Raw genomic sequence first — 230,686 nt, forward strand, 5'->3', positions numbered from 1 at the left:
CTGGTACGTGGAGTTCTTCAACGACGAGGCCATGTTGTCCGCGCTTGCGATGAGCCTGCGAGTCGCCGCGATGTCGGCCACGGCTGCGACCATTCTGGGAACGCTGGCCGCGGTCGCCCTGACGCGCGCGGGGTCCTTCCATGGACGAACGCTGTTTTCGGGAATGCTGTACGCGCCGCTGGTGATGCCCGAGGTGATCACCGGTTTGTCCCTGCTGCTGCTGTTCGTTGCGGTCGATGCGCAGCGCGGGTTCTGGACGGTCACGATCGCGCATACGACGCTGACCATGTGCTTCGTGACCGTGGTGGTGCAGTCACGCCTCGGTTCGCTCGATCGAAGCCTGGAGGAGGCCGCGATGGACCTCGGCTGCGATCCCTTCTGGGCGTTCGTCAAGGTGACGTTGCCGCTGATCCTGCCATCGGTCGTCGCGGGCTGGATGCTTGCCTTTACGCTGTCGATGGACGACGTCGTGATCGCGAGTTTCACCACCGGACCGGGCTCGACGACGCTCCCGATCCGGATTTATTCGGAGGTGCGCCTCGGCGTGAAGCCTGAGATCAATGCGATCTGCACATTGATCGTCGGATCGATCGCCGTGGTCATCGTGGTCGCGTCGCTGGTCTCGAAACTCTCAAGCCGGCAGGGCGAAAACGCAGCGCCCTTGTAGGCGCCGGATCGAGGAACGGCTTGGGATTGACGAAGTGTCTGCGGAGAAAACTCAGTTCGAATGCGATGTCCCGGACCCGCTCGCGGCATCGGGGACGGCTGCCTCCGGAACCGGCTTATGATCCGTCAGACGCTCGATCACGGAGCGGACCGCATCGCGAGCCCTGCGGTCCCTGACCGCATCGAGCAGCGGCGCTGACGCCTTGGACCGCCGTATCAGGCTTTCAGGATCGGGGAAGACCAGCGGATCGTCCCACGGCCCCTGCACCACGAACGGCAGTTCGAAATTGTCGGCTCCCGCAGCCGAAGTCAGGCTTGCGGTGCCCTTGAGATCGTAGTCCCGCGAAGGCACCGAGGCCGTGCCGGTCAAGGTGAGACGCGCCGCCGGTCCTTCGACGCGCACGTCGGTCGCGACGGCGACTCCGTCGTCGAAATTGAGGGTGACATTCAGCTTGTCGAAGGGTGTCTTTCCGCTGCGGAAACTGCCGCCGCCGGAGAGCGGCCGCCGCTCCAGCCGCTTCAGCAACTGCTCGACATTGAATCCGCTGATGGCGCCGTCGTGACCGTTCAGAACCGCTGTCCCGTCGAGCGATTGCGCCAGTCCGTACGGACTCGATCCCCTGGCCTCAAGCGAAACATTCAGGTTGCCGCGTCCGGAGAGCCGGCCGGTGCCGAACAGATCGCTGACGCAGGCTTGCAGATCGACGTCGATAAGCTGAAACTGCGCCTTCACATCGGCGGCTTCCTCGGCGTGCGAGATGGCGAACGATCCCTTCGCGACGCCGTCATAGATTTGCGCCTCGCCGATGCTGAGCGCCAGCGATCCGTTGCGAAGGTTGGCGCCGAGCGCGGTTTTGCCCAGCCTGGTGGATCCGACGATGACCTTCGCCGCCGAAAGCCGCATGTCGAGGTCAGTGGCGGACAGCGCGCGCAGATCGAACAGTTGCCGGTTCCAGTCGCGAGCCCCGCTGGCGAGCAGCCGGATCGTCTTGACGTAAGGCGTGAAATCCAGCGTGCCGGCAGCCAGCGTAGCCTGCAGGGTCTGCCGTCCGTTGTTGGCGTAGGTCATGACGCCTTCGGCGACGTTACCGTCGATTTCGATGTTGACGTTGGTGAGCGCGACCGACGAACCGATCACGCTGGCGCGCGCCTTGAGCGAGAAACGATCGAATCCGCCGCTGCCGGGAGGAGGCTGCCCGATCCACCGCAGCGCCTCGCGCAAGGAAGTGCTGTCGGCGGACAGCGTACCTTCCATGATCAGGCTGACCGGATTGGCGACCGTGCCGTCAAACGCGAACTTCAGCCGGGGACTGGCGACCTTGATCTTCAGGCCGGATCGCTCGCCTGATAGCGCCGCGAGAAAGTCGCCGAGGCTGATGCTGCCGTCGACACGCTCTCCACGCCAGTCGAATTGTCCGGTCGCTGCGAACGAGCGGGAAATCGAGGGCCACGCCAGCGAAAGGTCGATACCGTGGAGATTTTCGGAAATCCTGCCGTCGCCGTCTTCATAGCTGAGTTCGCCATTCTGGATTCGGATTTCCGAGAACGAGAGCGGGTTGTCGGCGCCGGGCTTCATGTTCCGCGCAATCGTTTCCATGAAGGGGGTCCAGTTGCTTCGGCCGTCGGCAGCGCGCCTAACGCGGATGTGAGGGTGGAGCAACATGACGTCGGCGATCTGGAACCGCTGCATGAGCAGCGGAAACAGGCGCAGATTGGCGGTCAGCGCCTCGACGCTGAGCGCTGGCGCATCGGCGTCGCCGCCCTTGATGCGGACATCATGGAAGGAAACATAGCTGCCCGGAAAAACCGAGACGTCGATGCGGCCGTCCGCGACGAAGTCGAGCCCCGTCACCGTTCGGATTTGGGTTTCGACGGCGTCTCGGAGGGCATCGTGGTCGAGCAGGCGAGACATGGAGATCAGCCCCGTCAGGCCGATCACCGCAACTCCCAGAATGGCCGCGACCGATATTCCCAGGCGCTTCATTCCTTGGGCCATCGTCCTTGGGTCATCGTCAATCAACATGTCCGGGATGGGGTGACGCCTGCCGGTTCCGCGCTGTCCGGCGGCGCGCGCAACTTGATTGGTTTTCTTGACGCTTTCAAGGCCGCCGATCGTTCGATTTTGACATTTGCGGGCCGCCACGGCGCGTTTGATCTTCGCAGCCAGATCGCTGCACCGAGGCCAGCGATTGTCAAATTCGCGTCGCCAGGATCGGATAAGCCTCCAATTGACGCCCCGCGCGTATTTTGCCTAACTACTTCTCGTTCTGCCCGCGCCGGCAAGCGGCGCCATTCTCCATGCAGGTCGCAACTCATGAAAAAGGTCTACCCTGACGCCAAATCGGCCCTCGACGGCCTTCTCAGGGACGGCATGATGATCATGTCAGGCGGATTCGGCTTGTGCGGCATCCCGGAAACGCTGTCCGAGGCCATTCGTGACTCGGGAGTCAAGGATCTGACATTCGTGTCCAATAACGCCGGCGTCGATGGCATCGGACTGAGTCGCTTGCTCGAAACGCGGCAAATCAGGAAGATGATTTCGTCCTATGTCGGTGAGAACAAGCTTTTCGCCCAGCAGTATCTCGCCGGCGATCTGGAGCTTGAATTCAATCCACAGGGCACGCTGGCCGAGCGCATTCGCGCGGGCGGCGCCGGCATTCCGGCATTCTACACCAAGACCGGCGTCGGCACGCTCATTGCCGAGGGCAAGGAGGTGAAGGAATTCGACGGCCAGAAGTACCTCATGGAGCGAGGACTGTTCGCCGATCTCGCCATCGTTCACGCCTGGAAGGGCGACACCGCCGGCAATCTGGTCTATCGCAAGACCGCGCGAAACTTCAATCCGATGATGGCGACCGCCGCGAAGGTGACCGTCGCGGAAGTCGAACATCTGGTGCCTGCCGGCGAGATCGATCCCGATCACGTCCACACCCCCGGCATCTTCGTCAAGCGCATCGTCGAGGTCGGCGGCGCCAGGAAGCACATCGAGTTCCGTAATACCCGTCCACGCCCGGCGGCGGCATGATCCGGAAAAGCACCAAGCTCCTTGCAATGATGACAAGGTGACAGGAGAGCCTCATGGCCTGGACCCGCGAGCAGATGGCGGCGCGCGCCGCCAAGGAATTGCGCGACGGCTATTACGTCAATCTCGGAATCGGTATCCCGACGCTGGTGTCGAACTTCATTCCCGACAATATCGACGTTCAGCTTCAGAGCGAGAACGGCATGCTCGGCATGGGTCCCTTCCCTTATGAAGGCGAGGAGGATCCCGATCTTATCAACGCGGGCAAGCAGACCGTCACGGAATTGCCGACCACCAGTTATTTCTCGTCGGCGGACTCGTTCGGCATGGTGCGCGGCGGTCATATCGACCTCTCGATCCTCGGGGCGATGCAGGTGGCGCAGAATGGCGATCTCGCCAACTGGATGATCCCCGGCAAGATGGTCAAGGGAATGGGCGGCGCGATGGATCTCGTCGCCGGCGTCAAGCGTGTCCTCGTCGTGATGGAGCATTCCGCCAAGGATGCGCCGAAGCTGCTCAAGCGATGCACGCTGCCGCTGACCGGCGAACGGGTTGTCGATATGGTCGTGACCGATCTTGCGGTGTTCACCATCGACAAGCACGGCGACGGGGGCATGAGGCTGATCGAACTCGCCGGCGGCGTTACGCTCGATGAGGTCAGGGCCAGGACCGAAGCCGAATTCGGCGTCGCGCTGCCGAACGCCTGAGGCGGTGCGCGACCGCCGCGCGACGGAGGGCATTGCGCTTATAGCAGCGCGGAGAAAGCGCGCCCGCCCCGAGGTCAGTCCTGGGATGGCGCGCTCGCTTGCGCGAACACCACCTCGATCAGCGTTCCGGAGTGTGGTCCGGTTTTAATGTGAAACTGGGCGCGATTGGCTTCCACCAGCGCCTTGGTGAGCGACAGGCTGACGCCCGCGCTTTTTGATGCCTGATCGCTCGGCGGTGGCGTGCGGAACGGTTCCGTCGCCGCGGCCAGTTCATCTTCGCTAAGGCTGTGCCCGGAGTCCCGCACACGCAACGCCACGTCACCGAAATCATTGACCGCCGTGGAAACGATGACCTGTCCGCCGGCGTTGGCCAGGTGGATCGAATTTCCGATCAGGTTGAGCGTGATCTGGCGCAGCGCCTGTGCGTCGGCGACGATCGCCGGCAGCGTGTGCGCGAGCGAGGTCCGTATGATGATGCGCTCGCGATTGGCCTGCGGCTGCATCACCGCGACGCATTGCTCGACGATGTCGTTGAGATTCTGGTTGACGAATGCGAGATCAAGTTTTCCGGTCTCGATCCGCGACAGGTCGAGCAGATCGTCGATGAAGGAGATGATGCGTTCGCCCGAGGCACGGATGTCCTTCATGTATTCGACATAACGCTCGTTTCCGAGCGAGCCGAACTTTTCATCGATCATTACCTCGGCAAACCCGATGATGGAGTTCAGCGGCGTTCGGATTTCATGGCTGATCCGCGCCAGCACGTCGGCCTTGGCGTTCGCCGCGCGCTCGGCCTGCCGTCGCGCCTGCGACAGCTCGGTCTCGGTTTTCTTTGACTGCGACAGGTCGCGAAACGCGGCGAAGAAGTTGGGTCCGGCAGCCTGGGTCCGGCCCATCGTCATCGATAGCGGGATCAAGCCGTCCTCGCCCATCCGGCCCACCACCTCGCGGCCGTGATCGAGTTGGTTTGCGTCGTCGTCCGTGAGACTCTTGAGATAGTCGCGCACCGCGTCCTGGCTTTCCGGTGCGAAGAGATCAACGAGATTGCGTTGGGTGAGCGTGTCGCCGGGAAGTCCGAACAGGGTTTCGGCGCTATGGTTGCAGGCGGTGATGTTTCCGCCGTCGTCGAACATCAGAAGGCCTTCGGCTGCTCCGTCGACGATGGTGGCAAGCTCTTCGGCGGTGGCGTGGCCGACGCGGGAGGGCGCCGATGCGCCGCCGCATATCAAGGCGTGCGCGGGCTCGCCATCCCAGGAGACCGCGAAAAGCCGGGCGGCGAGCGGCTGTTGCGGCGCGCCCGACGGCGGCGTTACCGAGACCGTGACCGGAGAGCCCGTGGGCGGCGTGCCGACGGCGTCGGGCAGGGCGGCTTCAACCGGGTCGGCTTCAACCATGCGGGCTTCGACCAGCAGGGCGTCGAGTCCGCCTGCCTCTTGCAGCGTCTCAAGGCTCTGGTAGCCGACCTGCGCGAGAAACGCCGCATTGGCGTATAGCGCGCGGCCGGCCCTGTGGATCATCACGCCGCTTGGAATCAGGTCGAGGATCTGGCTGTCGCGCGCGACCGTGGTCCGCCGCGGAGCGGGTTGTTCGGGCGATGACGGTTCGTCCGCCTGCTCTCGGGTGATTGCCGACGCCCCCGCCGCAACCGGCGGCTCGGCGTTATCCTCAGGCCTGGCGGCTTCCGGCTCGCCCTCCAGCCGCGCCGAGAGCTGGCGCGCCAGTTCATTGAAGGCGTGGTTCTCGACAGGGGTAAGGGGAGGCGGGTTCAAGTCGACCGGAGGCCTGAACGGCAGGACATTCTTGGGCGTTTCCACGGTGGTGTCCGGTTCTGTTGGTTGCTGAAGAGGTTCGGAAGGTTTGTCGTCGGCGGAGTTTGCTGAGTCCACCGGCGCCGGATGGGAGGTTTCGCTAAACAAGAACTCGCTGCGCCGACTTGCTGCGAGCCGCGCCAGACCTTCGCGATCGCGGCAGACGCCGAAGCCGCGATAGCCGACGAAATTGCGTGTGCGGTCATAGATCGGAAGCCCTGACAGTTCGACGCGTAAACGCGCGTCCGATCCATCGACGGGCCAAAGCAGCGTGACGCCGCTCCAGGTGTTGCGGGTTTGAACCGCCCGCGCGAGGCGGCCTTCAGGATCGAGTCCGAAGACGTCCGAGATCTCGCTCCATAACCGGCCAAATCCCGTGGCTGTCCGCATTCCGATGGTGCGAGTGAATTCATCGGATCCGATCGAGAAGCGGCCTTCGGCGTCCATCCTCCACATGAAGCGCAGGGGATGACGCCTCCGCGCCGGAGGTGCGGACGACGGACGGTTGCCTGGCTCGGGCGGTGACCGGACCGCTTGCGCGGGAAGAACGGTCTCGGCGTTTTGCAGCGGAGATTCAGGCTCCGGTTCGGCCAAAGGTTGCGCTTGATCGGGGGAGCGATCCGGGACGTTCTTCTTAAGAAAAGCGACAAGCCCGATATCGCCACCGCTTCCGACTCTTTGCAGCACCAGCCGCCAAAGTCCGATCGAGGTCTCAGCGCGGCCCTCGCGCAGCGCTTGATCGCGCAAGCTATCGAGACCGCCCTCGGAGAGGCTGCCGATGCCGAACAGCGACCGTCCCTTGATGCTGGCGGCGACGAACCTTCCATCATGCGAGAATGCCGCGACCGGCGCATCGACGCCCGCTACCAGTTGCTGCAATCGCTCGACCAGCGTTATGCCACGACCGGCCGGCTCAGCGGCCCTGACAAGAATGGCGCTGCCGACGCCCGGAAAATCGAGCCGCGAGCAGGCGCAGGTGAGAAGGCGTCCCAGCCCGGCATAGCCCCGCATTCGTTCAAGCCGCACGGCGCCCGAGGACGGCAGCCGGCTCGCGAGCTGCGCCACCTGCCGTCGGCGTGGGTCGTCGAGGTTGAAGGTTCGCGAAGCAAGAGCCGAGGCGTCGGTCGCTCCGACAATAGAGACGCCCACCGGATTGGCCCACAGGATGCGGGCGCCGTCCAGCGACCACAGCCACGCAGGCATGGCGCTCGCCGCATGAACGGCCAGCCGTGGGTCGGTCATGCCCTGCAACTGGAAATCGGCGCTAGTCTCGGCGCTATTCATGGGCACTGCGTGTTGAAGGTCCCTGGCTCTTGCATTCCCCGGCTGCGTATCTCGGCTTGAAGGGCCGCAGTCCTGTCAGATCGTCAGTATCGCGCCCGTCTTGTCCGAGGTCCACGGCCCGTCTCCTGAAATCCCCGGCAAAGCCGGGATAACCTTAATTCGGCCGCGGTCATGGACCTCCGCGGTCGGTGACACGTTGGAGTGGTGCGGGGGAACCGGAGGACGGAACCCACGAAAAAAGAGTCACCACAGGGAGCAGACCATGAGCGAGCAGGGACGGTATTCTGAAGCTGCGAACGAAACACGGTCGATGGCGGAGGCGGGTCTGGAGCAGGCGCGCAAGGCGCTCGAAAATTTTCTCGCCGGCGCCGAGCAGACCGCCAATTCCATCGAGGGGCGCAACGAAGCGGTTCGTGACAGCGTGCGAGATATCAGCAGTAAAGCCATCTCCTTCGCACAGCAGAATATGACCGCATCACTGGACTATGCCGAGAAACTGGTCCGCGCGAGGGACCTTTCCGAGGTGATGCGGCTGAACACTGACTATGTGCAGGATCAGATGAGGGCCTTGACCGAGCAGGCCAGTGAAATAGGGCAGAGCATGGGCCGGGCCGCCCTGGGAGAAGGGAAGCCTCAAGACTGAGACTTGGCGGAGGCTGGAGGCCGCACGCAGACATTATCCCGCGCCCGTTGGCCGAGACGCGTTTTGCGTCGCAATACATTGTTGCGTTGCACAAAGATGTCGTGTTAGGATTGTAGCCAGATACTGGCCTGATCGGCTCGCAAGTCAGGCCGAGACGCAGGCCAATCGCTGCTGCCGATCATGCGGCGCTCACAACATGCAAAGGATATGACCATGACCAATCCAGCCGATGCTTTCGAGGTTCCCGAGCAGGTGCGTGCATTCGCCGAAAAGGGTGTTTTGCAAGCGCGAGACACCTATGCAAGGTTCAAGGACGCCGCGCAGGACGGCAACGGGGCGATCGAGGCCGTGTTCAACGCTGCGACCAAAGGCGCACATGATTACTCTACGAAGCTGCTCGATTTCGGTCAGGCGAACACCAATGCCGGTTTCGATTTTCTGCAGGCTCTGGTCGGTGCGAAGTCATTGTCCGATGCGACCGAGCTATGGAGCACCCATACTCGCAAGCAGTTCGGGACATTCGCGGCCCAGGCCAAGGAATTGACTGAACTGACACAGAAGATCGCAGTCGAAACCGCGGAGCCTGTCCGGACCGGCGCGTCGAAGTTTTTCCAGCCCGTCGCCTGATTCAACGCGTTTTTATTCACGCGAACCGGTACCACCCTCGGGTCAAGCCCGAGGCTGGAAAGCGCCAGAGCCTTTCCGCCTGTGATGGAAACCGGAAGCGGCCCTGTGATTTGATCTGACGCGTTTTTCCGCACAGATCGGATAACGCCTGACCAGTCGAACCCGGGCCTCTTGCCCGGGTTTGTCGTGTCTGCCGTTCCGATGCGATCAGATCCGGCTCTTACGCACGGTCTAGGCCGGATCGACATTCACGGCAGCCAGATCAGGGCTGCGGCCAGGTGAACGAAGCCCGTGAAGTGAACGGTGCGCCTGTCGTAGCGTGTGGCGAAACGGCGGAAGTGCTTGAGACGGTTGAAGCAGCGCTCGATCCGGTTGCGGTGTTTGTAGAGACCGGCGTCATGCGGGATGATGATTTTGCGTGTCCTGTTTGAGGGGATCACCGCTTCGGCGCCCATGCCGGCGATGAGTGCACGCAAGGCGTTGCTGTCATAAGCCTTGTCGGCCAGCACGGCGTCCCCGGCCTGGGCTTCGAGCAGCGCGGGGGCTTGTGTGATGTCTCCGACCTGCCCGGCGGTGACGATGAAACGCAAGGGTCGGCCCAGCGCATCGGCGAGCATGTGGACCTTGGTGGTCAGTCCACCTCGGGAACGCCCCAGCGCCTGATCCTTGGCCCCCCTTTTCCGGTAGCCGCCTGCTGATGGGCTCGAACGATGGTTGAGTCGAGCATCAGATACTGGTTGTCGCGATCGGCTGTCAGGGTGGAGAACACCCGTTCCCACACACCGGCATGGCACCACCTGCTGAACCGCCGATGCACCGTCTTCCAGCGACCATAGCGCTCCGGCAGGTCACACCAGTGCGCGCCGGATCGCAGAACCCACAGGCAGCCGTTCACAAACAACCGATTATCCGATCCCGTCCGTCCCGGATCAGAGGCCTTGCCTGGCAGCAACGGTGCAATCTTCGCCCACTGATGATCGCTCAGCTCATACCGCTTGATCCCCATCGTGCAGCTCCGTGTCAGAATCACGGAACCCTATGAATCAGCGATCAGACCGCCTGGGAATCCTGAATGTCGATCCGGCCTAGAGCATTTCCGGCGAAGTGGATACCGGTTCGCCGCAAGAATATGCGACCGGACAACCATTTCTAGAGCATGGGTCCGATTCAACTTGATCGGATCATGCTCTAGGCTGCTGCGGAGCCATATTCGCGACAGGATGCCGAGGGATTGCCGACTTCGCTGACGCGAGGAAGCGGCCTCACAGATTGGATCGTTGTGGCCTTGCCAAAGCGGATCGTTGCACCTAGTTTCCGCCCCGTTCGCACTGCGTTTCGAGCGCGCGGGCATGATGCAGTTGTAGCTCAGTTGGTTAGAGCGCCTGTCTGTGGAACAGGAGGTCGGTGGTTCGAGCCCACCCAACTGTACCAACGAAATCAATAAGTTAGTAGAAGTCGCGTTTTGTTCGCTGCGTTTGGGTAGCGAGTTTGGGTAGCGCGCGAACGCCCTTTCCAATCGCGACGTTCGCATAACTCGCTTATCCCCAAACCGAGTGTGGTCCGGAGCGTCGGATTGCGGAGGTTATTAGTTCGGCTAAAAGCGCGAATCGATGCATTGTTCGTCGAGCCTGAGAGGAACGAAAATGCTAGCGCGAAACGAACAAGGCGATCCTGCAAAAGATCTCTTGGCATTCGCCAAAAGGCGTCGCTTCGCAACAATCCTTGCCGATCCCCCTTGGCAGTTCATTAATCGGACTGGAAAGATGGCGCCGGAGCATCGGCGCCTCGCTCGTTACAGCACCATGACTTTGCCAGAGATATCGGGCTGAGTTCAAAACCCCCAGCTAGGGTTGGCGCGCAGTACGAGAGGCGCTGAGCCGCATGCCGCGTGGCTGCTCGACCTGATTGGGGCACAGTCGGATATCACGCTTGAAGAAGTCCGGGTCCTGCTGCGCGAGCGCGGCATTACGGTCAGCGTGGCAACGGTGTGGAGCTTCTACGACCGGCGCGGCATCAGCTTCAAAAAAAAGCGTTTACGCGACCGAGCAGGATCGGCCCGACGTGGCGATGGCCCGCGAGGTCTGGAAAGCGCAACAAGGGCTGCTTGATCCAGCCCGCCTCGTCTTCATCGATGAGACCGGCACCTCGACCAACATGGCGCGATTGCGTGGCCGCTGCCGCCGTGGCCAACGCCTGGTCGGCAAGATTCCACACGGTCACTGGAAGATCACCACCTTCGTCGCGGCACTGCGCCACGACGCTATCACCGCTCCCTTTGTCATCAACGAGCCGATGAATGGCGAGATCTTTCGCGTCTACCTGCAACGATGCCTGGTCCCGACCCTGAAGCCAGGCGACATCGTGGTGATGGACAATCTGCCCGCCCACAAGAACGACGATGTTCGACAAATCATCGAGGCCGCTGGCGCGCAGTTGCGCTATCTGCCGCCGTACTCGCCCGACCTCAACCCGATCGAGATGGCGTTCGCAAAGCTCAAGGCCCATCTGCGAAAGGCCGCCGAGCGATCGATCCCCGCACTCTGGAACAGGATCGGTTCTATCCTCGATCTCTTCTCTCCAGACCAATGCATCAACTTCTTCAATCACGCCGGTTATGCGTAATCTCAATCCAAAATGGCTCTAGGTAGCGAATTTGGGTAGCCCGCGACATTAATGATCCAGTCATTTCGTCGATTGTCGGGCGGCCGCCGCTCGTAGTCGACGAGGCCCGAACCAGCCTGGCTGCACGTAAAGCGTATGAGTGAGGATCGCCGGCACTGTAGTTGTCTTGTTGGAGCCCTTGGATGACTCACGAATTCCTTGACCGGTGCGAAAGCCCTGGGACGGAAATTTTGTGCTCGTTACGAGTGTCCGCCGTCAGGGCTCTTGAGACAGTTTAGGGGTTTTCGGGAAGGGAGGATTTCTGGATCATCGCAGCCAATTTGGAGCGCAGATGAGACAGAAATCCGGGCCGGAGAAAGCACCGGCAGAGCAGGTCGTGAAGGACATCCGCCGGGCAACGCGCCGGCAGTTCTCGGCTGAAGAGAAGATCCGCATCGTGCTGGAAGGCGTGCGCGGCGAGGAGAGCATCGCCGAGCTGTGTCGGCGCGAGGGGATCGCCTCGTCGATGTATTACGGCTGGTCGAAGGAGTTCCTCGACGCCGGCAAGCGCCGTCTCGCTGGTGACACGGCCCGCGCCGCGACGTCGGACGAGGTGAAAGAGCTGCGCCGTGAGGCGCAGGCCCTGAAGGAGGCCGTGGCCGATCTCACCCTGGAAAACCGCCTGCTGAAAAAAAGCATGCTCGCGGATGGGGAGGACGACACATGAGGTATCCTGCATCCGAAAAGGCCGAGATCATTCGCCTGGTCGAGGCCTCGCATCTGCCGGCACGGCGAACCCTGGACAAGCTCGGCATCCCGCGCGCCACGTTCTATCGCTGGTACGATCGCTATCTCACCGGTGGGATCGAGGCTCTGGCCGATCATCGCTCGCGGCCGGATCGTGTCTGGAACCGGATTCCTGACCCAATCCGGGCCGAGATCGTCGAGCTGGCGCTGCGCGAAACGGAGCTGAGCCCGCGCGAGCTGGCGGTGCGCTTCACCGACGAGAAGCGCTACTTTGTCTCGGAGGCGTCGGTATATCGGCTGCTGAAGGCTCATGATCTCATCACCAGCCCAGCCTATATCGTCATCAAGGCGGCGTCTGAGTTCAAGGACAAGACGACAGCGCCCAACCAGCTCTGGCAAACCGACTTCACCTACCTGAAGATCACGGGTTGGGGCTGGTATTATCTCTCGACCGTGCTCGACGACTTCTCCCGCTTCATCGTCGCCTGGAAGCTCTGCGCCACGATGCGGGCGGATGACGTCACCGCCACGCTCGATCTGGCTCTGGCGGCATCGGGGCTCGACCAGATCACGGTCGCGCATCGGCCGAGGCTGTTGAGCGACAACGGCGCCTCATACATCTCGGCCGAACTCGCTACCTGGCTCGACGGCAAGGGCATGAAACACGTTCGCGGCGCGCCGTATCATCCCCAGACGCAGGGCAAGATCGAGCGCTGGCATCAGACCCTGAAGAACCGCATCCTGCTGGAAAACTACTATCTGCCCGGCGACCTTGAACGGCAGGTCGCGGCCTTCGTCGAGCACTACAATCACGGCCGCTATCACGAGAGCATCGATAATCTCACGCCCGCTGACGTCTACTTCGGCCGCGGGCAGACCATCCTCACCGAACGCGAAAGGATCAAACGCCAGACCATCCACCAAAGACGCTTGCAGCATCACCTGCAGGCCGCCTAACCTCAAACCCAGATGAGCCAGAACCTCCGTTCCCGTGACCCCGGAACAGTCTCAATTCATCTGACGACGGACACGTTACGAGGAGCAAACGATTCAGCAGGCTATCGTTCAAAAGCTGGCTCGATCGCTTAGCGGCTGCATGCGGCTTTGCCGCACATAATGGACATGTACGGAGGCATGCCACCTCGCGCCGATATCAACGGTGCTTTCAAGAGGTTCAGATACATAAATCAGCAACGTGACACGATGAACTACTTTTACCGCGCAGTATTCGACCAACTTTACGACGCGATGTGGAAATTAGAAGAAGAGCTAGATACAGATATACGAGACTGATCTCCTCTACGCGCGACAAAGTGGCCCATCTTGATGACGGTTGCAAGACCGATCCGGTTTGCAGGAAGGCAGCGCCGCTAGGCTTCGGTCTGCCGTTTTCGCGCTTCCGCGTAACTGCTTCGCTACTGCATCGGCTAAACGAAAGGGGTTATCGCACGAACTCTTCTGTCAAAAAGCAGTTCGCGGCACAGATTAAGTTATCAGTCGTTAGTCGAGAGTTGGGTGCCCCCTGATACATGCGCAAACGCTTCCAGCCAACCAGGCTTGCTCAGAGAACACTGGCCTGAGGGGCGCTCGAACATCAATCGTGCTGCATGAGGAACGACGGGCTGGCTGACGAATTGTTCAGGTCATCACAGTCTGCGAAGGAGCGCATTCGATGAGCTATGATCGTGAAACGCGGCCCAGTGTCGGTAAAGATGTGCATCAGGATCCGCAAGGTCGCCATCCTCCGCCGGCTCCCGATAACCTGCGTCCGTCCAGCAATCCGGGTTCCGCCGACACGCCGAATCCAGATCCGGGATATCCTGGTCAAGCTGCGATAAACGAAAAAAATCGCGGACAACAGCAGAACAGCGGCAGCAGGCCGCAAGTGCAGCAATCGCAGGATGAGGGGAGGCGAAAGGCCGAAATTCGGGATGCCGTAGAGGAAGATGATCCGGCCAGGAAACCTCAGGGGCAGGAAAAAGTCGGTTACAGCGGCGGCACCTGATAGAGCGTTGCCGGTCCCGTATGAAAGGCCGCTCCTGGTGGGGCGGCTTTTCTGCGACAGGAACCACTCTCGATCGCGCGGATTGAACCGTGTGGGACGGGGTTCTCCGGACTCCATCAGGATTTGCCGGGGCCTCGTTCCGCTGATCAACCTGCCTTGGGAGATTTGAAATGTCAGATCATAGAGAGATTGTGTACTCGACCTCGGAAGGAATGGATTATCCGGCGCACGAGCAGACGTATAAATCCTTCATTAAGATCGGAGTGATCGGTGCGGCGGCGGTAGCAACCGTTGTGATTATGATGGCGATCTTTCTTACGTGATCGCCCCATTCGCGGCGACCTCTGTTATCTCGCCCGGCCCAGTGCCGGTGAAGGATTGCATGCCTTCGTACAACGGGCGAGCATATTGCGCTACGACAACACCCGTCACAGGGTATCTATGTATAATTGACCTCAACCGGCACTATTTATTCGTCCCTTGGTGCTGGTGATGGCCGTCAGGGTACTCGCCGCTGCCTTGGCGGCCTTTTTATGAGCATAAGCCCTGCGAATTGCATCAGGCCGATCCATTTGCCTGATGCCGGCATTGGATGGCCGCGAGTTATTGGTCAGTATCTTCTGTCGCCGCGATTGTCCCATGCCGCGTGGGTAAAAAATCCTTTCGTCACATCTTCCATGGACCCCGGCGCCGCTTGCCTGTCGAAGAGAGTTTCGGTCCGAGACCAAGCGATCGCTTGCACATAATAGCCATCTCGGATTCACCGAATGAACGCACAAACCTCCGGCGATCGACACCTTTCGACGTTATCTTTCGTATGCATCGCTTCTTAGGAGAGGGCCGCAGCTCAGCGCGGGTTGTCGCCGTCAATATCAACACGAAGGCGTGTGACCATGTTTGCAAACAGGATAACCTGATCAAAAAACGAGGTCGTTCATAAAGAGCCGCAATGCATAGGCTTTTGAACCAGCATAGGAGCAGTTATGAAACTGAATGCGACACAGGTACAACAGACTCTGAATCAGATGGACGCACAGGTTCTTCCTGAAGATCACCCGGCAGCCCGTAAGCTGAGTGAGTTATTCGGTGACCACACCTTCTTTGTTGATGAAAGCGGCCTAAAGGTTCTGGAATCGACCGAGCCCGCGGCGGCCGAAGCCCAGAGGGGTTCGGTCGTTAGCCTGGCTGACTGGAACGACGGCAAGTTCAGCAGCTTGAGGCCGCACGATCCCGCAGTGACGGGAACGGTAATCGTGTTGGAGCAGTCGAAACAGTGATGTGATGGATTGATCGTCTTGCCGAGACGATCTCAGGCCATCCCCATGACAAGCAGATGTTGCTCATCCGACGAGCTGTGTTAAACAGCACTCCTGTCGATCAAATACTGAGGATCATATAGGAGTGCTATTTTGGCTAAGAAGACAAAGACGATCCGCCGCGAGTGGACGAAGGATGACGTGAAGACCCTCAAGCTACTTGCAAAGCAAAAGGCCGGCGTTGCGAAGATTGCAAAAAAGTTGAAGCGCACTCCCGGTGCAACGGCGGCGAAAGCCTATACGCTGGGCGTGTCGCTACGCATGCAGTAGCGGATCGCTGCAAAAGTACGACCGTCCCACTGATAATCACTCAGGTGATCTAAACGCAGCAGTCGGCGTGTCATTCAGGCATGGTGTGGCGAGGCTGGAGCCTTCCCGCTTCTGAGTGGATCAGAAGCGGGACTCCATGATGTGGTTTGACGCGTTCTTCACGGGAACCGGGATATCCCATTCCCTTGGTCAAGCCGAGTTGGTCAAGCCCGAGGATGTGATTTGCTTGGAAACGCTGGAACGGTTTAGATGCTGATGAAATATCCTGTTCCGCCATGGCCGGGCCCTGTCCCGCGACCATCTGAGTCTTGGCTTGTAGCTTTCCAATCAGGGCAGGAGCATCGGAGGCGCGCCCGTTATTGATGGCGTGCTTACGCGCTCGCAAAGAATTTCCTGTCTCATTCAGACAGAAGTTCCGGCATCACGGAAAGAGGGCTGCTCAGTTGCGGCGGCTGAAGATCGAGTGAGGCTGAAGATTCGCGCTATTGAGGTTGAGCGTCCAATTCCTGCTTGAGCGCATCGATCAATCGTTGATCATCCGTGCGTACCCTGAGGTATCCATTCCAGGTGATAGGGCCAACCTTTGTCGGACCCGTAGCATAGTGCTCCTTGAGCGTTCCGAACTGCTCTCGGTGCCGGGGCGGAATGAGAAGTTCCATCGTAAGGGCCTCTCGGTGAGTTATCGGTACGAATCAACAGCCATATGCGAGAGCGATTTTCTGGCCAGAGTATGTCAATGGATCAGGCAATCTCGCGCGGGATCTCCATGAGATTTCCGCCGTCAGCTTCTTGAACGTATGCAGCTTTCGGAGCGTTCAAATCGAATCGACTATCCGGTCTTTGTCCGGCATTCATCTTTCGGAGATCGGAAGGTAAGCCCGGACACGGGATCGAACAGATAGAGGTGATCGCGAACCAGCTTCACACCGGACACGTTTTCGGCCGCCACGATCGCTGCTTGCCGATGGGCCTCATCGGTGATCATGCCGCTGAGATAGACAATTCCATCCCGCACCGTGACCCCAAGTCCGGTCGGCTGCCATTCGTTCTTCTCGATCGATGCGATAACACGGCGTCGCACATGATCATCGTCGGCGGTCGGGTCCGGGACATCTCGTGCAAGGCTTGCAACGGCGCGGAGCAGGTCCGCTCGCGTCACAATGCCCACCAGTAGATCACCACGAATAACGGGTAGTCGCTTGATATTCTGGCGTTCCATCAGCCGCACCAGCTCTTCCAGCGGCATGTCTTCCGTCGCGGTGAAGAGAGTCTCTCGTGTCATGATCGCGCTGACCTTGCGACCGTGTTCACGCACGAAATCGATGGCGGCTTTCTCCGTCCCCATCAGAAAGTCCAGCCAGCGGATGCGAGGTCCGTGCGTCCCGATTTCACTACGGCGCATGAAGTCGCTTTCCGAGACGATGCCAAGCAGTCGACCCGCATCGTCGACCACTGGAAGGCCGCTGATATGACTTTCCAGCATCAACTTCGCGGCTTCGACGATAGGCGTGTCGGCTTTTACCGTGATCAGCTTGTGAGTCATGATCTGATGCGTGCGCATTCGATTCTCCCCGCCTCACGCAGAAGGCTATCAAGTTCATGCAGCATAGCCAGTTCAACAGGTTCTCAGGCTCGATCCATTGCGATGGATCAAGATATGCAGTTCCTTGAAACGTTAGTTCTGACCTCATAGAAAAGGTAAGATCATGGCCTTTAAGGATGTTCTTCTGACACTGATGAGCTATCCGGAGCCGACACCCGTCTCGGTGGCGGACGATGCGGTTTCGGTAGCCGCCGCCCTCGGTGCTCATCTCGCGGCGATTTCCTGCGAAGTCCATCTGGAAGCGCCAGGTAATTTCCTTGCCAAGGCGATCATCGACGTACCCGGCATCGTGGCTCATGAATCGGCAAAGAGCCGAGAAAATGCTCAGGGTCTGCTCGCCGCGCTCGAAGCGGCGGCTGCTAGGTCCGGTGTGTCGCATGAGGCCATCTTGGAGAAATGCGCGGCTCACAAGACCCCGGCGATGCTGGTCGAGTATGCGCGGCTTCGCGATCTTACGATCATGCCGGAGCCGGAGGCGTTCGACCTGTGGTACGCGGAGGAGATCATCTTCGAATCGGGAAGGCCGACCCTGATCCTGCCTACTGTCCCGCTGTCACGTCCTATCCAGTTTGGCTCCATCGGCGTGGCCTGGGATTTCAGCCGTACCGCGACGCGTGCGGTTTCGGACGCGCTTCCCCTTCTTGAAAAGGCGGAGAAGGTCTGCATCTTTATCGTCAGGAACGAGAAATCCTTTAATTCCCAACGTTCTCCTGATGAACTGGCGGAGAATCTTGCCCGCCACGGTATCGATGCCGTTCTGGATGAGGTCGACGCCGATGGCAGGCCGATCGGCGAGGTTTTCAGGGCATACGTGCTTTCGCGTGGGATCGACCTGCTTGTGATGGGGGCTTATGGGCAGTCCAGATGGCGGGAGTTCGTACTTGGAGGCGCAACCAGGAGTCTGCTGTCGAAACCGCCTGTTCCAGTTTTCTTCTCGCGTTGATGACGCATGGTCGACATCGCCAGCCGGGCGAACCGGATGAACTCTGCTCAGGGGGCACGCCGCGCATCTCGAGAAATTCATGGCTTGTCCTAAGATATGGCTGATCCTGAAATGGCTGATTCTATAAGTCGCATATTGCTGGGAGATATCGGCGGGACCAATGCCCGGTTTGCGCTCGCTACGGATGAGCACATGGGGCCGATCGAAAAATTGAGGGTCACCGATTATCCGGATTTCGACGGGGCGCTGGCCGCTTTCCTCGGCCGTCACCGGGGCGATCTGCCGATCACCGGCGCGGTGCTCGCCGTCGCCGGCGCCGTGGAAGCGAATCGCAGCGTGCTGACCAACAGCGGCTGGGTTATCGATGCCGGACGATTGGAAAAGAGTTTCGATTTATCGGCCGTGCGTGTCGTCAACGACTTCAAGGCGCTCGCCTGGTCGCTGCCCTACCTCACGCCGCCTGACCTGTTTGCGATCGGAGGAGGCGAGCGCGCCTCTGCGGCGCCCGCAGTGGTGTTGGGGCCTGGAACAGGTCTCGGGCTCGCCTGCTTTGTGCCGCGTCCCCGCGATCCGCTGGCCGTCACCACGGAGGCAGGCCATGTCACGCTTCCGGGCGCCGATGCGCGGGAGGATGCAGTGATCGCGCATTTACGTGAACGCTTCGGCCATGTCTCGGTGGAGCGCGCGCTGTCCGGGTCGGGGCTTGTCAATCTCTATCAGTCGCTCGCCGCCCTCGATCATCTTGTCGTGCCTCCGCGCAAACCAAGCGAGATCACCGAGGCGGCGCTTCGTGGGAGTTGTCCGACGAGCCGGGAGGCTGTTGACATGTTCTGCGCCATGCTGGGCACGGTTGCTGGAAATGCCGCGCTGACGTTCGGTGCGCGTGGCGGCGTGTATATCGGCGGCGGCATCGCCCCGCGGATCAGGGAGTATCTGGCGTGCTCGCCATTTCGCACGCGGTTCGAAGCGAAGGGGCGTTTCCAGGCGTACGTTGCGGCCATCCCGTCCTGGGTGATTACTCACCCTGACCCTGCTTTCGTTGGATTGCAGCGTCTCGCGAGACTAGAATCCTAGAGCGTTTTCCGGCGAAGTGGATGATCTGTTCGCCGCAAGAAGGGCGACCAAACTTTAGTTTGCGGAGCATGGTCCGATTTAACTTGATCCGGACCATGCTCTATGACGTTTCCATGCCGGGTCCGCTATGGCCGGGCCCGCAGATGTAGATCATGTTCAGATCGAATGCGCGGATCGCGCGATTGAGATGCGCGTAGATGAAGTTGAGGCCCGGTGTCGTGCCCCAATACCCCAGCAATCGTGGCTTGATATGCCTGGGGCTCAAAGGCTCGCGCAACAACGGATTGTCGAGAAGGTAGATCTGTCCGACCGATAGATAATTGGCGGCGCGCCAGTACCTGTCGAGCAGATCAAGTTCACTGGAAGTGGCTCACCTATGCTGCTGCGGTTTCCATGCTCGGAACTCCAACAGGGCCTGAGTGAGCATTCACGGTGTCTGCGCGATCAAGTACCTGGAACGGAAGTACGATCCGATGCTGAGCTATCGCAACCTTGAGGGTTCAACCGCCGCGACGGATCGCTAGTTGTCTGCGCATTTGCGGGAAATGGCCTCTTGAACGTGTGTCACGAGGTTGTCCCCCAGATGAGGTTTGAGCAGAATATGATCTATGCCCGCGGCCGCGGCCTTCTTCGCCATATGCTGGTGCGGATGTCCCGTCACGAGAACGATAGGTACCGCAACATTTCGTTCACGGAGACGCTCAGCCACGTTCAGCCCATCGATGTCTGGCAACTTGTAGTCGATCACCAGGCAATCGACATTGTCCGGGTCAATGGACGTCAGCAACGTCAGGGCGGAACTAAACGTACGAACCTTGAACCCATGGGTTTCGAGTAGAAATCGTAGTGATTGAAGCACAGCAGGATCGTCGTCCAGAACGCCGACCGTGTGGTTGACGACTGTGTTCTTTGCGATTGTGTCTATCATCGGGATGTCGGGCAGTTCGCTGGCTAACTCCCGAATGATACAATCGTTGCAGCAGGATCGCTTGATTTACCTCAAGCCCTCAGAATGCCGGCCCGGAGTGCAAGCCTGATCAGTTCCGACAGGTTGTGCGCCTGCATTTTGGTCATGACATTGGCCCGGTACACCTCGATTGTCCTGGGGCTGATATTGTGTTCTCGGGCTATCAGCTTGTTGGAGAGTCCCGCGACGAGCCCATCCATGACCTGACGCTCCCGCTGGCTGAGAGTCGCTATTCTCGATACGATCTCAGCCGAAATGGAATCACCCTTCGTCTGATCCGGACCCTGCTCGAGGGCCGCTTCGATCATTCCGATAAGCCGTTCATCTTCAAACGGCTTTTCGACAAAATCGATCGCCCCCAGCTTCATCGCTTCGACGGCGAGGGGGATATCTCCGTGCCCGGTCATGATGATGACGGGCAGGGGAGAGGCATGAGCCTTGAGGCGCCGAAGCAGATCCATTCCATCGATGCCGGGCATGCGTACGTCGGACACGACGCAGCCAAAACCAAGACCGGAATGAGAATCGAGGAAGTCAGCGGCCCTGTCGAACAGCGTGACGTCGAAGTTTGCCGAGCCAAGCAGGAAGTCGAGCGAGTCCCGAATCGTCGGATCGTCGTCGATGACGTAAACATTTCCCTTATGTGACATCCGGAAAATCCCCGATCGATGCTATGGGCAAAGTCAGTCGCATCGTAGCGCCGCCTGAATCATTCGTTTCGGCCCACATTCGGCCGCCGTGGGCTTCCACGATCGATCGGCTGATGGAAAGTCCCACGCCCATTCCGGATTCCTTGGTCGTAAAAAAAGTATCGAACAGGTTTGCCGCCGCCTCCTCACTGAAGCCATGGCCGGTATCCGATATGGACAGTTCGACCATGTTGTCCGGGGCTTTCGTGCTGGAGGCGGTAAGTTCCCGTTTCGGCGATTTCGCCATCGCCTCCAGGGCATTTCGAAAGAGGTTGACGAGGACCTGCTGAACTTGCACGCGGTCGACGAGGACGCGATCGCAGTCCGCATTCAGATCAGTCAACAGGATGATGTTTTGTTCGCGGGCGCCCGCGAGACCGAGGACGCTGGCTTCTTCCATCAGCTTCGACAGGCTTTCGACGCGCTTCTCCGATTCCCGCCGTGAGACGAAATCGCGCAGTCGTCTAATGATCTGGCCGGCGCGAATGGCCTGGTCGGCGGCGCGATCCAGCGCCATTTCGATCTTCGCGATGTCGGGATCGGTGCTCGCGGCCAGAAGGCGGCGCGATCCCTTTATGTAGTTGCTGATCGCGGTCAACGGCTGGTTCAACTCGTGAGCAAGAGCCGAAGCCATCTCACCCATGGCGCTGAGGCGGGATACGTGAAACAGTTCGGATTGCAGTTCCTGCAGCTTGACCTGGGTTTGCTGATGCTCCGTGAGATCGCGAACAAATCCGGTAAAATGCCGTTTTCCACCGGAGTGCATCTCGCCGACGGACAAATGCAATGGAAAGGTACTCCCATCGCGGCGTTTTCCGGTGACCACCCGTCCGATGCCGATGATGCGCCGTTCGCCGGTTGATTGATGGCGAGCCAGATAGCCGTCGTGTCGGCTGCTGTCCGGCTCGGGCATGAGGATGCGGACATTCTGGCCAATGGCCTCGTGTTCCGAATAGCCGAACAGACGTTCTGCTGCGGTGCTGAAGTGCTGCATGATGCCGCGATCGTCAATCACAATCATCGCATCGGGAATGGTATCGAGAATCGAGCGCAAGTGGTCTTCGCGCGCGATCAGAGCTTCTTCGATCGACTTCTGATGGTCGATATCGAGGATCACGCCGCTCAGGCGCTGTGGCGTTCCGTCTTCGTTGAAGACGAGACCGCCTCGTGCCCGAATCCAGCGACTTCCCTCAAGTGTCCCATGAATGTGGTATTGAAGATCGAACCTGCATCCGGTCGTGATCGACCGTTGAATAGCCTGTTTGGTGCGCGCTCGATCATCCCGTCGGAGCAGGGAGAGGAATAGATCGTAACTGACCGGGATGTTCTCCGGGACGCCAAAAAGCCTTCGCGCGGGGTTGGACCAGAACAGTTTTCGGGTCGAGAGATCGAGATCCCAGATGCCGACCCCTGACTTGTCGATGCCGCGTTGCAAATCCTCGTCGCGGAACAGGTTGTTCAAGGATGAAAGATCGTCGCTCGTCACGTTTTCCTTCCGGAGCGGAAAGCTTCATTGAAATCCATTATACCTGAATCATGAACTTCTTGTATTCCAGATCATGGGGCTATCCGCAGTCGTGACTGCTACTTATAGAAGCCGCCTTGGGCTTCATCATTCTGTCAAAGGTCCATTCTAATCTTGGCGGACATTTCATTGGAGCAGCGTCGCAGGGTTTGCTGAATCGTTACCTGAGGCGTCGATGATGTGCCAATCAAGCGGACCGAGGTCGTAGCTCTGCTGTTGCCTGCCGCCGATCGCGCGGAGCGTTGGCGAGGGCGGGGTGATCGGTTCTGTTCTCTTCTTCACAGGCCACCTTCCGTTTCTCCAGTGTTGAATACTCGAGAAACGGAAACCGGATGGCCCGTTTGACTTTCAATACCCGATCGCCCGCGAGGAAGACCACGGCGGCGTGGGTGCCGATGCGACGAACGTCGTCGGCGCCGCCATAGGTCGTGAGGGTGGCCAGGAAGGCGAGGACGTCCCGTTGGGTGGCTGCGTCTTGTGCGGTCGGATCTATCATGTTCGGGATCAGGTCAGGGTTGAAGCACGGCGGCTCCTTGCGCCAACGTCGCTTCTCCCAAAGGAGACCGTGTGGAACCGGGAGCACCATCGCGCGCATGGAATATCTCCGGGCAAACGCGTCACGCCCGTCGCCTCGAACCGTAACGCGGGTGTTTATTGCGGCGCAATAGCCGCTGTGTTTGACCTCGATCAAAAACATTTCCGCTGAGGCGTGGTGAGATGACGCCGCTCAAGCGCCATCGTTTGGAGGCTGCGGTCCCCAAGCCTGCGCCTGCGCAGGCCAGGCGATCGAAGCCAGAACGGTGGTCTGATTGAGAGATCGGGCGCGCGCAGCATGGATTGGCGCGCGCCGACCCGCGCTTGCCGTAGGCTTGATAATGCTGATCGGGTGACATTTTGCATCAGTTTCTCGAACAGACAGTCGATCGCTACATGACACGCGATGTCAGGACGGTGTCGTGCGACCTGACGATGGACAAACTCAACGATCTGTTCGCCAGCGATGATTTCAATGCCTATCCGGTTGTCGATGACCAGCGGGAAGCCATTGGTTTGGTGACAAAGTTCGATTTCCTCAAATGTTTCGCCATCACGCTCAGTTCAGTCGTTCCGCATTATGATGAGCTTATGAGACGAGCCGTTTCCGATGTGATGATCCACGAATTCATCTATGTGGGGCCGACGACTAAGCTGGCGCGGGTGCTGCAGTTGATGGTCGAGCACCGGCTCCGCAGCATTCCCGTTATGGGGGGTGGCCGGAATCTGGTCGGCATCATCTCGCGCGAAGATGTCATGCGCGCGCTGCGGGATTCCACGCGTGGCGACTAGCCACGCCGTACAGTTCAATCTCGGGCCGACGGCGGTGATCAAGCTCGATACGCAGCGTTTCCTGTTTCGCCGGCCGGGGAGCGCCCCGAGTTCGCGGAGGCGATGTGGGCCGACAGCATTCCTAATCTGCTGCAGGCCAAGCTGCTTGAGAGCTTTGAGAACTACGATATTGCCCATGCGCCCCTGCGCTCAATGGATGGCGTGCAGGCAGATCATCAACTTCTGATCGATGTCCGGCGCTTTCAGATCACGACCGATCCGGAACCGGTGGCGGATATCGGCTTGAACAAGGATGTCAAGGTGGTTGCAGCGCGGTTGTTCGAAGAAACGCAGAAGCTGAGAACAATCGAACCGGATACAGCCAGCGCAGCATTCAACGAGGCATTCGACGGATCGCCAAGGACATGATCGCCTGGACCGTCAAGTCATTATACAGCGCCAGTTCCACGTCTTTTTCAGTTGCGTCAAGCGATATGAGAAGCCACGATTGCGGTGCGAGGCCACCGCTGGGCTTATTTGATCTGGATCAGCATCCCGGCGAGCAAGCTCCGTAGTTTGCGTAGAACCTTTCCGTCAGATGATGGAGTCAGAAGCGGGGATTTTCCAGATCTTGATCTGACGCGTGATCTTCACGCGAACCGGTCATCCGATCTCGTTTCAGGTTCGGGGATACGCTTTGTTCGAAAATGCCAGAACATCAAAGGGGGCAGGAAATAAGGGAGCGTTGCGATGGCAGAGATCATCAAGGATCATGACGGGACTTGCGCGCGGTGTGGATCACGATTGATCTATCTTGAGTGGGATGAGCGTTTCGATCCGCATCAGGTGCAGCAGCTTTGGAAGTGCCTTGAATGCAGGAATGAGTTCGTCACATTCCGTTCGTCTGAAGGAAGAAGCCCAACCGGCGCTGAAATCATCGAGCCCTTCTTTACGAATCTCGTGGTCGAATAGGTGAGCATGACGGCGGCAAGCCATCATGATGAGATGGTCCCCGGCCGTAAGCCTCATAGACTTCGGCAATCTGGGAAGAAATCCTCGGAGAGAATCATCGGCAGTAAGAGCATGCACGATGTTCCTGCTGGGTCGCGCGGATCACTCCAGGGACTTAAGGAATTTGATGAAGTCGTTGATCTGATCGGCTTCGAACTGGAACTGCGGCATGCTGGGATGCCCGGTCATGGTTCCTTCGGCGAGGGACTCCTCAAGCTCCTCGACAGGATAGCGCATCACCAGCAATGACGAGTTTGCGATGCGCATCGTTTATTTCCGATGAAATGAAGGTGCCGGCTCTTTCTAACAAAGCGCTGCCGGATCTCGTTGACTTAGGTCAAGGCGTCCACGCCCGCGATGAAATCCGTACCGCGAAGCTTGTTTGAATCTTGATTTGGATCAATCGGCCGATGCATGAACATGAGAGACTCTCGCAGAGGAGGGGCTGATATGTCCTATGCAACACTGATGGTTTGGGTCAATGTCGATCACGTCTCCAAGAAGTTTGTCGGCGTCGCGGCGAGTCTGGCGGATAAGTTCGACGCCAGATTACTCGGCTTGTCGGCTGTCGCGATTTTCCCACCGTTTGCCGCGCCTGGCATCGTGACTGTCGCGAATGCGGCTGAATTTGATATTGAGAATATGAAAGAAAGCCTCATCGATGCCGGTAGCATCGTTCAGGCCGCGGCCGGAAGCGCCCGCCAGGTTGAATGGCGATCAGCCATCGCATTTCCCACGGAGACATTGATCGGTGAAGCACGCTGTGCTGATCTGATCGTGGTCGAAGGCGACAAGCTGTCGGGAGATAAGTATCGAAACCTCGATGTCGGTTCTGCAATTCTAGGAGCTGGCCGTCCTTTCCTTGTGGTGCCTGCGGTGGTGGAATCTCTTGCCGCCGAGCATGTCATGATCGGATGGAAGGATACGCGGGAGGCGCGGCGGGCGGTACAGGATGCGTTGCCGTTTCTTCACGAGGCGAAGCGCGTAACTGTCATGGAAATATGCAGGAAGGAGGAGATGGAGACCGCGCGCAATCGTGTCGATGACGTCGTTCGTTATCTCGCGCAGCACAGGATCAAGGCGGAGTCACGGGTCGAAATACAGACTTCTCGCGGCTCTGCCGCGGAGCAGCTCATCGGATGGGCGCGTGGTGACGGGGTTGATCTTCTGGTCACCGGAGCCTATGGCCATAGCCGTCTCAATGAATGGATGTTCGGTGGCATGACACGCGATCTGCTCAACACGAGCCCGATCTGCTGTCTGATGTCTCATTGACGCAACGAAGTGCCGGACCTGCATCCGTTATGACGGAAGTTCTTTGATCCGCATCGCCTCTGTATTCTCAACAGAAAAAGCAGACGGATGCTTCCGAGGAGCAGGTCGGCGCGGCGAATACCGGACATGGTCCGATCAAGTTGAATCGGACCATGTCCCAGTCGTATTTTTTGAGAGTTGTTTTCTGGCCGCATTTCTTGCGGCGAGCCGGGCAGATAACCTCATGCCTCCATCGCGGACAGTCGAGCTCGGTTGCGCAGTGCGATCTGGCGCGCACTCGAGAACATCAGGATGCCCTGGTCGTTGAGGTAGGATAGCGCCCGAGAGACGGTCTCGAGCGTCAGGCCCAGGTAATCTCCAATGTCGCGGCGACACATCGGGAGCGCCATCATGCCTGCCTTGGCGAGCCGGCGATCCATCTCCAGCAGGAAAGTCGCGACGCGCTCCATCGCGGTCTTGCGGCCAAGAAGCAACATGTGATCTTCGGCGTGTCGAAGCTCGATCGCTGTCATCGTCCAGAGAAGTCGGGCAACATGGACGTTCGATGTTGCGGCTTTTTCGATGCTGCGACGGGGCACCAGGCGAACGGCGGTGTCCACAATTGCCTCGGCGGTGAGCCGGTGCTCAGGGCCGGGGTCGAGGCCGAGGATGTCGCCGGGCAGGTGAAATGCACCGATCTGCCGCCGTCCGTCGCTCAGGAGTTTATAGGTGCGGACCGCGCCCCGGCTGATCTGGTAGAGATATTCGGAAGGTTCGCCCTCACCGTAGATTTCTTCATCCTTCTTGTAGGAAAACTCGGTTGCAATCACGCCAGAGCAACGGGCGATCGCGCTGAACGGATCAACCGGTTCAGCCGCAGTGGCGTGCGGAATGTCGAGAATCCTGGCGGCCGGAGCGGAGATCGTCTGGGTGTGCATGTCGCCATCTCTCGATGCGGATGGCTTCGTGTACCAAATGCGGGCGCGCAGGCGTATTTCGGTCGATATCCTAAGGGCAGCCTCCTAAGGGGTCTTACGGAGGTGAATGTTCGAGGACGCCGGCGAGCGGTGGCGCTTTGCGGGCCCGATCCTCCCGGCAAGCACGGCGCCCCCGTTCATCAAGCTCGACGAGGCATTCCGGGGCGGTTGGCATGTCCGTCGTCAATGACGATGCGGCCGTATCGCCATGGCTAGACGAAAGGCGAACCGCATTTCGCAATGCGGGATTGACCGCCCGGCTAGTGGAGTGAACTTGACATTCGCGACCCATTTGGCCGCGCGTCGCGGATGCGAATGTCAAATTCAGAACTCCGCTAGCAGCTTATATTGCTAGTGGTCCTTCGGTTCTAGAGCCTTTTCGCTTCTGATGTAATCAGAAGCGAGGCTCTATATTGTTGTTTTGACGCGTATTCTTCACGCGAACCGGTATCCACTTCGCTTGAAAACGCTCTATCATTCGCGAAGAAGGCACGCTGAAACGGATGCGAATGTTAGAATCCGGCCACTAGGGACAGGGGCAGCCATGGTCCTCTTTGAGCTTCTCAGCAGCTTGAGCCGGAACGATCGAGCCGCTGGCTATGGTCAGCTCAGGTTGCGTGGCTGTCCTCTCGTTGAAGGGGCAAGAACCGACCGAACCGATCGTTGAATCGGAAAAATAGGTCAGTGTCTGGTAAACCCAGGGGCCATTACCGGTGCCGAACGGCGACCACGTCCAATAGGACCATCCAAAAAGCATCCCGTTGCAGCACCCCTCGTAGCTGCGACGAAAGGGAGACCAACTGAACCGGGTGCGCCAGGGCAGGAAATCATAATGATACTTTGTTTCAGTTTTCGTTTTCCTACAGGGATAAGGAACAACACCCCATTTCCAACATACGCCCCAATACCTCGTCGTGACGGTCTCTCGTGTTCCGCAAGTCATGGTCCATTCCTCCTGCTCTGGGATGAGACCTCGTGGTCCCCATGACCTGCAGGATGAACCTTACCGTGGATCCGAACCGTGATCTTAATCACATGGCGTCGGAGGGTACGCGCGCCGAACGGATTTAATGCACGTCCGTTGGACTCCATCGCTTATGAGAAGCCGCAGGAATACGCGCTCGCATTCATGCTATGGCCGAGTCCTTCACGATCAACACAGCGTTCAATGCGCCCGCTACAAGGCGCATCGCGTGCATGTCTTGCATCTTTAGCGAAGAATGACGCGTGAAAGATGAAAAAAGGCGCGGCAGCTCGGTCGGAACGCATGCCGAAGGCGCGGGTTATCTCCCCACACGACGAAGGAAAGGGAGAAGCGATTATGTCAGATGCTACCGGGGTTAACAATATTTCAGGTGGATCGCTCGACGAGGAAGCGAAGAAGAAAACCGGTAAGACGATGGAGGAACTCACCGACGAGAAGCGGAAGGAACTCGACAAGAAGGTTGAACAGGGCGGTGATGAGAACATCAAAATCCGCACAAACCAGATTCTGCCTTGAACCGTCGCGCGAGCGACCGATACGCCAGCCCTGAAACGGGCTGGCGCCCGTGCTCGCTCGATGGCCGAGCTTTAAAACAAACGGTCAGTCCCCGGAGCGCTTCGCGAGTGCCTTGGATAAAAGGGTTTTCATCTGGTTCGGGGCGCGTGTGAAGGGCAGGAAGAATCCCAGCCAGAAGAAAGACAGACCAAACAACACGCTCAGGTTCGCGATATCCGACGGGCTCGATGCTCTCAACTGGATGTAGGCAAACGTAAAGTAAAAGCAGAACAGGATGCCCACGCTTAGAATGAGAAACCTCTTGGGGCGTGGCCTGACGAGCCTGCCGACAAGCTGCCCCGCCTGATATCCCGCCATGACTCCCACAGGCGCTATCAGTCGAAATGCAGTGAGCTCCGGAGGAACGGAAAATCCGTAGCTCAAAACAAGGCCGGCAAGGCCAAAGATACCAGTCAGCATTAAGTTCATTGTTTCTCTTATAATTCAGAGTTTCGTACCGGCTGACTGGAGAGCATCGCCGATATCGGCGCGCAGTTTGCATCATCGACTAAAGATCAACCCGAGGAAATGCTGCAACTCTCCAACCAGGTGACAGCCTACCATAGGGCGAGAGCCAGTAACAGCGACTACCGGAACCCGTCAGCCTCCGGGCTCCCCAAAGTCGCTGCCGGGAACGTGAACTTTGGAACCATCAGGCTTGCCGCACATTGACAGGCCGCCCATGCACGGTGCCGGGCGTCCAAAACAAACCGGACACAGCCAACCCTTCCTTGGAGAAGCGAAAGGAGAACGCCATGCCTCATCGGCGCCGTTACAAACAGACCAGGCCTTTTCAGGATCGCCTCTTTGATTTTCTTGCTGAAGCGCGACAAAAAGCCGAGGAGTCGCCCGACGGTATAGAGCGAGAAAAGATGATCAAGAGAATCGAGAGCGCCAAGACGGCAGCAAGAATCGATGCGTGGGCGAACTCGCCAAAGATGCAGCGGCCAAAATAAGCCCGTGAGATCAGGGATCTTCGCCGGAACTGATAGCGACCCGGTGCGCGCGTGTAAGCGCATATTTGATTGTGGAAGAGGCGGTGGGGTCACTAAGACAATCACTAAGACGGGTGGGGGCCGCTAAGACAAGAGGCCTATTGGATAGCCCGATCGTGACCCGAAAAGAGCTTCCGACATGGCGTCCGGCTAAATCAACAACACAACCGAGCGCGTATTCCGAAGGCGGAGAGCGGTTATGCGATACGGAATACGCGCCAGCTCATCACGAGACATTCATTCTGGCTAAGTGTTGCGGCTAGCCGGCTCTCCCCTTAGCCGTATGGCTCCTAATATCCCTGCCAGCGCGCTGGTCCTTTCGTATCGGGCCACGATTGCGCCTTCTCATACCAGTCATCGACCTGTTTTTTCGCGAAGTCCTCGTGGAAGCCGTAGCGCTCTTTCAGTTTCCTCTCGAGTTGCTCGCGATTTCCGGAGATCTGCCAGAGGTCGTCGAAAGTGAACTTGCCCCATTGATCTCGGACTCTGTACTTGACCTGATCCCAGTTCTGTTCAATCCGGTCCCAGTCCATTGTTCCCTCCTTCTAGGGTTATGGCGCACTGGGAAAATAGATAAGTTCAAAATTTGTTCCGTCGCTACGCAAAGGACGAAAGGTCGCACCCTCGGAGCGCGGCAGTGAACCGCAGGAAGAGACGGTTTCCGCACCGGCCGGAGATGCTGTCCCGTGTCGGGCCAGGCTGCATAATGGAAGGCGTCATCATGGAAAAGAGAGCTGGAAGCGGAACATACAGAACGTCTTTCCCCGATCCTGATTCGACCGAGTTCACGCACGATCCTGAGGAGTACCGCCCGCCGGATTTTCCGGAGAGGTTGAGAAATCCGATGCGGGTTGATCTGGCGTTGCTGGGGCGGATCGATGCCGCCCGGCAAGCTGATGAACGGCTCGATCGGTTTTCCGTCTGGTCACGATGGTACGACTGCCAGGTCGAGGAACTGCGCGGCCGATGGATGGAACTGTTCGACTTCTACAAGATCACAGCGCGCGCTCCGGAGGATGCCTGGATGCAGCTTGCGACGTCGCTGGCGCGGGATTTCGTTCCGGGCCTGCTGGTGGAGAATGTTTTTCCGACTCAGGATCTGCTCGTTGAACAGGCGCGACTTTTCACACTGATCACGGAAGTATCGCAAGCCGTGCTCGCCCGGCGCGGCGAGGAGGAGAGCCGCGACGTGTCGGAGCGAATGGTCCTTGATCAGGATTTTTTCAACGGGGAGTCGTGGGACAGCGCGATGTTTGGCAAGAAGCCGGACAGTATTGATACGTTCACGGCGAGGTTCTCGCGGGAAAAGGAGCGTTTCGCCAGATTGCTCATCGAGCAGTATTGGTCGAAGGCGGCCGTCATGTCCTTCTTTGCCGACTCCGGTCTGGAGGTGCCGGAATTCGTTGCGGGACTACCGGACTGACGTCACGCGTCTGACATCCGGCGGCCCGGCCGTGGGTTAAAGTCAGGACGTTAAAGTCAGGGGAAGGCTGCACACGCCGGGAACGGGTTAGACAAAACGCGTGCCAATGCGTTGGTGCCGCAGCCTGAAACCGGCAAAATAGGCTACGTCCATCATCCCCGTCGTGGCCGGTTGTCACCCGGCGTGTGCCACTGACAAGAATCATACGCCTCTTTCGCCGGTTTTTCCATCGTCATGACGGAGACCCCACGAACCATTGATTGGCGGAACCCGAAAGCTGAACGAATGCCCGCATCGAATGGATTCGAAACTTGGAGCATTATTCGGCGAACGTCATCCGCCTCGCTGGAAACGCTATATTCATCGACCGCGAATTGGCCGCTGAACTTGAAAGCTGTTTCGCTGTCAGCGAATTCCGTTCGATGCTTTTTGCGCGGGCAGGCTGTCGAGCAACGCGTGCAGCGTGGTCAATGTCGATTGATCGGCGATCCCGTCGACCTTCGCGGGCCGGAAGTGACGCTGAAAGGCTGTGACCACTTCCATCGTCGCGGTATCGAACTTGCCGGTTGCCTTGATGCCGTAGCCGTACCGCGCCAGCGATTGCTGCAGCGCACGGACGTCGTCGCCTTCGCTGCCGGTTTTCAGCACCTCGCCCGCCACGATGGGCGCGGGCCGGATCCAGTGGCCGACGCCTGAATCCGCCAGCGAATGCCACGGGAATTTTTCGCCGGGGTCTTTCTTGCGCGCAGGCGCAACGTCGGAATGGCCGACAATGCGATGAGCCGGAATATCCCGTCGATGAATGATGCCGCGACATAGCGCGATAACGGCGGCGACCTGTCGTAGCGGGAAAGCCGGGTAGCCCCAGTCGTGGCCACGGTTGACGATTTCGATTCCGATCGAGCAGGAATTGATGTCTTCCTCGCCCGCCCATGAAGCGACGCCGGCGTGCCAGGCCCGCTTTGACTCCTGAACGCATTGCACAACGCGACCGTCCTCAAGCACCACGTAATGTGCCGACACCTCGGTGCCGGACGTACACAGCCGCGCCAGCGCGCCCTCGACGTCGGGCATCCCGGTATAATGCAGCACGATCATGTCCGGCTGCCGACCTTTGGCGCGGTCGCCGAAATTCAAGGACGGCACCGTGTCGGAGACGAGGGATGAGTCCGGGACGAAAGTCGGCATTCCAACAATGGCCTTGGGGACCGGGAGAGGGCGTCGACGTTTGATGTCAGGACTGACAGACGCGAACATGCAACGATCCAAATCAGGCAATAGGAAGCACGGGAGAGCACGTATCCGTTTATCGACGAATCATTAGGATCATTATCCGCTAGGGGTAATTGGGCTTGCAATCGACCGGGGGCCCCCTTTTCGCCTTTTTCTGTTAACAGTTTGGGCTTTTCGGTGAAGTGTGTGGGTGCTGCACCACAGCGCATGGAAACAACGGCTCGATTCCCGCGTCGTGTCCCGAATCCGAAGCTCGTCTCATTTTGCAGCACGCTCTTTAGTGAACTTCGGAACGTCTGAACCGCCACGCTAGCCCATCAACGCTTTCTTAACGCTAAACGCCGTTACTCAGGGTGAAGAGCCGAACCGGCATCGGGACGGCCGAGGTCCCAATTGCGTTCGAAATCCCCATGGCAACCCTTCAAACTCCATGCGGAAGACCGGTTTTGCCGGCTCATCTCCTTGTGGAAACGCGGTTGGGAGCCGGTCCGGGCGGTTTTGCAGGGGGAAGCCGGCTTCAGGGTGGGAGCGGGCGGCTGAATTCCGGACGGTCGGGATCGGATGAACGCACGCGTGGCGAGAGCGAGGCATCTGCGGATGGAGGCGCGATCATGACGGCGCCGCCGATTCGTCATGTGCCCGTGCTCGGCCGGGAAGCCGTCGCCATGTTGGCGCCGCGGGCCGGCGGCGTCTACGTCGATGCCACGTTCGGGGCCGGAGGCTATTCGCGCGCCATTCTCGCAACCGCGGAGACCCGCGTGATCGGGATCGACCGCGACCCAACCGCCATTGCCGGCGGCTCCGGCCTGGTGGAGGAGTCCGGCGGCCGGTTGATATTGGTCGAGGATCGCTTCTCTCATCTCGCCGCGGTCTGCGCGGCGCAGGACGCCGCCGCGGTGGATGGCGTTGTCATGGATGTCGGCGTCTCCTCGATGCAGCTGGACGAGGCCGGTCGGGGCTTCTCCTTTCGTCTCGACGGACCGCTCGACATGCGCATGAGCGGCCATGGGCCGACCGCGGCCGAGGTCGTGGCCCGCGCCTCCGAGACCGATCTCGCCGATATCATCTACATCTTCGGCGAAGAGCGTCGCTCGCGCGCCGTCGCCCGCGCCATCGTCGGGGCACGGCGACACGGGCCGATCGCGACCACGCGGGCGCTGGCCGATATCGTCTCGAAGGTGGTTCGCGCGAAGCCGCACGAGATTCATCCGGCGACGCGGACGTTTCAGGCTCTGCGGATCTTCGTCAACGAGGAACTTGACGAACTGATCGCGGCGCTGGCCGCGGCGGAACGCGTGCTGAAGCCAGGCGGCCGGCTAGCTGTGGTGTCCTTTCACTCGCTGGAAGACCGCATCGTCAAGAATTTCCTGGCCTGGCGCGGCAAGACGGGCGGCGGCTCGCGCCATCGGCCCGAAATCGAACGCGCGCCGCCGAGCTTTGCCATTCTGACCAAGCGTCCGCTGACGCCGGGTGACGACGAAGTCCAGGCCAACCCGCGCGCGCGCTCCGCCAGGCTGCGCGCCGCCGAGCGTACCGATGCGGCCGCGATTGATGACGGCGCCGAGCTTCCGGCCTGGCCGTCGCTCGCCAACGTGATGCGCGGAGGCTGATGAGGTGCGGATCATCCATTTCCTCGTCGTCTGCGCGCTGGTCTATGCGGCATCGTATGTCTACCGCATCAAGATGGATTCGACCTCCCGCACCGAGCGTGTGTCGCGGCTTCAGGCTCAGGTGCGCGAGCAGCGCGAGGCGATCGCGGTCCTGCGCGCGGAATGGGCGAGGCTCGATGCGCCGCAGCGTCTGCGAATTCTGGCTGAACGGCATTTGAAGCTGAAGCCGATTGAAGCCCGACAGTTCGATTCTTTGAAGAACCTGCCGGAGCGGCCGCCAAGCCTGGTGCCGCCCGGCACCTCCGATCCGATCGGCGCCATGATCGAGATTATCGATCCCGACGTCATCACCGGCTCGCTGCCGTCGCAGGAGGCCCCGCAATGATCGGCCAGAACAGGCTTCCGCCGGCGCTCTGGAGTCAGCGCCTGATCCGCAATCTGCTCTACGGCCGCAATGTGGATCGCGCCGCCAAGGCGCGGGTGCGCGTCGGTCTCGTCATCATCTTGTTCGCGCTGATCTATACGGTGGTCGCGGCGCGTCTTGTCATGTTCGCGGCCTTTCCGGATGATCGTGGAGGGCGCCGGACCGCCTCGCAGGACGCGATCGCCACGGCGCGGCCCGATATCATCGATCGCAACGGCCAGGTTCTTGCGACCGATATCAAGTCGCCGAGCCTGTTCGGCGAGCCACGCCGCCTCATCGACAGGGACGAGGCGGTCGAGTTGCTGACGGCGACGCTACCGGATCTGGAGACCTCCGAGGTTCGACAGCGTCTTGGCACTCGCAAGGGTTTTGTCTGGCTGAAACGCGAGATCACCCCTGCGCAGCAAAAGGAAATTCACAGTCTCGGCATTCCCGGCATCGGCTTCCTGCGCGAGAACAAGCGCGTTTATCCAAGCGGGCGCGAGGTCGCGCACCTGATCGGGCTCGTCAACATCGATAACCAGGGCATCGCCGGGATGGAGAAGTGGCTCGACAGCAACGGGCTCGCTGACCTGCACCGCGCCGGCTTCGCCACCGACCGCCTGCAGAAGCCGGTGGAGTTGTCGATCGACCTGCGTGTCGAGCACGCGCTGCGCGACGAGCTTCTGAAAGCCAAGGATCATTATCGGGCCAAGGCCGCCTCGGGCATCGTCTCCAACGTGCGGACCGGCGAGATCGTCGCGATGGTCTCCTTGCCGGATTTCGATCCCAACAATCCGAAGGAGGCGCATGATCCCGATCGCATCAACCGCCTGACCACGGGCGTGTACGAGATGGGATCGACCTTCAAGGCGTTCACGCTAGCGATGGCGCTCGATTCCGGCAGGTATGGCCTGAATTCGATGTGGGATGCGCGTGCTCCGCTGCGCTACGGCCGCTTCACGATTCACGACGACCACTCGATGGGTCGCTTCATCAACATGAAGGAAGTGTTCACCTACTCATCCAACATCGGCGCGGCGCGGATCGCGCTTGCGCAAGGCGTCGAGGCGCACAAGGCGTTCCTGCGCAGGATGGGCCAGATGGATCGCCTGCGCACGGAGTTGCCGGAAAGCGCCTCGCCGATCCTGCCGCGCAAGTGGGGTGAACTGAACACCGTCACCATCGCGTTCGGGCACGGCATGGCGGTGGCGCCGTTGCAGGCGGTGATGGGCATCGATGCGCTGGTCAACGGCGGCTGGCTGATTCCGCCCACCTTCCTGAAGCGCACCGAAGAGGAAGCGATGGCGGTCGCCAGGCGCGTCATCAAGCAGGAGACCAGCGACAAGATGCGCTTTCTGCTGCGACTGAACGCCGAAGTGGGGACCGCGAGGAAGGCCGATGTCAAAGGCTACTATGTCGGCGGCAAGACCGGCACTTCTGAGAAGGTCATCAACGGCCGCTACGCGAAAAAACGCGTGCTCAATTCTTTCACCGCGATTCTGCCGGCGGACAATCCCCGATACCAGATTCTGGTCATGCTGGACGAGCCGCAGCCGCTCAAGGAAACCCATGGCTTCATCACCTCCGGCTGGAATGCGGTTCCGACCGGCGGCAAGGTTATCGCGCGCATCGCCCCGCTGCTCGGTGTGCAGCCCCGGTTCGATCTGCCGCCGTCCGAGCGCCTCATTCTTGCGGCATCCAGGGCGACGCAGTAGGGCGAGGTTTGTTTCATTTCAGCGCGCCTCGCGGCAAACGTCGGGCTGCGGCGTCAAATTGAAGCTACGGCTGGGGAGATCATGAAACTTCGCGAGCTTTTCGGCGACGACGCCACCATGGACGCGCCGGCCGGCGAGCTTGCCGTCACGGGTCTCGCGGCGGATAGCCGCGCGGTGAAGCCCGGAGATCTCTTTTTCGCGCTTGCCGGCTCGAAAACGGATGGCGCGCGGTTCATCGACGCCGCGATCGCGTCGGGCGCTGTCGCGGTCGCCGGTGATCATGCGCCTGCGCGCGGGCGCGTCCCGTTCATCGCAACGCCGAATCCGCGGCGCGCGCTGGCGCTGGCGGCGGCAAAATTCTATCCGCGACAGCCCGCAACCATTGCCGCCGTGACCGGGACCAGCGGCAAAACCTCGGTCGCGGCCTTCACCCGGCAGATCTGGCAGCGGCTCGGATATTTGTCCGCGAGCATCGGCACCGTCGGCGTGGTCGCGCCCTCGCGCGCGGTCTACGGCTCGGTGACGACGCCCGATCCGATCGAGTTGCATCGGGAGCTGGATCAGCTCGCGGGCGAAGGCGTCACGCATCTTGCGCTGGAAGCATCCTCGCACGGTCTTGATCAATATCGGGTCGATGGCGTGCGGGTGCGCGCCGCCGGCTTCACCAACCTGTCGCGCGATCATATGGATTATCATCCGACGGTCGCGCATTATCTCGAGACCAAGCTGCGGCTGTTCCGCGATCTGGTCGAATCGGACGGCATCGCGGTGATCTGCGCCGATCATGACTGCTCCGATACCGTGATCGAAGCGGCGGGCGCGCGCAACGTGCCGGTGATGCGTGTCGGCCGCCGTGGCGACGGCGCGCGGATGGGCATTCGCCTGGTCGAGGCGGCGATCGATGGTTTTGCGCAACGGGTCACGCTCGAACACGCAGGGCGCGAGCGTGTCATCCGCCTGCCTCTGGTCGGAGAATTCCAGATCGAGAATGCGCTGGTGTCGGCCGGTCTCGTCATCGGCACCGGTGGCGACGTCGATCAGGCGTTCGCGGCGCTCGAGCATCTCGAAGGCGCCAGGGGGCGGATCGAACGGATCGGTGAGCGCAACGGCGCTCAGGTCTTTGTTGACTACGCTCACAAACCGGACGCGCTGGCGAAGGCGTTGCAGGCGTTGAGGCCCTATGCCAAGCGCAAGCTCGTGGTGGTGTTCGGAGCAGGCGGTGATCGCGATGCAGGCAAGCGCCCGCTGATGGGAGCGATCGCCGCTGATAACGCGGATGTGGTGATCGTGACCGACGATAATCCGCGCAGTGAAGATCCCGCCGCGATCCGCGCCGCGATCCTGGCCGCCGCTCCGGGTGCCCGCGAGATCGGCGATCGCGCCGAGGCGATCGGGACCGCGATCGCGGGATTGCAGTCGGGAGACGCCTTGCTGATCGCGGGCAAGGGTCACGAGACCGGACAGATCGTCGGCGATCGCGTGCTGCCGTTCAGCGATCACGAGGCCGCCAGCGCGGCGCTGACGTCGAGGCGGATATGAGCGCGCGCCCGTTGTGGACGTTGGACGAAATGGCCGCGGCGATGCGCGCGGAAGGGCGAGGGACCTTGCCCGCAGCGATCACCGGCATTTCCATCGACAGCCGCACCGTTGCGCCGGGCGAGGCTTATTTCGCGATCAAGGGCGATGTGCATGACGGCCACGCTTTCGTTGGTGCCGCCTTGAAGGCGGGCGCGGCGCTGGCGGTGGTCGAGGCCGCGCGGCGCGATCAGTTCGCCCTTGAGTTGCCGTTGCTGGTCGTCGATGACGTGCTTGCAGCCTTGCGCGATCTGGCGCGGGCGTCGCGCGCGCGCCTCGCCGCTCAGGTGATCGCGGTGACGGGCTCCGTCGGCAAGACTTCCACAAAGGAGGCGCTGCGCGGTGTCCTAGGCGCGCAGGGCAAGACCCACGTCTCGGTGGCTTCGTTCAACAACCACTGGGGCGTGCCGCTGTCGCTGTCGCGCTGTCCGGCGGACGCGCGCTTCGCGGTCTTCGAGATCGGGATGAATCATGCCGGCGAGATCACGCCGCTGGTGAAGATGGTGCGGCCGCATGTGGCGATCATCACCACGGTCGAGCCCGTGCATCTCGAATTCTTCTCCGGCGTCGAGGCGATCGCCGACGCCAAGGCGGAAATTTTCGAAGGCGTGGAGCCGGACGGCGCCGTCGTGCTCAACCGTGATAACGCGCAGTTCGCGCGGTTGCAGGAATGCGCCAGGAAACTCGGCATCGCGAAGATCGTCACCTTCGGCGCGGACGAGAAGGCCGATGCGCGCCTGCTCGATCTGGCGTTGCATCCGGCTGGCTCGGCCGTGCACGCTGAAATCCTCGGCAGTGAGTTGACCTACAAGCTCGGCATGCCCGGCCGTCACATGGCGATGAATTCGCTCGCGGTGCTGGCGGCGGCGTCGCTGGCCGGCGCTGATCTTGCGCTTGCGGGTCTTGCGCTGTCGCAGGCGCAGCCGGCCGCGGGACGCGGCGTGCGTCGGGCGCTGGCCGTGAGGGGCGGCGAGGCGCTCCTGATCGATGAGAGCTATAACGCCAATCCTGCTTCGATGGCGGCGGCGCTGAACGTGCTCGGCGAGGCCAAAGTCGGGACGCAGGGTCGGCGCATCGCGGTGCTGGGCGACATGCTGGAGCTTGGTCCCAGAAGCGCGGACCTGCATCGCGACCTGACCGGGGCGATCGATGCCAATGACGTCGACATGATATTTTGCTGCGGTCCCCTGATGCGCAATCTGTGGAATGCGCTTTCCTCCGGTAGGCGGGGCGGTTATGCAGAGGACGCCGCCGCGCTCGAATCGCAGGTGACGGCGGCGATCCGTTCCGGTGACGTCATCATGGTCAAGGGCTCGCTGGGATCGCGGATGAAAGTGATCGTGACCGCGCTCGAGAGGCGATATTCCGGCAGCGCGGCTGAAATTCTGTAAGTTGCGGGGTGCCCCTTTGAATCCGGAGTTCGCTCAAGGGAGGCTTGCCAGAACTGGCGAACTTCGGAGTCGGGATACCCGATGTTTTACTGGTTGATCGATCTTTCCAATACGGTCCCGGGGCTCGGCATCTTCAAGCCGCTTCTGAACGTCTTTCGCTACATCACCTTCCGCACCGGCGGCGCGGTGGTGACGGGCGCGCTGTTCGTGTTCCTGTTCGGGCCCTGGATCATCGACAATCTTCGCCTGCGACAGGGTAAAGGACAACCGATCCGCGCCGACGGCCCGCAGTCGCACCTCGTCAGCAAGAAGGGCACGCCGACGATGGGGGGCCTGATGATTCTGTCGGGGCTTGTCGTGTCGACCGTGCTGTGGGCCAATCCTCTCAATCCCTATGTCTGGATCGTGCTCGCGGTGACGCTTGGTTTCGGCCTCATCGGCTTCTATGACGACTATCTGAAGGTGACGAAGCAGACCCATGCCGGATTCTCCGGACGCACCCGCCTGCTGCTTGAACTCCTGATCGCGCTGGCCGCGTGCTATGCGCTGACCCGGCTCGGCCGCGAGCCCTTCTCCACGGCGCTGGTGATCCCGTTCTTCAAGGACGTGGCGCTGGATCTCGGCTGGTTCTTTCTCGGCTTTGGCGCGTTCATCATCGTCGGAGCCGGCAACGCGGTGAATCTCACCGACGGCCTCGACGGTCTCGCCATCGTGCCGGTCATGATCGCGGCGGCGAGCTTCGCGATGATCGCCTATCTCGCCGGCAACGCGGTGTTCGCCGACTATCTCCAGATCAACTACATCGCCGGCGCGGGCGAACTGGCTGTGCTGTGCGGGGCAGTGCTCGGGGCCGGCCTCGGTTTTCTCTGGTTCAACGCCCCGCCGGCCTCGATCTTCATGGGCGACACCGGTTCGCTCGCGCTCGGCGGCATGCTCGGCTCGATCGCGGTGGCGGTGAAGCATGAAATCGTGCTGGCCGTGATCGGCGGCCTGTTCGTGCTGGAAGCGGTGTCGGTGATCGTGCAGGTGGCGTCGTTCAAGCTCACGGGAAAGCGCATCTTCAAGATGGCGCCGATCCACCACCACTTCGAGCAGCTCGGCTGGACCGAGCCGCAGATCGTGATCAGGTTCTGGATCATTTCGGTGATGCTGGCGCTGGCGGGTCTTTCGACGCTGAAGTTGCGGTGATGAAGCCCCCATGATCCCCGTCACATCCTTTTCCGGCAAGACCGTCGCGGTATTTGGCCTCGGCGGTTCGGGCCTTGCGAGTTGTCACGCCCTGAAGGCGGGCGGCGCCGAGGTGATTGCGGGCGACGACAACGCCGACAATCTCGCGAAGGCGGCGCAGGCCGGTTTCATCACCGCGGATTTGCGAACCGTGGTGTGGGCGAACCTCGCCGCGCTGGTGCTTGCGCCGGGCGTGCCGCTGACGCATCCCTCGCCGCACTGGAGCGTGCTGGCGGCGCGGCAGGCGGGCGTCGAGGTGATCGGCGACGTCGAACTGTTCTGCCGCGAGCGCGCACGTCATGCGCCCGACGCGCCTTTCATCGCCATCACCGGCACCAACGGCAAGTCCACTACGACGGCGCTGGTCGCGCATCTGATGCGCGAGGCCGGATACGACGTGCAGATGGGCGGCAACATCGGCACCGCGATCCTGTCGCTGGAGCCGCCGCGCAGAGGGCGCGTGCATGTGATCGAGATGTCGTCGTACCAGATCGACCTCGCGCCCTCGCTCGATCCGACCGTCGGCATTCTGCTCAACCTCAGTCCCGATCACCTCGATCGCCACGGCACCATCGAACATTATGCGCAGGTGAAGGAGAGGCTCATCGCCGGGGTGCAGCCGCAGGGCACGGCGGTCGTCGGCGTCGATGATCACTGGTGCGCGGCGATCGCCGACCGTCAGGAGCAGGCCGGACGCAGCGTCGTGCGCGTGTCGGTGAAGCGGCCACTGGCGCATGGCGTCAGCGTCGAACAGGACAGGATCGTTCTCGTGTCCGGCGGCGCGCGCAGCGAAATCGCCGACATCGGCGGAATAGGCTCGCTGCGCGGGCGGCACAACGCGCAGAATGCGGCCTGCGCTTCGGCGGGGGCGCTGGCGCTCGGGGTCAGCCGGGACATCCTGCAGCAGGACTTGCGCAGTTTTCCCGGTCTCGCGCATCGCATGGAGCAGGTGGGGCGCAAGGCCCATGTGCTGTTCGTCAACGACTCCAAGGGCACCAACGCCGACGCCACCGAGAAGGCGTTGTCGTCCTTCGACGAGATTTTCTGGATCGCGGGCGGCAAGCCGAAAAGCGGCGGTATCGCCTCGCTCGACGCGTTCTTTCCGCGCATCCGCAAAGCCTATCTGATCGGAGAGGCGGCGCAGGAGTTCGCGGCGACGCTGGAGGGCAAGGTGGCCTACGAGATCAGCGGAACGCTGGAAGCCGCGGTGCCCGCCGCCGCGCGGGACGCGGAAGGAGCAGGCCGTGCCGGGGCGGTGGTGCTGTTGTCGCCGGCCTGCGCTTCATTCGATCAGTTTCGCAATTTTGAAGTTCGCGGCGATCGCTTTCGCGAACTGGTCCAGGCGTTGCCGGGCGTTACGCCCGTCGTGTAGCTCGCGCCGCCCTCGTCATGGCCGGGCATAGCCGTTCGAAGAACGGCGTCGCTTCCGCTCGCCCATGGTCCCGGCCATCCACGTCTTCCTCCTTGATGCAGCAAGACCGGTTGCCCGGCATGAAGCCGGGCATGACCGGCAGATAGCCATTCTCTCAAACTTGTCATGCCTTCCTTAACGCTCCGGTAACCACGATAGGGGACCAATGGGTGACCGCCGCCCGCAGGAACTGTCATGATCTCACGCGAACAACGCACGCCGCTCTCGGAATGGTGGTGGACCGTGGATCGGCTGCTGCTGGCGGCGATGGTGCTGTTGATGCTCACCGGCGTGGTGCTGTCGCTGGCGGCGAGCCCGTCGGTCGCGACCCGGATCGGGCTTGATCCGTTTCATTTCTTCCATCGTCATGTGATGTTTCTGCTGCCGTCGATTATTGTGATGGTTGGCGTGTCGTTCCTGTCGCCGCGCCTGATCCGCCGCTCCGCGCTGATCGTTTTCGCGATCAGCATCGTTCTGATCGTGGCCACGCTCGGATTAGGTCCGGAGGTCAAGGGCGCGAAACGCTGGATCACGATCCTCGGCGTCAACATCCAGGCTTCGGAGTCCGCGAAACCCGCCTTCGTCGTGCTGGCGGCCTGGCTGTTTTCGGAATCCGCGCGCAAGCCGGAGATGCCGGCCACCTCGATGGCGCTTGCGCTGCTGCTGAGTCTGGTGGCGCTGCTGGTGATGGAGCCCGATTTCGGTCAGACCATGCTGATCCTGACGGTGTGGGGCGCGCTGTTCTTCATTGCCGGGATGCGCATCATCTGGGTGTTCGGGCTCGCGGGAACGGCGATGGCGGGTTTGTTCGCCGCCTACATGACGGTGCCGCACGTCGCGGCCCGTATCAGGCGCTTCATGGATCCGGCCTCCGGCGACACCTTCCAGGTCGATACGGCGATGGAGGCTTTCGCCAATGGCGGCTGGTTCGGACTCGGCCCCGGCGAAGGCGTCGCCAAGCGGAGTCTCCCCGACAGTCACACCGATTTCGTGTTCGCCGTGGGGGCGGAAGAGTTCGGCATCATCATGTGCCTCGGGCTGCTGACGCTGTTCACCTTCATCGTCATGCGCACGCTGTCGCGCGCCTACGCCTCCGAAGATTTGTTCTCGCGTTTCGCCGCGTCGGGGCTCGCGATCATGTTCGGAATGCAGGCGGCCATCAACATGGCGGTCAACCTGCATCTGATTCCCGCCAAGGGCATGACGCTGCCGTTCATTTCCTATGGGGGCTCGTCGATGGTCTCGCTCGCCTATGGAGCGGGCTTGATGCTGGCGCTGACGCGCGAGCGGCCGCGCACCGAGATGGAATCGATCGAGGAGAGCGCCGTCGCTGCGCGTTATGCGTAATACATGCACGATCATGACGAGGATCATTTCGTCTGGACATCGAAGTCCATGACCACCGCACCGCTTATCCTTCTCGCCGCCGGCGGAACGGGGGGACACCTGTTTCCCGCCGAGGCGCTCGGCGTCGAACTGATGAAGCGCGGCTTGCGCGTGCGGCTGGTGACGGACTCGCGCGCGTTGCGCTATAGCGGACTGTTCTCGAAAGACCTCACCGACGTGGTTCCGAGCGAGACCGTGCGCGGCCGTTCTCCATGGGCGCTGGCGCGCACCGGCCTGATGCTCGCGGCCGGCACAGCCGTCGCTCTCAACCTGATGCGCGTTCTGAAGCCCGCCGCCGTGGTCGGATTCGGCGGCTACCCGACTTTGCCACCGCTGATCGCGGCGCGCCTCAGGGGCATCCCGACCGTGATCCATGATTCCAACGCCGTCATGGGCCGCGCCAACAGCTTCCTGTCGAAGCGTGTCAACGCCATCGCCACCTCGCTGCCCGGCGTGCTGGACAAGAAGCCATCGCTGGCCGGCAAGATAACAACCACCGGAACGCCGATGCGGCCTGCTATTCTCGCGGCCGCCGCCGTGCCGTTCGCGACGCCAGGCTTGGGCGATCCCTTGCGTGTTCTCGTGGTCGGGGGCAGCCAGGGTGCGCGCGTCATGAGCGACATCGTGCCTGGCGCGATTGAAAGACTCGAACCGGCGCTGCGGCAGCGATTGATCCTGACGCAGCAGGTGCGCGACGAAGATATGGCGCGGGTGCGCGGGTTCTATGACCGGCTGGAGATCAAAGCCGAACTCGCTCCCTTCTTCGCCGATCTCCCGGCGCGGCTGGCGTCGAACCACATCATCATATCCCGCTCGGGGGCGGGTACGGTGGCTGAACTCGGTGCGATCGGCCGTCCGTCGATCCTTGTCCCCCTGCCGGGTGCGATCGATCAGGATCAGTTCGCCAATGCCGGCGTGCTGGCTGACGTCGGCGGCGCGATCCGCATCGTGCAACCTGATTTCACTCCTGACCGGCTCGCGGCGGAATTATCCGCGCTGGCGGCCGGCCCGGCGCGGCTCGCGGCGATGGCGACGGCGGCGCGCACCGTGGGCCGTCTCGACGCCGCCGGGCGGCTGGCGGATCTGGTCATGCGCGTGGCGCGAACCGGCGCCTGATCGCTTGATGCAGACGCGCGCGGAAAACCGCTACACACTTTTCCTCATCCCGCTCTATAAGGCCAGGCACGGCTAGCGGGAATCACTCGGACGAGAGACGGACATGAGACTGCCGCGCGAAATCGGCCCCATCCACTTCGTCGGCATCGGCGGCATCGGCATGAGCGGCATCGCCGAGGTGCTGTGCAACCTTGGCTACACGGTGCAGGGCTCGGATGCTTCCGAGGGCGCCAACGTGGTGCGGCTGCGCGAGAAGGGCGTCAAGGTCACGGTCGGCCACAAGGCCGGGAATGTGAACGGCGCGGATGTGCTGGTCGTTTCAACCGCGATCAAGCGCGACAATCCCGAACTGATGGCGGCGCGCGCCCAGCGCATTCCGGTGGTGCGCCGCGCGGAAATGCTGGCGGAACTGATGCGGCTGAAAAGCTGTGTCGCGATCGCCGGGACACACGGCAAGACCACCACGACCTCCATGGTTGCGACGCTGCTCGACGCGGGCGATTTCGATCCCACGGTCATCAATGGCGGGATCATCAACGCCTACGGCACCAACGCGCGTCTGGGGGCCGGTGAGTGGATGGTGGTGGAAGCGGACGAGAGCGACGGCACCTTCCTCAAGCTGCCGACCGATGTCGCCATCGTCACCAACGTCGACGCCGAGCATCTCGACCACTTCAAGACGTTCGACGCCGTGCAGGACGCGTTCCGTTCGTTCGTGGAAAACGTGCCGTTCTACGGCTTCGCGGTGATGTGCATCGATCATCCGGTGGTGCAGGCCATGGTCGGCAGGATCGAGGATCGGCGTATCATCACTTACGGACAGAATCCGCAGGCCGATGTCAGGCTGGTCGATCTCGCGCCGAACGGTGGCGGCTCGCATTTCAAGGTCATGTTCCGCAACCGCAAGACCGACGCCGCGCATGAAATCTCCGATCTGGTGCTGCCGATGCCGGGTCCGCATAACGCGCTCAACGCCACGGCGGCGATCGCGGTGGCGCATGAACTGGGCATTACCGACGCGACCATCCGCAAGGCGCTCGCGGCCTTCGGCGGTGTCAAGCGCCGCTTCACCAGAACTGGCGAGTGGAACGGCGTCACCGTCATCGACGACTACGGCCATCATCCGGTCGAGATCGCGGCGGTGCTGAAGGCGGCGCGTGAGTCCACCGACGGCAGGGTCATCGCGGTGGTGCAGCCGCATCGCTATACGCGGCTGCAAGCACTATTCGAGGAGTTCTGCACCTGCTTCAACGACGCCGACACCGTAGTCGTCGCGGATGTCTATCCGGCGGGAGAGACGCCGATCGTGGGCATCGATCGCGATCACTTCGTGCTCGGCCTGCGCGCCCACGGTCACCGCGAGGTGGTGCCGCTGCCGGAATCCGCGGCGCTCGCGGGTATAATTGCGGATCTTGCGAAGCAGGGAGACTACGTGGTGTGCCTCGGCGCCGGCAACATCACGCAATGGGCCTATGCGTTGCCGGGCGAATTGAAGGCGCTGGGATGAGGAGATCAGACGATCGTCGGATACAAATCGTCCCATTCGGGATTCACCGCGACAATTGTCCGGACTTTCCAGGTACGGGGCCAGTGCTTGATGTTGTGTTCTCTCTGAATGGCGTTGCGGATATCGTCGAAGGTTTCGAAATAAACCAGTCGCTTCAGACAGTGCCGCTTGGTGAATCCAGCAACGAATCCGGACCGGTGTTCGAAGACGCGCCGAACGAGATCATTCGTCACGCCGACATAAAGAATGCCGTTCGGCCGATTGGTCAGGAAATAAACGTATCCGCCTTTCATGCAGGAATTCTGCAAGACGTGGATGGCCGGGACAAGCCCGGCCATGACGCGTTGAGAAGCAAGGCTTCCATCCGATACCTGCGTTCCACCGATCCGAAAGGCAACCTACACGTTCGTCATGGCCGGGCTTGTCCCGGCCATCCACGTCTTTTGAGTTATTAAGTCGGTAGGTGGTTTCAATGACCTTCCCCGACATCGTTCCGGAACTGAAATCGCGAATGCCGGACTTGCGCGGGCGGCTGCTGGCGAACGAGTCGCTGGCGCCGTTGACCTGGTTTCGCGTCGGTGGTCCGGCGCAGGCGTTGTTCACGCCGGCTGATGAGGATGACCTTGCTTATTTTCTGAGCCATCTGCCGGAGGAAATACCGGTCTGCTGCATCGGCGTGGGCTCCAACCTGATCGTGCGCGATCGCGGGCTGCCCGGCGTGGTGATTCGCCTGCCGCCACGCGGCTTCGGCGAGATCACGATCGATGGCGATGCCGTGCACGCCGGCGCCGCCGCGCTTGACAAGCGTGTCGCGGAAGCGGCCGCTGCTGCCAGCATCAGCGGGCTTGAATTCTACTTCGGCATTCCCGGCACCATCGGCGGCGCGCTACGTATGAACGCAGGCGCCAACGGCAGCGAAACCAGGGATGTTCTCGTCGAAGCCCGCGCGCTCAGCCGCCGTGGCGAAAGGATGACCTTCGACAATTTCGCCATGGCGTTTGACTATCGCAGCAGCGGAATAGATCCCTCCGTCATCTTCACCGGCGCGATGTTTCGTGGCCGTATCGCCGAGCCGCAAGCGATCCGTGCGCGCATGAACGAGGTGCAGGCTCATCGCGAGACGGTGCAGCCGATCCGCGAAAAGACCGGTGGCTCGACGTTCAAGAATCCGCCAGGTCAGAGCGCGTGGAAACTGATCGATGCCGCCGGGATGCGCGGTCATCGCGTCGGCGGCGCGCAGGTGTCGGACATGCACTGCAATTTTCTCATCAACACCGGAGAGGCAACCGCGCGCGACATCGAAACCCTGGGGGAGAGCGTACGCGAGCGGGTAAAACGGCATTCCGGTGTCGATCTGCAATGGGAAATCAAACGGATCGGATTGGGATAGGGCTCATGCGCATCACCATTCTGTTCGGCGGCAGCAACAAGGAGCGTCTGGTTTCAGTCGCGAGCGCGCAGGCGCTCCATCACGCATTGCCGGAGGCCGATCTGTGGTTCTGGAACCTTCGCGATGAAATCGTCGACGTGCGATCCGAAACGCTGCGGGATCATGCGCGGCCGTTCGAGGACGAGTTCGTTCCCGGCGGATCAGGCGCGCCGCTGGAGCGGGCGCTGGACAGGGCCAGGGCGGAGGATCGCGTGCTGGTGCTCGGCCTCCACGGAGGCCGCGCCGAGAACGGTGAACTTCAGGCGATGTGCGAGCTTCGCCGAATTCCTTTCACGGGATCGGGTTCGGCCGCCTCGCATCTTGCGTTCGACAAGGTGGCGGCCAAGCGGTTCGTGGCCTCGGCCGGGGTCCCCACGCCGGCGCACGTCTTGCTGGAGGACATTGACCACGCGCTGGCCGAACACGGCCGGCTGGTTGCCAAGCCCGCATGCGACGGATCGAGCTATGGCCTGATCTTCGTCAACGCGCCGCAGGATATCGTCACCGTCCGCGAGGCGGCGAAGACCGAGGACTATGTGATCGAACCTTTCGTGTCTGGCGTCGAGGCGACCTGCGGCGTGCTGGAGCATTCCGACGGCTCGGTCGTCGCGCTTCCGCCGGTCGAGATCGTGCCGGCCGAGGGCGCGTTCGATTACGCCGCGAAGTATCTGGCGAAGACGACGCAGGAGATCTGTCCGGGACGTTTTTCGCCGGAGATCGCCGCGCAGATCATGGATCACTCGCTGCGGGCGCATCGCGCGTTGTCCTGCCGCGGCTATTCCCGCACCGACTTTATCGTGACAGGCAATGGACCGATCTATCTGGAAACCAACACCCTGCCGGGCCTGACCGCGGCCTCGCTTTACCCCAAGGCGCTTCATGCGCAGGGGGTCGGGTTCGCTGATTTTCTGCGCGACCAGATCGTGCTCGCCGAAAAGGCCGTCCGTCCGAACCTCTAGCGGTTTCTTGGGACGCGGGAACCGGTTCGCCCCCGGCGGGAACCTGCCGGAGCCCCTCGGGTCCATCCGGCAGGTTGGCCCGAAAGTCGCAAGACATTCTTTTATCGCGCAAAAATGCGGTCTGTCCGCACCGCATTTACCTTTTGTTTACCAGCACGCCCCAAGGTTAACACTTGGCGGCGCGTGTGGCGTTTGGCTGCCGGGGCGCGACTGTTGCGGAACTTCCGCTTCCGACCGCATCGAGGGAACAGCGGACCTGCCGGAGGTCGGCGCCCCGCCCGGTATTCGCCGGGACGTTGTGCGTGCTCGCAAGGTTATTCGAGGTTCCTGCGTTCAGCGCCGCGGTTGGGGCGGGGCGGGGCGAAACGGTGACGAGCGCGCGCGATGAATGGTGGAGGACGCCTCGATCGGTCGTTGAGATTGCCGGGGTACAAGTCTGTCCTGTTGAGGGCGTCCGACCTGCTGAAGCAGGCCAACCTGCTCAGGTGGGCCGCCAGCGGCGCAGCCATCCTGTTGCGCGAACAGATCGACAAGCTGAAGCGCGCACGGGCGGAACGTCTGGACGCGCGCGCCAGAAATCCCAATCGTGCGATCGCCTTTATTGAACGCTACGTCCCGCGCCGGCTTGGCGCGATCATGACCGTCGTCGTGGTCGGCGGCAGCGCCGTGCTCGGCGTGGTGGCGGGCGGCCATGTCGATGAAGCCGTCGCGGCCCTGGACGACACGCGCAATGCGCTTGCCAACGCCGCGGGCTTCCGGATCACGTCCGTCACCGTCAATGGCCGCACGCAGTTGACGCAGGAGGAAGTGTTGGCCGCGGGCGGCGTCAACGGCCGTTCATCGCTGCTGTTCCTCGATGCCGCCGGCGTGCGCGACAGCCTGAAAGCCAATCCGTGGATCGCGGATGCAACGGTGCTGAAGCTCTACCCGGGCGCGCTCCAGATCGACATCACCGAGCGTCTTCCCTTCGCGCTGTGGCAGGAGAACGGCAAGCTCGCGGTGATAGCAGCCGACGGAATCGTGCTCACGCCACACGTCTCGCAACGCTTCGCGACACTGCCGCTCGTGGTCGGCAAGGGGGCGGAAACTCGCGCCAGGGATTTCCTCGCGCTGGTTGCGAACTATCCGGTGGTGAACAGCCAGCTCAAGGCCGCGATCTTCGTCGGCGAGCGACGCTGGAATCTGCGCCTCAAGGACGGACTCGACATCAGGCTTCCGGAGAACGACGTCGGCCGCGCGCTCGCCGCGCTGGTGAAGTACGACAGGGAGAACAAGCTGCTGTCGCGGGACATCACCGCAATCGACATGCGTTTTCCCGATCGCCTGACCGTGCGGCTCTCGGAAGAGGCCGCGAAGGCGCGCGAAGAGCAGCTCAAGAAGTCCAGCAAGAAGGCCGGCAGCGCATGACCAGCCTCGATTGCGGCCAGACCCCGAAAATGCGGCCCATGCAGCGCAACCGCAGCGCGCTGGTGGCGTCGCTGGACATTGGCACCAGCAAGATCGCCTGCATGATCGCAAGGCTGCGGCCGAGTGCGCCGAACGATGCGTTGCGCGGACGAACCCACGCGGTGGAACTGATCGGCTACAGCCAGATTCAATCGCGCGGCATGAAGGCCGGCGCCGTGACCGATCTCGCCCAGTGCGAGCAGGCGGTTCGCCAGGCTGTATCGCTGGCCGAGCAGATGGCGAAGGTCCGGGTCGAATCCGTGCTGTTGCCGGTATCGGCCGGGCGGTTGCAAGGCCAGTTGATCGAAGCGGCCTCCCACATTCAGGGCGGCGCGGTCACGCCGTCCGATATCAGCCGGGTCACGTCGACCGGAATGCATCACGCCACGGCGTCCGGACGCACCGTGCTTCATGCGCTGCCCGCCGGCTATTCGCTCGACGGCGTGAAGGGTATCCGCGACCCCCGTGGCATGGTGGCGCGCCGGTTCGGCGTCGACATGAACGTCGTGACCACGGAAGCGACGGTTGCGAAAAACCTGATGCTGGCGGTGGAGCGCTGCCATCTCACCGTCGAAGCGATGGCTGCCAGTCCCTATGTGGCCGGCCTGTCGGTGTTGACCGACGACGAGGTCGATCTCGGCGCCGCGGTCGTGGAGATGGGCGCGGGAACCACCACCATCGCGGTCTATTCAGCGGGACGCTTTATTTATGCGAGCGGTTTCGCCATCGGCGGACATCACGTCACCATGGATCTTGCCCGCGGATTGGGCGCGTGCATTGCGGATGCCGAGCGAATCAAGACGTTATATGGCACGGTGCTGACGGGTGGCTCGGATGTTCGCGAGCTGATGACGGTTCCCGCGGCCGGAGACAGTGACTGTGACGCGCCTCAGGTCGTGTCACGCGCGACCATCGCCAACATCGTTCGTCAGCGTGTCGAGGAGATTTTTGAGATGGTCAGGGACCGGCTCGCGGATTCCCCATTTGCTGCCGAGCCGCGCGCGCGCGTCGTGCTGAGCGGCGGGGCGTCGCAGTTGACCGGCGTTCCCGAACTCGCCTCGCGTGTTCTCGGCCGTCCGGTCCGCATCGGCCGCCCCCTTGGCTTCGGCCGCCTGCCCAACGAGGCCAAGAGCGCTTCGTTCTCCGTCCCCACCGGGCTGCTGGTGTACCCGCAATACGCACATCTGGAACATGTTGAGCCGCGGCGCACGCGGCAGGTTCGCACCGGGACGGACGGCTATTTCGGAAAGGTCGGACGATGGCTCCGGGAGGGCTTCTGATGAACTTTCCGCCGAATTGCAGATTCCCATCAACTCCGCGGTCGACGACCGCCGGCATAGCGACACCGCGCGTGTAATCGAGAGGCAACCATGACCATCAATCTCAACGTTCCCGATATTCACGAGCTGAAGCCGCGGATCACTGTGTTCGGCGTTGGCGGCGCGGGCGGCAACGCGGTCAACAACATGATCACGGCCGGGCTGGTCGGGGTCGATTTCGTGGTGGCCAATACCGACGCCCAGGCGCTGACCATGTCCAAGGCGCAGCGTATCATCCAGATGGGCACCCAGGTCACCCAGGGCCTCGGCGCGGGCTCGCAGCCCGATGTCGGCGCTGCCGCGGCGGAAGAGGTCATCGACGAAATTCGCGACCATCTCTCGGGCGCGAATATGGTGTTCGTCACGGCCGGAATGGGCGGCGGCACCGGCACCGGCGCCGCGCCCGTCATCGCCAAGGCCGCGCGCGAAATGGGGATTCTGACCGTCGGCGTCGTCACCAAGCCGTTCCACTTCGAGGGTCAACGGCGCATGCGCACCGCCGACTCAGGGATTGGTGAGCTGCACAAGGTGGTCGACACGCTTCTGATCATTCCCAATCAGAACCTGTTCCGGGTCGCGAACGAGAAGACCACCTTCGCCGACGCCTTCGCGATGGCCGATCAGGTGCTTTATTCGGGAGTCGCCTGCATCACCGATCTCATGGTGAAGGAAGGCTTGATCAACCTCGACTTCGCCGACGTCCGCGCCGTGATGCGCGAGATGGGCAAGGCGATGATGGGCACCGGGGAGGCTTCCGGCGAGAAGCGCGCGCTCACCGCCGCCGAAGCCGCGATCGCCAATCCGCTGATCGACGATAGTTCGATGAAGGGTGCCAAGGGGCTGCTGATTTCGATCACCGGCGGCAAGGATCTCACGCTGTTCGAGGTCGACGAAGCCGCCACGCGGATTCGCGAGGAAGTTGATCAGGACGCCAACATCATCGTCGGCGCCACCTTCGATGAAAGCCTCGACGGCATCATCAGGGTATCGGTGGTCGCGACCGGCATCGACCAGAGCACGATCGCGCGTACCGCGGCCACACCGGCAATGAAGTCCGGATCCGCGACGCCTGATCCGCGCGCGGCCGAACTGTCCGCGAAGCTTCGCGAGGACAACAAGCGTGCTTCCGCCAACCTCGCCCAGAAGCCCGCCGAGCCCCGGCCTGCCGTGCAGCCGGCTCAGGCTCAGGTCCAAGCTCCAGTCCAGGCCGCTCAGCCCGCCGCCAATGTCGATCGGGCGGCACTGGAGGCGATTGCCGCGGCGGTCGCCGAGCCCGCGCCGCCGCCCCCGCCGGCCGCCGCTCCGGCTCCCGTGCAGCCGGCCTCCTATGGCGACGTCACCGTTCGGCCGATCGCGCAAAAGCCGACGCTGTTCCCGGATCACGATCCCGCGCCGCGCGAGCAGCAGGAGCCGCCGGTGCCGGATACCTTCATCCCGCAGCCGGCGGAGCGCGCTCCGCTCCGTGCGCCACGGATGCCGAGGATGGAGGAGCTTCCGATGCCGGCGCAAAATGAAATCCGTCAGGCTCGTGGCGAGGTCGAGGAAGAGCATCCGCAGAAGAGCCGGCTGTCACTGCTGCAGCGTCTCGCCAATGTGGGCCTCGGCCGGCGCGATCAGGAAGCCGAGCCGCCGATCGCGGGTCGCGACGCCGGACCGGCCATGGCCCAGATGCCCCCATTGCCGGAGCGTCGCCCGCAGCGCAGCGTCGCCGAGCAGATGGGCAACGACCCGGTATCAGAGTACGCGCGCCGGCCGCCGCCGAAGGGCCTCGACGCTCACGGCCGTCCGTCGCCCGTCGCGCCCGCCCCGCAGGGTGACGATCATCTCGATATCCCCGCTTTTCTTCGCCGTCAGGCAAACTGAAAGCCTGTAACAAACTGAAGCTGTAAGGGCTCCGTCATTTGCAGGCGGAGCCCTTTTTCCTATCATCCTGTTTCTTTATTTTTTCGGGCATTACTCTGATATTTCATGAAAAATTAATTTTATCAAGGTCCGCTGCAGGGTCACGTTCATGCGGCATATTTGGTCACGAGGCGGCGTGATTGCGGCGGAGATGGGGTAACAATTGGTAAAGAAGCGTGAGTTGCGCGCTTTGGGACTGCCGGTATGTTTTAGGCGTGACTTTGGGGATCACGAATCGATTCGCAGCCTTTCAGGCGAGAATTCGGCGTTCGGGATAAGTCACTTGGGCCAGGCTTTATGAGATTCAATCGCCAGACGACGCTGCGTTCGCGAGCCACCGTGACGGGTGTCGGCGTTCATTCCGGATTACCGGCCAACCTGACTCTAGGGCCTGCGTCGATCGATGCGGGTTTTGTTTTTATCCGCACCTCTCCCGATGGAACCGAACGCCGGGTACAGGCCGCCGCGAAATCCGTGACATCGACCAATTTTGCCACGGTCCTGGGCGATCAGCAAGGCTCTCTCGTCTCCACCGCCGAACACGTTCTTGCTGCGTTGCGTGGCCTTGGCGTCGACAACGCCACCATCGAACTCGACGGACCTGAAGTGCCGATTATGGATGGCAGTTCGGCTGCCTTCGTCGCCGCGATCGACCAGGCCGGGATTGTCGAGCAGTCGGCGGCGCGCCGCTTCATCCAGGTTTTGAAACCGGTCCGGGTCACGAAGGGCGAGGCGGTCGGCGAATTGCGACCGTACAAGCGCGGCTTTCGCGTCGAGGTCGAGATTGATTTCGCCAATCCGGTGATCGGCCATCAGGACTATTCCATCGATCTTGATCCCGAGAGCTTTCGTCGTGAAATCAGCCGGGCGAGAACCTTCGGTTGCATGAACGATGTGGCAAGGCTCCGAAGCGCGGGTTTCGCGCTGGGTGCGTCATTGGAAAACTCGATGGTGTTCGATGACGAGCGCCTGTTGAATGCCGGTGGCCTGCGCTACGCCGACGAGTGCGTACGACACAAGGTTCTCGATGCGATCGGCGATCTGGCGCTCGCCGGGTTGCCGCTGATCGGCGGCTATCGCTCGGCGCGCGGCGGGCACAAGCTCAACCACGCGGTGCTGACGGCTTTGATGGCCGACCGGACCGCATGGCGGGTAGTTGAGGATCAGCCGGTTTCGCGTCCGCGCAGTCAGGGCGAACTGGTCGGCGGAATGGTGGGCGGCATGGCTGCAGCCTATGGTCCCAACGTGTCCTGATCCTCACCGGGTCTCGCACTGTTCGAGTCTCGCACCTTTTAAGCCGTTCTGCTGCGTATGCGCGCCGATCCGTGTTTGTGCCGTGGCGGCTTGCAGGGGCCAAGCCTTCTGGCACCGCAAGCATTACCGGATCGTGGTCGTCGTTCTGCCTTAATCCCGGCGAAATACCTGCTTACCCCGTTGGTGAACGGCTGCTTGTGGGCTAAACGGGCGGGTGCAAGGTGCGCGTTCCCGTTTGCTGTAGCGTTTTCGGAACGAACCATGTCCTCGGGCGTGGCACGCTTACAGTGACTTTTCGCGGTGAGAGAGCATCTGTTGCGTTTTCGAGCGAACCGGATTCCACTTACCCGGAAAATGCTCTAAAACCAATGTCTTGAGCTTCGCTTCTGATTCAATCAGAAATGAGAACTGCTCCACTGCCTGGATCGCCGGATGACGGACCTCGGATTTTCACCAATGGTGGCTAAGCATATGGCGCTCGGACGGCGCGTTTTCATGGACCGCGCCTCTCTCGGGCGGCTTGGCCGGAAACTGCGGCTCGCCGCCTGTCTTGCACTCGCCGCCGTGACCGTTGCCGCGTGCGGGACCGGGCCGCTCCTGGACAAGTTCACGGCGAAGGACGAAGAGACCTTCAGCGACGAACCGGCGGACAAGCTCTACAATGAGGGCTTGTTCCTCATGAACAAACAGCGCGATCTCAAGGCGGTCACGAAGAAGTTCGACGAGGTCGACCGCGAACACCCGTATTCGGAGTGGGCGCGGAAGTCGCTGCTGATGTCGGCCTACGCATCTTATCAGGCCGGCGATTACGACACCTGCATCGGCTCCGCGTCGCGCTACGTGACGCTCCATCCGGGCAGTCCGGACGCCGCCTATGCGCAGTATTTGATTGCCGTCTCTAATTACGATCAGATCGCCGATGTCTCGCGCGACCAGGCTCGTACCGAGAAGGCGATGCGCACCCTGGAAGAGGTGATCCGGAAATATCCGACGTCCGAATACGCCGGTGAAGCCAAGAAGAAGCTTCAGGGCGCGCGCGATCAGCTCGCCGGCAAGGAAATGGCGGTCGGCCGCTACTACATGGAGCGGCGTGACTATACCGGCGCGATCAACCGCTTCAAGACGGTGGTGACGCGCTTCCAGACCACGCGGCACGTCGAGGAGGCGCTGGCGCGGCTGACCGAGGCCTACATGGCGATTGGAATCGTTGCCGAGGCGCAGACCGCCGCGGCCGTGCTTGGCCATAATTTCCCTGACAGCCACTGGTACAAGGACGCCTACAATCTCGTGACCTCGGGTGGAAGCCAGCCCAGCGAGAACAAGAGTTCGTGGATCAGCAAGGCGTTCAGGAAGGTGGGCCTTGGCTAGAGCATGATCCCGATTTTCGGATAAGATCATGCACAGTCACAAGGATGGGGCTGGAGTCCGGTTCAACGGAGTTGGGTCAGGCTCCAGTCTTTGCGCTACGCTTTTCCACATTTCTCAACGGCCTTTGGCAGGAACCGGCCTCCCATGCTTGCGCGCCTTTCGATCCGCGACATCGTCCTGATCGAGCGGCTCGATATCGAGTTCGCCTCCGGTCTTGCGGTGTTGACCGGCGAGACCGGCGCGGGAAAATCCATTCTGCTTGATGCCTTTGCGCTCGCGCTCGGCGGCCGCGGCGACGCCGGGCTGGTTCGCCACGGCGCGGAGCAGGGGCAGGTCACGGCCACCTTCGATGTTCCGAAGAACCATCCGGCCTGCGCCATGCTTGCCGCCAATGACATCGAGAACTCTATTTCTGAAGAATCGGGCGAGATGATCCTGCGGCGCGTCCAGCTTGCCGACGGCCGCACCCGGGCTTTCATCAATGATCAGGCGATCAGCGTGCAGACCTTGAAAGCGGTCGGCGCGACGCTGGTGGAGATTCACGGCCAGCACGACGAGCGGGCGCTGGTCGATGCATCGACCCACCGCCGGCTGCTCGATGCCTTTGCCGGACTGGATACCGAGGTCTCCGCGCTGGAAGTGCTGTGGGAAGCGCGTCGCCGCGCCCGCGTGGCGCTTGAAGATCATCGCGCCGGCGTGGAGCGCGCCGCGCAGGAGGCCGAGTATTTGCGTCACGCCTCCGAGGAGTTGACACAGCTCGCGCCGCAGGAGGGCGAGGAAACCGCGCTTGCCGAACGCCGCGCCGCGATGATGGCGGGCGAGAAGATCGCGGCCGACCTGCGCGAGGCGCGAGACGTCGTCAGCGGTCATGGTTCGCCGGCGAGCGTCTTGTCGGCGGCGGTGCGGCGGCTCGAACGGCGCGCCGCGAGTTCGCGGCAACTGGTCGAGCCCGCGGTCAGGTCGATCGACGCCGCCATCAACGCGCTGGAGGAGGCCGACCAGCATCTCGCGGCAGCGCTCGCCGCTTCGGATTTCGATCCGGCTGAACTGGAGCGCATCGAGGAGCGGCTGTTCGCGCTGCGCGCGGCCTCGCGAAAATATGCGACGCCGGTCGAGGGACTTGCCGCGCTTGCCGCGAAGTATGCAGCGCAGGTTGCGTTGATTGACGCCGGCGCGGATCGACTGACTGTTCTGGAGAAAGAGGCGGCCGACGCCGACAAACGTTATGCGGCGGCGGCTGCGAAACTCTCGGTGGCGCGCAAGAAGGCTGCCGACAAGCTCGACAAGACGGTCAATGTGGAGCTTGCGCCGTTGAAGCTTGAGCGCGCCAGATTTTCGACGCACATCGATTCCGATCCGTCCACGCCGGGGCCGCAAGGCTTCGACCGCGTCGAGTTCTGGGTGCAGACCAATCCCGGCACGCGTCCCGGGCCGCTGATGAAGGTCGCATCGGGAGGCGAACTGTCACGCTTCCTGCTGGCGCTGAAGGTGGTGCTCTCCGACAAGGGCTCGGCGCCGACGCTGGTGTTCGACGAGATCGACACCGGGGTCGGCGGTGCGGTGGCCGACGCCATCGGCGCGCGGCTGTCGCGCTTGGCCTGCAAGGTGCAGGTGATGGCGGTGACGCACGCGCCCCAGGTTGCGGTGCGCGCTGATCAACATCTGCTCATCTCAAAAGATGCGCTGGACCGTGGCAAGCGTGTCGCCACGCGGGTTGCGACGCTGGCGGAGGATCACCGCCGCGAGGAGATCGCGCGGATGCTTGCCGGAGCCGAGATCACCGCGGAGGCCCGCGCCGCCGCGGACCGGCTGTTGAAAGCGGCGGGGTGAGTAGCTGTGGCGGCCAAGTCAAAAACGCCTCCGCCCGTCGATTCCCTCACCAGGTCGCAGGCCAGGGTCGAGCACAAGAGGCTGGCGCTTGAGATCGAGACGCATAACGAGCGCTACTACCAGCAGGACGCGCCAACGGTCTCCGACGCTACCTACGACGCGTTGCAGCGGCGGCTCGAAGCGATCGAGGCCCGCTTTCCGGACCTCGTCACCGCAAGTTCGCCCACGCAGACGGTCGGCGCCGCGCCCGCGCGCGGCTTCGCGAAAGTGCAGCATGCGGTGCCGATGCTGTCGCTCGGCAACGCCTTCAGCGACGCTGAGGTTGCCGAGTTCGTCGAGCGCATCCGGCGTTTTCTGAAACTTGGTGCGGATGACATGCCCGCCATCGTTGCCGAGCCGAAGATCGATGGATTGTCGCTGTCGTTGCGTTACGAGAACGGCGACCTGGTGCGCGCGGCGACGCGCGGCGACGGCTTCACCGGCGAGGACGTGACCGCGAATGTCCGCACCATCGCGGACGTGCCGCACAAACTGAACGGCCACAACATCCCCACCGCCTGCGAGCTGCGCGGCGAGGTCTATATGCTGAAAGAGGACTTCCTTGCTCTGAATAAAAAGCAGCAAGAGGCTGGCGATACCGTGTTCGCCAATCCGCGCAATTCGGCGGCCGGTTCTTTGCGCCAGAAGGATGTATCGATCACCGCCTCGCGTCCGTTGAAGTTCTTCGCCTATGCCTGGGGCGAGATGACTGATCGGCCCGCCGAAACCCAGAACGACATGCTGGAGTGGCTCAGGGACGTTGGCTTTATCGTCAATCCGCTGATCCAGCTATGTCACAGCGTCGATGAGGTGCTGGCGTTTTATCGCCGCATCGGTGAGCAACGCGCCACGCTCGGCTACGACATCGACGGCGTGGTCTACAAGGTGGACCGGCTCGACTGGCAGGAACGCCTCGGCTTCGTGTCGCGAAGCCCGCGCTGGGCGATCGCACACAAGTTCGCCGCCGAACAGGCGATGACGATCCTCAGGGGCATCGACATCCAGGTCGGCCGGACCGGCGCGATGACGCCGGTGGCGCGGCTCGAACCCGTCACCGTCGGTGGCGTGGTGGTGCAGAATGCCACGCTGCACAATGAGGATTACATCAGGGGCCTCGGCAACGATGGTCAGCCGATCCGCGACGGTATTGACCTTCGCATCGGCGATACCGTGGTGGTGCAGCGCGCCGGCGATGTGATTCCGCAAGTGGTCAGCGTGATCATCGAAAAACGCCCGGCGAACGCTAAGCGATATGAGTTTCCCGACAGGTGTCCGATCTGCGGCAGCCACGCCGTGCGCGAGGAGGGCGAGGCGGTGCGCCGTTGCACCGGCGCGCTGATCTGCCCGGCGCAGGCGGTGGAGCGGCTCAAGCATTTCGTCTCGCGCCTTGCTTTCGACATCGACGGCCTCGGCGAAAAGCAGATACAGGAATTCTATGACGACGGCCTTGTCATGCACCCGGTCGATATCTTCACGTTGCAGGAGCGCGACGCGCGTGCGGAGAACAAGCTGCGCGATCGCGACGGCTATGGCGATGTGTCGGTGCGCAACCTGTTCGCCGCGATCGACGCTCGCCGCAGGATCGAACTCAACCGGCTGATCTTCGCGCTCGGCATCCGCCACGTCGGCGAGGGCAATGCCAAGCTGCTGGCGCGACACTATGGCAGTATCGAAAGTTTCCGCAGCGCCATGACGGAGGCCGCGGCGGCGCAGACGGAAGCAGGCAATGATTCCGAGGCCTATGCCGATCTTACCAACATCGGAGGCATCGGCGATATCGTTGCCGACGCGGTGGTCGAGTTCTTTGCCGAGCCGCGCAACGTCAAGGCGCTGAACGATCTGCTTGAAGAAATCGAAGTGCTGCCGGTCGCGCAGGCCCGCAGCGACTCGGCCGTGGCGGGCAAGACCGTGGTGTTCACAGGCTCGCTGGAAAAATTCACGCGCGATGAAGCAAAAGCATCGGCCGAGCGCGTGGGCGCGAAAACGTCCAGCTCGGTGTCGAAGAAGACCGATCTGGTCGTCGCAGGTCCCGGAGCCGGATCGAAGCTCAAGGATGCCGAGAAGTTCGGCGTGAAAGTAATCTCCGAGGACGAGTGGCTGAAGCTGATCGAAGGATAGCCGATCTTCCGGAGTGCCGTGTCAAGGACGTTCAGGCCGCCGGCTGGCCGATCGTTATCGTCAGTTTGCCGACGCCGTCGCAGCCGCATTCGACATGGTCGCCCGGATGCAGGGCGGAGACCCCGGCCGGCGTACCGGTCATGATGATGTCGCCTGCGTCAAGCGAGACCTGTTTCGAAAGTTGCGCGATGATCTCCGGAACGTTCCAGATCATCTGCGCGAGATCGCCGGACTGGGTTTCCTTGCCGTTGACCGCGAGCCAGATACGGCCCTTCGATGGATGGCCGATCTTCGCTGTTGGTTGCAGCGCGCCGCAGGGCGCCGTGTGATCGAATGACTTCGCGATCTCCCACGGCTGTTCCTTCTTGCGCGCGGCGTTTTGCAGGTCGCGCCGGGTGAGATCGATGCCGACCGCGTAGCCATAGACGTGATCGAGCGCGGTGTCGGCCGGGATGCGCAAGCTCCCGCTCTTCATCGCGACGATCAGCTCGACTTCGTGATGCAGATCATGGGTGAGAGGCGGATAGGGAATGGTCGCGCCGTCGGCCTCGATCATGTCGGCATGCTTCGCGAAGAAAAAAGGCGTCGCGCGCTCGTCGTTGCGTAGTTCGCGGATGTGATCGAGATAGTTGCGGCCGACGCACCAGATGCGGCGGACCGGAAAGAAGCCGTTGCCGCCCGCGACCGCGATGACAGGTCGGGGCGGCTCTGGAATCACAAACGGCGATGCGCTCATGCGGTGCTCTCCGCTCTGCCTGCGCTTGCGCGATGAGATCGTCACCGCGGACAGGTGCGATGACATCATAGCGTTTTCGAGCGAAGCGGATACGCATTCGCGTGAAGAAAACGCGTCAGATCAAAATCGTGGAGCCCGCCTCTGATTCCATCAGAAGCGGTAAGGCTCTACGCCGACGCGCTCAAGGGAGCCAGCGTCAGCGGCGCTGTCTCCCGGTGTTGCAGGCGAAAGAACGAAGCATAGCGCCCGCCGCTTCGCAGAAGATCGTCGTGGCGTCCGCGCTCGACGATCTCGCCGTTCTCGACCACGAGAATGGCGTCGGCGTGCATGATGGTGTGCAGGCGGTGAGCGATCACGATCGTGGTGCGATTTCGGCACAGATGCTCGATCGCCTCCTGCACCTGCTTTTCGGATTCCGAATCGAGCGCGGCCGTGGCCTCGTCGAGCAGGATGATCGGCGCGTCCTTGATCAGCGCGCGGGCGACGGCGATGCGCTGGCGCTGCCCGCCGGAGAGCTGGGTGCCGTGCTCGCCCACGGGAGTGTCGTAGCCGAGCGGAAAGCCCGTGATGAAGTCGTGGGCGCAGGCGGCTTTCGCCGCCGCGACGATCTCGTCCTCGGTAGCGCCAGGGCGGCCGAACGCGATATTCTCGCGGATCGTGGCGCGGAACAGGTAGACGTCCTGGCCGACATAGGACATCTGCCGGCGCAGCGATGTCCGCGACACGCCGGAGATGGACTGCCCGTCGATCAGGATGTCGCCGTCGGTGACTTCATACAGGCGCAGCAGCAGCGCCAGCACGGTTGATTTTCCGCCGCCCGAGGGGCCGACCAGCGCCGTCATCCTGCCCGGCTCCGCGATGAAGCTCATGCGCTTGAGCACGGGCTCGTCCGGGCGATAGGCGAATGTGACATCCCGCAACTCGACGCGGGCGTCGGTCAGTTGCAGCGCCGGCTTGTCGCTGTCGTCGGGTTCGCTGGCGGGGCTGTCCACGATCTCAAGCAGCTTGCGCGCGCCGATCAGGCTGCTGTTGAGTTCGATGTTGAGACGGGCCAGCCGCTTGGCGGGCTCATAGGCCAGCAGGAAGGCGGTGAGGAAGGAAAAGAACTGGCCCGGCGTCGCGCCCATGGCGACGACGCGATAGCCGCCATACATCAGTCCGCCGGCGATGGCGAAACCGCCGAGCGTTTCCATCAGCGGGCTGGCGCGGTTCGAAACCCGCGCCATCTTGTTGTTGGTCTGCTCGACGGCGGTGATGCTGGCGTCGATCCGCTCGCGCATGGTCTGTTCGAGCGTGAACGCCTTGACGGTCCGAATGCCTTGCAGCGACTCCTGCATCGTCTCCATGATATCGGCGGTGCCATGGAACTGGCTGTGCGCCAGTCCCTTGATGCGCTTCACCAGCTTGCGCAGTACGATCATCGCGGGCGGCGCCACCAGCGCGCCAAACAGCGACATATAGGGATCCTGCATCACCATCACGGTGACGAGTGCGATCAGCGACAGCAGATCGCGCCCCACCGCGTTGATCAGCAGGCTGAGCACCTGCGTCACCGAGGTCGCGCCGGCCGTGAGCCGCGCGAGAAATTCCGATGAATGCCGTTGCGAGAAATAGCCGATGCTCTCGCTCATCAGCTTGGCGAACAAGCGGCGCTGATTATTGGCGAGGATCGCGTTGCTGATCTGGGACAGGATCACGGAATGACCGTAGGTCGCCGCGCCCTTGGCCACGAAGATGGCGAGCACCACGGTGGACAGCATGAAAATGCCGCGCACGTTGCGGTCCACGTAAGCCTGATTGATGACCTCACCGAGCAGGTAGGCCGACGTCGCCGTCGCCGCCGCGGAGACGGCCATCAGCGCGAATGCGGCGAGGTAGCGCCGCCAATAGGCCATGCCCTGTTCCGTGACCAGGCGGCGGATAAGGATGGCCGCGCCATAGGGGTCATCGGTGATTTTCTTCGGAGGCTCGGTCATCGCGTTCCATTGACGCCGTGAATCGGTTGTCGCCCGCGCGTCAGGGGTGTTGCGAAAGCTCAGATTCCATGCCCGCAATAACGGTCTTTTTCAAGCCAAAACCGGTTCCGTCCGGCTTGTCAGGCCGATACCGCGAGCGCATCGGTGGCGTGCCGCTGCGCCAGCTTCTCTTCCCAGGCGAGCGCATGCGCGGCGATGGTGGCGAGATCGTCGTATTGCGGCGTCCAGTCGAGCGCGGCGCGAATCCGGCTCGTGTCGGCGATCATGGTCATGATGTCGCCGGGGCGTCGATCGGAATAGTGAACCGCGAAGTTGCGGCCACAGACCCGACGCACCGCCTCGATCGTTTCCAGAACCGAGTAGCCGCGTCCGTATCCGCAGTTCAGCGTGGTCGAGCCTCCGCCGTTTCGCAGGTACGTCAGCGCGGCGCGATGGGCCTGCGCCAGATCGCTGACGTGGATGAAGTCGCGAATGCAGCTTCCATCCGGCGTCGGATAGTCGGTGCCGAACACGTCGATCTTGGCGCGCTGACCGGTCGCGACTTCGACCGCGATCTTCAGAAGATGCGTGGCGCCGGCGGTCTGAAGCCCGATCCGCGCCTGCGGATCGGCGCCCGCGACGTTGAAGTAGCGCAGCACGACGTAATTCAGGTCGTGAGCGGAGCCGACATCGTGCAGCATGATTTCCGTCATCAGCTTCGACGACCCGTAAGGAGAGAGCGGCCGGGTCGGCGCCTCTTCCGCGACCGGCATCTGGTCGGGATTGCCGTAGACGGCGGCGGTCGATGAGAAGATGAAGCGGTTGACGCCGCATTTGACGGCGGCGTTCAGCAGGTTGCGGGTCGTCATCGTGTTGTTGCGATAGTAGGCGAGCGGATCGCGCATCGAATCGGGCACCACCACGGAACCCGCGAAGTGAATGATGCTTTCGATGCCGTGCTGGGCGATGACGTTCTCGACAAGATTTTCGTCCCCGGCGTCGCCGATGAACAGCGGCACGCCCTCGGGCAGCGCCGAGGAGAAGCCGGTGGACAGGTTGTCGATCACGACGACATTCTCGCCGGCCTCGGCCAGCGCGAGCACCATATGACTGCCGATGTAGCCGGCGCCGCCCGTAACAAGCACGGTCATATCTGCTCCTTTCGCCTCAGCTGTGCGGCAGGTACCGCGTTCGCCGAAGTTTCCCACAAAAGGATGGAATTGCCGTATAGCATGACCGTGATCGGCCGGATTTCGTCTGTCTGACCTCGGGATTCGACATTATGGTTGCCAAACTGTAACGGGAACCGGTTCTCCCCTGGCCCTGCGGCAGCCGATGACCGACGTCCTCATCATCAAGACATCCTCGCTCGGCGACGTCGTGCATCAGATGCCGGCGATCGTCGATGCGGCGCGCGCATGTCCGCGGTTGCGGCTGACGTGGCTGGTCGAAGAGGCGTTCGCGCCGCTGGTGCGGCTGCATCCGTCGGTCGCTGATGTCATTCCTGTCGCGACGCGGCGCTGGCGTTCGCAACTCGGAGCCATCGCCACGTGGCGCGAGATCGGCGCGTTCCGGGCGCGGCTGCGCCGGCAGGCGTTCGAAAAGGTGATCGATACCCAAGGTCTTATCCGCTCCGCGATCATGGCCCGCGTCTCACGCGGCGCGCGCCACGGCTACGATGCGCGCAGCATTCGCGAACCGTTGGCCGCGCGTTTCTACGATGTCCGGCACACGGTTGGTCGCGACCTTCACGCCGTGACGCGCAACCGGCTGCTGACAGGTCTCTCGCTCGGGTACGATCCAACCGGGGATGTCGATTATGGTCTCCGTTCTCCGGCGCGAACGGAGGGTCAGCGCTATGCCGTATTGCTTCACGGCACCTCCCGGCTCTCGAAAACGTGGCGCGCGGAGGATTGGATCGAAACCGGCCGCTGGCTACAGGCGAACGGATTGCAGACCGTGCTGCCCTGGGGCACCGAGGCCGAGCGCCTGTTATCCGAGCGGCTGTCAGGAGAAATCGCGGGCAGTCGCGTCCAGCCGCGCCAGAGCCTTGATCTGACCGCGCGCATGATCGGCAATGCGGCGTTGGTGATCGGCGTCGACACCGGGTTGATGCATCTCGCCGCGGCCTATCGGGTGCCGCTCATCGGCATCTATGTCAGTACCGATCCCGGCCTGACGGGGCCGATGGGCGCCGGACGCATGGCGGTTCTTGGCGGCAAGAGCGGTCCGCCTCCCGCGGGGCAGGTGATCGATGCCGCGGAGCGATTGCTTGCTTAGATACGTGGTGTGATCACATCGGATATCTCCGCAAGCACCCGCGCGACGAATGCGTCGAGGTCGCCGCCGGGAAACAGGAATCCCGGAATTCCCGCGCCGGCCGCGGCCCTAATGTCGCTGTCGCGGTCGCCGATCGCGAAACTGCCCTGACACCGCACCGGCCAGTGCCGCATCAGGTCGAGGATCATGCCGGGCTTCGGTTTGCGCCACGGATGATCTTCCAGATATCCGGCGACGCTGCCGTCGGGATGATGCGGGCAATACCTGAAGTCGTCGATCCGCGCGTCCTGTGACGCCAGATGGGACTGCATCCACCGGTGCAGATCGCGAACGTCGTCTTCACTGAAGAAACCGCGCGCGACTCCGGATTGATTGGTGAAGATGAAAACGAAATAGCCGGCCTCGTTCAGCCGCCTGATCGCCGGGACGACGCCGGGCATCCAGCGGATGCGGTCTCGGGTACCCATATAGCAGTCGTCATGATTGATGACGCCGTCGCGATCCAGGAACGCCGCCGGCCCGGAAGCCGGAACGATGTCGCCGCGGCTCACCTGTCGCTGTCTCCGTCCGCCAGCGCGTGCTCGACGGTATCGCAGATCGCATGAGCCGCGGTCATGTGGATCTGCTGGATCACCGGGGTGTCGTCACTCGGCGCGACGAGGAGATGATCGCAGACCTCCCGCAGGCTTTGCCCCTTGAGGCCGGTGAAGCCCGCGGTGACAAGTCCAAGCCGTCGCGCGGCGTCAAGCGCCGTGAGAATGTTCGGCGACCGTCCCGAGGTGGACAGCGCCAGCAGGATGTCGCCAGGCCGGCCCAGACTTTCGATCTGCCGGCAGAAAATCCGCTCGAAGCCGTAATCGTTGGAGATGGCGGTGAGGGCGGACGTATCGGTTGTCAGGGCGATGGCGGCGTAACCCGGACGTTCCTTCCTGTAGCGCCCGACGATTTCCGAGGCGATGTGTTGGGCGTCGGCGGCGCTTCCGCCGTTGCCGATCAGAAGCACCTTGTTTCCGGAACGCAGCGCGTCGATGATCGTGACGGCAATCTCGCTTGCGGCGGCGAGCAACGTCGTGTCGTTGGCTGCGCGCTGAAGGGCCGCAAGCGATTGCTGAAAATGGACCGCGATCGGATTCTGGCTCAAGACGCACCTTTGTCACCGTGACGGATATCAGTGGTAATGAGTGCGTCATGTCCACGCAAGCATGCCCGCGTCAACGAGCGTCGCGCATCCCGGCTTCCGCAAGCACCCGTTCCGCGATGGCCATCACCTCAGCCGCCGGGATATCCTTCATGCAGCGATGGTCGTTCCGGGTGCAGACCGGACGATGGCACGGCTGGCACGGGAGGGGCGTTTTCGCCTGGATCGTCGCGGCGAGGCCGTTCAGGGGTCCCCAGTGATAGGGACTGGTCGGCCCGAAGATTCCCATCGTCGGCGTTCCGAGCGCAGCCGCAACGTGCATCAAACCGGAGTCGTTCGATATGGCGATGGTGGCCCCCGCCATCGCCAGAATGCCGTTTCGCAGGTCGTGACCCGTCAGATCCCGAACCCGAGGCCCCCCGGTTGCAACGATGTCGGTCGCCAGCGCCTTTTCCTTGGGGCCGCCGACGACCCAGATATCGATTCCGCGCTCAGCCAGTCCGCGGGCGGCTTCGGCAAAGTAGCTCCAGCGCTTGCTCGGGCCGACCGCCCCCGGCGCCAGCGCCACTGCCGGTCCCGTGCCAAGTCCCTGCGCCTGCCGCCAGCGGGCGACGTCTTCGCCGGATACCCGAAGCTGCGGCGCGGGCCATTCAGGCGGCCGCGCCGCTCCGGCGGGAAGCGCCAGGGAAGCCTTGCGGTCAATCATGCGCGGCAGCGCCCTTTCGCCCCAGCGCCAGCGGTTGATCAGGCCGAAACGTGCCTCGCCGACAAAACCGACCCGTTCCGGGATGCCGGCCAGCGTGGGTGCGATCGCCGATTTCCAGGTGCGCGGCAGGACGAGGGCTGTTCCATACCCCCGTGCGCGCAACCGCCGGGCGAGACCCCACTGTTGGGCGAGCGCCAGCCGGCTTCGGGGCAGGTCCCAGACCACGCCGGCGCGTACGCCCGGCATGTAATCCACCAGCGGCGCGCAGAGCGTTGTCACCAGCAGGTCCACCGGTCGATTCGGCCAGCGCTGCTTGAGGACCCGCACCACCGTATGGCCGCGCACGAAATCGCCGATCCACATATAGGGAATGATCAGAATGGGCCGGGTATCGTCCGGGTCGACCATTTCCGGCTCATATGATGAATCTGTGTTCATATCTTGATCGACGTGCGATGGGATCACGATCCGGGGTCGAAGACCGGTCTTCGGTATCCGCTCCGACCGGTGAGGTAAAGTTATCTCGCTCGCTGTTTTTCACGATCCGATCGTCTCCCTTAAGGCTCACCAAAGTTGCCTCGCAGGCTGGAGTGGGGCAAACCGGGATGCGAATGTTGGAATCGGACCACTAGCGTACTCCGCAAAAGTGGATACCGGTCTTGTGATCGGAGCACGCGCAAGTTCTTGATTAAGAGCGTTTTCTTTACGCGAACCGGATTCCACTTAGCTGGAAAAGGCTCTAGAGTCTGATCCAACTACAAAGCAGGCGCATATTCGGGACGGGGACATCATGCTGCTTGTAACCGGAGGCGCCGGTTTTATCGGATCGAATCTCGTGGCCGCGTTGAATGACGCCGGGCGAGGCGATGTGGTTGTGTGCGATGCGCTGGGGCATGACGGCAAGTGGCGCAACCTCGCCAAACGGCAGCTTGCGGATGTCGTTCCGCCCGCGGAACTGACGTGTTGGCTCGATGGCCGCCGCCTCGACGCCGTCTTTCATCTCGGCGCGATCTCCGAGACGACCGCGACCGATGGCGATCTCGTCATCGAGACCAATTTCCGGCTGTCGCTGCGATTGCTCGACTGGTGCGCCGGGACCGCGACGCCTTTCATCTATGCCTCGTCGGCATCGACTTACGGCGACGGCGCGCAGGGCTTTCGCGACGATCAATCGTTGGCCGCGTTGCGCGCGCTACGGCCGATGAATCTCTACGGCTGGAGCAAGCACCTGTTCGACATGGCCGTCGTGGGCCGCGCCGCCCAAGGCGGTGCTTTGCCGCCGCAATGGGCCGGCCTGAAGTTCTTCAACGTGTTCGGACCGAATGAGTATCACAAAGGCTCCATGATGAGCGTGCTGACGCGTCGTTTCGACGACGTCAAGGCGGGTCGTCCTGTGCAGTTGTTCAAGTCGCATCGGGGGGGCATCGCCGACGGCGATCAGCGCCGGGACTTCATCTACGTCGACGACGTCGTCCGCGTGATGATGTGGCTGCTGGCCACGCCTTCCGTGAGCGGCCTTTTCAATGTAGGAACCGGCAAGGCCCGTAGTTTTCGCGACCTGATGACGGCGGCCTATGCTTCGCTCGGCGCAAGGCCGAACATCGAATATATCGATATGCCCGAACAGATTCGCGGCGCTTACCAGTACTTTACGCAGGCCGATGTCGCCCGCTTGCAAGGCGCGGGCTATAACGGCGGCTTCACGCCTCTGGAAGAAGCCGTGGATGCCTATGTCAAAGGCTATCTCGATCGCGACGATCGCTTTCGCTGATGCGCTGGAGCATGATCCCGGAAAGTCGAACCGGTTGTCGGATAAGATCGTGCTCGACCGAAGGACAGGGCCTGGGACGGGTTCAACGCGATTGGACCAGACTGCCAGAGCCTTTCCGCTTCTGTTTGAATCAGAAGCGGGGTTCTATGATATTGTTTTGACGCGTTTTCTTCACGCGAACAGGTCATCCACTTCGCTCGAAAACGCTCTAGCAACGAGTGAAGGGTTTGATGATCGATTTTGACGGCTTGTCTAATGCGTTTTCCGGCCAGACGGTGCTCTGTGTCGGCGACCTGATGCTCGACGAGTTCGTGTACGGCGAAATTTCGCGGATTTCGCCGGAGGCTCCGGCCCCGGTCATCGCGGTTCAGCGAAGCGAAACCAACGTCGGCGGGGCCGGCAATGTGGCGCGCAACATCGCCGCGCTCGGCGCGCGCTGCATCTTCGTCGGATTGGCCGGAGAGGATGACGCGGGCGCGAGGCTGCGGGACACGCTTTCGCGGGAACGCCTGATCGAGCCGTTGTTGATTTCAGATCCGGCGCGCTCGACGACGCGCAAGGTGCGTTTCGTTTCGGAGCATTTTTCGACCCACATGCTGCGCGCGGATTGGGAAACGCTTGCTCCGGCGTCGGGGGAGGTGGAGCAGGCCCTGATCGATGCGATTCTGCCGCAACTGCCATGCGCCGACATCGTATTGTTGTCCGACTATGCCAAGGGAGTGCTGACCACGCGGGTGATCCGCAGCGTCATCGACGGCGCGCGCCGGTTGGGCAAGCGCGTGATCGTCGATCCGAAGAGCGCCGATTTCGGCATCTATCGCGGCGCGACGCTCCTCACGCCAAACAGCAAGGAATTCACGGACGCAACCGGTCGCCGCGCGGATGATCAGGCAAGCCTTGCGAAGGCTGCGCGAGACCTGATGCGGATCGCGGAATGCGAAGCCTTGCTGGTGACGCAAAGCGAGCGCGGCATGACGCTCGTGCCGGGCGAGGGCGAGGTCATTCATGTTCCCGCTCACACCGTCAAGGTCCGCGATGTGACGGGCGCCGGCGACACCGTCGTCGCCACGCTCGCGGTTTCGCTCGCGGCGGGCGCGGACTGGGAAGCCGCGTTGCGGACGGCGAGCGCGGCGGCCGCCGTCGCTGTCGCCAAGAGTGGCACCGCGATCGTCACGCTCGCGGAACTGCGCCGCAATATCCTGCCGCCGGCCTCCCTGGCCGCCGAGGAGAAGATCGCGCGATCGGCAGGCGACCTTGATCAACACCTGACGGCATGGCGTGAACAGGGTCTGCGGATCGGCTTCACCAATGGCTGCTTCGATATCCTGCATCCCGGCCACGTCAAGGTGCTGACCGGCGCGCGGGCTGCGTGCGATCGGCTGATTGTCGGATTGAACAGCGATGCGTCCGTGAAGCGGCTGAAGGGCGAGGGCCGTCCGATCCAGAACGAGCGCGCGCGCGCGGAAGTGCTTGCCGCGCTCGAAGCCGTCGATCTCGTCGCGATCTTCGAGGAAGACACGCCGCTGAACCTGATCGGGCGAATCCAGCCGAACGTGCTCGTCAAGGGCGGGGATTATTCTCTTGAGCAAGTCGTCGGTCAGGAGCTAGTGACTGCACGAGGCGGCGAGGTTATTCTGATCGACATCCTGCAAGGATTCAGCACGACATCGCTGGTGAAGCGCGCCGGAGGGGCATGATCGATCGTGTTCGACCGGCGCTTCCCCGTATCCCAATGACTTTCCGCCTCTGACGATCTGGACGACGTATGAACCTCCGCCGAAAATTCACGCTCCGAAACGCCCTGATTGCGCTGCATGACCTGGTGGCGGTCGTGGCCGCTCTGTTTGTGAGCTGCTATTTCCGTTTTGAGTATTCCGCCTTTACCGCTCGTCTGCCGTTGCTGATCGAGGTGCTGCCCTACTTTCTGGCCGTCGCCGCGATTGTTTTGTATGTTTTCCATCTGACCACGGCAAAATGGCGATTTTTTTCGCTTCTGGATGCCCTCAATATCGTCAAGGCCTCGACGCTTCTTGCGCTTGTCATTCTGGTCTTCGACTATGTCGTCATCGCGCCGGAGTTTTACGGTGCGTTCTTCCTCGGAAAAAAGACGATCATCCTCTACTGGCTGTTGCAGATTCTTCTTCTGGCGGCCACGCGCTCCACCTATCGATACTTCCGCTACAGGCGGACTCTGGTTCACGTAAAGGCCGATGACGCGACGCCTGCGATCGTGGTCGGCCGCGCCGCGGATGCCGAGATACTTTTCCGCTCGGTCGAGAGCGGAGCGGTGAAGCAGTTGCGTCCGGTCGGCCTGCTGTCGCCGTCGCCGGCCGATATCGGCCAGACGATACGCGGCGTTTCAGTCTTGGGCGGAGTGGACGAACTCGAGGAGGTGATAGCTGATATCGCGGAGCGGCAGGAGCCGATCAAGCGCATCATCATGACGCCTTCAGCGTTCGAACCGGATGCCCGGCCCGAAGCGATTCTCGCCCACGGCCGCAGACTTGGACTCAAGGTAAGCCGGTTGCCCTCGCTCGGGGAGGGAGGGGAGATTCCGCGCCTCACGCCGGTCGCCGTTGAAGACCTTCTGCTGCGCCCAAGCCGCACTATCGACTATGAGCGGCTCGAAGGATTGATCAAGAACAAGTCGGTTGTCGTGACCGGCGGCGGCGGATCGATCGGATCCGAAATCTGCAAACGCGTCGTGACGTTCGGCGCGAGCCGCCTGCTGATCGTCGAGAATTCCGAACCGGCGCTCTACGCGATCGTGGAGGAACTCGCCGCCTCCAGCCGGGCCGCCGTGGTGGAAGGTCGTGTTGCCGACATTCGCGATCGCGAGCGGCTGATGCGTTTGATGAACGAATTCAAGCCTGATATCGTGTTTCATGCGGCTGCGCTCAAGCATGTTCCCATTCTCGAACGGGACTGGGACGAGGGCGTCAAGACCAACATTTTCGGTTCAGTCAACGTCGCCGATGCAGCGCTGGCATCGGGCGCCGAGTCCATGGTGATGATCTCCACCGACAAGGCGATCGAACCGGTGTCGATGCTCGGGCTGACCAAACGTTTCGCGGAGATGTATTGTCAGGCGCTGGATCGCGATCTGGCGGTGCGGGCGGCCGGCAAGGTTCCGATGCGGCTGATTTCGGTTCGTTTCGGCAACGTGCTGGCGTCGAACGGGTCGGTGGTGCCGAAGTTCAAGGCGCAGATCGAGGCGGGCGGTCCGGTGACCGTCACGCATCCGGACATGGTTCGCTACTTCATGACGATCCGCGAAGCCTGCGATCTCGTCATTACCGCGGCGAGCCATGCGGCGATGCCGGAAAGACATGACGTATCCGTGTATGTCCTGAACATGGGCCAGCCGGTGAAGATCATCGATCTTGCCGAACGCATGATCAGCCTGTCCGGCTTGCAGCCTCACCGCGACATCGAGATTGTCTTTACCGGGGTTCGGCCCGGCGAACGAATGAACGAAATCTTGTTCGCCAGCGAGGAGCCGACGATCGAGATCGGCTTACCGGGGATCCTGGCGGCAAAGCCGAACGAGCCGCCGATGGAGACGATCCGTGAGTGGATCGCGGTGCTCAAGGAAGCCGTCGCGAGCGACAACAAGCTGGCGATCCGCTCGATCCTGAAAGACGCCGTGCCGGAGTTCGGCGGGCAGCCCGCGCAAACATCGCCTCTTGCGCCCGATATGCCGCGATGAATCGCGGCGTCATTCGGTGCTCTCGACTGCGATCGATCCTTTCCGGCTCCTTTCGGCGCTGAAAATCCAGACGAGTCCCCCGAGCGCGCCGACGACCAGAAAAACCGCGCCGTATAACAGGGAGACATTGACGCCCTCGCCGGTCGCAAGCCCGGCATATCCGAACGTCAGGGCCATGGACGCCTCGCGCACGCCCCATCCGGCGATCGAGATCGGCAGCATCGTGATCAGCATGACCGGTGGCACAAGCAGGAAAATCTCGCTGAAAAGGACGGGCGCGGCGATCGCCTTCACCACGCACCATGCGATCACCACGGCGAGAAAATGGATGAGCAGCGACAGAAACGTAATTTTCGGCCAGCGTTCTCGGTTGAAGATGGCGCGGTTGGTGATGACCGAGCAGGTGCGAAGATGGTGAACGGCGCGGATACGTCCGAGCCAGCGCCAGTGCAACCTGCCGAGGAGCAGGAAGCCGCCCGCGGCCGCGAGCGCAACAAGATCGACGAACAGCAGCGCCAGCCGGCCTTGGGGGTCGTTGATCAAGCGTAAACTCCAGGGCAGGCTCGCGGCGATCAGCAGGCCGAGCGCGACCAGGCCGATCGCGCGGTCGACGAAGACCGAATAGGCCGCCGCCCGCCAACCGGCCGGGCCACGTCCGACCAGCCAGAGCCGCATGGCGTCGCCGCCGATCGACGAAGGCAGGGTCTGGTTGAAGAACGAGCCGATCATGCAATAGCGCACCGCCTGCGCGACCGAGAGGCTGGCGCCGCAGTCGGCGCTGATCTCCCGCCACCGCAGGGCGCTGGCGAACACCTGCGACAGCGTGGCGGCAATGGCGAGCGCAATCCAGACGGCGCTGGTGAAGCCAAGGCGAGAGAGCAGGTCGGAAATGTCGACCTTGCGGAGCGCAAGGTAAAGCAAGGCAGCCGAAATCAGTATTTTTGCCGTTGAAAGCAGAATCTGGCGCATTGCGCTCGTCTGTGCCGCGGTTAAGTTGGCCATCGGGCTCTTCGGGACAATGGAGCTCCCATCTTGGTATGGTTTTGGGTTGCCTCTGGCAACAGTGGCGCGCGGCAGGGTATTGCGGTCCCGCGATACCGTCGATAACGAGGCTCTCGGATTTTGATTTGACGCGTTTTCTTCACGCGGCCGGTACCCACTTCGGTCGAAAACGCTATAACCTCGCGGGCCGCGCCTCACCTTTCCCGAGCGGTCACATCTCTTGAGGAACGAAATTCTTGAGGAACGAAATGCCGGATCATCCGATATTGGTTACCGGCGCGGCGGGCTTCATCGGGTTTCACGTCGCCGCCCGGCTCCTGAAACAGGGGCATCGGGTTGTCGGCATTGACAGTCTCAACGATTATTATGATCCCGCGCTCAAGGAGTGCCGGCTTGAGATCCTGCGCGGGGATTCGCGCTTCCGTTTCGTCAAGTCCGACCTGGCCGATCGCGAGGCGACGGCCGCCTTGTTCGCCGAACATCATCTTTCGGTCGTGCTCCATCTCGCCGCGCAGGCGGGGGTGCGATATTCGTTGCGGAATCCCCACGCCTACGTCGATTCCAACCTCACGGCGTTTGCAAACGTTCTCGAAGGCTGTCGGCACGCCTCCTGTCCGCACCTGCTCTTTGCGTCATCGTCCTCCGTCTACGGTGCGAACACAAAGCTTCCCTTTTCCGTTCATGACAATGTCGATCACCCGATCAGCCTCTATGCGGCGACGAAGAAGTCGAACGAATTGATGGCGCACGCCTACAGTCACCTCTACCGCGTTCCGACGACGGGATTGCGTTTTTTCACGGTCTATGGCCCCTGGTATCGTCCCGACATGGCGCTCTACAAGTTCGCCGATGCGATCGTGGGGGGGCAGCCGATCAAGCTGTTCAACCATGGCAACATGCAGCGGGATTTCACGTTCGTCGATGACGTGGTGGAAGCCGTTGTCCGCCTGATCGATCGCGCTCCACAGCCTCATGCAAGCTGGTCGGGCGATGCCTCGGATGCGGGGACCAGTTCGGCGCCATGGCGAATCTACAATATCGGCAACAACAAGCCGGCGGAGTTGATGGGCGTCGTCGCTCTTCTGGAGAAGGCGCTCGGACGATCCGCGCAAAAGGAATTGCTGCCGATGCAACCCGGCGACGTACAGGCGACGTTTGCGGACATCGATGACCTCGCCCGTGACGTCGGTTTCCGTCCCTCGACCTCGCTGGAAGATGGTATCCATCGTTTTGCCGACTGGTATTGTCGGTATCATCGGGTCAGTTGATGCGGCTGTCGGGGTTTTCATGATCCGATCGGGTGCTTTCGTCGGAAAGCTTGTGGTGTCCTTTGATCCAGGGTTCGCCTTTGATCCTGGGTTCGCATGGAAATGGCTGGATTAAGGGTCTGCGAACGTCGGAACCGGGATGGACAAATCAGCATGTGGAGATGGTGTTGTGAGTGAGCGTATCGTCCCGCTCATCATGTGCGGCGGCGCGGGGACCCGGCTGTGGCCAGCCTCGCGGGAGGGGCGTCCGAAGCAGTTTCTGCCGCTGTTCGGGCCGCGTTCGACGTTTCAGGATACGCTGAGGCGGGTTTCCGACCCCGTGCTGTTCGAACGGCCGATCGTGGTCACCAACGCCGCCTACCGGTTCATGGTTCTTGAGCAGCTTGCCGAGATCGGGCTCGAAGCGGACATCCTGCTGGAGCCGGCGCGCCGCGATTCTGGGCCGGCGATCGCCGCGGGAGCCGCCTTCGCGCAGATGCGCGACAGCGAGGCGGTCGTACTCGCGCTTGCGGCGGACCACGTTGTTCGCGACACCCAAGCGTTCGTCTCCGCCTGCCGCCAGGGTCTGGCTGCCGCCAATGGCGGCCGCATCGTGACCTTCGGCGTCCGGCCGCAGCGTCCGGCGACCGAATACGGTTATATCAACCCTGGTCCGGCGATTGCGGGTGAGGTGCGGGAGGTGACGACGTTTGTGGAAAAGCCCGATCCACAGACCGCCGCCGGCTACCTCGATGCGGGGTATCTCTGGAACAGCGGCAACTTCATGTTCCGTGCGGCGGTTCTGCTGGATGAATATCGCAACGTCGATCCGGACAGCGTCTCTGCTGCGACCGACGCGGTATCCCGTGCCGGCCGGGATCTGGGTTTCGTCATTCTTGATCCGGAGGCTTTCTCAAGGGCGCGGGCGATTTCGATCGATTACGCCGTCATGGAAAAGACCACTCGCGCCGCCGTGGTGCCGGTCGATTGCGGCTGGTCGGACGTCGGATCGTGGCATGCGGTTTGGGAGTTGTCGGACAAGGACGGGCAGGGCAATGCGGCGCAGGGGATCGCCGTGTTCGAGGATTCCCGCAACTGCAATGTCGCGACCGATAAGGCGCTGGTCGCGCTGGAAGGTGTCGACGATCTCGTCGTGGTCGCCACGCAGGATGCCGTGCTGGTGTCGCGCCAGAAGGACGCCAACGGGTTGAAACGCCTGGTTACGAAATTGAAGAGCCTGGCTCCACAGGTCACGGACGAACATCTGCGGGTCCACAGGCCCTGGGGCGCTTACCAGTCGATCGACAGGGGCGAGCGGCATCAGGTCAAGCGCATCACCGTGAAGGCCGGCGACCGGCTGTCGCTGCAAAAACATCACCATCGCTCGGAGCACTGGATCGTGGTGCGCGGCACGGCGAGGGTGACGGTCGATGATCTCGTCAAGATCGTGCACGAGAACGAATCGATCTATATCCCGATCGGAGCCGTCCACCGGTTGGAGAATCCGGGCAAGATTCCCTTGGAACTGATCGAAGTGCAGACCGGAAGTTACCTCGGCGACGACGATATCGTGCGGATCGAGGATGATTATCGGCGAAACTGAGCTACGGCCCGGGAGCCGAATCGGCTAATCTGTGGATACATTTTCCAGGCTATGTCCGGTCATCCAATCATCGTTCTACCGGTCAGAGTATCGTGTAATTCTTTGAATCAAAACGTGTTGGGATTGTTGCTCCTCTAATCGCCTCTGTCGTTATGGCGTGCTAGAGAGAGCGTGCGGTCGGGTTCGGGGGTGCTCAGGCTGTGGATTTTTGGGGTACCTGATGAGTTCGAAGGCGTCTGCACTGAAAACTGCTGCACTAAAGCCATCTGCATTGAAAACTGCAGCGTCCGAACGTGTGTTGCGCGTCGGCGTGATCGGCGCAGGCGTCATGGGTAGCAATCACGGCCGGGTGCTGGCCGGTCTTCCGGGCGTCAGGCTCATCGGCATCGTTGACCCCCTGCCGGGGCACCGGGCCCGCGCGGCCGAGATGATCGGGTGCCGAACTTTCGGAACGTTCGATGAACTGCTCGACGCGGGCGTCGACGCCGTGACCATCGCCGCGCCGACGCATCTTCATTGCGAACTCGCGCTGGCCTGTATCGCGCGCGGCGTTCATGTCCTGGTCGAGAAGCCGATCGCCTCGACGGTCGATGAGGGATACCAGATCGTCACGGCGGCGCGCCGGGCGGGCTTGACCCTGATGGTCGGCCATGTCGAGCGTTTCAACCCGGCGGTCGCCGCCATCAAGCAGGCGATCAGGGGTGAAGACATTCTCTCGATCGCGATCACGCGCGTCGGGCCGTTTCCGCCGCGCATGTCGAATGTCGGCGTCGTGATCGACCTCGCCGTGCATGACATCGACCTGATCCGCTGGTTCACCGAATCCGAGATCATCGACGTTCAGCCCCAGCTTTCCTGCGCGGTCGCCGAGCGGGAGGATATCGCGCTGCTTCAGTTCCGGACCGCATCCGGCGTTCTCGCGCACATCAATACGAACTGGCTGACGCCCTTCAAGGCCCGCAACGTCACGGTCGCAACCCGCGGCAAATATGTGATGGGCGATCTGCTGACCCGGCAGGTCACGGAATGTTTCGGTTTCCAGCCGGATGGCAGCTACTCCATGCGGCATCTTCCAGTCGGTCACGATGAACCGCTGCGGGCCGAACTGATCGCGTTCGTGGATGCGGTGCGCTCGGGCAAGGCCCCGGCCGTGGGCGGCGCGGAAGGCGTCGCCAGCCTCGAGATCGCGATCAAGTGCCTCCAGGATGAGCCTCCCGTCGCTCCGCCGGTGGAGACGGCGCGCCGCGCCGCCGGTTGATCATCCGGAGGACAGATGCAGCAACACATGCCTTCACCGGCGATTTCATTCATCGACATCGCCGAACAGCGCCGTCGTCTCGGCAAAAAAATTGACGACGCCATAGCGGGTGTGCTGACGCATTGTCAGTTCATCAACGGTCCGGAGGTCGCGCGTCTGGAGGCCGATCTTGCGGCCTTCAGCGGCGCGAAGCATGTGGTGGCCTGCGCGAGCGGCACCGATGCGCTGCTGATGGTGTTGCTGGCGAAGAAAGTCGGCCCCGGCGATGCGGTGATCTGTCCGACATTTACGTTCTGCGCGACCGGCGAGGTCGTGGCGCTGCTCGGGGCGACACCCGTGTTCGTCGATGTCGATGAGACAACCTTCAATATCGATATCGCTTCGCTCAAGAACGGCATCGCCGTCGCGAGAAGCCAGGGTCTCAGACCCCGGGCCATTATTCCGGTCGATCTGTTCGGCCAGCCCGCGGATCATGATGCGGTCGCGGCGGTCGCCGCGGCCGAGGGGCTGTTTGTTCTGGACGACGCCGCGCAGGGTTTTGGCGCGAGCTACAAAGGGCAGCGGCTGGGCAGGTTCGGGCTTGCGACCGCGACCAGTTTCTTCCCCGCCAAGCCGCTGGGCTGCTACGGCGACGGCGGCGCGATCTTCACCGACGATACTGATTTGGCCGAAACGTTGCGCAGCGTTCGCGTGCATGGTCAGGGGGCCGACAAGTACGATAACGTGCGGCTGGGTCTCACGGGCCGCATCGATACCATGCAGGCGGCGGTCCTGATCGAAAAGCTCAAGATATTTCCTGAGGAGATCGCAGCGCGGGATGCGGTTGCCAGGCGCTACAATGAAGGGCTCGGGCAGGTTGCGATCGTTCCTCGCGTGGCGCCGGATCGCACCTCGGTATGGGCGCAGTATACGATCCGGGCGCCGAACGGGCGACGCGACGCGCTGGCGTCGGCGCTGAAGGCGCAGGGCATTCCGACCGCGATCTATTATTTGAGGTCGCTGCATCAACAGACCGCTTACCGGAGTTTCCCGGTCGCAGGCGGGGGTCTTGCAGTCAGCGAAAGGCTTTCGACCGAAGTGATCAGCCTGCCGATGCACCCCTATCTCGATGAATCAACTCAAGGCCGGATCATCGAGGCCGTGCGCGCCGCGCTTGCGAGCTGATTTCGGCATTTTGCGCGGCAGGGCTATCCTGTAGAAACGCCGGATGCTTGGGCGCATTTTCACCGTCGGCGGATATACGTTGCTCTCGCGGCTCACGGGGTTTGCGCGCGACATCATGCTCGCGGCGATTCTTGGCGCGGGGCCGGTCGCGGATGCTTTCTTCGTGGCGCTGCGATTGCCCAATCATTTCCGGGCGATTTTCGCAGAAGGCGCTTTCAACGCCGCGTTCGTGCCCGCTTACGCGCATGTCTCCGGCGGTGGCCCGGCTTCAGCGAAACTGTTCGCCAGCCGCATCTTCACGCTGCTGTTGCTGTCGCAGATGGTCCTGCTGGCGATCGCCTGGCTGTTCATGCCGCAGGTCATAGCGCTGCTCGCGCCCGGTTTCGTTGATGACCCGGCTCGCGGCGAACTCGCCGTTTCGCTGACGCGGATCACCTTTCCCTATCTGCTGCTGATCACGCTGGTGACGCTGTATGGCGGGATGCTGAACGTCATGCACCGCTTCGCCAGTGCTGCGGCCGCTCCGATCCTGCTCAACCTGTCGATGATGATGGCCTTGGCGCTGGCGGCCTTCTTTCCGAGCGCCGGGCACGCGGCGGCCTGGGGTGTGCTGCTCTCCGGGGTCCTGCAATATTTTCTGCTGGCGGCCGACGCCGCGCGTCACGGCCTGATGCCCCGGCTGACGCGTCCGACGCTCGACGCCGACGTGCGCGGTTTCTTTCGCGCGCTCGGGCCCGCGACCGTCGGCTCCATGGGAACGCAACTGGCGATGTTCGCCGATACCATCATCGCCACCTTTCTCCCGGTCGGCGCCTTGTCGGCGCTGTATTATGCCGACCGGTTGAATCAACTGCCGGTCGGGGTGATCGGCATCGCCATCGGCACCGTGCTGCTGCCGGAAATGTCGCGGCGGATCACGGGCGGCGATCTTGCGGGCGCGATGGCGTCGCAGCGCCGGGCGTTCGAATTCTCGCTGCTGTTCTCGATCCCGTTCATTGCGGCGTTTCTCACCGTGCCTGATGTCATCATGCGGGCGATGTTCGCGCGCGGCGCTTTTTCCGCGGCGGATGCGGCGGCCGCCGGCGCGACGCTCGCCGCCTACGCCGTCGGTCTCATCCCCTTCGTTCTGATCCGGAGCGCGGTGGCTGCGTTCTACGCGCGCAAGAATACCGCGACGCCGGTGAAGGCCTCGCTTGCCGGGCTCGGGGTCAATCTCGTGCTCAAGGTGGCTCTGATGGGCTCGCTGGCGCAGGTCGGCCTGGCGCTCGCCACGGCGGCGGGCGCCTGGATCAACCTGCTGCTCGTGCTCGGTTTTGCGGCACGGGCGGGTTACATCGAGATCCGCCGCCCGCTGCTGATCTCGCTCGGCAGGTTCCTGATCGCGGGCGCGCTGCTCGCAGCGGCGCTGTGGTTGACGGCGCACTTCGCCTCCGGGCAATTTGCGCATTGGAGCGTGATGCGCGACGAAGCGGCGCTCGGGGTGCTGATCGTGGTCGGAGCCATCGTTTACGCCGGTACGATCCTGCTGCTGTTCGGCCCGCGCTGGCTGAAATCGCTGGTGCGGGGCTAGCGACCGTTTCAGCGAGCCGCGCGAACATTGCGCTCGGTGCTGTTCCGCTGCACTATTGCGGTGATCCGGGACGATAGCTTGGAGTTCCCATGGCTTTCATAAAACGGCTCCCGTAAAAATGGCTCCCGTCAAGTTCGGCATAGGCCAGAGCGTCCGGCGCAAGGAAGACGACGCCTTCATTCGCGGCAAGGGGCGCTATACCGACGATCACGCGCCGCCCGATGCGCTACATGCGCTGATGCTGCGCTCACCCCATGCTCATGCGGCGTACAGGATCGATGTGTCGCGCGCCTGTCGCTTGCCGGGGGTTGCCCTGATCCTCACCGCGACAGATGTCGCCGATCTCGGGGGCCTGCCCTGTCAGGTCGAGTTGCCGGACCAGCCTTTCATTGCGCCGCCATATCCTATCCTGCCGAAGGATGAAGTGCGGCATGTCGGGGACGCCATCGCTTTTGTGGTGGCCGATACGGTCGAGCGCGCGCGCGACGCGCTGGAGGCGATCGAGGTCGAGTGGACGCCGCTGGCCTCCGTCGTCGGCGTTGCCGATGCCGTGAGGGATGGCGCGCCTCAGGTGTGGCCCGATCACGCCGGCAACGTTTTGTTCGACGTTTCGCTCGGCGACAGGAAGGCGGCCGATGCCGCTTTCGCCGCGGCGGATGCCGTGGCCGAGATTTCGATCGTCAACCCGCGCGTCGTCACCAACTATATGGAGACGCGCGCCGCGGTCTGCGTGTACGACGCGAGGCGAGACCATCTGACCTTGACGGTCGGCAGCCAGGGCAGCCATCGCCTGCGTGAGATTCTCTGCGAGAACGTGCTGGGGATACCGCTGGAAAAGATGCGCGTGATCTGTCCCGATGTCGGCGGCGGATTCGGCACCAAGCTGTTTCCCTATCGCGAATATGCGCTGATCGCGGTCGCCGCGAAGAAACTTCACACGGCGATCAGATGGACGGCGGAGAGGTCGGACCATTTCGTCGGCGACTCGCAGGGGCGCGACAACGTCACCACCGCGCGCATGGCGCTGGCCGGCGACGGCAGGTTCCTCGGCATGGATGTCGATCTGATGGGAGATATGGGCGCCTATCTATCGACCTTCGGTCCCGACATTCCCTATAGCGGGGCCGGGATGCTACCGGGCCTCTACGATATCCAGGCATTTCATTGCCGTGTCCGCGCGGTGTTCACCAACACCGTGCCGGTCGATGCCTATCGCGGCGCAGGCCGGCCCGAGGCGGCCTATGTCGTGGAGCGGCTGGTCGATGCCGCGGCACGCAAGATCGGCATGACGCCGGATGCGATCCGGCGCAAAAACTTCATTCCGCCGGAGGCGATGCCGTACAGGACCGCGACGGGCAAGATCTATGACTCCGGCGATTTCGCGGCCCACATGGCGCGCGCGATGGAGATCGCGAAATGGCGGGAGTTTGCCGGCCGGGCCGAGGCTGCAAAAGAGCGGGGCCTTGTTCGTGGCATCGGTTTGGCCACCTATGTCGAGGTCTGCGGCACCATGGGGCGCGAGCGGGCGGATGTGCGGCTTGACGCCAACGGCGACGTTACGGTGCTGATCGGCACGCAATCAACCGGGCAGGGCCATGCCACCGCCTATGCGCAGATTATCGCCGATCAGTTCGGGATACCTCCCGAGCGGGTTCACATGAAGCAGGGCGATACCGATGTGGTCACCACCGGACTCGGTACCGGCGGATCGAGTTCGATTCCCTCCGGCGGCGTCAGCGTCGAGCGGGCAACCCGCAAGCTCGGCGTCAGACTTCGGGAGATCGCGTCCGAGGCGCTCGAAACCAGCGCCGCCGACCTTGAGATCAGCGACGGTTCGATCCGTATCGCCGGCACGGACCGCTTCGTTTCCTTCGCCGACCTCGCGAAGCGCGCTGATCTGTCGAAGCTGACCGCCGACGAGAGTTTCAGCAGCGCCGACGGCACTTATCCCAACGGCACCCATGTCGTGGAAGTCGAGATCGATCCGGCGACTGGAAAGATCGAGTTGGTGAATTACGTGGTGGTCGACGATTTCGGCGTGACGTTGAATCCATTGCTTCTGGCGGGGCAGGTCCATGGCGGCGCCATGCAGGGCATCGGCCAGGCGCTTATGGAGCAGACGGTCTATGATGCGGATGGGCAGCTTGTCACCGGAACGTTGATGGATTATGCGGTGCCGCGCGCGGCCGACGGGGTCTCGATCACATTCGAGACCCGCAACGTTCCCTGCGCCACCAATCCTCTCGGGATCAAGGGAGCAGGCGAGGCGGGCGCCATCGGTTCCTGCCCGGCGGTGGTCAATGCCATCATCGATGGTTTGTGGCGGGAGTACGGAATCGACCACATCGACATGCCTGCGACTCCGGAACGGGTCTGGACGGCGATCCGGGACGCTCAGCGACGCTTGTGAAGTAATAGGGCCGGAAAGCCTACTTCGTGACCTGCCCGCGGATTTCGCCGCCGGGATGGTCCGCGGTATGGACGTTGACATAATACCTGCCGGCCAGCAGGTCAGCGGCTTGGGCGTCGGTCAGCGTGGCGCTGCCTTCCGACGGGCTGGACGTCGCTTCGGGGATCGTAACTACAATGCCCGCATTCTGGCCGACGTCCGCCGGCCCATGGAAATGTGCGGCCGTTACCGGACCGGTCAGACCGGAATAGGTCAGCTTCCAGGCCAGCTTTTTGGACGCGGCATCATAGTGAGCGTCAAGCGTCCCGCTGCCTTTGCTGGTGTTGGGGGGCACTTCGGATGCGCCGTTCAGCATGGCTTTCAGCTTTTCGGCGGACGCCTGACCCGCGATTGTGACAGCGACGGCGAGGGTGAGGACGGCGAGAAGACCCGTGTTGGCTTGCATCGTTTTCTCCCGAGCGGATTTCAGGTGATGCAGGTTCCAACGAGAATTGCTGCCGCTTGTTCCTCGTCGGGAGCAGTTACTTCGCCCCGAACGCCTTGAAGGTGATGATGGTGTGGGTGTCCTGAATGCCGGGAATGACCTGCACCTTTTCGTTGATGAAGTGCCCGATGTCGGTGGCGTTATCGACATAGAACTTCGCCAGCAGGTCGTAGTCCCCGGCGGTGGAATAAATTTCCGAGGCGATCTCGGCTTCGGCAAGCGCGTTGGCGACAGCGTAGGATTGGCCGAGCTTGCACTTGAACTGAACGAAGAAGGGGACCATCGCGTATCTCCGAAAAGACGACGCGCCAATATAGCGTCCTCGAGCGGGGTGGATACATAAAGCTAGAGCATCGGACCCGAAAGTGGGAACCGGTTTCGGGATAAATCCGATGCTCAATCAATTAACTGGAGCGGCGGCGCTGATTCCATTTGACAGGCGGCCGCTCTAGGTCCTTCACCGTTTCCATGAAGCGGTGAAAGACTTTAGGATCATTATGCTGGCGTGATCCGACGCCGTTACGCGAGACGATGATGACAGTCCCTGTTGCCTTGACCATCGCCGGCTCCGATTCCAGCGGCGGCGCGGGAATCCAGGCCGACCTCAAGACATTCGCCGCGCTTGGTGTTTATGGAGCGTCCGTCATTACGGCGCTGACCGCGCAGAACACGCAAGGCGTCGCCGCCATCCATCACGTTCCGGCGCATTTCGTAACCGCGCAGATCGACGCGGTCTTCGGCGATCTCGATGTCGGAGCGCTCAAGATCGGGATGGTCGCCCAGGTCGCCGTGATCGATGCCATCGCAGCCGGCCTGTCGCGCTGGGCACCCGCTCATGTCGTGCTTGATCCGGTGATGGTCGCGACCTCGGGAGCGCATCTGCTGGAGTCCGATGCGATCGAGGCATTGCGCAGCATGCTTGTTCCGCGAGCGCAACTGTTGACGCCAAATCTTCCGGAGGCCGCAGTTCTGCTCGATGAACCCGTTGCCGGGGGAGAGACTGACATCGTGCGGCAGGGCCAGCGGCTGCTGGAACTCGGTTGTGCCGCGGTCTTGATCAAGGGCGGGCACATGCACGGCCCCGAGAGCATCGATTATCTTGTCACCCGCCAGGGAGCGATGACGTTCGCCGCCCCGCGTGCCGTCACCAGAAATACCCACGGCACCGGCTGTTCGCTGTCGTCAGCCATCGCCGCAGGTCTGGCCAAAGGCGACGGCATGGAAACCGCCGTGCGCGGAGCGAAGGCTTACGTCACGGCGGCGATCGCGGCCGGGGACCGGCTGAACATCGGTCGCGGCCACGGACCGATCCATCATTTTCACCAGTTCGAGCATTTTCGCTTCTGATCGACCAGGAAGCGGAACTCCCGCGAAGAGGTCACTCATCTCCGGGTTAAGCCCGAGGACGTGCTTCGATCGAAACGCAGTAGCCGACCGGCGCAGCCATCCGGGCTGGCGCCTGTCATTGCCTTGTCATGGCGTCGTGTTACCCCATGCTCATGGGGAGCTATGCGATGGATGATGTCAAGCCGGATCGCCGGTTCCGGACTCTGTTCATCTCCGATGTTCATCTCGGCGCCAGCGGTTCTCAGGCTGATCAGCTTCTGGATTTTCTCAAGTATCACGATGCCGCCACGATCTATCTGGTCGGCGACATCGTCGATGGCTGGGCGCTGAAGTCGAGTTGGCACTGGCCGCAATCGCACAACGACTTCGTCCAGAAGATGCTGCGCAAGGCGCGCAAGGGCGCGACCATCACCTACGTGCCCGGGAATCATGATGAGTTCCTGAGGTCCTACTACGGAACGCATTTCGGCGGCATCGAGGTCGTCGAGAACGCGATCCACACCGGCGTTGACGGGCGGCGCTATCTCGTCATCCATGGCGATATCTTCGATCTGGTGGTTCAGAACGCGCGGTGGCTCGCCCTTCTCGGCGACAAGGCCTATGATTTCGCCATCCGTGTCAATCGCCTGGTCAACGCGTTCCGCCGCTCATTCGGATTCCCATACTGGTCGCTTTCGAAATGGGCGAAGTTCAAGGTGAAGAACGCGGTGAATTACATCGGCGCGTTCGAGCAGACGCTCGCCAGCGAGGCGGGGCGTCACGGCGCCGACGGCGTGATCTGCGGCCATATCCATCACGCCACGATTCGCAGCGAGCACGGCATCCGCTATATGAACTGCGGTGACTGGGTGGAGAGTTGCACCGCGCTTGCCGAACATGAGGACGGTCGGTTTGAGATCATCACATGGGCCGATCCGTTGCCCCGTTCGTCGCCTGTTTTGCCCGTAAGCGCGCGGGCGGCGTAGATTTTCATACGGACCGCCCGATGCCTGGCGTCCGCACGCCACCGAGCGCGGGCTGCCGGCCATGACCGGCGCTATAGCCAAGCGGCGATTTTCCGGGCTCGCGTTTCGTGACCCGCCTTCGCAATCTGTTATGGAAAGACGGAAGCTCACGAAAAGAACGCGATCTTTTCCGCCTGGGTCATGCGCTTGAACGGAGCCATCGGATCGGAACGCGGCGTGGGACTTGAAACAACTCCGCTCGCCAGCAGCGAGGCGCCAAGTGAAGCTGGTGCGGGGTTCACGGAGTTCGCCTCGGGCTCCGGTTCGCGATCAGGATGCTCGCTCAAGTTGTCCGCGATCGGTTCGGGGTCCGGCACCAGATCTGGAGTTTCCGGTCTTTCAATACTGGCAAGGCCCGTACTGACAAGGCCCGTCTCGGGTTCTTCGAGATCGGGCGCTCCCATTTCAAGCGCGATCATGTCGAGCACGGCATCGTCGTGCGCCGTATCCTGTTCACTGAGCCCGGCGGCGTGTGCGTCTTCGCCATGGTTTGTCGTCATCGATTCGCCGGTGGCATCGACCGGCGCGTCGCGTGCAATCGCCGCCTTCTCTGGTTCGCTGGCGATAACTTCCGCTACTGCCTGCGCGTGAGACGCTGCTTCTTCGGGTAAGGCGACGATCTCATTGATCGTCTCCGGTGGCGCGGCGTCGGATCGGGACGGGGGGGCCGTCGGGGCGGGACAGTTCCACAATTCATCGAGCGTGGTCTCGATCACGCTGAACGCCGAATGCAGCGCCGCCATATCGTCTCTGGCGGCAAGCTGCGAATGAGCCTTCTCGATTGCGTCGGCCTGCGAATCGAGAATATCGCAAATCCGGCTGTCTCCGCCGATCTCGCGCCAACGCCACGAGATTTCGCGAATGATGCGCACGCCGTTGTGGATCGGGACGAGTGCATCGTTCATCACCCGTTTGTCGAGCGCCGCGGTTGCGGTCGTTCTGGCCTCGATGAGACTTTTCCTGATGGCCGCGAGCGCCTTGGGCAATGCGTCGGCGGGCGCCGCCTGCTGTTGAGTCTCGATCGTTTGCTCGATGCGCGCCACGGCATCGAGCACCATCGCCGTATCGGCGCTGCGGTTGCGCCTGGCGTATTCGGCGAGAAACCACCGGCCTCTCGATGTTTCCATGAAGGCTTCGCGGATGGCGTCGAAGTCCGCCTCGCCGAGCGGCGCGGCGCTGGCGGAAATCGGCGACAGGGCGAAAGCTTCATCGGCCATGGCAAACTCATCGCGTAAATCATTTCGCGTCGCTGTAACGATCACCATGATCCGGCCTGAATCGCAATTGAATTGACGCGGTCCGAATCAGAAATCCCCATTCGCCGTGTCCGGGCGGCGGGCGCTTCGCTGCTTGCCGCTCCCGAGATATTGCCGGCGCCATCCTCTGACGTCCCGTGAGCGTCCGGCGGATCAGCCCCAGAGCGCCGCGTCTGGCGGATAGACCGTGCTGCCATCATAGCGGAGGCCGTCGTCACGATCGCGAGCCAACAGCAGCGGCCCATCGAGGTCGACGAAACGGGCGTGCTGCGCGATCAGCATGGCGGGCGCCATCGATAGCGAAGTCGCGACCATGCAGCCGATCATGATCTCGAAACGCAGCGCTCGGGCCGCGTCGGCCATGGCCAGCGCTTCGGTCAGGCCGCCGGTCTTATCGAGCTTGATGTTGATGGCGTCGTAGCGTTCGCGAAGACTGTCGAGTGATGCACGGTCATGGGCGCTTTCATCGGCGCAGACAGCGATCGGTCTGCGAATGCGCGCCAGCGCTTCGTCGTTGCCTGCGGGAAGGGGTTGTTCGACCAGCGTGACGCCCGCCGCCTCGCAGGCTGCGAGGTTTCGCTCCAGATTATGAGGCGTCCATGATTCGTTGGCGTCGACGATCAACTCTGATTCGCGAGCCTGTTTGCGAACGGCGGCGATGCGCTGGGGGTCGCCGTCGCCGCCGAGTTTGATCTTGAGGAGAGGCCGACGCGATGCTCGCGCGGTCGCCGCCGCCATGGCTTCGGGCGAGCCGAGCGAGATCGTGTAGGCCGTGGAGCGAGGGGAGGGCGCCGGACGATTCAGGAGTGTCCAGATCCGCTGGCCGCCGCATTTGGCCTCCAGATCGCACAGCGCACAGTCCAGGGCGTTGCGCGCCGCGCCAGCAGGCATCGCGGATGCGAGTGATCGACGATCCAGGCCCGCGGCGAGAGGCTTCTGCATCCCGAGGATGGCAGCGAGAACACCCTCCGGCGTTTCACCATAACGGGCATATGGAACGCATTCTCCGCGTCCGGTATGGCCGCTCCGGCTGATTTCGGCGACAACCACGACCGCTTCGGTCTTGGCACCCCGGCTGATCCTGAAACTCCCCGCGATCGGCCATCGTTCGATGCGGCACCGAAGCGTGGTTACGTCGTTCGACAATGTTTCCAAGCTGGCAGGTCCGAATGCACCGCAAGCCGGTCGTGTCGGGGAAAGATAAATCCAACGAGCCGGCGCTGACGTTCCGCATCATGTCAGCAGAGATGCTGTGCGGAATTGATGTTGGACGACGATCCCACACTGGGCGCGGTTGCGCAAGGCGATGGTCTCGCCCGCACGCTCTGCCCTTGGGGCATCCCTTGGCGACATCAACCGTGGGCTCGATCTCGGGATCGCGATCTCATCCGCCTGCTGTCGTCCACAAACGGAGGTGGAGCCTCCGTTTGCTGGGCGAAGCGCAGGCTATGCCAGCCGTCCCGCCGCATGCGCAAGCAGGGTATAGACCAAGCCGGTCTCCGATATCAGATGATCGCGTATCACCGAGGGTTCCCGCTCGTCGCGTGCAACTTCGTCCAGCAGCCGTTCGAATTCGGCGACGTAGCGGTCCGCCGTCTGTTTGAAAGCACGGTCGGTGCGATACTTGCGGGCGACCTCGTCAAACGCCTTCTGACCAGCCGGCGTGTAGAGCCGCTTTGTGAAGGCGTTGCGTTCACCGCGCTGATAGCGGTCCCACATCTCGCCGACAAGCTTGCGGTCCATCAGGCGGCCGATATCGAGCGACAGGGAATCCAGCGGATTCGCAGGCGCAGCAGCAGGCGATGCTTGTCGCCCCCGCGGGACGTCGCGTTCTGCCGTATCGGCGTCGTTCAGCAAATCCGAAAGCCAGCCGTCCCCGTCAGCGACCGGCGGCTTGGCGGTCTGCTCCGTGCGGCGGGCTGGCTGCGCGCCTGGCGCCGGCGTGGGCGCCGTATTGCCGTTGTCGCGCATGCGCGACGCGGAGCGTACTTTCGCCGCGCTCCGGCCAGCGGCGGCCATCACCGGCTCCGCCTCGCGCTGAGAACTGGACCGCCCGCTGCTGACGACGTCGAACCCATGGCCATGACGTGCGACGATCCGGTTCAACTCGGCAAGCGCTTCGATCTGATCGACGATCACCTTGCGCATTTGAGCGGTGCTCTCCGCCGCCTCCTGAGGCATCTCGAGCACGCCCCGGCGAAGCTCGCCGCGCGTCGTCTCCAGTTCCCTGTGCATTTCGGCCGTCATCTGCTTCATGCTCTGCACCAGCGCGGCGAACCTGTCGGCGGATTGCCTGAGCATCGATTCCGCTTCCTGGCCGGCTTTCTTGCAGATCTCGCTCATCGACTCCGACGTCAGGCGGCGTTCGTTCTCGGCCGCCGCCCGGACGGCCTCGAATTGGCTGTTGATCGCAGCCGATCCCGCGCCGGCGGTTTCAGCCACCACCCGCGCGATATCGCGGGCGCGCTCTTCGGCGGCGGCGAGCGATTCATCCAGCAAGCTGGTAAAGCGAGTCAATCGCTGGTCGAAGTCGGTCGTTCGCAGGTCGATCGTTGTCACGAGCGATTCCAGCGCCGACTTGCGCTCCTCGACCGAGGTCGTGGTTTTCTGGTTGCTCTGCTCGACACGCGCTGCGGCTTCGATCAAAGCCTTTCCATGAGTCTCGAACTGGGTTGACAATGAGCCAAGATCATCGAGGGCCTTTGATGTCTTAGTGTTGAACGTCGTCAACTGTTCCTCAAGCGACTGGGTCGCGAGGCCGCTCTGTGAGGTAACCTCTCTCATCGTGGATACGAAGTCGGCGACGCGCGTGACGAGCGTGCGCTCCAGCGAATTGAGATTTTCGTGCGCCCCGGTGAGGACCTCCTGAAGCAGGATGTTGCCTTCGCGCAGCCGCTCAAACAGCGCGACCGTATCCGTGCGCAGTATCTTGCTGGTCTCCTGCATCTCCGTGACGGCGGCGATGGATGCCTGCCTTGACTGATCGATGGCGGAGCGGGATGCCTCCTCGAGATCCTTCAACGATTTGCTGATCGCGCCTGTTGCCAGTTCGCCCGCACTGGTGATGGTGCGGACCACGTTGGAGCCATTGGCGGCGATCGATTGAGAGAAGTTCTCGCCCTTGGCCTCGATCGTCTTGAGGGCGTCGTCGGTGACGCGGCCGATATCGGAGTTGAGCTGGTCGGCCTTGCTTCCGAGAGCTTCGATCAAAGACCCTCGTTTGCTGTCGAGCATCTGTGAAAGACGATCGGTCTGCTGCTGGACGTAATTGACGATTTCGTCCGTTTTGCCGGTGATCGTGGTGCCGAAGCTGCCGCTCGCCGCGAAGATCAAGCGCTCGGCATCGGTCGATACAGACTTGACCTTGATGCTGATTTCGTTCGACGCCGAGACAAGAGAGGTTTGCGCACTCTGTGCGCTCGCCTGAATGATTTCGGTGGTGTTCGCCGCTGCGGCGTGGAGCGTGCGTTCGATGTCCGACGAGATCACCTTCACCTGATTGGCTGAGTCGGCGGAAGCGGCGGTAAGTGTGCTCTGGACCTCCCGTGCGCTGCCGAGAAGCGCGGCCGCGGTCTCTGCGCCCACCGTCGTCAACGTCTGTTCGATATCGCTCGCAAGCGATTTGACCTGGCTTGCGGTATCGGCCGAGGTGCTGGTGAGGGTGGTCTGGGCTTCGCGTGCGCTGTTGAGAATGGCGGCGGCGGTATCGGCGCCCACTGTCGTCAAGGTCTGCTCGATGTCGCTTGCGAGCGATCTGACCTGCCTTGCCGTGTCGGCCGAGGTGGAGGTGAGAGTGCTCTGGGCTTCGCGTGCGCTGTTGAGAATGGCGGCGGCGGTGCCCGCGCTCACTGTCGTCAAGGTCTGCTCGATGTCGCTTGCAAGCGACTTGACCTGATTGACGGCTTCGGTCGAGGTGGTGGTGAGGGTTCCCTGGGCTTCCCGCGCGCTGCTAAGAATGGCTGCGGCGGTATCGGCGCCTACTGCCGTCAATGTCCGCTCGATGTCGCTTCCGAGCGATTTTACCTGACTTGCGGTGTCGGTCGAAGCCTTGACGAGCGTGGTCTGGGCCTCCATCGCGCTCGACAGGACCGTGTCAGCGGTCGACGTTCCGGCCGCGGACAGCATGCGTTCGACGTCGGAGCCGACGGTCGAAAGCGTGCGCTCGATCTCGCTCGCGAGCGATTTGACCTGATTTGCGGCATCCGATGACGCGGAAACCAGCGTGGTGTGCGCCGCGCGCGCGCCGGCGAGAACTGAATCCGCCGTACTGGTACCGGCAGCGGTCAGTGTCTGCTCGATCTCCGCTGACAGGGATTTGACCTGACTTGCGGTCTCTGCGGATGAGTTGATCAGCGTCGTCTGCGCCTCGCGGGCGCTGCTGAGGATGGAGTCGGCCGCCGCTGTTCCGGCGGTGGTCAGCGCGCGCTCGACTTCGGTCGAGGTCAGTTGAAGCTGAGCGCCCACATCGGTCGAAATAGAAAGCAGGGCCTGCTGGGCGGAGCGGGTGCCGGTCTGAATGGTTTCACTGGTATTGACGACCAGATTGGTCAGCGAACGTTCCGCATCCTCGACATGCGACTTGATCCCGAACGACAGCTCCTCGGCGCGCGCGAGCAGGATGTCGCTGGCCTCGCGCCCGCTCGATTCGAAGCGGCCCGCCACGGCTTCGACCCGCGATCCGAGCAGGTCCTCGAACTGCGCGACCCGCGTGTCGATCGCGGTCGCGACGAAGCTCACGCGCTCGTCGAGACCTTGATGGATTTCCTGGAATCGCGCCGTGATCGTATCCGCGAGGTATGCGCTGCGGTCGTCAATAGCGTCGGTCACCCCTGAGATGCGCCCTTCGAGCGCCACGACGGCCTGCGTCGCGCCTTCCGTCAGCGATGTCGTGAGGTGGTTCAGGCGACTCTCGATCGAGCCGATCGCATGAGCGGCGCCATCGGACAGCGACGAGGTGAGGGTGACGAGGCGGCTATCGATCGTCTGCGTAACCGATAGAGCGCGCGTATCGAAGATCTGCTCCAGCGTTTTCAGGCGGCCGTTGACGGATTCGTCGAACGACTTGATCTTGGCGTCGAACGCGGAATCAAGATTGGTGACGCGCGACCGCACCGAGGTTTCGAATCTCGCCAGGTGTTGATCCAGCACCGCGCTGATCTCACCTCCGTTGGAGGTCAGTCGCGTATCGAAGGTATCGACATAGTTCTTCATGCTCTGTGCGATATCTTCGGTGCGCTGGCCGAGACGGTCGACGATCTCCGCGCCGAACGTCTTCACCGTGCGATCAAACTCCGAGATGTGGCGGGTGATCAGGGCGCCCAGCGTGCCGCTGTCGCGCGCGAATTTTTCCGCGAGCTCGGCGCCCTGGTCTTTCACCAGTTGATCGAACGCGTTCATCTGAAGGCTGAGCGTATCGTGCGCGGTTTCGGTCTGGCTGACGACGTTGGCCACCAGGCTGTTGACCGTGACGTCGAGTGCTTCGCTCGCCTTGTCGCCGCACGACAAAATCCGGCTTGCCAGCCGATTTCCCGCATCATCGACCTTGCTGGCAAGGTCGCTGCCGCGAAGCTCCAGTTCCAGCAGCAGGGATTCGCTGGAATTTTTCAGCGCGTCGTGGACCTGTTCGGTACGGTCTGAAATGCTGTCGACGATGGATGCCGATTTCTGCTCGAATTCGCCCGTGATCCGGTCGATCCGTTCGTTGAGCATATCATGGACGCGATCGGCCAGATCCACGAACTCGTCGTGAACGTGACCGGTCTTGAAATTCAGACTGCTGGTCAGGCGTTCGCTGGCGTCGAGAACGGCGCGCGCGGTCTGGGCGCTGGCTTCCTCCAGCCGGTCGAGCAAGTCGCCGCCTCGTTCGCCGAGCGCGAAAATCATGTTGTCGCCGGCATTGCTCAGCGCCGTCGTGATGTGATCGCCGCGCTCTTCCAGCGCCCCGGTGATGCCTTTTGCGACTTCCTCGACGCGCGAGGCGATGGCGTCGCTGATCAGCTCGATGTCTTGCCGGAGGTCGATCTGAACACCCGAGATCGCGTTGCGGACCTGCTCGGCCTGGCCGACGAGGTTGTCCCGCTGATGGGCGATATCCTGGAGCAGGGCGCGAATCCGCACCTCGTTGTCGGAATAGGCGCGTTCCAGCGCGGCGACCTCGTTGGCGACCAGGGCCTCCAACTCGCCGGCGCGGGCGATGGCGCGCTCGACGCCGTCGCCCATCGCGGCGACTTCGCGCCGGATCGCCTGACCGACGGTCACCACCGAATCGCTGGCCAGGCCTTCCGGCTCGGAGAACCGGATCGCCATCTGGGCCATCGACTGCGCGATCATGCGCAATTCCTGGCCGCGCCACGCCATATGGGCCAGGAAGTAGAACAGCAGCACCGGAGCGAAAAACAAGGCGATCAGTCCCGCGAGAGCGAGCGTGCCGCCGCTGCCCTGGCCGAGGGCCGCCTGTAGCGACGGTAAAAAGCTGATCGTCAGAAGACCGGCGCCCAGAATCCAGATGCCGGCGAACAGCGTCGCCATGGTGTAGACGTTGCGGGACGGGCCGCTCTTCTGGAGGGTCTGAAGGATCTGGCCGATCGTTTCGCGGTCGTCATTGGCGGGACGTCGCGAGAAGCGGGATCCCTCAGCGGTTTCAAGGACCGGCCGATCAATCGAGGCATGGGCGCCGGGTCTGTCGTCGACATGGCTGGCGGGCGGGACCGGCGGGGCGCCGTCGTGACGGGCCGCAACCTGATCCAGGTCGACGGCGGCGGACGTTTCGCCGACGCTCAGCGCCTCCTGTATGGCGGAGAGAGCGACTTCCGTTGGATCTTTGACCTTCTTGGGATTGTTCGCCATCTCAGTCCACGCCCTCGTGTTACGCAACCCGCAAGTTTGCGCCGCCGCTGCAAGTCCGGTCGCCGACCCGAGCCCCAAGCTGGTTCCAGGCGCGGCGATCGCCACCGCCCGTTGTCGGTCATTCCCCCCAACATCCTATTGGCTTAGCGTCTCGAATGAAATGGTCGTGATTAATACAATCTTAATCATCGTTAACGGCCGGCGGCGCCAGCCGTTCGATCACCGCGAAAGTAACGGGGAGACGGCCCGAATTTGACCGAAATCACGCGGACGGTCGGCCTCGTACCTGAAACGTTCTGTTAACCAGTTCCGTGATTGGCTGGCGATTCCGCGAGGCAGGTTCGCCGTGGCGGATTGTCCGGATTAGCAGCAATGTCGTTTTCTTGTGGACAGGTCGCCTGGATGCCTTCGCCACCGCTGGTTCCGGAGAATGGGCCGATCGATTTCGATCATCTCCACCGCATGACGCTCGGTGATGACGGCCTCGAACGGGAGGTCCTGGCGACGTTCGCCGGCCAGGCAGCCGAACTGGTCGTTTCGCTGGCGCGGCTTCCGCCTGATGCCGCCATGCTGGCGCATAAGCTCAAGGGGTCGGCGCGGGCGATCGGGGCCATTCACGTCGCCGCCGCCGCCGCCGATCTGGAAATCGCGCTCCGCAGCGGCGCCGATCCGGCGGAGCCGCGGGCGATGCTGAATGACGCCGTCGGTCAGGCCTGCCAGGCGATCCGCGCCATCCTGTTGCGATCCTGACGACGAATGTCCCCCTTTTTGCGCCGACCGCTGGCGCTGGCCCGATCGTTTCGTTATAGGACAGCCGAACTCCTCATTATCAATAATCTGTTCGGCGGCACCGCACCCTATGACCAAGATCAACTTTGTCGACCATTCCGGCGAAACCCGCACTGTTGACGTCGAGAACGGCGCGACCGTCATGGAAGCCGCAATCCGTAACGCCGTTCCCGGCATCGAGGCCGAATGCGGCGGCGCCTGCGCCTGCGCCACCTGTCACGTCTATATCGACGACGCCTGGACCGAGAAGGTCGGCAAGCCGACGCCGATGGAAGAGGACATGCTCGACTTCGGCTACGACGTGCGGCCGAACTCGCGATTATCCTGCCAGATCAAGGTGAGCGACGAACTCGAAGGTCTCGTGGTGACCGTGCCGGAACGGCAGGCTTGACCCGTCGCATGGCCGGCTTCGGCGGCCCATCGGGGTTGTCCCTGCCATAAGGCCGCATCCGGCGTGACGTGGCCTGCGTGATGTGGGCTAAAAGCGGCCCAGGCGGTGCGGCAGTTTAAGGCTTTCCTCAAACCGGCCAGTTGGTTATAGCGATGCGCGGTGGACGTGCGTTCGCGCAGGAAAACCTGTCAGGAATATCCACGCAGCGGCGCGGCCGTATTGCCGGCCGGCGCAAGATTTCAACGGAAAAGAATTTTTGACATGAGCGAAGCGATCAAGACGGATGTGCTGATTATCGGTGCGGGCCCCTGCGGACTGTTTGCCGTGTTCGAACTGGGGTTGCTCGACATGAAGGTGCATCTTGTCGACATCCTCGACAAGATCGGCGGGCAGTGCGCCGAGCTTTATCCGGAGAAGCCGATCTACGACATTCCCGGCATTCCGCTGGTGACCGGCCAAGGGCTCACCGAGGCTCTGCTGGAGCAGATCAAGCCGTTCAACCCGACCTTCCATCTCAACGAGATGGTGGAGAGCATCGAGAAAATCGGTGACCCCGGCTTCCGGGTCACCACCGACGCCGGCCAGGTGTTCGAGTGCAAGGTCGTCGTGGTGTCGGCGGGCGGCGGCTCGTTCCAGCCGAAGCGGCCGCCGGTGCCCGGCATCGAGGCCTATGAAAACATCTCCGTGTTCTATGCTGTGCGCAAGATGGAGCAGTTCCGCGACAAGGAGATTCTGATCGTCGGCGGCGGCGACTCCGCGCTCGACTGGACGCTCAATCTGCATCCTCTGGCGAAGCGCATCACGCTTTTGCACAGGCGCGACGAGTTTCGCGCAGCGCCGCACAGCGTCGAGCAGATGCGCAAGCTGGTCGCGGACGGCACGATGGATCTGAAGATCGGCCAGGTCACGGCGCTGGAAGGCGCGGACGGAAAACTCACCGGCGCGCAGGTGAAGGGCAGCGACAACACGACGTCGACGGTCAGTTGCGACACCATGCTGCCGTTCTTCGGCCTGACGATGAAGCTCGGTCCGGTGGCGAACTGGGGTCTGCATCTGGAGAACAATCTGATCCCGGTCGAGACAGCTTCGTTCGAAACCAACGTCCCCGGCATCTTCGCGATCGGCGACATCAACACCTATCCCGGTAAGCTGAAGCTGATCCTCTCCGGCTTCCACGAGGGCGCGCTGATGGCGCAGAAGGCGCATCGCTACGTTTATCCGGACAAGCGGTTGGTGTTCCAGTACACCACCTCGTCGTCGAGCCTGCAGAAGAAGCTCGGGGTGAACTGAGGACGTGCTTCGTTCGAAAACGTTATAGGGATGTCTGTCTATTGCTGCGGGGTCGGCGGCGGCAGCGGCTCGCCCGTCACGTCGCCCGCGTCGGCGGCGTTGAGATGCAGTTGCGACGCGATTGCCGGCATCGCGGCGTCCGCCATCGCCGCATGACCCTCCGCGGTCGGATGAACGGCCCCGCCGTACACCGCCGAGAGCAGTCCCCATGTCGCGTCATGGATGTCGGACGGCTGCATCAATGAGGACTGCGCTTGCGGGTAGGTCATCGCCGTGAAGTAGCTGTCGTTGGCGTCGCGGATCCAGCGCGCGCGCGGCAGATAGGCGCGGAACGCGCTCGCCCCGCGGCCGCAAACGAGAGGCTGATGCGGGGCCTCCACGATGCTGCCGACGAAACTGTCCCCCTTCGCCGAGAAACATTCGCGGTCGAATTCGGGATCGCTGTCCGCACGCGCGCAAAATCCGTGATTGGCGAAAGCCGACTGATGCGCGTCGACGAAGGTCATGCGGTCGCCGGCGGGATCGCGGCAGATCACGCCGGACTGGCACGACGCGAGCGCTTTCAACCCAGGCAGGAATTCGTTCCGGACGTACTCCGTGACCGCCGTAAGTCGCCCGGAGTCGGCGTTGAACGACGGATGCACGTCGAAGCCGGCCTTGCCGCCGGGGCAGGGCGCGCCGCCGTTCGCCAGCGCCGGGTTGGCATAGGAGACGAACACGACGCGGGACAGGTCGTTGTCCAGCAGCGGCCTCAACGCGGCGCGCAGCCGGGTGAAGGCTTGCGGCAGGTCGCGTTCGAGGCTCGATCGCGAACCGTCGACCGATCCGATCAGGCCGCCGCGCCTGAACAGCGCGCGCTCGGTAGCCGCGTCCACGATGACGTCGGATACGAGGCCGGAGAAGTTGATGTCGTTGGCGCCGATGGTCATCAGCACGAGATCGAGCTTGCGCTCGGGCTGGCGGTGTCTCGCAGCCGCGAGCGCGTCGCGCAGTTGGGCGATCTGGCCGTTGACGGTGCCCTGGCACTTGGCCGACGACTTCGCGGTCAGGCATTCGCGCGCGCGTTGCGACCCCAAAATCCCCTCGGGAATGCTGGCGCCGGTGCAGGCGAGCGGCAGATAGGTCACGGCGACGTGCGGATAGCGCACCGCGAGGGCGAGCGCGGCGCGGGTCTGGTAGCTGTAGAGCGAGCGATGGCAGGCCGCGTTCATCCACAGCGCGCCGAATTGCTGCCAGCTCTGCAGCGAGCCGGAGGTGCCGCAGGCCCGGCCGCCTTTGTAGCCGGCACGGCTCGGCCGGTAAAATTCGCGTCCCGCGCCGCCGAGATAGGAGCGAAAGCAGAAGCCTTCGTCCGACAGCGGAACGGCGCGATCCGGGTTGCCTTCACCGGAGGCGATGGAGTCGCCGAGGCCGGCGATCAGGATATCGCGCACCTTGACCTGCGCCGTCAGCCGCTGGGTTGCGTCGCCGCTCGTGACATCGACGGTGGCGCTGGTGGCGCGGCCGTAGCGGGCGCGGAAGTCGATTGGTTCAGTGCAGTCCTGCGTCGTGCCGCGGGGGCTGTCGCCGTCGTCGAACGACCAGGCGCAGACGGCGCCGACCGGAACAGCGCCGGTGAGGCGCACGGTGACCGGATGCTCTGTCGGTGTCAGATAGCTTTCCTTGACATTGTCGCGCGTGCAGGGCTCGCTGACGTGGCCTCCGAGATCGATGCAAAGACGGTTCACGGCGTTGCGGGCCCAGCCGCGGCCGTCGCTTTGCCGTTCAAACGCCTGCTCGGCGGCGAGGATGCTTTGGTTGCTTTCGGCGGCGGCATGGATCTGGAAGTCCCGCTCCTCGCGAAACAGTCGGAAACGGTTGCGGACTTCCCATGAGATCTGCATTCCGCCGGCGGCCCGATCCGGGATCGGAGCGGCGGGGCCGGCCTCGGCGATGCCGTCGGAAAGCGGCTGCTCGCCGATTTGTTGTGCGGCAAGGCTTCCAACAGCAAGGCTTCCAACAGCAAGGGTGCAAAGCAGGGGCAGGACAATCCCGATGACGGATGAGACGTGAGCGCGGGCCATGAGCGGTTTTGACGCGATGGTTTTGGCGGAAATAAGAGCGGAGGCGAGCGGGGCGGTTTGGCGGAGGGGTGATCGTCGGATAGCGAGATGCGACCCGCAGCGAGTTGTTTCGAACCCGCAACCTGCCGGTTCAGTCCTGCGTGACCGCCGACCTGGCGGTGTGCGGCTTCGGCGAAGCCGCTTCATCCGGCGCGCTCTCACTGTTGCTGCTGCCGGGATCCGTGCCGGCGTCGTTGCCATTGCTGACGTCGCTGTTGCCGTTTTTGATCTTGCGGCGGCGCTGCCAGGGCTGCACCACGTTGAGCCACAGCTCGCGCGTGCCCATGATGGTGATGGCAAGCGCGAACGGGATCATGAAATAGAGAATCCGGAAGACCAGCAGCGTCGCCAGCATCTGCTCCTTGCCGAACTGCGGCAGCGCCACCAGCATTGCCGCGTCGAACACGCCGAGGCTTCCCGGCGCATGGCTGGCGAAGCCGAGCAGGGTGGCCAGAATGAAGACGACCGCCACCGACACGAAATCGATGTCCGGATGCGCGGGCATCAACAGATACATCGCCAATGCACAAAATCCGAGATCGACGACTCCGATCAGGATCTGCACGAAGGTCAGCGGCGCCGACGGCAGCACGACCTTCCAGCCGTTCTGCCCGAGTTCGCGGCGGTTGCGGCCGGTGATGATCCAGGCGAGATAGATGGTGATGCCGGCGAGGCAGCCGAACGCAATCAGGCGGTTGACGGATGGCGGCAGCAGGTCCATCGCGCTCGCCGCCCAGGGGTGCCAGGCCATGCCGATGCCGAGCACGAACAGGTTGCCGAGCCAGAATGTCAGTCCGGAGATGAAGCAGATTTTCGCGACGTCGATGGCGTTCAGCCCATAATCCGAATAGATCCGAAACCGGATCGCGCCGCCGGTAAAGACCGTCGCGCCGACATTGTGGCCGATGGTGTAGCTCGTGAAGGCGGCCAGCGCCGCGACGCGATAGGGGATATGATCCTTGCCGATCGTCCGCACCGCGAAGAAATCATAGAATGTCAGGGTGCAGAACGCGCCGACCACGCAAAGCGCGGCCATGGCGATCAGATAGGGCGACTTCTCCGTCAGCGCGATCAGGATGACAGCTGTGTCGACACCCTGGAGCGTGTGGATAAGGGTCGTGATCGCGAAAGCGATGATCACGAGGCTCGCAACGACGCCAAGCCCTTTCCAGCCAATCCTTTCCTTGAAGCCGCGCTGCAGCGCGGTCAGAAGCCGACGCATTCTTCCTCCCGCTAGCGCCCCGATTTCGAGGGTCTTATGGCCTTGCGGCAGGTTTCAAGGCGAACTTCGAAATCAAAAGACACTCGTAATCTCATTGATTCCGGTGTGCTTGAATTCAGAAGACGCCGTCGTCGGCCTCGTCGGGACAATGACGCCAATCTCTGACCACCACACCAGGCCACGACACGTTTCAAGCCGATTGAGGAGAGGGGAAGGCAAGCGGCTGTTCCGTCTCTCATACGCGAAAAACTCTCAACACAAAACGGTCTCCTTGGCTGTCATCAGGTCTGATCGCGACGGCGCCTTGCCATCAAAAAATCATCAGAAAGCGCGGCCGACCGCGGAGAGATATCGTTTGCCGTGCATATAGGCATAAGAGGCCCCGTGTTCCATCGCTGATTTGAAGGTTGTTGCAGACGACACGCAAAAGCAACGATCCTCAGCATCTCCCTTCATGCATCGGATGTGTGACATTGCGTATTACGAGGGAAACAATTCGTGAAATCGTCGCGGGCCTTGCCGCATGGCCGCGCCCGTGGCGCGGCGGCAACGGGGCGCAAGAGCGCGCGGGCCGGAAGCGCCACACAGGACGGTGAATGTCAGGTCTTGCGTAGCGTGAAGTAAGCGCCGCAGAAAGCCATCGTCGCGCCGAGGCCGAGCACGACAAGGCCGGTTATGAAATTCGCGAGCGTCGGCGCGGTGCTGGGCGCGGAAGCGGCCTGTCCCGCGCCCGCCAGAAACAGGACGGCGATTGCGATCAGGAACTGTCGAAGCCGCTGCTGAATGCGGTTGGACGCCGCGCTGTGCATCAGCGTCGCGACAAAATAGCTGCCGGAGAAACTGGCCGTTGCGACCAGCCACCATGCGATCGCCGCGCTCGCCGGCATGAACTCCCCGGCATCGGAACGCCAGAGGCCGCCGAGGTCGAGACCCATCTGAGCGCTCAGCATGTGCACGGCAAGAGCGAGCAGTATGCCGGACACCATCGCTCCGCCGATAATCAAATGGCGCGGAAAATAAAGGGTTTCGGCCATCATGGTTTTCTTCGCGCGAGCCGGTGCCCACTTCGCTCGGAAACGCTGGAGTCTTTCCGTTTCTGATAGAAGCAGAAGAGGAACTCTATGATTTTGGTTTGATGCGTTTTCTTCACGCGAACCGGTATCCACTTCGCTTTAAAACGCTCTATAGGATGGAAACCGCACTTCGAGCAAGAGAACGCGAGCAAGAGAACGCACGCCGTGCGAGGGATAGCCGATTGTGTCGCCGCCACCCGAGATGCCGCCGCCTGACGTCGGATACGCCTATAGGGCCTCGGCGATCGGCTCGGCGCATCGGTTCGCGCTGGAGGACGACGGGCTGTCGTGGCGGGCTAGCCGCCGGACCGGGAGATGGCGCTATGAGGACATCGTCGCCGTGCGCATGTCCTACCGGCCGATGTCGATGCAGTCGCATCGATTTCGTACCGAGATCAGCCACCAGGACGGCGGACGGATCATCGTGATGTCCACCACCTGGCGGACCCTGGCGCTGATGGACGCGCAGAGCAACGACTACCGCACCTTCATCGTCGAACTGCACCGGCGGCTCGCAGCGCATGGCGCACGCGCCATGCTCGCTGGCGGCCTGAACCCCGCGCTTTACTTTGCAGGCATGAGCGTGCTGACGCTGCTCTCCGTAGCGATGACGGCGCTGCTGATGCGGGCGATCGTGACCGGCGAATGGGCGGGCGCGTTGTTTATCGTCGGCTTGTCTGCGTTGTTCGGCTGGCAGATCGGCCGTTTCATGCGCCGCAACAGACCGCGTGCTTACACTCTCGATGCGCTGCCGCGGGATCTGCTGCCGTAAGCGGTCGCTTCTCTCCGCGCTGTCAGGCTTGCTTCAGCAACTTCGGGCTGACGAGCCTTTTGAGTTGTCCACTTCCGAACGCGGCGCATTCCCAGTTCTCGACGGCAAAGTCGATCACCGCGAGACCTGATGTCGGCAGGTTGTCGGCGAGTGCCGCGCGTCCTTTTGCGTCGCCGCCTCCGATCAGGCGAAGCGCGAGTTCGTGCAGACCGGGATTGTGCCCGACGATCATCAGGCGCTCATGATCGGTTCCGAGGGAACGGATGATTGCCAGGAGTTGCACGGCCTCGGCGCCGTAAAGCTCCGGCAGGTGCTCGGCGGGTCCCTGAGCCGTTACGTCCGAAAACTGCTGGCGAACGATGTCCCAGGTCTCGCGCGCCCGCACCGCGGTCGAGATCAACACCAGATCCGGCCGCAGCGATGGGTCTCCGGCAAGCCAGAGGCCGAGTTCGGCGGCGTCGTTCCGGCCGCGCGCGGCGAGCGGGCGGTCCCGATCGCTCCCGCTAGGCGAATCGCGTTCGGTTTTGGCGTGGCGAAGCAGCAAAAGGCGGCGCATGACGCTGACTCGATTCAAGGGTAAGCATGACCCGGAATGCAGGATACAGGTATCAGCCGAGCGGGTTATAGCGTTTTCGAGCGAAGTGGAAACCGGTTCGCGTGAAGAAAACGCGTCAAAACAAGATCATAGAGCCTCGCTTCTGATTCCATCAGAAGCGAGGCTCTAGGTCATCGACTCATTAAATCGCAACCAGATGCGGATTGAGGCGAGCTTGATGGAGGTGAGGAAGTTGTCGTCACGTTTGTCATATCTGGTGGCGACGGCGCGATAGTGCTTGATCTTGTTGAAGAAGCGTTCGACCAGATTGCGCTTGCGATAGAGCCGTCTGTTGAACTGCAAGGCCGCAACGCGATTTGGCATCGGCTTCACATTGGCTCTCGCGCCGCGCGCGGCCAGCGTTTGACGCAGGGCGTTGGAGTCGTAGGCCCGGTCGGCCAGCAGCACGTCGCCGCGTTCGACGGTGTCGATCATGTCCTGCGCGCTACGCCCGTCATGGGCCTGGCCTTCGGTGATCTTGAGGACGATCGGCAGGCCGCAGGCATCCACCAGCGCGTGGATTTTGGTGGTCAGCCCGCCGCGCGAGCGACCCATGCAACGGGATCGCGTCTGTTTTTTTGACCGTTGGCCGCATGTTGATGCACGCGGATCGACGACGAATCGATCATTTGGATGTCGCCATCGTAAGCCTTTGAAACAGCCGACAGAATGCGATCCCACACGCCTGCCTTGCGCCACCGGTTGAAGCGGTTCACGCAAGTGGTGTGCGGGCCGTAGCGCGCTGGAATGTCCGCCCACGGCGCACCGGTGCGCAGCCGCCAGAAAATCCCGTTCAGCACCCGCCGATCATCCACCCGTGCAACGCCGCGCGACTTGTTCGGCAACAGCGGCTGGATCACAGACCATTCAAAATCCGTCAGATCAAAACGTGCCATTCAATCCTCCCACCTCTGGAGATTGAATCACGCATCCCGTCCAAACGGAATCCCGTTTATGGGTTCGTGACCTAGTTGTTTGATCCCGGCATTTGATGGTGCATTATTTTCCGGAGAATGGAAGGATGCGCTATGGGACAGGTTCTTCACGGGAGCGCCACGACGACAGAGGCAATCCGTCGAGCAATACAAAATAGTGAAGAGAGCCTGAGAGCGCTGTCGAAACGCTACGGGATCAACCAGAAGACCGTCGCAAAATGGAAGAAGCGGACCTCGGTGGCCGACCTTCCGACGGGACCGAAAGATCCGCGCTCGACGGTGCTCTCATCCGAGGAGGAGGCGATCATCGTCGCCTTCCGCAAGCATACCCTGTTGCCGCTCGATGATTGCCTCTACGCGCTTCAGCCAACGATCCCGCACCTGTCGCGGTCTTCATTGCATCGCTGCCTGCACCGTCACGGCATCAGCCGGCTCCCGGAGGTCGAAGGCGACAAGCCGATCAGGAAGACGTTCAGGAGCTACCCGATCGGCTACTTCCACATCGACATCGCCGAGGTGCAGACGGCTGAGGGCAAGCTGCGCCTGTTCGTGGCCATCGACCGCACTTCGAAGTTCGCCTACGCCGAGCTCCACCAAGAGGCGGGCAAGATGGTCGCGGCTCAGTTCCTGCGCAACCTCATCGTGGCAGTTCCCTATGCCATCCACACGGTGCTGACGGACAACGGCATCCAGTTCACCAACCACGCCCGTCACAAATATGCGTTCCACCACATCTTCGATCGCGTCTGCGACGAGAACGGCATCGAGCACAGGCTCACCAGGATCAACCATCCCTGGACCAACGGACAGGTGGAACGGATGAACCGCACCATCAAGGACGCCACCGTCAAGCGCTTCCACTACGACAATCATGACCAACTGCGCCGGCACCTTCAGGACTTCATCAAGGCATACAACTTCGGTCGAAGGCTGAAGACGCTCAAAGGCCTCACACCCTACGAGTTCATCTGCAAACGATGGACTTCAGAGCCCGATCGATTCATCATCGATCCAATCCATCAAATGCCGGGACTGAACACCTAGTCTACAACGTCGTACGGCGCAGGTCACAGGGGCAGTGGTAGGAAAAGCAATGACTTCGGACGGCATGGCTGCGGCCGATGGTCCCGGTGACACGGAGTCCGCTGTGCGGGCGCGGCGACGCGAGCGACTGACTTTCGATCTCGATGTCGAGATCTGCGTCGTCGGCGGCGGGCTGGCAGGCCTCACCGTGGCGCTGGAGGCGGCGAGGACCGGCGCGAACGTGGTCGTGCTCGAGGGCCGCCATGTCGGCTGGAATGCGTCCGGCCATCATCTCGGCACGGTGATGCCCGGCTATGCGCTTCCGCTTTCCGACCTGATCGCGCGCGTCGGTTTTGATGATGCGTACGATCTCTGGTCGCTGGCGCGAGCGGGCGCCGATTATGTTCGCGCCCATGCCGCCGAGCACATCATTCCGGGACTCGGGCTCACGGAAGGCGTGCTCGAGGTTTCCAACGTCGATGCCGGCGAGCGGCTCATCAGCCATCTCCAGATGCTGAGCGAGGATTTTTCGACCGAGGTTGAGGGGTGGCAGATCGATCGCGTCCGCGACACCTTGCGCACCGGCCGGTATTTTCACGCGGTGCACTATCCGCGCGCCTTCCAGATCGACGGACGCAAATATGTTCACGGCCTTGCCGAGCTTGCGCGCAAGGCCGGCGCACGCATCTTCGAAGATACGCCGGTGGTCGGCATTGATCCGTTCGGGATCAGGAAACGCATTGCAACGCCGCGCGCGCGTCTGCGGGCGTCCCACCTCGTGCTTGCGGGCAATGTCCATCTCGGCGGCGCATTGCGACGCTTGTCCGATACGCTGGTCCCGGTCTGGCGTTATGCCGGCGTCACCTCGCCGCTGGGAAACCGGCTCGCCGAGGTGATGACGTTTCAGGGGTCTGTCATCGACACCGATGGCATCGATCATTTTCGGATCGTCGAGGGCGACAGGCTGATGTGGGCGAGCCCGGAAACCACCTGGGAGGCGCGGCCGGGTCGCCAGAAAGCGGCGATCGGCAGGCGGATCGGCACGATCTTCCCGCAGCTTGGCGCGGTCGAGATCGCGAAGGTCTTCTGCGGCGCGGTCGGTCAGACCGTGCACGGGATGCCGCAGATCGGCCAGTTGCAACCGGGGCTTTGGGTGGCGAGCGGTTTCGGCCGGCAGGGACTGGGCACCTCGGCGATGGCCGGGCAACTGATCGCACGCGGCATGCTGGAAGGTGACGACCGCTGGCGGTTGTTCGCGCCGTTCGAACTCGTCTGGGCGGGCGGAAAGACCGGACGCGCGGCGGGCCATGCGATCGGCATGGCGATGCGGGCGCGTTCCGCCGCCGCCGGCACGCTGGCGCGTTATCGCGAGCGGGCGCGCATCAAGGCGCGGGAGCGGCAGGCGCGGCTCAACGCGGCGGATCGCAAGTCGAGGCCGCTTTGAGATGCTGTCTCCCGGCAAGAGTTGCCGGGCGAGGCAAGAATGCTCCGGAGCCGGAGGCGAAGGCCAGATCCTAACTCACTGAAACAACGTCTCTTTGCTGTTGGCATGGAGCTTGCGACGCCGTCTGCCGACCGCGGCGAGGTTTGACCTTGCGTTTTGGGCCGCCCGGATCGAGTTGGAGACGACGTATGGGTATTTTCGACGCATTGAATACTTCGGTCGGCGGCTTGCAGGCGCAGTCCTTCGCACTTCAAAATATATCCGGCAACATCGCGAACGCCCAGACCACCGGCTACAAGGGCATCACCACGGCCTTCAGTGACCTGATCCCCGACTCGACTGCCCCCAATCGTCAGGCCGCCGGCGGCGTGACAGCCTATGCGACGGCGACGATCAGCAGCCAGGGAACGGTGTCGGCCTCGACGGTCGGCACCTACATGGCGATAACCGGCGACGGCTTCTTCAACGTCCAGGCGCCGACGGGGCGGATGGACAACCAGCCGCAGTTTTCCGGCGTGACCTACTACACCCGGCGCGGCGATTTTCAGGTCGATGCCGGCGGCCATCTGGTCAACAGCGCAGGCTATTACCTGATGGGCGTGCCGGTCGACCCCAAGACCGGCAACCCGCTCGGCAATGTGCCGCAGGTGCTGAAATTCCAGAACAACTTCGTACCGGCCCAAGCCACGACGACGGTGCAATACGCCGCCAATCTTCCATCGGTGCCGAGGACGCTGTCGAGTTCGACCGCGCCCGCCGGGACCATTACGGCGGCCGGCGGATTGAACCCGTCCGACTTCACGACCAATTTCAATCCGCTCGTGGTCGGCACGCCGGCTCCGCCCTATACCGACAACATCACCACGGGATCGGCGGCGACCAACCAGCAGACGCCTTCGGGTCCCATCACCAGCGCGACGCTGTTGTCAGGCGTCGCGCCGAGCGATTCGTTGCCGGGCGGATTCGCGGTCGGCGACACCATCACCGTGAACGGCACCACGATCACCTTCACCGACGCCGGCACCGCGCTGCCGCCGGGCGTGCAGGACGCGACCCATGTCCGCATCGACGATACCGTCGGCGACCTCCTCGGCAGGATCGGCGCGATCACGGGCGCCGCTCCGACAATCGATGCCGGCACCGGCGCGATCACCCTGCATACCGGCACCGCGCAGGATCTGACGGTCACGAGCGCCTCCGCCGGCTGGACGGCGATGGGCTTCGGCGCGATGATCAACATCGCGCGCGGCGGCGGCGGCACGCCCGGCGCGGGCGTCGTGATCGCCAACGACCAGACCATCTTCCAGCAGCAATCGATCAGCGGCGGCGCGGTCACGGCCTATGACGCGACCGGGACGGCGGTGAACCTGCAACTGCGCTGGGCCAAGACCGACAGCGCCTCGCTCGGCGCCGGGCATTCCGACACGTGGAACCTGTTCTATCAGGCCGATCCGAACGCCACTGGCACGCAGGCGGCGTGGATCAATGTCGGCACCAACTTCACCTTCGGCATCAACGGCCAGCTTTCGAGTCCGGTCGGATCGTCGATCACCATTCCCGGCGTCAGCGTGGGATCGCAGTCTCTCGGCAACCTCACGCTGAATATCGGCTCGGGCGGTCTGACCCAGTATGCCAGCAGCGGCGGCAACGCCACCATCAATGCGATCAACCAGAACGGCTACGCCGCCGGACAGTTGCAATCGGTCGCCGTCAACAATGACGGCATCGTGGTCGGCACCTTCTCGAACGGACAGAACCTGTCTCTCGCGCAGGTGTCGCTGTCGCACTTCAACGGAACCAACTACCTCAAGGCGCTTGATGGCGGCGCTTATGCGGTGACCAACGAGTCGGGGTCCGCGATCGCGGGCGCGTCGGGGCGCATCAGCGGCTCGTCGCTCGAAGGCTCCAACGCCGACATCGCCGATGAGTTCACCAAGCTGATCGTGACGCAGCAGGCTTACTCGGCGAACACCAAGGTCATCACCACCGCGAACAGCATGGTTCAGGATCTGCTGAACGTGTTGCGCTAATCACGGGCGTGGATTGATCCGGCTTTGAGGCGGGCAAGAAGATGAGTTTGAGTTCGGCCCTCTCGATCGCAATGTCCGGCCTGCGCGCCAACCAGGCCGCGCTGTCGATCGTGTCCGGCAACGTCGCCAACGCGAACACGCCGGGCTACGTTGCGCAGACGCTGGTGCAGGACCAGGTCGTGACCGGCGGCATGGGTTCCGGCGTCCGCGTTATCGGGGTCAACCGCACGCTCGACGCCTATGTGCAGTCGCAACTGCGCACGGAAAATGCCGGCGGCGCTTATGCGAGCCACATCGCCGGGGTGCTCGGCCAGTTGCAGAACGTCTATGGCACGCCGGGCAACGACGGCACGCTGGAGGCGGCCTATAACCGGTTCACCTCGGCATTGCAGGCGCTGTCGGCGAGTTCGGGCAATCCGGCGGCGCAGTCGTCGGTGCTGAATGCCGCGCAGGCGCTGGCGCACCAGCTCAACGCGACCACCAGCGGCATTCAGACGCTGCGATCCAACGCCGAGCAGAGCCTGTCCGCATCGGTCTCGCAGGCCAATGCGGCGATGCAGCAGATCGCGCAGCTCAATCAGCGGCTGCAAAGCATGGGTGCGCAGGATCCGGCGGCCGCGACGCTGATGGATCAGCGCGACGCCGCGATCGATCAGCTTTCAGGGTTGATGGACATCCGCGCGGTGACGGACGGCGCCAACCAGACCTCGGTGTTCACCACGGCCGGCGTCCAGCTCGTCGGCGGCGTTTATGCGTCGACGCTGACATTCAACGCGCAGTCCTCGCTCACCGCGAGTTCGCAATGGAACGCCGATCCCGCGAAGTCGAGCGTCGGCACCATCATCTGCCAGCTTCCGAACGGCGCCAGGATCGACATGATCGCTTCGCAAGGCATCAACTCCGGCCAGATCGCCGCCGATGCCCAGTTGCGCGACAAGATTCTGGTGCAGGCGCAGAACCAGGTGGACCAGATGGCGGCGACGCTCGCCAGCGCGTTGTCCGACGTCACCACGAGCGGCGCGCCGGTGACCGGACCGCCATCGGGCTTCGACCTCGATCTGTCCGGCATTCTGCCGGGCAACGCATTCCGCGTCACCTACACCGACTCCGCTAACGTCTCGTACACCGTCACCGTGGTGCGGGTGGACGATCCGTCCGCGCTGCCGATTCCGAACGCGGCCGCGAATCCGAACGACCGGGTGATCGGCGTCGATTTCTCGGGCGGGCTCGCCTCGGTCGTATCGCAACTGAATGCGCAGATCGGGGCGGCGTCGCATCTGATGTTTTCCGCTTCCGGTTCGCTGTTACGGGTGGCCGACGACGGCTCAGGACAATCCACGGTGAGCGCGGCATCGGCCACGACCACGGTGCAGTCGCTGGCGTCCGGCGATCCGCAACTGCCGTTCTTCACCGACCGCGCCTCGCTTTATACCGGCGCGATCACAGGCTCCGCGTCGCAGATCACGGGGTTGGCGGGGCGCATTCAGGTCAACGCCGCGCTGCTCGCCGATCCCTCGAAGCTCACGGTCTACAGCACCTCGCCGGTAACGCCGGCCGGCGACACCACGCGCGCCGACTTCATCTACGACAGGCTGACGTTCGCGAGCTTCAGCTACGCGCCTAACACCGGACTTGGCGCTGCGGCAGCGCCATTCCAGGGCACGCTGTCGTCATTCCTGCAGCAGTTCGTCAGCCTGCAGAGCGGCGCGGCGACGACGGCGCGGCAGGTCGCGCAGGGGCAGAGCATCGTCGTCAACACCTTGCAGGAGAAATTCGACGACAAGTCCGGCGTGAACATGGATACCGAAATGGCCAATCTGATCGCTTTGCAGAACTCTTACGCGGCGAATGCGCACGTGATGACCGTGGTGCAGAGCATGATGCAGACGCTGATGCAGGCGCAATGGTAACGACGGCGTAGGGCGGTTCGCATGGCGATCAACGGCATTAGCTTCGGCAACACGATCCTGGGCGGCTCGGTCCGGAATCTCAAGGCGCAGATGGCCGATCTGCAGAACCAGCTGACAAGCGGCAAGAAGTCGACGACCTATTCGGGCATGGGCGCGAACGGAGGTTTCGCGATCGCGGCGCGCGCGCAACTATCGAACATCGCCGCGTATACCGACACCATGATGAAGATCAACACCAACATCAATGTCGCCAATACGGCGCTTCAGGCGCTCTCCGACATCGGGACGCAGTTGCAGAACGCCGCGCTCAGCGGATCGCAGGCGTTGAACAGCGCCGGTCAGACGGCAGGCCAGCAAACCGCGGTGGCGCAATTTTCCTCAGTGGTCGGCATCCTGAACACGCAGGCGGGTGACCGATACATTTTTTCCGGCAGCGAGATCTACACCCAGCCGGTAGTCTCTTCCGACCTGATCCTGAACGGCGACGGGGCAGGGCGGGCCGGGTTGAAGCAGGTCATCTCAGAGCGCAGGCAAGCCGATCTCGGAGCGAGCGAGCTCGGCCGTCTCGAAATTTCCTCGCCGACCGCGACCTCTGTGGCGATCGCGGAAGATGCGTCGCCTTCAGTCTATGGCATGAAACTGCAATCGGTGTCGTCGTCATTGACAGGAGCCACCGTCACGGGTCCGGCTGGAGCGCCGCCCGCCATTTCAATCGATCTCGGCGTCACCAATCCGGCTGACGGCGACACGGTGAGCTTCACCTTCGATCTTCCGGACGGCACCAGCGAGACCGTGCAACTGACCGCGTCCAGCGAGGCGCCGACGCCAGCCGGCAGCTTCGCGATCGGCGCGACGCCAACTGCTACCGCCGCCAACCTCAACGCCGCGTTGACCGCTTCGATCGGAGCGCTGGCCGGCACGTCGCTGGTCGCGGCCTCCGCCGTTCAGGCTTCGCGTGATTTCTTCGGCCAGCCGCCGCAGCGCGTCGACGTCATCCCGCCGGCGACGCTTTCCACGGCCACCGCCGCGGTGAACGGGACGGCCGCGGATACCGTGCAGTGGTACACCGGCGACGAGGGTACAGGCTCCGCGCGCGCGACCTCGGTGGTGCGGGTCGATGCCTCGGTGACGGTGCAATATGGGATGCGGGCGAACGAGGACGCCATCCGGTCGCTGATGGAATCGGTTGCGCTTCTTGCGGCGGTGACGACCTCACCGGCCGATCCGAACGCGGCCGATCAGATTTCGGCGCTCAACGCGCGCGTTGCCCGGAATTTATCGGTTGAGCCCGGCAGCCAGAACATCCGGGACATCCAGGTCGATCTTGCCAACGCGCAGACCATGATGAAGGATGCCACCGCGCGGCAGAAACTGACGCAGGCGACGATGCAGAACATCATCGACCAGGCGGAGAACATCTCCACCGACGAGGTCGCGAGTCAGTTGCTGGCGCTGCAGACGGATTTGCAGGCATCCTACCAGACCACGGCCATGCTCTCGCAGCTCAGTCTGGTGAAGTTCCTCTGAGGATATTATCTACGGGCGCGAAGGTCTGCCCAACTCATCGGGGCATGCCGATCGAAAACCCTTCGCGCCCGGCAAGGAAGCTTATTTCATGCGCAGTCTTGAAATTGAATTGGCTGTTCGCCATGACGATGCGTGGCGCACCAACGTCGCGTGCGACGGGGAGCGCGCGGCATGAAGCCTGCATCGCGCGGTACGCTGCCGGAAGCCGATGAAACGCTCGATCCCGAAGACTGGGACACGCTTCGCGCGGAAGGGCACCGGATGCTCGACGATATGTTCGATCATATCGCCGGTGTTCGCGAGCGTCCGGTCTGGCGGCCGATACCAGCGGAAACGCGCGCCCGTTTCCGCGAAGACCTGCCGCGGAACGGCGTCGATGTCGCCGAGATTTATCGGGAGTTTGCCGAACACATCGCCCCCTACACCGCCGGGAATATCCACCCCGGCTTCATGGGATGGGTCAACGGCGGCGGTACGGCGGTCGGGATGCTGGCCGAGATGCTGGCGGCGGGGTTGAACACCAATGTCGCCGGACGGAATCAGATGCCGGTCGAAGTCGAGCGCCAGATCGTGCTGTGGGTACGGCGGATGTTCGGCTTTCCCGATACCGCGAGCGGCGTGTTCGTCACGGGAACGTCGATGGCGAACCTGATGGGAATTCTGGTGGCGCGTTCGGCGCGGATCGGCCCCTCCGTGCGCCAGCGCGGCTTGCTGGATCGCGGCGCGCGCCTCATCGCCTATACATCGGTTGCGACGCACGGCTGCATAGCCCAGGCCATGGATTGCGCCGGCTTCGGCGCCGACGCCCTGCGGCGGATTCCGGTTGATCGCTGTCATCGCATCGATACTGACGCGTTGCGCGCGCAGATCGCCGCCGATCGCGCCGCGGGGTTTGAGCCCTTTCTCGTGATCGGATCGGCGGGCACAGTCGATATCGGAGCCATCGACGACCTCGCGGTGCTGCATGAGGTGTGCCGGGACGAGAAATTATGGCTGCATATCGACGGCGCGTTCGGCGCGCTCGGGGTGTTGTCGCCGGAGATCGCGCCGCGTCTCGCGGGAATCGAGAGCGCCGACTCCATCGCTTTCGATTTCCACAAATGGGGCCAGGTGCCCTACGACGCAGGGTTCCTTCTCGTCCGCGACGGAGAGCAGCATCGCCGGACGTTCGCAGCGCCGGCAGCCTATCTGCGCCGGGAAACGCGCGGGCTTGCGGCGGGCTCGCCGTGGCCATGCGACTACAGCCTGGATATGTCCCGCGGCTTTCGCGCATTGAAGACGTGGTTCACGCTGAAAGCCTACGGCACCGAAAGGCTCGGTGCGATGATTGACCGGACCTGCGCGCTGGCGCGCTGCCTGGAAGCGAAGGTCGCTGCCGAACCAAAGCTCGAGCTGCTTGCGCCGGTGCAACTCAACATCGTGTGCTTCCGCTATCGGGCCGACGATGCCGACAGTGTCAATGCGGAGATCGTCGCGTCGCTGCACGAGTCGGGCATAACCGCGCCGTCCACGACCATGCTGGACGGCCGGCTCGCGATCCGCGCGGCGATCGTCAACCATCGCACTGGAATGCGCGACATCGAAGCGCTGATATCGGCTGTGTTGGAATTGGGCGCGCGTAAATCGCGAGGCTCTATGATTTTTATTTGACGCGTTTTCTTCACGCGAACCGGTGTCCATCCTTAGGGCTCAAGCCCGAGGACATGCCTCGCTCGAAAACGCTATCGCAGATCCGGAAGCTGCGACGATCGGGGCTCGCGGCAGCGCGATGTCAGGCTGAGCGTCGCCTGTCACCGGCGCGGTTGGGTGGCGTGTCGCTCATGTCGGCCAGCTTCTTCTCGTAAGCGATCAGTTTCTTGACTTCCTTGAGCGCTTTGTAGAGATCGCCATTGAGGATGTCGTTGTTGATGCCTTCGATGATCGGCCATGCGCCCGGCATGGTCGTGATGACGTCGCGCAGCAGGCTGAAATACGTGCCGTGATTGATTTGCGGCTCCGGCGACAGATACATCAATTGCACCGCGAGATAGATCAGCTTGGCGGGTGTGTCCGCCGTCTCGGGTGTCAGGATGTCCTTCTCGCGAAGGATCGGAATCTTGTCGCCCTCGATCAGCAGCCGCGCGCGCTGATCGGTGTTGGTCACGACGCAGGCGCCGATGATGATGCGTTCATGCGGCTTCAGTTCGACTTTCAGCGCCATGACGGTTTCCTGTCATCTCCATGAGTGTGCGCGACACGGACAACGCGCCCGTTCGCTGACGAGAATGCGGCGGACGGCTGCATCAGTGCGAGCATCGCGGTATGGTCTTGCCGTGATCCTTTCCGATTGTGGTTAACGATTGGTAAATGGCGCCCGCAACCTTTGCTGACAGATCCGCCTAAGTCCCGGTTGCGACGTTGCAATTTCAACGCGCCAGCGACCGCGCGGGAGCTTGCAAGTCCGCCATCTGTTTCATGTTTTCTTAGAGTCTTCCCATCACTGTGGCGCCTCGTCCGAGGAAGGTCTTCGGCCTGTGGACGTAAGTATATTCACACCAGAAAGGTATGAAAGATGTCCGATATTGTTCTCTCCGCATCGGTACGCCAGAATCTGCTTTCGCTTCAGTCGACGGCTGAACTGCTCTCGACGACCCAGACCCGCCTTGCCACCGGCAAGAAGGTGAACTCGGCGCTTGATAATCCGACGAACTTCTTCACCGCCGCCGGCCTCGACGCCCGCGCCAGCGACATCAACAACCTTCTGGATTCGATCGGCAACGGCGTGCAGGTGCTGCAGGCCGCCAATACGGGTATCACCTCGCTGCAGAAGCTGGTCGATACCGCGAAGTCGATCGCCAACCAGGCGCTGCAGGCGACCTCGGGCTATTCCACCAAGTCGCAGGCGACCACCGCCGCCATCACCGGCGCGACGGCCGACAACCTGCTCGGGCCGGGTGGCGCTCCGACCGATGCTGCCGCTACTCCCGGCTCTGTCGTCAACAACAGCCTGACCGTTCCCGCACCGATCACCGCGGCGACGACGTTGTCTGGCGGTGTGAATACCGACTCGCTCGCCACGGACTTCATTGCTGGCGATACGATCGTCGTCAACGGCACGACGATCAATTTCGTGGCTTCCGGCGCTACCGGCAACGACCTCAACATCACCGACACCGTCGGCGACGTGTTGGCCAGGATTGACTCGATCACGGGCGGTACGTCCACCATCTCCGGCGGTGCGATTACGCTTCACACCGGCACGGCCAGCGATCTGACCATCAGCGGCTCGGGCCTTGCCAAGCTCGGTTTGACCGCGGGCACCACCGCGCGAACCCCCGGCGCTCCGGCCGCGCTCGACGGCAAGACGCTAACGATTGGCGCAACCGATGGCGGCACGGCGACCAGCATCACGTTTGGTACCGGCACCGGCCAGATCAATACGCTCGACCAGTTGAACACGGCGCTCGCCGCGAACAACCTGACCGCCTCGATCAACTCGGCGGGCGCGATCACCTTCACCACGACCAACGATCACGCGTCCGCGACGATCGGTGCGTTTGGTGGCGATGCGACCACCGATCCGAATACGTTCGGCGCGATGACGGCTTCCGCTCCGGTCGAGGACGCCAACGCGCAGAACACCCGCGCCACGCTGATTGGCCAGTACAATCAGGTCATCGACCAGATCCGCACCACCGCGCAGGATGCTTCCTTCAACGGCATCAACCTGCTCAACGGTGACCAGCTCAAGCTGGTGTTCAACGAAACCGGCAAATCGACGCTGACCATCCAGGGCGTGACCTTCGATCCGGCGGGCCTCGGCCTGTCGTCGCTGGCCAAGGGCACGGACTTCCTGGACAACGCTTCGACCAACGCCGTTCTGGACTCGCTCAACACCGCGTCCAGCACGCTGCGCTCGCAGGCGTCGACCTTCGGTTCCAACCTGTCGATCGTGCAGATCCGTCAGGACTTCTCGAAGAACCTGATCAACGTGCTGCAGACGGGATCGGCGAACCTGACGCTTGCCGATACCAACGAGGAAGCGGCGAACAGCCAGGCGCTGGCCACCCGCCAGTCGATCGCGGTGTCGGCGCTGGCGCTGGCCAACCAGTCGCAGCAGAGCGTGTTGCAACTGCTCCGCTGATCCAAGCGACATCTCAGGACGACGAAACGGCGGGGGAAACCCCGCCGTTTTTTTGTCAGCCGGGCGAGTTTTCTTCTCCTGAATTCGACTGTCGGGGATTCCTTCGTTCGTAATGAAAGAAGAAGGAAAAGTTGCACGTAAGGCGGCGAAGCACTGTTGAACGTCATCATCAGCGTCATTGGCCAAAGCTCTGATCCGCGTTGCATTCTGTTCATTGAGTTCAGAAAGCGCGTTACATGACATGACCGTGGCTTGTGGTGCTCGCGGCGCGGCGATCAAGCGGGGATTAATCCGGCGTTAACCATAAATTAAAACGTCTTCTTCACCTTTCCGACCAGGGAACCGGCTCTCGTGGCGAGCTTGGCGTCCGCACACGTCAGGGAAGGTCAGACATGTCCGACATCGTTCTCTCGGCATCCGTTCGCCAGAATTTGCTCTCGCTGCAATCCACCGCCGATCTGCTGGCGAGAACGCAGCACCGCCTGGCCACCGGCAAGAACGTCAACACCGCCCTCGACAATCCCACCAACTATTTCACGGCCGCGGCGCTCGACAATCGCGCCAACGATATCAGCAACCTGCTCGACGGCATCGGCAACGGCGTTCAGGTGCTGCAGGCGGCCAACACCGGCTTGACCTCGCTCCAGAAGCTGGTGGATACGGCGAAGTCGATCGCCAATCAGGTTCTGCAATCCCAGGTCGGGTATTCGCAGAAATCGTCGGTGGAAAGCCTTCCCGTAACGGGGGCGACCGCGGTCGATCTCAGAGGCACCACACCGTTCACGAATGTCGCCGCGACGCCCGGCGCGGCGCTGAGGACCGGCACATCCAACGCCGCGGCGACCAGCGCCACCCTGATCAACGCGCTGACCGACGGCGCGGTCGCGACGCCGACCGGCCCCGCCGCCGGAGAGAGCTTTGCCGTTAACGGCAAGACCATCACCTTTGTTGCTTCCGGCGCGGTGGCCGCCGACGCTTCCGGGAACATCACGATCGGCATTGACCAGACCCTGGACTCGCTGCTCGGGGTGATCGACGTGCTGCACGGCAACACCGACACGGCGTCGACGATCGACGGCAGCGGGCAGATCGTGCTCAACACCGGCGTTGCTCACGACCTTACATTGACGGATTCAACGCCGGCCGGAGTTCTCGCAAAGCTTGGCCTCACCGCGGCAACGACGGCGCGCGGCGGAGGCGCGGGTAACCTCGACGGCAAGACGCTGACGATCGGGCCGACCGGTGACGGCGTCGCGACCCACATCACATTCGGTGACGGCGCCAACGGGACCGTCAGAACCCTCAACGACCTGAATGCGCAACTCGCTTCAAACCACCTTCAGGCCACGATCAACGCCGCCGGCGTTATCACCATCTCGACCGCCAACGAGGCGGCGGCCGAGACCATCGGTGCGATCGGCGGGACCGCGGCCGGCGCGGGGTATGCCTTCCACGGCCTTGTCGCGGGCGCGCCTGTTCAGGATCCGGCGGTTCAGGCGTCACGCGCCGGGCTCGTCAATCAGTACAACAACATCATTCAGCAATTAAACACGACGGCGGCGGATGCGTCGTTCAACGGCATCAACCTGTTGGGTGGTGATACGCTGAAGCTCATCTTCAACGAGAGCGGGAAGTCCACGCTCACCATCACCGGCGCCAGCATGAATGCGGCTGGTCTTGGACTGGCGAGTCTTACGGTCGGCGTCGACTTCCTGGATAACGGCTCGGCCAACAGCGTGATCGCGAGCCTCGATAGCGCATCGATCACCCTGCGCACGCAGGCTTCGACGCTCGGCTCGAACCTGTCGATCGTGCAAATCCGTCAGGACTTCTCGAAGAACCTGATCAACGTGCTTCAAACCGGCTCGTCGAACCTCACGCTTGCCGACACCAACGAGGAAGCCGCGAACAGCCAGGCGCTGGCGACCCGGCAGTCGATCGCGGTGTCCGCGCTGGCGCTGGCCAACCAGTCGCAGCAGAGCGTGTTGCAGTTGCTGCGCTGATGACGCAAACCCCGGCGGAATGAAGGCGATCGGGTTCGCTTTCGAAATCTGCATCTCTGCTTCACGACTGCTTTGGCGAATGTGTATCGAGAACGATGCTCGCAACGAGGTCGGCGCTTGCGGAATCCGCTGCGTCCCTTCGTCATTCTCCTGACGCATATGAAAACGCGGGGTAACCTATTTTAAAGGCGGCGCTGCTAGACATATGGCGGTGCAGAACTTCGCGCGTCCGCTTTTTTCCCCGAGGATTTAAATGTCGAATGCTGCTCAAGCCTACGCCAGGACGGCGCAAACTTCGTCGTCTCCCCGTGAAATCGAGGCGCAGGCTTTGCTGAAGGCGGCGCGGCAGCTTCGGGAGGTCCAGGACAAGTGGGAAGGGCCTGACAACGACATGCACAAGGCGCTGCTGTTCAATCGCCGTTTGTGGTCGATCTTCATGAGCGCGGCGGACAGCGACAGCAATCCGCAACCGCTGGAAGTCCGTCAGAATATCGCCAACATCGGCGTTTTCGTGATGAAGCAGACAGTCGACATGCAGCTCAATCCCGATCCCGCGAAGCTGACGGCGCTGATCGACATCAACTGCAATCTCGCGGCGGGCCTGTCCGGGCGGGCGTAATTCCTGCGGTTACAGACGGAGCCGGATCATTGGCCGACGTCCTGAATATCCTGGCATCGAACTACAGAACGGTCGGTGAGAACGTCAGCCTGACCACCGGGAAGTATGTCAACGTCGATCCCGATGTTTTCGAAGGGACGTGGAGCGGCAAGTACGCCAATCAGAAACCTTTCTCCATAACGATTTCGAACGTCAACGGCTTTCGCGCCAAGGCGAAGTATCAGTACGGAACCACGATCAAGTATCAGGAAGTCCTGATCAAGAATAACGGGTTTCGGGTCGGCGATTCAAAATTCGTGCTGACAAAGACCGGCACCGCGCAGGTCAGCACCGTCATGAGCGATCCGGCGACCGGCGCAAGCACCCTCGAGACGGCCTACGTTCATCAGCGCTGAGAGCTGGCCTTCAAAGCGGAAAGGCTCTATCGCGTTTTCGAGCGAAGCATGTCCTCGGGCTTGAGCCCTAAGGATGGATACCGGTTCGCGTGAAGAAAACGCGTCAGAACATAAAGATAGAGTCTGGTTCAACTGCGTTGAAACAGACTCGTCGCTTATCTTTTTTTGAGCATGATCTTCTCCGAAAACCGGTTTCCACTTTTCGGGATCATGCTCTAGGCGCGCCGGTCAGTGGCGGCCGGAGGGTCGCGCTCGGCGTTCATCAGATCCAGCGTTCGGAAGTAGGCGCGTCGCCGCAGCATCGCCTCTTCGGGAAACTGCTTCACGACGAGGCTCGTGCGGCGATCGACGACCTGGTAAACTACCGCGGCGGCGTCACGATCGACCACCACCTGACGCGACAACGCTTCGCGTGAGGTCTGCAGGTCGTTGCGGCTGCGCGTGCTGATGTCCGCCGCCGTGACGCTCTGGCTCGGCGGAAGTTCCGTCGCCACGGTATCGTTTGCGGCTGCGCTCGCCAGTTGAACGACCGGCGCCGCGACCGGCGTGCCGATAGGTTTGATACTGAAATCCGCGCTCATGGTCGACTCCCGGCCTCCTCCGAGTCAAATCCCAACCCCCTTTTGATGGCAAGCCTAACGCTTGTCTCTCAACGGCGGGTTAGAGAACGTCCTCAATGAGGTGTTGTCGGAAGCGCGGGAGTTTGAACTAAATCGTATTCGAGTATGGCGCTGGATCGAGGCGGCGGCTTTCCGCGGGCGTTACAGCGATCGGCTGACCGCGATCGGGCTCATGTGCTGACGCGAGGGCGCGCTGCGCTGTCCGCTCGCCGTATAGGTCTGCGGCGTGGCGCGGCGCTGCGCCTCGGCGCTGACGCCGCGGACGATTGCTTCGGAAACCGCGTGCGCGGTCGCGAGCACCGTGAGATTCACCTGAAGCATGGCGCGGAATGTGTCGTGATGGCGTTGCAGCGCGGTGAGCAGATCAGGCGTCGATTGCGTCATGTAGGCCTGACTGGCCTTGAACTGCCTGATGGCGTCTACGTAGCGCCGCGACAGTTCTGTCTTCCGGCTCTCGAGCGCCATGCCTTCGCGGATCTTGCCGGCGCGCACCAGCTCGGTCTCGCGCTCGATGACAGCGAGCAGCGCGTTCATGATGTCGAGCATGTCGTCAGCGAGCTTGCGAGCGTCCGCTGGCGTCGATACGGGAGGCAGGAGAGGGGACTCTTGCGGGTTGCGGGATTGCGGCGTCATGCGGCCTCCTGCGGTGGGAGCGCGGTCTGGTTCGCCTGCTGCATGATCAGGGTGCGGAACACCGCGTCGGAGATGCCGACGCCGCCGGCCTTGGCGAACGATCTTGAATATTGCTCGGTGAGCATCGAGCGCCACACGCCGGTGCCGGGAGTATCGCCGAACGGGCCTTCGCCTTTCAGACCCGTTGTCATCTGCGAAAACATGGAGTTGAGAAACATCGCCTCGAAATCCTCTGATGTCGCTCTCGCCTTTTCGACCGACTGCGGAGGAACGCGCTCCAGCGCTTGCGCGAGCTGCGGGTCCGGGCGGCGGTTCAGCGTCGGCGCCATGCGCTGGATGTTGTGATAAGCGCCGCTGAGCGGACCGTTGACAGCGTGGGTTTCCATCACATCACCTCGATATCGGCTTCGATCGCGCCTGCCGCCTTGATCGCCTGTAGAATGCCGATCAGGTCGCGTGGCCCAATGCCGAGGCCGTTGAGCCCGTCGACAAGCTCCTGAAGCGAGACGCCGTTCTTGACCAGCGCGAGCTTGTTGCCGTTCTCCGTCACGCCGACGTCCGTACGCGGCGTCATCACCGTCCGCCCGTTGGACAGCGGATTGGGCTGGCTGACCTGCGGGCTTTCGGAAATGGATACGGTGAGGTTGCCCTGCGCCACCGCGACGGTGGCGACGCGGACGTCGCGTCCCATCACGATGATCCCGGAACGCTCGTCGATAATGATCTTGGCCGTGATGTCCGGCTCGACCTGCAACTGTTCGATCTCGGTCAGAAGCGCGACGACGTTCCCCCTGAACTCCGCCGGGATGGAGAGTTGCACCGTGGACGGGTCGATCGGTTCGGCCGTCTTGGTGCCGAGGAAATCGTTGACGGCGGCGGCGATGCGCTTGGCGGTGGTGAAGTCGCCGTTGCGCAGGGCAAGGCGGACATTCGGCATCCGGTTCAGTGCGAATTCGATCTCACGCTCGACGATGGCGCCGTTGGCGATGCGGCCGTTGGTCGGCACGCCCTTTGTGACGCTCGCGGCTGCGCCTTCGGCGGAAAAGCCGCCGATCGCAAGCGAACCCTGCGCCACCGCGTAGACATTGCCGTCGGCGCCGAGCAACGGCGTGACGAGCAACGTGCCGCCTTGCAGGCTTCTGGCATCGCCCATCGCCGAGACCGTGACATCCATGCGGGTGCCCTGGGTGGCGAAGGCGGGCAGGTTGCCGGTCACCATGACGGCCGCGACGTTGCCGGTTCGAATGGTGGCGCCGCGGATGTTGACGCCCATGCGCTCCAGCATCGCCTGTAGCGACTGCTTGGTGAAAGGAATGTTGTTGAGGGTGTCGCCGGTGCCGTTGAGGCCGACCACGAGGCCGTAGCCGATCAACTGGTTCTGTCGCACGCCCTCGATGTTCGCGAGGTCCTTGATCCTCGACGTGGCGTGGGCGGGGGCTCCGAGGAACGCCAGCGCCAGCAACGCCATGACGGCGATCCGGACGACGCCCGTGAAACCAAGGCCAGACATCCTCTGCTCTCCGCTGAGGTCAGGTTGGGCTGTCCGTCACTCCCATGACGGTCATTCGCCGTTAACCATGCGAGACCCGTGCCACCGCGATCGGCGGTTTGTCGCGTTGATTCTGTTTTGTTTTTTTAAGACTCCGCTGCGGACGAGCGCGAAGCGGGGCGGCGAAGTTGCCCCTGTCGGCAAAATTTGCCGGGCGTTCACGCTTCGTTAACCATAACGGGCCACGCTTCTCCCGCCGGATCATCCGGTGCGCACTCCGTCGGCCGGCGATGGCTTCGGGTTTTCGACGGCAGGCTTGGTTCGCTGAAACCTCATTCGGGCGAGACGATCGATGCGAATTTACGGAGCGAACGGAACGACGCCGGGAACGCAGGCTCCATCCGCGCGGCGAACGGGTGGAAGTGAATTTTCTCTGCCGGACGCAGCTTCCGCAACGGAAAGCAGGGCTGCCGCCGCGCCGAAGGCGACGGCGACCATCGATGCGTTGCTGGCGTTGCAGGGTGTCGAGGAAGATCCGGTGGAGCGGCGCAGGCGCTCGGTGCGGAGGGGCAGGGGGGCTCTGGACGTGCTCGACGATCTCAAGATCGGGCTGCTTTCCGGCAACTTCGACCCCGCAACCGTAACCCGGTTGCGTACCGCCGCTAACGAACTGAAATCCTCTTCCGGCGATGCGGGTCTCGACGCTGTCCTCGCCGAGATCGAATTGCGCGTCGAGGTGGAACTCGCCAAAGCGGGGCAATTCTGACACAGCGAACGGAATGGAACCTCGAAACGATAGGGCTAATACGTATCGAGGATTTTAGTTCCCTATGATCGGGAAGGAAATCAAAAAAAGGAAGCCGGATCTGTCCGGGGTGGACTTCGGGACGACGATATTGTTTGTCACAAACGGCCGCTATATAAGCTCGCCGCAGCCGGATCACCCGGCGTTTTCACCGAGCAGGAACGCATTTGGAAAAGCTGAAGAACTACAGGCCTTCTGAGAAAGAGCCTTTCATGAACGAGCGCCAGCGCGAATATTTCCGCGCCAAGCTGCTGGCATGGAAGGACGAGATTCTTCGCGAATCGAAGGTGACGCTGCAGACTCTTCAAGAAGAAAACGTCAACCTTCCCGACCTTGCCGATCGCGCGTCCTCGGAGACCGACCGCGCTATCGAGCTGCGCGCCCGTGACCGGCAGCGAAAGCTGATCTCGAAAATCGACGCCGCCTTGCAGCGGATCGAGGACAACACCTATGGCTATTGCGAGGAAACGGGCGAGCCGATTTCATTGAAGCGGCTCGAGGCGCGCCCGATCGCGACGCTTTCCGTCGAAGCCCAGGAGCGTCACGAGAAGCGGGAAAAGATCTATCGGGACGAATAGGGCGGCTGCTCCGGCGCGGGGTCGCGGCCTCTATAGCGTTTTCGTCGCTGGTTGAATCAGAATCGTGCGGCGCTCCGCGGAGCGGCGGCCCAGGGCCGCCGCAGACGCATCGAGATGCCGCCGTGAGGCGGCGGATCGTCGTCGCCGCCGTCAAGACGGCGCAGCGCGGCTAGGATGTCGGCGAGCCGGATGGGGCGACCCATGCCGGGGATATCGCGCAGGGCGGGACAGGATTCGACAGCGAACATGTCGGATGCCCAGGAGGACAGGATGATGCGCTTCTCCTGCGTGCTGAGTTGATCATCGCTCAAAACCTCATCCGGAGATGCGTAGTGCGCAGCCGGATGGAATAAAGGTTCGAGGCAGGTGGAGTTCGTGTTGGCGTTCGTCATTGCTAATCTCCCTTTACGCTCCTTTCCGGGATAGCTTGCCTTGAAGGACGCTGGGCAGCGGAGCGCGCCGCCGCCCGTGGTCGTTATTGCGTACTGATCGCGATGCGCTTGACGCCTGCGCGCGGGTTCGCCGACTTCGGCAGCGAGATCGTCAGAACGCCATTCCTGAATGACGCCTCGGCCTTGTCCTCATCGACATCATCAAGAGGAATTTGGCGCTGGAACGAGCCGTAGTAGCGCTCGGTGACGTATTTGCCTCCGTTGGCGCGCTCGTTCTTCTTCTCGCCGCGAATGGTCAGCGTTCCGTTGGCGATTTCGACCTGCACGTCCTTCTCCGTCATGCCCGGCAGTTCGGCCGAGACCGTGACTGCTTTGTCCGTTTCACCAAGCTCGATCCTGGGCCAGCCGAAGCGGCCCTCCATGAGCGGTGTTTGACCGGGCTCAAAACTGCGAAAGACATCGTCGAACAGGCGGTTCATCTCGCGGTGCAAGGTCATGAAAGGGTCATAGCTCGCGCGCGCCGAGGTGACCTCCTGATTTCTCGACCAGGGAATAAGATCACGGATTGCCATGGTTCTCTCCTTCCTCGTGCTGGTTGAGGAAACGCGGACATGCCGAACCGCGCACCGCGTTCCGTCGAACCTCGATCGGGCGTCAGGCTGCTTTCTTCTGCTCGATCTGCGATGAGGGTGCTCCGTTCGCGATGCTGATTCTGCGCGGCTTCATGGCTTCTGGCACTTCGCGCAGCAGGTCGACGATGAGCAGGCCGTCGCGGAACGAGGCTTCTTTCACCTGGACGTAATCGGCCAGATTGAAAACGCGCCGGAACGGACGCGCGGCGATGCCCTGATACAGATACGCGCGGCGGCCATCCTCCGGCTTCCTGCCTTCGATGGTCAGCGTGTTCTGCTCGGCCGTCACCGTTATGTCGTCGACGCCAAAGCCCGCGACGGCGAGGGTGATCCGATAGTGATCTTCGCCGGAACGTTCGATGTTGTAGGGGGGATAATTTTCCTCGGCCGCCTGGTGCGTCGTGCTGCCGACGAAGTCAGCCAGGTGATCGAAGCCGATAGTGGAGCGCCAGAGCGGCGCGAAGTCCAGGGTTGTCCTCATAGCCAAGTCCTCCAAAGAGCAAGATGGATACGAAGGGAGCCGCCAGGAGTATCGCCTGGAAGCTCGCGCCGGACCCGGTATCGAAGGCATCCGGCACAGAACGACCTAGAAAAGCAAAAAACCATTTCAAGAGGTGGGGGAGAAAAAATCGGCGCGGCGGCTCACGGGCGGTCTGTTAAATCAGACTCTATAGCGTTTTCGAGCGAAGTGGAATCCGGTTCGCGTAAAGAAAACGCGTCAAATCAAAAGGCTAGAGTCGTTCACCGCTTCCATGACGCAATGAACGACTCTAGCGAAACATCTTCCGCTGCTCGTCGCTCATGCCCGCCAGCATCTCCCTCGCCTGGCTGTAGCCGGCGGCCACCACCTCTTCGAAGCGACTCCAGTCGAGCAGGCGACCGTCGGAGATCCGCGGCCGGAACAACAGGTCGGTGAACTTTCCCATCTCCTTCTGTTTGGAGATCGACGTGATGAAGGACGATCGCAGCATCGTCTCGGGCACGCTCGGCAGACGGTAGCGCCGCTTCGCGCGCGGCCTTAGTTTGTCGCGCAGCAAGGTGAGCGTCCCCGGCACATCGTCAATGTCGAACAACTGCTCGCGGTCAACCGAGAGGTCGACGCCGATGATGCGGCCCGCGCCGAGCCGGGCCATCACGTCGACCGGGAAATTGTTGAACGTGCTGCCGTCGTACATCATGTGTCCGCCGACGAAGACCGGCGGCAGCGCGCCGGGAATCGCATAGCTTGCGCCGACGTTGCGGGTAAGGTCGCCTCGCTGAAGGACAGCTTCGCTGCCGGTCGAAAAGTCTGATGCGATGGTGAAGAAGGTGGTCCAGCAATCCTCGCTGTCGATCGCGTCCCGGCCGGTGGCGTCGCGCACGGCCTGCGTCATCGCGCTTCGCGTGCGTGCACCCTTGATCAGCGACACCAGCGGAATGAAGTTGTAGTCGCCGGTGACGTTGCCTCTCGGATGTTCGAGGAACGCCTTTCGGACGGCGGCCGTGACTTCCTCCGCGCTGCGCCCGAGCGCCAGCACCATTCCCATGACCGCGCCGATGGAGCTGCCGCCCAGCATGTCGACGGGAATGCCTGCCTCTTCCAGCGCCTTGATGACGCCGACATGAGCGAAGCCGCGCGCGCCTCCGCCCGACAGCACGAGCCCGATGGCCCGCCCTGATACGATGCGAGCGAGGCGGCGCATGTCGGCGGGCAGTTCCGGACGAATGTGGAAGTGCCGCGCGTCCGGTCGCGCGTTCAGCCAATGCGCGGTGCTGGTGGGAATTCTCGTATCAGCCCGGTGCAGCAGGACCAGCGTCTGCCGCGCGATCGAGATGGGAGCGGCCGGCGAAAGGCACGCACGCTCCACAGCCGAGAGGCCGGGATCGCGGCCGGCGTTGGCAAGCAGCAGCACCTCGTCGGCATGACGAAGGCAAAACCGGGTCCATGCGGTGTCGCCTCCGTCGGCGGCAAGGTATACCGCGCGGTTCCGAGCCTCGATGTCGTCGATATAGCCGGCGAGCGCGTCGTTGCGTTTTCCCGGCGCTTGATCCTGAGCGCCGAAGTGGCTGGCGACGTCATCTTTGGTGACGACTGCCACCGGCCCGGCCTCGGCGGCTTGCGCGTTGCGCAGGCTTCGCGCGAAACCGGCTGCATCCGGCCCGGAAGTGATCGGCAGTATGCAGATCTTGACCGGCACCAGAGGCGCCTGCCGCTCGCGTTCGCGCTGACGGAAACGCCGGATCACGGCCCGCATCATCGACATCTCGATTTCCGGGTGCTGCAGGATCGTCCGCTCGATCATCGCGCGGGTCACCTTGACCAGAAGCGTATCGCGCACCGCCACGACGGTCGCCGAGCGCGGCTCGCCGGTGAACAGCGCAAGCTCGCCTATGGTTTCGCCGCGCCCGATCTCTCCGAGAATTTTTCGCGCGCCGGATTCGGTCTCCGAGAACGCGTGAAGCCGTCCCGACAGGATGAAGTACACGTCGTTACTGATGTCGCCCTGGCGCAGCAGGATCGCGCCGGAGACCAGATCGACATACTCGGCCACGGAACGGATGGTGTGCAGGATCTCTGCGTTGTCGGACGCGAAGTAGTCGCGAAGCACGGTCTGGAGCAGCGCGTCGCGTTGCTGAAGATCGGGATCGGATTTCAATACCGCAACTCCTGTGGGTTCGGTTCAAGCATTGCATCCCGTTGCGGCAAAAGCTCCTGCAAAATCATTCCGGCGTTCGTTTGCCGGGTCGCGGCAATGTGGAACGAATGCGAATCTAGTCGCGCCCGACCCAGCCGGGAAATCCCGGCGCGGTTGGGCTATCGCCTTTCAGGCCGCTCGGCAGGGCGCCGGTGCCGATGGTTCCAGGCCGCGACGTGTTCGGCACGCCGGGCTGATTGATCACGCCGGTGTCGACGAGCGGTAGCCGCTGAGGAGGCATCGGCGTTACGACGGGCGCCCAAGGCATGAACATGTAGACAGGGCGGTGCCGATGGCGCGCCTGCGCCGTATCGGACAAGCCGATCAGGCAGACGGCGACGACAAGCAGGACGTGGACGGCGAGGTTCATGGACGCTCCCGCGATCTCCGATTGCGGAACATCACGGATATATAGCCATCGAATTCGCCGCGCGCAGATCAATATGCATCACATTTCGCTGTCCCTCGGCGACGGGTGCTTGATCATCTGCATCGTCAAATAGACACGGCCTCCGGCAGGGGAGACGCCGGAGGCCGCATCCCCGGCGGTGCGCGGCATCGCCGGGTCGTCGCCGTCTCGCGCCTGGGTTCGCGATCCGGCGGGGAGCTTCGGGATCATGTTCTAGAATGGCAGCAGCACGTCCATGACTTGTTGACCATAGCGCGGCTGCTGAACGTCGGTGATCTGCCCACGCCCGCCGTAGGCGATGCGGGCCTGCGCGATCTTGCTTGAATCGATGGTGTTGTCGCTTTGGATATCCTCGGGCCGTACGATGCCGGCGACGATCAGTTCGCGGATCTCGAAGTTGACGCGGATCTCCTGCTTGCCCTCGACCACGAGGTTGCCGTTCGGCAGCACTTGCGTGACGACCGTGGCGACGCTGGTCTGCAGGTTCTCCTGACGTTGCACCAAGCCCTTGCCATCGCTCAGCGATTCGGAATCGGTTGTCAGCAGCCGGCCGGGAAGAACCTTCTGCGCGGTCCCGCCCAATAGTTTGGAGCCGGCGAAATCAGCGATGCCCGAATCGTCCTTGCTGACGCGGCTGCGCTGGGTCTGGTTGGCGATGTTGGCCCTGTCGGTGAAGTTCACCGTCACGGTCAGGAGGTCGCCGACCCGCGCGGCGCGCTGGTCCCTGAAGAACGCGCGTGAACCGTTCCGCCATAGTGAGTTGGCGTTGTAGGACACCGTCTCCGGCTTCGGCATCGGCATCTGCACAGGCTTGTATCCGGGCTGCGTGGTCGGATTGTCGATCGCGGTCAGCTTGGGTGACTCGCCTATCTGCGACAGGCGATCGATCGACGAGCAGCCGCTGGCGAGGCCGGCGGCCGCCAGCAACGTGCCGGTCAGAACGATGCGATTGAGGGACGCGAGCTTCAACATGAAGGTTACTCGGTTTTCGAGGATGCGGGCGCGTTGCTCCCGGCGGAGAACGAGGCTGTCGTCTCCACCGCCGGCTCGACGCTCGCCAGCCTGTGTGGGACGACCGGCGCGGCGGGCGACACCGACACCTGGCCGCGACCGACCACGACACCGGATATGGTGCGGTTCGATTGCAGATTGAGAACGCTGACGACGTCCCCTTCCGTGCCGGACTCGGTCGCCTTGCCGCGTACCGTGAGATAGATCCCCGCGGTCTGATAGATCAGGGTCACCGCCTGGTCGCGTTGCACGAGATCCGGCCTGGTCAGGTCGATGCCGTGCAGCGCCTGACCGGCGCGCATCTGCCGCCGCGTCTGCATCCCGACGACGTGGTCGCGGCTCGCCGGATTGTTGCCGACCTCGGCCCTGGGACGACGCTCGATGACGATGTCGGACGATTTCAGCAGCGTGTTGCGGTCGACGTCGCGAGCCAGCACGGCGGCTTCGACAGTCTCCACGGCTGTTCCGGTGAAGCGGAGGCGGGTCGGCGCCGCGCCGGAGTCGTTTCCGACCTCAAGCGTGACATCAAAGCGGCCGCTGCGCGGGTCGAACCGGGTGACCAGCGGAGTGACCGCGCCGTTGTTCGCGGCATCGAGATGGATCGCCTTGAGGTCTTTATCGAAAGTCAGCAGCAGATCCCGGGCGTCGCCAAGCCCGTTGCGGTGTTCGAGCGCGACCGCGATCTGCAATTCGACGTCGTCGGGATCGAGGGTTCGTGCGAGCCGCGTCACAGCGACGTTGCCGATGCCGTGAGTCTCGACGCCGATCACCTGATGCGCGCGGAGAACGTCGAGCAACTGGGCGGCCGGCAGGGTACCGGTGGTGCCGGGATCTGGAGCGCGATAGATCGCGATCTGCGCTGCGTCGCCGGCGTTATCGACGAGGTCGCCGATCCGCACCATTTTGTCGGTAACGTCGACACGGCCGCGAAGCACGGGAGCCGGAATGGCGGCAGCGGTCCGGAACGCGCTCGCAAGATCGGCGCGGCGCGCAGCCGCGTCATTGCCCGCCAGCACCGGGGCGGGCGCCGCCAGCAGCGCGCCGGCGACGACGGCGACGAGGAGGGGGCGGACGGCCATGATCAGCTTCTCTTCTTTTTTACCGGGCATGATCTTGTCCAGCTAGTTTTCACTTCTCGGATCATGCTCTAGCGGAACAGTGCGGCTGCGGATTGCAGCATCTGATCGGCGGCGCTGATGACCTTGGCGTTCATCTCGTAGGCGCGTTGCGCGGCGATCAGGTCGGAGATTTCCGACACCACCTCGACATTGGCCTGCTCGAGGTTCGACTGCTGCATGTCGCCGAAGCCGTCGAGATTGGCGATGCCGTCCTGGAAAGGACCGGAGGCGGGCGTCTCCTTGAAGTTGTTGTCGCCGACCGGCTGCAGGCCCGCTTTGTTGATGAAGCGGGTGAGGCCGATCTGGCCGAGCACGGTCGGAGTGGTCTGCCCCGGCAGCGTCACCGAGACCTGGCCCTGCGCGTTGATGGTGATGCCCGCGGAGTTCTGCGGGATCGTGATCGTCGGCTGCACCGGATTGCCCTGCGCATTGACGATGCGGCCCATGTTGTCCATCTGGAACGTGCCGTCGCGCGTGTACTGAAAGGTGCCGTCCGGCATCTGGATCTTGAAGAAGCCCTCGCCGCGAATGGCGATGTCGAGATCGTTGCCGGTCTGCGACAGCGTGCCTTGACTCATCTGCCGCGGCGTTCCGACAGTTTTCACGCCGCCGCCGAGATCGATGCCGACGGGCATGATGGTGCCCTGAGTTGACGCCTGCGCGCCGACGCGACGGACGTGATCGTAGATCAGATCCTGAAACGCGGCCCGTTGCTTCTTGTAACCGGTGGTGCGCAGGTTCGCGATGTTGTTGGAGATGACCTGGACGTTCAGTTCCTGGGCCGCCATTCCGGTCGCGGCAGTGTAAAGAGCGCGCATGATTTGAAGTTCCTTATGCTGGAACGTCGGCGAGTTTTTCGATGGCGGATCGTTGCAGGTCGCTTTGCTGCTGCAACAGCGTCGCCATCTGCGTGTAGGCGCGGGACACCTCGACCAGGCGGCTCATTTCGGTCACCGCATTGACGTTGGAGCGCTCGATGAAGCCCTGATTGATCCGCGCCTGCGTATCCTGCCGGGCGAAGTTGCCTTCGCCCGCGGCGTAGAGGTTGGAGCCTTCCTTGACCAGCCTTTGGACCTGCGGGAAGGAGACCAGCCGCAGCCTGCCGCGGATTGCGTTGGTCGCGTTGTTGATGCCCTCGATCACGGTCACGGTGCCGTCATCGGAGATCGTGATGTTGCGGTCGGTCTGCTGAAACCTGATCGGGCCGTTGGAGCCGAGCACCGGATGGCCGCCGGCCGTCACCAGCTGTCCCTGCGCATTGATCTGCAATCCGCCGTCGCGAGTGTAGCGCTCGCCGTTCGGCGTCTGCACCACCAGGAACGCGTTGCCGTCGATGGCCACATCGAGCGGGTTCTTGGTCTGCTCGGTCGGGCCGCCGGCGAAGTCGTGGAAGGTGGCGCGGTCCTGCACGAAGCTTAAGCGGCGGTCGCGGCCGACGAAGTTGTCTTCGTGCGCGCCAGGCATCAGATATTCGTTGAACAGCGAATGGTCGGCCTTGTAACCGTTGGTGGTGACGTTAGCGACGTTGTTCGCGATGACATCCATCTGTCGTTCGAGCATCATCTGCCGCGACAGTCCGATGAGGAGGGTGTTCTCCATCGGTGGTTCTCCCCTTGAGGATCCGTGAGGAAGGCTCTCCCAAGCCGCCCGCACCGGATCGATCGGAACCTTCAGGCTCTCCCAAGCCTTCCGGTTCGGGGAAAGGGTTGCGAAATGCGTGCCACCTTCGAAATCTGTTTATTATCAGTTGTTTACTTGATGCAGCCCCGAAGAAAAGCCGGCAATTAAGGTGCTGTTGACCATATCGGCCCGGCAAAATCTTCCTAGGTCATGGTTAATAGAAAGGTTCCGTTAACCATTGCGGACCTAGTGTGGCAGCCCAGAAGTTCTCCGTGTTTTTCGCCGCAGCCTCGAACGTGAACTTTTGGCCGAAGCGCACCGGAATGATGCCGGTGGTGTCGAATTCGAAGTTCGCAAGCTGTTGCGGGGAGGCGACGAACTTCGGGTTCGAAATACAGTGGCAAGCAATAGGGCGCATGTGCGCCGGCAGCATCTGTTCTGCGTATCGAGCCTGCTCGGCGGCATCGGACCGACCTGGGTGAAAGGGCGAGCTGACGATGGCGGAGAATGATCAGACGGGAAAAGCGGCGGACGGAGACGCGCCGCCGGCCAGGAAAAGGTTCAAGCTGATCGCCGCGATCGGCGCTGCGTTGTTCCTCGTCACCGGCGGGAGCATCTGGTTCTTCATGTTCCACCATTCCGTCGGCGAGCAGCACGCCGAAGCGCAGCCGCCGAAGCCGCCTTCCTTCGTCGATGTCCCGGACATGCTGGTCAACCTGGTGGGCGCGCCCGGCGAGCGGGTGCAATATTTGAAGCTGAAGCTCGTCCTGGAGGTGAAGGAGGAGCCGCAGGTCGAGAAGATCAGGCCGGCGCTGCCGCGCGTCACCGATCTGTTTCAGACCTATATGCGCGAACTGCGTCCGAGCGATCTCAACGGCTCAGCCGGCCTGTTTCGCCTGAAGGAAGAATTGACCAGACGGGTGAATGCTGTGCTCTCGCCCGATCATGTCAATGCTGTGCTGTTCAAGGAAGTCGTCATCCAGTGAGGCGTGCTGGCGCCCTTCGGTTTTTCCGAAGTTCGTTTGAAGGGTACGGGGCGCTGGAGCTTTCTTCGGCGGAGTGGATACTGTTCGCCGCAAGAAAATGACCGGACAATCATCTCCAGAGCATTTTTTCCGAAAAGTGGAGGCCGGTTTTCGGAGAAGACATGCTCGATCAAAAGTTAAGGCTGGAGCCTGATTCAACGCAGTTGAATCACACTCTTGCGCCGGAATGGGATCATGGCGAACGACAGCGATCAGATCGATCAGGATGCAATCGCGGCCCAGTGGGAAGCCTCGCTCGACTCCGGGGATCCGGACGAAGCCGCGAAGTCCGCTGCCGCCAATGAACTCACGGGGGCGATGGCGGAGCAATGGGCCGCCATGGTCGACGACGGCGGCCGTGATTTCGGCAACGGCAAGAACAGCGGCGAGCGGGTTCTGTCACAGGAGGAGATCGACAGCCTGCTCGGCTTCAGCGTCGGCGAGATCAATCTCGACGACCATTCCGGTATCCGGGCGATCATCGACTCCGCGATGGTGTCTTATGAACGCCTGCCGATGTTGGAGATCGTGTTCGACCGCCTGGTGCGGCTCATGACGACCTCCTTGCGCAATTTCACTTCCGACAACGTCGAGGTCTCCCTTGACCGCATCACCTCGGTCCGCTTCGGCGACTATTTGAACTCGATACCCCTGCCGGCGGTGCTCAGCGTGTTCAAGGCCGAGGAGTGGGAGAATTTCGGACTGGCGATGGTGGATTCCAGTCTGATCTACTCCATGATCGACGTCCTGCTGGGCGGTCGTCGCGGTCAGTCATCGCTCCGCATCGAAGGCAGGCCCTATACGACGATCGAAACCAATCTGGTGAAGCGGCTGGTGGAGGTCGTGCTGGCCGACGCCGAGCAGGCGTTCCGTCCGCTTTCGCCGGTGTCGTTCTCGATCGACCGCCTTGAAACCAATCCGCGGTTCGCGGCGATCACGCGCCCGGCCAATGCCGCTATTCTGGTCCGGCTGCGGATCGATATGGAAGATCGCGGCGGCACCATCGAACTGCTGCTGCCCTATGCCACCATTGAGCCGATCCGCAACGTCCTGTTGCAGATGTTCATGGGTGAAAAGTTCGGCCGGGATCCGATCTGGGAAAGCCACCTCGCCACCGAGATCGCGCAGGCGCAGATCGCCGTCGACGCCGTTTTGTACGAGGCCGAAATTCCGCTCAGGCAACTCATGACCCTGAAGGTCGGCGATACGCTCCCGCTTGAAATGCGTCCCGATGCATCGGTGGCGGTCCGCTGCGGCAGCGTTACGCTCACCGAGGGCCGCATGGGACGGGTCGGCGACCGCGTCGCCATTCGCGTATCGCGGCATTTGCGCAAACCGAGCACGACATTCGCCATGTTTGAAAGAGCGGACGAGCAGACCAAGATGATGGAGGCCCAATGAACCACTCTTTCGGACTAGTGATCGAGAGTCTTGTCGCGGTTCTTCTCGTACTGACCATCGGTTACTGCATGCTGCTGAACAAGCGGCTGAAGCGGCTGAGGTCGGATGAACAGTCGCTGAAGGCGACGATCAGCGAACTGATCACGGCGACGGAGATCGCCGAGCGCGCCATCGGCGGACTGAAGCACACCGTGCGCGACGTCAACGACAATCTCGGCAACCAGATCGCGTCGGCGACCGATTTGTCACGTCAGTTGGCCAAGCAGCTGGCGGAGGGCGACGCTCTCATGCGACGGCTGTCCAGGATCGCGCTTGCGGCGCGCCCGCCGACGGCTCCGGAGCCGGAGGCCGTGACGAGCGACGCCCGCTCCGTCGCCGACGCGGCGCGCGCGTTTTCCGAACGCAGAAGGGCAAACGGTCTCGCTGCATGAGTGCTTTCAGGGATATACGAGTCATTCCCGTCGTCATGGTCGCGGTCTTCGGCCTCGCGGTGCTCAAGGTCGCGGGGCTCGTGATCGACGGCGGCTATGTCTTCGATGTCCAGCCGGCTTCGGCCGGCCAGTCTTGGGCGCAGGAGAACCTGAATTTTCCGGGAGGGACTCCGGATGCGGCCGACATCACCGGATCGGTTGAGGCGAAGAAAGGCGATGCCGGCAAGGACGATGCCGCGAAGGACGAACCGAAGAATGAGGAATCCAGGCCCGCGGTCGGCACGCCGGGAACAGCGAAGGCGGGCGCGATCATCCTCCCTGAGCCGGGCCAGACGGTCTCGCCATCGGAGCGGGCCATTCTTGAGCGCCTTCAGAGCCGGCGGGAAGAACTCGAAGCGCGCGCCCGGGAAATCGACATTCGTGAAAGTCTCTTGAGGGCCGCCGAGCAGCGTATCCAGGGCCGCGTCGAGCAGATGAAGGGTATCGAGGCGCGGATCGCGACCGCGACCGCGGAGAAGAACGAGGCCGAGATTGCGCGCTTCAAGGGTCTCGTGACGATGTACGAGAACATGAAGCCGAAGGAAGCGGCTAAGGTGTTTGACCGGCTGGAAATGCCGGTCCTGTTCGAGATCGCCTCGAAGATCGCGCCGCGCAAGATGTCCGATATTCTCGGTCAGATGTCGCCTGAGGCCGCCGAGCGATTGACGGTTGAACTGGCGCGCCAGGCCAGCGGCGGCGCGACCTCCGCTTCCAATCTTCCGAAGATCGAGGGCAGGCTGACGCCGCAGGGGCGCAATTAGTATCCTTGTTTAACAGCCCCTTAATGTCGCGCTCCTAGTGTTCGGTCTCACCGGCGTACGAAGCGTCCGGTGATGGATTCGAGTCGAGAGACGATCTGAGAATGGCAAGGACGACTGCCGCTCGATGCTGGTCGCGTGGGTCTGGTTCAACGGCGTTGAATCAGTCTCACGCTCTGTCTTTTGATTGAGCATGATCTTGTCCGAAAACGGGTTCTCCACTTTTCGGGATCATGCCCCTGGGCGCGCATGCGCGCGGCGGCTTAGGCGCGGCTTTGGTCCAGTCCTTCTGACGGCCGTGCTGCTGCTGGCTGCGTTTCCCGATGCAAGCCGCGCGCAGGCGGTTCGGGGAGAGGCAAGTTTTTCGGCTGCGGACGGTTTTGCGCGCCTCGTTCTCAAACTTAATGATGACGTCGACTCCGAGGTGACGGTGGCGGGCGCCGTTCTTGTGATCCGATTCAAGCGGCCGGTGGATATTCCCGTCGGCAGGATCGCGGTCGCGGTGCCGGACTATGTCGCTTCGGCGCGCCGCGATCCGGATGGTTCGGCCATTCGTTTGGCGCTCGCGCGCAACGTCACTGTCAACACAATGACCGCCGGCGAGCGCGTATTCGTCGATCTGATGCCTGACGGCTGGAAGGGGCCGCCGCCGGGATTGCCGCAGGAGGTGGTTCGGGAACTGGCGGAACGCGCCCGCGCGGCCGAGCGCGCGCTGCGTGAACAGCGCAGCCTCGAAGCGGCGAAGAAGCGTCCGCCGGTTCGCGTGCGCGCCTCGGTGCAGCCGACCTTTGTGCGATATGTTTTCGAGTTGCCCGACGGCGCCGGCGTATCCTCCGCGCTCAACGAACAAAAGCTTGTGCTGCTGTTCAGGCCGGCGCTGACGTTCGATCTGGCGGATGCGAAATTGATGGCGCCCGCCAATGTCGAGCAGATCGCGCAGAAGGTCGAAGGCGAGGGTTCGAGGATCGACATCAAGCTGATCGGCGATGTCGATGTACATTCCTTTCGCGAAGAGAAAAACTACATAGTCGATATCGGCTTTCAGCAGACCGGCAAACCGGTACTGCCGGCGCCGCTCGCGTCGACCGAGGCGCGGCCGCAGGTCGATGCCGCCGGGAAGGCGGCGGCTGAAACTCCGCCGCCGGCCTCGCGGGTGATTGCGGAGCGGGCCGCGCAGAAGGTCAAGCCTTCGACGGCTGATGTCAAACCGGTGCCGGCTGCGAAAATGTCCGAAGCCGCGCCGGTCGTCGCCGCGACTCCCGCGCCTGTTCCGCCTCGGATCGATAAGCCGGTGGCGGCCGAAGCAACGCCCGCGCCCGAGATCGTCCCTTCAAAGGAAATCGCTTCGGAAGCCCGGCCGGCGGACGATCAGAAAGCCAGGCCCACATCCGTCAAGCAGGAACCCGCGAAGGCTGCTGCGGCGTCAGAGCCTGCGACTATTCCGGCATTAAAGGAGAAAATCGCAAATGACGCAGCGACCCTCAACGCCGAGAGGCGCACCGAAGGCTTTCGTCTGACGCTCGGCTTCGGCGCGCCTGCGCCGGCGGCGCTGTTTCGGCGAGCCGATGCGGTGTGGCTGCTGTTCGACTCCAAGCAGCCTGTCGATATCAACGCGATCCGGAAAGAGGGCGGGTCGCTCATCACCGACATCGACCGTCGTCCCCTGGACAGCGGACAGGCCATTCGTATCCGCCTGACCAGCCCGCAACTGGCTTCCCTTGCGCCCGCAGACACAGACGCACCAACATCGGCTGCGGCGGGCCGGAACTGGATCCTGACCTTTGCGGATGCCGTGCAACAACCGTCGCGGGCTCTCTCCGCGCAGCGCAACGTCGTCGATCGGGCTCACGCCAGCGTCACCGTGCCGCTCGCAGGCGCGGGCAGGCTGCACCGGATCGTCGATCCCGACTCGGGGAATGCTCTGATGGTCGTGACCGCGCTGCCGCCGGCGCGCGGCTTGATCAGGCGTCAGCAGTTCGTGGAGTTCTCGCTGGGCGAGTCGATCCATGGCGTCGTGATCGAACCGAAGTCCGACGATATCGCCGTCGACGTCGCCACCGACAAGGTTACGGTGACCCGGCAGGGCGGCCTTACCCTGTCGGCGGTCAATGCCGCGCCAGGACGCGCATCGGCCGCGGCACAGCCGATCTTCGATGTCGCGCAATGGCGGAAGGACAGCCAAGCCGATTTCCTTGAACGGCTCGATGAACTGGTCGATGCAGCGTCAACGGCCGGAGATGATGACGCGCGCGCCGCGGCGCGGATCGATCTTGCCCGGTTCTACATGGCGCGCGGATTCCATCACGAAGCCCGGGCGGTTCTCGACCTCGCATTGTCCGAAACGAATCCCGGTCAGCAGGATCCGGTTCTGCTGATCATCCATTCGGTCGCGAGTTCGCTGACCAACTACACGGCGTCGGCTATGCGGGATCTCGCCACTCCGGCGATCGGAGCGAGTTACGATTCTGAACTTTGGAAGGCGCTGGCGCTCGCGCGGCAGCAGAAGTGGGCGGAGGCGCGTGAGAAGTTCAAGAACGCTCATTTCGCCATATCGGTGCTGCCGCTCGATCTGCAGCGCCTGATTGTCACCGCTGCGATGCGGGCCTCGCTGGAGGTCGGGGATTTTTCCGGCGTCGCTTCGCATAGCACCGATCTCGACGCCCTCGGCATTCCCGACGAGTTGAAGCCCCGGATTACGGTGATGCGCGCGCGGCTGTCGGAAGCGCTCGGGCGCGAGAAGGAGGCGCTTGCCCAGTACAGGGAGGTGATGGCGTCATCCGACCGCGAAGCCGCGACCGAGGCGCAGATTCACGACATTGCGTTGCGACAGAAGCGGAAGGAGATCAAGCCGGAGGATGCGCTGCGCGATCTCGAAACGCTGTCGGTAATGTGGCGTGGCGACAGGCTGGAAGTGCAGACGCTGAAAATGCTGATGGCGCTCTACGTCGACGCCGGCCGCTATGCGGAGGCGCTGGCGGTTTCAAGAACGGCCACGCGGCTGGAACCGGACTCCGCGATGTCGCGCCAGATCCAGGATGACGCATCGGCGCTGTTCGCCAGGCTCTTTCTCAGCACCAAAGGCGACAATCTCCCGCCGGTCGACGCGCTGGCGATGTTCTATGACTTTCGCGACCTGACGCCGATCGGCCGTCGCGGCGACGAGATGATCCGGCGGCTCGCCGATCGTCTGGTCGCCTTCGATCTGCTCGATCAGGCGGGCGAACTCCTGCAGTATCAGGTCGATCACCGCCTGGAGGGCGCGGCGCGCGCGCAGGTCGCCGCCCGGCTGGCGACGATCTACCTGATGAACCGTAAGCCGGACCGTGCAATCGCCGCGCTTCGCACGACGCGGATCGCTGATCTCGCCGGAGCGCTACGCCAGCAGCGTCTGCTGCTCGAGGCGCGCGCGGAGAGCGACATCGGCCGTCGCGATCTCGCGCTCGACATCATCTTCAACCTCGATGGACGTGAGGCCATACGTCTGCGGTCCGATATCTACTGGGCGTCACGGCGCTGGCGCGAGGCGTCGGAGCAGGTCGAGCTTTACTACGGCGAGCGATGGCGCGATCTCACGCCCCTGACCCAGGACGAAAAGAGCGACATCATCCGCGCCGTGATCGGCTACGCTCTCTCTGAAGACGTGCTCGGGCTCGCGCGCTTCCGTGAAAAATACGCGCCGCTGATGAACGGCGGCGCTGATAAACTCGCCTTCGATACCGCGAGCAAGCCGGCGGCGAGCAACAGCGCCGAGTTCGAACAGATCGCCCGGATGGCGGCCAAAGTGAATACGCTGAGCGGTTTCCTGCGCGACATGAACTCGCGTTTTTCCGGCGCGTCGGCGAATGCGCCGCCGCCTGAAGAAGCGGAGACGGATCCATCTCCGACCGGTACGCTGCGGCAGATCGTCGGCTCGAAGCGCGTCGAGGCATCGCGCTGACTGGATCGTTTGCTGTCGTCTTCGGCGCGGACGGGATGACTCGTGCCGGCGAAACCAGATGTCGGAAGACGCAACCGAGCCGGTCATCCTTTGCGATCGAATGTTATCAGGCGCTACAGTGTTATCGAATGAAACTTGTCCTTGGGATGGGCCTGGATGGCCGCCAGTTCGCGTAAGGTAATGCGTCGGAAGAACAATCCGGAGCTTTGCTTCCGATTCGCCGGAAACAAAGTAGATTTCGAGCCTTCGACAGAGCGATGACGATCGACGTTAAGCTTGCCTTCGATCGGTATCCTGATCGAAATCGCAAGGCGGTATAAATTTCTATGAAACCGCATCTGTGCATCTATGATCATCCCTCATTCACTCCTGACGAAGTTGAAATTGAGTGATGCTGTTCTTTGACTCTGATGCGCGGGCTTCAGCGGCTTCGACATCTTCATCTTTATCGATCGTTATCGAGCGCGGTCTTGCGTGAAGACAATGATAACCCGCATCAGGTTTGCCTTCGACCGAGACTCCGAGCGCGACCACAAGGTGGTACAGAATTCTGAGAATCCGCCTTCAAGCGCTGGTGATTTTCTTTCCGCGCGGATGTTCGAGTCATGAGCATACTTATGTTTTGCCTGATGCTGTCCGCGTGTTGACACCAAACAAGCGCGGCATATACCGATAGCTATATCAAGGCTTTGGCCTGGAGCATCACAAGTCGCCCTAATTCAAATCGTTGCCGTTGGGCGGCCGCGCACGTCTCTTGTTGAGGAGAGGTGTGCGGCATTCGCGGACGGCTGCCTTGATTGAGGACTGCGTGAAACTTGGTTTCGAATGTTGTGCTTCGCGGATCTGAATCAATGCCGCGGAGCAACTTGGGAAGTTGGTAATGAGTTTGATGAAGAGCGTTGTTTTCGACATGACGGCAAGGCTGGTTTTGCTGTCGGCCATTCCGCTTGTCGCCATCGCTTCGAGTCCTGCGCAGGCGCAACCTCGATCCCATGCTGAGGTACAGGCACAGGGGGATCCGAGCCATACCAATGGCCGTAACGGAGGCACCCAGCCGCAGCCGGAAATATGGCCCAAGTTCAAGCCGAGCACGTCAAAGCCGTTGTTCTCACTCTATGATGCACTAGGACGGCCCGACAACTTCACGATCCGCGGGACGTTTCGTTCCCGCGCAGAAGGAGTCGCCAACGCTTTTCGTCCAGCGCCTTTTCCGCGCGATGAATTCGCGAACATGCTTTTCGGTACGATATTCGCCGAGTACGATACCGGACACAATGTGAAGATCGGCGGGGAAATCCTGGATGCCCGCAGCTACTTCCAGAAGAATAATTCGGTGGTCTCCGCCCTCGACGTGAATGCTTTCGAGCTTACGCAGGCTTATCTCAACTTCGATCTTTCCGACGTCACAGGCGATGGATCGAAGAGCAGCGTCACCGCCGGTCGCTTCACGAAAGACGTCGGCTCGCGTCGTTATATGTCGCGTCAGCAGTATCGTAACAACACTAACGCCTACACTGGTGTTTCCTACGACTGGAAGGGTGCGAACAAGGACCGCTGGACCGTGTTCTGGACCATGCCGCACATCCGGTTGCCTGATGATGCGCAGGGCGTTCGCGATAACGCGGTCGAGTATGACCGGGAGAGTCCGGATCTTCAGTTTTACGGCAGCTCCTATACCTTTGCTGATGTATTTGGCGGATCGCTGGAGCTCTTTGGCTACGGTCTGTATGAACAGGATTCAGGCACGAGCCTGCTGAACTCGATGCAGACCCGTAACCGCCGGCTGTTCACTCCAGGCGCCCGGCTGTTTCGGGGCGCGAAGCCCGGGAGGTTCGATTATGAATTCGAGGGTGTTTATCAGGCGGGTCTGGCCCGGGCGACGACCGCCGTCACCGACACGCGCGACCTTGATGTTTCAGCCTATTTCGTTCATGCGGAGACGGGTTACACGTTTGCTGTGCCGTGGCTCCCACGGCTGTCGCTGATATACGATCACGCCAGTGGCGACAACGGCAACCCCTCCACCTTCAACCGTTTCGACAGTCTGTTCGGCGTTCGCCGTGAATACAATGCGCCGAGTCTGTACGGGCCGATGACGCGTGCGAATCTGATCACGCCGGCTGTGCGCCTTTACGTCACGCCGAGCTCGATCTGGGATGCGTTCGTTACATACCGCGCGATCTGGCTGGATAGCGCCACCGACGTCTTCGGCGCAACACAATTACGCGATCGCTCAGGTCAATCCGGCCGCTTCGCCGGCCACCAGATAGAGGCTCGCCTGCGGTATTGGCTCATCCCGGATGCCATTTTGCTCGAAACCGGGGCTGCCTACCTTGTCAAAGGCAGATTCTTGAGGGATGCGCCCAACGCGCCAGATGGGGGCGACACCATCTATGGTTATCTCGCTACGCAAATCTTCTTCTAAACAGGCGTTGGCTTAAACAATGCGCCTGGAACCAATTCACTCTCGACTATGAGTAGAATTTCATCCCGTCGAATCGGGTTAGCTCAGGTCCCGTAGCTCTGCACCAGACTGCCGGCCACCAGCGCCCAGCCATCGACCAGCACGAAGAAGATCAGCTTGAACGGCAGCGAGACCACGACGGGCGGCAGCATCATCATGCCCATCGACATCAGGACCGACGCCACCACGAGATCGATGATCAGGAACGGCAGGAACAGCAGGAACCCGATCTCGAAGGCGCGTTTAAGTTCGGAGATCATGAAGGCCGGCATCAGAATGCGCAGCGAAAGATCGGCGGGCGTAGCCGGCGGCGGCTCGCCGGACAGGTCCATGAACAGCTTGAGGTCCTGTTCCCGGACGTTCTTCTGCATGAAGCCGCGCAGCGGAACGGACGCGCGCTGCAGCGCCTCCTCAACCGTGGTCTCGTTGGCGACCAGCGGCTTGATGCCCTCGTCGTAGGATTTCTGCAGCGTCGGTCCCATCACAAAGGCGGTGAGGAACATCGCAAGCGCGATGATGACGGAGTTGGGTGGCGCGGTCGCCGTGCCCAGCGCGGTACGCAGCAGTGACAGCACCACCACGATGCGCGTGAACGACGTCATCATGATCAGGATCGACGGCGCGATCGACAAGACGGTGAGCAGCGCGATCAGTTGTATCGCACGCTCGGTGACGCCGCCATTGCCGGCGCCGCCGAGATTGATGCTGATATCCTGTGCCAACGCCGGATCGGTGAGCGATCCGGCGGTGATCAGAATGAGAAAGAATGAAACTCTACGCGGGTGGGTCGCCGCGCTCACGAAGGGGACTTCGTGCGCCCGAGCAGGGACGCCATCTCGTTCTCAAGATGCTCGAACCCGGACTTCGGACCGGGTGGAGCGACCGGTGGCGGTTCGCTACGGGATGCGGGTGGAGGCGAGAATTCCGAGCCGCGCGGACGAGGCGGGGGTTCGGAAGTCACGGGCGTTGCGGGTGGAGATTTGCCGCCCGTCGGGCGGCGGAGCGCGGCTTCGAGACGTTCCGCCATCTCCGCGAGATTTTGATCCGCGTCCGACGCGGGAGGAAGTGGAGCTGGCGCCGGAGCTGGACGCGGCACCAGCGGCTCTTGTCGGGCGGGGCGGGTGCCGCGAATGTCGGTCCGGCTCATGGGCTCGGGGGTGAAATCGGCCAGCGGGTCGCTACGGCGCTCGGCGGCGACCGGCTTGCGCACGGTATCGGCGAAGGCTGGACGGGGGGCCGGGCGTGGCAGCTCCGGCTCCGTAGGCTCGGGATGATCGGGGGGAATGGAACGCGTGCTGTCGGATTCTGTCCATCCCGTCTCCGCCAGCGGCGGCAGCCTCGGCGTTTCACTGCCCGGCAGCGGGCGCTGCGGCGCCTGATCGCGTCCGGGAGCGGCGCGCACGATGTTATGCTCGACGACGATGTCGGTCGGGCCGCCGATCATCAGCAGGTGCTCGACATTGTCCCGGCGCACCAGAACCAGGCGCCGGCGTCCGTCGACCGCGGCGGCATCGATGACAGCCAGGCGGGGCATGCGTCCGCGATTGGCGTTGACGCCCAGACGATCTCCCGCGAATCGCCGCACGAGCCACGCAGCCCCGGCGATCAGCGCCAGGACCACAATGAATGCAATGACGAATGTGACTGCCTGCATGTTGTGCCCCTGACAGAAAGCGCCTTAGTTCCAGCTTTGGATCGTTGAACGCCTTCCGGCATCCCTCCCGTGACGATCGAGTCGTTAGGATCGAGTCGTTAGGATCGAGACCGTAGCAATCGAGACCGTAACGATCGAGGCTTGGCCCAGTCTGTTAAACCCGCGCGGCAAAAGCTGCCGCTGACCACCTTGAATAAACCCTTAATAACCTATGAATCGACCAGACCAAAACAACTTCTGCGCGTTGCGCGTTCCGGTTAACAAGGGTGGTTAACGCATCGGTGGTGCGTAATCCCCACCGAACTGAAGGCCGGCGTACGCGCTTGAGGGGAAAAGCCGGGTTCGGGCGGGAACCGCCGGCCTTGACGTTCTTAACCTGTCGTTAACCATAAGGGAGGCAAATTCTGCCTACCTCGGCGGCGCACCGTCCCGAGGCAGGAGCAAGGACGCCCGTGCCCCTCAACGATATTTCCGCCCTGGCGGCGCTGCGCACCCGGATGCAGTGGCATCAGGAGCGCCAGCGTGTTCTGGCCGAAAACATCGCCAACTCCGATACGCCGAATTTCAGGCCGCACGATCTCGTGGAACCGACGTTCGACGCGCAAGGCGGCAATGCTTCGAGCGGCGTGACGTTGGCGATGACCCGCACCACGGCAGGCCAGAGCATGGCCGGTTCCGGAGCGTCCGCGCATTTCGGACAGAATGGAAATGGCGGCTTTCAGACCCGTCCGGCGGGCAACGCCGTCAGTCTTGAGGATCAGATGCTCCAGGTGTCGGCCAACCAGATGGACTACGCCGCCGCGGCCTCGCTTTACAGCCGGAGCCTGCGGCTTCTGAAGATGGCCGCCGGCAAGGCGTGACGCACGGTTGAACGGGAGGATATCGCATCATGGCAGACAACGGCGCCGACTTCATGCGATCGATGAGCATCGCGACGTCCGGCCTGCGAGCGCAGGCGGGAAGGATGCGGGTGATCTCGGAAAACATCGCCAACGCCAACTCAACCGCGCAGGCGCCGGGCGGCGATCCGTACCGTCGCAAGGTGCCGACCTTTTCCTCCGCTCTCGATCGTGCGCTCGATGCGAAAGTGGTGACGCTCGGCCGGGTGAGGCCTGACACGTCGACGTTCCGCATCAAGCACGAGCCGGGTAATCCGGCCGCGGACACCAGCGGCAACGTCAAGTATCCGAACGTCAATCCGCTGGTGGAGATGACCGACATGCGCGACGCGCAGCGGTCCTACGAGGCGAACCTCAACATCATCAGCGCGACACGCCGGATGATCCAGCGCACACTCGACATCCTCAAGTCCTGATCGGAGAATCTGGCCATGGCATCGCCAACAGTCGCAGCAAACGCCTATGCAAGCCTCGCGAGGATGATGGATTCTGGCGCCGTCGCCGGCAAGGCGCCGGGTGGCGATGGTCCCTCGTTCGGGGCGGTGCTGAAGGATGTGCTCGGCGGCGTGGTGGAAGCGGGGCGCGCGTCCGACGCGCAGACCGTGGCGATGGCGTCGGGCAAGGCCAACCTGATGGACGTCGTGACAGCGGTCGCCGATACCGACGTCGCGGTGTCGACGCTGGTCTCGGTGCGCGACCGCGTCATCCAATCCTATGAAGACATCATGAGGATGCCGATCTGATTGAGACTCCTCATGTCGAACCTTGAAGCCCTGCTTTACCTATCTCCGCGCGGGGAGCAGGTGCGCGCGCTGCTATTGCATCATTCCTGATCTGATCGAAAAGAGGTGTGTCATGACCGGCGCTGAAACCCTGGATGTCGCGCGCGACGCGATCTGGACCATCGTTCTGGTTTCCGGACCATTGCTGGGCGTTGGCCTGATCGTCGGCGTCGCGATTTCGCTGGTGCAGGCATTGACGCAGATTCAGGAGCAGACGCTGGTGTTCGTACCGAAGATACTGGCGATCTTCGTGACGCTGGTTCTGGCGCTGCCGTTCATGGCCGACGCGCTGCACGCCGAAATGCTGCGGATTTCATCGCGAATCATCGGCGGCTGATGCATGGTTGCGCGAGATGCGCATCGATATCTCGCTTCTGCCCGCCCTTGGCGCCGCCTTCATGCTGGTCTTCGCCCGCGTCGGCGCGATGGTGATGCTGTTGCCCGGCTTCGGCGAGGGCTACATTCCGGTGCGGGTGAAACTCGCCATCGCTCTGCTTCTGACTTTCATCATCCTGCCGCTGCATCGCGCCGCCTATCACGTCGACATGCAGTCGGTCGCACCGCTGGCGGTCCTGCTGGTGCATGAGATCATCATCGGCGTGGTGCTGGGCGCTACGGCGCGCGTCACGCTCGCGGCCCTGCATGTGGCGGGCTCGGTCATCGCCCAGCAGCTCGGGCTTGGATTTGTGACATCGGTGGATCCGACGCAGGGCCAGCAAGGCGCGTTGATGGGCAACTTCCTGACCCTTCTCGGAATCGCGCTGCTGTTCGCGACCGACACCCACTATCTGGTCATCGCCGCGTTGAATGACAGTTACAAGATATTCTCGCCGGGCGAACTGATGCCGAGCGGCGACGTGGCGGCGCTGGCGACGCGCGCTTTTGCCGGCGCCTTCAAGATCGGCCTGCAACTGTCGGCTCCGTTTCTGGTGTTCGGGCTGGTCTTCAATATCGGGCTTGGCGTGCTCGCGCGGCTGATGCCACAGATGCAGGTTTATTTCGTCGGCGTGCCGCTCTCGATTTTCATCGGCTTCATGATCTTCGCCGCCGTGCTGGCGTCCATGATGGGAACCTACATGGATTATCTGATCGGCGTGATGCAAGACCTGACGTCGTCGAACTGAGAACCTGCGATGGCCGACGAGAGCGACGATACGGAGAAAACAGAAGATCCGACGCAAAAGCGCCTTGACGATGCGCTGGAGCGCGGCGATGTCGCCAAGAGCCAGGAGGTCAACACCTGGTTCGTGATCGCGGGCGCGACGCTGGTGCTGTCCACGTTTTCAGGCTCGATCGGAAGCGGATTCGAATTGCCGTTGCGCAACCTGATCGCCAATTCCTGGCAGATCCGGACCGACGGACCCGGCCTTCTGGCGCTGGCCGAGCAGATCGGATACCGCCTTGCCGCCGCGCTCGGCGTGCCGCTGCTTCTGCTGATGATGGCAGCCGTCGCAGGCAACGTCATTCAGCACCGCTTCGTCTGGTCGGGCGAAACGCTCAAGCCGAAGCTCAGCAAGATTTCCATGGTGTCCGGCGCCAAGCGGATTTTCGGCAAGCAGGCCGCCGCGAACTTCGCCAAGGGACTGTTCAAGGTGCTGGCGCTCGGCGCGGTCATGACGGCGGTGCTCTGGCCGGAACGCTCGCGGCTCGACGCCATGGTGCGGCTCGATCCCAACGCCCTTCTCGGAATCACGAAGAGCCTGACGCTGCAACTGCTCGGCGCGGTGATCGTGATGCTCGCGCTGGTGGCGATCGCGGACTACCTGTTTCAGTACCGGCAGTGGTTCGAACGGCAAAAAATGTCGCTGCGGGAGATGAAAGAGGAGTTCAAGCAGTCGGAGGGCGATCCGCATATCAAGGCCCGCATCAGGCAGTTGCGCCATGTCCGCATGAAGAAGCGCATGATGGCCGCTGTTCCGCAGGCCTCGGTGATCATCACCAATCCGACGCACTATTCGGTCGCGTTGTCTTACGAACGCGGCATGTCCGCCCCGGTCTGCGTGGCCAAGGGCGTGGACAACATCGCGCTCAAGATCAGGGAAATCGCCCGCGAGCATGACATTCCGGTCGTCGAGAACGTGCCGCTGGCCCGTGCGCTGTACGCCGCCGTCGAGATCGACGACGAGGTGCCGGTCGAGCACTATCACGCCGTGGCCGAAATCATCGGTTACGTCATGGGGTTGAAGCGCGGCCTTTCGGGACGCCGGGTTTGAGGCCGGCCAGCGGGCAATGGGAACAGCATCGGGGCAGCGAAAATGGCGGGAAATGAACCCAATGAGGCGCTTGCGCTGCGGGCCCCGATTCAGGCACTCAGGACCCGGCGCAGGCGCATTCCGCGCCCGCCGCGACAGGCCCCGCCGAATTCCATGACGCCAGATCCCGACATCGATTCACCGCAGGTCGGGCAGGAGCCGGCGCGGCGGAGCGGCAGCATCCTCCTGGTCCTGCTGGTCGCGGGCGCGATCGTCACGGCCGCCGTGGCGTTCATGGCGCTGGGGCGTACCGAAGCCCAGCCCTATATTCTGGCGCTGCTGGCCTTGCTGGCGATGGTCGGCCTGTTCACGCTGTTCGCGTTCGCGGCCGGGATCGTTCGCTTCGCGGACCGCACGGTCGATGATCCGCTGATGCGTCCGATAGCCGATCATGCCTTCGACGGCATCGCCGTCACCGATTCCGGCGGGCACATCGTTTATGCCAACTCCGCATATCTCACCCTGACCGGAGCTGCGTCGATGCAGGACGTGCGGCCGGTGGAGCGCGTATTCATCGGCAACCCTGATGTTTCCGAAGCGGTGTTCCGTCTTTTGAAGGCGGCGCGGGAGGGTAAGCGCCAGCAGGAAGAGGTGCGCGTGGCCGCCGCCGACGGCACCAACGGTCGCTGGCTGCGATTGCGGGTTCGCCCGCTCGCACAGGCGAAGCGGTACGCCAGATACGCCGTGTGGTCGATCGCCGACATCACCCGCGACCGCGAGCGGCAAGAAGATGTGTTTCAGGAACTGCGCCATGCGATCGAATATCTCGATCATGCGCCGTGCGGCTTCTTCTCTGTCAACCAGTCAGGCGATCTCGTCTATGTCAATGCCACGCTTGCCAACTGGCTGGATCACGATCTGGCGGAGATCGGTTCGGGGGGCCTGAAGCTGACCGACATCGTTTCGGGAGACGGCGCGGCTTTGCTGACGTCGATCATCGCCGCGCCTGGCGAAGTCCGCACCGAGGTCTTCGATATCGATCTGCGGATGCGCAACGGCAAGACCATGCCGGCGCGCCTGTATCATAAGCTGGCCTTCGGCGCCGACGGCGTGCCGGGGCCGTCGCGGACGCTGGTGGTCAGCCGCGCCCGCGACGAACGCGTCGATCCGCAGCGGGCGGCTGAAGTGCGCTTCATGCGCTTCTTCGACCACACGCCGATGGCGATCGCGACGGTCGATAAGTCCGGCGTTGTCGGTCGCGCCAATGCGCGGTTTGCGAAGCTCGCGCAAAGCCTCAGTCCGGACGGCGCCGTCGCCAGGTCGATTCTCGCCGCTGTCAACGAGCGCGATCGCGGCCAACTGAGCGCGGCGATTCTCGCCGCGGCGGACGGGCAGGGTGATATTCCGCCGGTCGAAGTGATGTTGAGTGGCGCGCGCGAGCGGTGGGGGCAGTTCTTCGTCACCGCGGTGGAGGACGATCACGATGCGGAAGCCGCGATCGTCTACATGCTCGAGACGACCGAGCGGCGCACGCTCGAGAGCCAGATCAATCAATCCCAAAAGATGGAGTCGGTCGGCCAGCTCGCCGGTGGCATCGCGCATGATTTCAACAATGTTCTGTCCGCCATCATGATGGCGAACGACTTCCTGCTGAACGCGCACAAGCCGACCGATCCGTCTTTTCAGGACATCATGCAGATCAAGCAGAACGCCAATCGCGCTGCCGCTTTGGTGCGGCAGTTGCTGGCGTTCTCGCGGCGGCAGACCTTGCAGCCGAAGGTGCTCGATCTCGGCGACACCCTGAGTGACATCGGCATGTTGCTGAAACGTTTGATCGGCGAAAAGGTCACTTTCCCCGGCGTCGTTCATGGCCGAGACCTGTGGCCGGTCAAGGCCGACGTCTCGCAGTTCGAGCAGGTGATCGTCAATCTCGTGGTCAATGCGCGCGACGCCATGCCGGACGGCGGCAAGCTCGCGATCCGCACCACGAACGTCGCGGCCGCGGAGGTCGCGACGTTCGGCCACAAGGGATTGCCGCCCGCCGACTACGTGCTCGTCGAGATCAGCGACACCGGCACCGGCATTCCGCCCGATATCGTCGACAAGATTTTCGAGCCGTTTTTTTCCACCAAGGAGGTAGGCAAGGGTACCGGGCTCGGCCTGTCCACGGTCTACGGCATCGTGAAGCAGACCGGCGGTTTCATCTACGTCGACTCCAGAACGGGCGAGGGCACGACGTTCCGTATCTTCCTGCCGCGCCATCACCCCCAGGCCGAGGCGCTGCCGGCGTCGCCCGGCCTTCTCGGCGAGGCAAAGGAGCCGTCCTCAACAGCCAAGCCGGTGAATACCGATCTGACCGGGCAGGGCACCATCCTGCTGGTGGAAGACGAGGAGGGGTTGCGCTCGCTCAATGCGCGTGGCCTGCGTTCGCGCGGCTACAGCGTGATCGAGGCTTCCAACGGCATCGAAGCACTGGAAGCGCTCGACGAGAAGGACGGTGCTGTCGATCTGGTGGTCTCCGACGTCGTTATGCCCGAAATGGACGGGCCGACCCTGCTGCGGAAAATGCGGGTGCGCAATCCCAACCTCAAGATCATTTTTGTGTCGGGTTACGCGGAAGAAGCGTTCGACAAGAGTCTGCCGGAAAACGAGCAGTTCGCTTTCCTGGCGAAGCCTTTCGCGCTCAGTGCGCTGATTGCCAAGGTCAAGGAGACGATGACGGCGGCATAATTGTTAGGCGGCAGCATTTCCACTCGTCATGGCCGGGCTTTGTCCCGGCCATCCACGTCTTGCTGACGAAAGAAGAACCTGGATGCCCGGCACAAGGCCTGGCATGATGAACTCCAAGGGACGGCGCTGCTGGTTAATGTAAGATGCTGATCTCTACCCGCCCGAACCATCGCGGCCGCTCCAGCGAAGCGAACCCCTTCCGGACTGCACGCCCTCAGGGCGGGAGTTCGCCGGGACCGCGCGGGCGCGGTGGCGTTCTTCGTGATAAAGGGCAGGACGATACTTCGCCCGTGCTTCCGTCATCGTCGCCCCGCGCCAGGCTGCCAGCATGATTCGGGCGGCGCGTTCACTGAGCACATCATAGAGTCGCGCGAGCCGGTAGACCTCGGTGACGGAGGTGCCGATGGCGGGATCGAGAAACAGCAATATCTGCTGGAAAGTTTGCGAGGGGATGCCGATGGCCTTGGCGGCGCAAGCCAGCGGCTCGCCTCCCGGATCCTTCACCACGCGTTCGGCGATCGCGGCGGGAAGCATCAAGGTCGCGCTGATTTCGGTCGCGAAGTTTCCGACATCGGACGCGAAGGCGGCCATGTGAAGGACCTCGATCGCGCGAGCGGCGCGGGACGGATGGATGTGCGGCGAGGGCCGCAGCGGCGCCGTGGCGAGGTTGTGCAGGATCAATGCGCGGTCCTTGGAATTGGCGCCGAAAAACATCTCGCTGATTTCGGCGGCGTCGCGCGGCTCCATCGACAGTATCGCAACCGGGCGGGTTCTCGTCTCCGCAGGCGGAGCTTTGAGCGGCGTGGCTTGCGGCGGCGGGCTGTCCGGCCGCGGATCGGCGGCGAACGCGCCGAGCCGGAGCTTGTTCATGATCGCCGCCGGCGTTCGCGGATAGATCGACAACCGGGCTCGCACGACGGCGCGGGTCGCATCATCGACATGATCGATCAGGCGCGAGGTCAGCTCGACGAAGTGCCGCTCCTCCTCGACGGTGTGCGTGCTGGTCTGCACGTAAAGGTCGGTCAGGACCCGCAGCAGGGTGGGACGGATGTCAACGCCGTCCCGGCGGGACAGCGTCAACAACCCGTCGAAGCCGGGAAACATCGGAGGTGCGGTCATGTCGGCTTACGCTTACGGGGAAACTGTTCGTCTCAACCTAGCGCGACCGCTTTAACAGGCCGTTAAGGAAAACAATTCCTTAATGCTTGAAAACATTGACCTCTGTGCGCCGTGTGCGTCGAGTGTGCGTCGTGGTCAGCTTTTCTTGCTTCGGTGTGCCGCGCGGGCCACGGCGACCCGGCGCGCGGCCTCGATTTGTGCCCGGTCATAGACCTTCGCGGTCGTTCTCTTGTTGGCATGGCCCGCCAACTTGGCGAGGTCGTCCGTTGATGCATCGGCCGCGCGGCCTTCGGTGATACCGCCAGCGCGCAAATCCCTGTTCCAGATCGCCGGTGAGACCTCCTGAGCGTCGCGCACGGTCCGCCATAGCTTCTGAAAATAGTCGGGTCGATATGGCTTGCCGGTCACCGGGTTGACGATCAGTGGCCCCTTGCGCTGTTCGGACGTGATCAGCGCCAATTCCTCCATGATCATGGGACACACAGTAAAATCGACGGCGACCTCCTTGCCGGTCGTGTTCTCGGTTTTCGAGGGTGTGAAGCGAAACACCTGGTTCTCATCGACCTGCGACCACATCGGGCCGATCCACTTCATGCCACGATCCAGAACGATCGACGGGCGAGGATCTGACATCGGCACCCATTCTCCGATCACGTCCCACTGCCTCACAGCGCCGTCGAACTGGATCGCGTAGGCGAGAGCGGCGGCGCCATGGCCGGCCGCGCGCGCAGCTTGACGGACCTTCGTGGTGTCGTCCGCGGTCGGAGCCGTTGTTCGGGATGCTGGAACGGGGAAATCAACTTCGGCCAGGACCGCCTTGAATGCTGCGCACCCAGGCTTTCTGCACATGATACCAAAGCTGAGCGCAGACTTGATGACGGCGATTGCTGTTCTGGCTTTCGGAATCTGCAATGGTGCGCCTGACTTCTTCGGTTTTGCCCAGGCATTGAACCATCGCTTAACGTCCCGCCCGTCCACGTCATCGATCAGTTTCGACCCGACCTCCATGATCACCATGCGGGCGTAGACATCATATGGTTTCTTGGTCGATGATTTCAGCTTATGATACGGGCTTTCCGGATCAGCTTGCCAAACTTCGATCAGGCTGCGAATGGTGCCATCGAACTCGGTGATACGCCCCTTGCGTCCCGACACCCATGCGAGCATTTCGGCTTGAAGCCTCTCGCATCGCTGCACAAGCAAGGTCGGCTGATTGAGATAGCTGGAGAGGTTCACGTTCTTGACGGGATACCCGGCAGCGATTGCTGTCTTGGTAGCCCGCCACACCGGACGACCGTTGCGCCACGTCAGACCGGGCGCACGCGCCTTTGTTTCGGTCTCTCGCGGTTCCATGCGCCTAAGTCCTCAACGCCACTCGGAGCCAGTCTTGGGGCTCTATCGATCAACCCATATTCCTTGTCGAAGAATGCCCTAACAGCAGGCACGTACCGACCGCCCATAAGGGCGTCGATTTTGGGCAATCCCCTCGTTTCAAGTAAAGCCGCAATCTGCCTCCATTCCGACGTTTTCCCCGGCCCCATAAAGACATTGGAGATCGCTTCATCAGTAGCGAAAAGGGGGATGTCTGAAAAATCGGCAGGCCACTTCCTCATTTCTCCTCCTTCTCGGGACCGGAGGGGAGTTGGCGGATAATATCGCGTGCAGCCCGAAAATGCCGGAACGCAAGTTGATCTTGAAATGCAGCATCATAGTCGATGCGAAACATTTTCTCCGACTTTGAGAATGTGATCTCAACCGGGTTTATTTTCGCGAAAGGCTTAAGCCGTTCGTATGCCTCATCGCGCTCCTGCTTCAACCTGGCGATCGCAGACACGATTGCCTCTTTGTCGGCCTCGCATCCAAGATCACGGGCTGTGTCTTCCACCACGCGGAAGACGTTTTCACGCTCTTGCTCGGCGCAAAGGGCACGATCCATCCAGTGGTTCTTCGCCGCCAGGAGCATTTTTCCCTGCTCCACAGCGTCGTTAAGCTTGATCTTCAGGTCTTCCACCTTCGCAGTCATGAAGCCTCGCAAACCTTTAACCCTGGGCAGAGGGTATTCCTTTCCGACCCGTTTTAGGAAGGCGTCGACGGTCGATTCGCCGCAATATCCGGCCGCCAGCGAGGCCGGCATGCGGCGAGGCCAGGAACCGTTCGGAATTGATGAAGGACGAGCCGGGCGGGTCAATACATTTATCCCCCCGGCCTATACGGTCGCCAGTTCGTTGGTCCGAGGCCGTTGTCCTCTGTCCAAGTCGGCCCATCGTTCGGCGATTCCCAAACACCGGGCCGTTTGGACGTGAGCATGTTGAAGCCGTCTGGATTCCAGCGCATCACGAACGCGCCAGTGTCAGGCTCCATGACCTCGATGATCGTGCCGTCGCGCGGTGCGGTGGAGATATCTTCCCAAGGAATATCGTTCATTCCGCCCCCAGTCGGGCCAACCCTGCCGGTGTGATCGTCACCAGCATCCCGTCCTCGTTGTCGATCGTAACGAAGCCGCGTTTTTCAAGATCGACGTAGCACAGTGCCGCCGCCAACGTGTTTTCGTCCTCGATCAGCCGAATCCTGTCAGGGTCTTTGGCGAGGAACCGCAGCGCCGCCAGATGGTGGGTTCTCAAAGCGATGTCCTGAGCCACGCACATGACGCTCAGCCCTTCGCCAGGACTTCGCGTGCGGTCGTGGCGATCGTAGGGATTTGCAACATTATCGTGTGTCCGTCGTCAGATAATTTGAGACTGATCAGACATTTCTAGAAGAGAGGCTCTGGTTCATCTGTGGTTAGAGTTTAAGCGGCCTGCAGCTGATGCTGCAAGCGACGGTTTGCGATGGTGTCGCGCTTGATGCGGTGTCGTTCGGCGAGGATTGTCTCAGCCCTGCCGAAGTAGACGTCGGCAGGTGTAACGTTGCCGATGCTCTCGTGGTAGCGGTCATGATTATAGTGTTCGACGAACGCGGCGACCTGACGTTTGAGGTCGTCCGGTAAATAGTAGTTCTCAAGCAGGATGCGGTTCTTCAACGTTTGATGCCAACGCTCGATCTTGCCCTGAGTCTGAGGATGATACGGCGCTCCGCGCACATGCTGCATGTCCTTGGCCCTGAGCCACGTGGCCAGATCATCCGCGACGTAACTCGAACCATTGTCGCTGAGAAGCCGGGGCCGCTGCCTGACGCTGACGTGATCCAGACCAGAGGCGGCCAGTGCCTGATCGAGCGTAGCCGTGACGTCGGAGGCACACATCGTGGGACCTAACCTCCAGGCGACGATGTAGCGCGAGAAGTCGTCGAGCACCGTCGATAGATAGTACCAGCCCCAGCCGGTGATCTTCAGGTAGGTGAAGTCGGTCTGCCAGAGCTGGTTGGCGGCGGTGGTCTTGTCCTTGAACTCGTTCGCCGCCTTGATCACTACATAGGCCGGACTGGTGATGAGGTCGTGCGCCTTCAGCAGCCGATAGACCGAAGCCTCCGAGACAAAGTACTTTCTCTCGTCGGTAAACCGCACGGCGAGCTCTCGCGGCGATAGTTCCGGAAGCTCCAATGCCAGGTCGATGATCTGGCCGCGGACGTCATCCGGGATACGATTCCAGACCCGATCCGGTCGAGAGCGGTGATCTGCCAGGGCCTCAATGCCGCCCGCGCGGTAGCGATCGTACCATCTATAAAACGTGGCGCGGGGGATGCCGAGCTTGTCCAGCGTGCGTTTGGCCGGCAAATGCGACTGCTCCACCAACGCGATGATCTCGGCTTTCTCGGACGCAGGATACCTCATGCCTCGTTCTCCCCATCCCCGTTCATGCTTTTTTTTAGCAGACGGTTCTCCAGGGTGAGATCGGCGACGACTTCCTTCAACGCCGAGGCTTCCCGACGAAGATCTTTCACCTCGCCAGAGGTTGCGGCACGTGCCGTGTCGCCCGCCAACCGGCGCTTGCCGGCTTCCAGGAACTCCTTGGACCAACCGTAATACATCGAGGCGGCGATGCCTTCGCGGCGGCAAAGCTCGGAGATGTTCTCCTCGCCGCGCAGTCCTTCCAGCACGATACGGATCTTCTCCTCCGCCGAATAATGCCGGCGCGTCTGCCGTCGGATGTCCTTCAGCACCTGTTCTGCCGGCGCTTTGCCTGGTCCGGATTTCTGTCTCATCTGCGCTCCAAATTGGCTGCGATGATCCAGAAATCCTCCCTTCCCGAAAACTCCTAAACTGTCTCAAGAGCCCTGACGGCGGACACTCCCTGGTATTCAGCCTCGGGGCCGTGCTGACGTTCATCGCCGGCTGGATGCGCCTTTGCGACAGCGGGAGCGATCTGGCGGGCAGGGTGCTCGGAGCGGGCGTGACGCTGATGCTGCTCGGGTGGCTGATGATGGAGGTGGTGGGGGAGGGTGTGACTTAGCGGTTTAGGAAGTTCTGAGAAATGCGCGGGTTCCCAAGGAACTTTGGTTCCTGGAGTGCGTCATATTGTCGATGGTGAAAGTGAGAGAGCGTAGGGTCCCGATGCCAACGATATGGCGCGAAGTGAGATCCGCCGTTGAGCAGGCCGATAACACGAATCGCAGCAAAAGTTCGAAGCTCTTCTCCGAGATCGCAAACAAGGCGTCACGTGCAACGGGCCGAGCCCCGACGTTTGTGGCGGCCGTCGCCGTTGTTCTGATCTGGGCTGTCACCGGTCCGCTGTTCGGGTACTCGGACACGTGGCAGCTTGTGATCAACACTGGCACTACCATCGTCACGTTCCTTATGGTGTTCTTAATTCAAAATTCTCAGAACCGTGACGGCGCTGCCATTCAAGCCAAGTTGGACGAGTTGATCCGCGTGAGTACAGCGCGGAATTCGTTCGTCGGGATTGAGCATCTGACCGATGATGAACTTGAGGACATCCGCGAGAAGTGCGAGCGTCGGGCCAAAGCCGAAAAGATCAGCGAAAAGGCAGCCCATGTGACCAGCAAAGTGGCGGGACAAGCTGTCGATCGGGTTGCCGATTGAACCGTGCAGTGCCTCGATAGTAAGACGTTCGAACGACTGATTTTTGAACCCCTTGGCCGAATTTTTTTCGCTACCGATTCCTCGGCTAGCCTCCGTTTCGCCATCGGCGGCCTTCTTGCTTTGAGGGTTGCAAACACTGCCGCGAGTCGGGCGGGTCGACGCGATCAGCGCTCGCCCGTCATATTGACTTGGCGCAAATAATATAGCCTGAGGTGATGTTAGGTTTGAGTTTTCCGATGACGAAAAATGGTTATCAATATCGAACTGAATTAACTATAGAAATCGCAATCTCATTAAGGTTCTGCTGCTATTGAAGTGTTTGGCACGGCGGCGTCGCTTCCATCTCAGGGCGCTCAGCCTCGCTCGAACTGATTGATGCCTCGATTTCTCGGTAAAGTTCGAGCTTAGCCATTTCCAGAAGGAATTTAAGTAGATCCAAATCGAGCCGCTGGGCTAACCCCCAGGCGTCATCGATCGATTTTTGAAGTGCTTCAAGTTTCCCGAGATCTGACATTCTGTCCTACCGAGGAAGCATTATTATGAACGACGACACCATGGATGCGTTGCGGAACCTACTCGCGCAGATGCGCGGCGAAGCCGACGCTGGCCGCACCGAGCACCTGGCCGACGCAGTCCGCCTGATAAAGGCATTCATGTTGCTTGACAGCGATGCTCGCAGAGCGGTGATCGACACTGCTGAGCGGCTCGTAATTAAGAAGGTCTGATTGGTTCGCTTCCAGCCGGCCACGGTGTGGAATTGACATTTCGTGGCCCCCAATCTTACCGCACAGTTGAGCGGCAGGTGTAGTATCGGACGAATTTTAGAAGAAATGCAACTGCCGGGTGTTGCGTATACACTCAAATTATAACGATTCAGGATGAGATTATGCTCAAATTATAACCAAGCAGCCCCTACAACTTGGAGGTCTCTTCCGACTGCCCCATCAGCTTGGCGATCTCGTCAAGGTTGTCAGCCGGATCCTCGTCGCTGCTCAGCAACTCGGCAAGGCGCTTGTCCTGATCGTAGTCGAGAGGGGCGTTCTGATCCCGAGCGACGCGCTCAAAATCATCCACGGCTTTGTCGTCAGCGTAGCGGGATTTTGTGCGGCGCTTGATCCATCTCAGGATTGTCATCTCTTTTCGTCACCGGTCTTTTTCTCGATCCATGCTCAGCTACAAAACCGAGACGAGGCTTGTTGAGGATCTTGGAGAGTGGCGAGCCGCGAGCGTTCATTCCTGCATCCTAGCCTGAACCTCAGCGGAGTCCATCAACCGGGACGAGGTAGCCCGCCCGCGGGGTGCTATGGCGCAACCCCTGGAACGACAAGAGAACATGCCGGCGCACGCGGCTGTCATCCGTCGCCCCTCCATCAATAAAACCAAAGGCTTGCCGTTAACAGGCCGTTAACCATGCGAGGTTCTAAATCCCGCCGCGCCGCCGCTTCAATCGCGACGAGCGCTGGGACCGAGGAGAGACTGGCATGGGCACCGTTATTGCGTTTCCGGCGGATGGGGCGTCGCGGCCGGGATCAGCGGTCAATCGCTCCCCGGATCAGGTGATGGGAACGGTGGTCATCCTGCCGGTGATTCGCATCGACCGCATGACCGATGAAACCAACGGCGGCAGTGATCCCGAGCAGGGGACGGCTGCCGGGCGCCGACGCCGCCGACGAGCCCGCTCCTGATTTTTTCGGACACGCCCGATGCAGAAGACGCCGCTCGCGACGCTAGGTCTGGGACGATCGCGTCTTGCTTCGCTTCTTTCGGTGATTTTGCTGGGTACGGCGCTCGCCGCTTGCAGCGGCGGCGACTTTGGCCGCGTGCGTCAGGACGCACGCAATGACGACATGCACCGCTGGATGGGCGCGGAAGCGACCGGCAGCATCGGTCGCCGGCCGTCGCGGTTTCAATTGACCGACAACGAGCGGCAATTGCGCGATCTCGCCTATCCGCTGGTCGAGCCGCCGCATTCGCGGCCGGCCTGGAAGAGTGTGTTCGGCAACTACGACCCGCTGGCTGCGCCATGGCGGCAAAAACCTGCGTTCGATCGCTCCGCTTACGGCCGGTTGCTTCTCGACGAGCCTCACCGCTCTCACGCTTCGCGCTATGCGCAGTTGATCGATGACGTCCGCGATGACATCACCCGTTTCGATCCGTTCTTCAACACCGCCCGGCAGGTCGTCGATCTCGACAGCAAGCGTAACGCCAGCTTGAGGTTGGTATCGGACCTGTCGCCGCGCGAGCGCGCTGACGCCGTTGCGCGCATGGAGGAAAACACGCTGGTCGTGCAATGGGTGCAGCAGTGTCTTGAACAGCGGATCGCATCCTATCGCTGGGCGCTCGAGCATCTGGTGATTCATGCGCCGGACGGGGTGGCGGCTGACGCAGACCGCCTGATCGGGCACCTCGCGGCGTTGACCGCCAGTCCGCCGGTGGCTTCCGCTCCTGTGATCGGCCGCGCCTTGCGTACGCGCGGTAGCGCACATCGCGTTTTCGAACGAAGCCTGTCTTCGGCTCGAGCCCCAAGGATGGATGACCTGTTCGCGTGAAGAGAACGCGTCTGAACAACAATCTATCGTTTCGCTTCCGGCTTCACCACGGGTGGCTCGGTTTGCAGCCGGCATTTTGCGGCGGCGAGAGAGGATCTCGCCTGATCCATCATGCCCGGCTCAGGCGCCAGCGCCTTGAGAACGATCAGCCCTGTCGTCGAGGGGGAATCGATGATGAGACGGTCCGCGGCCGTCACGTCCTCTTCTTCGGGAAGCTCGGCGTGCTGCGCCTCGGTCATCAGGTTGAGTTCGATCACCTTGCGTCCGGCCGAGCGGTCGTTGATGGCGTAATAGGCGACGTTGCTTTGGGTATAAAACGACACCGACGTATACGCCTCGCTCACGGGCGCCGTGAGCTTGATCGATCCGTCCGACAGGTCGTAGCGGCAGATCGCGACGGCGAATGCGGGGTCCATGTACGGCATCAGCGAGTTGGCGGGCTCCGCCGGCGGCAACGGCGTCACGGCGTTGAGCGTGGCGATTTCGGTCAGTCGCGAATAGGCGTCCTGCGAGGCGATCCGCGGCAGCGCCAACACGCTGACGAGATGAACGATCCCGCCAAGCAGAATGCCCCCGACGATCGCGAACAGCAAGCGGATCATGAGCACTTCTCTGTCGTGATGGAAGGCATGGGTGCGTCGCGTCGGGTTCTCGTACCCACCCCGACGGGAGTATCATAGAGACGAAGCATCAGCACATAGCGCTCGATGCCGCCGGTTGGCAGCCAGTTGCCGGCGCGCGCGCGCGACGCCACGTGCACAAGGAATGAGCCATCGGAATTCCGCACGATCTCCTGGCTGGTGAAGCCATAGCGTTGCAGCGAGTTCGCGACCAGATAACCCTTGCGGTCATGGAGCGTCAGCGTCCAGAATCGCGCCGCTGGCGTGATCCCGGCGATGATGACCTCGCATCGGCCATCGAGCGGCCGTTGTGCGTCATCAGCCTTGGCAAGAAATGCTATGCCGTCTCCAGCCCCGATCGGTAGTTCTCCGCTTCGCGCGATTGCGGCGCGCGAGTAGGGATCGATCTCGGCGGATCCGATTCTTGGCCTTGCCGTCCATGCGCCGATGGTCAGCGTGCCGAGATTGGTGCCGCGTGTTGCCGTGATCCAGGTAGCTCCGAGGCCGAGCGCAGTAGCGAGACCGAGGCCCAGCAAGGTGATGACAATCAGCCGCACGGGTTGGCGCTCCGATGTTGAAGTCCAATGATCACTTGTAGATCAAACAAAAAGACGGAGTCTTTTACGGTTTCCATGAAGCGGTGGAGGACTCTAATTTTTGCTTGGCGTCGGGATCGCCCGGTCGCCGGACGCGGTCGCCACGTTCTTGGCCTCACCGCGGGGCGAGGTCGGATCGGTGGCGTCGGAGCGAGCCGGATTGACCGGTTCTCCAGCCGAGGTTTTTCCGATTGTCCTGGCTGCTTCATCAAGCATCTTTTCCACGCGGACCAGGATATCGGCTCCGCGCCTGGTCAGGATAGGCGGGGGGGCCGGGGTTGCATTGTCCTGGCTGGCTGCGGTTCTGGCGGTCATGGCTGCGGTCGGTTTCGCCGGCGTGGCAACACCGGGGATGTCCTTGATCTCGATACCGCGATGCGCGGCCGTCATGATGTCGTGCCAGGTTTGGGCGGGCAGCGCGCCGCCGGTCAGGCGATTGGTCGGTGAGTAGTCGTCATTGCCGTACCAGACACCGCATGCAAAGTTTCCGGTGTAGCCGACGAACCACGCGTCGCGATAAGCGTTGGTGGTGCCGGTCTTGCCGGCGGCGGGAATGCCGTCAAGGATCGCGCGGCGCGCGGTGCCTTCGCTCACCACATGACTCATCATGCCCGCCATGTCCGCGGCGACTGAAGGCGGAATGATTTGGCGCGGTTCGGGACCGTCGCGGTCGTAGCGCCACACCAGATCGCCGGCGCCGGTGCGGACCTCGAGAACCGCGTGGGGCGTCACCGCCTTGCCCTTGTTCGGGAACGTCGCATAGGCGACGGCATGTTCGAGCACATTGACCTCGTCGGCCCCGATCGGCAGCGACGGCGTATCGGGCAGCGGCGTGACGATGCCGAACTTGCGGGCGACCTCGATGATCTTGGCGCGTCCGGCCTTGGCGGGATTCTTCGCGCCCTTGCCGAGCGCGATTGAGAGCTTCACCGGCACGACATTGATTGAGCGCGTCAGCGCCTGGGTCAGCGTCACCGTGCCGGAGTAGGAATGACCATAATTCTGCGGGCACCAGTTGCCGAGGCAGACGGGACCGTCGACGATCTTGGATGTCGGCTTGAAGCCGTTGAGCAGCGCCGTGGTGTAGACATACGGCTTGAACGAGGATCCGGGCTGGCGCAGGGCGTCCGTCGCGCGATTGAACTGGCTCGCGCCGTAATCACGCCCGCCGACCATCGCGCGCACGCCGCCGTCGAGATCCGCGACCACCGTTGCCGCTTGCGTGGCGTGATAGTCGCGGCCGAACTGCCGCAACTGGCTCTCGATCGCCTCTTCCGCCGCGTGCTGCACGTTCATGTCGATCGTGGTGCGCACGACAAATACGCGCTCGGTATAGGAGCGCGGAAAGGTCTCGACCAGCCTGCGCATTTCCTCGAATGCCCAGTCGAGATAATAATTCGGCGAGTTCTCGTCGCGGCGGTCGACCGCGGTGGCGGGGTTGCGCCGCGCGCCGAACACCTGACCTTCGGTCATGAAGCCTGAATCGACCATGTTGTCGAGCACCTGGTTGGCGCGGGCGCGAGCGGCAGGCAGGTTGATGTGCGGGGCGTATTTGGTCGGCGCCTTGAAAAGGCCGGCGAGCATGGCGGATTCGGCGAGATTGACGTCGCGCACCGACTTGTTGAAATAGAAATGCGCCGCGCCGTCGACGCCGAAGGTCCCGCCGCCCATGTACGCCCGGTCGAGATACAGTTTCAGGATCTCGTTCTTGCTCAGTCGGGTTTCCAGCCAGACGGCGAGGAAGGCTTCGTTGACCTTGCGCTCGATGGTGCGCTCATTGGAGAGGAAAAGGTTCTTGGCGAGTTGCTGGGTGATCGAGGAGCCGCCCTGCCGCACGCCGCCGGCTTGCGCGTTGGTCACCACCGCGCGGAAGGTGCCGCCGACGTCGATGCCGAAATGATTATAGAAACGGCGGTCTTCGGTCGCGAGAGTCGCCTTGATCAGGTTGTCCGGAAACTCCTCCAGCGGAATCGAATCATTGTGTTTGATGCCGCGGCTGCCGATCGGATTGCCGTAGCGATCGAGGAAGGTCACCGCGAGATCGGATTTCTTCAGCCAGTCCTCGTCGGCGGTTTCGCGAAACGCTGGCTGCGCCAGCGCCAGCAGGAGGATGAGACCGCCGAGGCCCAGGGTCGCGGCTTCCGACAAGGGCTCGACGAAGATCCAGCGTTTCCAATGGCCGACATAAAAGCGGTCCATGAAAGTTGAGAAGCGCTCATAAAGCTCGCGCGCGCCGACCGCCGAGGAGAACAGGGTCGAATCGATACGCGCGTCGAGATCCAGCATGATATGCCGGATTCGCTTCTTCCAATCGGGGGGCAGGATGTTGCGCACCGGGGCCTGTGATCGATCTGCGGCATGGCGGCGCCTTTGATCCGGGACGCCGCCGCCACCTCATGCAAGAACGTTACGGCAAACCCAAGGCACTCGTGAAGGCGTCTCTAAACTGCTGGAACGACATCCAGGCATCCTCAGGGAAAGCCGGTTTTATTCTATCCGAGCGCGGGTGATAAACCAATGGCCGGCCGCGACGTCAGCCCGGCGCTGCGGCGTCCCTCATCCTATGGCGCGCGCTTGCGCGAAGTGCCGGCGAAGCCCATAGACGGAGATCGGCATTCTTTGGCACAAGCATCGGCGCATTCCATGACTGAACGACCCGCGCAATCCTCGGAACAGAAGGGATTCTTCTGGAAGACCAAATCCTTGGATGAAATGTCGCCCGCCGAATGGGAAAGTCTGTGCGATGGCTGCGGGCGCTGCTGTCTGGAAAAGCTGGAGGACGAGGATACCGGCGACATTTACTTCACGCACGTCTCCTGCCGGCTTCTGGATGCCGGGCTCTGCGCCTGCAAGGATTATCCGAAGCGTTCCGAGCAGGTTCCGGATTGCGTCCGCCTGACCCCGGAAAATGTCCGCACACTGAACTGGCTGCCGCCGAGCTGCGGTTACCGGCTGGTCGCGGAGGGACGCGATCTTTACTGGTGGCACCCGCTGATTTCCGGTGATCCCGATACCGTCCATGAGGCGGGTGTGTCGGTGCGCGGGCGGGTGCGCGGCACCGAGGACGAGATTCCCGATTCCGAACTCGAGGATCACATTGTGCAGTGGCCGGTTCTATTGCCAAAGCGCGCCCGGCTTCGCAAGCCGCCGGGGCGCTGACCGTTCCGATCACAAATTCGCGATCGCGGGTCGGCGATATTTTTCTTTGCCCGTCGCTGTCGGAAGTCGCACCCCACCATTAAATAGCAAGTAGAAAACCGCGGCAGCCTCCGCGCCTTGAGCCAGATCATATTCCGTCCGCATGAATACTTATGAGCGCCTGGGTCGGGGTCCGTCCGGTCCCCCGATTTCGTCCGGCGAAGGCGCGGCACGTCCCGGTTTCGCTGAAGGCGAGGGCGATGCGCCGCCGGTCGTCGTGTCGCCCGCCCAGCCGGGCCGGAGCGAGATCCGCACCATCCTGGTCAGCCTGATGCTGACCATGTTTCTCGCCGCCCTCGACCAGACCATCGTCGCAACCGCGCTGCCGACCATCGGCCGCCAGTTCCACGACGTCACCACGCTGGCGTGGATCATCACGGCGTATCTTCTGGCGTCGACAGCGGTCGCGCCGTTGTTCGGCACGCTGAGCGATATTTACGGCCGCCGCGCCATGATCGTCACCGCGCTTGGCCTGTTCATCGCGGGTTCGGTCCTGTGTGCGCTGGCGCAGAACATGGCGACGCTGATCGTGGCGCGCGGCGTGCAGGGCATCGGCGGCGGCGGCATCCTGCCCTTGGTGCAGACAATCATTTCCGATGTGGTGACGCCGCGGGAGCGCGGCCAGTACCAGGCTTATTTCAGCGGCGTGTGGACCGCGGCCGGCATCGCCGGGCCGGTGCTTGGCGGCGTATTCGCCGAGCACCTGCACTGGTCGATGATCTTCTGGATCAACGTGCCGCTCGGGCTCGTCTCGCTGGCGTTGCTGTTGCCGAAGATGGGCGGCATCCCGGCGTTTCACCGCCGCCGCAAAGTGGACTGGACCGGCGGCCTGCTGTTGATGACGTCGGCTGTGGTATTCATGCTGGTGCTGACATGGGGCGGCAACCGTTTCGCCTGGTTCTCGCGGGAAATCGTCGCCATGCTGGGAATCTCGCTGGTGCTTGCCGCCGTCTTCGTCTGGCACGCGCGCAAGGCGTCCGAACCCTTCCTGCCGCTGTCGCTGATAGGCGGTTCGGTGGTTCCGTATGCGATAGCCGCGAGTGCTCTCGCGCTCAGTGCGATCATCGGGATCACCGTGCATCTGCCGTTGTATTACCAGGCCGTCCATCATCTCGGCGTCAGCGAATCCGGACTGGCGCTGATTCCGATCGCGGCGGTTTCGACCGGCGGCGCGATGCTTGCGGGCCGCGCCATGACGCATACCCTCCATTACAAACGGATCGCGATCGTCGGCACCGCGTTCGCGGCTGTGATGGCCGCGATCATGGCTGCGGTGACGATGCCGCTATGGCCGCTGCTGGCGATGCTCTCGCTGTTCGCGTTTGGTCTCGGCACCATCTTTCCGGTCAGCGTGGTGTCGCTGCAGAATGCGGTGATGCGCGAGCAGGTCGGAACCGTCACCGGCGCGATGAACTTTTTTCGCGCGCTCGCCTGTTCCTTCGTCGTCGCCGCGTTCGCCGCCATCCTGCTGATGACACTGGGAACCGACGCCATGATCGGCCATGAGGGAGGCGGCCGGCTCAGTGCGATCCAGGCGTCGGACCTCACGAGGGCGTTCCGTTACGTGTTCGCCGCCACGGCCGCGATGATGGCCGCCGCCGCGTTGCTGCTGGTGCGAATGGAAGAGCGGCCGCTGGCCGGCCCTTCGGCCTGATCCGCGCGGGGGAGGTTCGTCGCCGGGGACTTTCACAGCTTCACGGAAGCGCTGAAATCTCCAGCCTTTTGATCTGATGCGTTTTCTTCACGCGAACCAGAGGCATAAACGTGATCGATTCCAGTATTTTGAGACGCGGGATGCGGGCGGAAAACCGCACCACGCTTTCCTCATCCCGCCCCGGCTTTAAACATTCGTTGAGGGCGTCGCTTAGGGTCTGGGCAATCTTTCATCTTTAAGTTGCAAAAAGGAACGCGGAAACAATCGCGGGATCCAAACAGCGGAGTTGGGCATTGCGCCGCCTTGCAAAGTTTGCGTCGGAACTTCTGTGGGACACCTCAGGCGCGACGGCGATCGAATATGCGCTGATCGCTTCCGGCATCAGCATCGTCATCGTGGCCGCGGTCAGCGGCATCGGCGGATCGCTGAGGGACCGCTTCGACGCCCTGAACGGCTTGCTGAAATAGGGTCGGGGGCTCCGGTAAAAATTCCTAGGAAAATATACGCACTTATATACTTGACAAAAGTGCATATATTCCTAGATTCGCGTATCGGCTCGAAAGTCGGTTGGCGCGCCCGGAATGTCAGGTTGGTAAGTGCACTGTGAGGGACAGTGCAAGATAATGAGCTATCCGCGATCTCTGCGGGATTTTCGGATTTTCTTTCGCGCCGCCTTATCTTTGTGGGTGCGGTTTGGCCTGACCCCATCAGGGATTTTGGGAAGCAGGCCAAGTTTATCCAAGAGTCCGTAGAGGGATATCCCAGCTTTGTAGATGCGCTGCGCGTCCCTCAGGATTACTTCGACCGAGAGTGGGATTAGTGAGACATCAACGCTCCCGCGCGCCTCAGTGCGGATCATGAACGTCTCGTTGGTAGATCTATCTATCGCGGGAGAATTATGGACATATCCGTTCCTGACCTTAAGGGCGTCGACTAACTCATCTAGCAGGTCTTCCAGATGAATAAGAATGTGCACATCATCGATTCTCAACTCCGCTGCCGCAAGGAACACGTCCTTTCGATGCGGTGTTGTCATGTGGGTTGTCACCGCTGATCCGTATTCGATGTTTACCCCCAAGCAGCCAGCAATCCCACTTTCGATGACGTAGTCAGAATGGGCCGAACATGCTGTAATTAGACCCAAAGCCTCCAAAACGTCTTTCGGTAGGTTGTTCGGATTAAAATCCAGGTCGCGCATGTCAAAAAACTCAAAGAATGAGATGGAAGAGACCAAGCGTCTTATGAGCGCTCTCGTGCGCATGAAGCCAAAGCCGCACGAGGATATGAAGGTTGGAAGGAAGCAAAAAATAAAAAAAACAAAGACTACTCAGAAGTAGTCGGTTTTTGTCCGGCTGTATGTGCGCGGCACTCGGGTGCCGAAGTGATGCATGTTGTTACATCGCTTGCATTCGTACCAGTCTTGCCCCTCGGTATTATGTGAAAATTGAAGGATGCTGATATGTCCCTGTTGATAGCAGGCGGCACACGCGCGATGAATTGGTTCGCCGCGGGCTTCCGATTCTTTCAGCTCGTAGGCGAACGATCCAGCTCCGTAATCTTTAAGCTGATATCGCTGCATTTGGCTTCCTTTTGCTTCAAAGGAAGCCACTTGCTTTTCAAGGTCGTCTACTCGCTTAACCAACGCAAATTGCGCCTCTTGTGCGGAGAGAATCTTTTCTTGAAGCTCTATGACCGCCCCATTGCGAATGGCAGCATCGCTGATGTCCTTCAAAGCCTTCGCCATATCGAAAGCGGTCTTGAGCGCGCTAGCCCCCGCCATTGCCTCGCTTATCATGACGTCTCCTCCAAGCCGCGAATCGATTCGCGGCCTGCTTCTTATAAACGATCTTAGTTAGTCGGCCGGTACGTCAGGCGCTTGCCCTCGATACCTTTGAGGGCCTTCGCCGTCCGTTCCCCATCGCTAATTCCGAGGCCGGAGCGGTTATTATAGCGGAATTGAAATTCCGTCAGATAGCGTTGCAAGTGCTGTTCGCCGCAGAACGTATAAGTTCCGCGCATCCCACGCTTGAACACGCCAAAGAAGTTTTCGACGTTGTTTGTAGTGAAGCCAGCCGCGTTCACGTACTCGCGGCCGCTGTGGTTCATGGTCTGATGGTCGCCAAATTCACCTCCGGTTATGGTGTAGAGCCTGCTTTCGTCAGTCACGAGCGTAGATTTACGGTCAACGTTGGTAACAAGGATTTCGCGAACCTCAGAAGCGCTCACGCCATGGCGAACGTGGAAGGTGCGAGCTTCACCGGTTTCTGCATCGACAAGCGCCACAATGGCAGCTTTGCGTTTTAGGCCCTTTCGGTAAGACTTAGAGCGCTTGGACGTGTTGCCCCAATATGTTTCGTCGGCCTGAATGGCGCTGCCAGAGCCGCCCATAGGGGTTCCACTGGAAACGACCATAGCTTCGCGCAGGCGGTGCATCATGAACCATGCGGTCTTGTAGGTGACGCCAAGGGCGCGATGTATTTCGTGAGCCGAAACGCCGTTCTTGTTTGAGTTCATCATGTGCGCCGCCATCCACCATTTGGTGAGGGGAACTTTGGAGCGCTCAAACACGGTGCCAACGGTCACGGTGAACTGACCTTTGCACTCGTTGCAGTAATACAAGCCGGGACGATGGGATTTCTTCTGTCCTTCGATCTTGGCGAGCTTGTCTTGATCGGAGTTGCCGCAATGAGGGCAGATAGCGCCATCGGGCCAGCGCACCGCCTCAAGGGCTTCGCGGGCCTTGTCCTCGTCGTGAAACATAGGGTTCTGAAAAACGGCTTTGGTCATCGGCTTGCTCCAATGACCCCGTTTTATGGAACCCCGTTACTTTTGTCAAGTATATAAGTAGGAAAATATACCTTGACAGCGTGACGCTCCCGGAGTAGGTTTACGCCATGCTCCACAGTTGCGCCGGAACATCACCGCAGATGTTTCCGGGCTGCCCTGATCATTCCGCTGCTACGCGAGGCTGATGATTAAAGCCATTCGCCGCGCATCATTTTTGCACGGAACCTGATGATGGGGTCAGACGTTGCCCTCATTAAATGTGAGTGTGTTCTATAGCGTTTTCGAGCGAAGTGGGTGGGTATCGGTTCGCGTGAAGAAAACGGGTCAGAACAATAATCGAGAGCTTCGCTTCTGATCCAATCAGAAGCGATAAGTCTTGAAAGAAGTGTATCCCCGGCTTGATCCGGGAATGAACACCGGCCGCGAGAGGGACGCGCGTTCTTATCAGAACATGGAGTTCGCGGTTTCAGGTTCGACGTAGCGCAAAAGCTCCGGGCGCGCGGATCGCAGAGGAGAACCGGCATGATGACGGAAAAACGCCGTCAAACTGCGAAGACATCCATGGAGATACGACTGGCAGAAATTGAGCCTTCCGCTCTTATGCTGTTGACCATCAGCACCGGCCTAGCGTCGCTGATCATTTGCGTGGTTTGGCTCGTATTCGTCCACTAGAGCATGATGAGTTTAGATTTGGTTGTATCCTGCATTGACGAAGTAGTTGGCGCATTCAGCCGGTGCAACGGTTTCGAGGATCGGAGCGATAGCATTGTAGACGGCCTCGGTGGTCCGCTGCGCGGCTTTGCGTAGCCAGTGTTTGAACTTGGCAAAGAACTGCTCGATCGGGTTCAGATCAGGCGAGTATTTCGGCAGGTAGAAGAGCCGGGCACCGGCGGCACGGATGACGCGACGCACGGCGCTGGCCTTGTGCGAGCCGAGGTTGTCCATAATGACGATGTCGCCGTGCCGCAGGGTCGGGACCAGAACCTTCTCGATGTAGAGAAGGAAGGCTTCGCCGTTGATCGGCCCCTCGATGAACCACGGCGCGGTGATGCGATCGTGGCGCAGAGCGGCCATAAAGGTCATGGTCTGCCAGCGGCCATGCGGCACCTTGGCTCTGATGCGTTGACCGCGCGGCGCCCAGCCCCGCAGCGGCGCCATATTGGTTTTGGTCCAGGTCTCATCGATGAACACCAGCCGAGTGGGATCAATCCGATCTCGATACTTGGTCCATTGCGCTCGCCGACGGGCGACATCGGGACGATCCTGCTCTGCAGCAATCAGCGTCTTTTTTTGTAACTGAGCTTCACAGCGTGAACGAACTCCCACATCGTGCGGTAATCGACCTTAAGGCCACGCTCGGCAAGTTCGGCCACCAGCCCGCGCACGGTAAAGTCCTTTCGGCACCGTTGCAGCAGCCATTCGCGGTGCGGCCCCGCAATCTTCTTTGGCCTATAGCCGCCGATCTGGCTTGGCGCGACGCTGCCGGTCTCGTGGAAGCGTTGTACCCAGTTGATCGCCGTGCTGATGCCCACCCCAAACTGGGCCGCAGCCTGATGCCGCGACAGGCCGCCTTTAACGACAGCACGCACTACCCGCTCACGAAGGTCGTTCGAATAGGCTCGTCCCATCCATGCTGGCCTCCTTCCCAGTCAGCATGTTGAATCAGATGAATTCTGATTTGGGAATCTCAATCGATTCAAAATAAACCCATCCCGCTCTAGAGCATTTTCCGGCGAAGTGGATACCGGTTCGCCGCAAGAAAATGCGACCAGACAACCATTTCTAGAGCATGGTCCGATTCAACTTGATCGGATCATGCTCTAGATCACGATGGTTTGGGATCGAATCGATCCACAACCATGAATGTGGTCGATCCCAATATTCTGAGACGCGGGATGCGGGTGGAAAGCCGCACCTCACTTCTCCTTGCCCCGCTCCAGCGAGTTCGACGCAAGGACCGGGACGAAAGAACCGGGAAGTAAGAACTGTCTGACATAAGAACTATCGTTCGAGAGTCTCCGCTCGGGGACGAAGCCCGCGACGGTAGGAAAACTCTGGAGCCTTCCGCGTCTGACGAAATCAGAAGGCGAGGCCATCGGATCTTGATTTAACACGTTTTCTTCAGGTGAGCGGGTATCCGTCCTCCGGTCAAGCCCCGAGGACAGGCTTCGCTTGAAAACGCAGGGCGGCATCGATTCCGCTTGAGGGGGTTCTGGATATTCATGTGTGCGACGCGAACCGGCAAACCGGCACGCAAGCCGGCGGCGGGGCGCGCCGCCTCGCGCGCAAAGCTGATGCCATCAAGAACCAAGGCGTCGGTGGCATCGACGAAAGCGGCGGCGCTTTCGGCTCCCGACAAGCCGCTCGAGACTGTATCGCAATCGAGAGCGAAAAAAACCAAAGCCGAAGCAGCGACAAAGCGGAGCGCGGCCGGCACATCGCCAGCCGGCAAGACACGCGCCGCCGTTGCCGCGCGCAAGGCGACGATCGCCGCCACCACGCGCTACGTGGATGACGCACCCGTCATTCTTGATGAAAACGACGATGCGGCGAAGGCTGGATTGAGCCGGCAGCGCACGCGGCGGACGACCGTTCGGCGCAAGGATCAGCCGAGCCCGCGCATCAAGCGCACCGCGGTGGAGCGCCTCGACGATCCGCCGCCGGCGAGCGGCGCGGTGTTGATCGAACGGGTAACGCGCGCGATCGAACGCGAGTTGTCCCTGATCGAGGTGATCGTCGGCGGCAGTCATTTGAAACCGCAGCAGCGCACCGAGGCCGAGCGCCGCGCCCGCACGCTGGCCAGCCTCGCGCGCACGCTTGGCGAAGTGACGCGGCTGCGCGCCGGTCAGGAGAAGGTGAAGCCCGCCGATGACGACGCCGTGCCCCGCGACCTTGACGAGTTCCGGCGCGCGCTTTCGCGCCGACTGGAGCAAATGGTCGCCCCGCCAGCGACGCCTCCTGCTGGAGAGCATGAGTGAGGCGGAGCTCGGATATCTTGCGCGGCAGTGGGATGTTTTCGCGCATCCGCATCAACGGCCGCCCGAACTCGCGCCGAACGGCGCGCCGTGGCTGATCTGGCTGATGATCGGTGGTCGCGGCGCTGGAAAGACCCGCGCGGGAGCCGAGTGGGTTCGCGCGCAGGCATTGGGCCTGCCGCCGTTCGCCGGCGAAGCGGTGTCGCGCATCGCGCTGGTCGGCGAAACCGAACACGATGCGCGCGAGGTGATGATCGAAGGCGTTTCCGGGCTGCTCGCGGTTCACGCCGCTCACGAGCGGCCGTCATGGTCGCCGTCGCGCAAACGGCTGGAGTGGAGCAACGGCGCGGTGGCGCAGGCGTTTTCCGCCGACGACCCTGAAAGCCTGCGCGGGCCGCAATTCGGCTGCGCCTGGTCCGACGAGATGGCGAAGTGGCGCTACGCGGAGGCTGCGTTCGACATGCTGCAATTCGGCTTGCGGCTGGGATCGCAGCCGCGCCAGCTCATCACCACGACGCCGCGGCCGACCGCGCTTTTGAAACGGCTGATGAACGACCCCGCGAGCGTGGTGACGCGCGCGCCGACGCAGGCCAACGCCTTCAATCTGGCGCCGACCTTCCTGCAAGGCGTGATGGCGCGCTACGCCGGAACGCGGCTCGGACGTCAGGAGCTTGACGGCGAGATCATCGAGGACCGGCCCGATGCGCTGTGGTCGCGTGCGCTGCTTGAGCGATGTCGCGTGAGCGAGGCGCCGCCGCTGCAACGCATCGTGGTCGCGGTCGATCCGCCGGCGAGCGTAACCAGGCGCGCGGACGCCTGCGGCATTGTCGCGGCGGGGCAGGCCGCCGACGGGACTGTCTACGTGATCGCCGACGAGACCGTGGCGGGCGTGACGCCGGCGCAGTGGGCGGCGAAGGCGATCGCGCTGTGGCGGCGATGGGAGGCCGATGCGCTGGTGGCGGAAGTCAACCAGGGCGGCGACATGGTGAAGGCCGTGATCGCGGAGGTCGACGCTTCGGTGCCGGTGATCGCGGTGCGCGCCACCCGTGGCAAATGGCTGCGCGCCGAGCCGGTGGCGACGCTCTACGAGCAGGGGCGCGTCAGGCACGCCGGCAGCTTCGCCGCGCTTGAAGACGAGATGTGCGACTTCGCCCTCACGGGCCTGTCGTCTGGCCGTTCGCCGGACCGGCTCGACGCCCTGGTGTGGGCGGTGACATCGCTGGCGCTGGTATCGCGCGCTCAGCCGCGGGTGAGGGGATTGTGAACGCTGCTCCTCTCTTCGGGTGCGGGGAGAGACAAATAAAGGATCGCCAATGCGCTTGCGCTTCAAAAACATGTTTGCTCCGCCCGAGACAAAAGCCAGTCGCACGGCCAGGCTGCTCGCCTTCGAGAGCGGCGGCCGCGCGCGCTGGACGCCACGCGACTACGCGGCGCTGGCCCGCGAAGGCTATCTGGCCAATCCCGTCGTACATCGCGCGGTGCGGCTGATCGCGGAGAATGTGGCGTCTTGCAGCTACCTCGTGTTCGAGGGCGCGCAGGAACGCGAGGCGCATCCGCTATCGTTGCTGCTCACGCGTCCGAATACGCGGCAGGACGGCGGCGCGTTTCTCGAAACGCTGGTGTCGCATCTGTTGCTGGCGGGGAACGCCTATGTCGAAACAGTCGCGCTCGACGGGGCGGTTCGCGAACTTCACGCGCTGCGTCCCGATCGCATGAAGGTGGTGCCGGGTCCCGAGGGTTGGGCGGAAGCGTATGAGTACAGCGTCGGCGGGCGCAGCGTGCGCTTTGATCAGGCCTCATCCGTCGTGCCACCGATCCTGCACCTGACGTTCTTTCATCCGCTCGACGATCACTACGGTCTTGCGCCGATCGAATCCGCCGCCGTCGCCATCGACACCCATAACGCCGGATCGAAATGGAATAAGGCGCTGCTCGACAACGCCGCGCGGCCGTCCGGCGCGCTGGTCTATGCCGGGCCGGAGGGCGCGGTGCTCTCGGATTCACAGTTCGACCGGCTCAAGCGCGAGTTGACCGATACCTATCAGGGCGCGGTGAACGCGGGCCGGCCGCTGCTGCTCGAAGGCGGACTCGATTGGAAAGCGATGTCGCTGACGCCGAAGGACATGGATTTCCTGGAGGCCAAGCACACGGCCGCGCGCGAGATCGCGCTCGCTTTCGGCGTGCCGCCGATGATGCTCGGTATTCCCGGCGACAACACCTACGCCAATTTCCTGGAAGCCAATCGCTGCTTCTTTCGCCAGACCGTGTTGCCGCTGGCGTCGCGTATCGGCAATTCGTTCGCGCAGTGGCTGTCGCCGCAGTTCGGCGAAAGCATCCGCGTCGTCGTCGACACCGACAAAATGGACGCGCTCGCCGCCGATCGTACGGCGTTGTGGGAACGGGTCAGCGATGCGGCCTTTCTCACGCTCAACGAAAAGCGCGAGGCGGTCGGCTATGCGCCGATCGAGGGCGGCGACCGCTTGGAGTGAACCGTCACTCACCCGCAAGGGGAGAAAAGGCAGAAAGACCGCCATGTCTGATCTTATCCGCATCTTCAGCGATCGCGGCGATCTCGCTCATCTCGCGCTGTTTCTCTGGGCCAGCGCCGCGAGCGCCGGTCTGCTGTTCGCGCTTCGCGAACTGTCGGCGGCCTCGCGCCGCTTTGACGATTTCGTTCGCGAGTTGCAGCGATTCAACCGCACGGCGCATCGCCGCGCCGAAAACATCAAGGAGGATCTCGACTGATGGATACCCTTCACCGCGTTCTACGCTCGTTCGGTACTGAGACGAAATCTTCGCGCGATCATCTCACCGTGTTTCGCGAATTTCTCGCGCATCTCGATCGCGCGCAGCGCAATCCCCCCGCGGCCCGCGCGCCTCGCGCGAAATCTCAAACGCGACGCAAGCCGGTGAAGCGCGGCCGCAAGGGATGACGTTCATCCGGTAACGTCCGGCGCGCCACGCGCCGTCTTCAAATTCAAGAATTCCACTCCCTTGCCCGCTGCGAGGCCGATCATGCACGCTCCGTTGTCATCCGTGTCCCGCCTGTCGTTCTTCAGCGATGGCATGGTCGAAGGTTATGCCAGCCTGTTCGGCGAGATCGATCAGGCGCGCGACATGATGATGCCCGGTGCGTTCACGCAGACGCTGAAAACGCGGGGGCTGCGCAGGATCCCGATGCTGTTCCAGCATGATCCCGCGGAGCCGGTCGGCGTCTGGCTCGAACTGCACGAGGATTTTCGCGGCCTCTGGGCGCGGGGAAAGCTGATCCCCGACGTGACGCGCGCGCGCGAGTTGCTTTCTTTAGTCGAGGCCGGCGCGGTGGATGGACTGTCGATCGGCTATCGCACCGTGCGCGGCCGGATCGAGCCGCGCACGCGCGTGCGTCATCTCCATCAGGTCGATCTGTGGGAGATTTCGATCGTCACCTTCCCGCTGCTGGCGGGAGCGCGTGTCCGCGCCGTGAAGCAGGCGACGCCCCCGTCGCCGCGCTCGCGTGCGCGGACACAGGCCGAGCGCGAATGGCGGAGCATGAGGCAGGCCGCGGATGAACCGGCGCCGTCGCTCCGCCCGCGCCCGGTGGTGACGTCGCTGCGTGGCAGGGAAGGACGACGCGTGGCGCTGTGCGGCGCGATGCGCGCGCCGCTGGCGGGAGCACGCTGATGACAAGTCATGAAAGTGCATTCGAAGCGGCTCAGCGCGCGTGTTGGATGCGGCCTGACGCCTACAGATGGATCCGGCCGGACGCCGTGCGCTTTCTCGCTCCCGGCACCGATCCTCGCGAGGTCTATCCGGCGCTTCAACGCAAGTTCAATCCGGACCAGCCGCGTGTCCCCGCCGGCAATCCGGACGCGGGCGGTGGACGGATGGCGGCGGTGGCCGTCTCGAGCAGATTCAATATCGGCCGAGCAAGCGACCCACTGACCTGCTGGAAGAGCGCAGCCTGGGTGGCCACGCCATCGAAAGGCATGTCGGCCTGAGCAACGCTTCTCTTTTGAAAGCGGTTAACGATGCGGCCAGTTACGCTCGCCGGAACGGCTCGGCGTCCGGTTTGAGGGAAGGTTCCTTTCCCTCGCTGGAGGCGGCGAACAAGCTGGTCAATTCGACGATTGTGCGAAATCCGGACAAGGTTGATAAAGTCGTCAGCGGGCTTTCAGGGAAGGAGAACCTTGACGCCATATTCGGTTCGCCGACCGGGAGCGAGGCCTATGCGGCGACCGAGCACTCGCAGCCTTATATCAGGGAAACTTACGGTGTCCGGGTCGTGATCGTGCGTGATCGCAGGAGTAAAAAAGGTACAGGGTTGAGACCGCGTTTCCGCAGAATTTGGAACGTTAGCCTATGGCGAGATATAAAATCCAAGTTTGCATCGCGCCAACGGATATTCAGATGTATCTGCAGTGGCGTGACGAGCGCGAGTACTGGCTGGGACGGAAGTTCCTTGCCGAGATTGACGATTATCCGGAATCTCAGCGCCAACAGGATCCCAGTCATATCGAATGGTATTATCTGAACGAAGACCAGTTCGAGAAATTGACGAAGTTTCGCAAGGAACTACGCGCGAAACGCAAGGGCCGTTAGACACGCGTTCGCCTGGCTGATGTCGGTCTCGTCGGTGGGCGTATCGGATCACCGCTTGAACGCCAGCCCCAGCGTGAGACCTGCGATGGCTCCGATGCAGATCGCCGCGCCGCCGGCGGCCATGGTCCAGTTCAGAAGATAAAGCGCTATCGACAACATCGTTTTGTCGCCGTGGACGCTCGTCATCAAAAAGGATGACGCAAACGTTGCCAGCAAAACGACGCAGGCTGCGATCCCGATCCAGGCGGCGCCTCGCCTTGAGGGCCGCATCGCAAACCACGCGCTGGCGGTCGCGGCGACGGCCAGGGTTATCCAGACAAAGATCAGAAATCGCATGGTTCGCCTCGACGTGCTGCTGCCGTTGCCGGGAACCACTCTATAGCGTTTGCGAGCGAAGTGGAATCCGGTTCGCGTGAAGAAAACGCATCAGAACATAAAGCTGAATCTTTCACTGTTTCCATGAAGCGGTGAAGGACTCCAGCGCACGAGCGCGCTCAGGTCTCGGGCTTCAGGCAAATCTCGAATTTCGAAAGGATCTTGAGTCCCCAGACACCGCGGGGCGGCGGAATTATTCTGACCAAGGAGAGAATGAATGGACTTCGATATCACCGACATGGCTCCGGAGCATAAGTCCGGAGGCGCCGTCCGCGGCGGCTATGACGACTTTCGCGTCACCTTCGAGGAATTCAAGGCGGCCAACGACGAACGCCTGGCGCGGCTGGAGCAAAAGCGCGGCGACGTGCTGCTGGAGGAGAAGGTCGATCGCATTAATGCCGCGCTCGACGCCCATCACAGGCGCATGGATGAACTTGCGCTCAAGCATGCCCGCCCGGCGCTCGAAGGCCGCTCCGGTATCGTCGGCGGCGCGGCCGCTCTCGAACACAAAAGCGCCTTCGAGGCTTATGTGCGGGGCGGCGAGACCGGCGCCTTGCGCGCGCTGGAGACCAAGGCGATGTCGGCCGGCTCCAATCCGGATGGGGGCTATCTCGTTCCTGTCGAACTGGAGCACGAGATCGGGCAGCGGCTGGCGGCGATCTCGCCGATCCGCGCGCTGGCGTCGGTTCGCACCATCTCGGGCAACGTCTACAAGAAGCCGTTCATGACCGCGGGCCCCGCCACGGGGTGGGTCGGTGAGACGGATTCGCGGACGCAAACCACCTCGCCGACGCTGGATGCCCTGAGCTTTCCGGCAATGGAGCTTTACGCCATGCCGGCGGCGACCGCGACGCTGCTCGATGATTCCGCCGTCAACATCGACGAGTGGATCGCGCAGGAAGTTGAGCTGACATTCGCGGTTCAGGAAGGGGCTGCGTTCGTGAACGGCGACGGCACCAACAAGCCGAAGGGCTTTCTGCAATCCGAAACCGTCGCCAACGGCTCCTGGGCGTGGGGCAAGCTGGGCTTCGTCGCCAGCGGCGGCGCGAGCGGCTTTGCGTCGTCCAATCCTTCCGATGCGCTGGTCGATCTCGTCTATGCGCTGAAGGCAGGCTATCGCCAGAATGCCGCGTTCATCATGAACCGCAAGACGCAGGCCGCGATCCGCAAGTTCAAGGACACCGGCGGGTCCTATCTGTGGCAGCCGCCGGCGCAGGCTGGCGGGCGCGCCTCGCTGATGACCTTCCCGCTGGTCGAGGCCGAGGATATGCCGGATGTCGCCGAGAATTCGCTGTCGATCGCGTTCGGCGATTTCCGTCGCGGCTATCTCGTGGTGGACCGCGCCGGCGTCCGCGTGCTGCGCGATCCGTATTCGGCCAAGCCCTACGTGCTGTTCTACACGACCAAGCGGGTCGGCGGCGGCGTGCAGGACTTCGACGCCATCAAGCTGATGAAGTTCGCGGCGAGCTGAGAAGGTCGCCGCTCCTGCATCATGCGTCATGGCCGGACAAAAGCGCGAAGCGCGTCTTCGCGGCAGGTCCCGCGCATGACCTGAAAACTAAGCGGCGCGCTTCTCTGGCGCGCCGTTCTGCGTTTTGGACGCATTCTTCATCAAGGACATTTTCGATGCCATCGCATCATGAGGCCTGGCTGCGCCATCAGCAATCGCGATGGCTGCGGCCAGATGCGGCACGCTGGGTTCGTCCCGACGCCGCGCGATTTCTTCCGCCTGGCGCGGATGTCGCCAAAGCGTTTCCCACGCTGGCGCGCAAATACAATCCAAACCAGCCGCGCGTGCCGGCCGGCAATTCCGACGGCGGGCAATGGACAGATGGCGGCGCAGGCAGCCTCGGCCTCTTTCAGATCACGCCGCGTAACAACGCGGTCGACGGTGTGCAACTCGCGGGAGATTGGCGGCCGGATGACGGCCCTCCACCGATTCCGCCGAAAAGACCCGAGACCACCGAAGGGCGGATGAGGTTTGTTCGTCAAGCTGCCAAGTGGCTGCGCGTTGTCGGTCGCCTGTCGCCGGCGGCGGATGTTTTCATCGGAGCGCTGGATCAGGCTGAGGACCTGAAGCGCATGACCAACGTTATCAAGACAGCCAACGATCCACCCGGAACACTGGGAGAGTTGCAGGCGCGAGCACAACTGCCCAGTGAGGCCGGATATGAGGATCATCACATTGTCGGTCAGTTCGCTCAAAACAGACAACAGTTCGGCGACGAACGAATTGACAGTTGGGGAAATACAGTGCGAATTCCTACGTTGAAGCATCTGGACATCAACGGATGGTACTCTACGCCTAGTCCTGATTATGGAGATTTATCGCCAAGAGACTATCTTCGCGGCAGGGCCTGGGACGAGCAAATGCAGTAAGGATTGAAGATCTTGCGCAGCAAGGGGGTGCTCAAGTGATGACACCCGTTCAATCGGACGGCGCCCGAGTACAAGGTCTCATCGCGCGGTTCGCCGAGATCGGTATGGCGCAATATGATGCGATTTATGTGATCAACACCATCAAATACAATCGCCTGTATGCGGAGATGAAACGTGTATGGACCGAGCTAAAAGAGATGCCTGGGGATCAACGCACGGCGCTATTGCCGCTGCTGTCGCACACGAATGTTCAGGTCCGGTTGATGGCGGCTCATTCTCTTCTCGCTCTTTATCCCGGTTTAGCTCGTCGCACTCTGGAAACTATCCGCGATTCAGGTATCGAGCCGCAAAATGGGTCGGCGGCGAACGCAATCAGACGACTCGATGAGGGAAGCTATGTTCCAACGTAATGCCTCCCGAGGCTGGTTGCGAACACCATCATATTGTCGGGCAGTTCGCACAAAACAGGCAGCAATTCGGGAGCCTGCGGATTGACAGCCCTGAAAATACGGTGCGGATTCCTGTCGTGAAGCATCTCGACATCAACGGTTATTATTCAAGGGCCAACGAGCAATATGATGGTCGGTCGCCCAGAGATTATCTTCGCGGCAAGAGTTGGGACGAGCAGACACGTGAAGGACTAAAAATCCTGCGCAAAAATGGGGTGCTCAAGTAATGATATCTGTTCAGCCGAATGCTCTTGTGAAGAACCTTGTTGCGCAATTCGTCGAGATCGGCGTCGCGCAATATGATGCGATTAATGTAATCGACAACGCTATGTATAACCGCTTGTACAAAAAGATGGAGCGTATAAGGGCAGAGCTAAGAAAGATGCCTGGCGATCAGAGGAGGGCTCTGTTGCCGCTACTCTCCCATCCGAACGTACAGGTTCGATTGAAAGCCGCCCACTCTCTATCTTGCGCTCTATCCCGATTTGGCCCGCAGTGCTCTTGAAAGTATCTGCGATTCCGGCATAGAGCCACAAAATGGAGAGGCTGCAATGGCACTCAGTGGGCTCGATGAGGGAAGCTATATTCCAAGGTGAGGAGCGGCTCGTTTTCATATCCCCGCGCCCCAGCTTCGCGCCGTTCTCAAAATCCAGTCGCGGTAGAGCGCGAGCGGCGTGACGCCGGTGAGGCCGCCGCAGCCTGACGCGTTGTTCGCGCCCGTCGACCAGCTCACCACACCGACGATGACGCCGCCGGAATCGAGCATCGCGGGCGCGCCGGAATCGCCGGTGCAGGCGCCAAGGCCGGCGCGCGAGTTGTTGGTTGCGGGATCCGTCAGGCGGATCTGCAAGGTGCCGGGTTTCCCGGTTACGGCAAGACTCGCGGCCCGCGCCACGCCGCCGCTGCGGCCGTCGCCCGGCGTCGCGACGCCCATGCCGACGACGGTGAGGCGCTGACCGACATTGATCGGCATCAGCGCGCCGCCGATCCGAACCGGCTGCACGGCGAGCGGCGCTGCGAGTTGCAGCAAGCCGACGTCGGCGGTGGCGCGGTGCGCGAGCACGCTCTGCGGGTTGAACTGCGGATGCACGGCCGCTCGCCTGATATCGAGCAGGCGCGGCGGCTGGCTCCCGTAGTCCACCATCTTGGTGGCGACGCCGGGCGCGATGCAATGCGCGGCGGTGAGGATGATATCACGCGCGATCAGCGTGCCGGTGCAGGAGTTGCCCTGTGAACCGACGATGGTGACGACCGCGTTCGCCAGCGCGGGCGAGGGCGCGCTCCCGCCGCCGACCATAGCGGACGCGGGTGAAAGGGCCACGAGGATCAGCATCGCGGCGATGCCGTTGCGAATGAAGAACGTCATCGGCGGACACAAGCCCGCCGGCTCCCGCCTGTCAACGTCATGGCGCCGGCGTTTCCGACACTCTGCGGCGTATCGCGTCAGAGCGCGCCGCACCCTGTCAGGCGCAATAAAAAGAGGATATCCCATGCCATCGATACTTCTGACCGGTCCCGCGGTCGAACCCTGGTCGGTCGAGGAGGCCAAGAGTTTCCTGCGGGCCGAGAACGATGACGATGACGCGGTGATCGCGTCGCTGATCGCCGCCGCGCGAAGCCATGTCGAGGCGATGACGCGCTGCGCCCTGATCGCGCAGACCTGGCGCTTCGTGCTGGACCAGTGGCCGAAAGACGGCCGCATCAGGCCGGGCCGGGGACCGTTGCGGACGCTCGCCGCGGCGCGCGTTTATAACTCGGCGGGGATCGCCACGCCGATCGATGCCGGGACGTTCGTTCTCGACAAGGCGGCGGGCGTGATCGCTTCATCCGTCTGGGTGTTTCCGGGGCGCGCCAGCGGGGGCATCGAACTCGATATCGAGATCGGATTCGGCGACGCCGCTTCCGATGTGCCTGACGTGTTGCGCCACGCGGTGCGGACGCTGGTCACGCACTGGTATGAAAACCGCGGTCTTGTCGCCATTGGCCAGAGCGTCGCGATGATGCCGGCCAGCGTCAGCGCCATGATCGCGAGCTATCGCGTGCACGCGCTCTGATCGCCTTCGCTCTCTCGGAAAAGGACATCACCATGACCAGCGCCAATGCAGCGCTCCGCGCCGCCGTTCACGATGCGCTTGCGGCCGACAGCGGCCTTCATGCGCTGCTCGGCGGCAAGCGGGTCTATGACGAGCCGCCGCGCGGGGCGCTGTTGCCCTATGTCGCGATCGGTGAGGCGCGCGTGACCGACGTGTCGGTGGACGAGGGGCCGACGCAGGAGCATCAGATCACGCTTCATGCGCGATCCCGTCGGGGCGGTCAGAGCGAGGCGCACGCCATCGCCGGCGCGGTGTTGCAGGCTCTCGACGATGCGTCGCTGACGCTCGCCGCTCACCGGCTGGTCAATTTCCGTTTCTCGGTCGCCGATATCCGGCGCGAGTCCGATGGCCGTACCTATCACGCACAGGTGCGATTTCACGCCGTGACCGAACCCACAACCTGATCGCAAAGGAGGCGTCATGGGCGCACAGAAGGGCAAGGACCTGCTTCTGAAGATGAGCGACGGCTCGAGCTTCGTCACGGTGGCGGGGCTGCGCAGCCGCAGGATCGCGTTCAACGCGGAGATTGTCGATGTCACGGATGCGGAATCGACCGACCGCTGGCGCGAGTTGCTCGCGGGCGCGGGCGTCAGGCGTGCGTCGGTATCGGGACGCGGCCTGTTCAAGGACGCGGCGTCAGACGCCCTGGTGCGGCAGGCTTTCTTCGATGGCGCTATCAAATCGTGTCAGGTGGTGGTGCCGGACTTCGGCGCCATCGAGGGCATGTTCCAGATCGCGAGCCTCGAATTCGCGGGCGAGCACAATGGCGAGGTGACGTTCGATCTCGCGCTCGAATCCGCCGGCGCGTTGACGTTTACGGCGCTGTGAGACGGAAGGATTCAGATGCCCAACAAATATCGTGGTGAGATCGGCGCAGAGCTTGGCGGGCGGCATCGCACGTTGGTGCTGACGCTTGGCGCGCTGGCCGAGCTTGAATCCGCATTCGGCGCCGGCGACCTGATGGCGCTCGCGGAGCGTTTCGGTTCGGGCCGGGTGTCGTCGCGCGATCTGATCCGCATCATCGGCGCGGGCCTGCGCGGCGCGGGAGAGGCGGTCAGCGACGACGATGTGGCGGTGATGACGGTCGAGGGCGGCGCGGCCGGCTTCGTGAGGATCGCGGCTGGTCTGATCAGCGCGACCTTCGACGAAAGCGTCGCTCCATGAAGCCGTTTCCGTGGGCGGCGGCGATGGGCTTCGGCTTCGGCGTGTTGCGCCTTGCGCCGGATGTTTTCTGGCGGATGACGCCGCGCGAACTGGCGCAGGCCGTTCACGCGATCCGGGGACCTGCGACCACGCCGCTGGCGCGGGGTGAACTCGACGATCTGCTGGCGCGTTTTCCCGATGCGCCGCGCAAGGGAGAATCCGATGACTGACGACCCGAGTCTGCATGAGACCTCGCGCACGCTTGACGATCTCACGGTGAGGACACAGGCGCTGACCACCAGCGCGGGCGGCTTCGCGCGAGCGATGACGCAGGCGTTTTCGTCTTCGGTCAGCGGCGGCAAACAGTTCGACGACGTGCTGAAGACGCTGGCGCTGCGGGTCTCGAGTCTTGCCGTGACGGCGGCGTTCAAGCCGCTGACGGCAAGCCTCACCAGCGGCATCTCCAGCCTGTTTTCCGGACTCGCCGGCAGCATCGGCTCGTTCGGCGGCGTGCAGGCCCATGCTCTCGGCGGCATCAAGCCGTTCGCGGCCGGCGGCGTGATCGGCGCGCCGAGCTATTTCCCGATGATGGACGGCGGCGTCGGCCTCGCCGGGGAGGCGGGACCGGAAGCGATCATGCCGCTGTCGCGCGGGCCGGACGGCCGGCTCGGCGTGTCCGGCAAGGGCGGCGGCAACAGCATCACGGTGCAGATCGCGACGCCGGACCTCGACAGCTTCCGCCGCTCCGAGAGTTACATCGCGGGCCAGATCGCGCGGGCGGTCGCGCGGGGACAGCGGAGCCTGTGACGCATGACCAGCTTCCATGAAGTGCTGTTTCCGCTCGATGTCGCGCTGAAGAGCGCGGGCGGGCCGGAGCGGCGCACCGACATCGTGAGTTTCGGCTCGGGCCGCGAGGCGCGCAACGCGCGCTGGGCGCAGTCGCGGCGACGCTTCGACGCCGGTTACGGCGTCAAGACGCTGGAGGCGTTGCAGGCCGTTGTCGCCTTCTTCGAGGAGCGGCGCGGCAGGCTCTACGGCTTTCGCTGGCGCGACCGGCTGGATAGCTGTTCCGCTGCGACCGGCAGCGTTATCTCGCCGCTCGATCAGGTGATCGGGATAGGAGACGGAACGGCATCGACGTTTCAGTTGATCAAGACATATGGCGACGCTTTCGCGCCTTATGCGCGCGCGATCGGAAAGCCCGTGAACGATAGCGTGCGCGTCGCGGTCGCCGAGAGCGAGGTATCGGCGGGATCGGCCTTCACCTGCGACGCCACCACCGGCGTCGTGACGTTTCTCCCCGAGCATACGCCGCCGCCGGGAGCGGTTGTCACCGCCGGATTCAAGTTCGACGTGCCGGTGCGGTTCGACACCGACTATCTCGAAGTCGATCTCTCGACCTTCGCCGCCGGCGCTATTCCGAAAATTCCGCTGGTGGAGATACTGCCGTGAGAAGCATTCCTTCCGCGCTTCAGGCAAAGCTCGACTCCGGCGCGACCACGCTGGCGCGCTGCTGGATCGTGACGCGGCGCGACGGCGTCGTGCTCGGCTTTACCGATCACGACCGCGATCTGACGATCGGCGGCGTCCTCTGCCGCGCCGCCACCGGCTTCACCGCGTCGGAAGCCACCAGCCGTTTCGATCTCGCTGTCGATGGCGGCGAGATATCGGGCGCTTTCTCGGATGATTCCCTGAGCGAGGCCGATCTTGCCGCCGGCCGTTACGATGCCGCCGGGGTCGCGACCTGGCTGGTCGACTGGAGCGACGTCTCGCTGAGGATCCTGATCGCGCGCGGCACGATAGGAGAGGTCCGGCGCGAGGGGGCCGCCTTCACCGCGGAACTGCGCGGGCTTGCGGATGCGCTGGCGCAGGACAGCGGACGCCTGTTCACGGCGCGGTGCGGCGTCGATCTCGGCGACGGGAAATGCCGTGTCGATCTGGCCAGCTCGGCCTTTCGCCGCAGCGGGACGGTTACGGCCGTCGAGGGAACCTCGATCGTTGCGGTTTCCGGACTTTCCGGCCTTGCCGCCGGCTGGTTCACGGCGGGGCGGTTGAACTGGACCGGCGGAGCCAACGCCGGCCTCGCGATCGAGGTCAAGCAGCACCGCGTGGTCGCGGGCGTGGTGCGCCTGTCATTGTGGCGGGCGATGGCGGAGCCGATTGCCATCGGCGACAGCTTCGTGGTCACCGCCGGTTGCGACAAGAGTTTCACGACCTGCCGCGACCGCTTCGCCAACACCAGTAATTTTCGGGGTTTCCCCCAAATTCCCGGCAACGATTTCGTCGTCAGCTATCCGCTGCCGGGTTCGCCCGATAACGGCAACGGCAGCAAGGCACTGTGAAGGAGCCGCTCGTGAGTTGTGTTTGCTCGACCCGCGCGGCCATCGTCGCCGAGGCGCGCGGCTGGATCGGCACGCCCTATCGGCATCAGGCCTCGCTCAAGGGCGTCGGCTGCGATTGCCTCGGCCTGGTGCGCGGCGTCTGGCGCAACTGCATTGGCGATGAGCCGGAAACGCCGCCGCCCTATGCGCCGGACTGGGCCGAGGCAAAAGGCGACGAGACGCTCGCCGCGGCGGCGCTGCGCCATCTCGTTCCCGTCGCGCGCGACGGCTTCGGGGCGGGCGACGTGCTGCTGTTCCGATGGCGTGACGGGTTCGTCGCCAAGCATGTCGCGATCGCATCGAGCGAGCACGCCATGGTCCATGCGCATGACGGCGCGGCTGTCTGCGAAATCGCGATCGCGCCGTGGTGGCGGCGGCGGCTGGCTTACGCATTTCGTTTTCCCGGAGTCTCGGACTGATGGCAGCGCTGGTTCTTTCCGTCGCAGGCGGCGCCGCGGGCGCGTTGTTCGGGCCGGCAGGCGCGATCGCCGGGCGTCTCGCCGGCGCGCTGATCGGCAACGCCGTCGATCGCAAGCTGTTCGGGCCCGGCAACCGGACGATCGTCGGTCCGCGTCTCGCCGATCTCGATGTGATGGCCTCGACCGAGGGCGCGCCGATTCCGCGCGTCTACGGTCGCGCGCGGCTGTCGGGACAGGTGATCTGGGCGACGCGGCTGGAAGAGGTCGTCAGCAGCGAAACCTCGTCGTCCGGCGGCAAGGGCGGCGGCCTGTTCAGCGGACCGAGCACGAGGACCACCACTTACAGCTATTTCGCCAACTTCGCGGTCGGCCTTTGCGAGGGCGTGATCGGCCGTGTCGGGCGGATCTGGGCCGACGGCAGTCCGCTGGATGTTTCCGGCCTGACCTTCCGGGTCCATCGCGGCACCGAGGATCAGGCTCCGGATGATCTGATCGTCGCAAAGGAAGGGGCGGGCCGCGCGCCCGCCTATCGCGGGCTCGCTTATGTCGTGTTCGAGCGGATGCCGCTGGCGAAATTCGGCAACCGCATTCCGCAGCTTTCGTTCGAGATCATCCGCCCCATAGGGCAGCTCGAACGGATGGTGCGCGCCATGACGCTGATTCCCGGCACCACCGAGTTCGGCTATGAGCCGTCCGCCATGACGCGATCGACCGGTCCGGGTCAGTCGGAGCCGGAAAACCGGCACGTGGCGAACGCCGAATCCGACGTGATCGCCGCGCTCGACGATCTGCAGGGTGCGTGCCCGAACCTCGAAAGCGTGGCCGTGGTGGTGGCGTGGTTCGGATCGGACCTCCGCGCCGGAAGCTGCGTCGTGCGTCCGGGCGTCGACAGCGCGGGCAAGATCACGCGCGGCGGCGACTGGTCGGTGGCCGGGGTGACGCGGGGAAGCGCTTATGTGGTGTCGCAGGTCGACGGTCGTCCGGCGTTCGGCGGCACGCCCTCGGACGCCAGCGTGAGGCATCTGATCGCGGAGCTGAAGGCGCGCGGCCTCAAGGTGACGTTCTATCCCTTCGTGATGATGGATCTTCCCGCCGGCAACGGCCTGACCGACCCCTGGAGCGGAGCCTCGTCGCAGCCGGCCTATCCCTGGCGTGGCCGCATCACCTGCGATCCCGCGCCTGGGCAGCCAGGCTCGCCGCAAGGCACGGCGACGGCGGCGGCGCAGGTCGCCAGTTTCTTCACCGGCGGTAGCTGGAACTATCGCAGGATGATCCTGCATTACGCGAACCTCGTCGTGTCCGCCGGCGGCGTCGACGCGTTCCTGATCGGCTCTGAATTGCGGTCGCTGACGCGCGTACGCTCGGGGGCCGGCGTCTATCCCGCCGTCGATGCGTTGGTGACGCTCGCGGCGGAGGTGAAATCCATCGTCGGTTCATCGACGGTCGTGACCTATGGCGCGGACTGGACCGAGTATGGCGCGGATGTCGTTGACGCCGGCGCGTCCGAGGTTCGCTTTCCGCTCGATGCGCTGTGGGCGTCCAGCGCGATCGACGCCGTGGGGATCGACTATTACATGCCGCTCGCGGACTGGCGCGACGAGGCGGGGCATCTCGACTTTCACATCGCGGCCTCGACCTACGATCTCGGCTATCTCGCGGGCAACGTCTATGGCGGCGAGGGATTCGATTGGTATTACACCGATGGAACGGCGCGCGCCGCGCAGACCCGCACCCCGATCACCGACGGGCTCGGCAAGCCCTGGACGTTCCGCGTCAAGGACATCAGGTCGTGGTGGTCGTCGGCGCATCATGAGCGGGTCGGCGGTGTCGAAGTTTCAAGCCCGACCGCGTGGGTGCCGCAAAGCAAGCCGGTCTGGCTGACCGAAGCCGGCTGCCCGGCGGTGGACAAGGGGGCCAACCAGCCGAACGTGTTTCCCGATCCCAAATCCTCGGAAAACTTCCTGCCGTATTTTTCGAGCGGCAGCCGTGACGACCTGATCCAGCGCCGCTATCTGCAAGCGCTGCTCGGCAAGCTGGATCCCTCGTTCGGCGCGGCGGACGCCGACAATCCCGTCTCTTCGATCTACGGGAAGCGCATGATCGAGCCGTCCGCGATCTACCTTTGGACCTGGGACGCGCGGCCCTATCCGGCGTTTCCCGCCGCCACGGAGGTCTGGAGCGACGGACCGAACTGGCAAACCGGGCACTGGCTCACCGGCCGTCTCGGCGCCGCGCCGATGGATGCGCTGGTGCAGGCGCTGCTCACCGATAGCGGCGTCACAGGCGCCGACACCTCGGCGCTGCGCGAATCTTGCGACGGCTACGTGGTCGACCGGCCGATGTCGCCGCGGGCCATGATCGAACCGCTCGCCGGGGCTTATGCTTTCGATGCGTCCGCGGCGGACGGAACGCTGTGCTTCGTTTCGCGGGGCGGCGCGCCGGTCGCGGAATTCGCGGAAGGCGACCTGGTGCTGACGAATGGCGGCGGGCTGGCGCAGCTCACGCGCGCGCAGGAAACCGAACTGCCGCGCGAAGCGCGCTTCAGTTTTACCGACGGGACGGTGGATTACAGGCGATCCGCGGTGACGTCACGGCGTCTGGCCGGCGGATCAAACCGAAGCGTTCACTCCGATCTGGCCGTCGTCGGCGATGACGCGGCGATGGCGCGCCGGGCCGAGATCTGGCTTCAGGATTTGTGGGCGGGCCGCGAAAGCGCCGCGTTCTCGCTCGGCCCGCGATGCCTGTCGCTGACGCCGGGTGATGTCATCGCGGTGACGATCAACGGGCGGCGGCGGCTGTTCGAAATCAGCGCGCTGCTCGATGCCGAAGCGCGGCAGGTTTCAGCCCGCAGCATCGATCCCGAGGTGTTCTCCGTGCCGCTGTCTGTTCCGCGGCCGACGCGACCCGCGATTCCGGCGGCGCTCGGGCCGGTTCAGGTTTCGGTGCTCGATCTGCCGATGATCGAACCATCGGAGCCGCCGATCCTGACGCGGCTCGCGGTGTTCGCAAAGCCGTGGCCGACGTCGGTGACGGCCTGGACTTCATTCGACGGCGCGGGTTTTCAGCCGGCCGCGATCATTCCGGCACCCTCGACATCGGGCGAAACGCTCGATCCGCTGCCGGCGGGGCCATCGGGGCGATGGGACCGGGGCAACGCCGTGCGCGTGCGTCTCTATGGCGGCGCGCTCACCTCTGTATCCGATGCGCGCGTGCTCGCCGGGGCCAACGCGGCGGCGGTGCAGAACCCGGACGGTGACTGGGAGGTCTTGCAGTTTGCTCATGCGGAGCTGGTGGACGGCGGCGTTTATAAATTGTCGCGCCTGCTGCGCGGGCAGGCAGGCAGCGACCATGCCATCGCCGACGTGTTGCCGCCGGGCGCGCCATTCGTTCTGCTCAACACGCGTCTTTCGCCGCTGGCGAAAGGATTGGGCGCGCTGGATCGTCCGATCCTGGTGCGGCTTGCCGCCGCCGGACGCGCCCATGACGACCCCACGGCCGTCGCGCTGACGGTGACGCCGCGCGCGACGGCCCTGCGGCCACTGTCGCCGGTGCATGTAAAGGCGGTCCGCGAGAGTGGCGGCGTTCGCATCTCGTGGATTCGCCGGACCCGCATCGACGGCGATGGCTGGAGCGGCGAGGTGCCGCTCGGCGAGGATGTCGAAGCCTATACGCTCGATGTTTTCTCGGGCGGCGCGATCGTGCGCAGCATCGCGTGCGGCGCGCCGGAAGCGTTCTACCCCGAGGCCGACGAACTGGCGGATTTCGGTGCGCCTCAGGCAAGCCTGCATCTTCGCGTCGCGCAAATCTCGGCGACCGTCGGCGCGGGTCACCCCACTGAGCTTACTCTCACCCTCTGAGTTGCCATGACAGACACACCTAATCTCGGGTTGCCGTATATCGACGGCAGCCAGGCCCAGAAGCACGTCACTCACAATGAGGCGCTGCGCATACTCGACGCGGCGATCCAGATCGGCGTGCTCGATCGGACGCTCACCACGCCGCCGTCGAGCCCGGCGGCGGGTGAACGGTACGTCGTCGCAGGCGGTGCGACCGGCGATTGGGCCGGGAAGGATGATGCGATCGCGACCTGGCAGGACGACGCCTGGGCGTTCCTTACGCCGAAGGCGGGATGGTGCATCTGGTCGGCGGCGGATGAGAGCCTGTTCGTGTTCGACGGCTCCGCGTGGCAGGGCGCGGGTGGCGCTGCTTCGCTCGACAGCGTTGCGCAGCTCGGCGTCAACGCCGCCGCCAGCACGCCTAATCTGCTGACGGTCAAATCCAACGCCGCGCTGTTTGCAGCCATCGACGCCGTCGATGGCGGCACCGGCGACGTGCGGCTTCAGGTCTCGAAGGAGGGTTCGGCCAACACGGCGTCAGTATTTTTCTCGAACGGCTTTTCAGGACGGGCCGAGTTCGGTCTTGTCGGGGCGGACGCCTTCAAGCTCAAGGTGTCGGCGGACGGCTCAGGCTGGATCGAGGCTCTCGATATCGATCAGGATACCGGCAATGTGGCGCTGCCGCGCGGACTGGCGCTGACGGGCGTTGTTGCTCCCGCGCAGATCACGGCCGATCAGGACGACTACGCCCCGGCGGGACTTGCGGCCGCTTCGGTGCTGCAAATCAGCACGGACGCCCCGCGCGGCCTTTCGGGCCTGGCTGGCGGAACCGAAGGGCGTTGTCTCATCATCATCAACGTGGGCGGCCAGCCGGTCACGCTGCTGAATGAAAGCGCCTTGTCGTCGGCGTCAAATCGTTTTTCCCTCAACGACAGCCTTGTGATCTCGGCGAAACAGGCCGCAATTCTGCGTTATGACGGCACCGCGGCGCGCTGGCAGGCGATCGCTGGCGGGGTGGCCGGAGCGGGGGCTTCAGGGGGCGGATTCATCTCCCCGCCGCAAGGACGCCTGACGCTTGCGAGCGGCGTGCCGGTGATGACGACGACGCAGAGCGCGAAGAGCACGCTCTATTACACGCCGTACCAGGGTAACCAGATTCCGATCTACAACGGCACTGAGATGGTGCCCATGGCATTCGCCGAACTGTCCGTCGCGACCACGGACACGACGAAGAATCCGGCAGCGATCGGCGCCGGCAAGGTCAACGACTGGTTCGTCTGGAACGACGGCGGCACGTTGCGGCTTTCGCATGGTCCCGACTGGACCAGCGACACAACGCGCAGCGCGGGCACCGCGTTGACGAGGGTCAATGGCATTCTTCTCAACGCGGTGGCCATCACCAACGGTCCGGCGGCTTCACGCGGCACTTACGTCGGCACGACGCGGAGCAATGGTTCCTCGCTCCTCGACTGGATTTCGGGAAGCACCGCATCCGGCGGCGGCATGGCCTCCTTGAATGTCTGGAACGCCTTCAACCGCGCCGATGTCACGACGACAGTCTCCGACAGCACGGGGTCATGGAGCTACAGCAGCTCGGCCGTCCGCCCATCCGGGAACAGCACGTCGAACCGAATTCAGTTCGTCAGCGGCCTGGCCGAGGAGGGGATTTCCATGATGCTCTCGCAACGCATAGCGACCGCGACAGCAGCCGGCGCGCTGGGAAGGATCGGAATAGGGCTGGATTCGACATCGGCCTATTCGTTCCATGCGCTCGGCGTGTCTCCGGCTAGTGGAGTGGTGTTCAACGCCGCGCTCACAGTGCAGGGAGCGACACCTCCGCAGTTGGGCGCTCATTATCTTCAGGCGCTTGAGAGCGGCGACGGGACGAACGCCACGACGTTCGTCGGCGGTGGTGAGCCCTATCAGTTCAGCGCGCGATTGCGGATGTAGGCGCGGCTTGCGAACAGGTCGCGCTGGACCGGGCATCCGCCCTCTTGATCGTTCGCGCCGGCGAACCTCGTCGACGCGCCGCAGGCAGTCGCGTCTCGACCGAGCCGGGTGAAGTCCGGCTTCCATTCCCAAAAAAGGATCGATCTCATGCCCAACGCAGCGGTGGCCGCGAACGTCTACGCATGGCCCAAGGACACGACGGCGGCGAAGAATGCCTTCTACGGCAATTTCCACGCCGCCAGATGGCAACAGCAATACCTGATCCGGATCACGACGCCGTTCCAGATGTATTACGACAAGAAGCCGATCCCGTCGCTTCTGGTGAACAGGATGTGCGCGCAGGCCATGTTGTCCTGCTTCAACGATATCTGGAATGCCTGCGATCATGACCAGAAGAAGGTCGACGCGGCTGGCGCGAGCGACTTCGGCGGCTGCTTCAATATCCGTCCCATTGCCGGATCGAAAAACTGGTCGAACCATTCGTGGGCGTGCGCGGTCGACCTGTCGCCCAGGTCGAACGGTTTCAACATGAAGGCCACGCTGTCGCGCGTCGTCATCGATGTGTTCAAGGCGCACGGCGCGCGTTGGGGCGGGGACTACAGGGGCCGCAAGGACCCCATGCATTTCGAGTTCATTCGTCCCGCGTAACACCCGCCGCGCGACGGTCTCGCGCAATCCTCACAACATTCACTGGAGACAAGACATGACATCAGATTCGGTGTGGCAGATCGTGCGCTACCTGCTGATCGCGGCCGGAAGCTTCGCTACCGGCAAGGGATGGGTCACGGCAGATCAGGTGACCAGCATCATCGGCGCGATCGGCACGCTCTTTACGGTGGCATGGGGGCTTTACGTCAAGGCCGACACCAAGGCGGTTCGCTCGGCCACCGCCGCGCGCCCCGACGTGCCCACGGTCAGCGCAGCGACCGGCGCGGTCAAGTAATCCAGACGACAGGAGCCACCATCCATGCGAAAACTTGTCGCCGCGATAGCGGTCGTCTGCGGTCTGGCGCTGGCAGGTTGCCAGACCGTCGCGCTGCCCTCGCTGAACCTCAACAGCGCCGCCTCGCTCAATACGGTGTACGGCATCCAGAACGCCTTTGGCGTCGCGGTGAACGCCGCCAATGCCTACAGGGCGCTGCCGCTTTGCCGGACCGGAACCGGGCCGGGGATGATCAACATCTGCGCCAAGCGTTCGGTGATCGAAAGGCTGCAATCGGCGATGCGCAAGGCGCGCCTCGCCGTGAACAATCTGGTCGCGTTGCAGAAAGCCTATCCGTCCGTCGACATCAGCAACGCGTTCGCGGCGGCGCGGTCGGCGCTGATCGCCGTCCAGCAGATCCTCGCCTCGGGAGCATAGCGCATGGTGACCGCAGCAGAAGTGTCAGCCGGCCTCACGGCCGCTGAAGCCATCGTCAACGCCATCATCAAGGTCGCGCCCGCGATCGAACGCGGCGTGGTGTCATCGATCCCCTATATTCAGGCCATCGCCGGCCTGATCGGCGGCAAAAACGCCACCGCCGAGGAGATCGATGCGGTGTTGGCCCGGATCAACGCGGAGGTTGACCTGTTCCTGAGTCCGCTGCCGCCCGACGACGGCTCGACCACGACGTAACGGCGGCTGGGCGTCCGGTGCAGGCGGGCCTGCTTCGGACGGAAACAAGGCGTAAGCGGGTTCCTATGGCGTTTTCGAGCGAAGTGGATACCGGTTCGCGTGAAGAAAACGCGTTAAATCAAGGCCAGAAGCGAAAAGGCTATAGTGTGGTGGTTCGGAAGTTCGCATCAAAGGTTGCGGCAAGGGTATGCGAACTTCGGAATCGGGACATTAGCGTTCATTTGCCATTCACGCGGTGACGGTTCATCCTGAAGGGAGGAATCAGGAGCCCGCTTTGCGCCTTCTCGTCGTCGAGGATGATCCCGATCTCAATCGTCAGCTCACGACAGCGCTGACCGACGCCGGCTACGTCGTCGATCGCGCGTTCGACGGCGAGGAGGCGCATTTCCTCGGTGACAGCGAACCTTATGACGCGGTGGTGCTGGACATCGGCCTGCCGAAGATGGACGGCATTTCCGTGCTGGAAGCCTGGCGGCGGGGGGGCCGCACCATGCCGGTCCTGATTCTCACCGCGCGGGATCGCTGGAGCGACAAGGTGCAGGGGTTCGACGCCGGCGCTGACGACTATGTTGCGAAACCCTTCCATCTGGAGGAAATCCTGGCGCGGATGCGCGCGCTGCTGCGACGGAGCACGGGGCACGCGCACTCCGAACTGACCTGCGGGCCGGTGACGCTGGATACCCGCACGGGCCGCGTCAGCGTCGGCGGCAATCCGGTCAAGATGACGTCGCATGAATACCGGCTGCTGGCCTACCTCATGCACCATATCGGCCGGGTCGTGTCGCGCACCGAACTGGTCGAACATCTTTACGATCAGGATTTCGATCGTGACTCCAACACAATCGAAGTGTTTGTCGGCCGTATTCGCAAGAAGCTGGACGTCGATATCATCCAGACGGTACGCGGGCTCGGCTATCTGCTCACGCCGCCGGCAGATGCGCGTTAGGGAAATTCTAGGCTTTCGTTCCAATTCGCTGGCGTCGCGGCTGTTCCTGTCGGCGACCGCGTGGGTCGTGGTCGTGCTCCTCGTGACCGGCGTGGTGCTGTCTTCAGTCTATCGCTCGGCGTCCGAGCGTGCCTTCGACCGCCGCCTCAATCTCTATCTCCGCACCCTGATCGCCGAAGTGACGGCGCCCGACGAGCCGGATGACCGTCAGTTCCAGTCGCTCGGTGAGCCGCTGTTCGATCTGCCCTTGTCGGGCTGGTACTGGGAGGTCGACCGTACCGATCCGGGCAAAGCGGAAACCCGCGCATCGCGCTCGCTATGGGACAAGAAGCTCCCGAAGCTCGTGGATCAGGGCATTGCGCTTTCCTCGTCCGGAGTCCGCGCCGGATATGTCGACGGGCCCGAAGGTCAAATCCTCCGCATGGCGGAGCGGCCGGTCGATCTCGGCGCCGACGGCAAGTTCCGTGTCGCCGTGGCCGGAGACGCCTCGGAAATTTTCGATGAAACGAGGGCTTTCGACTATTACCTCGGCGGCACCTTCGCCGCGCTCACGATCGGATTGCTTCTCACCACGATCTTTCAGGTGCGATTCGGTCTTGCGCCGCTGAAACGGATCTCGGACGCGATCGCCGACATCCGGTCGGGCCGCGCGGAGCGACTGGAAGGTGAATTCCCCGTGGAGATCGCGCCCCTTGCCTGGGAGACCAACGCGCTGATCGATGCCAACCGGGAGATCGTCGAGCGTGCCCGCACCCACGTCGGCAACCTCGCGCACGCGGTCAAGACGCCGCTTTCGGTTATCATCAACGAGGCCAGCGCGCATGAGGGCGATTCCTTCGCCGCCAAAATGCTCGAACAGGCCGGGATGATGCGCAACCAGGTCGCCCATCATCTGGAGCGCGCCCGCCTGGCTGCGCGGCTCACCGTCATTGGAACGGTGACGGATGTCGCGCCCGTCGTCGAGGCGCTGCGCAGGACCATGGAGAAAATTCATCGCGATCGCGATATCACGATTGAGGTCGACGTCAGTCCGGGGACGAAATTTCGCGGCGAACGCCAGGATCTTGAGGAGATGGTCGGCAATCTTGTAGACAATGCCTGCAAGTGGGCGCATTCGCGGGTGTTCATCACCACGTCCGTCCGTCCGCCTTCCGGAGTTGAGCCTGCGATGCTGCACATTACCGTCGACGATAACGGTCAGGGATTGTCGGATGCCGAGCGGATGCAGGCCTCGCAGCGCGGCCGCCGCATCGACGAGACCAAGCCGGGATCCGGACTGGGGTTGTCGATCGTCACCGATCTTGCAGCCCTCTATGGCGGTCGCCTGACGCTGGATACCGCGCCGATCGGCGGATTGCGCGCCGAACTGTTGCTGCCGTCAGCTTGAGCCCCGGTTTGCTGGTCGTCCCATGTCGAAGTCCCGCCCGCATCACCCGTTCCCGTGCAATCGAATGCGGAATCCGTCCGGCGAAAAGCGCCGGGGGAGCGTGAATATGCTGCTGATTGCCGTGGCGGCGACGCTCGCTCTCGGCGGTTGCGACACGACGGGTTCCGGCGGCCCTGACGCTCCCGGCCTGACGGCCTTCGCCGGCTTCTGGGAAGGGGCCACCGGTCCCGCGACAGCCGCGGCGCTGGGTGGATTGATTGGACCGAAACTCGGTTCCGCCCTGGATGACAACGACCGTCGGCTGGCCTATCAGGCGCAGATCGATGCGCTTGAGCGTGGCGCGCCGGGCGCGCCGATTACCTGGCGCAATCCGGATAGCGGCCGTCACGGCAATATCGTCGCCGGACCGGAATATGAGGTGGAGGGTGCGACATGCCGCGGCTATTCCCACACCGTCACGATTGCCGGTCAACTCCAGACCGTGCGCAGAACCGCTTGCCGGAACGCTGACGGACGCTGGACCGCGACCGGCTGATTGTAAGGCCGCAAAATTTGAATCAAATCAAAGCCTCACTGACCAGCATTCAAGCATGGAATGAGTCCTCCCCGCTCCCTGATGAAATGCGAAGCGGGATCGCGTTTCTGATTTGACGTATTTTCTTGGCGCGAGCCGTTATCCCGTTGTCTCGAAACTCCTCCGGCCCGGCGCAACGCATCCTTAAGACCGCGTCTGATATGAGGCGCTACGGGCTTTCCGGTGTCCGCGCGATCGTTCGCGTGAAGATGTGCGTGCATGGACCAGACCTCGATCGAACGGCTGAAGGACTACCTTGCGCAGCTTCCGCCGAAATCGCAGGCGTTGTTGATGCGGGAGTTCGAGCGCGCGGTGGAGCGCGGCGAAGACGCTGCGGTCGCGAACCTCGTTCTCGGGGAGCTGCGCCGGATTGACCCCCAATCGGGTGACAGCGAGCAGCGGAGTGAAGACCCGGTCCGGCATCTGTTCCGTCCCCTCGATCCGTTTCTCGTGGAAGACAATGTCGTGCCGCGCTCCGGCCAGATCCGGCGCAACTCGCTCGTGCCGGTCTGGCGTTGGCTGGCGCGCGAGGGCGCGCCGGATGACGCGCGCGCGTTCGAGGCCGTGCTGGCGGCTGAGGCCGGATCGGCATCCGGGATCGAGACGGCGGCACGGGTTTTCCAGCCGGTGGCGGCAGCCGCCATCCTGCGAATCCTTACGGATAGTTCCGGCATCAACCGCCAGCGGACGCTTGGCCGCATCAGCGCTCCCGGCGTCATTGAAGATCTGCCCGCGATCGCGGCGGTTCTGCACGCGCGCGAAGCCCTCGACACCCTGAATATTCGGCTGCCTGGTTTTCTGCCTGTCTTCGGCGAGCCGCAGATCGCCTCCCTGATGACGGCGCTCAATGTTCCTTCCCTGCAAACGCCGGCGGCCTTGCCGTTTGCGTTGTCGCTGGTGATGCAGCGCCTGTCGGCACCGTGGCAGATCATCCGCCTCGCGGTTCAGGTCGCGGGGTCGGACGATGAGATACGCGTGGCGGCGACGCCTTATGGCGTGGCCGTCAAGATGGCGCTCGACGATCTGTCGCAGACGTCGGCCGTTCTGCGGGCCGATATCCGGCGCGGCCGGTTCGAGAATGTCTCCCGGCACTTGAAGACCTTGCACGACGGTGTTCGCGGGCTAAGGACCGAGCTTGATATCCGAACCGATTCCGGCTGGGGGCGTCAGCTCGCGGCGATCAGGGTCGATATTTCCGAGGTTCTGCAATCGGAGATCGAAGGCGTCGCCGGCCGTGTGCGGCGTATTTTGCGTCAGCGGCCCGACAAGGACATTCCAGCCGGCGCAAAACTCGACTCGATCGAGGTCGAGGAAACCGCCGCGTTGATCGATTTTGTCGCGGTATGCCGGACCTACGCCAGCGAACTGGCCATCAACGAAGTCACGACGCGCACCTATTCGGACTTGCAGCATTACGTCGAGAGGACCTCCGAAACCCTTGTCGAAGCGCTTCGCAACGGCGATGAGCGCGTGCGGGCGTTCCGGCAGCAGCAGGTCAAGGCGGTGATCCGTTTTTGCGAGGTTCTGTTCGGCCGGGATTACTCGTCGCTGATGAGCCGGGCGGCGGACCACGCGCTCACGGCCGAACGCAAATCGTCGCGGGCAGGGTGAGCGGGCGTCCGTGTTTCCGATAAACGCTATTAAATCATGCGGTTGTGGATGTTTACCGTCAATTGTGCCGCAATTGTCAATTGCGTCCGTATTCCAGTCGTGATGTAACCCGGCCGTCGAACGGCCGCTCCCGGCGCCGCTACCAGATGGAACCCTGATGAGATGACGGTGTGGTTTGTGTTCGCGCTGATGACCGCCGGTGCGGCTTTCGCGGTGCTGTGGCCGCTCGGTCGGTCAGGCAGTCGGCGAACCTCGGGCGGCAGCGAGACCACGGTTTACCGCGACCAACTGGCCGAGGTCGGGCGCGATGCCGCCGCCGGCCTGATCGGCGAGGCGGAGGCGGCTGCGGCGCGGGTCGAGATCGGGCGCCGGCTTCTGGAAGCGGCTGACGCGGAACGTCATCAGCCGCAGGATTCGAAACTCTGGCTGCGCCGTGCGGTGGCGGTGGTCGCGCTGGCGGGAATCCCGTTGCTGGCGTTCGCGACCTACCTCCCTCTGGGATCGCCGCAAATGCCCGATTTCCCCCTCGCGGCGCGCATTCAAACCGCCGATGCGTCGCAATCCCTCGACAGCCTCGTGGCGCGTGTCGAATCGCACCTGGAGAAGAATCCCGGCGACGGCCGGGGCTGGACCGTACTGGCGCCGATACTCGCGAAGCTCGGCCGCTTCGACGACGCGGCGCGCGCCTATCGCAACGTGATCACGTATGAGGGCGAGACCGCGCCGCGCCGCGCCGATCTCGGGGCGGCGATCGCGGGGGCGGCCAACGGCATCGTCACCGCCGAGGCGAAGAAGGAGTTCGAGCGGGCGCTCGCCCTGAACCCGCAGGAGGCGAAGGCGCGCTTTTTCCTTGGAATGGCCGCGCAGCAGGACGGCCGCAGCGCCGACGCCATGAAGATCTGGAAAGCCCTGCTGGCCGATGCGCCTGCGGATGCGGAATGGCGCGTGACCGTGCAGGAGGCGCTGGCGCAGCTCGGGGACGGCGCGCCTCGCCCGACGGAAGAAGCGGTGGCCGCGGCGAGCGACATGAACGAAGCGGATCGCTCCGCGATGATCCACACGATGGTCGACCGGCTGGCGGCGCGCCTGAAGCAGGACGGCAACGATGTCGAGGGATGGCTGCGCCTCGCCCGCGCCTATATGGTGCTCAATCAGCCGGAGAAGTCGCGCGCCGTGCGCGATGACGCGCGCCGCGCGCTCGGGCGGAATGAAGCAGGGTTGCGCCAGCTCAACGAAGGGTTCAAGGCGCTCGGGATAGACGGATGATCGAGGTATTTGCTTTGCGCGCAGGTGGTGAAACATGACTCGCAAGCAGCGGCGCTTGACGATGATCGGCGGAGCGCTCGTGGTGCTCGGCATCGCGGCCGCGCTGGTGCTTAATGCCCTGCGCGATTCCATCGTGTTTTTCTCGACGCCGATGATGGTGTCGGAGAAGCATATTCAGCCGGGGCAACGCTTTCGGCTAGGCGGGCTGGTGCAGACCGGTTCGCTGGTCCGCGGTGACAATCTCGCCGTTTCATTCAGGGTGTCTGACGGGAGCGCCACCCTCCCGGTGAGTTACAAGGGCATTCTGCCTGATCTGTTCCGCGAGGGGCAGGGGGTGGTCGCCGAGGGCGCGCTTGATAATTCGGGTGTGTTCCAGGCCGACACCGTGCTGGCCAAGCACGACGAGACCTACATGCCGAAAGAGGTCGCGGATGCCTTGAAGAAGCAGGGGCATTGGAAGGACGATTATGGCGCGCAGCCCGGAGCCGCTGAAGCTTCTAGCAAGCAGGAGGTGTCGCAATGATCGCCGAGGCCGGGCATTTCGCGCTGGTGCTGGCGCTCGGGCTCGCGCTGATCCAGTCCGTGGTTCCGATCATCGGCGCAAGACTGCACGACGGCGCGTTGATGAACGTGGCGCGCTCGACCGCGCTGGCGCAATTGCTGTTTGTCGCCGCTTCGTTTTTCGCGCTTGCGACGCTGTACGTGGTTTCCGATTTCTCGGTCCTCAACGTCTTCCAGAATTCCCACTCGCTGAAGCCGATGATCTACAAGATCACCGGCGTCTGGGGCAATCACGAAGGCTCCATGCTGTTGTGGGTGACGATCCTCGCTTTGTTCGGCGGGCTGGTCGCGGCGTTCGGCAATAATCTTCCGCTGACGCTGCGCGCCCATGTGCTGGCGGTGCAGGGCTGGGTCGCGACCGCGTTCTACCTGTTCATCCTGCTGACATCGAATCCGTTCACGCGGATCGCCAGCCCGCCGATGGAGGGGCGCGATCTCAATCCTGTGCTGCAGGATATCGGGCTCGCGGTACACCCGCCGATGCTTTATCTCGGCTATGTCGGCTTCTCCATCGCGTTCTCCTTCGCGGTCGCCGCCCTGATCGAAGGCCGCATCGACGCAGCCTGGGCGCGCTGGGTGCGGCCATGGACGCTGGTGGCGTGGATTTTCCTCACCCTCGGAATCGCGATGGGATCGTACTGGGCCTATTACGAACTCGGCTGGGGTGGCTGGTGGTTCTGGGATCCGGTCGAGAACGCCTCGCTGATGCCGTGGCTGGCGGGAACGGCGCTGCTGCATTCCTCGGTGGTGATGGAAAAGCGCAACGCGCTGAAAGTATGGACCATCCTGCTCGCGATCCTGACGTTCTCGCTGTCGCTGCTCGGCACCTTTTTGGTGCGTTCGGGCGTGCTGACGTCAGTCCATGCCTTTGCTACCGACCCGACGCGCGGCGTCTTCATCCTGCTGATCCTCTGCACCTTCATCGGCGGCAGCCTCACCTTGTTTATCTGGCGTGCGTCCACTCTGAAGCAGGGCGGCTTGTTCGCGCCGGTCTCGCGCGAAGGCGCGCTCGTGCTCAACAACCTGTTCCTGACCACGGCCTGCGCCACCGTGTTCGTCGGCACGTTGTATCCGCTGGCGCTCGAGGTCATCACCGGCAACAGGATTTCGGTCGGAGCGCCGTTCTTCAACCTGACGTTCGCGCCCTTGTTCGTCCCGCTGCTGATCGCGGTGCCGTTCGGCCCGCTGCTGGCGTGGAAGCGCGGTGATCTGCTCGGTGCCTCTCAACGGCTGATCGCCGCCGGGGTCGGCAGCGTGATCGCCGTGGCCGTGCTGTGGGCATGGACGCGTGGCGGCAGCACCTTCGCGCCGCTGGCGATCGGACTGGCGGTGTTCGTGATTATCGGCGCTCTCTGTGATCTCGCCGAGCGCGTCAACCTGTTTCGTGCGTCGCTGCCGGTTTCCCTGCGCCGCGCGAAAGGATTGCCTCGTTCGGCGTGGGGCACGGTTTTCGCCCATGCCGGCCTCGGGGTAGCCTTGATCGGCATCGTCTGCGAAACCACCTGGAATACCGAATACATCGCCTCGATGAAGATCAACGACGTGGCGCGGGTCGGTGGCTACAGTCTGACGTTCGAGGGTACGACGCAGCATCAGCGATCCAACTATCGCGAAGATATCGCGCGCTTCACCGTCAGTCGGGACGGGCAGCCGATCGCGGTCATGATGCCCTCCAAGCGTAACTTCACGACGCGCGCGGCTTCGACCACGGAAGCGGCGCTGCTGACGCGTGGCGCGAGCCAGCTCTACATCTCGCTCGGTGAAGCCACCGCCGATGGGTCGATCGCGGTGCGCATCTATCACAAGCCTATGGTGTTGCTGATCTGGTTCGGTCCGGTCCTGATGGCCTTCGGCGGCGTGCTGTCGCTGTCAGACCGGCGCTTGCGGGTCGGTGCGCCGAAACCGGCGAAGGCCGGCTGGCGCACGCTCCAGCCGGCGGAGTAAGGCTGCCATGCGTGAACTCGTACAAACCCTGTCGTCGTTGTGCGGACGGTGCATGGCGTGGAACAGGTTCCTGCCTGTTCTCGGCGCGATCCTTTGTTTTGGGCTCTTGGCGGTGTCTTCCGCTCATGCGGTGCAGCCGGACGAGGTCATGACCGACCCCGCTCAGGAAGCGCGCGCGCGCGACCTGTCGCGCGGGTTGCGCTGCATGGTGTGCCAGAACCAGTCGATCGACGATTCCTCGGCGCCGCTGGCGCGGGATCTCCGTCTGCTGGTGCGGGAGCGGATCGCCGCCGGCGACAGCAATCAGCAGGTGCTAGATTTTCTGGTGGCCCGTTATGGCGACTACGTTCTGCTGAAGCCGCCTTTTGAGACGAGTACGCTGCCGCTCTGGCTTCTGACTCCGCTGCTTCTGGCCGGCGGCGGACTGGCGCTGTGGGGATACAGCCGGCGGCGGTCAAAAGCGGTGAAGGCCGCTCAGGAGGCTCCACCGCGTTTGAGCGAGGAAGAAGAAGCCCGGCTCGCGAAACTGGTGGCGATCGAACGCGCCGCCGGCGAGGAGTCGAAGGCTTGAGCCGATAACCGGTTTTCGATCCGCGACCTCGTGATGTGTGCGCCAAACCGCCGCACGAGGCGTTTGCTGTTGTTACGAAACATTAATTTCTTGGTCAGCGCGCGGTAAGGTGCGAATACCCATCTTCAGGGACATGAAGTGCCGGTTTTCGGCACTATATCAAACCTGTCTTTTGGAGATCCGCATGACCGACCTGCCGTCTTCCCAGTTAAAGCCCATTCGTTCTGGGGTCACCGCGCGCAGGTTCGCGTTGATGGCGTCTGTCGTCGCGGGTGTTGGCGTAGCCGCTTACGGGCTAAGCCCTTCCGCAGACAAGGCCGAGTTCTTCATAAGTCCCGCTTATGCGCAGGTCAACACCGACGTGAGCAAGGTCGCGCAGCCGATCGGCTTTGCCGACATCGTCGAGCGGGTGAAGCCGTCGGTAATTTCGGTCAAGATCCGTATGAAGGACAGGGCGGTGGCCAGCGGGGACGATTCGCCGTTCCAGCCGGGCTCGCCCATGGAGCGGTTTTTCCGCCGCTTTGGCGGACCGGATGGCCTACCGCCAGGAATGCGCGGCCGGCGCGGTCCTGGCCTCGTGACAGGGCAGGGCTCCGGCTTCTTCATCTCGGCTGATGGGTATGCTGTGACCAACAACCATGTCGTCGACGGCGCGGACAAGGTCGAAGTCACGACCGACGACGGCAAGACCTACACCGCCAAGGTGATCGGGGCTGATCCGCGCACGGACATTGCCCTGATCAAGGTCGAGGGCGGCTCCAGTTTCCCGTTTGCGAAACTGTCGGATGACAAGGTGCGGATCGGCGATTGGGTTCTCGCGGTCGGCAATCCGTTCGGTCTTGGCGGTTCGGTGACCGCCGGCATCGTGTCGGCCAGCGGCCGTGACATTGGCACCGGCCCCTATGACGACTTCATCCAGATTGACGCCCCGGTCAACAAAGGTAATTCCGGCGGCCCGGCTTTCAACATGAAGGGCGACGTCATCGGCGTGAATACCGCGATCTATTCGCCGTCCGGCGGCAGCGTCGGCATTGCGTTCTCGATTCCCGCGAATACGGTGAAGAGTGTCGTTGCTCAGCTCAAGGACAAAGGGTCGGTGAGCCGCGGATGGATCGGCGTCCAGATCCAGCCGGTGACTTCCGACATCGCCGACAGCCTCGGTCTCAAGAAAGCCGAAGGCGCGCTGGTGGCTGAGCCGCAGGCCAACAGTCCGGCGGCCAAGGCGGGTATAAAGTCCGGCGACGTGATCACGGCCGTCAATGGTGATCCGGTCAAGGACGCGCGCGAACTGGCGCGGACCATCGGTAGCTTGGCGCCGGGAACGTCGATCAAGCTCAACGTCCTGCGCAAGGGCACGGACAAGGTCGTCAACCTGACGCTTGGCACTCTGCCCGACACCGTCGAAGCCCGAGCTGACCACTATGGCGATCGTGGCTCATCGCGCGACAACGATATTCCCAGGCTTGGTTTGACCGTTGCGCCGGCAGGATCGGTTGCGGGTGCCGGCGGGGAAGGGGTCGTCGTGGTTGACGTGGATCCGAAAAGCCCCGCGGCCGAGCGCGGGTTCAGGGAAGGCGACGTGATTTTGGAGGTCGCGGGAAAGAGCGTGTCCAGCTCCGCCGACATACGCGAGGCAATCAAGGCGGCGCGCGCGGAAGACAAGAACAGTGTTTTGATGCGGGTTCGCACCGGCAGCACGGCGCGTTTCGTCGCAATGCCAATTGCGAAGGGTTAAGGCATGATGCCGAACGGAAGAAATCGATTCCCGGATTGGATCATGCCGATCAAAGACAAGGCTCGGTCGGGCTCGACGCGGTCCGATCGGACTTGAGGTGCGAGCCTTGCAAGAGATGGAAAGCGTCGCCGGCATCAGTCGCCCCCCGCCGGCGGCACTTTCCGGGGACGGGTCAAAAGTCCGTTCCCTTGATTGCCTTCCGATCGGAATAGCCCCCCTCCGTCGGAAGGACTAGGGCGGTGGAGTTGCCCCAAGCTTCACCGCCCGTTTTTTGCACGGCGGCCGCCGGGGCGTGGTCTTTGCGGTCTTGCGCGCGCGGAATGAGCGCGCCATGGTGATGGAAAGACAACCTTTGGACAATTCCAGTAACCAGATGCGCCTGCTGATCATCGAGGACGATCGCGAGTCCGCGGACTACCTCGTGAAGGCGTTTCGCGAGGTCGGACATATCGCGGAACTCGCCAGAGACGGCGAGGAAGGCCTCTCCTTTGCCGACGGCGGGGACTACGACGTACTGGTGATCGATCGGATGCTGCCCAAGCGCGACGGGCTTTCCGTGATCGGCTGCCTGCGCGAGAAAGGCATCCTCACTCCGGTGCTCATTCTCTCTGCGCTCGGCCAGGTCGACGATCGCATCAAGGGCTTGCGCGCCGGCGGCGACGACTATCTGCCTAAACCGTACTCATTTGCCGAGTTGCTGGCGCGGGTGGAGGTCCTGTCGCGTCGTCATGGCGGGCGCGCCGAAGAAACGCTCTATCGTGTCGGCGATCTCGAACTGGACCGGCTGTCACGCCGCGTTGCGCGGGGTGGAGAGGAACTGACGCTTCAGCCGCGTGAGTTTCGCCTGTTGGAGTATCTCATGAAGCATGCGGGTCAGGTCGTGACCCGAACCATGCTGCTGGAGAATGTCTGGGATTATCATTTTGATCCGCAGACTAACGTCATCGACGTGCATATCTCGCGGTTGCGTTCCAAGATCGATAAAGGTTTCGAGCAGCCTCTGCTGCACACCATCCGTGGCGCCGGATACATGGTGCGGAGTGGTTAGAACACGGTAGATTTTGAAAACCTCCGACCATTAGAGCGTTTTCAAGCGAAGTGGATATCGGTTCGCATGACGAAAACGCGTCTAAACAACAATATAGAGCCTCGCTTCTGATTACATCAGAAGCGAAAAGGCTCTAGGCCGTTGATGATCTTAAAAAAAAGGGGCCTGGGACAGGATCTGATTCATGCCGTCGTCGTTGCTCGGCTTGTAACCGTTACCGCTGGTATTGAGCGCACAGCGCACAAATGAACAAGTGACGTTTGTGTAACAAGGTGCGCGCCTTACCGAGTGAGGCGGGAGAGGGGCGGCAGAAAAAAGGCCGACAGAAGTGTCGACCTTTGGAAACGACGATCAGTTAATCAGGTGAGAAAAATCGCCAACAAGGCGATAACGGCGGCCGCGGTCGAGGCGAGAATCGTTCCTAACCTGACGAAGGCGTTATACGTTCTCTCATGCTCCCGATAGTCCATTCCTTCCGCCGCCGAATAGACGGGCCCGCTGTGATCAGACATGTCAAGTCTCCTTAAGTGCGGTTGATCTTGGGTGTCACCACGACGGCGACCGACCTTCTCTCGCCGTCATGCGACGCTGCCAAGATAGATACATTGACGATGAATGTTTTTGCTCTGGCTCAAATCAATGCGGGAATGAAGGGTGCCCATACCTTAATAGGACAACGAAATACCCCGCCGGTCGCAGTCACAGCAGGCTAATTCAAGCTCGCGAGCGATGTGGGATGCTAATTCACCATCGTTCGACGCGTACTTTCAATGTTCGTTTTCCTTGCGCAGCATGGCCTTCGCCGCTCGCGTAAGCCGTCGTGATTTCGATTGGTCAAGCCGGCTTTTCCATCATGAACTCATTGTCACTTTTGGCCGTCCGTGGCGGATGTTAAGGGAGTTCATCATGGATAAATTCGAGACATGCGAAACACCCTAGACGGATTTGATCCGTGACTGCGTTCGGCAAGCTGTTCCGCACTACGGCGTTTCGGCTGACGTTGGTCTATTTGCTGTTGTTCGCGCTGTTTGCGGCTTCTCTTCTGGGATACTTTGCCTGGAATACCCGCCGCCTGATCACCGACCAGATCGCGGCGACAGTGGGCGAGGAAATCGGGCTGCTTACCGGCGTCTTCAACCGCCGCGGCTTGCGCGGATTGGTCGGCGCCATCGAAAATCGCGCGCTGCGGCCCGGCTCCAACCTTTATCTGGTGACGACGCCGGCGGGTCTTGGGGTTGCGGGTAATGTCGGGTCGCTTCAGCCCGGTGTGATGGAGACCGCCGGCTGGGCCGAAACCGCCTATCGCAGGCTTGACGAGCAGGATCAGGCTCATCACTACGCCCTGGTGCGGGTCACCGAACTGTCGAACGGCTTCCGGTTGCTGATTGGCCGCGATCTGGAGGAGCGTCATCGCATTATCGGCGTGGTCGCTTCGGCCGCGCAATGGTCACTGCTGATCGTCGTGGTCCTGGGGCTTGGCGGCGGCGTCTTTGTGGCGCGGCGCGTGTTGCACCGGATCGACGCAATGACCGGTACCACGAAGCGCATCATGGCTGGCGATCTAAGCGGTCGGCTTCCGGTCGGCCGCAGCGGCGACGAACTGGACCGGCTGGCGGAAAATCTCAATGCTATGCTCGAACGTATCGAAGCGCTTATGAACGGTTTGAGGGAGGTGTCGGACAATATCGCCCACGACCTCAAAACGCCGTTGACGCGTTTACGCAATCGCGCCGAGGAAGCGCTCGCCAGGTCCGGCAATGAGAGCGATTATCGCGCGGCCCTGGAACAGACGATCGAGGAATCCGATGGCCTTATCCGCACCTTCAATGCGCTCCTGATGATCGCTCGCGCGGAATCTGGACATGCACGCGACAACATGGCCGATTTCGATGCCGCGGACGTCGCGGAGGGCATTCACGAACTCTATGAGCCGCTGGCCGAAGACAACGGAATGAAGCTCCAGGTTCAGACAGGGTTCGCCCCGCTGCATGGCAATCGCGAACTGATAAGCCAAGCGCTTGCGAACCTCGTCGAAAACGCGATCAAGTACGGGCAGCCGAAGCCTGCCTCGCCGCCGCTCGGTGCGGATGCCGTCGCGGCCGACGCCACGATCCTGATCGAAGCCCGCCATGAGGGCGATCGGATCATTCTCGCCGTGACCGATCACGGTAGCGGGATTCCCGAAGCCGACCGCAAGCGCGCGGTCGAACGCTTCGTGCGGCTCGAAACCAGCCGGACCCTGGCGGGATCCGGGCTTGGCCTCAGCCTTGCGTCGGCTGTGGCCAGGCTGCACGGCGGGGAGCTTGCGCTCGATGATGCGCAGCCGGGTTTGCGCGCCACGCTGTCGATCCCCGCGCGAAGCGCGTCAGGGCTTGCGGCCCCGACGGTGGACGTGCAACAGAATGATGCATGATTTCATCCGTTAAGGACGACGCGGACCCGGCCAGCCTGGCGGCGCGTCTTGCGGACGGACCGAAGCTGTTCGCGCCTTTCGAAGCCGAGCGCCGGCTTGAGGATTGGCTGTCCGATCTGACACCGCAGCAATCGGACGGGATCAGGACGCTGGGCGGCACATTTCCGCACGTCAAGGCTATCCTGCTCGGCATCGCGGAATCCTCGCCCTATCTTTTTGATCTGATGCGCTCCGATCCCGGTCGGATGCTTCGCCTGCTCGGGGCCGATCCCGAAAGTCATCTCGAGCGGCTGATCGCCGGCATCTGGGAGGCCGCGGAGGCTGCCGATGAAGCCGAAGCCATGCGGCGGCTCCGGACGGTCAAGATGGAGGCGGCGCTGTTGATCGCGCTGTGCGACATCGGTGGAGTTTGGCCGGTGATGCGGATCACGGCCGGATTGACCGACATTGCCGTTGCCGCGGTCCGGAGCGCGCTGCGATTCCTGTTGCGGCAGGAGACAGGGCGGGGCCGCCTGAACCCTCCTGACATCGACCATCCTGAAGAGGCCAGCGGCTTCGTGGTGCTCGCCATGGGCAAGATGGGCGCCGGCGAGCTCAACTATTCCAGCGATATCGATCTGATCGTGTTCTTCGATCTTGCGGCTCCGACGCTCGTGAGCGGGATCGAGGCGCAGCCTTTCTTCGTGCGCCTCACGCAGGGGCTTGCGCGCCTGCTGCAGCAAAGAACCGGCGACGGTTACGTTTTTCGGGTGGACCTTCGCCTGCGGCCGGATCCCGCGTCAACGCAGGTCGCGGTCTCGACCGCCGCCGCGCTCGACTATTACGAGCGGGAAGGACGGACCTGGGAGCGTGCCGCCATGATCAAGGCGCGGCCCTGCGCCGGCGACCGGAAGGCCGGCGAGACCATGATCGCGGAGATATCACCCTTCGTCTGGCGCAAGCATCTCGATTTCGCGGCTCTTGCCGAAGTTCACGACATGAAGCGGCAGATGCAGACCTTTCGCGGGCAAAGCGAGATCGCGGTCGAAGGCCATAATGTCAAGATCGGGCGCGGCGGTATCCGCGAGATCGAGTTCTTCGCGCAGACCCAGCAGTTGGTCGCTGGCGGGCGACATCCTGAATTGCGCGTGCGCCCGACTCTTGAAGCGCTGAATATCCTCGCTTCAAGCGATTGGATCACCCATCAGGCGCGGGACGAACTGACCGCCGCATATCTGTTTCTGCGGAGGGTCGAGCATCGCATCCAGATGGTCGCCGACGAGCAGACCCACGTTCTGCCCGCGGACGCCGAGGCGATGGAGCGGTTCGCTCGTTTCCTGGGTTTTGAGGATCGGGCGGGTTTCGCCACTGAGCTGCTGGCGCATCTGAATTGCGTGCAGGGGCATTACAGCCGGCTGTTCGAGGGTGACCCCGCCGGCACGATAAACATCCCTGTCGCGGACTACAGGGCCGGCCCCGACGATCCGCGACTTCTCGATCATCTGGCGAAGCTCGGCTTCAAGCAACCGAGAATGGTGGCCGACTCCATCCGGCAATGGATGGCAGGCGGATACCGCGCCCTCAAGGCGGAGGCGACGCGCACCGCGTTTGAAGCATTCGTGCCGACGCTGATCGACGGCCTGGCGCGTGCCGAGGAGCCGGACAGCGCCGTGATGGCGTTCGATCGCTTCCTGCAGGCGCTGCAGCGCGGCGGCCGGCTGATATCGCTGCTGAGCCAGAACAGGGACCTCGTCGCGCTGGTGGCACTCGTGCTCGGCGCCGCGCCGCGGCTCGCCGACATGCTGGCTCGACGGCCCCAGATCATGGACGGGCTGATCGATCCACGCTTTTTCGGCGCCATGCCTGACCGGCTGGAGTTGTCGGCGCGGCTCTCGGCCACGCTCCAGGACGCGGATTCTTACGAGGAGTTTCTCGACCGGATACGGCTGTTCGGCCAGGAAAGCCTTTTCCTGATCGGCACGCGCATCCTGTCCGGCACCGTATCGGCGCGGCAGGCGGGGCATGTATTCGCCGATGTCGCCGAAGGCATCGTGGATACCGTTCATGGGCTGGTGAAACAGCAGTTCGCAGATCAGTATGGCCGGATCTCCGGGCAGGAGACGGCGATTGTGGCCATGGGCAAGCTCGGCGGCCGCGAAATGACCGCATCGTCCGATCTCGACCTGATCCTGCTGTATGATTTCGATTCCGATCATCCGGATTCCGACGGCGCGCGGCCGCTGCACGGCGCGCAGTATTTCGCGCGCTTCACCCAGCGTCTCATCAGTGCATTCACCACGCGAACAAACTACGGCGTTCTCTATGAGGTCGACATGCGGCTGCGCCCGTCCGGGCGCTCCGGTCCCGTCGCCTCGCATATCGATTCATTTGCCGAATACCAGGAGCATGAAGCATGGACCTGGGAGCACATGGCGCTTACGCGGGCGCGAGTGATTTCGTCGTCGCCTGAATTTCGTGCGCGGATCGAACGAGTCATTCGCGATGTTTTGACTCGACCGCGCGACGGCCGCCTTATCGCGAGCGATGTCGCGGAGATGCGCCGCGCGATCGCGCTGGAAAAAGGCGAGGACGATATATGGGACCTGAAAAATGCTGCTGGAGGCATGGTCGATATTGATTTCATCGCGCAATACCTTCAACTCGTCCACGCTGCGGATATGCCGGACATTCTCAGTATCGATACCCAGCAGGCGCTCGATAACGCGCAACGGCTCGGCGTCTTGTCGCTGCCGGATGCGGAAATCCTGCGGCCGGCGGCGCGCCTCTATCACGATCTGACCCAGATCCTGCGGCTCTGCGTCAGCGAAAAATTCAAGCCGGAAACGGCGGGCGATGATCTGCTGCCGGTGCTGGCGCGGGCGGGGGACGCCCCCGATTTTTCGTCGCTCGAAGCGCGCGTTCGCGAGACTCAGGCGGATGTGCGTGCGGTATTTCTCAGATTGCTGGAAGGCAAGACGTAAGCTGTGGCACAGGTCGCCGTCGCGCCTGACGGTGACGGGGCAGGGTGACGCGGACCACGGTTCCCGCACCTGGTTTCGAGCGAATCCGCATCGAACCGCTGTGCAGGTTGACCAGCGACTTTGCGATGGCAAGGCCAAGGCCCGATCCCGCATGGGTTTTTGTCAACTGGCTTTCGACTTGCTCGAACGGTTTACCCAGTCTGCGAAGTGCGTGTGGCGCAATGCCGATTCCGGTGTCGGCAATCGTCAGGGTTACGGAATTCTCGAATACTTTGCTTCGTGCCATGATACGCCCGCTGGCGGGCGTGAATTTGACTGCATTGGAAAGCAGATTGACCATGATCTGCTTGACCGCCCGGCGATCGGCAATGATGGAGATGTCATCATCGCTTCTGACGTCGAAGGTCAGGCCCTTGTCGCTGGTGCGGCCCGAGACGACCCGCAACGACTCGTCGAGCACCCCGGTGAGATCGAGGGTCTCCATGTCGAGGTTCGTCCGGCCGGCTTCGATCTTGGACATATCCAGGACATCATTGATGACCTCGAGCAGATACTGGCCGCTGGTCAGAATATCGCGGCAATATTCGCTGTATTTTGTCGAGCCGAGGGTTCCGAACATGCCGTTGCTCATGATCTCGGAGAACCCGATAATGGCATTAAGCGGCGTTCGCAGTTCGTGGCTCATGTTGGCGAGGAATTTTGATTTCGCCCGATTGGCGTCTTCCGCGCGGTTTTTCTCGTCCGCGTATTTTTGCGCGAGGTCCGCGAGTTTGATGGCCTGTTGCTCGAGTGTTGCCTGGGTTCGTTTCAGATCGATAACGGTTGCCCTCAGTCGAAGGTCGTTTTCGACAAGCTTCTGCTCATGCTCCTTGATGCGGGTGATGTCGGTGCCAACCGACACGTAGCCGCCATCCTTGGTGCGGCGTTCGCTGACGTGAAGCCAATTGCCGTCAGCGAGCTGCACATCAAAGGTGTGCGCCTTCAATGTCACCGTTCCGGTTTCAGAGTGCCGCGCCCTGATTTCAGGCATGCGGCCGACCTCGACCACGGTCTCATAGGGAGTGCCGACCGCAACCGCGCTGTCCGGGAGCTTGTGGAGCCGCTGGAAGTGAGAGTTACAGAGCACAAGGCGGTCGTCTGCATCCCACAGCACGAACGCCTCGGGAATGGATTCAATCGCGTCCCGCAGGCGGAGGTCGGCTTCTATCGATTTTTCCGCCAGGCTCTTCTGTTCCGTGACATCGACGGCGATCCCGATCAGATGAGCGCCGCCGTTCGCATTTTGGCTGAGTTCGCAGCGGACGCGCAACCAGATCCAGTGTCCGCTGCTGTGCCGCATTCGAAAGCTCTGATCGATATGACCGATCTTTCCCGAGATGAGCTGGTCCGCGACTTCGAACAGGTCAATGTCGTCGGAGTTGACCAGAGAGCTCACCTCACCGAAGGTGAGAAGATCGCTGCGGCTTTCCATGCCGAGCATTGTGAACATTGATTGCGACCAGAAGATTCGGCCTCGCGACAGATCCCAGTCCCAGAGTCCGCATCGGCCGCGATTGAGCGCGGTATCGATGCGGCTACGGACTGCATCATTGATCAGATCACCTTCGCGTGCCCTAGTGGATTGCCAGTGAAAAGCAAAGCCCAGGATCAGGACAACGAATCCGGTCGTGGCCGACAGGGTGATCGACAATGCGGTGTCCGGACGCCACGCGGCGTTGACTTCCTGGATGACGGTGACCTGGCCCAGCAGTGATCTGACGACGCGCTGGACCGCAAGTACGCTGCTGCCATCCAGCAGGACGATATCGGCGACGCTCGCGGGCGCCGCGCCGCGCAAGATCGGCGATTGCGTGATGCTGATGAGCTCAAGCATCCGGCTGCTTTCGCCGGATGCTGCGCCGACCGGTACCCGAGCGAGAACGCGTTGATCCACGCCGGTGACGATGACATGACGGCCGGTGGCGATGCTCCACTGTGGGATGAGTTTCGGCAACAGGTTCTGGAGGCGCTCGATGGAGGCGGGGCGATCCTGATCGATGACGCCGGCATGCTCAAGCCGTTCTGCCAGCAGATCAGCAAGCGCCAGCAGATCATGTTTGGTCATCGCCTGTTTTTGCCGTGTTTGGTCGATGACCTGCACCAGAGCGCCGATGCATATCGTCACCAGGAAAGCGATGATCAGGGTCGGGACGGCGCGTCGGAGCACGGGCTCGGCGATCAGCAGCCTGCGATAGGCAGGTTTCGCGATCGATTGCGCCAATCCCTTTATCGAATCGGATTGAGCGCAAGCGCTCGCCGCCTGAGCGCGCGCCATGCCTTGGCCCCCATGTGAATTTTCCGCGTACTTGATTCGAAGCGACTTCTGACTTTTCCGAATCAGTTCGATTTGAATCGAATTTTCTGAATCTGTCGAGAGTCAACGATTCGTTAACGTGAAGAATTTTGTCCAACAGGAATTCAAAACTTGCCGCGGATTGAGTCCGAAACGCGAACATGGGCGCGATGAGGACTTTCAGCTTTCGCGCGGCGGCTCCGCGTGGCTGATGACGCGCTTAACGCTTGGGAACGCGCGGCGCAAAGCCCGTTCGATCTCGTCGACACTTTCATGCACTCTGGCGACGCTCATCGACGGCGCGGCCCGGCAGTGGAAGTTGACGATCTCGCCGGCTTCGGTGTCTCTGACGCGTACGTTGTGAATGTCATGGATCGCTCCGCCGGCGGCGAAACCGGACAGGGCGGTCCGGATGGCGTGGATGCGCCCGGGGGCGGCATCGGTCCCGAGCGGAAGCTCCGGCTCCAGCGGCTCGATGTGAGTATCCACTTCGACGTCTGCACCGAATTCATGACGGATATCGTGCTCCAGCCGATGCGCGATGGCATGGGCATCCACCAGCGCCATTTCGCCGTCGACCTCGAGGTCGATGCTGACCGTCAGCTTTGCTCCAAGGTCGTGCACCGTGACGTGATGAATGGCGAGGCCCAAATTGCGGGCTATCACCATGATGCGTTCGCGGACGCTTTCGTTGTCGCGAGCGACAGGTATCGCAGTGAACGTCAGATCAGCATCGCCGAGAGCCGCGGACACTGCGTCCTGGGCCTGCTGCTTGATGGCGTCGATGCGGTCGATCGGATAGGTTCGGGGGACTTCGACGATGACGTCGACGAAATGCCGGGGACCGACCATTCGTACCCTCAGCCTCTTGAGATCGACGACATCCGGCAACGCCCTGATCGCGGCTCCGGCCCTTTCGGCGGCGCCTTCCGGCGCTCGGTCCAGGAGGGTTTCGACGGTGGCGCGTCCAAGCCGCAAACCCAACAGGGAAATCAGGATGGCGACGCCGATCGCCGCAGCCGCGTCGCCCCACGCATAGCCCAGTCCGGACAGGGTCAGCCCGATGATGACGGCGACCGATCCAAGGACATCGGAGGCAAAGTGCAGGGCGTCGGCCTCCAGCGCCTGACTGCGGGTGTCGAGCGCGGCCCGGTGCAGCGCCCGGGCGCGCCAGGCATTGACGATAATATCGGTGACCAGGACGATGAACGGGATAGCGGAAAGCGTCGGCGGTGCCGCGCCTTCGCGGAGGTGGCTATAAGCCTGCACCACGATGCCGCCAGCAAGCACATACAACATGGCGATGATGCCGAGGGCCGAGAGGCTTTCAATCTTGCCGTGGCCGTAGTGATGTTCGGCGTCGGCGGGACGGTCGGAAATCCGGACCACGATCCAGGTGACGATGGTGGCGACCAGATCGATCGAACTGTGCAGCGCTTCGGAAATCAGCGCCAGACTGCCAATCGCAACGCCGACCACGAGTTTGATCGCCGCCATGCTGGCGCTGGCGATTATGGAGATCGCGGCGACCTTCGTTTTCGATCTGGCGGCGAGGCGTGACATTTCGCGGGGTTTATAGCGTTTTCGAGCGAAGTGGAAACCGGTTCGCGTGAAGAAAACGCGTCAAAACAACAATCTGGAGCTTCGCTTCTGATCCAACCAGAAGCGAAGCTCTAGAAGCCTGTAACCCCGGATAAAAGCGCGTGCGATGGTGCGAGCGCCTTTCATTCGCAGACTCTATTTATTGCAAGTTATTCTGATTTGGATACGGCTGGTGACCCTCTCGTAAGATTACCGCGGCCTGGACCCATGCAATCGTGCGGTAAGCCAACCGATCGCGGCTGCGCCGACAAGGCCGAGACATGCCGCCCCGGCATCGACCAGAAAATCCTCCAGCCGCGCATGGCGGCCTGGCGCCCATCGCTGCATGATCTCGAGAAGGCCGATCAGGACGACGGTTATCGCCGCCACGCGCAACCGTCGTTGGGGAAACGAAAGGCCCACCGCGAGTCCAACCAGCACGAAAGCCAGGGCGTGCTCACCATCCTGTCCTAGCGGAGAATGCGGACGATAGCGCGCCGGTCCGAGCGTCGCGAATACGACCGCCGCAATCAGGGCTGCCGTGCCGAGGCGGAAGAGAATTTTCATGGCTGGCGCATAGCACAATTTGCTGCCACGGGAAGGGGGCGCGAAACGGGCGGGGGCTTTACAACCGCCGGCAAGCCGCTTCGAATAAAAAGAAGCATTGCTGATGGCGGCCGCGGGCAGATTCCTGCCATTTTACCGGTAAATCACGGGGATCGAACGGCCCTGCGCGCGAAGTAAGCTGTTATAAATCCCACAAGGCGTGTTTTTTTAGCTGGATTTGGAAATATTGTTTTTCAGGCCGAATCAACAGACAGGATCGATGATGGCAGCCCAGATGACGAAATCGCAACTCGTTGAGAAGATCTCGACTCAGGTCGGATTGTCCAAAAAGGACGTAAAAGGCGTTCTCGAGGCGCTTGCGACGACAGGTTACAAAGAGCTTAAAAAGACCGGCGCCTTTCTGCTTCCGGGTTTCGCGAAGTTCGTGGTGATCAAGAAGCCGGCGACCAAGGCGCGCAAAGGGACCAACCCTTTCACCGGCGAGCCAATGACATTCAAGGCGAAACCCGCCCGAAAGATCGTCAGGGCGCGGCCGGTCAAGGCTGCGAAGGACGCGGTGTGATGCAGGGGCCCTTCGGGGCCCTTGTCTTTCCGGATAACCGTTCCGGTTTTTGAATCGTATCGTGGTTCATCCGCAGGTGCCGGTTTGGCTTGAGGTTCTTGTCGGCATCAGATCACGGGTATGCCCCAGATGTCCTCGGCGTATTCCCGGATCGTACGGTCCGAAGAGAACCACGCCATGCGGGCGACGTTGAGTATGCTGGAGTGGGTCCATTCCGGGCTGGCCCACTTTGTGTCGACGGCGCGCTGCGCACGGTAATAATCGTCGAAATCGGCGGATACGAGATAGTGGTCGAGAAACCGCAGCGCGTGAGCAATGGGAATGAAACGCGAAGCATCGTCCGGTGAAAATGCGCCGCGCTCGATGGCTTCAATCACGCGGGCCAGTTTCGGCGAGGATGTGATGATATCGGTTGCATCCAGCCCCATGGAGCGGCGCTGCACAACCTCGTCCGCTCTCATGCCGAAGATATGGATATTCTCCTCACCGACATGTTCGGCAATCTCAATGTTGGCGCCGTCGAACGTTCCGATGGTGATTGCTCCATTCAGCGCAAGCTTCATGTTGCCGGTGCCGGAAGCTTCCATGCCGGCAGTGGAAATCTGTTCGGACAGATCGCTCGCTGGAACGATCACTTCGGCGGCGCTGACATTGTAGTTGGGAATAAAGACGACCTTGAGAAGGTCCCTGATCCGGGGATCGTTATTGATGACATTCCCAATGTCATTGATCAGCTTGATGATGAGCTTCGCCTGCCGGTAGCTCGCGGCGGCCTTCCCGGCGAAAATCTTGACGCGCGGCGTCCAGTTGCCCTGCGGGTCGTCCAGGATGGCCTGATAGAGCGCGATGGTCTCGATCGCGTTGAGAAGCTGGCGCTTGTATTCATGGATGCGCTTGATCTGGACGTCGAACAGCGCCGATGGATCGACGACTATTCCGAACTGTCTGGCTATGATCTGGGCGAGCGCGACCTTGTTCGTTCGCTTCACGGTCTGAAATCGCTGCTGGAACGCAGGGTCGTCCGACAGCCGCTCCAGCATCCGTAACCGCTCGGGTTCATCGAGAACCGCGGCTCCACATGCGTCCTGCAGCAGTGAGGTGAGCTCCGGATTGCATTGATGCAGCCAGCGACGGAAGGTAATTCCGTTGGTCTTGTTCGTGATACGATCCGGATAAAGGCTGTTCAGATCGGCGAATACGGTCTCCCGCATGAGTTCGCTATGCATGGCTGAAACACCATTGATGCGATGAGAGCCAACGAACGCAAGATGACCCATGCGGACACGGCGGCCGCCGGTTTCGTCAATCAGCGACACCGAGGCTTGAGAGCGTGCGTCCGCTCCGAAATGCTTTTCCGCAGCCGCAAGATGCTCTGCGTTGATCCGATAAATAATATCGAGATGTCGCGGCAGCATCCGTTCGAACAGTTCGACCGGCCAGGTTTCGAGCGCCTCGGGCAACAGCGTGTGGTTGGTGTAAGAGATCGTCTTCGTGGTGATGTCCAGGGCATCGTTCCAGCCAATATGATATCTATCCATCAACAGCCGTATCAGCTCAGGAACGGCGAGGCTGGGATGGGTGTCATTGAGCTGGATAGCCGCATGGGACGGCAGCGACCGGATATCTCCGTCGGTATGGAGATGGCGGTTGAGAATATCCTGCAAAGAAGCGGAAACAAAAAAGTACTCCTGACGGAGGCGCAATTCGCGCCCGGCTGGGGTTTCATCGCTTGGATATAGAAATTTCGATATCGCTTGCGCCCGCGCCATCTCGGACATCGCGCCGAGGTGATCGCCGCTGTTGAAGGTATCGAGGCGCATCGGATCGACCGCCCGTGCAGACCACAGCCGCAGCGCGTTGACGTGGTGGCCGCGCCAGCCGACGATCGGCGTGTCGTATGCGATCGCCTGGATGGTTTCATCGGGTATCCAAAGGGTCCGGCCCTCCGAGTCGTCCTCCTCGGCATGATCGAGGCGCCCGCTATACTGGATGTCGAACACCACATCACGGCGTTCGAATTCCCACGGGTTTCCGGAGAGTAACCATTGTTCGGGAAACTCTTCCTGCCATCCGTTTGAGATGATCTGACGAAAGAGCCCGTGTTCATAGCGAATGCCATAGCCTCGTGCTGGGATCGCGAGCGACGCCATGCTTTCCATGAAACATGCGGCAAGTCGGCCGAGTCCCCCATTGCCGAGCGCGGCATCCGGTTCGACGTTACGTAGTTCGTCGAAGTCGAGGCCGAGGTCCTCGATCGCCATTCGGAATGGCTTCATCAGTGACATGTTCGTCAGCGCGTCGGTCAGCAACCGTCCGATCAGGAACTCAAGCGACAGATAATAGGCGCGTTTGGCTCCATGATTCTGAGTGGCCCGATCGGACTGGAGCCACTGGTAGACGATACGGTCCCTCAGCGTCAGCGCGGCCGCTATGTACCAGTCGTGGATATCGGCGTGCTTGACGTCTTTCCCCGCCACCAGAACGATCTTGGACAGGATCGTACTCTTGATCTCCGCGACGATGTCATCGTCCTCAGGTTCGAGCCATGCCGGTGTGTCCTCATCGAGGCTGCGAAGTCGTTTGGGTGGAACGTCAAAAGCCATTCAATATCCTGCCCTCTTTCTGCCTGGCGTGTTCTGCTTCTGATTAAACCAGACGCGAAGCTCCAACTGTCATCTTGAGGCGTTCTCTTTGCGCGAACCGGAATCCGTCTCCGGGTAAGCCCGGGGACATGCTTCGCTCGAGAACGCCTACACGATCACTCGCGAACCCAGTTTGCGCCACTTAGAGCGTTTTTAAGCGAAGTGGATACCGGTTCGCGTGAAGAAAATGCGTCAAACAAGGTTACAGAGCCTCGCTTCTGATTCCATCAGAAGCGAAAAGGCTCGAGCGTGAGTGATGCCTTTTGCAGTTCAGTATCGATTTAGCTTTTGCGGAGTTCAGTTTGAGGCGTGATTATATCGTTTTGCTCCGTATTTGGAACCGTTGTCCGCCGCTGAGGTCGGGTTGGGGCGGTGAGCCATAGGGCATCATAAAAAACGACATCGAACTGAGCTGCAGGCGATTAGTTTTATGCGGAATGCCGCTGCTCCTCAGGTCGCTCCAGAGACCAGAATACCGACCATGCCGGCAGGCGCACCGGGACCTCTCCTCCCCAGATCGGTCGTCCCTGCATCGGAGACGTGTCATCCGTCACATTGTGATCCGAAATATTGGCGCGAAGGTGCAACCGCGCGTCGTTGCCCAGCGTCCAGCGTGCGATCAGTAGACGATCGTCCTGGCGAAGATCGGCGGATGCGAATTTTGCGTTGCCGAGGTGGGGCATGAGTTCATCCCTGCGAATCCGCAACAGCCGTTTGACCAGGACATGACGCGGCGGGCGCTTGCCTTGGTCGGGCCAGTCAAGAACCGCCGCCTCGAATGTGGAGAGCGCGAGGGGATCAGGCACTTCGTCGCCGAACATGTCGTAGGCTTCAGCGAATTCTCTCCGGCGGCCTGCTCGCACAGCGTCGGCGAGGTCGCCTTTGAAGTCGCAGAAGAACGGGAAGGGCGTGGTCGCTCCCCATTCCTCGCCCATGAACATCAGCGGCGGCATCGGCGCGAGCAACGTGATCGCAAGAGCGGCTTCGATGGCACGGGCGTCAGCGGACCATTCGAGGCGGTCGCCCAGCGCGCGGTTGCCGATCTGATCGTGGTTTTGAAGGAAGTTCACGAAAGCGGCCGGGGGCAGCCCCCCGATCCGTTCACCACGAGCCCGTCCGCCGCGATGAGCGGAGGGCTCGCCCTGATAGGCGAATCCCGCATGCAGCGTTCGCGCGAGAAGATGGCGTGGATTGTCGGCGTAATCTCCATAATAGCCGTGGCTTTCCTGAGTGAGCATGACATGCCAGGCGTGATGGTAGTCGTCATTCCACTGGGCGCGATACTTCCCCCCCGGCACACCTGAGGAAGGATCGAGAAGGCTTGCGCGGTTATCGTCATTCTCAAGCACAAGGTGAATGTGGCGTCTGTCTTGTCGCGCCAGAATTCCGATAGCTCGGCTGATATCGGCCAAGATGGGTGGCTCGCCCGTCTCCGGGATGGCATGCACCGCGTCGAGGCGAAGACCGTCAAATCGATAATTGGAGAGCCAGTGAAGCGCATTATTGACAGCGAAGGCGCGAACCTCGGGGACGCGGTAGTCGATCGCTGCTCCCCAGGGCGTCTTCGCATCACAGAAGAACTGCGGTGCATAGCGCGCCAGATAATTTCCCTCTGGCCCGAAGTGGTTGTAGACGACGTCGAGAAAAACCATCAGGCCACGCAGATGAGCTTGATCGATTAACTCTTTCAGATCGTCCGGCGTGCCGTATACATGATCCGGCGCATACCACAGCGCACCATCATAACCCCAATTTCGCGTTCCCGAGAAGTCCGCGAGCGGCATCAACTCGATGGCGGTGATCCCGGTCGACACCAGATGATCGAGTTTGTCGATCATGGCACGATAAGTGCCCTCGGGCGTGAAGGCGCCGACATGGCATTCCAGGATGACCGTCTCATGCCAGGGCCGTCCGCGCCAGCCGATTGCCTTCCAGCGAAAACGGCGGTGGTCGACAAGTTCGCTCCGGCCGAACACATCATCGCGTTGATAGGACGACGCTGGGTCCGGCACGTCCAGCTCGTCATCAATCCGGTAGTGATAGCGGGTTCCGGCCTGCGCCGTCGTCACCTCCGCGACGAACCAGCCGCTACCGTCCTTCTCCATCCTATGTGCGGTATCGGTAACAACGGCCACTTTGGAGGCCGCAGGCGCCCATAGCCGGAACGTCGCGCCCTCTGGCGTGAGAGCAGGACCGAAGCGGCTGGCGCTCATCGCTGGCCTGCGAACGCGATAACGCTGCGGGGCGGGGCTTGCATCGTCGTGTTAGGGTGGCGTGGAACGCCATCGACATCGTCGTCCGTTGTGTGAAGTACAATTGACCATGTCTTGTATTCTTCCAGGTTTGGAATCCTGAACTCGATGGGATCAGGCGCGGCGTTGAGAACGACGTAAAGCGCCTGCTCATGTGACTCCACGGGGCCGAGCACGTAGGAGAGAAACCTGCCTTCGGGGAAATTCCAGTCGGCCTCTGTCATCTCGTTGCCCTCCGGCGTGAGCCATAGGACGCTGTAGGAACCGTTTATCCCTTTCGCCGTCACCCATTGGCGTGATCTGATCTGCGCAAAGCGCCTTCTGATCGCGGTAAGATGTCCGACAAAGTCGGTCATGTCGTTTTCCCTATCGCCAAGATCGCTCCAATCGATCCAGCCGATTTCGTTGTCCTGGCAATAGGCATTATTATTCCCGCTCTGGCTGTTGCCGACCTCGTCGCCCGCAAGAAGAAGCGGAATACCTTGAGCCAGCAGCAGACACGCGAGCTGGTTCTTGCGGAGCTGTCGGCGGAGCGAAAGGATTGCAGGATCGTCAGTCGGTCCTTCGTGGCCGCAATTGTTGCTGAGATTATCATTGGAGCCGTCACGATTGTCCTCGCCATTGGCCTCATTGTGCTTCTCGTTATAAGAAAACAGATCCGCCAGGGTGAAGCCGTCATGGACGGTGACGTGATTGACGCCGGCGCGTGGGGCGCGGTCGTCGTGATTGAAAAGGTCAGATGATCCCGTCATACGACGGCTGACATCGCCGATCAGGTTTCCTTCACCGGCCCAGTAACGTCGCATCGTGCTCCGATACCGGTCATTCCACTCCGACCATTGCGAAGGAAAGCCGCCGACCTGATAGCCGCCGGGGCCGACATCCCATGGTTCTGCGACCAGCTTGACGTTAGCGAGAACCGGATCCTGCCGGATCGCATTAAAGAAAGCGCTGTTGCGATCGAAGCCGTGGGCGCCTCGCGCCAGCGTGCTTGCGAGATCAAAGCGGAAGCCATCGATGTGACAGACCTCGACCCAATAGCGCAGCGAATCCATCACCATCTGCAGCACGCGCGGATGGGTCAGGTTCAGCGAGTTTCCGGTCCCTGTGAAGTCGTCGTAGTAGCGGGGATCATCCGGCATCAGCCAATAGTAGGAGGCGTTGTCGATGCCGCGGAATGACAGCGTCGGGCCGAGATGATTTCCCTCCGCCGTATGATTGTAGACGACGTCGAGCATGATCTCGAAGCCGGCGTCATGAAGGCGAGCCACGGTCATGCGAAACTCGTCCAGCGCCGCGCCTTTCGCGTAGCGCTGTTCCGGCGCGAAGAACGAAAGGGAGTTGTATCCCCAGTAGTTGCTCAGCTTCCGCTCGACCAGATGGCGATCGTCGACAAAGCCGTGAACCGGCAGAAGCTCAATCGTCGTGACGCCGAGGCGCCGGAGGTGATCGATCATGGCCGGAGCGGCCAACGCGCCGTAAGTGCCACGGAGCTCTGGCGCAATATCCATGCGCGTCTTGGTCAGACCTTTGACGTGAGCCTCATAGATGATCGTTTCTTCCCAGGTAGCGTTGGGCCGCGGTTCACGTCTTCCCCAATTGAACGTCTCGTCGATGACGGTGGCTTTTGGCATGGCGCGGGCGTTGTCGCGTCTGTCGAAGGACAAATCCTCACGCGGACTTCCGGCGCGGTAGGCGAAATGTGCGTCGCTCCATACCAATCGCCCGCTGATCTTTTTCGCGTAGGGATCGAGCAGAAGTTTGTGAGGGTTGAACCGATGCCCGTGTTGAGGATCGTAGGGACCATAGACACGATAGCCGTAGAGCTGTCCCGGCGCGACATCGTTCAGATAGCAGTGCCAAATGTTTTCAGTGTGCTCGGGGAGGGCGATGCGCTCGATCTCCCTGCGTCCCTTGCTGTCGAACAGGCATAGCTCAACCTTTTCCGCATGCGCGGAAAAGAGCGCAAAGTTCGTTCCCCGGCCGTCCCAGGTCGAACCAAGCCGGACGTGTGTGCCCTCCGAGACTCTCATCATGCCGCTTCCGGAACCAGAAAGATCACCCCAAGAGGCGGCAATGTCAGGACGAGTTCAGGAATGATCTCCCCGGAGGTCTCGATCGCGCCATCGTTTCCGACGTTGCTTCCACCATAATGAGCGGAGTCGGTATTGAGCGCTTCGCGCCACCGGCCGGTGAAAGGAACGCGTACGCGATAGTCGCGATGGATGGTCGGTGTGAGATTTGCGATTACGAGGCAGCGCGCCCGTCCGCTTGCGCCCTTCCGCATCCAGGCGAAGACGCTGTGATCTGCGTCGTTGGCTACGATCCATTCGAATCCGGCTGGGTCGCAATCGAATTCGTGCAATGCAGGCACCTCGCGATAGAGTTTGTTGAGATCTCGGACCACGGCCTGGACTCCTTGGTGACGGGCTTGATCGAGAAGGTGCCAGTCGAGCGCATGGTCGTGGTTCCATTCGCGTTCCTGACCGAACTCCGCCCCCATGAACATCAGCTTCTTGCCGGGATGACCGAACATGAAAGCGTAGTAGGCGCGCAAGTTCGCGAACCGCTGCCAATCGTCGCCCGGCATTCGGCCGAGAATTGAGCGTTTTCCGTGCACTACCTCGTCATGCGAGAGCGGGAGAATGAAGTTCTCCGAGAAGGCATAGTGCAGCCCGAACAGGATCTGATCATGGTGGTGCTTGCGGTGAATCGGATCCTTTTCAAAATAGCTCAACGTGTCGTGCATCCAGCCCATGTTCCATTTGTAGCCGAACCCTAAACCACCGAATTCGATCGGTCGCGATACCTGGGGCCAGGCTGTCGATTCTTCCGCCACCGTTGTGGCGTTCGGAAACCGGCCAAACACCTCTCTATTAAATCGGCGAAGAAACTCGATGGCTTCGAGATTCTCCCGGCCGCCGTGCTTGTTCGGAATCCATCCGCCTTCCGGACGGCTGTAATCCAGATAGAGCATCGACGCGACGGCATCGACGCGAAGGCCATCGATGCCGTACCGATCGAGCCAGAACAGTGCATTGGCGACGAGGAAATTGACAACTTCGGTGCGGCCATAGTTGTAGATCAGGGTATCCCAATCGAGATGACGGCCCTGTAATGGATTGGCGTGTTCGTACAGCGACGTTCCGTCAAACCGGCCGAGCCCGTGCGGGTCATCGGGAAAATGGCCGGGCACCCAGTCCAGCAAGAGACCAAGACCCTCGCGATGGCAGGCATCGATCAGATGTGCGAAATCTTCGGGCGATCCGAAGCGGCTGGTCGGGGCGTAAAGGCCAGTCGGCTGATATCCCCAGGATCCGTCGAACGGATGCTCGTTCACCGGCATCAGCTCGATATGAGTGAAACCGAGCTCTCGCACATAGTCCGGCAGGGTTTCGGCCAGCTCGCGATAGGATAGCCAGCGATTACCGTCGCTACGGCGCCATGACCCGAGATGAACTTCATAGATCGAGATCGGCACGCCGCGTGCATTGATCGTGGCGGCGAGCGGAGTCGGGCGCGGCAGCCTCGCCTGGTCGAATATGATCGACGCCGTGTTCGGTCGCACCTCGGCCGCGAACGCCATCGGATCGGATTTCAGCGGAAGCAGGGAGCCATCCTGAGCCGTGATCGCGAACTTGTAGCGATCGCCCGCCCGCGCACCGGGGATGAACAGTTCCCAATATCCGTTACCGCGCACGCGCATAGGATGTCGGCGTCGATCCCAGAAGTTGAAATCACCGACAACCGCCACGGCTCGCGCGTTCGGCGCGAGCACGACGAACCCTGCTCCGTCCACGCCTTCCATCGCCATGGGATGAGCGCCCAGCTTGTCGTAGATCCGCTGGTGCGTGCCTTCGCCAAGCAGATAGAGGTCGAAATCATCTAAGATAGGGGGAAAGCGATAAGGATCCTCCAGTTCAACCAGATCGGCGCCATACCTGGCGCGAAGACGATAGCGCTCCGCCCGGTCCGGCAGGTCGCCAAGGAAAAGCCCGGCGTCATGAATGCGCGTCAAGATGATCTCTTCGCCCGTCTCATCAATAAGGCGAACTTCCGACGCATCGGGGAGATAGACGCGAACCACCTTGCGATCCGTCTCGCGATGACAGCCAAGATAGTGAAAGGGATCGGAATGCCGCCCTTCAACGATGGCGCGCGCTTCCGAGGACAGTTCTGTCATGCACGATCTCGTTTATCGTTGCGCAGTACCCGTAATGCGCCATCCAGCGCGACACGTAGCCAATCCGGCCGATGCGCCAACTCGTAGTCGATCTCATAAAGGGCCTTCTCGAGCAGGAAAAATCGCAGCATCCCTTCGCTCTCGTCGTTATCCTGCGGCCATAGTCGAGAATCGGACATTGCTTCACGATAGGCGATCAGAAAAGTCTGCGTCGCCTCGTCGCGCCATGCTGATAAGGCCTCTGCCAGTCGTCCATCGTCGTCCACCTCGGTTTTCAGAACGCGTTGTTGCGCCGAGGTCACGGAATAATCGATGGATCTGATCAGCCCTGCGACGTCACGAGCCGCCGGCGCCTTCATGCGCCGCTCAGAAAGACTTCGCCGCGGTTCGCCTTCGAAGTCGATAATAAAGACGTCGTCGCGAACGACGAGAACCTGTCCGAGATGAAAGTCACCGTGATGCCGAATACTGTACATCTGAATCGATGACGGCAGCAGCCCGGCGAGTAAACCATGCAGGGCTGGACGGAGACTCTGGATCTCTTCGACGAGAATCCGATCCGATTCCGAAAGCCTGGCTTGAGCCAGGCGGTCAAACGTCTTCTCCGCGCGTGCCGTAAGGCGATCGATAAAATGCGCGACATCCGACGCGTTTACTGGCTCGGGACGAAAATCCTCGATATCACCACGGCTGGCCAGCGCCACATGCATCTCCGCGACACGCTTGCCGAGCTGCATCATGTAGCGCTGATAGGCTGCTTTCTCCTCAAGCGCCGGAGCGGTATCGATCGCGCCGACAAGCCGTTGCTCGTCGATGAAACGGTCCAGCGCGGCGCTGCTGATGGTCCATGCGTCCCCCTGGTTGCCGACGAAAGCATGGACAATAGCGACGGCGGCATGGACATCAGGTCCCGTCAGTTCGACGCTGCCGAGCAAGGCGGGCGTATTGGCATATCCGGCCACATCAGTCAGAAAACGTCCCACCTCCACTTCAGGATTGATGCCATTCTCAAGCTTTCGGTAAAGCTTGACCACAAACTTCTGATCCACCAGCGCCGTGCTGTTCGACTGTTCGGTTTGAACCGGTCTCACGTTCTCGATCGGTTCCTCCGTGATCGAGGCCAGCCGCTCCGTGGGAATGTAAGAGATCTGTAAGTTACCTCCCTCGAAGGTCGCACGTTGACGCAGACCTTCGATGATGCCCGTGATCAGGCCGCTCTCATAGGCGGCGTCGATCAGCGTTCCCTCCCGCGAGCCTTGCCGCACAGCGGCAACGTTTCTAGCGTCATAGTTCTTGCGATCGAGCCGATCCCACCTGATTTGGATCGGCATCGCATATCGCCCTGTCTGTCCGCGATGGGTGACGTCGAAGATCGACAGCCATGGCCTTGAAACCTGGTCTTTCGTGAGCGGTATCGCCGCCGGCACGCGCGCGGTGATTGCGCCGGCGGATCGCTCGGGGAACCAGCGCGAGCGGGCGAGATGAGATGGCAGAACATCACGCTCGAAGATCGAGCGTGTCCGCGCCAGCGACATCCAGGTCGCACCCTGGGGCACGACGAGCGTCTCATAGTCCGGCACGATCACGGCAGCGACGTTCGGAGACGGTGGCTTTTCATTCAGGCGGAACCAGTAGAATCCATAGGGTGCGAGCGTGATCAGGTACGGAAGTTCGCCAATATCGGGAAAGGTCGTCCGTCCCAGCATTTCAAGAGGCGAGCGGCCTTTCCAATGCGATAGATCGAGTTCGGAAGCCTGCGCGGATCGCGACAGATTGGCGACGCAGAGTACGGCCTCGTCGCCATGCTGCCTCAGATAAGCGAGAACGCTGCGATTCGACGAACGAACGAAGGCCATCGTTCCCCGGCCGAAAACGTGACTGGATTTTCGCACCGAAATCAGCTTCTTCATCCAGCTCAGTAATGAGGACAGACTTCGCGATTGCGATTCGACATTCACGGACTCATAGCCGTAGACGGCGTCCATGACGGGAGGCGCATAAAGCCGCGCGGGATCGCATCGAGAAAATCCACCGTTGCGATCCGAAGTCCATTGCATCGGAGTGCGTACGCCGTTGCGGTCGCCCAGGTAGATGTTGTCACCCATTCCGATCTCGTCGCCGTAGTAGATGATCGGCGTTCCCGGAAGCGACATCAACAATGAGTTCATCAGCTCGATCTTGCGGCGGTCGTTATCCATCAACGGAGCGAGGCGGCGCCGAATGCCGAGGTTGATGCGCGCACGAGGATCCGCTGCATAGGTCGACCATAGATAGTCGCGCTCGATATCGGTCACCATTTCGAGCGTCAGCTCGTCATGGTTTCGTAGAAACATCGCCCATTGACAGTTGTCGGGAATGTCGGGCGTCTGCCTCAGAATGTCTGTGATCGGAAAGCGGTCTTCCTGGGCGATCGCCATGTAGATGCGCGGCATCAAGGGGAAGTGATAGGCCATGTGGCACTCATCGCCGTCCCCGAAATAGAACTGAACATCCTCCGGCCATTGGTTGGCCTCGGCGAGAAGAACCTTTCCCTTGGCGTAAGAATCAAGCGCTGCTCGGATATGTTTGATCACCGCATGGGTTTCGGGAAGATTCTCGTTGTTGGTTCCCTCGCGCTCGCAAAGATACGGAATTGCATCCAGTCGAAACCCGTCGACGCCAGTGTCGAGCCATCTTTTCATCACCTGAATGACAGCTCTGACGACGCGAGGGTTGTCGAAGTTCAGGTCTGGTTGATGACTGAAGAAGCGATGCCAATAGTAGGCGTTGGCTTCGGAATCCCAGGCCCAGTTTGATTTCTCGGTGTCGGTGAAGATGATCCGGGTTCCCTGATACTTCTTGTCTGTGTTGCTCCAGACATACCAGTTGCGCGCGCTTGATCCGGCAGGACTTCGCTGGGCACGTTTGAACCATCTGTGCTGATCGGACGTATGATTGATCACGAGCTCGGTAATCACGCGCAGGCCGCGTCGTTTTGCTTCCGAGATGAATCGGCGAAAGTCCTTCATGGTGCCGAAATCGGGATTGACAGAGCCGTAATCCGCAATGTCGTATCCGTCGTCGCGCCCCGGCGATGGATAGAACGGCAACAGCCACAGCGCGGTGACGCCGAGTTCCTGAAGGTAGTCGAGCTTGTTGGTGAGACCGACGAAGTCACCGATTCCGTCGTTGTTGCTGTCGGCGAATGCCTTGACGTGAAGCTGATAGATAATAGCGTCCTTGTACCAGAGATCGTCGGTCTGGACGTATCTATCAGCATCGATATGCGACATTTCATTCATAATCGAGCCTCACGCCAGACATCGAAACAACAGCGCGGGATCGCGTAATGGATCGATCCTCAGGCGAACGCCGCCCCATTCAATGGCGTGACGTTCGCAGGTCATGAGGTTCTCGAGTGCGACGGGAGGTCCTGATCCGTCCGCGGTCTCTACCCGAATTGAATCAAGCGGCAGCCAGAACTCACAGCTTTCACGCGAAAGCGTGATGGCGACGACGATCGTGTTGTGACCCTCGGCGGATTGCTTGGCAAAAGCGATGATCTGATCGTTGTCGATCGGAATAAATATCAGATTTCTGGTCTGTAGAAGTGCTGGATTGGCACGTCGTGCCCGATTAAGAGCCGCGATGTAGGATTTGATGTTTCCGGAGGCGTCCCAGTCGCGGACTTTGATCTCGTACTTTTCGGAGTTGAGGTATTCTTCCCGCCCTGGGATCGCCTCATGCTCCAGAAGCTCAAATCCGTTATAGATTCCGTAGTTGCTCGACAGCGTTGCAGCCAGGGCGACCCGAGACTTGAACATCCAAGGCTCGCCACCTTGCAGATGATAGGGAAGGATGTCCGGCGTGCTGACGAAAAAGTTCGGCCGATAGTAGTCTCGTTCGGGATATCCGGTCAGTTCGTTGAGATACGATTCTATCTCCCACCTCCGGGTTCGCCAGGTAAAGTAAGTATACGATTGCGTGAAGCCTAGCTTGGCGAGACCCTTCATGACCTTGGGACGGGTGAACGCTTCGGCGAGGAAGATGACGCCCGGGTCTTTCGCTTGAACTTCATGGATCAACCATTCCCAGAAGTTGAGCGGTTTGGTGTGCGGATTATCGATCCGAAAGATGCGCACGCCCTGATTGACCCAGAACAGGATAACGTCGCGAAGCGCGTTCCACAGTGAACCAGCGTCCTCACAACCAAAATCAGGATTGACAATATCCTCGTACTTTTTGGGAGGGTTTTCCGCATAACGCATCGAACCATCCGGACGCCGCTTGAACCAGTCTGGGTGCTGGGTGAGCCATGGATGATCGGGCGAACATTGCACAGCGATATCGAGTGCGACCTCCATACTATGAGTCTTGCAGGCGGCGATCAGTTCGCGGAAGTCGTCGAAGCTGCCGAGGTCGGGATGAATCGCATCGTGCCCACCTTCCGGGGAGCCGATGGCGTAAGGGCTTCCGGGGTCACCTTCGGCGGCTATCAACGCATTGTTGCGACCCTTCCGGTTGGCCTTACCGATGGGATGAATCGGAGTGAAGTAAAGGACATCAAATCCCATCGCCGCGATATCGGGCAGCCGGGCCATGCAATCCCGGAAGGTGCCGTGCTGGCCGGGAACGGTGCTCTGGCTCCGAGGCACCATCTCGTACCAAGCACCTGCGACGGCGAGGGAGCGATCGATTGTCAGCGGGTAGAGCCGCGAGCGCGTGAGATCGGACCGGACGCAGCCTTCGGCCATGGCGCTCGTCAGTTCCGGCACGAGCAGGCTTGAGGGATCCCCCCTATGAAGAAAGTCTTCGCATTGACGGAGGATGATCGCTGTCGCCTCCTTGCCGCCATACTGCGCGCGCGTCAGCAGCGCGGCCCCTTCGAGCGCATCGAGGGCGACATCCTGGCCAGCCTTCTGCTTAAGTTCGAAATCACGCTTCCATGTAGCGAATTCGTCGGTCCAGGCCTCGATGGCGTAGACGTAGCGCCCTGGCTCGGCCGGCTTGAAACTGCCGAACCAGCGATCATTGTCGTGCAGGGTCATCGCCGACCGTTTCCAATCACGATCCTGCTCACGCCGCCAGATCAATTGCGCGGCGATGACATCGTGCCCGCTACGGAATATGTCCGCCCAGACATCCACCGTGTCGCCAGCAAGGCGCTTGACGGGGAAGCGTCCGGCGTCAATGCAAGGATAAACATCTTCGATATGAAACGCGCCGGCGGTTGCGCCTTCTTCGCCTGCACGCAAAGGCATGTTTTTCTGCGTCGATACGGACATTGATGCGCCGCGCTAACCTGCTGGATGGAATGAAGGACCCGCGAAAACAACCTCGGCGTCGCAAGAAAGTTCCCGGCGGAACCGCCAGTTTGCTTCCGAGTTTGTTCCTCTGTGAGGAGCCTGGCACCAATGCCCTCAGGTTCAGGGTCGGGGATGACTATCCATTCAAAAGCGCAAGATCTGGGCATCAACCTGGACTTTGTTGACGGACTCGGCCGCCACCATCTCCTGGATGATGTTCGGTTGCGTCCCATTGTTGATGGTCTACCATCGCCTCCGCACCATCGTTTCCTAAAACATCCCGTGGTCATCGTTACCAATGCGGACGATTTTAGCGTGCCGGTCGGAGCAGAGGCGAACGGCGTTTTCTGGCGGCTCGTGGAAGGTCACACGGTGCTCGCCCAAGGATACATTTCTTCGGCAAGGATAGATCTCCCGCGCTGGATATCGGTCGGCACTTATCGGCTGGAACTCGAAAGCGAGAAGGGCGGCATTCTCGATTCGGTTCCGGTTCTGGTCACGCCCGAAAGGGCCTATCAAGGCTCATTCGAGCGCGTATGGATCCTGTCCGTTCAACTGTACGCGCTGACATCGTCGCGCAACTGGGGCATTGGTGACTTCACAGATCTGGTATCGCTGATCGAACTCACCTCGGATTGGGGCTGCCATGGCATCGGTCTCAATCCGCTCCATGCTCTGTTCGATGATCGTCCACTAGAATGCAGTCCCTATGCGCCGAATAGCCGCCTGTTTCTCAATCCGCTTTATGTCGATCCCGAGCGGGTGCCGAATTGTTCGCGCGTGTGGCTAAAACGACAGCGTGAACAACTCGATCGGGTCCGGGAGGGCGAACTCGTCGATTACGCGGCCGTCGCCGAACTGAAATTCGCAGCGTTCCGGCATGCGTTTTCGAGGTTTCGACGTGATCACGCGGCGCAGGCCGAGTTCGACCTCTTCAGGGAGGAGAGAGGCCAACTGTTGAAACGATATGCCTGCTTCGAGGTGTTGCGGCGCCAGTTTGGTCCATCGCCCTGGTGGTCGTGGCCCGACGAGTGGCGCCGTCCGACTGACGCCGGGATTCAAGCCATATCCAGCGGCTCACGGCGCGAGGAAGTGAAGTTCGTCGAGTTCATGCAATGGTGCGCAGCGTCCCAACTACAGTCATGCGCCGATCTTGCCGCCGAACGGGGCATGACGGTCGGGCTCTATCTGGATGTCGCCGTCGGTGTGCAGGCCGGCGGATTCGACGCCTGGAATGAGCAGACCTCCATTTCGCGCGCGCTGTCGGTTGGGGCGCCGCCTGATCAACTCAACACGGCGGGGCAGGATTGGGGATTGGCGGGATTCAATGCCGCTGGCCTAGAGGCGAGCGACTTCGCACCGTTTCGAGAGATGCTGCGCGCTTCCATGCGTTTCGCCGGAGCCATACGGTTGGATCATGTGTTCGGTCTCAGCCGCCTCTACCTGATACCGGCCGGCGGATCGCCTTTGCAGGGAGCATATGTAAAGATGCCGCTGCAGGCCCTGCTCGGCGTTATCGCGCAAGAGAGCGTCAGCCAGCGTTGCATCATCATCGGCGAGGATCTCGGAACGGTACCGGATGGCTTTCGTGAAAAACTCGCTGATTGGGGTGTGTGGTCCTACAAAGTGATGATGTTTGAACGCGGCAACGATGGTGCTTTCATCGAAGCGTCAAAATATGCCGAGAACGCGCTCGTTACTTTCACGACGCATGACCTTGCATCCTTCGCCGGCTGGCAAACGCATTCTGACCTCAGGGTCAAACGCGAGCTTGGGATCGAGCCCGGCGAAACGGATGCGGAGCGGACGGATGCGCGCCATGCATTCGAGTGGAAGCTCGGCGAAGAACACATCGCAGTGAAGAATTTTATCGGAGCCGTGGAGTTTCTTGCGCGAACGCCGTCCCGTATTCTCGCGATCGCGCTCGACGATTTGATCGAACTGCGGGATCAACCGAATATTCCAGGTACGTTGAATGAGCATCCCAACTGGCGGAGACGGACTCCAGTCAGGTTGGAAGATTTAGGCGGATGCATTGACCTCGACGCGCTTCGACACGCGCTCCGTGGCCGCTGCAACAGCGTTCACGATAATCCATGATGGTTCAATAACGCGGCCATGCTCCGGAATGGCGAGCATGGAGTGGTGGGAACAACAACGAACCGCAGCGGCTCAGGGATAGCCGTGCAGCATCAATCGGTCTGCCCGAACTTCCCAGCTCTCGAGCCGGTTGAGAAAGCTCATTCCCAGAAGGTTGGCTTTCATCTGGCCGCGCGGAACCACGAGCGCAGGCACGGATCGTTCGACAAGCTTCCCGACCGCGAGTTTGTCGAGCGTCAGGCGCGCGGCGCGCGCTCGCCCGCCGGCGGTCTCGACATCGACATCGTACTTCAGCAATTCCAGCGGTAAGCCGGCAGCCTTCGCTGTTTCATAGGTGAGGACGACGGACGTTGCGCCGGTGTCAATGATCATCGGCGTCTTCACACCGTTGATCTTTGCATGCAGCGTAAAATCGCCGCTCTGTGTCCGAGGTATCTGAACGCTCCGTGGAGGACCCGCGGCGGCCTCGCGCAGCATCGTCGACACCAGATTTCCAGCGGCTGAGATTCGGGCAGGATCTCCATAGGCGACGACCGCCCCGGCGGTCGCGGCCAGCATCCCAATCACAAGGAGAATGCGGATCACGACGCACCCGCGACGTTGTGGGTTGATCCCGGAGGCGAGCAACTTTGCGAGCTGCTGCGCGCGGCGCTTTCATACTCATTCGCGGTCATGAAACCACCTCGTTTGCGTTCGTACGCCTCGCAGTCCCTTGGCCCGGTATCATACTCTAAGACCAGTACCAGCATTCATGATCGGTTTATTCCGCAGGCGGCGTCTCTCGTCGGCTGTGTGATCGTCGGCTTGGGCGGGCTGAAGCGGCGGACCTTCCTCCGCCATGGGCGCCAGAGCAGACATCACACGTTCCGGCGGAAAGGTGACGATCACCTCCGTGCCAACGCGTAGCTTTGATCTCAGCGTGAACGTGCCGCCGTGCATGTCGATCAGGCTCTTAGCGATCGGCAGACCGAGGCCGGCGCCTTGCTCCGCGGATTTGATCGAGTTCGATCCCTGTCCGAACGACGCGAGCACAATCGGAATCTCGTCTTCCGCGATTCCCGAGCCGTTGTCCTTCACACTGAGATACTGTCCGCCTGAAGCCGTCCAGCCAACCTTCAGCCAGATCTCTCCACCTTGTGGCGTGAACTTGATCGCATTCGACAACAGATTGAGGACGATCTGGCGCGTGGCCCGCTCGTCACCCCAGATTCGAGGCATGCCTTGTTCGAATATCTCATGAATGGTGATGCCGCGGTTGGAGGCCCGCAGTTTCAGCAAATGGTGACATTCGGTCACGACATGGACCAGAGATACGGCTTCTTCGTTGAGTTCGTAGCGGCCGGCCTCGATCCGCGACAGGTCGAGTATCTCGTTGATCAGGTTCAGGAGGTGAACGCCGGAGTTGTGAATGTCCGCCGAATAGGTCTTGTAAACCGCAACCGCGTGCTCGCCGAAAATCTCGCTCTTCATGACCTCGGAAAACCCGAGTATGGCATTCAGCGGCGTCCGCAGTTCGTGACTCATCTGAGCCAGAAACCGCGACTTTGCGACGTTGGCTGATTCCGCGCGGTGCCGCGCTTCGTCCGAGATCGCCTTGGCCTGCTCGAGTTCGCCGATCAGGGCGTCCTTTTCCGCCCGCGCTTCGAGCGTCGCCAGCGTCGTGGAATGCAGGCGATGCGCGAGCAATGCGAAGAAACCTTCCGCAGTCAGCGTCAGGATCGCGAGGATATAGTTGTTGAAGCTGCCGCCCATCGCGAACTTGAATGCGATGGCCGAGGTCACGGGGGCGGTTGCGGCAAAGGCGGCAATCGGCAGACTGGCTGAGAGCATGCTCGATACCGCCACGACGAGCAGCATCAGAAACATCATCAGGGTGTTCGTGACCGGATCCGAGCCGGCAGGATGCACCAGAATCGTCGTCCAGCAGAGGCCGTACAGAAGATCGAACAGAATGAAACGCGCGCGCCATTTGCGCGTGCTGGTGGCCGACGATGGCTCCTTGAGATAACCCTTGCAGTTGTAGATGATGACGGTGTGAATGCAGAGCATTCCGAACGTCCATGCCGCGGCGGCGGCGGGCGCCATCCAGAAGCCGAAGAGCACGCCTGTCGCAACCAAAAGCAGCATCACGACAAAGGATGCCGACAGTCGTGTTTGCGCATATTGTCGGAGCAGTTCGTGATCGAACGCTGGCCGGGTTCCGCTGGTGGAAGTCAGGCGGTCGCGCGCCTCCCGGACCCGCTGCGTGGTGGCGCGACGGTGACGTGCGGATGGTACAATCGCGGGAGCGACCGGAAGCTCGACGACTTCAGGTTTATCGGCGGGGGTACTCATCAACCAGACACAAATCCTGCACGCGGCCGCACGAGTTGTTACTGGTTCATTTCTCGCGCCAAATCCTTAAGGGCTGCCTTAAAAAGCAGGATTATTCGGTTAACGGAGCGCTAATTCCTTATCGTTACCACGGCGATCGACCGGGGCAGGGACCGCAAATTTACCAGACGTTAACGTTCGAGACGCGCCAGAAGGCTGGATGTATCCCAGCGGGGTCCGCCCATCTTTTCGACTTCCGCGTAGAAGGCATCCACGAGGCTGGTGACCGGCAGGCTCGCGCCGTTGCGGCGGGCCTCGGAAATGCAGATCGAAAGGTCCTTGCGCATCCATTCGACCGCGAAGCCGAAATCGAACCTGCCTTCGCTCATCGTCTTGAAGCGGTTCTCCATCTGCCACGATTGCGCAGCGCCCTTCGAGATCACTTCGACGACAGCATTGACGTCGAGCCCGGCCTTTTTGGCGAAGTGGATGCCTTCCGACAATCCCTCGATGAGACCGGCAATGCAGATCTGATTGACCATCTTGGTCAATTGACCGGCGCCCGCGGGGCCGAGCCGTTTGCACATCCTGGCATAGGCCGCGACGATCGGTTCGGCGCGGGTATAGGCGTCCTCCGCTCCGCCGCACATCACGGTCAGAAGGCCGTTCTCGGCGCCGGCCTGGCCCCCGGAGACCGGGGCGTCCACAAAGCCGAAACCGCGCCGGGTCGCTTCGGCGTCAAGCTCGCGTGCGACCTGAGCGGAAGCGGTCGTATGATCGACGAAGACGGCCCCCGGCTTCATCCCGGCAAAGGCGCCACCTGCGCCGATTGTGACCGCACGCAGGTCGTCGTCGTTGCCGACGCAGGCCATCACGAAATCCTGGCCTTC

General features: G+C 62.1%; 210 protein-coding genes, 1 tRNA gene and 2 pseudogenes (2 of these 213 only partly in view). 132 read left to right on the plus strand and 81 right to left on the minus strand.

The annotated features are described in order from the left end of the window. Positions 1-667, plus strand: the 3' portion of a protein-coding gene (locus NWI_RS05210) for an ABC transporter permease (RefSeq protein WP_187148016.1). Its footprint begins 152 nt before the window's first position; the window shows 667 of its 819 coding nt (coding positions 153-819); the start codon falls outside the window, past its left edge; it ends in the stop codon at positions 665-667. Positions 668-718: 51 nt separating this feature from the next. On the opposite strand, the gene NWI_RS05215 is transcribed toward NWI_RS05210, so the two are convergent. After that, positions 719-2,662 (minus strand): AsmA family protein, encoded by a 1,944-nt coding sequence (locus NWI_RS05215; RefSeq protein WP_041345403.1) that lies wholly within the window; start codon positions 2,660-2,662, stop codon positions 719-721. 318 nt (positions 2,663-2,980) lie between these two features. On the opposite strand from NWI_RS05215, the gene NWI_RS05220 reads away from it, so the two are divergent. Next, positions 2,981-3,691 carry a CoA transferase subunit A gene (locus tag NWI_RS05220; RefSeq protein ID WP_041344819.1) on the plus strand — a complete coding sequence of 237 codons (711 nt, stop codon included), beginning with the start codon at positions 2,981-2,983 and terminating at the stop codon, positions 3,689-3,691. A 53-nt stretch (positions 3,692-3,744) separates the two neighbouring features. Then, positions 3,745-4,395, plus strand: a complete 651-nt coding sequence (locus tag NWI_RS05225) for a CoA transferase subunit B (RefSeq protein WP_011314311.1) — start codon at positions 3,745-3,747, stop codon at positions 4,393-4,395. A gap of 74 nt (positions 4,396-4,469) precedes the next feature. On the opposite strand, the gene NWI_RS05230 is transcribed toward NWI_RS05225, so the two are convergent. Further along, entirely contained in the window at positions 4,470-7,487 is a 3,018-nt protein-coding gene (locus NWI_RS05230) for a histidine kinase dimerization/phospho-acceptor domain-containing protein (protein WP_011314312.1), read from the minus strand. A gap of 262 nt (positions 7,488-7,749) precedes the next feature. Between NWI_RS05230 and NWI_RS05235 the strand changes: the two genes are divergently transcribed. Continuing rightward, a complete protein-coding gene (locus tag NWI_RS05235) occupies positions 7,750-8,130 on the plus strand; it encodes a phasin (protein WP_011314313.1) in 381 nt (126 codons plus the stop codon). A 213-nt stretch (positions 8,131-8,343) separates the two neighbouring features. After that, positions 8,344-8,757 carry a phasin gene (locus NWI_RS05240; RefSeq protein WP_041345405.1) on the plus strand — a complete coding sequence of 138 codons (414 nt, stop codon included), beginning with the start codon at positions 8,344-8,346 and terminating at the stop codon, positions 8,755-8,757. Between the two features lie 248 nt (positions 8,758-9,005). Here the strand turns inward: NWI_RS05240 and NWI_RS16770 are convergent. Further along, positions 9,006-9,757 (minus strand): IS5 family transposase gene (locus NWI_RS16770; protein ID WP_430691788.1). Its coding sequence is split into 2 segments (ribosomal slippage): positions 9,006-9,427 and positions 9,427-9,757, totalling 753 coding nucleotides; the frame shifts between segments, so codons are not numbered across the junction. Between the two features lie 354 nt (positions 9,758-10,111). Between NWI_RS16770 and NWI_RS05255 the strand changes: the two genes are divergently transcribed. From NWI_RS05255 to NWI_RS17875, 8 genes are all read left to right on the plus strand, one after another. Continuing rightward, positions 10,112-10,188: transfer RNA gene (locus NWI_RS05255), tRNA-His, on the plus strand. 419 nt (positions 10,189-10,607) lie between these two features. Beyond that, entirely contained in the window at positions 10,608-10,865 is a 258-nt protein-coding gene (locus NWI_RS17505; RefSeq protein ID WP_148203784.1) for a hypothetical protein, read from the plus strand. After that, a complete protein-coding gene (locus tag NWI_RS05260) occupies positions 10,825-11,379 on the plus strand; it encodes an IS630 family transposase (protein ID WP_041344810.1) in 555 nt (184 codons plus the stop codon). Before NWI_RS17505 ends, NWI_RS05260 begins: the two co-directional genes overlap by 41 nt. Before the next feature lie 331 nt (positions 11,380-11,710). Continuing rightward, positions 11,711-13,062, plus strand: a protein-coding gene (locus NWI_RS05270) for an IS3 family transposase (RefSeq protein WP_148203761.1) whose coding sequence is annotated in 2 segments (ribosomal slippage) — positions 11,711-12,047 and positions 12,047-13,062 — 1,353 coding nt in all. Because the reading frame shifts where the segments join, the coding sequence is not laid out codon by codon here. Between the two features lie 715 nt (positions 13,063-13,777). Further along, the gene (locus NWI_RS17510) at positions 13,778-14,110 is read left to right on the plus strand and encodes a hypothetical protein (protein ID WP_148203786.1); all 333 of its coding nucleotides are present in this window, start codon (positions 13,778-13,780) and stop codon (positions 14,108-14,110) included. Between the two features lie 170 nt (positions 14,111-14,280). Further along, positions 14,281-14,433 carry an aa3-type cytochrome c oxidase subunit IV gene (locus NWI_RS16780; RefSeq protein WP_081431707.1) on the plus strand — a complete coding sequence of 51 codons (153 nt, stop codon included), beginning with the start codon at positions 14,281-14,283 and terminating at the stop codon, positions 14,431-14,433. 660 nt (positions 14,434-15,093) lie between these two features. Further along, positions 15,094-15,387: a hypothetical protein gene (locus tag NWI_RS05280; RefSeq protein ID WP_041344821.1), complete on the plus strand. Its 294-nt coding sequence runs from the start codon at positions 15,094-15,096 to the stop codon at positions 15,385-15,387. Between the two features lie 132 nt (positions 15,388-15,519). Then, positions 15,520-15,696: a hypothetical protein gene (locus NWI_RS17875; protein ID WP_011314317.1), complete on the plus strand. Its 177-nt coding sequence runs from the start codon at positions 15,520-15,522 to the stop codon at positions 15,694-15,696. 829 nt (positions 15,697-16,525) lie between these two features. Here the strand turns inward: NWI_RS17875 and NWI_RS05285 are convergent. Then, entirely contained in the window at positions 16,526-17,257 is a 732-nt protein-coding gene (locus NWI_RS05285) for a CBS domain-containing protein (RefSeq protein ID WP_011314319.1), read from the minus strand. Between the two features lie 145 nt (positions 17,258-17,402). On the opposite strand from NWI_RS05285, the gene NWI_RS05290 reads away from it, so the two are divergent. Then, on the plus strand, positions 17,403-18,242 hold the full coding sequence (locus tag NWI_RS05290; protein ID WP_011314320.1) for a universal stress protein: 840 nt from the start codon (positions 17,403-17,405) through the stop codon (positions 18,240-18,242). A gap of 96 nt (positions 18,243-18,338) precedes the next feature. Continuing rightward, positions 18,339-19,316, plus strand: a complete 978-nt coding sequence (glk, locus tag NWI_RS05295) for a glucokinase (RefSeq protein WP_011314321.1) — start codon at positions 18,339-18,341, stop codon at positions 19,314-19,316. A 112-nt stretch (positions 19,317-19,428) separates the two neighbouring features. Here glk and NWI_RS16785 read toward each other — a convergent pair. The 5 genes and pseudogenes from NWI_RS16785 to NWI_RS18510 form a co-directional block, all read right to left on the minus strand. Beyond that, positions 19,429-19,686, minus strand: a pseudogene (locus NWI_RS16785) (phosphoketolase); the annotation flags it as partial. A gap of 150 nt (positions 19,687-19,836) precedes the next feature. After that, positions 19,837-20,244 carry a response regulator gene (locus NWI_RS05300; protein ID WP_011314323.1) on the minus strand — a complete coding sequence of 136 codons (408 nt, stop codon included), beginning with the start codon at positions 20,242-20,244 and terminating at the stop codon, positions 19,837-19,839. A gap of 71 nt (positions 20,245-20,315) precedes the next feature. Continuing rightward, positions 20,316-20,933 (minus strand): response regulator FixJ, encoded by a 618-nt coding sequence (gene fixJ, locus NWI_RS05305; RefSeq protein WP_011314324.1) that lies wholly within the window; start codon positions 20,931-20,933, stop codon positions 20,316-20,318. After that, positions 20,923-22,458 carry a sensor protein FixL gene (gene fixL / locus NWI_RS05310; protein WP_011314325.1) on the minus strand — a complete coding sequence of 512 codons (1,536 nt, stop codon included), beginning with the start codon at positions 22,456-22,458 and terminating at the stop codon, positions 20,923-20,925. Before fixL ends, fixJ begins: the two co-directional genes overlap by 11 nt. Before the next feature lie 226 nt (positions 22,459-22,684). Continuing rightward, the gene (locus tag NWI_RS18510) at positions 22,685-23,092 is read right to left on the minus strand and encodes a hypothetical protein (protein WP_011314326.1); all 408 of its coding nucleotides are present in this window, start codon (positions 23,090-23,092) and stop codon (positions 22,685-22,687) included. Between the two features lie 299 nt (positions 23,093-23,391). Between NWI_RS18510 and NWI_RS05320 the strand changes: the two genes are divergently transcribed. The 3 genes from NWI_RS05320 to NWI_RS17530 all read left to right on the plus strand — a co-directional run bounded on the left by NWI_RS05320 (position 23,392) and on the right by NWI_RS17530 (position 24,774). Continuing rightward, a complete protein-coding gene (locus tag NWI_RS05320) occupies positions 23,392-23,823 on the plus strand; it encodes a CBS domain-containing protein (RefSeq protein ID WP_011314327.1) in 432 nt (143 codons plus the stop codon). Between the two features lie 102 nt (positions 23,824-23,925). Next, entirely contained in the window at positions 23,926-24,231 is a 306-nt protein-coding gene (locus tag NWI_RS05325) for an ABC-type transport auxiliary lipoprotein family protein (RefSeq protein ID WP_011314328.1), read from the plus strand. A gap of 321 nt (positions 24,232-24,552) precedes the next feature. Further along, on the plus strand, positions 24,553-24,774 hold the full coding sequence (locus tag NWI_RS17530; protein ID WP_148203789.1) for a hypothetical protein: 222 nt from the start codon (positions 24,553-24,555) through the stop codon (positions 24,772-24,774). A 141-nt stretch (positions 24,775-24,915) separates the two neighbouring features. Here the strand turns inward: NWI_RS17530 and NWI_RS17880 are convergent, their stop codons facing one another. Beyond that, positions 24,916-25,080 (minus strand): hypothetical protein, encoded by a 165-nt coding sequence (locus NWI_RS17880; RefSeq protein ID WP_011314330.1) that lies wholly within the window; start codon positions 25,078-25,080, stop codon positions 24,916-24,918. Positions 25,081-25,263: 183 nt separating this feature from the next. Between NWI_RS17880 and NWI_RS05340 the strand changes: the two genes are divergently transcribed. Next, entirely contained in the window at positions 25,264-26,088 is an 825-nt protein-coding gene (locus tag NWI_RS05340; RefSeq protein ID WP_011314331.1) for a universal stress protein, read from the plus strand. Positions 26,089-26,309: 221 nt separating this feature from the next. Here NWI_RS05340 and NWI_RS05345 read toward each other — a convergent pair whose 3' ends face one another. Next, a complete protein-coding gene (locus tag NWI_RS05345) occupies positions 26,310-27,005 on the minus strand; it encodes a helix-turn-helix domain-containing protein (protein ID WP_011314332.1) in 696 nt (231 codons plus the stop codon). 1,273 nt (positions 27,006-28,278) lie between these two features. On the opposite strand from NWI_RS05345, the gene NWI_RS05350 reads away from it, so the two are divergent. Next, positions 28,279-28,545 (plus strand): hypothetical protein, encoded by a 267-nt coding sequence (locus NWI_RS05350; RefSeq protein ID WP_244374987.1) that lies wholly within the window; start codon positions 28,279-28,281, stop codon positions 28,543-28,545. Positions 28,546-28,629: 84 nt separating this feature from the next. On the opposite strand, the gene NWI_RS05355 is transcribed toward NWI_RS05350, so the two are convergent. Then, positions 28,630-29,013: a hypothetical protein gene (locus NWI_RS05355; RefSeq protein ID WP_011314334.1), complete on the minus strand. Its 384-nt coding sequence runs from the start codon at positions 29,011-29,013 to the stop codon at positions 28,630-28,632. 326 nt (positions 29,014-29,339) lie between these two features. Between NWI_RS05355 and NWI_RS05360 the strand changes: the two genes are divergently transcribed. Further along, a complete protein-coding gene (locus tag NWI_RS05360; protein ID WP_041345410.1) occupies positions 29,340-29,540 on the plus strand; it encodes a hypothetical protein in 201 nt (66 codons plus the stop codon). Positions 29,541-29,869: 329 nt separating this feature from the next. Here NWI_RS05360 and NWI_RS05365 read toward each other — a convergent pair whose 3' ends face one another. Then, positions 29,870-30,112, minus strand: a complete 243-nt coding sequence (locus tag NWI_RS05365) for a CsbD family protein (RefSeq protein WP_011314336.1) — start codon at positions 30,110-30,112, stop codon at positions 29,870-29,872. A gap of 311 nt (positions 30,113-30,423) precedes the next feature. Here NWI_RS05365 and NWI_RS05370 point away from each other — a divergent pair, with 311 nt between their 5' ends. After that, positions 30,424-31,002, plus strand: a complete 579-nt coding sequence (locus NWI_RS05370) for a hypothetical protein (RefSeq protein WP_011314337.1) — start codon at positions 30,424-30,426, stop codon at positions 31,000-31,002. A gap of 405 nt (positions 31,003-31,407) precedes the next feature. On the opposite strand, the gene NWI_RS05375 is transcribed toward NWI_RS05370, so the two are convergent. Beyond that, positions 31,408-32,259 carry an N-acetylmuramoyl-L-alanine amidase gene (locus NWI_RS05375; protein ID WP_011314338.1) on the minus strand — a complete coding sequence of 284 codons (852 nt, stop codon included), beginning with the start codon at positions 32,257-32,259 and terminating at the stop codon, positions 31,408-31,410. Positions 32,260-32,846: 587 nt separating this feature from the next. Here NWI_RS05375 and rsmH point away from each other — a divergent pair. The 10 genes from rsmH to murC all read left to right on the plus strand — a co-directional run bounded on the left by rsmH (position 32,847) and on the right by murC (position 45,579). Beyond that, on the plus strand, positions 32,847-33,845 hold the full coding sequence (gene rsmH / locus NWI_RS05380) for a 16S rRNA (cytosine(1402)-N(4))-methyltransferase RsmH (protein WP_011314339.1): 999 nt from the start codon (positions 32,847-32,849) through the stop codon (positions 33,843-33,845). A gap of 4 nt (positions 33,846-33,849) precedes the next feature. Next, positions 33,850-34,230, plus strand: a complete 381-nt coding sequence (ftsL, locus tag NWI_RS05385) for a cell division protein FtsL (RefSeq protein ID WP_011314340.1) — start codon at positions 33,850-33,852, stop codon at positions 34,228-34,230. After that, the gene (locus NWI_RS05390) at positions 34,227-35,966 is read left to right on the plus strand and encodes a peptidoglycan D,D-transpeptidase FtsI family protein (protein WP_011314341.1); all 1,740 of its coding nucleotides are present in this window, start codon (positions 34,227-34,229) and stop codon (positions 35,964-35,966) included. The genes ftsL and NWI_RS05390 overlap by 4 nt, the downstream gene beginning before the upstream one ends. An 81-nt stretch (positions 35,967-36,047) precedes the next feature. After that, positions 36,048-37,505 (plus strand): UDP-N-acetylmuramoyl-L-alanyl-D-glutamate--2,6-diaminopimelate ligase, encoded by a 1,458-nt coding sequence (locus NWI_RS05395; RefSeq protein ID WP_011314342.1) that lies wholly within the window; start codon positions 36,048-36,050, stop codon positions 37,503-37,505. Next, entirely contained in the window at positions 37,502-38,932 is a 1,431-nt protein-coding gene (locus tag NWI_RS05400; RefSeq protein ID WP_011314343.1) for a UDP-N-acetylmuramoylalanyl-D-glutamyl-2,6-diaminopimelate--D-alanyl-D-alanine ligase, read from the plus strand. Before NWI_RS05395 ends, NWI_RS05400 begins: the two co-directional genes overlap by 4 nt. Positions 38,933-39,013: 81 nt before the next feature. Then, a complete protein-coding gene (mraY, locus tag NWI_RS05405; RefSeq protein WP_011314344.1) occupies positions 39,014-40,120 on the plus strand; it encodes a phospho-N-acetylmuramoyl-pentapeptide-transferase in 1,107 nt (368 codons plus the stop codon). Positions 40,121-40,130: 10 nt separating this feature from the next. Beyond that, entirely contained in the window at positions 40,131-41,531 is a 1,401-nt protein-coding gene (murD, locus tag NWI_RS05410; protein WP_011314345.1) for a UDP-N-acetylmuramoyl-L-alanine--D-glutamate ligase, read from the plus strand. A gap of 234 nt (positions 41,532-41,765) precedes the next feature. Then, positions 41,766-42,917, plus strand: coding sequence for a putative lipid II flippase FtsW (ftsW, locus tag NWI_RS05415; RefSeq protein WP_011314346.1), 1,152 nt, complete (start codon positions 41,766-41,768; stop codon positions 42,915-42,917). Positions 42,918-42,965: 48 nt separating this feature from the next. Further along, positions 42,966-44,072 (plus strand): UDP-N-acetylglucosamine--N-acetylmuramyl-(pentapeptide) pyrophosphoryl-undecaprenol N-acetylglucosamine transferase, encoded by a 1,107-nt coding sequence (locus tag NWI_RS05420; protein WP_041345416.1) that lies wholly within the window; start codon positions 42,966-42,968, stop codon positions 44,070-44,072. A 103-nt stretch (positions 44,073-44,175) separates the two neighbouring features. Beyond that, the gene (murC, locus tag NWI_RS05425) at positions 44,176-45,579 is read left to right on the plus strand and encodes a UDP-N-acetylmuramate--L-alanine ligase (RefSeq protein ID WP_011314348.1); all 1,404 of its coding nucleotides are present in this window, start codon (positions 44,176-44,178) and stop codon (positions 45,577-45,579) included. 5 nt (positions 45,580-45,584) lie between these two features. On the opposite strand, the gene NWI_RS05430 is transcribed toward murC, so the two are convergent. Next, entirely contained in the window at positions 45,585-45,917 is a 333-nt protein-coding gene (locus tag NWI_RS05430; protein WP_011314349.1) for a GIY-YIG nuclease family protein, read from the minus strand. Between the two features lie 134 nt (positions 45,918-46,051). Here NWI_RS05430 and murB point away from each other — a divergent pair, with 134 nt between their 5' ends. The 9 genes from murB (at position 46,052) to ligA (ending at position 59,243) form a co-directional block, all read left to right on the plus strand. Further along, entirely contained in the window at positions 46,052-46,969 is a 918-nt protein-coding gene (gene murB / locus NWI_RS05435) for a UDP-N-acetylmuramate dehydrogenase (RefSeq protein ID WP_011314350.1), read from the plus strand. A 5-nt stretch (positions 46,970-46,974) separates the two neighbouring features. Then, on the plus strand, positions 46,975-47,967 hold the full coding sequence (locus tag NWI_RS05440; protein WP_011314351.1) for a D-alanine--D-alanine ligase family protein: 993 nt from the start codon (positions 46,975-46,977) through the stop codon (positions 47,965-47,967). 384 nt (positions 47,968-48,351) lie between these two features. Next, positions 48,352-49,374, plus strand: a complete 1,023-nt coding sequence (locus tag NWI_RS05445; protein ID WP_011314352.1) for a cell division protein FtsQ/DivIB — start codon at positions 48,352-48,354, stop codon at positions 49,372-49,374. Then, positions 49,371-50,693 (plus strand): cell division protein FtsA, encoded by a 1,323-nt coding sequence (gene ftsA / locus NWI_RS05450; protein WP_011314353.1) that lies wholly within the window; start codon positions 49,371-49,373, stop codon positions 50,691-50,693. The genes NWI_RS05445 and ftsA overlap by 4 nt, the downstream gene beginning before the upstream one ends. A gap of 90 nt (positions 50,694-50,783) precedes the next feature. Further along, on the plus strand, positions 50,784-52,595 hold the full coding sequence (ftsZ, locus tag NWI_RS05455; RefSeq protein WP_011314354.1) for a cell division protein FtsZ: 1,812 nt from the start codon (positions 50,784-50,786) through the stop codon (positions 52,593-52,595). A gap of 336 nt (positions 52,596-52,931) precedes the next feature. Next, entirely contained in the window at positions 52,932-53,888 is a 957-nt protein-coding gene (lpxC, locus tag NWI_RS05460; protein WP_011314355.1) for a UDP-3-O-acyl-N-acetylglucosamine deacetylase, read from the plus strand. Positions 53,889-54,359: 471 nt separating this feature from the next. Then, complete coding sequence (locus tag NWI_RS05465; protein ID WP_011314356.1) at positions 54,360-55,256, plus strand: outer membrane protein assembly factor BamD; 897 nt, start codon at positions 54,360-54,362, stop codon at positions 55,254-55,256. Between the two features lie 144 nt (positions 55,257-55,400). Next, complete coding sequence (gene recN, locus NWI_RS05470) at positions 55,401-57,086, plus strand: DNA repair protein RecN (protein ID WP_011314357.1); 1,686 nt, start codon at positions 55,401-55,403, stop codon at positions 57,084-57,086. Between the two features lie 6 nt (positions 57,087-57,092). Further along, a complete protein-coding gene (gene ligA / locus NWI_RS05475; RefSeq protein ID WP_011314358.1) occupies positions 57,093-59,243 on the plus strand; it encodes an NAD-dependent DNA ligase LigA in 2,151 nt (716 codons plus the stop codon). 31 nt (positions 59,244-59,274) lie between these two features. On the opposite strand, the gene NWI_RS05480 is transcribed toward ligA, so the two are convergent. The 3 genes from NWI_RS05480 to galE form a co-directional block, all read right to left on the minus strand. After that, on the minus strand, positions 59,275-59,979 hold the full coding sequence (locus NWI_RS05480; RefSeq protein ID WP_011314359.1) for a fumarylacetoacetate hydrolase family protein: 705 nt from the start codon (positions 59,977-59,979) through the stop codon (positions 59,275-59,277). A gap of 167 nt (positions 59,980-60,146) precedes the next feature. Continuing rightward, on the minus strand, positions 60,147-61,955 hold the full coding sequence (locus NWI_RS05485; protein WP_011314360.1) for an ABC transporter ATP-binding protein: 1,809 nt from the start codon (positions 61,953-61,955) through the stop codon (positions 60,147-60,149). A gap of 119 nt (positions 61,956-62,074) precedes the next feature. Continuing rightward, complete coding sequence (gene galE / locus NWI_RS05490; protein WP_011314361.1) at positions 62,075-63,085, minus strand: UDP-glucose 4-epimerase GalE; 1,011 nt, start codon at positions 63,083-63,085, stop codon at positions 62,075-62,077. Positions 63,086-63,269: 184 nt separating this feature from the next. Here galE and waaC point away from each other — a divergent pair, with 184 nt between their 5' ends. Next, on the plus strand, positions 63,270-64,214 hold the full coding sequence (gene waaC / locus NWI_RS05495) for a lipopolysaccharide heptosyltransferase I (RefSeq protein ID WP_011314362.1): 945 nt from the start codon (positions 63,270-63,272) through the stop codon (positions 64,212-64,214). On the opposite strand, the gene NWI_RS05500 is transcribed toward waaC, so the two are convergent. The 3 genes from NWI_RS05500 to waaF all read right to left on the minus strand — a co-directional run bounded on the left by NWI_RS05500 (position 64,211) and on the right by waaF (position 66,496). Next, positions 64,211-64,765 (minus strand): HAD family hydrolase, encoded by a 555-nt coding sequence (locus tag NWI_RS05500; RefSeq protein WP_011314363.1) that lies wholly within the window; start codon positions 64,763-64,765, stop codon positions 64,211-64,213. The genes waaC and NWI_RS05500 overlap by 4 nt on opposite strands. Next, positions 64,762-65,355, minus strand: a complete 594-nt coding sequence (locus NWI_RS05505) for a D-sedoheptulose 7-phosphate isomerase (RefSeq protein ID WP_011314364.1) — start codon at positions 65,353-65,355, stop codon at positions 64,762-64,764. Before NWI_RS05505 ends, NWI_RS05500 begins: the two co-directional genes overlap by 4 nt. A gap of 70 nt (positions 65,356-65,425) precedes the next feature. Beyond that, positions 65,426-66,496 (minus strand): lipopolysaccharide heptosyltransferase II, encoded by a 1,071-nt coding sequence (gene waaF, locus NWI_RS05510; RefSeq protein ID WP_011314365.1) that lies wholly within the window; start codon positions 66,494-66,496, stop codon positions 65,426-65,428. A 352-nt stretch (positions 66,497-66,848) separates the two neighbouring features. On the opposite strand from waaF, the gene rfaD reads away from it, so the two are divergent. The 3 genes from rfaD to NWI_RS05525 all read left to right on the plus strand — a co-directional run bounded on the left by rfaD (position 66,849) and on the right by NWI_RS05525 (position 71,538). Beyond that, positions 66,849-67,829: an ADP-glyceromanno-heptose 6-epimerase gene (gene rfaD / locus NWI_RS05515; RefSeq protein WP_011314366.1), complete on the plus strand. Its 981-nt coding sequence runs from the start codon at positions 66,849-66,851 to the stop codon at positions 67,827-67,829. Positions 67,830-68,059: 230 nt separating this feature from the next. Next, the gene (rfaE1, locus tag NWI_RS05520; protein ID WP_011314367.1) at positions 68,060-69,526 is read left to right on the plus strand and encodes a D-glycero-beta-D-manno-heptose-7-phosphate kinase; all 1,467 of its coding nucleotides are present in this window, start codon (positions 68,060-68,062) and stop codon (positions 69,524-69,526) included. 68 nt (positions 69,527-69,594) lie between these two features. Continuing rightward, complete coding sequence (locus NWI_RS05525) at positions 69,595-71,538, plus strand: SDR family NAD(P)-dependent oxidoreductase (protein ID WP_011314368.1); 1,944 nt, start codon at positions 69,595-69,597, stop codon at positions 71,536-71,538. Between the two features lie 9 nt (positions 71,539-71,547). Here the strand turns inward: NWI_RS05525 and NWI_RS05530 are convergent, their stop codons facing one another. Beyond that, positions 71,548-72,507, minus strand: coding sequence for a lysylphosphatidylglycerol synthase transmembrane domain-containing protein (locus tag NWI_RS05530; RefSeq protein WP_041344831.1), 960 nt, complete (start codon positions 72,505-72,507; stop codon positions 71,548-71,550). Between the two features lie 281 nt (positions 72,508-72,788). On the opposite strand from NWI_RS05530, the gene NWI_RS05535 reads away from it, so the two are divergent. From NWI_RS05535 to NWI_RS05560, 6 genes are all read left to right on the plus strand, one after another. Then, the gene (locus NWI_RS05535; protein ID WP_011314370.1) at positions 72,789-73,808 is read left to right on the plus strand and encodes an NAD-dependent epimerase; all 1,020 of its coding nucleotides are present in this window, start codon (positions 72,789-72,791) and stop codon (positions 73,806-73,808) included. Between the two features lie 139 nt (positions 73,809-73,947). After that, on the plus strand, positions 73,948-75,390 hold the full coding sequence (locus tag NWI_RS05540; protein ID WP_430691780.1) for a mannose-1-phosphate guanylyltransferase/mannose-6-phosphate isomerase: 1,443 nt from the start codon (positions 73,948-73,950) through the stop codon (positions 75,388-75,390). 220 nt (positions 75,391-75,610) lie between these two features. After that, a complete protein-coding gene (locus tag NWI_RS05545; protein WP_011314372.1) occupies positions 75,611-76,648 on the plus strand; it encodes a Gfo/Idh/MocA family protein in 1,038 nt (345 codons plus the stop codon). Between the two features lie 15 nt (positions 76,649-76,663). Further along, positions 76,664-77,812: a DegT/DnrJ/EryC1/StrS family aminotransferase gene (locus NWI_RS05550; RefSeq protein ID WP_011314373.1), complete on the plus strand. Its 1,149-nt coding sequence runs from the start codon at positions 76,664-76,666 to the stop codon at positions 77,810-77,812. 43 nt (positions 77,813-77,855) lie between these two features. Beyond that, complete coding sequence (gene murJ / locus NWI_RS05555; protein ID WP_011314374.1) at positions 77,856-79,382, plus strand: murein biosynthesis integral membrane protein MurJ; 1,527 nt, start codon at positions 77,856-77,858, stop codon at positions 79,380-79,382. 118 nt (positions 79,383-79,500) lie between these two features. Beyond that, positions 79,501-81,792 (plus strand): xanthine dehydrogenase family protein molybdopterin-binding subunit, encoded by a 2,292-nt coding sequence (locus NWI_RS05560; protein WP_011314375.1) that lies wholly within the window; start codon positions 79,501-79,503, stop codon positions 81,790-81,792. A gap of 19 nt (positions 81,793-81,811) precedes the next feature. On the opposite strand, the gene NWI_RS05565 is transcribed toward NWI_RS05560, so the two are convergent. Further along, entirely contained in the window at positions 81,812-82,237 is a 426-nt protein-coding gene (locus NWI_RS05565) for a CHRD domain-containing protein (RefSeq protein WP_011314376.1), read from the minus strand. Positions 82,238-82,313: 76 nt separating this feature from the next. Continuing rightward, entirely contained in the window at positions 82,314-82,559 is a 246-nt protein-coding gene (locus NWI_RS05570) for an Lrp/AsnC ligand binding domain-containing protein (protein ID WP_011314377.1), read from the minus strand. 251 nt (positions 82,560-82,810) lie between these two features. Between NWI_RS05570 and thiD the strand changes: the two genes are divergently transcribed. Both thiD and NWI_RS05580 read left to right on the plus strand, forming a co-directional pair. Then, positions 82,811-83,623 (plus strand): bifunctional hydroxymethylpyrimidine kinase/phosphomethylpyrimidine kinase, encoded by an 813-nt coding sequence (thiD, locus tag NWI_RS05575; protein ID WP_041345420.1) that lies wholly within the window; start codon positions 82,811-82,813, stop codon positions 83,621-83,623. A gap of 152 nt (positions 83,624-83,775) precedes the next feature. Further along, entirely contained in the window at positions 83,776-84,588 is an 813-nt protein-coding gene (locus NWI_RS05580) for a UDP-2,3-diacylglucosamine diphosphatase (RefSeq protein ID WP_148203919.1), read from the plus strand. A gap of 146 nt (positions 84,589-84,734) precedes the next feature. Here NWI_RS05580 and NWI_RS05585 read toward each other — a convergent pair whose 3' ends face one another. From NWI_RS05585 to NWI_RS05595, 3 genes are all read right to left on the minus strand, one after another. Then, complete coding sequence (locus tag NWI_RS05585) at positions 84,735-85,844, minus strand: hypothetical protein (protein ID WP_148203790.1); 1,110 nt, start codon at positions 85,842-85,844, stop codon at positions 84,735-84,737. Positions 85,845-86,036: 192 nt separating this feature from the next. Beyond that, positions 86,037-87,038, minus strand: a complete 1,002-nt coding sequence (gene dgcA, locus NWI_RS05590) for an N-acetyl-D-Glu racemase DgcA (protein WP_011314381.1) — start codon at positions 87,036-87,038, stop codon at positions 86,037-86,039. Positions 87,039-87,329: 291 nt separating this feature from the next. Continuing rightward, positions 87,330-92,729, minus strand: a complete 5,400-nt coding sequence (locus NWI_RS05595) for a hypothetical protein (protein ID WP_011314382.1) — start codon at positions 92,727-92,729, stop codon at positions 87,330-87,332. Between the two features lie 372 nt (positions 92,730-93,101). Between NWI_RS05595 and NWI_RS05600 the strand changes: the two genes are divergently transcribed. From NWI_RS05600 to NWI_RS05610, 3 genes are all read left to right on the plus strand, one after another. Beyond that, on the plus strand, positions 93,102-93,479 hold the full coding sequence (locus NWI_RS05600) for an Hpt domain-containing protein (protein WP_041344838.1): 378 nt from the start codon (positions 93,102-93,104) through the stop codon (positions 93,477-93,479). A 109-nt stretch (positions 93,480-93,588) separates the two neighbouring features. Then, positions 93,589-93,909, plus strand: coding sequence for a 2Fe-2S iron-sulfur cluster-binding protein (locus NWI_RS05605; protein WP_011314384.1), 321 nt, complete (start codon positions 93,589-93,591; stop codon positions 93,907-93,909). Positions 93,910-94,170: 261 nt separating this feature from the next. Then, positions 94,171-95,199 carry an NAD(P)/FAD-dependent oxidoreductase gene (locus tag NWI_RS05610; RefSeq protein WP_011314385.1) on the plus strand — a complete coding sequence of 343 codons (1,029 nt, stop codon included), beginning with the start codon at positions 94,171-94,173 and terminating at the stop codon, positions 95,197-95,199. 38 nt (positions 95,200-95,237) lie between these two features. On the opposite strand, the gene NWI_RS05615 is transcribed toward NWI_RS05610, so the two are convergent. From NWI_RS05615 to NWI_RS05625, 3 genes are all read right to left on the minus strand, one after another. Beyond that, positions 95,238-97,262, minus strand: a complete 2,025-nt coding sequence (locus tag NWI_RS05615) for a hypothetical protein (RefSeq protein WP_011314386.1) — start codon at positions 97,260-97,262, stop codon at positions 95,238-95,240. 130 nt (positions 97,263-97,392) lie between these two features. Then, a complete protein-coding gene (locus NWI_RS05620; RefSeq protein ID WP_011314387.1) occupies positions 97,393-98,523 on the minus strand; it encodes a lysylphosphatidylglycerol synthase transmembrane domain-containing protein in 1,131 nt (376 codons plus the stop codon). Between the two features lie 599 nt (positions 98,524-99,122). Beyond that, positions 99,123-99,557, minus strand: coding sequence for a hypothetical protein (locus tag NWI_RS05625; RefSeq protein WP_041345426.1), 435 nt, complete (start codon positions 99,555-99,557; stop codon positions 99,123-99,125). Positions 99,558-99,780: 223 nt separating this feature from the next. Between NWI_RS05625 and NWI_RS05630 the strand changes: the two genes are divergently transcribed. After that, entirely contained in the window at positions 99,781-100,368 is a 588-nt protein-coding gene (locus tag NWI_RS05630) for a hypothetical protein (protein WP_011314389.1), read from the plus strand. A 22-nt stretch (positions 100,369-100,390) separates the two neighbouring features. Here the strand turns inward: NWI_RS05630 and NWI_RS05635 are convergent, their stop codons facing one another. Then, entirely contained in the window at positions 100,391-100,924 is a 534-nt protein-coding gene (locus NWI_RS05635) for a SixA phosphatase family protein (protein WP_041344843.1), read from the minus strand. Positions 100,925-101,089: 165 nt separating this feature from the next. Then, positions 101,090-101,859, minus strand: a protein-coding gene (locus NWI_RS16790) for an IS5 family transposase (protein WP_430691781.1) whose coding sequence is annotated in 2 segments (ribosomal slippage) — positions 101,090-101,545 and positions 101,548-101,859 — 768 coding nt in all. Because the reading frame shifts where the segments join, the coding sequence is not laid out codon by codon here. Between the two features lie 132 nt (positions 101,860-101,991). Here NWI_RS16790 and NWI_RS05650 point away from each other — a divergent pair. The 6 genes from NWI_RS05650 (at position 101,992) to NWI_RS05675 (ending at position 111,482) form a co-directional block, all read left to right on the plus strand. After that, positions 101,992-102,942, plus strand: coding sequence for an IS481 family transposase (locus NWI_RS05650; protein WP_011313641.1), 951 nt, complete (start codon positions 101,992-101,994; stop codon positions 102,940-102,942). Positions 102,943-102,991: 49 nt separating this feature from the next. Further along, the gene (locus tag NWI_RS05655; protein WP_011314391.1) at positions 102,992-104,365 is read left to right on the plus strand and encodes an NAD(P)/FAD-dependent oxidoreductase; all 1,374 of its coding nucleotides are present in this window, start codon (positions 102,992-102,994) and stop codon (positions 104,363-104,365) included. Positions 104,366-104,553: 188 nt separating this feature from the next. Beyond that, complete coding sequence (locus tag NWI_RS05660; RefSeq protein ID WP_011314392.1) at positions 104,554-106,395, plus strand: flagellar hook protein FlgE; 1,842 nt, start codon at positions 104,554-104,556, stop codon at positions 106,393-106,395. 41 nt (positions 106,396-106,436) lie between these two features. After that, entirely contained in the window at positions 106,437-108,305 is a 1,869-nt protein-coding gene (gene flgK / locus NWI_RS05665) for a flagellar hook-associated protein FlgK (RefSeq protein ID WP_011314393.1), read from the plus strand. Between the two features lie 21 nt (positions 108,306-108,326). Continuing rightward, positions 108,327-109,832: a hypothetical protein gene (locus NWI_RS05670; RefSeq protein ID WP_011314394.1), complete on the plus strand. Its 1,506-nt coding sequence runs from the start codon at positions 108,327-108,329 to the stop codon at positions 109,830-109,832. 171 nt (positions 109,833-110,003) lie between these two features. Then, entirely contained in the window at positions 110,004-111,482 is a 1,479-nt protein-coding gene (locus NWI_RS05675; RefSeq protein ID WP_011314395.1) for a pyridoxal phosphate-dependent decarboxylase family protein, read from the plus strand. A gap of 121 nt (positions 111,483-111,603) precedes the next feature. On the opposite strand, the gene flbT is transcribed toward NWI_RS05675, so the two are convergent. After that, complete coding sequence (gene flbT, locus NWI_RS05680; protein WP_011314396.1) at positions 111,604-112,032, minus strand: flagellar biosynthesis repressor FlbT; 429 nt, start codon at positions 112,030-112,032, stop codon at positions 111,604-111,606. A 351-nt stretch (positions 112,033-112,383) separates the two neighbouring features. On the opposite strand from flbT, the gene NWI_RS05685 reads away from it, so the two are divergent. The 4 genes from NWI_RS05685 (at position 112,384) to NWI_RS05700 (ending at position 116,972) form a co-directional block, all read left to right on the plus strand. Further along, positions 112,384-113,955 carry a flagellin gene (locus NWI_RS05685; protein ID WP_011314397.1) on the plus strand — a complete coding sequence of 524 codons (1,572 nt, stop codon included), beginning with the start codon at positions 112,384-112,386 and terminating at the stop codon, positions 113,953-113,955. 392 nt (positions 113,956-114,347) lie between these two features. Continuing rightward, on the plus strand, positions 114,348-115,958 hold the full coding sequence (locus NWI_RS05690; RefSeq protein WP_011314398.1) for a flagellin: 1,611 nt from the start codon (positions 114,348-114,350) through the stop codon (positions 115,956-115,958). 253 nt (positions 115,959-116,211) lie between these two features. After that, entirely contained in the window at positions 116,212-116,577 is a 366-nt protein-coding gene (flaF, locus tag NWI_RS05695; protein WP_011314399.1) for a flagellar biosynthesis regulator FlaF, read from the plus strand. Positions 116,578-116,606: 29 nt separating this feature from the next. Further along, positions 116,607-116,972 carry a hypothetical protein gene (locus NWI_RS05700; RefSeq protein ID WP_011314400.1) on the plus strand — a complete coding sequence of 122 codons (366 nt, stop codon included), beginning with the start codon at positions 116,607-116,609 and terminating at the stop codon, positions 116,970-116,972. A 215-nt stretch (positions 116,973-117,187) separates the two neighbouring features. Here the strand turns inward: NWI_RS05700 and NWI_RS05705 are convergent, their stop codons facing one another. The 4 genes from NWI_RS05705 to NWI_RS05720 form a co-directional block, all read right to left on the minus strand. Then, entirely contained in the window at positions 117,188-117,553 is a 366-nt protein-coding gene (locus tag NWI_RS05705; RefSeq protein WP_011314401.1) for a hypothetical protein, read from the minus strand. Positions 117,554-117,733: 180 nt separating this feature from the next. Further along, complete coding sequence (locus NWI_RS05710; protein ID WP_011314402.1) at positions 117,734-118,225, minus strand: hypothetical protein; 492 nt, start codon at positions 118,223-118,225, stop codon at positions 117,734-117,736. After that, positions 118,222-118,611, minus strand: coding sequence for a flagellar assembly peptidoglycan hydrolase FlgJ (gene flgJ / locus NWI_RS05715; protein WP_011314403.1), 390 nt, complete (start codon positions 118,609-118,611; stop codon positions 118,222-118,224). Before flgJ ends, NWI_RS05710 begins: the two co-directional genes overlap by 4 nt. Continuing rightward, a complete protein-coding gene (locus NWI_RS05720) occupies positions 118,611-119,735 on the minus strand; it encodes a flagellar basal body P-ring protein FlgI (protein ID WP_011314404.1) in 1,125 nt (374 codons plus the stop codon). The genes flgJ and NWI_RS05720 overlap by 1 nt, the downstream gene beginning before the upstream one ends. A gap of 331 nt (positions 119,736-120,066) precedes the next feature. On the opposite strand from NWI_RS05720, the gene NWI_RS05725 reads away from it, so the two are divergent. Together NWI_RS05725 and dksA are read left to right on the plus strand one after the other, a co-directional pair. Further along, positions 120,067-120,480, plus strand: a complete 414-nt coding sequence (locus NWI_RS05725) for a flagellar assembly protein FliX (RefSeq protein WP_011314405.1) — start codon at positions 120,067-120,069, stop codon at positions 120,478-120,480. 251 nt (positions 120,481-120,731) lie between these two features. Continuing rightward, on the plus strand, positions 120,732-121,097 hold the full coding sequence (gene dksA / locus NWI_RS05730) for an RNA polymerase-binding protein DksA (protein WP_009799332.1): 366 nt from the start codon (positions 120,732-120,734) through the stop codon (positions 121,095-121,097). Between the two features lie 56 nt (positions 121,098-121,153). On the opposite strand, the gene NWI_RS05735 is transcribed toward dksA, so the two are convergent. The 10 genes from NWI_RS05735 to NWI_RS05780 all read right to left on the minus strand — a co-directional run bounded on the left by NWI_RS05735 (position 121,154) and on the right by NWI_RS05780 (position 129,387). Then, positions 121,154-121,489, minus strand: a complete 336-nt coding sequence (locus tag NWI_RS05735) for a hypothetical protein (RefSeq protein ID WP_011314407.1) — start codon at positions 121,487-121,489, stop codon at positions 121,154-121,156. Between the two features lie 83 nt (positions 121,490-121,572). Next, positions 121,573-122,061, minus strand: a complete 489-nt coding sequence (locus tag NWI_RS05740; protein ID WP_011314408.1) for an Hsp20/alpha crystallin family protein — start codon at positions 122,059-122,061, stop codon at positions 121,573-121,575. Between the two features lie 82 nt (positions 122,062-122,143). Further along, positions 122,144-122,602: an Hsp20 family protein gene (locus NWI_RS05745; RefSeq protein ID WP_011314409.1), complete on the minus strand. Its 459-nt coding sequence runs from the start codon at positions 122,600-122,602 to the stop codon at positions 122,144-122,146. A gap of 289 nt (positions 122,603-122,891) precedes the next feature. Then, complete coding sequence (locus NWI_RS05750; protein ID WP_011314410.1) at positions 122,892-124,757, minus strand: patatin-like phospholipase family protein; 1,866 nt, start codon at positions 124,755-124,757, stop codon at positions 122,892-122,894. Between the two features lie 115 nt (positions 124,758-124,872). Continuing rightward, entirely contained in the window at positions 124,873-125,166 is a 294-nt protein-coding gene (locus NWI_RS16405) for a hypothetical protein (protein WP_049750553.1), read from the minus strand. Between the two features lie 252 nt (positions 125,167-125,418). Further along, positions 125,419-126,177, minus strand: a complete 759-nt coding sequence (gene flgH / locus NWI_RS05760) for a flagellar basal body L-ring protein FlgH (protein WP_011314412.1) — start codon at positions 126,175-126,177, stop codon at positions 125,419-125,421. Between the two features lie 5 nt (positions 126,178-126,182). Beyond that, entirely contained in the window at positions 126,183-127,325 is a 1,143-nt protein-coding gene (gene flgA / locus NWI_RS05765) for a flagellar basal body P-ring formation chaperone FlgA (protein WP_011314413.1), read from the minus strand. Between the two features lie 38 nt (positions 127,326-127,363). Then, the gene (gene flgG / locus NWI_RS05770; protein WP_011314414.1) at positions 127,364-128,152 is read right to left on the minus strand and encodes a flagellar basal-body rod protein FlgG; all 789 of its coding nucleotides are present in this window, start codon (positions 128,150-128,152) and stop codon (positions 127,364-127,366) included. Positions 128,153-128,165: 13 nt separating this feature from the next. Further along, positions 128,166-128,933, minus strand: a complete 768-nt coding sequence (flgF, locus tag NWI_RS05775) for a flagellar basal-body rod protein FlgF (RefSeq protein WP_011314415.1) — start codon at positions 128,931-128,933, stop codon at positions 128,166-128,168. Between the two features lie 235 nt (positions 128,934-129,168). Then, a complete protein-coding gene (locus NWI_RS05780; RefSeq protein WP_041344847.1) occupies positions 129,169-129,387 on the minus strand; it encodes a hypothetical protein in 219 nt (72 codons plus the stop codon). Between the two features lie 64 nt (positions 129,388-129,451). Here NWI_RS05780 and fliL point away from each other — a divergent pair, with 64 nt between their 5' ends. From fliL to NWI_RS05805, 5 genes are all read left to right on the plus strand, one after another. Next, positions 129,452-129,940 (plus strand): flagellar basal body-associated protein FliL, encoded by a 489-nt coding sequence (gene fliL, locus NWI_RS05785; RefSeq protein ID WP_011314416.1) that lies wholly within the window; start codon positions 129,452-129,454, stop codon positions 129,938-129,940. Positions 129,941-130,174: 234 nt separating this feature from the next. After that, positions 130,175-131,380 (plus strand): flagellar motor switch protein FliM, encoded by a 1,206-nt coding sequence (gene fliM, locus NWI_RS05790; protein ID WP_011314417.1) that lies wholly within the window; start codon positions 130,175-130,177, stop codon positions 131,378-131,380. Beyond that, positions 131,377-131,811: a DUF6468 domain-containing protein gene (locus tag NWI_RS05795; RefSeq protein WP_011314418.1), complete on the plus strand. Its 435-nt coding sequence runs from the start codon at positions 131,377-131,379 to the stop codon at positions 131,809-131,811. Before fliM ends, NWI_RS05795 begins: the two co-directional genes overlap by 4 nt. After that, on the plus strand, positions 131,808-132,611 hold the full coding sequence (locus NWI_RS05800) for a MotE family protein (RefSeq protein ID WP_011314419.1): 804 nt from the start codon (positions 131,808-131,810) through the stop codon (positions 132,609-132,611). The genes NWI_RS05795 and NWI_RS05800 overlap by 4 nt, the downstream gene beginning before the upstream one ends. 190 nt (positions 132,612-132,801) lie before the next feature. Beyond that, complete coding sequence (locus NWI_RS05805) at positions 132,802-136,545, plus strand: tetratricopeptide repeat protein (protein WP_011314420.1); 3,744 nt, start codon at positions 132,802-132,804, stop codon at positions 136,543-136,545. Between the two features lie 113 nt (positions 136,546-136,658). Here the strand turns inward: NWI_RS05805 and NWI_RS05810 are convergent, their stop codons facing one another. Together NWI_RS05810 and NWI_RS17885 are read right to left on the minus strand one after the other, a co-directional pair. Continuing rightward, positions 136,659-136,901, minus strand: coding sequence for a hypothetical protein (locus tag NWI_RS05810; protein ID WP_011314421.1), 243 nt, complete (start codon positions 136,899-136,901; stop codon positions 136,659-136,661). Between the two features lie 358 nt (positions 136,902-137,259). Further along, entirely contained in the window at positions 137,260-137,487 is a 228-nt protein-coding gene (locus NWI_RS17885; RefSeq protein ID WP_187148053.1) for a hypothetical protein, read from the minus strand. Here NWI_RS17885 and NWI_RS05815 point away from each other — a divergent pair. Beyond that, positions 137,426-138,970 (plus strand): alginate export family protein, encoded by a 1,545-nt coding sequence (locus NWI_RS05815; protein ID WP_011314422.1) that lies wholly within the window; start codon positions 137,426-137,428, stop codon positions 138,968-138,970. The two genes, NWI_RS17885 and NWI_RS05815, sit on opposite strands and share 62 nt — an antisense overlap. 83 nt (positions 138,971-139,053) lie before the next feature. Here NWI_RS05815 and fliP read toward each other — a convergent pair whose 3' ends face one another. Both fliP and NWI_RS05825 read right to left on the minus strand, forming a co-directional pair. Then, positions 139,054-139,809, minus strand: coding sequence for a flagellar type III secretion system pore protein FliP (fliP, locus tag NWI_RS05820; protein WP_011314423.1), 756 nt, complete (start codon positions 139,807-139,809; stop codon positions 139,054-139,056). After that, positions 139,806-140,663: a flagellar biosynthetic protein FliO gene (locus NWI_RS05825; RefSeq protein ID WP_011314424.1), complete on the minus strand. Its 858-nt coding sequence runs from the start codon at positions 140,661-140,663 to the stop codon at positions 139,806-139,808. The genes fliP and NWI_RS05825 overlap by 4 nt, the downstream gene beginning before the upstream one ends. Positions 140,664-141,115: 452 nt before the next feature. On the opposite strand from NWI_RS05825, the gene flgB reads away from it, so the two are divergent. The 7 genes from flgB (at position 141,116) to cckA (ending at position 147,266) form a co-directional block, all read left to right on the plus strand. Then, the gene (flgB, locus tag NWI_RS05830) at positions 141,116-141,523 is read left to right on the plus strand and encodes a flagellar basal body rod protein FlgB (protein WP_011314425.1); all 408 of its coding nucleotides are present in this window, start codon (positions 141,116-141,118) and stop codon (positions 141,521-141,523) included. 29 nt (positions 141,524-141,552) lie between these two features. Then, entirely contained in the window at positions 141,553-141,978 is a 426-nt protein-coding gene (flgC, locus tag NWI_RS05835; protein ID WP_011314426.1) for a flagellar basal body rod protein FlgC, read from the plus strand. 15 nt (positions 141,979-141,993) lie between these two features. Next, positions 141,994-142,305 (plus strand): flagellar hook-basal body complex protein FliE, encoded by a 312-nt coding sequence (gene fliE, locus NWI_RS05840; RefSeq protein ID WP_011314427.1) that lies wholly within the window; start codon positions 141,994-141,996, stop codon positions 142,303-142,305. Positions 142,306-142,417: 112 nt separating this feature from the next. After that, the gene (gene fliQ, locus NWI_RS05845; protein WP_011314428.1) at positions 142,418-142,681 is read left to right on the plus strand and encodes a flagellar biosynthesis protein FliQ; all 264 of its coding nucleotides are present in this window, start codon (positions 142,418-142,420) and stop codon (positions 142,679-142,681) included. Positions 142,682-142,697: 16 nt separating this feature from the next. Further along, entirely contained in the window at positions 142,698-143,468 is a 771-nt protein-coding gene (gene fliR / locus NWI_RS05850) for a flagellar biosynthetic protein FliR (protein ID WP_011314429.1), read from the plus strand. Between the two features lie 9 nt (positions 143,469-143,477). Beyond that, complete coding sequence (flhB, locus tag NWI_RS05855) at positions 143,478-144,557, plus strand: flagellar biosynthesis protein FlhB (protein WP_011314430.1); 1,080 nt, start codon at positions 143,478-143,480, stop codon at positions 144,555-144,557. 153 nt (positions 144,558-144,710) lie between these two features. After that, positions 144,711-147,266, plus strand: a complete 2,556-nt coding sequence (cckA, locus tag NWI_RS05860; RefSeq protein ID WP_041345435.1) for a cell cycle histidine kinase CckA — start codon at positions 144,711-144,713, stop codon at positions 147,264-147,266. Between the two features lie 153 nt (positions 147,267-147,419). Here cckA and NWI_RS05865 read toward each other — a convergent pair whose 3' ends face one another. The 6 genes from NWI_RS05865 to NWI_RS05890 all read right to left on the minus strand — a co-directional run bounded on the left by NWI_RS05865 (position 147,420) and on the right by NWI_RS05890 (position 152,525). Then, positions 147,420-148,385, minus strand: coding sequence for a DUF2336 domain-containing protein (locus NWI_RS05865; protein ID WP_011314432.1), 966 nt, complete (start codon positions 148,383-148,385; stop codon positions 147,420-147,422). A gap of 135 nt (positions 148,386-148,520) precedes the next feature. Continuing rightward, positions 148,521-149,738, minus strand: a complete 1,218-nt coding sequence (locus NWI_RS05870; RefSeq protein ID WP_011314433.1) for an integrase — start codon at positions 149,736-149,738, stop codon at positions 148,521-148,523. Between the two features lie 256 nt (positions 149,739-149,994). Then, complete coding sequence (locus tag NWI_RS05875; RefSeq protein ID WP_011314434.1) at positions 149,995-150,519, minus strand: hypothetical protein; 525 nt, start codon at positions 150,517-150,519, stop codon at positions 149,995-149,997. 59 nt (positions 150,520-150,578) lie between these two features. Then, the gene (locus NWI_RS05880; protein ID WP_041344852.1) at positions 150,579-150,809 is read right to left on the minus strand and encodes a hypothetical protein; all 231 of its coding nucleotides are present in this window, start codon (positions 150,807-150,809) and stop codon (positions 150,579-150,581) included. Further along, on the minus strand, positions 150,806-151,030 hold the full coding sequence (locus NWI_RS05885; protein WP_011314435.1) for a hypothetical protein: 225 nt from the start codon (positions 151,028-151,030) through the stop codon (positions 150,806-150,808). The genes NWI_RS05880 and NWI_RS05885 overlap by 4 nt, the downstream gene beginning before the upstream one ends. A gap of 143 nt (positions 151,031-151,173) precedes the next feature. Beyond that, a protein-coding gene (locus NWI_RS05890) for an IS3 family transposase (RefSeq protein WP_148203749.1) occupies positions 151,174-152,525 on the minus strand; the annotation gives its coding sequence in 2 pieces (ribosomal slippage) (positions 151,174-152,192 and positions 152,192-152,525; 1,353 coding nt in all). A 349-nt stretch (positions 152,526-152,874) separates the two neighbouring features. Here NWI_RS05890 and NWI_RS05900 point away from each other — a divergent pair. Then, positions 152,875-153,363, plus strand: coding sequence for a low affinity iron permease family protein (locus NWI_RS05900; protein ID WP_011314437.1), 489 nt, complete (start codon positions 152,875-152,877; stop codon positions 153,361-153,363). Between the two features lie 307 nt (positions 153,364-153,670). On the opposite strand, the gene NWI_RS05905 is transcribed toward NWI_RS05900, so the two are convergent. Further along, a complete protein-coding gene (locus NWI_RS05905; RefSeq protein WP_041344854.1) occupies positions 153,671-153,877 on the minus strand; it encodes a hypothetical protein in 207 nt (68 codons plus the stop codon). 25 nt (positions 153,878-153,902) lie between these two features. Here NWI_RS05905 and NWI_RS05910 point away from each other — a divergent pair, with 25 nt between their 5' ends. Next, positions 153,903-154,088 (plus strand): hypothetical protein, encoded by a 186-nt coding sequence (locus NWI_RS05910; RefSeq protein WP_041344856.1) that lies wholly within the window; start codon positions 153,903-153,905, stop codon positions 154,086-154,088. A gap of 187 nt (positions 154,089-154,275) precedes the next feature. Here the strand turns inward: NWI_RS05910 and NWI_RS05915 are convergent, their stop codons facing one another. After that, positions 154,276-154,497, minus strand: coding sequence for a hypothetical protein (locus tag NWI_RS05915; RefSeq protein ID WP_011314438.1), 222 nt, complete (start codon positions 154,495-154,497; stop codon positions 154,276-154,278). A 347-nt stretch (positions 154,498-154,844) separates the two neighbouring features. On the opposite strand from NWI_RS05915, the gene NWI_RS05920 reads away from it, so the two are divergent. Continuing rightward, a complete protein-coding gene (locus tag NWI_RS05920) occupies positions 154,845-155,048 on the plus strand; it encodes a hypothetical protein (RefSeq protein WP_041344857.1) in 204 nt (67 codons plus the stop codon). Between the two features lie 18 nt (positions 155,049-155,066). After that, positions 155,067-155,912, plus strand: coding sequence for a hypothetical protein (locus tag NWI_RS05925; protein ID WP_011314439.1), 846 nt, complete (start codon positions 155,067-155,069; stop codon positions 155,910-155,912). Positions 155,913-155,935: 23 nt separating this feature from the next. Here the strand turns inward: NWI_RS05925 and NWI_RS05930 are convergent, their stop codons facing one another. The 3 genes from NWI_RS05930 to NWI_RS05940 form a co-directional block, all read right to left on the minus strand. After that, positions 155,936-156,514, minus strand: coding sequence for a DUF1254 domain-containing protein (locus tag NWI_RS05930; RefSeq protein WP_011314440.1), 579 nt, complete (start codon positions 156,512-156,514; stop codon positions 155,936-155,938). Then, the gene (locus NWI_RS05935; protein WP_011314441.1) at positions 156,511-157,089 is read right to left on the minus strand and encodes a DUF1214 domain-containing protein; all 579 of its coding nucleotides are present in this window, start codon (positions 157,087-157,089) and stop codon (positions 156,511-156,513) included. The genes NWI_RS05930 and NWI_RS05935 overlap by 4 nt, the downstream gene beginning before the upstream one ends. A 93-nt stretch (positions 157,090-157,182) precedes the next feature. Then, positions 157,183-159,462 carry a transglycosylase domain-containing protein gene (locus tag NWI_RS05940; protein WP_011314442.1) on the minus strand — a complete coding sequence of 760 codons (2,280 nt, stop codon included), beginning with the start codon at positions 159,460-159,462 and terminating at the stop codon, positions 157,183-157,185. 309 nt (positions 159,463-159,771) lie between these two features. Between NWI_RS05940 and NWI_RS05945 the strand changes: the two genes are divergently transcribed. From NWI_RS05945 to NWI_RS05955, 3 genes are all read left to right on the plus strand, one after another. Next, positions 159,772-160,287: a YcgN family cysteine cluster protein gene (locus NWI_RS05945; RefSeq protein WP_041345443.1), complete on the plus strand. Its 516-nt coding sequence runs from the start codon at positions 159,772-159,774 to the stop codon at positions 160,285-160,287. Between the two features lie 142 nt (positions 160,288-160,429). Beyond that, positions 160,430-161,980, plus strand: a complete 1,551-nt coding sequence (locus tag NWI_RS05950; protein WP_011314444.1) for an MDR family MFS transporter — start codon at positions 160,430-160,432, stop codon at positions 161,978-161,980. 293 nt (positions 161,981-162,273) lie between these two features. Next, a complete protein-coding gene (locus NWI_RS05955) occupies positions 162,274-162,447 on the plus strand; it encodes a Flp family type IVb pilin (protein ID WP_011314445.1) in 174 nt (57 codons plus the stop codon). A 161-nt stretch (positions 162,448-162,608) separates the two neighbouring features. Here the strand turns inward: NWI_RS05955 and NWI_RS05960 are convergent, their stop codons facing one another. The 4 genes from NWI_RS05960 to NWI_RS16795 all read right to left on the minus strand — a co-directional run bounded on the left by NWI_RS05960 (position 162,609) and on the right by NWI_RS16795 (position 166,395). Further along, positions 162,609-163,178, minus strand: a complete 570-nt coding sequence (locus NWI_RS05960; RefSeq protein ID WP_148203791.1) for a hypothetical protein — start codon at positions 163,176-163,178, stop codon at positions 162,609-162,611. 129 nt (positions 163,179-163,307) lie between these two features. After that, positions 163,308-163,775, minus strand: a complete 468-nt coding sequence (locus tag NWI_RS05965) for a hypothetical protein (protein WP_011314447.1) — start codon at positions 163,773-163,775, stop codon at positions 163,308-163,310. A 53-nt stretch (positions 163,776-163,828) separates the two neighbouring features. After that, positions 163,829-164,767, minus strand: coding sequence for an IS1595-like element ISNwi3 family transposase (locus tag NWI_RS05970; protein ID WP_011314448.1), 939 nt, complete (start codon positions 164,765-164,767; stop codon positions 163,829-163,831). A 684-nt stretch (positions 164,768-165,451) separates the two neighbouring features. Next, a protein-coding gene (locus NWI_RS16795; RefSeq protein ID WP_187147962.1) for an IS630 family transposase occupies positions 165,452-166,395 on the minus strand; the annotation gives its coding sequence in 2 pieces (ribosomal slippage) (positions 165,452-166,057 and positions 166,060-166,395; 942 coding nt in all). Between the two features lie 594 nt (positions 166,396-166,989). Between NWI_RS16795 and NWI_RS18180 the strand changes: the two genes are divergently transcribed. From NWI_RS18180 to NWI_RS18190, 9 genes and pseudogenes are all read left to right on the plus strand, one after another. Further along, positions 166,990-167,745, plus strand: a complete 756-nt coding sequence (locus NWI_RS18180) for a hypothetical protein (RefSeq protein ID WP_011314450.1) — start codon at positions 166,990-166,992, stop codon at positions 167,743-167,745. Continuing rightward, the gene (locus NWI_RS05990) at positions 167,738-169,006 is read left to right on the plus strand and encodes a DNA-packaging protein (RefSeq protein ID WP_011314451.1); all 1,269 of its coding nucleotides are present in this window, start codon (positions 167,738-167,740) and stop codon (positions 169,004-169,006) included. Before NWI_RS18180 ends, NWI_RS05990 begins: the two co-directional genes overlap by 8 nt. Before the next feature lie 49 nt (positions 169,007-169,055). Next, positions 169,056-170,231, plus strand: a complete 1,176-nt coding sequence (locus NWI_RS05995; RefSeq protein WP_011314452.1) for a phage portal protein — start codon at positions 169,056-169,058, stop codon at positions 170,229-170,231. Between the two features lie 43 nt (positions 170,232-170,274). Further along, the gene (locus NWI_RS06000) at positions 170,275-170,487 is read left to right on the plus strand and encodes a hypothetical protein (RefSeq protein WP_041344858.1); all 213 of its coding nucleotides are present in this window, start codon (positions 170,275-170,277) and stop codon (positions 170,485-170,487) included. Next, positions 170,487-170,675 (plus strand): hypothetical protein, encoded by a 189-nt coding sequence (locus NWI_RS06005; RefSeq protein ID WP_041344859.1) that lies wholly within the window; start codon positions 170,487-170,489, stop codon positions 170,673-170,675. Before NWI_RS06000 ends, NWI_RS06005 begins: the two co-directional genes overlap by 1 nt. Before the next feature lie 82 nt (positions 170,676-170,757). Beyond that, positions 170,758-171,405, plus strand: a complete 648-nt coding sequence (locus tag NWI_RS06010) for an HK97 family phage prohead protease (protein WP_011314454.1) — start codon at positions 170,758-170,760, stop codon at positions 171,403-171,405. After that, positions 171,405-171,722, plus strand: coding sequence for a hypothetical protein (locus tag NWI_RS18185; RefSeq protein WP_011314455.1), 318 nt, complete (start codon positions 171,405-171,407; stop codon positions 171,720-171,722). The genes NWI_RS06010 and NWI_RS18185 overlap by 1 nt, the downstream gene beginning before the upstream one ends. A 14-nt stretch (positions 171,723-171,736) precedes the next feature. After that, positions 171,737-171,979 (plus strand): annotated as a pseudogene (locus tag NWI_RS18555) (hypothetical protein); the annotation flags it as partial. A gap of 152 nt (positions 171,980-172,131) precedes the next feature. Continuing rightward, positions 172,132-172,323, plus strand: coding sequence for a hypothetical protein (locus NWI_RS18190; protein ID WP_148203792.1), 192 nt, complete (start codon positions 172,132-172,134; stop codon positions 172,321-172,323). 48 nt (positions 172,324-172,371) lie between these two features. Here the strand turns inward: NWI_RS18190 and NWI_RS06025 are convergent, their stop codons facing one another. Then, the gene (locus tag NWI_RS06025) at positions 172,372-172,659 is read right to left on the minus strand and encodes a hypothetical protein (protein WP_244374992.1); all 288 of its coding nucleotides are present in this window, start codon (positions 172,657-172,659) and stop codon (positions 172,372-172,374) included. 256 nt (positions 172,660-172,915) lie between these two features. Between NWI_RS06025 and NWI_RS06030 the strand changes: the two genes are divergently transcribed. The 5 genes from NWI_RS06030 (at position 172,916) to NWI_RS18560 (ending at position 176,031) form a co-directional block, all read left to right on the plus strand. Next, the gene (locus NWI_RS06030; RefSeq protein WP_011314458.1) at positions 172,916-174,169 is read left to right on the plus strand and encodes a phage major capsid protein; all 1,254 of its coding nucleotides are present in this window, start codon (positions 172,916-172,918) and stop codon (positions 174,167-174,169) included. 323 nt (positions 174,170-174,492) lie between these two features. Then, positions 174,493-175,077, plus strand: a complete 585-nt coding sequence (locus NWI_RS06035) for a hypothetical protein (RefSeq protein ID WP_244374993.1) — start codon at positions 174,493-174,495, stop codon at positions 175,075-175,077. A 38-nt stretch (positions 175,078-175,115) separates the two neighbouring features. Beyond that, a complete protein-coding gene (locus NWI_RS06040) occupies positions 175,116-175,487 on the plus strand; it encodes a DUF2019 domain-containing protein (protein ID WP_011314460.1) in 372 nt (123 codons plus the stop codon). Between the two features lie 116 nt (positions 175,488-175,603). Then, positions 175,604-175,753: a hypothetical protein gene (locus NWI_RS17900; protein ID WP_187148019.1), complete on the plus strand. Its 150-nt coding sequence runs from the start codon at positions 175,604-175,606 to the stop codon at positions 175,751-175,753. After that, a complete protein-coding gene (locus NWI_RS18560; protein WP_011314461.1) occupies positions 175,753-176,031 on the plus strand; it encodes a DUF2019 domain-containing protein in 279 nt (92 codons plus the stop codon). The genes NWI_RS17900 and NWI_RS18560 overlap by 1 nt, the downstream gene beginning before the upstream one ends. A 105-nt stretch (positions 176,032-176,136) precedes the next feature. On the opposite strand, the gene NWI_RS06055 is transcribed toward NWI_RS18560, so the two are convergent. Further along, positions 176,137-176,892 (minus strand): S1 family peptidase, encoded by a 756-nt coding sequence (locus NWI_RS06055; RefSeq protein WP_081431709.1) that lies wholly within the window; start codon positions 176,890-176,892, stop codon positions 176,137-176,139. A gap of 124 nt (positions 176,893-177,016) precedes the next feature. Here NWI_RS06055 and NWI_RS06060 point away from each other — a divergent pair, with 124 nt between their 5' ends. From NWI_RS06060 to NWI_RS06185, 25 genes are all read left to right on the plus strand, one after another. Then, positions 177,017-177,580, plus strand: a complete 564-nt coding sequence (locus NWI_RS06060; RefSeq protein WP_011314463.1) for a head-tail connector protein — start codon at positions 177,017-177,019, stop codon at positions 177,578-177,580. 32 nt (positions 177,581-177,612) lie between these two features. Next, positions 177,613-178,023 (plus strand): DUF3168 domain-containing protein, encoded by a 411-nt coding sequence (locus NWI_RS06065; RefSeq protein WP_011314464.1) that lies wholly within the window; start codon positions 177,613-177,615, stop codon positions 178,021-178,023. A 16-nt stretch (positions 178,024-178,039) separates the two neighbouring features. Next, positions 178,040-178,447 (plus strand): phage major tail protein, TP901-1 family, encoded by a 408-nt coding sequence (locus NWI_RS06070; protein ID WP_011314465.1) that lies wholly within the window; start codon positions 178,040-178,042, stop codon positions 178,445-178,447. Positions 178,448-178,462: 15 nt separating this feature from the next. Beyond that, on the plus strand, positions 178,463-178,783 hold the full coding sequence (locus tag NWI_RS06075; protein WP_011314466.1) for a gene transfer agent family protein: 321 nt from the start codon (positions 178,463-178,465) through the stop codon (positions 178,781-178,783). After that, the gene (locus NWI_RS06080) at positions 178,780-178,992 is read left to right on the plus strand and encodes a rcc01693 family protein (RefSeq protein WP_011314467.1); all 213 of its coding nucleotides are present in this window, start codon (positions 178,780-178,782) and stop codon (positions 178,990-178,992) included. The genes NWI_RS06075 and NWI_RS06080 overlap by 4 nt, the downstream gene beginning before the upstream one ends. Then, positions 178,985-179,569 (plus strand): phage tail tape measure protein, encoded by a 585-nt coding sequence (locus NWI_RS06085; protein ID WP_011314468.1) that lies wholly within the window; start codon positions 178,985-178,987, stop codon positions 179,567-179,569. Before NWI_RS06080 ends, NWI_RS06085 begins: the two co-directional genes overlap by 8 nt. Positions 179,570-179,572: 3 nt before the next feature. After that, positions 179,573-180,214, plus strand: coding sequence for a DUF2460 domain-containing protein (locus tag NWI_RS06090; RefSeq protein ID WP_011314469.1), 642 nt, complete (start codon positions 179,573-179,575; stop codon positions 180,212-180,214). After that, complete coding sequence (locus NWI_RS06095) at positions 180,211-181,104, plus strand: DUF2163 domain-containing protein (RefSeq protein WP_011314470.1); 894 nt, start codon at positions 180,211-180,213, stop codon at positions 181,102-181,104. The genes NWI_RS06090 and NWI_RS06095 overlap by 4 nt, the downstream gene beginning before the upstream one ends. An 11-nt stretch (positions 181,105-181,115) precedes the next feature. Continuing rightward, positions 181,116-181,562 carry an NlpC/P60 family protein gene (locus NWI_RS06100; RefSeq protein ID WP_011314471.1) on the plus strand — a complete coding sequence of 149 codons (447 nt, stop codon included), beginning with the start codon at positions 181,116-181,118 and terminating at the stop codon, positions 181,560-181,562. Continuing rightward, positions 181,562-185,419, plus strand: coding sequence for a baseplate multidomain protein megatron (locus tag NWI_RS06105; protein WP_011314472.1), 3,858 nt, complete (start codon positions 181,562-181,564; stop codon positions 185,417-185,419). Before NWI_RS06100 ends, NWI_RS06105 begins: the two co-directional genes overlap by 1 nt. A 6-nt stretch (positions 185,420-185,425) precedes the next feature. Further along, the gene (locus NWI_RS16410; RefSeq protein WP_011314473.1) at positions 185,426-187,348 is read left to right on the plus strand and encodes a DUF2793 domain-containing protein; all 1,923 of its coding nucleotides are present in this window, start codon (positions 185,426-185,428) and stop codon (positions 187,346-187,348) included. Positions 187,349-187,495: 147 nt separating this feature from the next. Then, on the plus strand, positions 187,496-187,996 hold the full coding sequence (locus NWI_RS06120) for a M15 family metallopeptidase (protein ID WP_011314474.1): 501 nt from the start codon (positions 187,496-187,498) through the stop codon (positions 187,994-187,996). 55 nt (positions 187,997-188,051) lie between these two features. Further along, complete coding sequence (locus NWI_RS06125) at positions 188,052-188,291, plus strand: hypothetical protein (RefSeq protein ID WP_011314475.1); 240 nt, start codon at positions 188,052-188,054, stop codon at positions 188,289-188,291. A gap of 24 nt (positions 188,292-188,315) precedes the next feature. After that, positions 188,316-188,708 (plus strand): hypothetical protein, encoded by a 393-nt coding sequence (locus NWI_RS06130; RefSeq protein ID WP_011314476.1) that lies wholly within the window; start codon positions 188,316-188,318, stop codon positions 188,706-188,708. Positions 188,709-188,711: 3 nt separating this feature from the next. After that, positions 188,712-188,963, plus strand: a complete 252-nt coding sequence (locus NWI_RS06135) for a hypothetical protein (protein WP_011314477.1) — start codon at positions 188,712-188,714, stop codon at positions 188,961-188,963. Positions 188,964-189,237: 274 nt separating this feature from the next. Then, the gene (locus tag NWI_RS06140; RefSeq protein WP_011314478.1) at positions 189,238-189,909 is read left to right on the plus strand and encodes a response regulator transcription factor; all 672 of its coding nucleotides are present in this window, start codon (positions 189,238-189,240) and stop codon (positions 189,907-189,909) included. Then, positions 189,899-191,296, plus strand: a complete 1,398-nt coding sequence (locus NWI_RS06145; protein WP_011314479.1) for a sensor histidine kinase — start codon at positions 189,899-189,901, stop codon at positions 191,294-191,296. Before NWI_RS06140 ends, NWI_RS06145 begins: the two co-directional genes overlap by 11 nt. A 106-nt stretch (positions 191,297-191,402) precedes the next feature. Then, complete coding sequence (locus NWI_RS06150) at positions 191,403-191,831, plus strand: RT0821/Lpp0805 family surface protein (RefSeq protein WP_011314480.1); 429 nt, start codon at positions 191,403-191,405, stop codon at positions 191,829-191,831. A gap of 258 nt (positions 191,832-192,089) precedes the next feature. Further along, positions 192,090-193,481 carry a hypothetical protein gene (locus NWI_RS06155; RefSeq protein ID WP_011314481.1) on the plus strand — a complete coding sequence of 464 codons (1,392 nt, stop codon included), beginning with the start codon at positions 192,090-192,092 and terminating at the stop codon, positions 193,479-193,481. A 162-nt stretch (positions 193,482-193,643) separates the two neighbouring features. Further along, complete coding sequence (gene ccmI, locus NWI_RS06160) at positions 193,644-194,747, plus strand: c-type cytochrome biogenesis protein CcmI (RefSeq protein WP_011314482.1); 1,104 nt, start codon at positions 193,644-193,646, stop codon at positions 194,745-194,747. 34 nt (positions 194,748-194,781) lie between these two features. Beyond that, positions 194,782-195,270: a cytochrome c maturation protein CcmE gene (gene ccmE / locus NWI_RS06165; RefSeq protein ID WP_011314483.1), complete on the plus strand. Its 489-nt coding sequence runs from the start codon at positions 194,782-194,784 to the stop codon at positions 195,268-195,270. After that, entirely contained in the window at positions 195,267-197,252 is a 1,986-nt protein-coding gene (locus tag NWI_RS06170) for a heme lyase CcmF/NrfE family subunit (protein WP_011314484.1), read from the plus strand. The genes ccmE and NWI_RS06170 overlap by 4 nt, the downstream gene beginning before the upstream one ends. A gap of 52 nt (positions 197,253-197,304) precedes the next feature. Next, the gene (locus NWI_RS06175) at positions 197,305-197,823 is read left to right on the plus strand and encodes a cytochrome c-type biogenesis protein (protein WP_041344861.1); all 519 of its coding nucleotides are present in this window, start codon (positions 197,305-197,307) and stop codon (positions 197,821-197,823) included. Positions 197,824-198,007: 184 nt separating this feature from the next. Further along, entirely contained in the window at positions 198,008-199,558 is a 1,551-nt protein-coding gene (locus tag NWI_RS06180; RefSeq protein ID WP_011314486.1) for a Do family serine endopeptidase, read from the plus strand. A gap of 331 nt (positions 199,559-199,889) precedes the next feature. Further along, a complete protein-coding gene (locus NWI_RS06185; RefSeq protein ID WP_011314487.1) occupies positions 199,890-200,606 on the plus strand; it encodes a response regulator transcription factor in 717 nt (238 codons plus the stop codon). A gap of 359 nt (positions 200,607-200,965) precedes the next feature. Here NWI_RS06185 and NWI_RS16805 read toward each other — a convergent pair whose 3' ends face one another. Beyond that, positions 200,966-201,118, minus strand: a complete 153-nt coding sequence (locus NWI_RS16805; RefSeq protein WP_011314488.1) for an aa3-type cytochrome c oxidase subunit IV — start codon at positions 201,116-201,118, stop codon at positions 200,966-200,968. Between the two features lie 440 nt (positions 201,119-201,558). On the opposite strand from NWI_RS16805, the gene NWI_RS06190 reads away from it, so the two are divergent. Together NWI_RS06190 and NWI_RS06195 are read left to right on the plus strand one after the other, a co-directional pair. Then, the gene (locus NWI_RS06190) at positions 201,559-203,019 is read left to right on the plus strand and encodes a sensor histidine kinase (protein WP_011314489.1); all 1,461 of its coding nucleotides are present in this window, start codon (positions 201,559-201,561) and stop codon (positions 203,017-203,019) included. Beyond that, positions 203,016-205,979 carry a bifunctional [glutamine synthetase] adenylyltransferase/[glutamine synthetase]-adenylyl-L-tyrosine phosphorylase gene (locus NWI_RS06195; RefSeq protein ID WP_011314490.1) on the plus strand — a complete coding sequence of 988 codons (2,964 nt, stop codon included), beginning with the start codon at positions 203,016-203,018 and terminating at the stop codon, positions 205,977-205,979. Before NWI_RS06190 ends, NWI_RS06195 begins: the two co-directional genes overlap by 4 nt. Here the strand turns inward: NWI_RS06195 and NWI_RS06200 are convergent. The 3 genes from NWI_RS06200 to NWI_RS06210 form a co-directional block, all read right to left on the minus strand. Beyond that, positions 205,954-208,293, minus strand: coding sequence for a PAS domain-containing sensor histidine kinase (locus tag NWI_RS06200; RefSeq protein ID WP_011314491.1), 2,340 nt, complete (start codon positions 208,291-208,293; stop codon positions 205,954-205,956). The genes NWI_RS06195 and NWI_RS06200 overlap by 26 nt on opposite strands. 198 nt (positions 208,294-208,491) lie before the next feature. Further along, entirely contained in the window at positions 208,492-209,874 is a 1,383-nt protein-coding gene (locus NWI_RS06205) for a cation diffusion facilitator family transporter (protein WP_011314492.1), read from the minus strand. A 228-nt stretch (positions 209,875-210,102) separates the two neighbouring features. Beyond that, the gene (locus tag NWI_RS06210; RefSeq protein WP_011314493.1) at positions 210,103-210,459 is read right to left on the minus strand and encodes a hypothetical protein; all 357 of its coding nucleotides are present in this window, start codon (positions 210,457-210,459) and stop codon (positions 210,103-210,105) included. A 262-nt stretch (positions 210,460-210,721) separates the two neighbouring features. Here NWI_RS06210 and NWI_RS06215 point away from each other — a divergent pair, with 262 nt between their 5' ends. After that, positions 210,722-211,021, plus strand: a complete 300-nt coding sequence (locus NWI_RS06215; RefSeq protein ID WP_011314494.1) for an HU family DNA-binding protein — start codon at positions 210,722-210,724, stop codon at positions 211,019-211,021. 107 nt (positions 211,022-211,128) lie between these two features. Here the strand turns inward: NWI_RS06215 and NWI_RS06220 are convergent, their stop codons facing one another. The 6 genes from NWI_RS06220 to NWI_RS06245 form a co-directional block, all read right to left on the minus strand. Further along, positions 211,129-213,624 carry a glycogen/starch/alpha-glucan phosphorylase gene (locus tag NWI_RS06220; protein WP_011314495.1) on the minus strand — a complete coding sequence of 832 codons (2,496 nt, stop codon included), beginning with the start codon at positions 213,622-213,624 and terminating at the stop codon, positions 211,129-211,131. Positions 213,625-214,091: 467 nt separating this feature from the next. After that, positions 214,092-215,876, minus strand: coding sequence for a malto-oligosyltrehalose trehalohydrolase (gene treZ / locus NWI_RS06225; protein WP_011314496.1), 1,785 nt, complete (start codon positions 215,874-215,876; stop codon positions 214,092-214,094). Continuing rightward, on the minus strand, positions 215,873-217,948 hold the full coding sequence (gene glgX, locus NWI_RS06230) for a glycogen debranching protein GlgX (protein WP_041344862.1): 2,076 nt from the start codon (positions 217,946-217,948) through the stop codon (positions 215,873-215,875). Before glgX ends, treZ begins: the two co-directional genes overlap by 4 nt. Then, entirely contained in the window at positions 217,948-220,098 is a 2,151-nt protein-coding gene (gene glgB, locus NWI_RS06235; protein ID WP_011314498.1) for a 1,4-alpha-glucan branching protein GlgB, read from the minus strand. Before glgB ends, glgX begins: the two co-directional genes overlap by 1 nt. After that, positions 220,095-223,379, minus strand: coding sequence for a maltose alpha-D-glucosyltransferase (gene treS / locus NWI_RS06240; RefSeq protein ID WP_011314499.1), 3,285 nt, complete (start codon positions 223,377-223,379; stop codon positions 220,095-220,097). Before treS ends, glgB begins: the two co-directional genes overlap by 4 nt. Positions 223,380-223,388: 9 nt before the next feature. Next, complete coding sequence (locus tag NWI_RS06245) at positions 223,389-225,362, minus strand: alpha-1,4-glucan--maltose-1-phosphate maltosyltransferase (protein WP_011314500.1); 1,974 nt, start codon at positions 225,360-225,362, stop codon at positions 223,389-223,391. A gap of 153 nt (positions 225,363-225,515) precedes the next feature. Between NWI_RS06245 and malQ the strand changes: the two genes are divergently transcribed. Then, a complete protein-coding gene (gene malQ, locus NWI_RS06250; protein ID WP_041344863.1) occupies positions 225,516-227,483 on the plus strand; it encodes a 4-alpha-glucanotransferase in 1,968 nt (655 codons plus the stop codon). Positions 227,484-227,555: 72 nt separating this feature from the next. Here the strand turns inward: malQ and NWI_RS06255 are convergent, their stop codons facing one another. The 3 genes from NWI_RS06255 to NWI_RS06265 all read right to left on the minus strand — a co-directional run. Continuing rightward, the gene (locus NWI_RS06255) at positions 227,556-228,068 is read right to left on the minus strand and encodes a TIGR02281 family clan AA aspartic protease (RefSeq protein ID WP_011314502.1); all 513 of its coding nucleotides are present in this window, start codon (positions 228,066-228,068) and stop codon (positions 227,556-227,558) included. A 138-nt stretch (positions 228,069-228,206) separates the two neighbouring features. Continuing rightward, entirely contained in the window at positions 228,207-229,817 is a 1,611-nt protein-coding gene (locus NWI_RS06260) for a sensor histidine kinase (RefSeq protein WP_011314503.1), read from the minus strand. Positions 229,818-229,987: 170 nt separating this feature from the next. Then, on the minus strand, positions 229,988-230,686 hold the 3' portion of the coding sequence (locus NWI_RS06265) for an NAD(P)-dependent oxidoreductase (RefSeq protein ID WP_011314504.1). Its footprint extends 171 nt past the window's final position; 699 of the gene's 870 nt are visible here — the last part of the coding sequence; the start codon falls outside the window, past its right edge; the stop codon is at positions 229,988-229,990.

The sequence above is a fragment of the Nitrobacter winogradskyi Nb-255 genome (genome assembly GCF_000012725.1).
Lineage (GTDB): Bacteria > Pseudomonadota > Alphaproteobacteria > Rhizobiales > Xanthobacteraceae > Nitrobacter > Nitrobacter winogradskyi.

Coding starts and splice junctions, on each gene's coding strand:
- NWI_RS05870 (WP_011314433.1), bottom strand. CDS start 149,738: ATGGAACCGCGAGAGACCGAAACAAAGGCGCGTGCGCCCGGTCTGACG.
- NWI_RS05905 (WP_041344854.1), bottom strand. CDS start 153,877: ATGTCAGATCTCGGGAAACTTGAAGCACTTCAAAAATCGATCGATGAC.
- NWI_RS05420 (WP_041345416.1), top strand. CDS start 42,966: ATGACCACCGCACCGCTTATCCTTCTCGCCGCCGGCGGAACGGGGGGA.
- NWI_RS16780 (WP_081431707.1), top strand. CDS start 14,281: ATGTCAGATCATAGAGAGATTGTGTACTCGACCTCGGAAGGAATGGAT.
- NWI_RS05965 (WP_011314447.1), bottom strand. CDS start 163,775: ATGATAAGCGAGGCAATGGCGGGGGCTAGCGCGCTCAAGACCGCTTTC.
- NWI_RS05485 (WP_011314360.1), bottom strand. CDS start 61,955: ATGACCGAGCCTCCGAAGAAAATCACCGATGACCCCTATGGCGCGGCC.
- NWI_RS05650 (WP_011313641.1), top strand. CDS start 101,992: ATGGGACAGGTTCTTCACGGGAGCGCCACGACGACAGAGGCAATCCGT.
- NWI_RS06210 (WP_011314493.1), bottom strand. CDS start 210,459: ATGAAAATTCTCTTCCGCCTCGGCACGGCAGCCCTGATTGCGGCGGTC.
- NWI_RS17510 (WP_148203786.1), top strand. CDS start 13,778: ATGAGCTATGATCGTGAAACGCGGCCCAGTGTCGGTAAAGATGTGCAT.
- NWI_RS05825 (WP_011314424.1), bottom strand. CDS start 140,663: ATGCAGGCAGTCACATTCGTCATTGCATTCATTGTGGTCCTGGCGCTG.
- NWI_RS05280 (WP_041344821.1), top strand. CDS start 15,094: ATGAAACTGAATGCGACACAGGTACAACAGACTCTGAATCAGATGGAC.
- NWI_RS06075 (WP_011314466.1), top strand. CDS start 178,463: ATGCCCAACAAATATCGTGGTGAGATCGGCGCAGAGCTTGGCGGGCGG.
- NWI_RS05660 (WP_011314392.1), top strand. CDS start 104,554: ATGGGTATTTTCGACGCATTGAATACTTCGGTCGGCGGCTTGCAGGCG.
- NWI_RS16805 (WP_011314488.1), bottom strand. CDS start 201,118: ATGTCTGATCACAGCGGGCCCGTCTATTCGGCGGCGGAAGGAATGGAC.
- NWI_RS05400 (WP_011314343.1), top strand. CDS start 37,502: ATGAGCGCGCGCCCGTTGTGGACGTTGGACGAAATGGCCGCGGCGATG.
- NWI_RS06155 (WP_011314481.1), top strand. CDS start 192,090: ATGGACCAGACCTCGATCGAACGGCTGAAGGACTACCTTGCGCAGCTT.
- NWI_RS05880 (WP_041344852.1), bottom strand. CDS start 150,809: ATGAACGATATTCCTTGGGAAGATATCTCCACCGCACCGCGCGACGGC.
- NWI_RS06060 (WP_011314463.1), top strand. CDS start 177,017: ATGCCATCGATACTTCTGACCGGTCCCGCGGTCGAACCCTGGTCGGTC.
- NWI_RS05710 (WP_011314402.1), bottom strand. CDS start 118,225: ATGACGCCGCAATCCCGCAACCCGCAAGAGTCCCCTCTCCTGCCTCCC.
- NWI_RS05375 (WP_011314338.1), bottom strand. CDS start 32,259: ATGTTCGCGTCTGTCAGTCCTGACATCAAACGTCGACGCCCTCTCCCG.
- NWI_RS05345 (WP_011314332.1), bottom strand. CDS start 27,005: ATGCACACCCAGACGATCTCCGCTCCGGCCGCCAGGATTCTCGACATT.
- rsmH (WP_011314339.1), top strand. CDS start 32,847: ATGACGGCGCCGCCGATTCGTCATGTGCCCGTGCTCGGCCGGGAAGCC.
- NWI_RS05580 (WP_148203919.1), top strand. CDS start 83,776: ATGGGGAGCTATGCGATGGATGATGTCAAGCCGGATCGCCGGTTCCGG.
- NWI_RS06130 (WP_011314476.1), top strand. CDS start 188,316: ATGCGAAAACTTGTCGCCGCGATAGCGGTCGTCTGCGGTCTGGCGCTG.
- NWI_RS05585 (WP_148203790.1), bottom strand. CDS start 85,844: ATGGCCGATGAAGCTTTCGCCCTGTCGCCGATTTCCGCCAGCGCCGCG.
- NWI_RS05340 (WP_011314331.1), top strand. CDS start 25,264: ATGTCCTATGCAACACTGATGGTTTGGGTCAATGTCGATCACGTCTCC.
- flaF (WP_011314399.1), top strand. CDS start 116,212: ATGTCGAATGCTGCTCAAGCCTACGCCAGGACGGCGCAAACTTCGTCG.
- NWI_RS05225 (WP_011314311.1), top strand. CDS start 3,745: ATGGCCTGGACCCGCGAGCAGATGGCGGCGCGCGCCGCCAAGGAATTG.
- ccmE (WP_011314483.1), top strand. CDS start 194,782: ATGACTCGCAAGCAGCGGCGCTTGACGATGATCGGCGGAGCGCTCGTG.
- NWI_RS18560 (WP_011314461.1), top strand. CDS start 175,753: ATGATATCTGTTCAGCCGAATGCTCTTGTGAAGAACCTTGTTGCGCAA.
- NWI_RS06125 (WP_011314475.1), top strand. CDS start 188,052: ATGACATCAGATTCGGTGTGGCAGATCGTGCGCTACCTGCTGATCGCG.
- NWI_RS05365 (WP_011314336.1), bottom strand. CDS start 30,112: ATGGACTGGGACCGGATTGAACAGAACTGGGATCAGGTCAAGTACAGA.
- NWI_RS17530 (WP_148203789.1), top strand. CDS start 24,553: ATGGCAGAGATCATCAAGGATCATGACGGGACTTGCGCGCGGTGTGGA.
- NWI_RS17880 (WP_011314330.1), bottom strand. CDS start 25,080: ATGCGCATCGCAAACTCGTCATTGCTGGTGATGCGCTATCCTGTCGAG.
- NWI_RS06205 (WP_011314492.1), bottom strand. CDS start 209,874: ATGTCACGCCTCGCCGCCAGATCGAAAACGAAGGTCGCCGCGATCTCC.
- NWI_RS05875 (WP_011314434.1), bottom strand. CDS start 150,519: ATGCCGGCCTCGCTGGCGGCCGGATATTGCGGCGAATCGACCGTCGAC.
- flbT (WP_011314396.1), bottom strand. CDS start 112,032: ATGGCGCTGAAAGTCGAACTGAAGCCGCATGAACGCATCATCATCGGC.
- NWI_RS05795 (WP_011314418.1), top strand. CDS start 131,377: ATGAACCACTCTTTCGGACTAGTGATCGAGAGTCTTGTCGCGGTTCTT.
- NWI_RS18180 (WP_011314450.1), top strand. CDS start 166,990: ATGTGTGCGACGCGAACCGGCAAACCGGCACGCAAGCCGGCGGCGGGG.
- cckA (WP_041345435.1), top strand. CDS start 144,711: ATGACGCCAGATCCCGACATCGATTCACCGCAGGTCGGGCAGGAGCCG.
- fliR (WP_011314429.1), top strand. CDS start 142,698: ATGCGCATCGATATCTCGCTTCTGCCCGCCCTTGGCGCCGCCTTCATG.
- fliQ (WP_011314428.1), top strand. CDS start 142,418: ATGACCGGCGCTGAAACCCTGGATGTCGCGCGCGACGCGATCTGGACC.
- NWI_RS05535 (WP_011314370.1), top strand. CDS start 72,789: ATGCCGGATCATCCGATATTGGTTACCGGCGCGGCGGGCTTCATCGGG.
- NWI_RS05560 (WP_011314375.1), top strand. CDS start 79,501: ATGGCTCCCGTCAAGTTCGGCATAGGCCAGAGCGTCCGGCGCAAGGAA.
- murB (WP_011314350.1), top strand. CDS start 46,052: ATGACCTTCCCCGACATCGTTCCGGAACTGAAATCGCGAATGCCGGAC.
- NWI_RS05615 (WP_011314386.1), bottom strand. CDS start 97,262: ATGGCCCGCGCTCACGTCTCATCCGTCATCGGGATTGTCCTGCCCCTG.
- NWI_RS05430 (WP_011314349.1), bottom strand. CDS start 45,917: ATGGCCGGGCTTGTCCCGGCCATCCACGTCTTGCAGAATTCCTGCATG.
- murD (WP_011314345.1), top strand. CDS start 40,131: ATGATCCCCGTCACATCCTTTTCCGGCAAGACCGTCGCGGTATTTGGC.
- NWI_RS05725 (WP_011314405.1), top strand. CDS start 120,067: ATGCGAATTTACGGAGCGAACGGAACGACGCCGGGAACGCAGGCTCCA.
- NWI_RS05920 (WP_041344857.1), top strand. CDS start 154,845: ATGGGCACCGTTATTGCGTTTCCGGCGGATGGGGCGTCGCGGCCGGGA.
- NWI_RS06220 (WP_011314495.1), bottom strand. CDS start 213,624: ATGGCTTTTGACGTTCCACCCAAACGACTTCGCAGCCTCGATGAGGAC.
- NWI_RS05230 (WP_011314312.1), bottom strand. CDS start 7,487: ATGAATAGCGCCGAGACTAGCGCCGATTTCCAGTTGCAGGGCATGACC.
- NWI_RS06090 (WP_011314469.1), top strand. CDS start 179,573: ATGACCAGCTTCCATGAAGTGCTGTTTCCGCTCGATGTCGCGCTGAAG.
- NWI_RS06000 (WP_041344858.1), top strand. CDS start 170,275: ATGTCTGATCTTATCCGCATCTTCAGCGATCGCGGCGATCTCGCTCAT.
- NWI_RS05675 (WP_011314395.1), top strand. CDS start 110,004: ATGAAGCCTGCATCGCGCGGTACGCTGCCGGAAGCCGATGAAACGCTC.
- fliE (WP_011314427.1), top strand. CDS start 141,994: ATGGCATCGCCAACAGTCGCAGCAAACGCCTATGCAAGCCTCGCGAGG.
- NWI_RS06260 (WP_011314503.1), bottom strand. CDS start 229,817: ATGAGTACCCCCGCCGATAAACCTGAAGTCGTCGAGCTTCCGGTCGCT.
- NWI_RS05960 (WP_148203791.1), bottom strand. CDS start 163,178: ATGCGCGACCTGGATTTTAATCCGAACAACCTACCGAAAGACGTTTTG.
- NWI_RS06195 (WP_011314490.1), top strand. CDS start 203,016: ATGATTTCATCCGTTAAGGACGACGCGGACCCGGCCAGCCTGGCGGCG.
- NWI_RS05325 (WP_011314328.1), top strand. CDS start 23,926: ATGTGGGCCGACAGCATTCCTAATCTGCTGCAGGCCAAGCTGCTTGAG.
- NWI_RS05235 (WP_011314313.1), top strand. CDS start 7,750: ATGAGCGAGCAGGGACGGTATTCTGAAGCTGCGAACGAAACACGGTCG.
- NWI_RS06185 (WP_011314487.1), top strand. CDS start 199,890: ATGGTGATGGAAAGACAACCTTTGGACAATTCCAGTAACCAGATGCGC.
- NWI_RS16405 (WP_049750553.1), bottom strand. CDS start 125,166: ATGAACCTCGCCGTCCACGTCCTGCTTGTCGTCGCCGTCTGCCTGATC.
- NWI_RS06145 (WP_011314479.1), top strand. CDS start 189,899: ATGCGCGTTAGGGAAATTCTAGGCTTTCGTTCCAATTCGCTGGCGTCG.
- NWI_RS05690 (WP_011314398.1), top strand. CDS start 114,348: ATGTCCGACATCGTTCTCTCGGCATCCGTTCGCCAGAATTTGCTCTCG.
- fliM (WP_011314417.1), top strand. CDS start 130,175: ATGGCGAACGACAGCGATCAGATCGATCAGGATGCAATCGCGGCCCAG.
- NWI_RS05565 (WP_011314376.1), bottom strand. CDS start 82,237: ATGCAAGCCAACACGGGTCTTCTCGCCGTCCTCACCCTCGCCGTCGCT.
- NWI_RS05655 (WP_011314391.1), top strand. CDS start 102,992: ATGACTTCGGACGGCATGGCTGCGGCCGATGGTCCCGGTGACACGGAG.
- NWI_RS05720 (WP_011314404.1), bottom strand. CDS start 119,735: ATGTCTGGCCTTGGTTTCACGGGCGTCGTCCGGATCGCCGTCATGGCG.
- ftsA (WP_011314353.1), top strand. CDS start 49,371: ATGACCAGCCTCGATTGCGGCCAGACCCCGAAAATGCGGCCCATGCAG.
- NWI_RS06200 (WP_011314491.1), bottom strand. CDS start 208,293: ATGGCGCGCGCTCAGGCGGCGAGCGCTTGCGCTCAATCCGATTCGATA.
- NWI_RS06245 (WP_011314500.1), bottom strand. CDS start 225,362: ATGTCCGTATCGACGCAGAAAAACATGCCTTTGCGTGCAGGCGAAGAA.
- ftsZ (WP_011314354.1), top strand. CDS start 50,784: ATGACCATCAATCTCAACGTTCCCGATATTCACGAGCTGAAGCCGCGG.
- NWI_RS05480 (WP_011314359.1), bottom strand. CDS start 59,979: ATGAGCGCATCGCCGTTTGTGATTCCAGAGCCGCCCCGACCTGTCATC.
- ccmI (WP_011314482.1), top strand. CDS start 193,644: ATGACGGTGTGGTTTGTGTTCGCGCTGATGACCGCCGGTGCGGCTTTC.
- NWI_RS06080 (WP_011314467.1), top strand. CDS start 178,780: ATGAAGCCGTTTCCGTGGGCGGCGGCGATGGGCTTCGGCTTCGGCGTG.
- NWI_RS05815 (WP_011314422.1), top strand. CDS start 137,426: ATGAGTTTGATGAAGAGCGTTGTTTTCGACATGACGGCAAGGCTGGTT.
- NWI_RS06180 (WP_011314486.1), top strand. CDS start 198,008: ATGACCGACCTGCCGTCTTCCCAGTTAAAGCCCATTCGTTCTGGGGTC.
- NWI_RS06040 (WP_011314460.1), top strand. CDS start 175,116: ATGACACCCGTTCAATCGGACGGCGCCCGAGTACAAGGTCTCATCGCG.
- NWI_RS05805 (WP_011314420.1), top strand. CDS start 132,802: ATGATCTTGTCCGAAAACGGGTTCTCCACTTTTCGGGATCATGCCCCT.
- NWI_RS05990 (WP_011314451.1), top strand. CDS start 167,738: ATGAGTGAGGCGGAGCTCGGATATCTTGCGCGGCAGTGGGATGTTTTC.
- NWI_RS18510 (WP_011314326.1), bottom strand. CDS start 23,092: ATGCGCGCGATGGTGCTCCCGGTTCCACACGGTCTCCTTTGGGAGAAG.
- NWI_RS06030 (WP_011314458.1), top strand. CDS start 172,916: ATGGACTTCGATATCACCGACATGGCTCCGGAGCATAAGTCCGGAGGC.
- NWI_RS05735 (WP_011314407.1), bottom strand. CDS start 121,489: ATGACGAACGCCAACACGAACTCCACCTGCCTCGAACCTTTATTCCAT.
- NWI_RS06005 (WP_041344859.1), top strand. CDS start 170,487: ATGGATACCCTTCACCGCGTTCTACGCTCGTTCGGTACTGAGACGAAA.
- NWI_RS05445 (WP_011314352.1), top strand. CDS start 48,352: ATGAATGGTGGAGGACGCCTCGATCGGTCGTTGAGATTGCCGGGGTAC.
- flgC (WP_011314426.1), top strand. CDS start 141,553: ATGGCAGACAACGGCGCCGACTTCATGCGATCGATGAGCATCGCGACG.
- NWI_RS05635 (WP_041344843.1), bottom strand. CDS start 100,924: ATGCGCCGCCTTTTGCTGCTTCGCCACGCCAAAACCGAACGCGATTCG.
- NWI_RS18190 (WP_148203792.1), top strand. CDS start 172,132: ATGTATCTGCAGTGGCGTGACGAGCGCGAGTACTGGCTGGGACGGAAG.
- NWI_RS05810 (WP_011314421.1), bottom strand. CDS start 136,901: ATGATCATAGATGCACAGATGCGGTTTCATAGAAATTTATACCGCCTT.
- NWI_RS05670 (WP_011314394.1), top strand. CDS start 108,327: ATGGCGATCAACGGCATTAGCTTCGGCAACACGATCCTGGGCGGCTCG.
- NWI_RS06065 (WP_011314464.1), top strand. CDS start 177,613: ATGACCAGCGCCAATGCAGCGCTCCGCGCCGCCGTTCACGATGCGCTT.
- waaC (WP_011314362.1), top strand. CDS start 63,270: ATGACCGACGTCCTCATCATCAAGACATCCTCGCTCGGCGACGTCGTG.
- NWI_RS05545 (WP_011314372.1), top strand. CDS start 75,611: ATGAGTTCGAAGGCGTCTGCACTGAAAACTGCTGCACTAAAGCCATCT.
- NWI_RS06175 (WP_041344861.1), top strand. CDS start 197,305: ATGGCGTGGAACAGGTTCCTGCCTGTTCTCGGCGCGATCCTTTGTTTT.
- flgA (WP_011314413.1), bottom strand. CDS start 127,325: ATGCCCGGTAAAAAAGAAGAGAAGCTGATCATGGCCGTCCGCCCCCTC.
- NWI_RS05995 (WP_011314452.1), top strand. CDS start 169,056: ATGCGCTTGCGCTTCAAAAACATGTTTGCTCCGCCCGAGACAAAAGCC.
- fliL (WP_011314416.1), top strand. CDS start 129,452: ATGGCGGAGAATGATCAGACGGGAAAAGCGGCGGACGGAGACGCGCCG.
- NWI_RS05390 (WP_011314341.1), top strand. CDS start 34,227: ATGATCGGCCAGAACAGGCTTCCGCCGGCGCTCTGGAGTCAGCGCCTG.
- NWI_RS06025 (WP_244374992.1), bottom strand. CDS start 172,659: ATGCGATTTCTGATCTTTGTCTGGATAACCCTGGCCGTCGCCGCGACC.
- NWI_RS05900 (WP_011314437.1), top strand. CDS start 152,875: ATGCCAACGATATGGCGCGAAGTGAGATCCGCCGTTGAGCAGGCCGAT.
- NWI_RS05865 (WP_011314432.1), bottom strand. CDS start 148,385: ATGACCGCACCTCCGATGTTTCCCGGCTTCGACGGGTTGTTGACGCTG.
- flgH (WP_011314412.1), bottom strand. CDS start 126,177: ATGTTGAAGCTCGCGTCCCTCAATCGCATCGTTCTGACCGGCACGTTG.
- NWI_RS05595 (WP_011314382.1), bottom strand. CDS start 92,729: ATGGCGAACAATCCCAAGAAGGTCAAAGATCCAACGGAAGTCGCTCTC.
- glk (WP_011314321.1), top strand. CDS start 18,339: ATGGCTGATCCTGAAATGGCTGATTCTATAAGTCGCATATTGCTGGGA.
- galE (WP_011314361.1), bottom strand. CDS start 63,085: ATGACCGTGCTTGTTACGGGCGGCGCCGGCTACATCGGCAGTCATATG.
- treS (WP_011314499.1), bottom strand. CDS start 223,379: ATGAATGAAATGTCGCATATCGATGCTGATAGATACGTCCAGACCGAC.
- NWI_RS05290 (WP_011314320.1), top strand. CDS start 17,403: ATGGCCTTTAAGGATGTTCTTCTGACACTGATGAGCTATCCGGAGCCG.
- NWI_RS05525 (WP_011314368.1), top strand. CDS start 69,595: ATGAACCTCCGCCGAAAATTCACGCTCCGAAACGCCCTGATTGCGCTG.
- flgG (WP_011314414.1), bottom strand. CDS start 128,152: ATGCGCGCTCTTTACACTGCCGCGACCGGAATGGCGGCCCAGGAACTG.
- NWI_RS05950 (WP_011314444.1), top strand. CDS start 160,430: ATGAATACTTATGAGCGCCTGGGTCGGGGTCCGTCCGGTCCCCCGATT.
- dksA (WP_009799332.1), top strand. CDS start 120,732: ATGAACGAGCGCCAGCGCGAATATTTCCGCGCCAAGCTGCTGGCATGG.
- NWI_RS05970 (WP_011314448.1), bottom strand. CDS start 164,767: ATGACCAAAGCCGTTTTTCAGAACCCTATGTTTCACGACGAGGACAAG.
- NWI_RS05800 (WP_011314419.1), top strand. CDS start 131,808: ATGAGTGCTTTCAGGGATATACGAGTCATTCCCGTCGTCATGGTCGCG.
- mraY (WP_011314344.1), top strand. CDS start 39,014: ATGTTTTACTGGTTGATCGATCTTTCCAATACGGTCCCGGGGCTCGGC.
- NWI_RS05620 (WP_011314387.1), bottom strand. CDS start 98,523: ATGCGTCGGCTTCTGACCGCGCTGCAGCGCGGCTTCAAGGAAAGGATT.
- NWI_RS05530 (WP_041344831.1), bottom strand. CDS start 72,507: ATGCGCCAGATTCTGCTTTCAACGGCAAAAATACTGATTTCGGCTGCC.
- NWI_RS05465 (WP_011314356.1), top strand. CDS start 54,360: ATGGCGCTCGGACGGCGCGTTTTCATGGACCGCGCCTCTCTCGGGCGG.
- NWI_RS05885 (WP_011314435.1), bottom strand. CDS start 151,030: ATGTGCGTGGCTCAGGACATCGCTTTGAGAACCCACCATCTGGCGGCG.
- NWI_RS05930 (WP_011314440.1), bottom strand. CDS start 156,514: ATGATCCGCTTGCTGTTCGCGATCGTCGGGGGCATTCTGCTTGGCGGG.
- NWI_RS06055 (WP_081431709.1), bottom strand. CDS start 176,892: ATGACGTTCTTCATTCGCAACGGCATCGCCGCGATGCTGATCCTCGTG.
- NWI_RS05355 (WP_011314334.1), bottom strand. CDS start 29,013: ATGAACTTAATGCTGACTGGTATCTTTGGCCTTGCCGGCCTTGTTTTG.
- NWI_RS16410 (WP_011314473.1), top strand. CDS start 185,426: ATGACAGACACACCTAATCTCGGGTTGCCGTATATCGACGGCAGCCAG.
- lpxC (WP_011314355.1), top strand. CDS start 52,932: ATGAGATTCAATCGCCAGACGACGCTGCGTTCGCGAGCCACCGTGACG.
- NWI_RS05605 (WP_011314384.1), top strand. CDS start 93,589: ATGACCAAGATCAACTTTGTCGACCATTCCGGCGAAACCCGCACTGTT.
- NWI_RS06105 (WP_011314472.1), top strand. CDS start 181,562: ATGGCAGCGCTGGTTCTTTCCGTCGCAGGCGGCGCCGCGGGCGCGTTG.
- NWI_RS05705 (WP_011314401.1), bottom strand. CDS start 117,553: ATGAGCGCGGATTTCAGTATCAAACCTATCGGCACGCCGGTCGCGGCG.
- NWI_RS06135 (WP_011314477.1), top strand. CDS start 188,712: ATGGTGACCGCAGCAGAAGTGTCAGCCGGCCTCACGGCCGCTGAAGCC.
- NWI_RS05285 (WP_011314319.1), bottom strand. CDS start 17,257: ATGCGCACGCATCAGATCATGACTCACAAGCTGATCACGGTAAAAGCC.
- NWI_RS05240 (WP_041345405.1), top strand. CDS start 8,344: ATGACCAATCCAGCCGATGCTTTCGAGGTTCCCGAGCAGGTGCGTGCA.
- fixJ (WP_011314324.1), bottom strand. CDS start 20,933: ATGTCACATAAGGGAAATGTTTACGTCATCGACGACGATCCGACGATT.
- murC (WP_011314348.1), top strand. CDS start 44,176: ATGAGACTGCCGCGCGAAATCGGCCCCATCCACTTCGTCGGCATCGGC.
- malQ (WP_041344863.1), top strand. CDS start 225,516: ATGACTATCCATTCAAAAGCGCAAGATCTGGGCATCAACCTGGACTTT.
- NWI_RS06010 (WP_011314454.1), top strand. CDS start 170,758: ATGCACGCTCCGTTGTCATCCGTGTCCCGCCTGTCGTTCTTCAGCGAT.
- NWI_RS05215 (WP_041345403.1), bottom strand. CDS start 2,662: ATGGCCCAAGGAATGAAGCGCCTGGGAATATCGGTCGCGGCCATTCTG.
- flhB (WP_011314430.1), top strand. CDS start 143,478: ATGGCCGACGAGAGCGACGATACGGAGAAAACAGAAGATCCGACGCAA.
- NWI_RS05440 (WP_011314351.1), top strand. CDS start 46,975: ATGCGCATCACCATTCTGTTCGGCGGCAGCAACAAGGAGCGTCTGGTT.
- recN (WP_011314357.1), top strand. CDS start 55,401: ATGCTTGCGCGCCTTTCGATCCGCGACATCGTCCTGATCGAGCGGCTC.
- flgK (WP_011314393.1), top strand. CDS start 106,437: ATGAGTTTGAGTTCGGCCCTCTCGATCGCAATGTCCGGCCTGCGCGCC.
- NWI_RS05395 (WP_011314342.1), top strand. CDS start 36,048: ATGAAACTTCGCGAGCTTTTCGGCGACGACGCCACCATGGACGCGCCG.
- flgJ (WP_011314403.1), bottom strand. CDS start 118,611: ATGGAAACCCACGCTGTCAACGGTCCGCTCAGCGGCGCTTATCACAAC.
- glgB (WP_011314498.1), bottom strand. CDS start 220,098: ATGACAGAACTGTCCTCGGAAGCGCGCGCCATCGTTGAAGGGCGGCAT.
- NWI_RS05925 (WP_011314439.1), top strand. CDS start 155,067: ATGCAGAAGACGCCGCTCGCGACGCTAGGTCTGGGACGATCGCGTCTT.
- NWI_RS05570 (WP_011314377.1), bottom strand. CDS start 82,559: ATGGTCCCCTTCTTCGTTCAGTTCAAGTGCAAGCTCGGCCAATCCTAC.
- waaF (WP_011314365.1), bottom strand. CDS start 66,496: ATGAACACAGATTCATCATATGAGCCGGAAATGGTCGACCCGGACGAT.
- NWI_RS05740 (WP_011314408.1), bottom strand. CDS start 122,061: ATGGCAATCCGTGATCTTATTCCCTGGTCGAGAAATCAGGAGGTCACC.
- NWI_RS05780 (WP_041344847.1), bottom strand. CDS start 129,387: ATGCTGCCGGCGCACATGCGCCCTATTGCTTGCCACTGTATTTCGAAC.
- treZ (WP_011314496.1), bottom strand. CDS start 215,876: ATGAGCGCCAGCCGCTTCGGTCCTGCTCTCACGCCAGAGGGCGCGACG.
- NWI_RS06070 (WP_011314465.1), top strand. CDS start 178,040: ATGGGCGCACAGAAGGGCAAGGACCTGCTTCTGAAGATGAGCGACGGC.
- flgF (WP_011314415.1), bottom strand. CDS start 128,933: ATGGAGAACACCCTCCTCATCGGACTGTCGCGGCAGATGATGCTCGAA.
- rfaD (WP_011314366.1), top strand. CDS start 66,849: ATGCTGCTTGTAACCGGAGGCGCCGGTTTTATCGGATCGAATCTCGTG.
- NWI_RS05610 (WP_011314385.1), top strand. CDS start 94,171: ATGAGCGAAGCGATCAAGACGGATGTGCTGATTATCGGTGCGGGCCCC.
- NWI_RS06170 (WP_011314484.1), top strand. CDS start 195,267: ATGATCGCCGAGGCCGGGCATTTCGCGCTGGTGCTGGCGCTCGGGCTC.
- NWI_RS05625 (WP_041345426.1), bottom strand. CDS start 99,557: ATGGCCGAAACCCTTTATTTTCCGCGCCATTTGATTATCGGCGGAGCG.
- NWI_RS05685 (WP_011314397.1), top strand. CDS start 112,384: ATGTCCGATATTGTTCTCTCCGCATCGGTACGCCAGAATCTGCTTTCG.
- NWI_RS06120 (WP_011314474.1), top strand. CDS start 187,496: ATGCCCAACGCAGCGGTGGCCGCGAACGTCTACGCATGGCCCAAGGAC.
- NWI_RS06085 (WP_011314468.1), top strand. CDS start 178,985: ATGACTGACGACCCGAGTCTGCATGAGACCTCGCGCACGCTTGACGAT.
- glgX (WP_041344862.1), bottom strand. CDS start 217,948: ATGAGAGTCTCGGAGGGCACACACGTCCGGCTTGGTTCGACCTGGGAC.
- NWI_RS05260 (WP_041344810.1), top strand. CDS start 10,825: ATGGCCCGCGAGGTCTGGAAAGCGCAACAAGGGCTGCTTGATCCAGCC.
- NWI_RS05360 (WP_041345410.1), top strand. CDS start 29,340: ATGCCTCATCGGCGCCGTTACAAACAGACCAGGCCTTTTCAGGATCGC.
- NWI_RS05910 (WP_041344856.1), top strand. CDS start 153,903: ATGAACGACGACACCATGGATGCGTTGCGGAACCTACTCGCGCAGATG.
- NWI_RS05945 (WP_041345443.1), top strand. CDS start 159,772: ATGACTGAACGACCCGCGCAATCCTCGGAACAGAAGGGATTCTTCTGG.
- NWI_RS06215 (WP_011314494.1), top strand. CDS start 210,722: ATGGCAGCCCAGATGACGAAATCGCAACTCGTTGAGAAGATCTCGACT.
- NWI_RS18185 (WP_011314455.1), top strand. CDS start 171,405: ATGACAAGTCATGAAAGTGCATTCGAAGCGGCTCAGCGCGCGTGTTGG.
- NWI_RS05300 (WP_011314323.1), bottom strand. CDS start 20,244: ATGATAGACACAATCGCAAAGAACACAGTCGTCAACCACACGGTCGGC.
- NWI_RS06150 (WP_011314480.1), top strand. CDS start 191,403: ATGCTGCTGATTGCCGTGGCGGCGACGCTCGCTCTCGGCGGTTGCGAC.
- NWI_RS05745 (WP_011314409.1), bottom strand. CDS start 122,602: ATGAGGACAACCCTGGACTTCGCGCCGCTCTGGCGCTCCACTATCGGC.
- ftsW (WP_011314346.1), top strand. CDS start 41,766: ATGATCTCACGCGAACAACGCACGCCGCTCTCGGAATGGTGGTGGACC.
- NWI_RS05915 (WP_011314438.1), bottom strand. CDS start 154,497: ATGACAATCCTGAGATGGATCAAGCGCCGCACAAAATCCCGCTACGCT.
- NWI_RS17885 (WP_187148053.1), bottom strand. CDS start 137,487: ATGGCCGACAGCAAAACCAGCCTTGCCGTCATGTCGAAAACAACGCTC.
- NWI_RS05370 (WP_011314337.1), top strand. CDS start 30,424: ATGCGGGTTGATCTGGCGTTGCTGGGGCGGATCGATGCCGCCCGGCAA.
- thiD (WP_041345420.1), top strand. CDS start 82,811: ATGACAGTCCCTGTTGCCTTGACCATCGCCGGCTCCGATTCCAGCGGC.
- rfaE1 (WP_011314367.1), top strand. CDS start 68,060: ATGATCGATTTTGACGGCTTGTCTAATGCGTTTTCCGGCCAGACGGTG.
- NWI_RS05600 (WP_041344838.1), top strand. CDS start 93,102: ATGTCGTTTTCTTGTGGACAGGTCGCCTGGATGCCTTCGCCACCGCTG.
- NWI_RS05550 (WP_011314373.1), top strand. CDS start 76,664: ATGCAGCAACACATGCCTTCACCGGCGATTTCATTCATCGACATCGCC.
- NWI_RS05350 (WP_244374987.1), top strand. CDS start 28,279: ATGAAAAAAGGCGCGGCAGCTCGGTCGGAACGCATGCCGAAGGCGCGG.
- murJ (WP_011314374.1), top strand. CDS start 77,856: ATGCTTGGGCGCATTTTCACCGTCGGCGGATATACGTTGCTCTCGCGG.
- NWI_RS05540 (WP_430691780.1), top strand. CDS start 73,948: ATGGACAAATCAGCATGTGGAGATGGTGTTGTGAGTGAGCGTATCGTC.
- NWI_RS05220 (WP_041344819.1), top strand. CDS start 2,981: ATGAAAAAGGTCTACCCTGACGCCAAATCGGCCCTCGACGGCCTTCTC.